The 225512-nt window shown below is 60.5% G+C and carries 214 protein-coding genes, 4 tRNA genes and 5 pseudogenes (1 of these 223 running past the window's edge); 120 read left to right on the forward strand and 103 right to left on the reverse strand.

All coding sequences use genetic code 11. The features are described 5' to 3' along the window. The first annotated feature begins 85 nt into the window (after window positions 1-85). Together ACX3YD_RS02430 and ACX3YD_RS02435 are read left to right on the forward strand one after the other, a co-directional pair. A complete protein-coding gene (locus tag ACX3YD_RS02430) occupies window positions 86-970 on the forward strand; it encodes a sugar nucleotide-binding protein (RefSeq protein WP_103403396.1) in 885 nt (294 codons plus the stop codon). Next, complete coding sequence (locus tag ACX3YD_RS02435; RefSeq protein WP_458959196.1) at window positions 963-1892, forward strand: NAD-dependent epimerase/dehydratase family protein; 930 nt, start codon at window positions 963-965, stop codon at window positions 1890-1892. The genes ACX3YD_RS02430 and ACX3YD_RS02435 overlap by 8 nt, the downstream gene beginning before the upstream one ends. A 140-nt stretch (window positions 1893-2032) precedes the next feature. Here the strand turns inward: ACX3YD_RS02435 and ACX3YD_RS02440 are convergent, their stop codons facing one another. The 5 genes from ACX3YD_RS02440 to ACX3YD_RS02460 form a co-directional block, all read right to left on the reverse strand. After that, window positions 2033-2734 (reverse strand): OmpW/AlkL family protein, encoded by a 702-nt coding sequence (locus tag ACX3YD_RS02440; RefSeq protein ID WP_458959197.1) that lies wholly within the window; start codon window positions 2732-2734, stop codon window positions 2033-2035. Between the two features lie 220 nt (window positions 2735-2954). Beyond that, complete coding sequence (locus ACX3YD_RS02445) at window positions 2955-3473, reverse strand: DUF3299 domain-containing protein (RefSeq protein ID WP_090466835.1); 519 nt, start codon at window positions 3471-3473, stop codon at window positions 2955-2957. An 11-nt stretch (window positions 3474-3484) separates the two neighbouring features. Continuing rightward, a complete protein-coding gene (locus ACX3YD_RS02450; protein ID WP_458959198.1) occupies window positions 3485-4750 on the reverse strand; it encodes an ABC transporter permease in 1266 nt (421 codons plus the stop codon). 1 nt (window position 4751) lies between these two features. Continuing rightward, entirely contained in the window at window positions 4752-5462 is a 711-nt protein-coding gene (locus ACX3YD_RS02455) for an ABC transporter ATP-binding protein (RefSeq protein WP_047533892.1), read from the reverse strand. Between the two features lie 74 nt (window positions 5463-5536). Continuing rightward, window positions 5537-6121, reverse strand: a complete 585-nt coding sequence (locus tag ACX3YD_RS02460; protein WP_458959199.1) for a DUF2796 domain-containing protein — start codon at window positions 6119-6121, stop codon at window positions 5537-5539. A 136-nt stretch (window positions 6122-6257) separates the two neighbouring features. Between ACX3YD_RS02460 and ACX3YD_RS02465 the strand changes: the two genes are divergently transcribed. Then, the gene (locus ACX3YD_RS02465) at window positions 6258-6596 is read left to right on the forward strand and encodes a hypothetical protein (protein ID WP_458959200.1); all 339 of its coding nucleotides are present in this window, start codon (window positions 6258-6260) and stop codon (window positions 6594-6596) included. Window positions 6597-6627: 31 nt separating this feature from the next. On the opposite strand, the gene trxA is transcribed toward ACX3YD_RS02465, so the two are convergent. From trxA to ACX3YD_RS02480, 3 genes are read right to left on the reverse strand one after another with little or no spacing between them, the layout of a single operon-like run. Further along, window positions 6628-7500: a thioredoxin gene (trxA, locus tag ACX3YD_RS02470; RefSeq protein ID WP_458959201.1), complete on the reverse strand. Its 873-nt coding sequence runs from the start codon at window positions 7498-7500 to the stop codon at window positions 6628-6630. Between the two features lie 54 nt (window positions 7501-7554). Continuing rightward, window positions 7555-8211 (reverse strand): class I SAM-dependent methyltransferase, encoded by a 657-nt coding sequence (locus ACX3YD_RS02475; RefSeq protein WP_458959202.1) that lies wholly within the window; start codon window positions 8209-8211, stop codon window positions 7555-7557. Next, window positions 8208-8672 (reverse strand): hypothetical protein, encoded by a 465-nt coding sequence (locus tag ACX3YD_RS02480; RefSeq protein ID WP_103403404.1) that lies wholly within the window; start codon window positions 8670-8672, stop codon window positions 8208-8210. The genes ACX3YD_RS02475 and ACX3YD_RS02480 overlap by 4 nt, the downstream gene beginning before the upstream one ends. 127 nt (window positions 8673-8799) lie before the next feature. Between ACX3YD_RS02480 and nrdR the strand changes: the two genes are divergently transcribed. The 12 genes from nrdR (at window position 8800) to ACX3YD_RS02540 (ending at window position 17534) form a co-directional block, all read left to right on the forward strand. After that, entirely contained in the window at window positions 8800-9264 is a 465-nt protein-coding gene (gene nrdR, locus ACX3YD_RS02485) for a transcriptional regulator NrdR (protein WP_003228656.1), read from the forward strand. Beyond that, the gene (gene ribD, locus ACX3YD_RS02490; protein ID WP_458959203.1) at window positions 9261-10394 is read left to right on the forward strand and encodes a bifunctional diaminohydroxyphosphoribosylaminopyrimidine deaminase/5-amino-6-(5-phosphoribosylamino)uracil reductase RibD; all 1134 of its coding nucleotides are present in this window, start codon (window positions 9261-9263) and stop codon (window positions 10392-10394) included. Before nrdR ends, ribD begins: the two co-directional genes overlap by 4 nt. A gap of 47 nt (window positions 10395-10441) precedes the next feature. Further along, entirely contained in the window at window positions 10442-11107 is a 666-nt protein-coding gene (locus tag ACX3YD_RS02495; protein ID WP_008059524.1) for a riboflavin synthase, read from the forward strand. Between the two features lie 16 nt (window positions 11108-11123). Next, window positions 11124-12215, forward strand: coding sequence for a bifunctional 3,4-dihydroxy-2-butanone-4-phosphate synthase/GTP cyclohydrolase II (gene ribBA, locus ACX3YD_RS02500; RefSeq protein WP_047533876.1), 1092 nt, complete (start codon window positions 11124-11126; stop codon window positions 12213-12215). A gap of 91 nt (window positions 12216-12306) precedes the next feature. After that, a complete protein-coding gene (gene ribH, locus ACX3YD_RS02505; protein ID WP_003228649.1) occupies window positions 12307-12783 on the forward strand; it encodes a 6,7-dimethyl-8-ribityllumazine synthase in 477 nt (158 codons plus the stop codon). Next, complete coding sequence (gene nusB, locus ACX3YD_RS02510) at window positions 12780-13280, forward strand: transcription antitermination factor NusB (protein ID WP_103403407.1); 501 nt, start codon at window positions 12780-12782, stop codon at window positions 13278-13280. The genes ribH and nusB overlap by 4 nt, the downstream gene beginning before the upstream one ends. A gap of 23 nt (window positions 13281-13303) precedes the next feature. Next, window positions 13304-14269: a thiamine-phosphate kinase gene (thiL, locus tag ACX3YD_RS02515; protein WP_458959204.1), complete on the forward strand. Its 966-nt coding sequence runs from the start codon at window positions 13304-13306 to the stop codon at window positions 14267-14269. After that, complete coding sequence (locus ACX3YD_RS02520; protein WP_458959205.1) at window positions 14266-14769, forward strand: phosphatidylglycerophosphatase A family protein; 504 nt, start codon at window positions 14266-14268, stop codon at window positions 14767-14769. Before thiL ends, ACX3YD_RS02520 begins: the two co-directional genes overlap by 4 nt. 43 nt (window positions 14770-14812) lie before the next feature. Further along, window positions 14813-15550 (forward strand): substrate-binding periplasmic protein, encoded by a 738-nt coding sequence (locus ACX3YD_RS02525; protein WP_458959206.1) that lies wholly within the window; start codon window positions 14813-14815, stop codon window positions 15548-15550. A gap of 150 nt (window positions 15551-15700) precedes the next feature. After that, window positions 15701-16318, forward strand: a complete 618-nt coding sequence (gene ribA / locus ACX3YD_RS02530) for a GTP cyclohydrolase II (protein ID WP_047533858.1) — start codon at window positions 15701-15703, stop codon at window positions 16316-16318. Beyond that, window positions 16315-16734, forward strand: coding sequence for an MFS transporter (locus tag ACX3YD_RS02535; RefSeq protein ID WP_103403410.1), 420 nt, complete (start codon window positions 16315-16317; stop codon window positions 16732-16734). The genes ribA and ACX3YD_RS02535 overlap by 4 nt, the downstream gene beginning before the upstream one ends. Continuing rightward, on the forward strand, window positions 16734-17534 hold the full coding sequence (locus ACX3YD_RS02540; protein WP_458959207.1) for a cobalamin-binding protein: 801 nt from the start codon (window positions 16734-16736) through the stop codon (window positions 17532-17534). The genes ACX3YD_RS02535 and ACX3YD_RS02540 overlap by 1 nt, the downstream gene beginning before the upstream one ends. A gap of 28 nt (window positions 17535-17562) precedes the next feature. Here the strand turns inward: ACX3YD_RS02540 and ACX3YD_RS02545 are convergent, their stop codons facing one another. From ACX3YD_RS02545 to ACX3YD_RS02560, 4 genes are all read right to left on the reverse strand, one after another. Next, the gene (locus tag ACX3YD_RS02545; protein ID WP_458959208.1) at window positions 17563-19446 is read right to left on the reverse strand and encodes a TonB-dependent receptor domain-containing protein; all 1884 of its coding nucleotides are present in this window, start codon (window positions 19444-19446) and stop codon (window positions 17563-17565) included. 156 nt (window positions 19447-19602) lie between these two features. Next, window positions 19603-21501, reverse strand: coding sequence for a 1-deoxy-D-xylulose-5-phosphate synthase (gene dxs / locus ACX3YD_RS02550; RefSeq protein WP_103403413.1), 1899 nt, complete (start codon window positions 21499-21501; stop codon window positions 19603-19605). A gap of 91 nt (window positions 21502-21592) precedes the next feature. Then, window positions 21593-22480: a (2E,6E)-farnesyl diphosphate synthase gene (ispA, locus tag ACX3YD_RS02555; RefSeq protein WP_103403414.1), complete on the reverse strand. Its 888-nt coding sequence runs from the start codon at window positions 22478-22480 to the stop codon at window positions 21593-21595. Then, window positions 22477-22719 (reverse strand): exodeoxyribonuclease VII small subunit, encoded by a 243-nt coding sequence (locus ACX3YD_RS02560; protein ID WP_007894317.1) that lies wholly within the window; start codon window positions 22717-22719, stop codon window positions 22477-22479. The genes ispA and ACX3YD_RS02560 overlap by 4 nt, the downstream gene beginning before the upstream one ends. Before the next feature lie 386 nt (window positions 22720-23105). On the opposite strand from ACX3YD_RS02560, the gene ACX3YD_RS02565 reads away from it, so the two are divergent. The 6 genes from ACX3YD_RS02565 to ACX3YD_RS02590 are packed head-to-tail and all read left to right on the forward strand — an operon-like array spanning window position 23106 to window position 33273. Further along, entirely contained in the window at window positions 23106-23897 is a 792-nt protein-coding gene (locus ACX3YD_RS02565) for a YfaP family protein (RefSeq protein ID WP_458959209.1), read from the forward strand. A gap of 35 nt (window positions 23898-23932) precedes the next feature. Next, the gene (locus ACX3YD_RS02570; RefSeq protein ID WP_458959210.1) at window positions 23933-25645 is read left to right on the forward strand and encodes a DUF2138 domain-containing protein; all 1713 of its coding nucleotides are present in this window, start codon (window positions 23933-23935) and stop codon (window positions 25643-25645) included. After that, window positions 25630-26280 (forward strand): DUF1175 domain-containing protein, encoded by a 651-nt coding sequence (locus ACX3YD_RS02575; RefSeq protein WP_130209795.1) that lies wholly within the window; start codon window positions 25630-25632, stop codon window positions 26278-26280. The genes ACX3YD_RS02570 and ACX3YD_RS02575 overlap by 16 nt, the downstream gene beginning before the upstream one ends. Then, a complete protein-coding gene (locus ACX3YD_RS02580) occupies window positions 26277-30836 on the forward strand; it encodes an alpha-2-macroglobulin family protein (RefSeq protein ID WP_458959211.1) in 4560 nt (1519 codons plus the stop codon). The genes ACX3YD_RS02575 and ACX3YD_RS02580 overlap by 4 nt, the downstream gene beginning before the upstream one ends. 1 nt (window position 30837) lies before the next feature. Further along, a complete protein-coding gene (locus ACX3YD_RS02585) occupies window positions 30838-32457 on the forward strand; it encodes a DUF2300 domain-containing protein (RefSeq protein ID WP_458959212.1) in 1620 nt (539 codons plus the stop codon). Between the two features lie 3 nt (window positions 32458-32460). After that, window positions 32461-33273, forward strand: a complete 813-nt coding sequence (locus ACX3YD_RS02590; RefSeq protein WP_047533798.1) for a YfaP family protein — start codon at window positions 32461-32463, stop codon at window positions 33271-33273. Here the strand turns inward: ACX3YD_RS02590 and ACX3YD_RS02595 are convergent. The 12 genes and pseudogenes from ACX3YD_RS02595 to exaC all read right to left on the reverse strand — a co-directional run bounded on the left by ACX3YD_RS02595 (window position 33260) and on the right by exaC (window position 45197). After that, window positions 33260-34435 carry a GGDEF domain-containing protein gene (locus tag ACX3YD_RS02595; protein ID WP_458959213.1) on the reverse strand — a complete coding sequence of 392 codons (1176 nt, stop codon included), beginning with the start codon at window positions 34433-34435 and terminating at the stop codon, window positions 33260-33262. The genes ACX3YD_RS02590 and ACX3YD_RS02595 overlap by 14 nt on opposite strands. Before the next feature lie 159 nt (window positions 34436-34594). Further along, window positions 34595-35071, reverse strand: coding sequence for a GNAT family N-acetyltransferase (locus ACX3YD_RS02600; protein WP_458959214.1), 477 nt, complete (start codon window positions 35069-35071; stop codon window positions 34595-34597). A 41-nt stretch (window positions 35072-35112) separates the two neighbouring features. Then, window positions 35113-35289: pseudogene (locus ACX3YD_RS02605) on the reverse strand (Arm DNA-binding domain-containing protein); the annotation flags it as partial. 466 nt (window positions 35290-35755) lie between these two features. Then, window positions 35756-36502: a S24 family peptidase gene (locus tag ACX3YD_RS02610; RefSeq protein ID WP_047533792.1), complete on the reverse strand. Its 747-nt coding sequence runs from the start codon at window positions 36500-36502 to the stop codon at window positions 35756-35758. Between the two features lie 215 nt (window positions 36503-36717). Beyond that, window positions 36718-37245: an inorganic diphosphatase gene (gene ppa / locus ACX3YD_RS02615; RefSeq protein WP_003228599.1), complete on the reverse strand. Its 528-nt coding sequence runs from the start codon at window positions 37243-37245 to the stop codon at window positions 36718-36720. Between the two features lie 111 nt (window positions 37246-37356). Then, entirely contained in the window at window positions 37357-38169 is an 813-nt protein-coding gene (locus tag ACX3YD_RS02620) for a M90 family metallopeptidase (protein WP_458959215.1), read from the reverse strand. Between the two features lie 6 nt (window positions 38170-38175). Then, window positions 38176-38832 (reverse strand): DedA family protein, encoded by a 657-nt coding sequence (locus ACX3YD_RS02625; protein WP_458959216.1) that lies wholly within the window; start codon window positions 38830-38832, stop codon window positions 38176-38178. A gap of 270 nt (window positions 38833-39102) precedes the next feature. Then, window positions 39103-39564 (reverse strand): GNAT family N-acetyltransferase, encoded by a 462-nt coding sequence (locus ACX3YD_RS02630; RefSeq protein ID WP_047533786.1) that lies wholly within the window; start codon window positions 39562-39564, stop codon window positions 39103-39105. 116 nt (window positions 39565-39680) lie between these two features. After that, window positions 39681-40505: an ethanolamine ammonia-lyase subunit EutC gene (gene eutC / locus ACX3YD_RS02635; RefSeq protein WP_103403424.1), complete on the reverse strand. Its 825-nt coding sequence runs from the start codon at window positions 40503-40505 to the stop codon at window positions 39681-39683. 8 nt (window positions 40506-40513) lie between these two features. Then, window positions 40514-41908 (reverse strand): ethanolamine ammonia-lyase subunit EutB, encoded by a 1395-nt coding sequence (locus tag ACX3YD_RS02640; protein ID WP_458959217.1) that lies wholly within the window; start codon window positions 41906-41908, stop codon window positions 40514-40516. A 135-nt stretch (window positions 41909-42043) separates the two neighbouring features. Beyond that, window positions 42044-43414: an ethanolamine permease gene (eat, locus tag ACX3YD_RS02645; protein WP_090466889.1), complete on the reverse strand. Its 1371-nt coding sequence runs from the start codon at window positions 43412-43414 to the stop codon at window positions 42044-42046. A 262-nt stretch (window positions 43415-43676) separates the two neighbouring features. Further along, a complete protein-coding gene (gene exaC, locus ACX3YD_RS02650; protein WP_047533778.1) occupies window positions 43677-45197 on the reverse strand; it encodes an acetaldehyde dehydrogenase ExaC in 1521 nt (506 codons plus the stop codon). Between the two features lie 299 nt (window positions 45198-45496). Between exaC and ACX3YD_RS02655 the strand changes: the two genes are divergently transcribed. From ACX3YD_RS02655 to ACX3YD_RS02670, 4 genes are all read left to right on the forward strand, one after another. Continuing rightward, the gene (locus tag ACX3YD_RS02655; RefSeq protein ID WP_458959218.1) at window positions 45497-47410 is read left to right on the forward strand and encodes a sigma-54-dependent Fis family transcriptional regulator; all 1914 of its coding nucleotides are present in this window, start codon (window positions 45497-45499) and stop codon (window positions 47408-47410) included. A gap of 128 nt (window positions 47411-47538) precedes the next feature. Continuing rightward, entirely contained in the window at window positions 47539-48888 is a 1350-nt protein-coding gene (gene mpl, locus ACX3YD_RS02660) for a UDP-N-acetylmuramate:L-alanyl-gamma-D-glutamyl-meso-diaminopimelate ligase (RefSeq protein WP_130211351.1), read from the forward strand. Beyond that, complete coding sequence (gene ubiX / locus ACX3YD_RS02665; protein WP_047533771.1) at window positions 48885-49517, forward strand: flavin prenyltransferase UbiX; 633 nt, start codon at window positions 48885-48887, stop codon at window positions 49515-49517. The genes mpl and ubiX overlap by 4 nt, the downstream gene beginning before the upstream one ends. Beyond that, entirely contained in the window at window positions 49510-49794 is a 285-nt protein-coding gene (locus ACX3YD_RS02670; RefSeq protein ID WP_047533769.1) for a YceK/YidQ family lipoprotein, read from the forward strand. Before ubiX ends, ACX3YD_RS02670 begins: the two co-directional genes overlap by 8 nt. A 69-nt stretch (window positions 49795-49863) precedes the next feature. On the opposite strand, the gene ACX3YD_RS02675 is transcribed toward ACX3YD_RS02670, so the two are convergent. From ACX3YD_RS02675 to ACX3YD_RS02685, 3 genes are all read right to left on the reverse strand, one after another. Continuing rightward, complete coding sequence (locus ACX3YD_RS02675; protein ID WP_047533767.1) at window positions 49864-50505, reverse strand: oxidoreductase; 642 nt, start codon at window positions 50503-50505, stop codon at window positions 49864-49866. A gap of 27 nt (window positions 50506-50532) precedes the next feature. Beyond that, window positions 50533-52251 carry a C13 family peptidase gene (locus ACX3YD_RS02680; protein WP_103403428.1) on the reverse strand — a complete coding sequence of 573 codons (1719 nt, stop codon included), beginning with the start codon at window positions 52249-52251 and terminating at the stop codon, window positions 50533-50535. 113 nt (window positions 52252-52364) lie between these two features. Beyond that, window positions 52365-52820 (reverse strand): MaoC family dehydratase, encoded by a 456-nt coding sequence (locus ACX3YD_RS02685; protein ID WP_103403429.1) that lies wholly within the window; start codon window positions 52818-52820, stop codon window positions 52365-52367. 194 nt (window positions 52821-53014) lie between these two features. On the opposite strand from ACX3YD_RS02685, the gene ACX3YD_RS02690 reads away from it, so the two are divergent. The 4 genes from ACX3YD_RS02690 to ACX3YD_RS02705 all read left to right on the forward strand — a co-directional run bounded on the left by ACX3YD_RS02690 (window position 53015) and on the right by ACX3YD_RS02705 (window position 54974). Further along, a complete protein-coding gene (locus ACX3YD_RS02690; RefSeq protein ID WP_047533756.1) occupies window positions 53015-53380 on the forward strand; it encodes a CidA/LrgA family protein in 366 nt (121 codons plus the stop codon). Beyond that, a complete protein-coding gene (locus tag ACX3YD_RS02695) occupies window positions 53377-54093 on the forward strand; it encodes an LrgB family protein (protein WP_047533755.1) in 717 nt (238 codons plus the stop codon). Before ACX3YD_RS02690 ends, ACX3YD_RS02695 begins: the two co-directional genes overlap by 4 nt. An 11-nt stretch (window positions 54094-54104) precedes the next feature. Continuing rightward, complete coding sequence (locus ACX3YD_RS02700) at window positions 54105-54695, forward strand: LON peptidase substrate-binding domain-containing protein (protein ID WP_103403430.1); 591 nt, start codon at window positions 54105-54107, stop codon at window positions 54693-54695. Window positions 54696-54812: 117 nt separating this feature from the next. After that, window positions 54813-54974 carry a hypothetical protein gene (locus ACX3YD_RS02705; RefSeq protein ID WP_158249377.1) on the forward strand — a complete coding sequence of 54 codons (162 nt, stop codon included), beginning with the start codon at window positions 54813-54815 and terminating at the stop codon, window positions 54972-54974. 61 nt (window positions 54975-55035) lie between these two features. On the opposite strand, the gene ACX3YD_RS02710 is transcribed toward ACX3YD_RS02705, so the two are convergent. Continuing rightward, window positions 55036-56352 (reverse strand): bifunctional DedA family/phosphatase PAP2 family protein, encoded by a 1317-nt coding sequence (locus ACX3YD_RS02710; protein ID WP_458959219.1) that lies wholly within the window; start codon window positions 56350-56352, stop codon window positions 55036-55038. A gap of 121 nt (window positions 56353-56473) precedes the next feature. After that, a complete protein-coding gene (locus tag ACX3YD_RS02715; RefSeq protein ID WP_458959220.1) occupies window positions 56474-57172 on the reverse strand; it encodes a DNA-3-methyladenine glycosylase in 699 nt (232 codons plus the stop codon). Window positions 57173-57361: 189 nt separating this feature from the next. Here ACX3YD_RS02715 and ACX3YD_RS02720 point away from each other — a divergent pair, with 189 nt between their 5' ends. From ACX3YD_RS02720 to ACX3YD_RS02780, 13 genes are all read left to right on the forward strand, one after another. Beyond that, window positions 57362-58633 (forward strand): glutamate-5-semialdehyde dehydrogenase, encoded by a 1272-nt coding sequence (locus ACX3YD_RS02720; RefSeq protein WP_103403433.1) that lies wholly within the window; start codon window positions 57362-57364, stop codon window positions 58631-58633. 1 nt (window position 58634) lies between these two features. Continuing rightward, window positions 58635-59324, forward strand: coding sequence for a nicotinate-nucleotide adenylyltransferase (gene nadD / locus ACX3YD_RS02725; protein WP_161793943.1), 690 nt, complete (start codon window positions 58635-58637; stop codon window positions 59322-59324). Window positions 59325-59397: 73 nt separating this feature from the next. Next, window positions 59398-59892 (forward strand): ribosome silencing factor, encoded by a 495-nt coding sequence (gene rsfS, locus ACX3YD_RS02730; RefSeq protein ID WP_047533738.1) that lies wholly within the window; start codon window positions 59398-59400, stop codon window positions 59890-59892. A gap of 9 nt (window positions 59893-59901) precedes the next feature. Then, window positions 59902-60369, forward strand: a complete 468-nt coding sequence (rlmH, locus tag ACX3YD_RS02735) for a 23S rRNA (pseudouridine(1915)-N(3))-methyltransferase RlmH (protein ID WP_007937439.1) — start codon at window positions 59902-59904, stop codon at window positions 60367-60369. Between the two features lie 10 nt (window positions 60370-60379). Beyond that, on the forward strand, window positions 60380-62275 hold the full coding sequence (gene mrdA / locus ACX3YD_RS02740) for a penicillin-binding protein 2 (protein WP_047533735.1): 1896 nt from the start codon (window positions 60380-60382) through the stop codon (window positions 62273-62275). A gap of 31 nt (window positions 62276-62306) precedes the next feature. Next, the gene (rodA, locus tag ACX3YD_RS02745) at window positions 62307-63410 is read left to right on the forward strand and encodes a rod shape-determining protein RodA (protein ID WP_090327560.1); all 1104 of its coding nucleotides are present in this window, start codon (window positions 62307-62309) and stop codon (window positions 63408-63410) included. A 17-nt stretch (window positions 63411-63427) separates the two neighbouring features. Further along, window positions 63428-64438 (forward strand): lytic murein transglycosylase B, encoded by a 1011-nt coding sequence (mltB, locus tag ACX3YD_RS02750; RefSeq protein ID WP_090466901.1) that lies wholly within the window; start codon window positions 63428-63430, stop codon window positions 64436-64438. Next, window positions 64438-65445 (forward strand): septal ring lytic transglycosylase RlpA family protein, encoded by a 1008-nt coding sequence (locus ACX3YD_RS02755; RefSeq protein ID WP_458959221.1) that lies wholly within the window; start codon window positions 64438-64440, stop codon window positions 65443-65445. Before mltB ends, ACX3YD_RS02755 begins: the two co-directional genes overlap by 1 nt. A gap of 259 nt (window positions 65446-65704) precedes the next feature. Continuing rightward, window positions 65705-66862 (forward strand): D-alanyl-D-alanine carboxypeptidase family protein, encoded by a 1158-nt coding sequence (locus ACX3YD_RS02760; protein WP_047533722.1) that lies wholly within the window; start codon window positions 65705-65707, stop codon window positions 66860-66862. Window positions 66863-66949: 87 nt separating this feature from the next. Next, entirely contained in the window at window positions 66950-67225 is a 276-nt protein-coding gene (locus ACX3YD_RS02765; protein ID WP_047533719.1) for a DUF493 domain-containing protein, read from the forward strand. After that, window positions 67225-67872 carry a lipoyl(octanoyl) transferase LipB gene (gene lipB, locus ACX3YD_RS02770; protein ID WP_047533716.1) on the forward strand — a complete coding sequence of 216 codons (648 nt, stop codon included), beginning with the start codon at window positions 67225-67227 and terminating at the stop codon, window positions 67870-67872. The genes ACX3YD_RS02765 and lipB overlap by 1 nt, the downstream gene beginning before the upstream one ends. Before the next feature lies 1 nt (window position 67873). Next, window positions 67874-68896, forward strand: a complete 1023-nt coding sequence (gene lipA / locus ACX3YD_RS02775) for a lipoyl synthase (protein WP_047533713.1) — start codon at window positions 67874-67876, stop codon at window positions 68894-68896. 169 nt (window positions 68897-69065) lie between these two features. Continuing rightward, complete coding sequence (locus ACX3YD_RS02780) at window positions 69066-70016, forward strand: S66 peptidase family protein (protein ID WP_103403439.1); 951 nt, start codon at window positions 69066-69068, stop codon at window positions 70014-70016. 111 nt (window positions 70017-70127) lie between these two features. On the opposite strand, the gene ACX3YD_RS02785 is transcribed toward ACX3YD_RS02780, so the two are convergent. The 5 genes from ACX3YD_RS02785 to leuS all read right to left on the reverse strand — a co-directional run bounded on the left by ACX3YD_RS02785 (window position 70128) and on the right by leuS (window position 76266). After that, a complete protein-coding gene (locus ACX3YD_RS02785; protein WP_458959222.1) occupies window positions 70128-71450 on the reverse strand; it encodes a lytic murein transglycosylase in 1323 nt (440 codons plus the stop codon). Window positions 71451-71512: 62 nt separating this feature from the next. Then, entirely contained in the window at window positions 71513-71677 is a 165-nt protein-coding gene (gene arfA / locus ACX3YD_RS02790; RefSeq protein WP_130907713.1) for an alternative ribosome rescue factor ArfA, read from the reverse strand. A 211-nt stretch (window positions 71678-71888) separates the two neighbouring features. Then, window positions 71889-72926: a DNA polymerase III subunit delta gene (gene holA, locus ACX3YD_RS02795; protein WP_047533705.1), complete on the reverse strand. Its 1038-nt coding sequence runs from the start codon at window positions 72924-72926 to the stop codon at window positions 71889-71891. A 39-nt stretch (window positions 72927-72965) separates the two neighbouring features. Further along, window positions 72966-73571 carry an LPS-assembly lipoprotein LptE gene (locus tag ACX3YD_RS02800; RefSeq protein ID WP_103403442.1) on the reverse strand — a complete coding sequence of 202 codons (606 nt, stop codon included), beginning with the start codon at window positions 73569-73571 and terminating at the stop codon, window positions 72966-72968. 88 nt (window positions 73572-73659) lie between these two features. Then, on the reverse strand, window positions 73660-76266 hold the full coding sequence (gene leuS, locus ACX3YD_RS02805) for a leucine--tRNA ligase (protein WP_458959223.1): 2607 nt from the start codon (window positions 76264-76266) through the stop codon (window positions 73660-73662). Window positions 76267-76546: 280 nt separating this feature from the next. Between leuS and ACX3YD_RS02810 the strand changes: the two genes are divergently transcribed. Together ACX3YD_RS02810 and ACX3YD_RS02815 are read left to right on the forward strand one after the other, a co-directional pair. Beyond that, window positions 76547-76867 (forward strand): hypothetical protein, encoded by a 321-nt coding sequence (locus ACX3YD_RS02810; protein WP_103403444.1) that lies wholly within the window; start codon window positions 76547-76549, stop codon window positions 76865-76867. A gap of 105 nt (window positions 76868-76972) precedes the next feature. Then, a complete protein-coding gene (locus ACX3YD_RS02815; RefSeq protein ID WP_103403445.1) occupies window positions 76973-77734 on the forward strand; it encodes a YdcF family protein in 762 nt (253 codons plus the stop codon). Between the two features lie 76 nt (window positions 77735-77810). On the opposite strand, the gene lnt is transcribed toward ACX3YD_RS02815, so the two are convergent. From lnt to miaB, 5 genes are all read right to left on the reverse strand, one after another. Next, window positions 77811-79334 carry an apolipoprotein N-acyltransferase gene (gene lnt / locus ACX3YD_RS02820; RefSeq protein WP_458959224.1) on the reverse strand — a complete coding sequence of 508 codons (1524 nt, stop codon included), beginning with the start codon at window positions 79332-79334 and terminating at the stop codon, window positions 77811-77813. 15 nt (window positions 79335-79349) lie between these two features. Next, window positions 79350-80189, reverse strand: coding sequence for an HlyC/CorC family transporter (locus ACX3YD_RS02825; RefSeq protein ID WP_046028710.1), 840 nt, complete (start codon window positions 80187-80189; stop codon window positions 79350-79352). Between the two features lie 5 nt (window positions 80190-80194). Then, window positions 80195-80689, reverse strand: a complete 495-nt coding sequence (ybeY, locus tag ACX3YD_RS02830) for an rRNA maturation RNase YbeY (RefSeq protein ID WP_047533696.1) — start codon at window positions 80687-80689, stop codon at window positions 80195-80197. Next, window positions 80682-81686, reverse strand: a complete 1005-nt coding sequence (locus ACX3YD_RS02835; protein ID WP_047533695.1) for a PhoH family protein — start codon at window positions 81684-81686, stop codon at window positions 80682-80684. The genes ybeY and ACX3YD_RS02835 overlap by 8 nt, the downstream gene beginning before the upstream one ends. Window positions 81687-81899: 213 nt before the next feature. Further along, complete coding sequence (gene miaB / locus ACX3YD_RS02840; RefSeq protein ID WP_178083105.1) at window positions 81900-83228, reverse strand: tRNA (N6-isopentenyl adenosine(37)-C2)-methylthiotransferase MiaB; 1329 nt, start codon at window positions 83226-83228, stop codon at window positions 81900-81902. A 135-nt stretch (window positions 83229-83363) separates the two neighbouring features. Here miaB and ACX3YD_RS02845 point away from each other — a divergent pair, with 135 nt between their 5' ends. Further along, window positions 83364-83693, forward strand: coding sequence for a DUF1820 family protein (locus ACX3YD_RS02845; protein ID WP_003185742.1), 330 nt, complete (start codon window positions 83364-83366; stop codon window positions 83691-83693). Window positions 83694-83761: 68 nt separating this feature from the next. Here the strand turns inward: ACX3YD_RS02845 and ACX3YD_RS02850 are convergent, their stop codons facing one another. The 4 genes from ACX3YD_RS02850 to ACX3YD_RS02865 all read right to left on the reverse strand — a co-directional run bounded on the left by ACX3YD_RS02850 (window position 83762) and on the right by ACX3YD_RS02865 (window position 87280). Then, window positions 83762-84316 carry a tetratricopeptide repeat protein gene (locus ACX3YD_RS02850; protein ID WP_103403450.1) on the reverse strand — a complete coding sequence of 185 codons (555 nt, stop codon included), beginning with the start codon at window positions 84314-84316 and terminating at the stop codon, window positions 83762-83764. 225 nt (window positions 84317-84541) lie between these two features. Next, the gene (gene hemL, locus ACX3YD_RS02855) at window positions 84542-85825 is read right to left on the reverse strand and encodes a glutamate-1-semialdehyde 2,1-aminomutase (protein WP_047533682.1); all 1284 of its coding nucleotides are present in this window, start codon (window positions 85823-85825) and stop codon (window positions 84542-84544) included. Window positions 85826-85840: 15 nt separating this feature from the next. Beyond that, window positions 85841-86464: a thiamine phosphate synthase gene (gene thiE, locus ACX3YD_RS02860; protein WP_103403451.1), complete on the reverse strand. Its 624-nt coding sequence runs from the start codon at window positions 86462-86464 to the stop codon at window positions 85841-85843. 18 nt (window positions 86465-86482) lie between these two features. Next, window positions 86483-87280, reverse strand: coding sequence for a hydroxymethylpyrimidine/phosphomethylpyrimidine kinase (locus ACX3YD_RS02865; protein WP_034148145.1), 798 nt, complete (start codon window positions 87278-87280; stop codon window positions 86483-86485). Between the two features lie 407 nt (window positions 87281-87687). On the opposite strand from ACX3YD_RS02865, the gene ACX3YD_RS02870 reads away from it, so the two are divergent. The 4 genes from ACX3YD_RS02870 to ACX3YD_RS02885 all read left to right on the forward strand — a co-directional run bounded on the left by ACX3YD_RS02870 (window position 87688) and on the right by ACX3YD_RS02885 (window position 94214). Further along, window positions 87688-90048: a 7TM diverse intracellular signaling domain-containing protein gene (locus ACX3YD_RS02870; protein ID WP_458959225.1), complete on the forward strand. Its 2361-nt coding sequence runs from the start codon at window positions 87688-87690 to the stop codon at window positions 90046-90048. 98 nt (window positions 90049-90146) lie between these two features. After that, window positions 90147-91796 carry an acyl-CoA dehydrogenase family protein gene (locus ACX3YD_RS02875; protein ID WP_458959226.1) on the forward strand — a complete coding sequence of 550 codons (1650 nt, stop codon included), beginning with the start codon at window positions 90147-90149 and terminating at the stop codon, window positions 91794-91796. A 176-nt stretch (window positions 91797-91972) separates the two neighbouring features. Continuing rightward, window positions 91973-93472, forward strand: coding sequence for an AMP nucleosidase (gene amn / locus ACX3YD_RS02880; protein ID WP_178083106.1), 1500 nt, complete (start codon window positions 91973-91975; stop codon window positions 93470-93472). Between the two features lie 106 nt (window positions 93473-93578). Then, on the forward strand, window positions 93579-94214 hold the full coding sequence (locus tag ACX3YD_RS02885) for a pseudouridine synthase (protein ID WP_103403454.1): 636 nt from the start codon (window positions 93579-93581) through the stop codon (window positions 94212-94214). On the opposite strand, the gene ACX3YD_RS02890 is transcribed toward ACX3YD_RS02885, so the two are convergent. After that, window positions 94209-94418, reverse strand: a complete 210-nt coding sequence (locus ACX3YD_RS02890; protein ID WP_007937369.1) for a DUF2788 domain-containing protein — start codon at window positions 94416-94418, stop codon at window positions 94209-94211. The genes ACX3YD_RS02885 and ACX3YD_RS02890 overlap by 6 nt on opposite strands. A 198-nt stretch (window positions 94419-94616) precedes the next feature. Further along, the gene (locus ACX3YD_RS02895; protein ID WP_007937367.1) at window positions 94617-95096 is read right to left on the reverse strand and encodes an Lrp/AsnC family transcriptional regulator; all 480 of its coding nucleotides are present in this window, start codon (window positions 95094-95096) and stop codon (window positions 94617-94619) included. Between the two features lie 467 nt (window positions 95097-95563). Between ACX3YD_RS02895 and ACX3YD_RS02900 the strand changes: the two genes are divergently transcribed. Next, window positions 95564-96589 carry a DUF6515 family protein gene (locus tag ACX3YD_RS02900; RefSeq protein ID WP_458959227.1) on the forward strand — a complete coding sequence of 342 codons (1026 nt, stop codon included), beginning with the start codon at window positions 95564-95566 and terminating at the stop codon, window positions 96587-96589. Window positions 96590-96669: 80 nt separating this feature from the next. On the opposite strand, the gene ACX3YD_RS02905 is transcribed toward ACX3YD_RS02900, so the two are convergent. Further along, entirely contained in the window at window positions 96670-97563 is an 894-nt protein-coding gene (locus ACX3YD_RS02905; RefSeq protein ID WP_458959228.1) for a cation diffusion facilitator family transporter, read from the reverse strand. 29 nt (window positions 97564-97592) lie between these two features. Beyond that, window positions 97593-98012 carry a hypothetical protein gene (locus tag ACX3YD_RS02910; RefSeq protein ID WP_047533652.1) on the reverse strand — a complete coding sequence of 140 codons (420 nt, stop codon included), beginning with the start codon at window positions 98010-98012 and terminating at the stop codon, window positions 97593-97595. A gap of 109 nt (window positions 98013-98121) precedes the next feature. On the opposite strand from ACX3YD_RS02910, the gene hrpB reads away from it, so the two are divergent. Continuing rightward, a complete protein-coding gene (hrpB, locus tag ACX3YD_RS02915) occupies window positions 98122-100638 on the forward strand; it encodes an ATP-dependent helicase HrpB (protein WP_458959229.1) in 2517 nt (838 codons plus the stop codon). 184 nt (window positions 100639-100822) lie between these two features. Here hrpB and ACX3YD_RS02920 read toward each other — a convergent pair whose 3' ends face one another. Then, window positions 100823-101752, reverse strand: coding sequence for a LysR substrate-binding domain-containing protein (locus ACX3YD_RS02920; protein WP_047533647.1), 930 nt, complete (start codon window positions 101750-101752; stop codon window positions 100823-100825). Window positions 101753-101977: 225 nt separating this feature from the next. Between ACX3YD_RS02920 and ACX3YD_RS02925 the strand changes: the two genes are divergently transcribed. The 5 genes from ACX3YD_RS02925 to ACX3YD_RS02945 all read left to right on the forward strand — a co-directional run bounded on the left by ACX3YD_RS02925 (window position 101978) and on the right by ACX3YD_RS02945 (window position 107877). Further along, window positions 101978-103468 carry an aldehyde dehydrogenase gene (locus ACX3YD_RS02925; RefSeq protein WP_458959230.1) on the forward strand — a complete coding sequence of 497 codons (1491 nt, stop codon included), beginning with the start codon at window positions 101978-101980 and terminating at the stop codon, window positions 103466-103468. Between the two features lie 21 nt (window positions 103469-103489). Further along, on the forward strand, window positions 103490-104860 hold the full coding sequence (locus tag ACX3YD_RS02930) for an aspartate aminotransferase family protein (RefSeq protein WP_448647442.1): 1371 nt from the start codon (window positions 103490-103492) through the stop codon (window positions 104858-104860). 393 nt (window positions 104861-105253) lie between these two features. Beyond that, window positions 105254-106240: an ABC transporter substrate-binding protein gene (locus ACX3YD_RS02935; RefSeq protein ID WP_103403460.1), complete on the forward strand. Its 987-nt coding sequence runs from the start codon at window positions 105254-105256 to the stop codon at window positions 106238-106240. Window positions 106241-106249: 9 nt separating this feature from the next. Continuing rightward, a complete protein-coding gene (locus ACX3YD_RS02940; RefSeq protein WP_047533639.1) occupies window positions 106250-107053 on the forward strand; it encodes an ABC transporter permease in 804 nt (267 codons plus the stop codon). Beyond that, window positions 107041-107877 carry an ABC transporter ATP-binding protein gene (locus ACX3YD_RS02945; protein ID WP_047533636.1) on the forward strand — a complete coding sequence of 279 codons (837 nt, stop codon included), beginning with the start codon at window positions 107041-107043 and terminating at the stop codon, window positions 107875-107877. The genes ACX3YD_RS02940 and ACX3YD_RS02945 overlap by 13 nt, the downstream gene beginning before the upstream one ends. 62 nt (window positions 107878-107939) lie before the next feature. Here the strand turns inward: ACX3YD_RS02945 and ACX3YD_RS02950 are convergent, their stop codons facing one another. Together ACX3YD_RS02950 and ACX3YD_RS02955 are read right to left on the reverse strand one after the other, a co-directional pair. After that, window positions 107940-109019, reverse strand: a complete 1080-nt coding sequence (locus tag ACX3YD_RS02950) for an endonuclease/exonuclease/phosphatase family protein (RefSeq protein WP_458959231.1) — start codon at window positions 109017-109019, stop codon at window positions 107940-107942. 77 nt (window positions 109020-109096) lie between these two features. After that, a complete protein-coding gene (locus tag ACX3YD_RS02955) occupies window positions 109097-109771 on the reverse strand; it encodes a YciC family protein (RefSeq protein WP_103403462.1) in 675 nt (224 codons plus the stop codon). A 178-nt stretch (window positions 109772-109949) separates the two neighbouring features. On the opposite strand from ACX3YD_RS02955, the gene ACX3YD_RS02960 reads away from it, so the two are divergent. From ACX3YD_RS02960 to ACX3YD_RS02970, 3 genes are all read left to right on the forward strand, one after another. Next, window positions 109950-110735 (forward strand): DUF2076 domain-containing protein, encoded by a 786-nt coding sequence (locus ACX3YD_RS02960; protein ID WP_090466925.1) that lies wholly within the window; start codon window positions 109950-109952, stop codon window positions 110733-110735. Between the two features lie 214 nt (window positions 110736-110949). After that, entirely contained in the window at window positions 110950-111429 is a 480-nt protein-coding gene (locus ACX3YD_RS02965) for an NYN domain-containing protein (RefSeq protein ID WP_047533625.1), read from the forward strand. A gap of 22 nt (window positions 111430-111451) precedes the next feature. Then, window positions 111452-112063 (forward strand): 3'-5' exonuclease, encoded by a 612-nt coding sequence (locus ACX3YD_RS02970; RefSeq protein ID WP_458959232.1) that lies wholly within the window; start codon window positions 111452-111454, stop codon window positions 112061-112063. Between the two features lie 47 nt (window positions 112064-112110). Here ACX3YD_RS02970 and ACX3YD_RS02975 read toward each other — a convergent pair whose 3' ends face one another. Further along, window positions 112111-112563: an Lrp/AsnC family transcriptional regulator gene (locus ACX3YD_RS02975; protein WP_007990688.1), complete on the reverse strand. Its 453-nt coding sequence runs from the start codon at window positions 112561-112563 to the stop codon at window positions 112111-112113. Window positions 112564-112727: 164 nt separating this feature from the next. Here ACX3YD_RS02975 and yedA point away from each other — a divergent pair, with 164 nt between their 5' ends. Together yedA and ACX3YD_RS02985 are read left to right on the forward strand one after the other, a co-directional pair. Further along, window positions 112728-113657 carry a drug/metabolite exporter YedA gene (gene yedA / locus ACX3YD_RS02980; protein WP_103403464.1) on the forward strand — a complete coding sequence of 310 codons (930 nt, stop codon included), beginning with the start codon at window positions 112728-112730 and terminating at the stop codon, window positions 113655-113657. Between the two features lie 79 nt (window positions 113658-113736). Then, window positions 113737-115074: a DEAD/DEAH box helicase gene (locus tag ACX3YD_RS02985; protein WP_103403465.1), complete on the forward strand. Its 1338-nt coding sequence runs from the start codon at window positions 113737-113739 to the stop codon at window positions 115072-115074. A 98-nt stretch (window positions 115075-115172) separates the two neighbouring features. Here the strand turns inward: ACX3YD_RS02985 and ACX3YD_RS02990 are convergent, their stop codons facing one another. Together ACX3YD_RS02990 and ACX3YD_RS02995 are read right to left on the reverse strand one after the other, a co-directional pair. Continuing rightward, the gene (locus ACX3YD_RS02990) at window positions 115173-116414 is read right to left on the reverse strand and encodes a TIGR03862 family flavoprotein (protein WP_458959233.1); all 1242 of its coding nucleotides are present in this window, start codon (window positions 116412-116414) and stop codon (window positions 115173-115175) included. Between the two features lie 282 nt (window positions 116415-116696). Next, on the reverse strand, window positions 116697-117617 hold the full coding sequence (locus ACX3YD_RS02995; RefSeq protein ID WP_103403467.1) for a histone deacetylase family protein: 921 nt from the start codon (window positions 117615-117617) through the stop codon (window positions 116697-116699). 75 nt (window positions 117618-117692) lie between these two features. Here ACX3YD_RS02995 and ACX3YD_RS03000 point away from each other — a divergent pair, with 75 nt between their 5' ends. From ACX3YD_RS03000 to ACX3YD_RS03010, 3 genes are all read left to right on the forward strand, one after another. Then, window positions 117693-118262 carry a GNAT family N-acetyltransferase gene (locus ACX3YD_RS03000; protein ID WP_047533604.1) on the forward strand — a complete coding sequence of 190 codons (570 nt, stop codon included), beginning with the start codon at window positions 117693-117695 and terminating at the stop codon, window positions 118260-118262. A 104-nt stretch (window positions 118263-118366) separates the two neighbouring features. Further along, window positions 118367-119236, forward strand: a complete 870-nt coding sequence (gene tesB, locus ACX3YD_RS03005) for an acyl-CoA thioesterase II (protein ID WP_047533601.1) — start codon at window positions 118367-118369, stop codon at window positions 119234-119236. After that, complete coding sequence (locus ACX3YD_RS03010; protein WP_052193627.1) at window positions 119233-119874, forward strand: HAD family hydrolase; 642 nt, start codon at window positions 119233-119235, stop codon at window positions 119872-119874. The genes tesB and ACX3YD_RS03010 overlap by 4 nt, the downstream gene beginning before the upstream one ends. Here ACX3YD_RS03010 and ACX3YD_RS03015 read toward each other — a convergent pair. From ACX3YD_RS03015 to ACX3YD_RS03030, 4 genes are all read right to left on the reverse strand, one after another. Then, window positions 119834-120793, reverse strand: a complete 960-nt coding sequence (locus tag ACX3YD_RS03015; protein WP_458959234.1) for an alpha/beta hydrolase — start codon at window positions 120791-120793, stop codon at window positions 119834-119836. The genes ACX3YD_RS03010 and ACX3YD_RS03015 overlap by 41 nt on opposite strands. Further along, a complete protein-coding gene (ypfJ, locus tag ACX3YD_RS03020) occupies window positions 120794-121681 on the reverse strand; it encodes a KPN_02809 family neutral zinc metallopeptidase (RefSeq protein WP_458959235.1) in 888 nt (295 codons plus the stop codon). A gap of 245 nt (window positions 121682-121926) precedes the next feature. Beyond that, entirely contained in the window at window positions 121927-122760 is an 834-nt protein-coding gene (locus ACX3YD_RS03025) for an aldo/keto reductase (RefSeq protein ID WP_458959236.1), read from the reverse strand. Continuing rightward, window positions 122744-124492: an FAD-dependent oxidoreductase gene (locus ACX3YD_RS03030; RefSeq protein WP_458959237.1), complete on the reverse strand. Its 1749-nt coding sequence runs from the start codon at window positions 124490-124492 to the stop codon at window positions 122744-122746. The genes ACX3YD_RS03025 and ACX3YD_RS03030 overlap by 17 nt, the downstream gene beginning before the upstream one ends. A 175-nt stretch (window positions 124493-124667) precedes the next feature. Between ACX3YD_RS03030 and ACX3YD_RS03035 the strand changes: the two genes are divergently transcribed. From ACX3YD_RS03035 to ACX3YD_RS03050, 4 genes are all read left to right on the forward strand, one after another. Further along, on the forward strand, window positions 124668-125444 hold the full coding sequence (locus ACX3YD_RS03035; RefSeq protein WP_458959238.1) for an IclR family transcriptional regulator: 777 nt from the start codon (window positions 124668-124670) through the stop codon (window positions 125442-125444). Between the two features lie 240 nt (window positions 125445-125684). Further along, the gene (locus ACX3YD_RS03040; RefSeq protein WP_458959239.1) at window positions 125685-126740 is read left to right on the forward strand and encodes a Gfo/Idh/MocA family protein; all 1056 of its coding nucleotides are present in this window, start codon (window positions 125685-125687) and stop codon (window positions 126738-126740) included. A 2-nt stretch (window positions 126741-126742) separates the two neighbouring features. Beyond that, a complete protein-coding gene (locus ACX3YD_RS03045; RefSeq protein WP_458959240.1) occupies window positions 126743-127558 on the forward strand; it encodes a sugar phosphate isomerase/epimerase family protein in 816 nt (271 codons plus the stop codon). A 116-nt stretch (window positions 127559-127674) separates the two neighbouring features. Beyond that, entirely contained in the window at window positions 127675-128553 is an 879-nt protein-coding gene (locus ACX3YD_RS03050; protein ID WP_047533578.1) for a DMT family transporter, read from the forward strand. 6 nt (window positions 128554-128559) lie between these two features. Here the strand turns inward: ACX3YD_RS03050 and ACX3YD_RS03055 are convergent, their stop codons facing one another. The 3 genes and pseudogenes from ACX3YD_RS03055 to ACX3YD_RS03065 all read right to left on the reverse strand — a co-directional run bounded on the left by ACX3YD_RS03055 (window position 128560) and on the right by ACX3YD_RS03065 (window position 131618). Next, window positions 128560-129423 carry a methyl-accepting chemotaxis protein gene (locus ACX3YD_RS03055; protein WP_371919888.1) on the reverse strand — a complete coding sequence of 288 codons (864 nt, stop codon included), beginning with the start codon at window positions 129421-129423 and terminating at the stop codon, window positions 128560-128562. After that, window positions 129415-130281, reverse strand: a pseudogene (locus ACX3YD_RS03060) (MCP four helix bundle domain-containing protein); the annotation flags it as partial. The pseudogene ACX3YD_RS03060 and the gene ACX3YD_RS03055, both read right to left, overlap by 9 nt. Continuing rightward, window positions 130281-131618, reverse strand: a complete 1338-nt coding sequence (locus tag ACX3YD_RS03065; RefSeq protein ID WP_103403477.1) for an MFS transporter — start codon at window positions 131616-131618, stop codon at window positions 130281-130283. The pseudogene ACX3YD_RS03060 and the gene ACX3YD_RS03065, both read right to left, overlap by 1 nt. A gap of 518 nt (window positions 131619-132136) precedes the next feature. On the opposite strand from ACX3YD_RS03065, the gene quiC reads away from it, so the two are divergent. Beyond that, window positions 132137-134038 carry a 3-dehydroshikimate dehydratase QuiC gene (gene quiC / locus ACX3YD_RS03070; protein ID WP_047533568.1) on the forward strand — a complete coding sequence of 634 codons (1902 nt, stop codon included), beginning with the start codon at window positions 132137-132139 and terminating at the stop codon, window positions 134036-134038. Between the two features lie 102 nt (window positions 134039-134140). Beyond that, a complete protein-coding gene (locus tag ACX3YD_RS03075) occupies window positions 134141-134818 on the forward strand; it encodes a TetR family transcriptional regulator (RefSeq protein ID WP_458959241.1) in 678 nt (225 codons plus the stop codon). Window positions 134819-134855: 37 nt separating this feature from the next. On the opposite strand, the gene ACX3YD_RS03080 is transcribed toward ACX3YD_RS03075, so the two are convergent. From ACX3YD_RS03080 to ACX3YD_RS03090, 3 genes are all read right to left on the reverse strand, one after another. Further along, window positions 134856-135710 (reverse strand): shikimate dehydrogenase, encoded by an 855-nt coding sequence (locus tag ACX3YD_RS03080; RefSeq protein WP_130204727.1) that lies wholly within the window; start codon window positions 135708-135710, stop codon window positions 134856-134858. A 5-nt stretch (window positions 135711-135715) separates the two neighbouring features. Then, window positions 135716-136156 carry a type II 3-dehydroquinate dehydratase gene (gene aroQ / locus ACX3YD_RS03085; protein WP_103403479.1) on the reverse strand — a complete coding sequence of 147 codons (441 nt, stop codon included), beginning with the start codon at window positions 136154-136156 and terminating at the stop codon, window positions 135716-135718. Window positions 136157-136294: 138 nt separating this feature from the next. Then, window positions 136295-137206, reverse strand: coding sequence for a LysR family transcriptional regulator (locus tag ACX3YD_RS03090; protein WP_458959242.1), 912 nt, complete (start codon window positions 137204-137206; stop codon window positions 136295-136297). 119 nt (window positions 137207-137325) lie between these two features. On the opposite strand from ACX3YD_RS03090, the gene ACX3YD_RS03095 reads away from it, so the two are divergent. Beyond that, window positions 137326-137532 (forward strand): tautomerase family protein, encoded by a 207-nt coding sequence (locus ACX3YD_RS03095; RefSeq protein WP_047533558.1) that lies wholly within the window; start codon window positions 137326-137328, stop codon window positions 137530-137532. Window positions 137533-137589: 57 nt separating this feature from the next. Here the strand turns inward: ACX3YD_RS03095 and trmA are convergent, their stop codons facing one another. Beyond that, the gene (trmA, locus tag ACX3YD_RS03100; RefSeq protein WP_458959243.1) at window positions 137590-138669 is read right to left on the reverse strand and encodes a tRNA (uridine(54)-C5)-methyltransferase TrmA; all 1080 of its coding nucleotides are present in this window, start codon (window positions 138667-138669) and stop codon (window positions 137590-137592) included. After that, complete coding sequence (locus ACX3YD_RS03105; protein WP_130204733.1) at window positions 138666-139961, reverse strand: NCS2 family permease; 1296 nt, start codon at window positions 139959-139961, stop codon at window positions 138666-138668. The genes trmA and ACX3YD_RS03105 overlap by 4 nt, the downstream gene beginning before the upstream one ends. Before the next feature lie 249 nt (window positions 139962-140210). Between ACX3YD_RS03105 and ACX3YD_RS03110 the strand changes: the two genes are divergently transcribed. Next, complete coding sequence (locus ACX3YD_RS03110; protein ID WP_103403520.1) at window positions 140211-140627, forward strand: DUF4879 domain-containing protein; 417 nt, start codon at window positions 140211-140213, stop codon at window positions 140625-140627. A gap of 66 nt (window positions 140628-140693) precedes the next feature. Beyond that, window positions 140694-141245 carry a DJ-1 family glyoxalase III gene (locus ACX3YD_RS03115; protein WP_458959244.1) on the forward strand — a complete coding sequence of 184 codons (552 nt, stop codon included), beginning with the start codon at window positions 140694-140696 and terminating at the stop codon, window positions 141243-141245. A gap of 2 nt (window positions 141246-141247) precedes the next feature. Here the strand turns inward: ACX3YD_RS03115 and ACX3YD_RS03120 are convergent, their stop codons facing one another. Continuing rightward, a complete protein-coding gene (locus tag ACX3YD_RS03120; protein ID WP_458959245.1) occupies window positions 141248-142486 on the reverse strand; it encodes an MFS transporter in 1239 nt (412 codons plus the stop codon). 360 nt (window positions 142487-142846) lie between these two features. On the opposite strand from ACX3YD_RS03120, the gene ACX3YD_RS03125 reads away from it, so the two are divergent. The 3 genes from ACX3YD_RS03125 (at window position 142847) to ACX3YD_RS03135 (ending at window position 145548) form a co-directional block, all read left to right on the forward strand. After that, window positions 142847-144283: a cytochrome ubiquinol oxidase subunit I gene (locus ACX3YD_RS03125; RefSeq protein WP_458959246.1), complete on the forward strand. Its 1437-nt coding sequence runs from the start codon at window positions 142847-142849 to the stop codon at window positions 144281-144283. 3 nt (window positions 144284-144286) lie between these two features. Then, on the forward strand, window positions 144287-145294 hold the full coding sequence (gene cydB, locus ACX3YD_RS03130; protein ID WP_458959247.1) for a cytochrome d ubiquinol oxidase subunit II: 1008 nt from the start codon (window positions 144287-144289) through the stop codon (window positions 145292-145294). A gap of 86 nt (window positions 145295-145380) precedes the next feature. Then, window positions 145381-145548: a DUF2474 domain-containing protein gene (locus ACX3YD_RS03135; RefSeq protein ID WP_081997949.1), complete on the forward strand. Its 168-nt coding sequence runs from the start codon at window positions 145381-145383 to the stop codon at window positions 145546-145548. A gap of 75 nt (window positions 145549-145623) precedes the next feature. On the opposite strand, the gene ACX3YD_RS03140 is transcribed toward ACX3YD_RS03135, so the two are convergent. Both ACX3YD_RS03140 and ACX3YD_RS03145 read right to left on the reverse strand, forming a co-directional pair. Further along, window positions 145624-146748 carry a methyltransferase gene (locus ACX3YD_RS03140; RefSeq protein ID WP_458959248.1) on the reverse strand — a complete coding sequence of 375 codons (1125 nt, stop codon included), beginning with the start codon at window positions 146746-146748 and terminating at the stop codon, window positions 145624-145626. 163 nt (window positions 146749-146911) lie between these two features. Then, a complete protein-coding gene (locus ACX3YD_RS03145; RefSeq protein WP_458959249.1) occupies window positions 146912-147643 on the reverse strand; it encodes a helix-turn-helix transcriptional regulator in 732 nt (243 codons plus the stop codon). A gap of 336 nt (window positions 147644-147979) precedes the next feature. Between ACX3YD_RS03145 and ACX3YD_RS03150 the strand changes: the two genes are divergently transcribed. Next, the gene (locus ACX3YD_RS03150) at window positions 147980-148756 is read left to right on the forward strand and encodes a ferredoxin--NADP reductase (RefSeq protein ID WP_458959250.1); all 777 of its coding nucleotides are present in this window, start codon (window positions 147980-147982) and stop codon (window positions 148754-148756) included. Window positions 148757-148800: 44 nt separating this feature from the next. Here ACX3YD_RS03150 and mscL read toward each other — a convergent pair whose 3' ends face one another. Beyond that, on the reverse strand, window positions 148801-149214 hold the full coding sequence (mscL, locus tag ACX3YD_RS03155) for a large-conductance mechanosensitive channel protein MscL (RefSeq protein WP_103403490.1): 414 nt from the start codon (window positions 149212-149214) through the stop codon (window positions 148801-148803). Window positions 149215-149808: 594 nt separating this feature from the next. On the opposite strand from mscL, the gene radA reads away from it, so the two are divergent. After that, window positions 149809-151176, forward strand: a complete 1368-nt coding sequence (gene radA / locus ACX3YD_RS03160) for a DNA repair protein RadA (RefSeq protein ID WP_007937264.1) — start codon at window positions 149809-149811, stop codon at window positions 151174-151176. A 43-nt stretch (window positions 151177-151219) separates the two neighbouring features. Here radA and ACX3YD_RS03165 read toward each other — a convergent pair whose 3' ends face one another. Beyond that, window positions 151220-151588 (reverse strand): PilZ domain-containing protein, encoded by a 369-nt coding sequence (locus ACX3YD_RS03165; protein ID WP_103403491.1) that lies wholly within the window; start codon window positions 151586-151588, stop codon window positions 151220-151222. Window positions 151589-151744: 156 nt separating this feature from the next. On the opposite strand from ACX3YD_RS03165, the gene ACX3YD_RS03170 reads away from it, so the two are divergent. From ACX3YD_RS03170 to yjiA, 3 genes are all read left to right on the forward strand, one after another. Continuing rightward, complete coding sequence (locus ACX3YD_RS03170) at window positions 151745-153811, forward strand: carbon starvation CstA family protein (protein ID WP_047533519.1); 2067 nt, start codon at window positions 151745-151747, stop codon at window positions 153809-153811. Window positions 153812-153825: 14 nt separating this feature from the next. Continuing rightward, window positions 153826-154023, forward strand: coding sequence for a YbdD/YjiX family protein (locus tag ACX3YD_RS03175; protein ID WP_007937254.1), 198 nt, complete (start codon window positions 153826-153828; stop codon window positions 154021-154023). Between the two features lie 162 nt (window positions 154024-154185). Then, window positions 154186-155157, forward strand: a complete 972-nt coding sequence (yjiA, locus tag ACX3YD_RS03180; protein WP_458959251.1) for a GTPase — start codon at window positions 154186-154188, stop codon at window positions 155155-155157. A gap of 91 nt (window positions 155158-155248) precedes the next feature. Here yjiA and ACX3YD_RS03185 read toward each other — a convergent pair whose 3' ends face one another. From ACX3YD_RS03185 to ACX3YD_RS03210, 6 genes and pseudogenes are all read right to left on the reverse strand, one after another. Next, window positions 155249-155956: a GntR family transcriptional regulator gene (locus ACX3YD_RS03185; protein ID WP_458959252.1), complete on the reverse strand. Its 708-nt coding sequence runs from the start codon at window positions 155954-155956 to the stop codon at window positions 155249-155251. A gap of 25 nt (window positions 155957-155981) precedes the next feature. Beyond that, complete coding sequence (locus ACX3YD_RS03190; RefSeq protein WP_047533511.1) at window positions 155982-156686, reverse strand: FadR/GntR family transcriptional regulator; 705 nt, start codon at window positions 156684-156686, stop codon at window positions 155982-155984. Continuing rightward, window positions 156683-158066: pseudogene (locus ACX3YD_RS03195) on the reverse strand (C4-dicarboxylate transporter DctA). The gene ACX3YD_RS03190 and the pseudogene ACX3YD_RS03195 overlap by 4 nt, the downstream one beginning before the upstream one ends. Window positions 158067-158402: 336 nt before the next feature. Further along, window positions 158403-158954 carry a hypothetical protein gene (locus ACX3YD_RS03200; protein WP_458959253.1) on the reverse strand — a complete coding sequence of 184 codons (552 nt, stop codon included), beginning with the start codon at window positions 158952-158954 and terminating at the stop codon, window positions 158403-158405. A 234-nt stretch (window positions 158955-159188) separates the two neighbouring features. Next, on the reverse strand, window positions 159189-160442 hold the full coding sequence (gene glyA / locus ACX3YD_RS03205; protein WP_047533504.1) for a serine hydroxymethyltransferase: 1254 nt from the start codon (window positions 160440-160442) through the stop codon (window positions 159189-159191). Between the two features lie 191 nt (window positions 160443-160633). Continuing rightward, a complete protein-coding gene (locus ACX3YD_RS03210; protein WP_458959254.1) occupies window positions 160634-164482 on the reverse strand; it encodes a sensor domain-containing protein in 3849 nt (1282 codons plus the stop codon). Between the two features lie 281 nt (window positions 164483-164763). Here ACX3YD_RS03210 and ettA point away from each other — a divergent pair, with 281 nt between their 5' ends. Together ettA and gdhA are read left to right on the forward strand one after the other, a co-directional pair. Continuing rightward, window positions 164764-166428, forward strand: a complete 1665-nt coding sequence (ettA, locus tag ACX3YD_RS03215) for an energy-dependent translational throttle protein EttA (protein ID WP_047533499.1) — start codon at window positions 164764-164766, stop codon at window positions 166426-166428. A 373-nt stretch (window positions 166429-166801) separates the two neighbouring features. Continuing rightward, on the forward strand, window positions 166802-168139 hold the full coding sequence (gene gdhA / locus ACX3YD_RS03220) for an NADP-specific glutamate dehydrogenase (protein WP_047533496.1): 1338 nt from the start codon (window positions 166802-166804) through the stop codon (window positions 168137-168139). On the opposite strand, the gene ACX3YD_RS03225 is transcribed toward gdhA, so the two are convergent. The 3 genes from ACX3YD_RS03225 to ACX3YD_RS03235 all read right to left on the reverse strand — a co-directional run bounded on the left by ACX3YD_RS03225 (window position 168136) and on the right by ACX3YD_RS03235 (window position 171203). Continuing rightward, the gene (locus ACX3YD_RS03225) at window positions 168136-168630 is read right to left on the reverse strand and encodes a GreA/GreB family elongation factor (RefSeq protein WP_103403497.1); all 495 of its coding nucleotides are present in this window, start codon (window positions 168628-168630) and stop codon (window positions 168136-168138) included. The genes gdhA and ACX3YD_RS03225 overlap by 4 nt on opposite strands. A gap of 134 nt (window positions 168631-168764) precedes the next feature. Then, a complete protein-coding gene (locus ACX3YD_RS03230) occupies window positions 168765-170618 on the reverse strand; it encodes an Lnb N-terminal periplasmic domain-containing protein (RefSeq protein WP_458959255.1) in 1854 nt (617 codons plus the stop codon). Between the two features lie 96 nt (window positions 170619-170714). Continuing rightward, window positions 170715-171203 (reverse strand): DUF3015 domain-containing protein, encoded by a 489-nt coding sequence (locus ACX3YD_RS03235; protein WP_090325302.1) that lies wholly within the window; start codon window positions 171201-171203, stop codon window positions 170715-170717. Between the two features lie 276 nt (window positions 171204-171479). Here ACX3YD_RS03235 and ACX3YD_RS03240 point away from each other — a divergent pair, with 276 nt between their 5' ends. Together ACX3YD_RS03240 and ACX3YD_RS03245 are read left to right on the forward strand one after the other, a co-directional pair. Next, the gene (locus ACX3YD_RS03240) at window positions 171480-173918 is read left to right on the forward strand and encodes a Lon protease family protein (protein ID WP_458959256.1); all 2439 of its coding nucleotides are present in this window, start codon (window positions 171480-171482) and stop codon (window positions 173916-173918) included. A 319-nt stretch (window positions 173919-174237) separates the two neighbouring features. Further along, window positions 174238-174579, forward strand: coding sequence for a PA4575 family protein (locus ACX3YD_RS03245; protein ID WP_047533476.1), 342 nt, complete (start codon window positions 174238-174240; stop codon window positions 174577-174579). Between the two features lie 3 nt (window positions 174580-174582). Here the strand turns inward: ACX3YD_RS03245 and ACX3YD_RS03250 are convergent, their stop codons facing one another. Continuing rightward, entirely contained in the window at window positions 174583-176412 is a 1830-nt protein-coding gene (locus tag ACX3YD_RS03250; RefSeq protein WP_103403499.1) for a hypothetical protein, read from the reverse strand. A gap of 169 nt (window positions 176413-176581) precedes the next feature. Between ACX3YD_RS03250 and ACX3YD_RS03255 the strand changes: the two genes are divergently transcribed. The 3 genes from ACX3YD_RS03255 to ACX3YD_RS03265 all read left to right on the forward strand — a co-directional run bounded on the left by ACX3YD_RS03255 (window position 176582) and on the right by ACX3YD_RS03265 (window position 178267). Next, complete coding sequence (locus ACX3YD_RS03255) at window positions 176582-177070, forward strand: TIGR00645 family protein (protein WP_047533470.1); 489 nt, start codon at window positions 176582-176584, stop codon at window positions 177068-177070. Window positions 177071-177219: 149 nt separating this feature from the next. Further along, window positions 177220-177528, forward strand: a complete 309-nt coding sequence (locus tag ACX3YD_RS03260) for a DUF6482 family protein (protein ID WP_103403500.1) — start codon at window positions 177220-177222, stop codon at window positions 177526-177528. 121 nt (window positions 177529-177649) lie between these two features. Beyond that, window positions 177650-178267, forward strand: coding sequence for an FKBP-type peptidyl-prolyl cis-trans isomerase (locus tag ACX3YD_RS03265; protein ID WP_047533466.1), 618 nt, complete (start codon window positions 177650-177652; stop codon window positions 178265-178267). A gap of 54 nt (window positions 178268-178321) precedes the next feature. Here the strand turns inward: ACX3YD_RS03265 and ACX3YD_RS03270 are convergent, their stop codons facing one another. The 3 genes from ACX3YD_RS03270 to ACX3YD_RS03280 form a co-directional block, all read right to left on the reverse strand. After that, window positions 178322-178579: a PA4570 family protein gene (locus tag ACX3YD_RS03270; protein WP_103403501.1), complete on the reverse strand. Its 258-nt coding sequence runs from the start codon at window positions 178577-178579 to the stop codon at window positions 178322-178324. 200 nt (window positions 178580-178779) lie between these two features. Further along, window positions 178780-179121 carry a zinc ribbon domain-containing protein YjdM gene (locus tag ACX3YD_RS03275; protein WP_047533463.1) on the reverse strand — a complete coding sequence of 114 codons (342 nt, stop codon included), beginning with the start codon at window positions 179119-179121 and terminating at the stop codon, window positions 178780-178782. Between the two features lie 114 nt (window positions 179122-179235). Beyond that, entirely contained in the window at window positions 179236-180204 is a 969-nt protein-coding gene (locus ACX3YD_RS03280; protein ID WP_047533460.1) for a polyprenyl synthetase family protein, read from the reverse strand. A gap of 240 nt (window positions 180205-180444) precedes the next feature. On the opposite strand from ACX3YD_RS03280, the gene rplU reads away from it, so the two are divergent. The 5 genes from rplU to ACX3YD_RS03305 all read left to right on the forward strand — a co-directional run bounded on the left by rplU (window position 180445) and on the right by ACX3YD_RS03305 (window position 184203). Continuing rightward, window positions 180445-180759 (forward strand): 50S ribosomal protein L21, encoded by a 315-nt coding sequence (gene rplU, locus ACX3YD_RS03285; RefSeq protein ID WP_007950961.1) that lies wholly within the window; start codon window positions 180445-180447, stop codon window positions 180757-180759. Window positions 180760-180794: 35 nt separating this feature from the next. Then, window positions 180795-181052, forward strand: coding sequence for a 50S ribosomal protein L27 (rpmA, locus tag ACX3YD_RS03290; protein ID WP_003281574.1), 258 nt, complete (start codon window positions 180795-180797; stop codon window positions 181050-181052). A gap of 197 nt (window positions 181053-181249) precedes the next feature. Further along, the gene (gene cgtA / locus ACX3YD_RS03295; protein WP_047533450.1) at window positions 181250-182473 is read left to right on the forward strand and encodes an Obg family GTPase CgtA; all 1224 of its coding nucleotides are present in this window, start codon (window positions 181250-181252) and stop codon (window positions 182471-182473) included. Window positions 182474-182607: 134 nt separating this feature from the next. Then, window positions 182608-183726 carry a glutamate 5-kinase gene (proB, locus tag ACX3YD_RS03300; protein WP_103403502.1) on the forward strand — a complete coding sequence of 373 codons (1119 nt, stop codon included), beginning with the start codon at window positions 182608-182610 and terminating at the stop codon, window positions 183724-183726. Between the two features lie 12 nt (window positions 183727-183738). Beyond that, complete coding sequence (locus tag ACX3YD_RS03305; RefSeq protein WP_103403503.1) at window positions 183739-184203, forward strand: CreA family protein; 465 nt, start codon at window positions 183739-183741, stop codon at window positions 184201-184203. Window positions 184204-184322: 119 nt separating this feature from the next. On the opposite strand, the gene rpsT is transcribed toward ACX3YD_RS03305, so the two are convergent. Beyond that, entirely contained in the window at window positions 184323-184601 is a 279-nt protein-coding gene (gene rpsT / locus ACX3YD_RS03310) for a 30S ribosomal protein S20 (protein ID WP_020798646.1), read from the reverse strand. Window positions 184602-184988: 387 nt separating this feature from the next. On the opposite strand from rpsT, the gene murJ reads away from it, so the two are divergent. From murJ to ispH, 6 genes are all read left to right on the forward strand, one after another. Further along, entirely contained in the window at window positions 184989-186527 is a 1539-nt protein-coding gene (murJ, locus tag ACX3YD_RS03315) for a murein biosynthesis integral membrane protein MurJ (protein ID WP_458959257.1), read from the forward strand. Window positions 186528-186656: 129 nt separating this feature from the next. Beyond that, window positions 186657-187607, forward strand: coding sequence for a bifunctional riboflavin kinase/FAD synthetase (gene ribF / locus ACX3YD_RS03320; RefSeq protein WP_178083107.1), 951 nt, complete (start codon window positions 186657-186659; stop codon window positions 187605-187607). After that, on the forward strand, window positions 187608-190439 hold the full coding sequence (gene ileS / locus ACX3YD_RS03325; RefSeq protein WP_458959258.1) for an isoleucine--tRNA ligase: 2832 nt from the start codon (window positions 187608-187610) through the stop codon (window positions 190437-190439). Then, on the forward strand, window positions 190432-190944 hold the full coding sequence (gene lspA / locus ACX3YD_RS03330; protein WP_458959259.1) for a signal peptidase II: 513 nt from the start codon (window positions 190432-190434) through the stop codon (window positions 190942-190944). Before ileS ends, lspA begins: the two co-directional genes overlap by 8 nt. Beyond that, complete coding sequence (gene fkpB / locus ACX3YD_RS03335) at window positions 190937-191389, forward strand: FKBP-type peptidyl-prolyl cis-trans isomerase (protein WP_047533425.1); 453 nt, start codon at window positions 190937-190939, stop codon at window positions 191387-191389. The genes lspA and fkpB overlap by 8 nt, the downstream gene beginning before the upstream one ends. Window positions 191390-191528: 139 nt before the next feature. Further along, on the forward strand, window positions 191529-192476 hold the full coding sequence (gene ispH / locus ACX3YD_RS03340) for a 4-hydroxy-3-methylbut-2-enyl diphosphate reductase (protein WP_458959260.1): 948 nt from the start codon (window positions 191529-191531) through the stop codon (window positions 192474-192476). On the opposite strand, the gene ACX3YD_RS03345 is transcribed toward ispH, so the two are convergent. After that, window positions 192445-192996, reverse strand: coding sequence for a GspH/FimT family pseudopilin (locus ACX3YD_RS03345; protein WP_458959261.1), 552 nt, complete (start codon window positions 192994-192996; stop codon window positions 192445-192447). The genes ispH and ACX3YD_RS03345 overlap by 32 nt on opposite strands. Window positions 192997-193126: 130 nt before the next feature. Here ACX3YD_RS03345 and ACX3YD_RS03350 point away from each other — a divergent pair, with 130 nt between their 5' ends. Genes ACX3YD_RS03350 through thiO form a run of 7 tightly spaced genes read left to right on the forward strand, consistent with a single transcriptional unit; the run spans window position 193127 to window position 197221 of the window. Continuing rightward, window positions 193127-193600 (forward strand): GspH/FimT family pseudopilin, encoded by a 474-nt coding sequence (locus ACX3YD_RS03350; protein WP_458959262.1) that lies wholly within the window; start codon window positions 193127-193129, stop codon window positions 193598-193600. Next, window positions 193597-194046: a type IV pilus modification protein PilV gene (gene pilV / locus ACX3YD_RS03355; RefSeq protein ID WP_047533413.1), complete on the forward strand. Its 450-nt coding sequence runs from the start codon at window positions 193597-193599 to the stop codon at window positions 194044-194046. The genes ACX3YD_RS03350 and pilV overlap by 4 nt, the downstream gene beginning before the upstream one ends. After that, window positions 194043-194756 (forward strand): prepilin-type N-terminal cleavage/methylation domain-containing protein, encoded by a 714-nt coding sequence (locus ACX3YD_RS03360; protein ID WP_103403508.1) that lies wholly within the window; start codon window positions 194043-194045, stop codon window positions 194754-194756. The genes pilV and ACX3YD_RS03360 overlap by 4 nt, the downstream gene beginning before the upstream one ends. Before the next feature lie 11 nt (window positions 194757-194767). Beyond that, window positions 194768-195247 carry a pilus assembly PilX family protein gene (locus tag ACX3YD_RS03365; RefSeq protein ID WP_458959263.1) on the forward strand — a complete coding sequence of 160 codons (480 nt, stop codon included), beginning with the start codon at window positions 194768-194770 and terminating at the stop codon, window positions 195245-195247. Continuing rightward, a complete protein-coding gene (locus tag ACX3YD_RS03370) occupies window positions 195234-195647 on the forward strand; it encodes a hypothetical protein (RefSeq protein ID WP_103403510.1) in 414 nt (137 codons plus the stop codon). The genes ACX3YD_RS03365 and ACX3YD_RS03370 overlap by 14 nt, the downstream gene beginning before the upstream one ends. A 14-nt stretch (window positions 195648-195661) precedes the next feature. Beyond that, window positions 195662-196063: a type IV pilin protein gene (locus ACX3YD_RS03375; RefSeq protein WP_047533404.1), complete on the forward strand. Its 402-nt coding sequence runs from the start codon at window positions 195662-195664 to the stop codon at window positions 196061-196063. Window positions 196064-196120: 57 nt separating this feature from the next. Then, window positions 196121-197221 carry a glycine oxidase ThiO gene (gene thiO, locus ACX3YD_RS03380; RefSeq protein ID WP_458959264.1) on the forward strand — a complete coding sequence of 367 codons (1101 nt, stop codon included), beginning with the start codon at window positions 196121-196123 and terminating at the stop codon, window positions 197219-197221. 18 nt (window positions 197222-197239) lie between these two features. On the opposite strand, the gene ACX3YD_RS03385 is transcribed toward thiO, so the two are convergent. The 4 genes from ACX3YD_RS03385 to ACX3YD_RS03400 form a co-directional block, all read right to left on the reverse strand. Beyond that, the gene (locus ACX3YD_RS03385) at window positions 197240-198577 is read right to left on the reverse strand and encodes a sigma-54-dependent transcriptional regulator (protein ID WP_458959265.1); all 1338 of its coding nucleotides are present in this window, start codon (window positions 198575-198577) and stop codon (window positions 197240-197242) included. Continuing rightward, window positions 198574-200163: a sensor histidine kinase gene (locus ACX3YD_RS03390; RefSeq protein WP_458959266.1), complete on the reverse strand. Its 1590-nt coding sequence runs from the start codon at window positions 200161-200163 to the stop codon at window positions 198574-198576. Before ACX3YD_RS03390 ends, ACX3YD_RS03385 begins: the two co-directional genes overlap by 4 nt. Next, window positions 200153-200386, reverse strand: coding sequence for a PP0621 family protein (locus ACX3YD_RS03395; RefSeq protein WP_090466988.1), 234 nt, complete (start codon window positions 200384-200386; stop codon window positions 200153-200155). The genes ACX3YD_RS03390 and ACX3YD_RS03395 overlap by 11 nt, the downstream gene beginning before the upstream one ends. 136 nt (window positions 200387-200522) lie before the next feature. Continuing rightward, on the reverse strand, window positions 200523-201545 hold the full coding sequence (locus ACX3YD_RS03400; protein WP_103403515.1) for an outer membrane protein assembly factor BamD: 1023 nt from the start codon (window positions 201543-201545) through the stop codon (window positions 200523-200525). Between the two features lie 151 nt (window positions 201546-201696). Here ACX3YD_RS03400 and rluD point away from each other — a divergent pair, with 151 nt between their 5' ends. The 9 genes and pseudogenes from rluD to ACX3YD_RS03445 all read left to right on the forward strand — a co-directional run bounded on the left by rluD (window position 201697) and on the right by ACX3YD_RS03445 (window position 208706). Further along, complete coding sequence (rluD, locus tag ACX3YD_RS03405; protein ID WP_047533394.1) at window positions 201697-202659, forward strand: 23S rRNA pseudouridine(1911/1915/1917) synthase RluD; 963 nt, start codon at window positions 201697-201699, stop codon at window positions 202657-202659. Further along, window positions 202656-203375, forward strand: coding sequence for a peptidoglycan editing factor PgeF (gene pgeF / locus ACX3YD_RS03410; RefSeq protein WP_103403516.1), 720 nt, complete (start codon window positions 202656-202658; stop codon window positions 203373-203375). The genes rluD and pgeF overlap by 4 nt, the downstream gene beginning before the upstream one ends. A 180-nt stretch (window positions 203376-203555) precedes the next feature. Beyond that, window positions 203556-206120 (forward strand): ATP-dependent chaperone ClpB, encoded by a 2565-nt coding sequence (gene clpB / locus ACX3YD_RS03415; RefSeq protein WP_103403517.1) that lies wholly within the window; start codon window positions 203556-203558, stop codon window positions 206118-206120. 401 nt (window positions 206121-206521) lie between these two features. Then, window positions 206522-206597: transfer RNA gene (locus tag ACX3YD_RS03420), tRNA-Asn, on the forward strand. Between the two features lie 9 nt (window positions 206598-206606). Next, window positions 206607-206683: transfer RNA gene (locus ACX3YD_RS03425), tRNA-Pro, on the forward strand. Window positions 206684-206688: 5 nt separating this feature from the next. Beyond that, window positions 206689-206764, forward strand: a tRNA-Lys gene (locus tag ACX3YD_RS03430). Between the two features lie 95 nt (window positions 206765-206859). Continuing rightward, window positions 206860-206936 (forward strand) — tRNA-Pro (locus tag ACX3YD_RS03435). Window positions 206937-207080: 144 nt separating this feature from the next. Further along, window positions 207081-207851, forward strand: a pseudogene (locus ACX3YD_RS03440) (MCP four helix bundle domain-containing protein); the annotation flags it as partial. Further along, entirely contained in the window at window positions 207843-208706 is an 864-nt protein-coding gene (locus ACX3YD_RS03445; protein ID WP_422626030.1) for a methyl-accepting chemotaxis protein, read from the forward strand. The pseudogene ACX3YD_RS03440 and the gene ACX3YD_RS03445, both read left to right, overlap by 9 nt. 58 nt (window positions 208707-208764) lie before the next feature. Here ACX3YD_RS03445 and ACX3YD_RS03450 read toward each other — a convergent pair whose 3' ends face one another. From ACX3YD_RS03450 to ACX3YD_RS03465, 4 genes are all read right to left on the reverse strand, one after another. Then, window positions 208765-210063, reverse strand: coding sequence for an NAD(P)/FAD-dependent oxidoreductase (locus ACX3YD_RS03450; RefSeq protein ID WP_047533385.1), 1299 nt, complete (start codon window positions 210061-210063; stop codon window positions 208765-208767). Between the two features lie 116 nt (window positions 210064-210179). Further along, window positions 210180-210353: a DUF3094 family protein gene (locus ACX3YD_RS03455; RefSeq protein WP_047533382.1), complete on the reverse strand. Its 174-nt coding sequence runs from the start codon at window positions 210351-210353 to the stop codon at window positions 210180-210182. A gap of 54 nt (window positions 210354-210407) precedes the next feature. After that, window positions 210408-210935 (reverse strand): MOSC domain-containing protein, encoded by a 528-nt coding sequence (locus ACX3YD_RS03460; RefSeq protein ID WP_103406790.1) that lies wholly within the window; start codon window positions 210933-210935, stop codon window positions 210408-210410. Then, window positions 210932-211558 (reverse strand): DUF1780 domain-containing protein, encoded by a 627-nt coding sequence (locus tag ACX3YD_RS03465; RefSeq protein WP_047533376.1) that lies wholly within the window; start codon window positions 211556-211558, stop codon window positions 210932-210934. The genes ACX3YD_RS03460 and ACX3YD_RS03465 overlap by 4 nt, the downstream gene beginning before the upstream one ends. A 127-nt stretch (window positions 211559-211685) precedes the next feature. Here ACX3YD_RS03465 and ACX3YD_RS03470 point away from each other — a divergent pair, with 127 nt between their 5' ends. The 3 genes from ACX3YD_RS03470 (at window position 211686) to ACX3YD_RS03480 (ending at window position 213118) form a co-directional block, all read left to right on the forward strand. Further along, window positions 211686-212153: an FAD/FMN-containing dehydrogenase gene (locus ACX3YD_RS03470; RefSeq protein ID WP_458959267.1), complete on the forward strand. Its 468-nt coding sequence runs from the start codon at window positions 211686-211688 to the stop codon at window positions 212151-212153. Next, window positions 212150-212839, forward strand: coding sequence for an energy-coupling factor ABC transporter permease (locus tag ACX3YD_RS03475; protein ID WP_103406791.1), 690 nt, complete (start codon window positions 212150-212152; stop codon window positions 212837-212839). The genes ACX3YD_RS03470 and ACX3YD_RS03475 overlap by 4 nt, the downstream gene beginning before the upstream one ends. A 63-nt stretch (window positions 212840-212902) precedes the next feature. Continuing rightward, entirely contained in the window at window positions 212903-213118 is a 216-nt protein-coding gene (locus tag ACX3YD_RS03480) for a hypothetical protein (RefSeq protein WP_047533370.1), read from the forward strand. Window positions 213119-213127: 9 nt separating this feature from the next. Here the strand turns inward: ACX3YD_RS03480 and yacG are convergent, their stop codons facing one another. The 5 genes and pseudogenes from yacG to ACX3YD_RS03505 all read right to left on the reverse strand — a co-directional run. Further along, entirely contained in the window at window positions 213128-213328 is a 201-nt protein-coding gene (gene yacG / locus ACX3YD_RS03485; protein WP_008058361.1) for a DNA gyrase inhibitor YacG, read from the reverse strand. Continuing rightward, window positions 213325-213948 (reverse strand): dephospho-CoA kinase, encoded by a 624-nt coding sequence (coaE, locus tag ACX3YD_RS03490; protein ID WP_458959268.1) that lies wholly within the window; start codon window positions 213946-213948, stop codon window positions 213325-213327. Before coaE ends, yacG begins: the two co-directional genes overlap by 4 nt. Beyond that, entirely contained in the window at window positions 213945-214817 is an 873-nt protein-coding gene (locus ACX3YD_RS03495) for a prepilin peptidase (protein WP_458959269.1), read from the reverse strand. Before ACX3YD_RS03495 ends, coaE begins: the two co-directional genes overlap by 4 nt. Before the next feature lies 1 nt (window position 214818). Further along, window positions 214819-216036, reverse strand: coding sequence for a type II secretion system F family protein (locus ACX3YD_RS03500; protein ID WP_458959270.1), 1218 nt, complete (start codon window positions 216034-216036; stop codon window positions 214819-214821). A 1-nt stretch (window position 216037) separates the two neighbouring features. Continuing rightward, window positions 216038-216246 (reverse strand): annotated as a pseudogene (locus ACX3YD_RS03505) (type IV-A pilus assembly ATPase PilB); the annotation flags it as partial. A gap of 259 nt (window positions 216247-216505) precedes the next feature. Between ACX3YD_RS03505 and ACX3YD_RS03510 the strand changes: the two are divergent. Together ACX3YD_RS03510 and ACX3YD_RS03515 are read left to right on the forward strand one after the other, a co-directional pair. Next, the gene (locus tag ACX3YD_RS03510) at window positions 216506-216925 is read left to right on the forward strand and encodes a pilin (protein WP_103406796.1); all 420 of its coding nucleotides are present in this window, start codon (window positions 216506-216508) and stop codon (window positions 216923-216925) included. A gap of 307 nt (window positions 216926-217232) precedes the next feature. After that, window positions 217233-217586, forward strand: a complete 354-nt coding sequence (locus ACX3YD_RS03515; protein WP_458959271.1) for a BON domain-containing protein — start codon at window positions 217233-217235, stop codon at window positions 217584-217586. A gap of 189 nt (window positions 217587-217775) precedes the next feature. Here the strand turns inward: ACX3YD_RS03515 and ACX3YD_RS03520 are convergent, their stop codons facing one another. The 5 genes from ACX3YD_RS03520 to pgi form a co-directional block, all read right to left on the reverse strand. After that, window positions 217776-220730, reverse strand: coding sequence for a DUF748 domain-containing protein (locus ACX3YD_RS03520; RefSeq protein ID WP_103406798.1), 2955 nt, complete (start codon window positions 220728-220730; stop codon window positions 217776-217778). Window positions 220731-220823: 93 nt separating this feature from the next. Next, entirely contained in the window at window positions 220824-221840 is a 1017-nt protein-coding gene (locus tag ACX3YD_RS03525; protein ID WP_458959272.1) for a class I SAM-dependent rRNA methyltransferase, read from the reverse strand. A gap of 117 nt (window positions 221841-221957) precedes the next feature. Next, window positions 221958-222830 carry an oxygenase MpaB family protein gene (locus tag ACX3YD_RS03530; RefSeq protein ID WP_458959273.1) on the reverse strand — a complete coding sequence of 291 codons (873 nt, stop codon included), beginning with the start codon at window positions 222828-222830 and terminating at the stop codon, window positions 221958-221960. Window positions 222831-222880: 50 nt separating this feature from the next. Then, complete coding sequence (acs, locus tag ACX3YD_RS03535; RefSeq protein WP_103406801.1) at window positions 222881-224818, reverse strand: acetate--CoA ligase; 1938 nt, start codon at window positions 224816-224818, stop codon at window positions 222881-222883. 110 nt (window positions 224819-224928) lie between these two features. Beyond that, a protein-coding gene (gene pgi / locus ACX3YD_RS03540) for a glucose-6-phosphate isomerase (RefSeq protein ID WP_458959274.1) crosses the window boundary here: on the reverse strand, window positions 224929-225512 show its final stretch. It continues 1081 nt past the right edge of the window; only the last 584 of its 1665 coding nucleotides appear in the window; its start codon lies beyond the right edge, outside the window; the stop codon is at window positions 224929-224931.

Genomic DNA, 225512 nt, shown 5'->3' on the forward strand with positions numbered 1-225512 from the left:
CAAGGATTCTGGCTACTTTCAACGACAGCGCTCGCGAGCGCTGTCGACAAACCCTCGTTCCAATCAGACTGGGCCTGCTGACTCTATGCGAATGCGCCTTATGTTACTGGGCGGCGGAAATGCCCTTGGGCAGGCGCTGATTCGCCTCGGTGCGGAAGAAGACATCGGTTTTCTCGCCCCCCGCCCACCGCAAGACGGCTGGGATGCCGCGAGCCTGACGCAACTGCTCGACGACACCCGCCCGGACGCGTTGATCAACCTCGCCTACTACTTCGACTGGTTCCAGGCGGAGACGGTCAGCGAACAGCGGCTGGCCGGGCAGGAGCGGGCGATCGAGCGCCTGGCCGAACTGTGCCAGCATCACAACATCGTCCTGGTGCAACCTTCGAGCTATCGCGTGTTCGATGGCTCCCGGGCGACTGCCTACAGCGAAAAAGACGAACCGGTGCCGTTGGGCCTGCGCGGCCAGGCGTTGTGGCGCATCGAGCAAAGTGTGCGCGCCACATGCCCACAACATGTGCTGTTGCGTTTCGGCTGGCTGCTCGACGACAGTCCAGAGGGCACGCTGGGGCGTTTTCTCAGTCGCGCCGAACTGCCGGAAGAGTTGCTGATGGCCGACGATCGCCGGGGCAATCCGACCCCGGTGGATGACGCTGCCCGAGTGATTATCTCCGTACTCAAGCAGCTGGACTGCGCAGCGCCGCTGTGGGGCACATACCACTACGCCGGGCATGAAGCGACCACGCCGCTGGCCCTGGGCCAGGCGATCCTCACTGAGGCGCGCGCCCTGCATCCGCTGGCCATCGAAGCGCCGACCGCCCAGGCCCACGCCGCGCGCCCGGATGCCGCCGAAGAACCGCAACACGCGGTATTGGCCTGCAAAAAAATTCTGCACACGTTCGGGATCAAACCACGCGCTTGGCGTGCGGCCCTTCCGGGCTTACTCGACAGGTTCTATCGCCATGGCTGACGGCCCCGTTTTAATCACCGGCGGTGCCGGTTTCATTGGATCGCATCTCGCCGATGCCTTGCTCGCCAAGGGCCATTCGGTGCGGGTGCTCGATGACCTGTCGACCGGCAAGCGCAGCAACCTGCCGCTGGACAATCACAAGGTCGAGTTGATCGTCGGTGACGTCGCCGATGCCGCACTGGTCGCGCGGGCGATGGTCGGTTGCAGCGCCGTGGCACACCTGGCGGCGGTGGCGTCGGTGCAAGCCTCGGTGGACGATCCGGTGAAAACGCACCAGAGCAATTTCATCGGCTCGCTCAATGTCTGCGAAGCCATGCGCCAGACGGGCGTCAAACGCGTGTTGTTCGCCTCCAGCGCGGCGGTGTATGGCAACAATGGCGAAGGTGAGCCGATCGATGAAGACACGCCCAAGGCGCCATTGACCCCTTACGCATCGGACAAATTGTCCAGCGAACATTACTTCGATTTCTATGGGCGCCAGCATGGGCTGGAACCGGTGATTTTCCGCTTCTTCAACATCTTCGGCCCACGTCAGGACCCGTCCTCGCCGTATTCCGGGGTGATCAGCATTTTCAGCGAGCGTGCGCAGAACGGCCTGCCGATCACGGTGTTTGGCGACGGCGAGCAGACACGCGATTTTGTCTACGTCGAGGATCTGGTCAGCCTGCTGGTGCAAGCCATCGAGAAACCGCAGGTGGGCGTCGGCGCGGTCAACGTTGGCTGGAACGAGGCGACGAGCCTCAAGCAGATGCTGACGGCGCTCAAGGAAGTGATCGGTGAGTTGCCGCCGGTGAGCTACGGCCCGGCACGCTCCGGCGACATCCGTCATTCACGGGCGAACAACCGGCGTCTGCTGGAGCGCTTTACCCGCCCGCAACAGACGCCGTTGAGTGTCGGACTGGCGCGATTGTTGGGACGCTGAGATTCAGCGAGCACAAAAAAGGCGCCCCAGGAGGCGCCTTTTTTGTGGCCGGATTTCGCTTCTAAGGCGAGGTAATTCCTGTGGTGAGGGGGCAAGCCCCTTCACCACAAAAGCCAGGTTCACCACCACGTGAACATCCGTTAGAACTTGTAACCCAAACCGACCATGTAGATGAACGGGTCCACATCGACGTTGACACGGGCACGGGTGCCCGGTTCCACGGCGTCGTTTTCCACGGTCGCGCGGGTATTGATGTCGATGTAGCGCATCTGGGCGTTGAGCATGATGTTGTCGGTGATCATGTAGTCGGCACCGACCTGGAACGCCATGCCCCAGGAGTTACTCGCCTTGAAGTTGCTGAAGCCTTTGGCCTGGGCATCGCTGCTGACGTGTTCGTCGTAGATCCAGGTGTAGTTGATACCGGCGCCGACATATGGCTGGAATTGAGACTTCGCGTCCAGCGGGTAGTACACAACGCTGAGGGTCGGTGGCAGGTGTTTCAGCGAGCCGAGTTTGCCGTTCGCCGCACTCCCCAGGGACGTGCCCTTGAGTTTGACGTCATGCTCGAACGGCGTGGCCGCGAGCAGCTCGATCCCCCAGTTGTTGGTGATCATGTAGGCAAAGTTGAGACCCAACTGCGTGTCGCTGTTCAGGGTTGCCTTGCCCCCCAGATTGGTACCCGCCAACGGACCCTGATCGACTTTGACGCTCGAGCTGTCGTCTTTCGGGTTGACGGTGATTGCACCGGCACGAAGGATGATCTCACCGGCTTCGTGAGCGTGTGCGAGCGGGGCGGCGAGCGCGAGGGAGACCAGCGCGACGCTGAGCAAGGACTTGTTCATGGGGGCTCCAGAGGACGTTAGAAATATTTGATGTCCAATGGTAAACAGCCGTTTGATTCGGTCTTTTGACTCAGCTCAATGAAAGTTGGGTGTGGGGAATTTTGTTGGCGATTTTGCGGGGCTGTTCGCGAGCAAGCTCTCTGCCACAGGGTTGCGCGTTTCCCTGTGGGAGCGAGTTTGCTCACGATGGCGGATGATCTGACAACGCAAAAAAACGGGTTCACTCTGGCAATTCATAGATGTAAATCTTGTCCGCCTCCATCTGATACCCGGCATCGGCCAGTTCGCTGGTGGAAGGTTTGACTTGCATCGCACCTTCGATCCAATACGGCTGATACAGCTCGTCGAGCTTTACGCCGACTTCGCTTTTGACATGCACGATCTGGTTCGAGGGCGGCGGCGGAACGTGGATGCAGGCGCCGAAATATGGCACCAGCAGAAACTCCGTCGTACGTCCTTCTTCACTCACTTCCAGCGGCACGATGTAACCCGGCAGGCGAACGTTTTGCCCGTCAAGGGCCTTGACCACCGGCGCGTTGGGCATGTCCTGCCTGGCGGCGGGCGCGGATTCGGCGGACAGCGCGCTGCTCATCTGCGACATGTCGTGCAGTGGCGTCATGTTCGGCACTTCCGCCGGGGCGTCCGGCGGGATCATTTCCGACCAGGTCAGCTCTTTCGGCTCGGCCGCCCATAGGGGCAGGGCGACCAGCATCAACAGCGCAAGCAGAGCGCGGGGCATTTTCAACGTCCTCATAAACGGATCGACAGGCCATCGGCTAGGGATTGGCGATAGGCGCGCCAGGCCGGCACGCTGCCCATCAGCAGCGCGGCGATCAGAATGCCACCGAGCAGCGTCCATTCATAATCGCTTGGCCAGGTCAGCGGCAGAAACAGACCGTAATTGGCTTGCACGTAACCCTGGGCGGCGGCGATGCACACATACAGCAGCGCCACGCCGGCGACCACGCCGGACAATGCCAGGGCAAACGCCTCCAGCACCAGCAGCGTTGCGATGTGCCATGGCCGCGCGCCCACCGAACGCAGGATCGCCATCTCGCGGCGCCGCTCGTTGAGGCTGGTGAGAATGGCCGTGAGCATGCCGATCAGTCCGGTCAGCACGACGAACAGCGACACCACGAACAAGGCTTTTTCCGCCGTGCCCATCAAGCTCCACAATTCTTGCAGGGCCACTCCCGGCAGGATCGCCAGCATTGGTTCGCCGCGGAATTCATTGATTTCACGCTGCAGGGCAAAGGTCGAAATCTTGTTGTTGAGGCCAAGCATGAACGCAGTGATCGCTTGCGGCGTCAGGTCCATGTTGCGCGCCTGATCGGCGCTGACCCGACCTTCGCCCCTGGCCGGCACGCCGTTGTGCCAGTCGATGTGAATGGCTTCCATGCCGCCAAGACTGATGTGCAGCGTGCGGTCCACCGGGGTACCCGTGCGCTTGAGAATGCCGACCACGGTGAAGGGCTTGTCGTCGTGCTTGACCAGGCTGATCGCCGCGACACCGTGGGCCAGGACCAGTTTGTCGCCCAGTTTGTAGTGCAGCGCATCGGCCACTTCGGCTCCAAGCACCACTTCGAACGGATCGGTGGCGAAGGCGCGACCGTCGGCCAGTTCCAGGTGTTGCTGGCGGCCGTACTGATAATGCTCGAAGTACGCTTCGGTGGTGCCCATCACCCGATAACCGCGGTGCGAGTCACCGAGGGACATCGGGATCGCCCACTTCACTTTCGGGTTGCTGGCGAAGTGTTCGAAGCTGTCCCAACGAATGTTGTTGGTGGCGTTGCCGATGCGGAACACCGAGTACAACAGCAAATTGACCGAGCCGGAGCGTGCGCCGACGATCAGGTCGGTGCCGCTGATGGTGCTGGCGAAACTGGCCTTGGCCTCGGTGCGCACCCGCTCTACCGCCAACAACAGGCAGACCGACAGGGCAATGGCGAACGCAGTGAGGATCGCGGTGAAGCGGCGGTTAGCCAGGCTGGCCATGGCTAGACGAAACAAATACATCTCAGACCTCGGACGGGGTGGCGGCGCGATTGAGATCGGCCAGCGACAGGTGGCGATCGAACAGCGGCGCGAGGCTTTGATCATGGCTGACGAATAGCAGGCTCGATCCGGCTTCGCGGCATTCGGCGAACAGCAGGCGAATGAAGTTTTCGCGGGCGTCGTAATCCAGGGCCGAGGTCGGTTCGTCGGCGATCACCAGTTCCGGTTGGCCGATCAACGCCCGTGCGGCCGCCACTCTTTGCTGTTGGCCGATGGACAGCGAGTCGGCGCGGCGACTGAGGATGCTTTCATCTTTCAACCCCAAATGTGCAAGCAACGTGGCCGCGGCCTGATCGATGCTGCCATGGCGCTGGATCGCCCGTCGGGCGCGCAACTTGGAGAAGCGGCAAGGCAGCTCGACGTTTTCGCGCACCGAGAGAAACGGCAGCAGGTTGAACTGCTGGAAGATGTAGCCGGTGTGATCGACGCGAAAGTGATCGCGGGCACCGGCCGAGAGTTCGGTCAGTTCCTGGCCGAGCAGGCGGATACTGCCACGATTCGGTTTCTGCACACCGCCGAGCAGGCCGAGCAGGGTGGTCTTGCCGCTGCCGCTCGGGCCTTTGAGGAACAGGGTTTCCCCCGGTTCCAGGCGAAACGCCGGGATATCCAGCAACGGTGGGTGACCGGGCCAACTGAAGCCCAGGTCGGACAGTTCGATGAGTGCTTGGGTCATGTGAAACCGGTCTGGTTGGTGGTAAACCCTGTAGGAGCGAGCAGGCTCGCTCCTACAGGTGATCTTCAGCTAATTCAGAATTTCAGGGCAGCGGCCTTCGCCGTCACCTCAACCCCTTGTTGCCCGCTCGGGCCGATCAGTTGTACCTGAATTTTCTGGGTGGCCGGGAACGTGTTGAAGATATTCGCCAGATCCAGAGTCTTCAGCGCACCGGGAGTGGCGCAGGTGAAACTGTAATGGGCGTGAATTTCGCTGTGGTCGTGGTGATGTTCGTCCTTGGCGTCTTCGTCGTGATCGTCATCAGCCTCTGGTTTGTCGCCGAACAGCGGGCTTTCCAGTTTCTGACTCGCCACTTCGCAACCGGCGGCTTTCGCCAGGGAGAACAGCGCCAGGGGCTTCTCCAGTTGGGCGCGCACGGCAGCCACCTTGGCCTTGTCGGCATCGGTGGTGGCGGTGTGTTCGAAGCCCACCAGGTTCATCGCCGGGCTTTCCAGTTCCAGCTCCAGGGTCTGACCCTCCAGCACCGCGTTCAAGCGCCCGACACCGTGTTCGTGGGCGCCGAGGCTACCGTGCTCATGGTCGTGGTCATGTTCGTCAGCCGCGTGGGCGACAGCCAGCGGCAGCAGGGCAAACGGCAAAGCGAGCAGCAGACGACGCATGGGTGACACTCCGGAAAGTAAAATGAAAAATATGTTATGTAATCTTATAACGTAAGTGCGGAGAGTTTGACTGGCTGCTTGGCGTTGCACAAGTCCCATGGGAGCATGCCGCTTAGAAATAGGCGGGAGCAGACTCATGTTGCGAATTCGCGGGAGCATCGGCGATTGGCCGGTGGATTTGACGCTGGAGATGGATGACGCCGACTGGGCGCGGCTGGGGGCGCAGTTGACCGTGGAAAAAACCGGGGTCACTGCCGCGCCAGCCAAACCGCAGAATCAGGATGATGCGCTGTGGCAGATCGCCAGGGACTTATTGCGCAAGGCAGGGCAGTTGAGTGGGCCGGATCTGCTGGAGCAACTGGAAGGGCTGACCGGCAATGCGTCGGCGGGCAAACGCCTGTTGGTGCGATTGCGCCATTGCCCGGACGTGAAGGTGGAAAGTGGCGGGGATACGCCGCTCTATCGCTGGTTGTAGGAGCGAGCAAGCTCGCTCCTACAGGTCGTGCTTAATAAAGGGCTGCAAACAACTTGCGACGGTAGGTGGTCACCAGCGGGTGATCGTTGCCGAGCAGTTCGAACACCTGCAGCAAAGTCTTGTGTGGCAAGCCTTCGCTGTAGCTGCGGTTGCGAATGAACAACTTGAGCAGGCCATCCAGCGCCGCGTCGTATTGCTGGCGAGCCAGTTGTTGCACCGCCAGTTGATAGACCGCCTCATCGTCCTGCGGATTTTTTGCCAGGCGGGCCTTCAGCTCGGCGGCATCCGGCAAGTCCTTGGCCTGGCCGAGAAACTTGATCTGTGCCTTGGCGCCGGCCAATGCAGCCTTGTGTTCATCACTCTTGACCGCGTCGAGCACGGCTTGCGCCTCGCCCAGCTCACCGCGTTCGGTGAGGCAGCGGGCATAGAGGATCAGCGCCTTGGCGTTGGTGTTGTCTTCGCCCAGCAGCACTTTGAGGATGGCTTCGGCGTCGGCGAAGCGGCTGTCGTCGAACAGCGTCTGGGCCTGGTCGAACGGATCTGCGGCGGCCGGTGGCGGCATTTGCACGTGAGGCTCGAGCAGCGCGCGCACGGCTGATTCCGGTTGCGCCCCGGCAAACCCGTCGACGGGTTGACCATCCTTGAACAGCACCACGGTTGGCAGGCTGCGAATGCCGAAGCGAGCGACGATATCCTGTTCGATGTCGCAGTTGACCTTGGCCAGCAGCAACTCACCCTGGTAGCTCTCGGCAATGGTCTGCAGCATCGGCATCAGCACTTTGCACGGCGCACACCATTCGGCCCAGAAATCCACCAGCACCGGTTTGTGGAAAGAATTCTCGATCACCGACTGGTCGAAGTCGGCAGTCGTGGCGTCGAAGATGTACGGCGTTTCCTGGCTCATGGGGGATCTCGTAGAAGCGTGAATGGGGCAACTATACGGCCTGTCGCGACGCTTTCAAGCGCGCCGCGCATGGTAAAGGCTCACATGCCGAAACTCTTCCGGCTCGGCCAGATCCGGCAGGGTCATCGCTTCAAGCATTTCGATCCGGCGATACAACGGATGGCGAAAATCCCGGACTCGCGAATCGGCCACCAGCGCCTCCTGGCCACGACTCAGGAACTCATCGAGTAGCGGCAGGTTCGCCCGGTCGTACAGCACATCGGCGACCAGGATCAGATCAAAGCGATCGGCTTCGTCGAAAAAATCCGTCGAGTAGTGGAGCTGCACATCATTGAGTTCGGCATTCGCCCGGCAGGCGGCAATCGCCAGCGGGTCGAGGTCGCAAGCCACCACTTCCAGCGCTCCGGCCTTCACCGCCGCAATCGCGGCCACGCCGGAGCCTGCGCCGAAATCCAGGATTCGTTTGCCTTTGACCCACTCAGGGAATTGCGCGAGATAGCGGGCTACCGCCAAGCCACTGGCCCAACAGAAACACCAGTAAGGCGGTTCATGCAGAATCCGTCGGGTTTCTTCCGGGGTGAAGGCGCGGTCCATGTTGTCGCCATCGATCAGCCACAGCTTCAGCTCGGTGCCCGGCAGCTGGCAGTCGACCAATTGCGCGTCGCCAAGCAATTCCCCCAAGGCCCGTTGCAGGTCGAGCGGTGCACTCATGGGGCTTTGACGAATTGCAGTTGGCCCAGCACCTGGGTATTCGGTTGCGTGATCGGCTGCGCCGGCAGATGCAGGATCAGTTGGCCGGACTGGCTGGCGCGACCGCGCAGTTCAACCCGGGCACCGGCCGGGAAGGACTCCGGATTGAAGCGCAAGTGAAACGGCAGCAGCTGGTTGTTGCCGATCAGGTTCGAACTGGCGAGTAATTGTTGTGGACGACCTTTTTCGTCGATCACCAGCAGCGCCAGTTCGACTTCGGCGCCTTCGGGCACGCCTTGCAGGGTCCCGCTCAGTTCGCGTTGATAGGCGGGCAACGGGCCGAGGTTGGCCGACTCCCTGGCTTTCTTCTGCGCCTGTGCCGGCGCGGGGCCTGGCGTCGGTGACTGGGGTTTGGGTGCATCGCTGCCGCAAGCCACCAGCAGGCTGAAAACACTGAGCAAAACGAGCGGTCGTAACGACATTGGCAGCTCCGTAAAGGTAAATTCCATGGATCGATAGATCATGGCGTCTGTATACCGCAAACCCTATGGCTTGTCTTGCCACGGGGATGCGCTACCATGGCCCTCCCTTTTTTTGTTGCCTGCCACCATGCACTGTCCCTTCTGCGGTGCCAACGACACCAAGGTCATCGACTCGCGTCTGGTCGCCGAGGGCGAACAGGTGCGCCGCCGGCGTGAATGCCTGGCCTGCGGCGAGCGATTCACGACGTTCGAGACCGCCGAACTGGTGTTGCCGCGCCTGATCAAAACCGACGGCAGTCGTCAGCCGTTCGACGAAGAAAAACTCCGTGCCGGCATGCAGCGCGCGCTGGAAAAGCGTCCTGTGAGTGTAGAACGCCTGGAATCGTCGCTGGTGCACATCAAACACAAACTGCGTGCCACCGGCGAGCGCGAGGTCAAATCCCTCGTCGTCGGCGAACTGGTGATGGCCGAGCTGCAGAAGCTCGACGAGGTCGCCTACATCCGTTTCGCCTCGGTGTATCGACGCTTCCAGGATCTCAACGAGTTCCGCGAAGAGATCGATCGCCTGGCCCGTGAGCCGGTGAAAGAATGAGCATGCCTGCCGAACAAGCCATCCTCGACGCCCATTTCATGGCCCGTGCCCTGGAACTGGCGCGCAAAGGTCATTACACGACGCACCCCAATCCCCGGGTCGGTTGTGTGATCGTGCGTGACGGGCAGATCGTCGGCGAAGGCTGGCACGAACGCGCCGGCGAACCCCACGCCGAGGTCCACGCCTTGCGCGCCGCCGGTGAACTCGCCCGTGGCGCCACCGCTTACGTAACCCTCGAACCCTGCAGCCATCATGGCCGGACACCGCCCTGTGCCGACGCACTGGTCAATGCCGGTGTGGCGCGGGTGGTCGCGGCGATGCAGGACCCGAACCCGGAAGTCGCCGGTCGCGGCCTGCAACGCCTGGAACAGGCCGGCATCGTTACCCAAAGCGGTGTGCTGGAAGGCGAGGCGCGCCAGCTCAATCAAGGCTTCTTGAAACGCATGGAACACGGCTTGCCGTTCGTGCGGGTCAAGTTGGCCATGAGCCTCGATGGCCGCACGGCGATGGAAAGCGGTGAAAGCCAATGGATCACTGGCCCGGCGGCGCGTTCGGCGGTGCAACGCCTGCGGGCCCAGGCCAGTGTGGTGTTGACCGGTGCCGACACGGTGCTGGCGGATAACGCCCGCCTGACCGTGCGCGCCGATGAGCTGGGGCTGGACGCCGAGCAGACCGCACTGGCCATGAGTCGCCCGCCGCTGCGCGTGCTGGTGGACGGTCGTCTGCGTGTGCCGCTGGATGCGCCATTCTTCAGGGCCGGCCCGGCGCTCGTCGCCACGTGCATGGCGGTGGAAGAGCAATACGCCAACGGACCTGAATGCCTGATCGTGCCGGGCTTCGATGGCCAGGTCGATCTGCGCCAGTTACTGATCGAACTGGCCGCTCGCGGAGTCAACGAGGTGTTGGTCGAGGCGGGGCCGCGTCTTGCCGGGGCTTTTGCTCAGCAAGGTCTGGTCGATGAGTTTCAGATCTTCATGGCCGGCAAGTTCCTGGGCTCCTCGGCGCGCCCACTGCTGGACTGGCCGCTCGCGCAAATGAAAGACGCGCCAGTGCTCAAAATTATCGAAATTCGTGCGGTTGGCGATGACTGGCGAGTCACTGCCATTCCTTTGCCAGCAGCGAGCGTATAATTTCCGGCCATCGCTATTGCGCTGGCTCTGTTCTCGAGGAGAACCCCATGTTCACCGGCATTATCGAATCCATCGGCAGTATTCGCGCATTGACCCCAAAAGGCGGAGATGTGCGGGTCCATGTAGAAACCGGCAAGCTCGACCTGAGCGACGTCAAACTGGGCGACAGCATTGCGGTCAACGGCGTGTGCCTGACGGCGGTTGAATTGCCGGGCAACGGCTTTGCGGCCGACGTCAGCCGCGAAACCCTCGACTGCACCGCCATGAACGACCTGAAAAGCGGCAGTCCGGTCAATCTGGAAAAAGCCCTGACTCCGACGACTCGCCTTGGCGGGCATCTGGTCAGCGGGCACGTCGATGGCGTGGGTGAAGTGGTTGCCCGCACCGAGAATGCCCGTGCCGTGGAGTTCCGTATCCGCGCACCGAAAGAACTGGCCAAGTACATCGCCCATAAAGGCTCGATCACCGTCGACGGCACCAGCCTGACCGTGAACGCGGTCGATGGCGCCGAGTTCCTGCTGACGATCATTCCGCACACCCTGAGCGAAACCATCATGGCGTCGTACCAGCCGGGTCGCCGGGTGAATCTGGAAGTGGACTTGCTGGCGCGTTACCTGGAGCGCCTGTTGCTCGGCGACAAAGCCGCAGAGCCTACGGCTGGCAGCACCATTACTGAAAGCTTTCTGGCCGCCAACGGCTACCTCAAATCCTGACTCAAGGGGGTGCCTTGTGGCGCTCAATAGCATCGAAGAACTGGTTGAAGATATCCGCCAAGGCAAGATGGTCATCCTCATGGATGACGAAGATCGCGAGAACGAAGGCGACCTGATCATGGCCGCCGAGTGCTGCAAACCCGAGCACATCAACTTCATGGCCAAGCACGCCCGCGGCCTGATCTGCATGCCGATGAGCCGCGAGCGCTGCGAGCTGTTGAAGCTGCCGCTGATGGCGCCGCGCAACGGTTCCGGTTTCGGCACCAAGTTCACCGTTTCGATCGAAGCGGCCACCGGCGTGACCACCGGCATCTCCGCCGCCGACCGTGCCCGCACCGTGCAGGCGGCAGCCGCGAAAGACGCCAAGGCTGAAGACATCGTCAGCCCTGGCCACATCTTCCCGCTGATGGCCCAGGCCGGCGGTACGCTGGCTCGCGCCGGCCACACCGAAGCCGCCTGCGACCTGGCGCGCATGGCCGGTTTCGAGCCGAGCGGCGTGATCTGCGAAGTGATGAACGACGACGGCACCATGTCCCGTCGCGCCGAACTCGAAGCTTTCGCTGCCGAACACAACATCAAGATCGGCACCATCGCCGACCTGATTCACTACCGGATGATCCACGAACGTACCGTTCAGCGGATTGCCGAGCAGCCGCTGGACAGCGAACTGGGCCAATTCAACCTGGTGACCTATCGTGACTCCGTGGAAGGCGACGTGCACATGGCGCTGACCCTGGGCAATGTCTGCGCTGATGAACCGACCCTGGTCCGCGTGCACAACATGGACCCGCTGCGCGACCTGCTGATGGTCAAGCAACCGGGCCGCTGGAGCCTGCGCGCCGCCATGGCCGCGGTTGCCGAGGCCGGCAGCGGCGTGGTGCTGTTGCTCGGCCACCCGCTCGATGGCGACGTGTTGCTGGCGCATATCCGCGAAACCGCAGACCACGCGGCCGTGAAAAAACCGACCACCTACAGCATTGTCGGTGCCGGTTCGCAGATCCTGCGTGACCTCGGTGTGCGCAAAATGCGCCTGATGTCCGCACCGATGAAATTTAATGCGATATCCGGTTTCGATCTGGAAGTTGTAGAATACGTGCCCTCCGAATAATGACCGGTTGTTTCCGGCCTTGAATTCGCGGTTCAAATATCACTGAGGGGCGCGTAGAAGACGCGTCCCGGCTCTTTAAGAGATCTAACGAATGACCCTGAAGACCATCGAAGGTACCTTCATCGCCCCTAAAGGCCGCTACGCTCTGGTAGTGGGCCGTTTCAACAGCTTCGTCGTTGAAAGCCTGGTCAGCGGTGCAGTTGATGCCCTGGTTCGCCATGGCGTGAGCGAAAGCGACATCACCATCATCCGTGCGCCTGGCGCCTTCGAAATCCCGCTGGTTGCGCAGAAAGTCGCTCAGAAGGGTGAGTTCGCGGCAATCATCGCCCTGGGCGCGGTCATTCGTGGCGGTACTCCGCATTTCGAATACGTGGCAGGCGAATGCACCAAGGGCCTGGCCCAGGTGTCCATGGAGTTCGGCGTTCCGGTCGCTTTCGGCGTCCTGACCGTTGATTCCATCGAGCAAGCCATCGAACGTTCCGGCACCAAGGCCGGTAACAAAGGTGCTGAAGCTGCCCTGTCCGCTCTGGAAATGGTCAGCCTGCTGGCGCAGTTGGAGGCCAAGTGATTAGCGACGAAAGCGATCGTTTCAACCCGCGCGATCCAAAGCCTGCGGATGCCGGCAAGCCATCGAAAAGCGTCAAGCGTCGTGAAGCCCGTCAGCTCGCGACCCAGGCGCTGTACCAATGGCACATGGCCAAACAGTCGCTGAACGAGATCGAAGCGCAGTTCCGGGTCGATAACGATTTCAGCGATGTCGACGGCGCGTACTTCCGCGAGATCCTGCATGGGGTTCCGCAGTTCAAGACCGAAATCGACACCGCACTCAAGCCTTGCCTGGACCTGACCATCGAAGAGCTCGACCCGGTTGAACTGGCGGTTCTGCGTCTGTCCACCTGGGAACTGCTCAAGCGCGTCGACGTGCCGTACCGCGTTGTGATCAACGAAGGTATCGAACTGGCCAAGGTCTTCGGTTCCACCGACGGTCACAAGTTCGTCAACGGTGTGCTCGACAAACTGGCCCCGCGTCTGCGTGAAGCTGAAGTGAAGGCGTTCAAGCGCTAACCTGCGCTTGAACAGGATACCCAATGGGTGAGTTTGAGCTGATCCGCAATTTCTTCGCCGCCGCGCCTTGTGCGCAGGGCGGCGAAGGCGTTGACCTCGGGATCGGTGACGATTGCGCCTTGCTGGCTGTTCCCCCCGGGGAGCAGTTGGCGATTTCTACCGATACGCTGGTGGCCGGTGTGCATTTCGCCGACCCTTGCGATCCCTTTCTGCTCGGTCAGCGCTCGCTGGCCGTGGCCGTCAGTGACCTGGCCGCCATGGGCGCCACCCCCATTGCCTTTACCCTTGCCCTGACCTTGCCAACGGTGACTGCCGATTGGTTGCAGGCCTATGCCCGCGGTTTGAACCGGATGGCGCAAAGCTGCGGCGTTGCATTGGTGGGCGGTGACACCACCCGCGGGCCGTTGAGCATGACCATGACTGTGTTCGGGCGCGTACCCAACGGGCTGGCCCTGAGCCGTAGCGGCGCGCAACCGGGCGACTTGTTGTGCGTCGGCGGTGAACTGGGCAATGCCGCTGGCGCCTTGCCGCTGGTGCTCGGCGAGCGTACTGCCGAACCTGCCATCGCCGATCCGCTGCTGGCGCACTATTGGTCGCCGCAACCGCAGTTGGCGCTGGGCCAGGCATTACGTGGCAAGGCAACGGCGGCGCTGGACATCTCCGACGGCTTGCTCGCTGACTGTGGGCATATTGCGCTGGCCTCGAAGGTCGCCGTTCAAGTCGAGCGCGATCGCTTGCCGTTATCCGGGGCGCTGGTTGCTTTCCTCGGGCAGGCGGGCGCGCAGAACGCGGCCCTCAGCGGTGGTGATGATTACGTACTGGCTTTCACGCTGCCGTCCGTCGAGTTATCGCCATTACTGGCCGAGGGTTGGCCGATTCATGTGATCGGGCGGATTGTGGCGGGGCAGGGCGTGACACTGCTCGACAGCGATGGGCAAGACATCACCCCGCAAACCCGGGGTTATCAACATTTTCGGGAGTCACCGTGACAGATCATCCCAAACAGCTCCCGGCGGAAGTCGTACCGCCGTCGGTCTGGCGCAACCCGTGGCATTTCCTGGCGTTCGGCTTCGGCTCGGGCACCTTGCCAAAGGCCCCCGGCACCTGGGGTTCATTGGTTGCGCTACCCTTTATCCCGTTGTGGCAAATGCTGCCGGACTGGGGTTACTGGCTGATGCTAGGCATCACCATGCTGTTCGGCTTCTGGCTGTGCGGCAAAGTCGCGGACGACTTGCGGGTGCACGACCATGAAGGCATCGTCTGGGACGAGATGGTCGGGATGTGGATCACCCTGTGGCTGGTGCCGGAAGGCTGGCAGTGGTTACTGGCGGGTTTCCTGATGTTCCGTTTCTTCGATATTCTCAAGCCGTGGCCGATTCGCTGGATCGACCGGCATGTGCACGGTGGCGTCGGGATCATGCTCGATGATGTTTTGGCGGGTGTGTTCGCGTGGCTGGCCATGCAGGGGTTGGTATGGATTTTCGCCTGACCTGACCGTAAAGGTCTTGAGGCGCCAAGTGGGAGAACTAAGGATGGCTCTACACAGGTTGGTGGTAATGGTGCTTGCCGTGTTTTGCTCCCTCGCGCAAGCGCAGGAGGTCGTGGCGCCGCCGTCGGTCATTCACCTGGCCAGCGAGGACTGGGAGGACTATACCGCCGCCGACGGCCATGGGCTGGGCTGGGACGTGCTGCGACAAGTCTTCGAACCGGCAGGCGTCAAGCTCGATATCCGCACTGAACCCTACCTGCGCTCCGTAGGCCTGGCCGAGCGTGGCGAGGTCGACGCCTGTGTCGGTTCCTATCGCGACGAATCCAGCGAACTGCTCTATCCCCGCTGGAACTTCGATACCGATCACATCTACGCCCTGGGGCTGGTCAGCAGCCCGGTGCCGACCCCGGAAACCCTGGGCAATTATCGGCTGGCGTGGGTTCGTGGCTACGACTACCAGGATTACTTGCCCAATGTGCGTCATTACGCCGAAGTCATCCGGCGTACCGGTATCGTTTCGATGCTGACCCACGACCGTGCCGACTTCTATATAGACGCGTTGACCGAGGTCGATTACGTGGTCAGCCGCGCCAAGGATCCATCGCAGTTGCGCCGCACCCACATCGCAGAACTGCCGCTGTATCTGTGCTTTGCCAAGACCCCGCAGGCCCGTTCGCTGATGGTGTTGTTTGACCAGCGTATGGAACAACTGGTGAAAAGCGGCGAGCTAAAACCCATCTTTGAACGCTGGAAACAGCCTTATCCGTTTGATGAAAACTGAAGGGCTGACACCTCACAGGAGCGGTGTCGTCAGGGGGCATATCAAACTTTTTGATCGTTATCCCCGATAATTCAGCCTAAGCGTCATCCGGAACCTGCTGTTACAATGCCCGCCTGCGAATCTTCAGACTTTTAGATCAGGAGCACACAGGTGCCTGTCGTTTTTGTCGCCGCTTGCAAGCTGCCAACGCCTTTTGCGCAATTCACCATGCATGGCTTTCTCGATGAAGCCACCGGTCGTGAGCACGTTGTGCTGAGCCTGGGCGAGATTGCCGACGGTGCCCCGGTGCTCGGCCGGTTGCACTCCGAATGCCTGACGGGCGATGCCTTGTTCAGCCAGCGTTGCGACTGCGGCTCGCAACTCGAAGCCGCGTTGCAGGCGATTGCCCGCGAAGGCCGTGGCGTATTGCTGTACTTGCGTCAGGAAGGCCGTGGCATTGGCCTGCTGAACAAGATCCGCGCCTATGAGCTGCAGGATGGCGGTGCCGACACCGTTGAAGCCAACGAGCGCCTGGGTTTTGCCGCCGACCAGCGCGACTACGCCATGTGCCTGCCGATGCTGGAGCACCTGGGCGTGAAATCCTTGCGCTTGATGACCAACAACCCGCGCAAGGTCAAAGCCTTGACCGAGATGGGCATCGTGGTCGCCGAGCGCGTGCCGTTGCACACCGGTCACAACCCGCACAACAAACTCTACCTGGCGACCAAGGCCAGCAAGCTTGACCATATGATGGGCAATGAACATCAGGGCGAGGTAGACCGGGCGTGACCCGCGGTCAGGTGCGGCGGCGACTGTCCGTCAACTGGTGGCAATACCTGGCGCTGGCCTTGTTGCCGCTGTTCGTGATCAACGGCGTGTTCGGCCAGAGCGAAGCGATCTTGCCGGTGCTGGCGATGCCGTTGTTCATCGCCGGTGTGGCTTCGATGTTTGTCAGCCTGAAGTTTTTCGGTGCTTACAAGCACGCCTTGATCGCCACCCAGAAAGCCCTTGATACCCCTGAAGAGCCTGCCGCGTGGATCAGTCTGGCGGCCAAACGGCGTACGGCATTTCTTGTCGCCGGCCTGCCGGCATGGATCGGTGCCCTGGCCGTGTTCGTCGGTCTCGAAGCCGTGCCGCTGGTGCTGCTGGCGCTCTCGACCACGGTGCTGTTCTACCTCTACCGCATTCCGCGTCAACTCGGCTGATGCAGGCGGCCTGGCTGGCGGTTCTGCTGCTGGCCGTCAGCGGCTCGGTGGCGGCGGTCGAACGGGTCGTCAGTCTCGCGCCATCGCTCTCTGAAATCGTTGTCGAACTGGGTTCAGCCGACCTGCTGGTGGGGGTGCTGGATGCCGGTGAGCGTCCGGCTGAAATCCAGAACCTGCCTTCCGTTGGCCGCTACGGTCAGTTGGATATGGAGCGGCTGCTCAGCCTCAAGCCCGACTTGCTGTTGCTCTGGCCCGGCAGCGTCGGTCCGGCCCAGCGTGAACAACTCAAAAACCTGAACATCCCGACCTACGTCGCCGAACCCCATGACCTGGACCAACTCGCCGCGCAAATCGAGGCGATTGCCACGCAACTGGGGCGGCCGGAGCGCGGTGTCTCACTGGCGACGGGGTTAAGGCAGCGTCTGACGGAATTGCGTCAACGTTATCGCCGCGATCAACCGTTGCGGGTGTTTTATCAGGTATGGGATCGGCCGCTGTACACCATTGGTGGCGGGCAGATCATCAGTAATGCGCTCGAAGTTTGCGGGGCACGAAATGTATTCGGCGACCAGACGCTGGCCGCGCCACAGGTCAGTGTGGAGGCGGTGTTACAGCGCAATCCGCAGGTGATTCTGGCCGGCGATCAGGCGCAGCTCGATGCGTGGAAAACCTGGTCCCAGGTGGAAGCGGTGGCGAAGGGGCAGTTGCTGTTGGTGGCGGATAAAGGCCTGGAGCGGCCCAGCGGGCAAATGATCGAAGCGACCGCCAAGCTTTGCCGGTTGATCGCACCTGACCGTTGAGGCCTGTCCGAACACCGCTCTTTTCAGGTCAGATCTGCGGCGTCCACGTCACCCCAAACATCCACGTTCGACCTTCCTCACGATACCCATACTGACTGCCTTCATGGCTGTACAGCACCCGGCTGTAGTCCTTGTCCAGCAGGTTATCGACCTTCAACTCCAGCTTGATCTCGCGATTGAGCTCCCAGCTGCTACGCAACCCCAACAAGGCATAGCCGCCCAAGGGTTGTTGATTGTTCAGGTCGTCATAGCTGCCGCTCACCGCTTGCCAGCTGGCGCCGAGGCCCAGGCGGTCGAACTGCCGGTCCAGGTCCAGGCTCAAGGTGCGCCGGGCACGCCGCGCCAGGGTATGGCCCGTGTCGCGATCGCGAGGGTCGATGATCGCCACGCCGAGGTTGCTCTGCCAGCCGAACAGCTCTTGTTTCAACGCCGCTTCAAAGCCGTTGATCCGTGCCGAAGCCACGTTCTGCGGGCGCGAGTTGCTGCCGAAGATGATCGCGTCTTCCAAATCCGTGCGGTACAGCGAGGCTTCCAGACGACTGTCCTGCGTCAACTGACTGCGCCATTGCAGCTCATAGCTCTTTGACGTTTCGGGTTTCAGGTCCGGGTTGCTGAAGTCCGGGTAATACAGGTCGTTGAAGGTCGGTGCGCGGAAGCCTTCGCTGTAGCTCAGCAGGATGTCGTTGTCCGGGTTCAGCGGCAGCGTGAAGGTGCCGCTCCAGCTGTTCTGGCCGCCGAACTGCTGATTGTCATCGTGACGCAAGCCCAGCTCGGTGGAGAAGCGGTCTGTCTGATAGCGATGCTGGATGAACGCCGCGCGGTTCCAGCGACTGTCTTCGTTGAAGTCCGTGCTGCTGTTGATCCGGTCTTCGTACCAGTCGCCGCCGAGGATCAGGCTGTTGTGCTCGTTGAGCGTCAGGTCATTCTGCCAGGTCAGCGAGTCGCGATAGGTGTTGAACACGCTGCGCTCGTCACTGAGTTTGTCGAGGGTCTTCTCGCGGTTTTCGCTGTGGCCGAATTCGAGGCGGGTTTTCCAGAGGTCATTCACTCGCGCGTCGAGGTAGCTGCTGACACTGCTCACGTCGAATTCGCTGTAGGGCTGCTGCTGCAGCGACTCGAAGGTAGCCGGGTCAAAGCGGCCGAACGGGTTGTCGAACGCGCTTTTGCCGCGGTTATCCAACAGGTTGGCGCCGACTTCGATGTCGTCGGTGAGGGCGTGGCTCAGGCTCAGGCTCAGCGACTTGTTGCGGTATTCATCGTAATCGCCATCGCTGGGATACGACTGGCGGGTGCGGTTGATCCCGGCGGTTTCATCAAGGCTGGTGCCAAGGTTGAAGCGGGTGCGTTCATCGCCACCGGACAGGCCGAGGCTGCGCTCCCAGGTCTGGTGGCTGCCAAAGCCCATGTGCAGGCGTGGTTGCAAGCCTTGCTCGCCGCCGCGACGGGTGAAGATCTGGATGACGCCGCCAATCGCATCGCTGCCGTAAATCGCCGAGCGGGAGCCGCGCAGCACTTCCACGCGCTCGACCTGCTCGATGTTGATGTGTTGCAGGTTGCTGTCACCGGAGGTCGAGTTGCCGATCCGTTGGCCGTCCACCAGCACCAGGCTCTGGGCCGATTGAGTGCCGCGAATGTACACCCCCGGCAAGCTGCCGCGACCACCGGTTTGCGCCACTTGTACGCCCGGCACTCGACGCAGCAAATCGGCGATGCTGTTCGGTTGCAGGCGGTCGATGTCTTCGCGGGTGAACACGGTGTTGGCGGCGCTGCTGTCGTTGCGCGCTTCGACCTGGCGGTTGGCGCTGATCAGCACGTCGGGCAGTTTCAGGGCTTGATCGCGTTCGAAAGTGTCAGCGAGGGTATTGGCGGTGGGTAGCAGAAACAGGGGCAGGGCGACGCGGGCAAACTTCATTGATAGTCCGATGGTGCGTTGAGGCAAATACAGTTTTGAGAGCCCACAAAACACTGTGGGAGCGGGCTTGCCCGCGAAGGCGTCGGTACAGCCAACATTGATGTTGGATAAGCCGGCCTCTTCGCGGGCAAGCCCGCTCCCACAGGGACAGTGTGTTTAGCGGTTAAGCAGCTGCAGCCGTTCGCGGATCGCGGCTTCGATTCCGGCCTCGTCCAATCCACACTCGGCCAGCATTTGCGCAGGCTTGGCATGCTCGACGTAGCTGTCCGGCAAGCCCAGGTGCAGCATCGACTTGAGGATGTTTTCCCGGGCAAGGAACTCGCTGACCGCGCCGCCGGCGCCGCCCATGATCGCGTTTTCCTCGACGGTCACCAGCAGCTCATGGCTGGCGGCGATTTCGCGAACCAGTGCTTCGTCCATTGGTTTGACGAAACGCATGTCGACCACGGTGGCGTCAAGCGTCTCGGCAACTTTCAGCGCCTCGGCCAGTTGCACGCCAAACACCAGCAGGGCGACGTTGCGGCCTTGACGGCGAACCACGCCCTTGCCGATTTCGATCGGTTCGAGGTTCTTCTCGATGGTCGCATTCGGGCCGGTGCCACGCGGGTAGCGCACCGCCGCCGGGCCTTCGTACAGATGGCCGGTGGTGAGCATTTTGCGCAGCTCGTTTTCGTCGCTCGGGGTCATCACCAGCATGCCGGGAATGCAGCGCAGGAACGACAGGTCGAAACTGCCGGCGTGCGTCGGGCCGTCTTCGCCCACCAGACCTGCACGGTCAATGGCGAACAATACGTCGAGGTTTTGTACCGCCACATCATGAATGAGCTGGTCGTAGCCGCGCTGCAGGAAGGTCGAGTAAATCGCCACCACCGGTTTCGCGCCTTCGCAGGCCATGCCGGCGGCAAGGGTCACGGCGTGTTGCTCGGCAATCGCCACGTCGAAGTAACGCAACGGGAAGCGCTCGCTGAAGGCCACCAGGTCGGAGCCTTCCTTCATTGCCGGGGTAATGCCCACCAGGCGTGGGTCGGCCGCGGCCATATCGCACAGCCACTCACCGAACACACCGGAATACTTCGGCCCGCTGGCTTTTTTCGGCGCAGCGGCAGGGGCGTCCAGTGGCTCGAGCTTGGTGATCGCGTGGTAGCCGATCGGATCGACTTCAGCAGGCGCGAAGCCCTTGCCCTTCTTGGTGACGATGTGCAGGAACTGCGGGCCTTTCAGATCGCGCATGTTGCGCAGGGTGGCGATCAGGGTCGGCAGGTCGTGGCCATCGATCGGGCCGATGTAGTTCCAGCCCAGCTCTTCGAACAGGGTGCCGGGCACCAGCATGCCTTTTGCGTATTCTTCGGTGCGACGGGCGATTTCCCAGGCCCCGGGCAGGCGCGACAGCACTTTCTTGCTGCCTTCGCGCATGCTGGCGTAGGTGCGGCTGGAAAGGATCTTCGCCAGATAGTTGGACAAGCCACCGACGTTGCGCGAGATCGACATGTCGTTGTCGTTGAGGATCACCAGCATGTCGGCGTTCACTTCCGGCGCGTGGTTCAGCGCTTCGAACGCCATGCCGGCGGTCAAGGCGCCGTCGCCGATCACCGCGATGGCCTTGCGATCATTGTTTTGCAGGCGGGAGGCAATGGCCATGCCCAGCGCTGCGCTGATCGAGGTGCTGGAGTGGCCGACGCCAAAGGTGTCGTATTCGCTCTCGGAGCGGCGCGGGAAGGCGGCGATGCCGTCCTTCTGGCGCAGGGTGCCCATGCGCTCGCGACGACCGGTGAGGATCTTGTGCGGATAAGCCTGATGACCCACGTCCCACACCAGCCGGTCGTCCGGGGTGTCGAAGACGTAATGCAACGCGATGGTCAGCTCGATCACGCCCAGGCCGGCGCCGAAATGCCCACCGGTCTGACCGACCGTGTAGAGCAATTCCAGGCGCAACTCATCGGCCAGGGTTTCCAGCTCGGCTTCGCCTAACCGGCGCAGGCCGTCCGGCGTATTCGCGCGGTCGAGCAGGGGCGTGGTTGGGCGCTTGCGGGGAATCTCATGAAACGTCGTGGGCATCAGGCGAATCGTTATAGGTATAAAAGATGCGGCAGTTTACCTGATGGATCGCACCCTGCCCACGCATAGGTCCTTTTTGGCGGATACGCCTTTAGTTGCGGCGATCGACGATGTAACGGGCCAGATCGCGCAGAGGCTCTGCCGCCGCGTCAAACGGTCGCATCGCGTGCAGGGCCTGATCGCGCAATTCCAGAGCGTAGGCCTTGGCGGCGTCGAGGCCGAGCAGGGCCGGGTAGGTCGGCTTGTCGCGGGCAATGTCGGCGCCCTGGCGTTTGCCGAGGGTTTCGGTATCGCTTTCGACGTCGAGAATGTCGTCCTGGACCTGAAATGCCAGACCAACGGCCTGTGCATAAGTCTGCAGGGATTTCAGTTCGTCCTTCTGCGCGTGCCCACTGGCCAGGGCGCCGAGCTTGACGCTGACTTCGATCAGCGCACCGGTCTTGTGCCGGTGCATGTATTCGAGGGCCTTCTGATCGAGCTTGAGGCCGACCGAACCCAGGTCGATGGCCTGCCCGCCGACCATGCCCGCCGGGCCTGCCGCCAATGCCAGGGCGCTGACCATCTGCAGGCGGATTTCCGCGTCTGCGCTGTTCAGGCGCGGGTCGAGCAGGGCGCTGAAAGCCAGGCTCTGCAAGCCGTCGCCGGCAAGGATCGCGCAGGCTTCATCGAATTTCTTGTGAGTGGTGGGCTGGCCGCGGCGCAGGTCGTCGTCGTCCATGGCCGGCAAATCGTCGTGCACCAGCGAGTAGGCGTGGATCAGCTCCACCGCGCAGGCCGCGCCGTTGGCTTGCTCGGCCTTGCCACCCAGTGCTTCACACGCGGCGTAGGCCAGCAGCGGGCGCACACGTTTGCCGCCGTTCATCACGCTGTAGCGCATGGCTTCGTAGAGACGCGCCAGCTCAGGACCGGGCGCGATGAACAGGGTTTCCAGGGCCGCATTGACCCGGGCCTGGCTGGTCGCCGAATACGCTGCAATCATTCTGGTTGATCCGCGTCGAAGGGTTCCTCGGCCAACTCGCCATCACGCTCGAGCAGCACCTGCACCTTTTGCTCGGCCTGGGCCAGCGCCGCCTGGCAATCGCGGGTCAGGCCGATGCCCTGCTCGAAAGCGGTCAGCGAGTCTTCCAGCGACAATTCACCATTCTCCAGACGCTCGACCAGCGTTTGCAGGTCAGCGAGGGATTGTTCGAAATCCAGTGCAGCTTTTTTGCGGGCCATGGCGGCGATTTCCGGTTGACGTTAAACCGGCGCGACACTAGCAGACATGGGGTTTATGGGCAAATGAGCGGGGCATTTGGCGACTGCTTCGCGGCCAAGCGAGAGCGAGCTCCCCGGCCACAAGTGGATGGTGGCGCAGACTTGGGGATTATTCGGCTCACAAAATGAGCCGAATAGAGGCATTATTCGGCTCACCGTCCACTCACCCGCGTGATTTGCGCCGCATTTTCACGGCGATCTCATTGTTAGAAGCGGCCACGGCGGTTAACCTTCGCGCCCTATACGACCCGACAGTCACGGGTCTTTCAGACGAAACGCAGTATCAACCTCTGTAACGCGCCGAGGATCGGGCGCAAGGTTTCGTCATGCATGGCAGGAGGCATCACATGCGTTCGATTCTTTTGCTGCTTGTTGGATGGCTCTGTGCGCCGGTACTCCTGGCCGCGCCGAGTGCCGAGGTGTCGGAACCCGTGGGCGGCTGGCGCTACAACGGCCTGCTGGACCGGACGGAAAACCCGCAAGTGGCCTATCCCACGCCGCCCATCGACCGGGGTGTGCAGCGCAATCGCACGATGATCGAGGGCCAGCTCAAGGCCATCGGCACGCAACGTGGTCCTCACACCTTGGCGGTCAACGGCAATCCGTTGAACCTGTACACCGACGATCAGGGGCGTTTCGCCCGGCCCTATGCGTTCGGCGCGGGCTCCAACAGTGTCGAAGTGCGCAGTGCCGAAGGCCAGTCGCTCAAGCGCGTTCAATTCTATGAAGCCAACAACCTGCGCACTCCGGCGCGGATTCGGGTGGTGCTCGGTTGGGACGACCCGAAGGCCGAGCTCGACCTGCACATCATTACTCCCGATGGCCAGCACGCGTTCTGGGCTCATTCGGCGCTGACCAACGGCGGCGGCCTTGACCCGGACGGCGTCGACGGTCCTGGCCCGGAAATGTTCACCATGACGGCGCCGCTGCATGGCACCTATCTGGTTTACGTGAACTATTGGGGCAACTTCGGCAGTGGCGGCTATAACTTCGATGAGGCCAGCAACCAGAACGAGGTGATCACCTCGCAGATCAATCTGGTGCTCAACGAAAACACCGTCGACGAAAAACGCGAGACCTTCATCGTGCCCTTGCGTGCGATCGGCGACCTGCTGTTGGTCAAGACTTTCAACTATTAAGCATCCCGCACCACGGATGAATTGGGTTTTGTGAAATGAGTGAAAACATCGTGTCCCCTGCCGCCGATTCAGCGGCCGCCAAACCTTCCCGGCGCTGGCCGGCGCTATTGCTTGGGTTAGGCCTGGTAGCCGTTGTGGCGGGCGGGGTGGGGTGGTTCCTGCACAAACCCAAGGCCCCTGCGCCCGTATTGGCCAGCGATAAACTGGGCATGAGCCGGCCGGATGGCCTGCTGGAAACCCGTTCCTTGAGCCAACTGCCCAAGGATCTGTTGGCGGTGCCGTTCCTCAAGGAAACACTCACCGAAGATTTCGTCTTCTATTACGAAACTCACGCGGATCGTCTCGGACTGATCGGCAGTCTGCGGCGGATCATTTACGAGCATGACCTGAAGTTGCAGGACAGCCTGATCGAGCAGCTCTTCGATCAACCCGCCGACGTGGCGCTGTGGCGTGGGGCGGATGGTCGGCTCAAGGATTTCCTGCTGGTGATGGATCGCGGCGGACTGGCCAAGGTGCTCGAGCCGCTGGCGAAGGTCGCGCTGGATGATTCACAGCTGAGCAAAATCGCCGATGTGAAAGTCGGCAACGACGATGTGGCGCTCTATCAGCTCACCTACAACGCCAGCAAGGCGCTGCTGTTTGCCTCCCATGGCGACAAACTGGTGGTGCTGTCCAATCCGTCGAAACTCTACGACCCGCAAAGTGGCCAGACCGAGGAGCCCGGCAGTGTCTCGACAGCCGCCATCGCCGCGTTGCTCAACGGTGACAAACTGTTCCCCGAAGCATTCGGCCTTCCGCCGCGCGCGCCTGAAGTGAAGCAACGCCTGTCGGTCAACGCCAGTGTGTTGGCAATGGGTTACCAGCGCTTCATCCCCAACTTCGCCGGGCTGCGCTTCGACATGGACGACAAGGGCTGGCACAGCTTCCTCGCCATGGATGAACTGGACGACCAGCCGGGCTTCGATTTCAAGCCGATCTGGCAAGCCATGCCCATGGGCGCCAGCGCCTGTGTGGCCTTGCCACTCGCCGCCGCACAACAGAAACCGCTGTTGGTTAAGCTCGGTGCCGAGGAGAAGGTGGCACAGGCCTTGACCGAACACATGGCCGGTGCCGCGGGCCTGTGCTGGTACGCCGATTCGCGCCTGTACACGCCGCTGCTGGTGGCCGGCCTGAGCGATAAGGACAGCGCCCGACTCGACGGTGATCTGGGCAAACTGTTCGGCTCGATGGTCGGTGCCTACGAAGGCAAGGTTGATGATCACGCGTTCCCTGTGGTCGAAAAGCAGGAGGGCCAGAGCCATCAGTGGCAGCGTCAGGTCAGCTCCAACTTCGGTCCGTACGCGGCGAAGGACGCCGAGGACCCGGAGGCGATCACCGGCAAGGCGTTCATGCGCGTCAGCCTGGCGCGTCACGGTTCGACGCTGCTGTTCTCCCTCGACGACAAACTGGTGGACAAGGCGCTCGGCACCCTCGACAAACGCTTCCCGCCGATGGCCGACGTAGTGCCGAAAGACCTGCTGATGCCGGTCTATTTCGGTCCGGATGCGATGGCCCAACTGATGCAGCAGGAAACCCTCGACAGCCTGCCCCAGGACATGGAGCCGGTGTTCTACAACGCTGCGCAAACCTACCTGATCCCGAAACTGCGCAAGCTCGGCGGTTACGGCAAGTACGCGCTGACCTTGCCTGAAGGCAGCGAACCCGACGGCCACTGGCAATGGCTGCCACTGGAATGGAAAGCGCTGTGACCGGACTGATCCGAAGCCTTGGCCTGCTTGCGCTGTTGCTGAGCGCGGGTGCCCGGGCCGTCGAAACCCCGGCGCTCGACCCGCAGCAATCCCAGGTGTTCCGCGCCTGGTTCGTGCGCATCGCCCAGGAGCAACTGAGCCAGGGCCCGAGCCCGCGCTGGTATCAGCAGGATTGCGCCGGGCTGGTGCGCTTCGCCGCCAACGAAGCGCTAAAGGTGCATGACGACAAATGGCTGCGCAGCAACGGCCTGTCCAACCGCTACCTGCCGCCGGAACTGCAACTGAGCGACGCCCAGCGCGGCCTCGCCCAGCAGTGGCAGCAGGGCGGCGGCAAGGTCGGGCCGTACGTCAACGCGATCAAGCTGATTCAGTTCAACAGCCATCTGGTCGGCCGTGATGTGGCCCAGGCGCGTCCCGGCGACCTGATGTTTTTCGATCAGGGTGACGACCAGCACCTGATGATCTGGATGGGCCGCTACATCGCTTACCACACCGGCACCACCACACCCACTGACAACGGCATGCGCTCCGCAAGCCTGCAACAACTCATGACATGGAAGGACACCCGATGGATACCCGATGCAGCCAACCCCAACTTCATCGGCGTTTATCGACTGAATTTTCTCTCCCAATGATCGGTGCCCGCATGTTGCGTTTTCTGCCCCTGCTGTTGGTCTTGATGCTGCCTCTTTCGCCGGTGAATGCCGAAGACACCGTCGAGCCGAGTGGCTATACGCCGGTGGCCGGTGAGAGTTTCTTTCTGCTGGCGGACAGCAGTTTCGCCAGCGACGAACAGGCGATGGTGCGTCTCGAAGCACCGGGCCGCGACTATCGCCGGTTCCGTATGGAGCCCTACGGCGGCGCCGACATCCGCGTGTATCGCATCGACAAGCCGCTGGATTTCCTCAAGCGCCAGAAGAACCTGCACCGGGTGGTCAGCGACGGCCAGTTCAAGGGCGAAGGACTGTCCAACACCTTGGCGTACCTGTGGGATAGCTGGTACCGCAAGTCCCGCCGGGTAATGCAGCGAGCGTTTTCCTACGAGTCGCGTAAACACGTCACCGAAGAAGTGCCGGAACTGAAGATGGGCAACGCCATGGCCGCGCCCACGCCCTACGACGCTCAGCCGCAATTCGCGTTGATTCCGGGGCTGCCAGTGGTCAGCCAGTTTCGCTACCCGCTGTGGCAGGCCAAGCCGATCCAGCCACCGGAAGGGGTGAATCTCGCTGGCTCCTCCAGTGAATTCGTCAGCGTCGCGCCGGGCAACGTCTATATCCCCTTGGGCAACCTGAAACCGGGGCTGTATCTGGTGGAAGCGCTGATCGGCAAGTACCGCGCGACGACCATGGTCTTCGTCTCCAACACCGTGGCCGTGAGCAAGATCGCTGGCGATGAGTTGCTGGTGTGGGCTGCGCGCAAGCACGAAGGCAGTTCGGTGCCCAAGGTCAATGTGTTGTGGACCGACGGCCTCGGCGTGATGAGCAGCGGTACCACCGATGCCGACGGTCTGCTGCGCTTGAAGCACGTCAGCCCCGAGCGTTCGTTCGTGATAGGCGAAGACGAAGAGGGCGGCGTTTTCGTCTCGGAAAACTTCTACTACGATAGCGAAATCTACGACACCAAACTCTACGCGTTCACCGACCGGCCGCTGTACCGGCCAGGGGATTGGGTGTCACTGAAAATCGTCGGGCGCGAGTTCAAGAACGCCCGGGATTCGGTGCAACCGAGTGCCGCTGACGTCAATGTGACGGTGCTGGATGCGACGGGAACGGCGTTGCAAACCCTGGACTTGAAACTCGATTCCAAGGCCGGCACCCAAGGCCGTTTCCAGTTGCCCGACAATGCCGTGGCCGGTGGTTATGAGCTGCGTTTCAATTACAAGGATCAGGCCTACAGCAGCGCCTTCCGGGTCGCCGAGTACATCAAGCCGCACTTCGAGATTTCACTGAACCTGGCCAAACAGGACTACCGCACCGGCGAAGCGGTCAAGGGCAGCCTGGTGCTGCTGTATCCCGACGGCAAACCGGTGGCCAATGCCAAATTGAGCCTGAGCCTGCGCGCTCAGCAGCTGTCGATGGTCGACAACGAGCTGCAATACCTCGGGCAATTCCCGGTGGAGCTGACCAGCACCGAACTGACCACCGACGCCAAGGGCAACGCCACCCTCGAGCTGCCGGCCGCGGAGAAACCGAGCCGCTACATGCTCACCGTGTTCGCCAGTGATGGCGCGGCGTACCGGGTCAAGACCACCAAGGAAATTCTCATTGATCGCGGTGCGGCAAATTTCCGCTTGAGCGCGCCGCAACGGTTCAGTGCGGTGGGCGACAAGGTGGCCTTCAGCTACGCCAATGAAAGCGAGCAGCGCCAGTCGGTCACGCCGAGCAGTTATGGCTGGGTGCGCCTGGAGGACCAGAGCACCGGCGAAGGCAAACTGGCGGCCACCGACAAGGGGTTCAGCCTGGCGTTCGAGCGCCCTGGCACCTACAACCTGACACTCCGGGATGACCACGGCCGAACCCTCGGCGCTACGGGTCATTCGGTCACCGGCGAGGGTGTCAAAGCGGTGCCGGGCACCGTTGAAATCGTCCTCGACAAACCGCAGTACAAGGCCGGCGACGAAGCGCTGGCACTGATCACCTTCCCCGAGCCGATCAGCGATGCACTGCTGTCGCTGGAGCGCGACAAGGTCGAGGCGACGGCGTTGCTGTCCAGGGGCGGTGACTGGCTGAAGATGGAAAAACTCAGCGACACTCAATACCGCGCGCGCATTGCGGTGAAGGACAACTTCGCGCCGAACCTGACCTTCTCGGTGCTGTACACCAAGGGCGGCCAGTACAGTTTCCAGAACGCCGGCATCAAGGTGATTGCGCCGCAGATAGACGTGGCCATCGCCACCGATAAAGACACCTATCAACCCGGCGATACCGTGTCGGTGGACCTGACCACCCAGTTCGCCGGCAAGCCGATCCCGGCGCACCTGACGGTCAGCGTGGTCGACGAAATGGTCTATGCGCTGCAGCCGGAGGTGGCGCCTAGCATCGACCAGTTCTTCTACCACCCGCGGCGTAACAACGTGCGCACCAGCGCCAGCCTGTCGTTCATCAGCTACGACGTGGCGCTGCCCGGCAGCCCAGGCGCGCCGGGCAAGGCCAACCGCAGCGAGCGCGGTGTGAAGGTGCTGGAGCGGCCGCGTCGCGAAGACGTCGACACCGCCGCGTGGCAACCGGAGCTGGTGACCGACGCCAGTGGCAAGGCCCGCTTCACCTTCAAGATGCCGGACTCGCTGACCCGCTGGCGCATCACTGCCCGGGCCATCGCCGATGACGGTCAGGTCGGGCAGAAGAAGCAGTTCGTGCGCTCGGAGAAACCGCTGTACCTGAAGTGGAGCGGGCCAAACAAATTCCGCACGGGCGATAAGCCGGATCTCGGCGTGTTCGCGTTCAGCCAGGCAGAAAAACCGGTCAAGGCCGAACTGGTGATTCATTACGCGGGCAACGAGCAGCGTGTGCCAGTGACCCTGAATAACGGCATCAACTACATCGCGTTGCCCGGGTTCTCGTTGGCCAGTGGCGAGTGGACCGCCGAGCTGGTGCAGGATGGCAAAACCGCTGATGCCTTGGCCGTGCGCCTGGCCGCCACCGGCGAAGGTTGGCAGGTCACGCAGAGCCAAAGCCTGGACGTGACTGTCGGCGATACGCCGCTGACACTGCCGGCGGACGCCACGGATATACGCCTGCGCCTGGACGACAGTCCGCAAGCGCTGTTCCGCTCAGCGCTGGACGATCTGCTGAGCTACCCCTATGGCGGCGTCGAACAAACCGCCAGTCGCTTGCTGCCTCTGAGCATTGCCTATCCGAGCCTGTCGTCGAACCCGCAGGTCCGCGACCGCTTGCGCCTGATCATGCAGAACAGCCGCTTGCGTCTGGTGCAAATGGCCGGGCCGTCGGCGAGTTTCACCTGGTGGGGCATGGACGGCGAGCCGGACGCGTTCCTGACCGCCTACGCTTATTACGCCGACTGGCACGCCAGCAAAATGCTGGAACTGAGCCTGCCGCCAGAGCACTGGCAACGGGTATTGGAGGTCTATTCGAAACAGGCGAAGAACACGCCGCTGTTGCAGCGAGCGCTGATTCTGTCGTTCGCCAAACAGATGCAATTGCCGGTGAACACCTTGCTCAGTGGATTGATGGAGGATCTGGCAAAAGCGGGCGAGGGCAATGCCGCGAACCTGATGGACGATGGCGAAGACAGCATCGTCATAAGTGATCCGGATTCGGCGCTGGGTCTGGCCGCGGCCCGGGCGTTGACAGCGTCTTTGGCCAAGCAATCGAAGGTCACCGTGCCCGACGCTTTCAACCGACAACTGGCGGATGCACAGCAGCGCCTGGCCGTCAGTTCCCAGCCGTTTGCCGAAGCCCTGACCCTGTCACTGCAAGCCTTCGATCAGGCCCGCGCGCAAGTGTTGCTGCAGCGTTTGCTGCCACAGCAGTCGACGCTGGAACGTGCCTTGGCGCTGACCTGGCTGCAGCGCAGTATCGAACAGGCGTCACCCACCATCGCCTTGGCGCCGGGTGAAGGCTGGAAGAAAAAATACGGTGATACCGGTGAGGTGTATTGGACGTGGCAGGGGGCTACGCCCGTGCCCACGGTGTTGTCGTTAAGTGGCACCCAGGAGCGCCCATTGCGGGCCGCATTGAGCTTCCAGAGCCAGCAACCGACCGTCGATCCGATGGCCGTGACCATCACCCGTCGTCTGTCGCGATTGGTGCCGGGGGATGAAGCGTTCACCTTCAAACTGGAAGCGGTCGGCAACGCGCCGTTGTCCAGTGACAACCTGTACCTGGACGAAGTGATCCTCACCAGCAAAGCTGCCAAACCGCTGCGCTACGGCATGCTCGAAGTGCCGTTGCCACCGGGCGCCGATGTTGAGCGCACCACCTGGGGCATCAAGTTGATGGGCAAGGCCGGCACCGAGCCGACGGCACTGGAAAAGGCCCGTTTCGAACCGGGACAACTGGCCTATGCCGTGCCGGTCGATGCGCTGAGCGGCGAACTGCGCCTGCGTCATCTGGTGCGTTTCTCGCAGAAAGGCCAATTCAACCTGCCGCCGGCGCGCTTCACTCAGGTGTATGCGCCACAGCATCAGGCTCAAGAGCAGAAACCGGCGCTCGGTCAGGTCACGGTCCACTGACATGCCACGGCTTCTGGTCTGCTGGCTGTTGTGTTTGCTTCCTGCGCTGGCCACGGCGCAGGACGAACCGCTGCATCTGGCGTTCAAGGGCGATTTGCTGTCCTTGAGCCGGACTCAGTTGCTGTCGCGCGAGCCGTTGCCCGAGACCTTGCAGACCCCGCTGGGCAGTGTGTGGAAGTTGTTTGTCTACGCCTGGCTGGTGGACACCGGCGCCCGCGAGGCGGCTTATGAATGTCGCGGGCAGTCGAAGGAGGAAGTCTATTGCTGCACGGCGGGCGGCAAGATCGAGCGTGATCAGGCGCTGGTCAAATCCTGCGGATTGTATTTCGAACCGGCGCGTCTGGGCATTTCCAGCACCGATTGGCGAGCCTATTGGCAGACGCGACAGGCGCCGGAATGGTTGCTGAGCTTACCGTCGTTGCAGCCCGCCACTCGGGTCCCGGTGGCTCAGTTGTTACGCACGTTGGCGCTGCTGCCGGCCCAGGATCAGGCGCGCCGGGTGTTGCTCGATGTGGTGCTCAATGCCGCAGACGGCAATGTCGTCGGCGAGCTCGGCGGCCGGTTGCGGGTGAAAACCTGGAGCTGGCTGGGGGATCGGGATCCGGCGTCGCGCCAGGGCGGTTTTGCTGGTTGGACGGTGGACGGTACGCCGATCTGGGCCGGTGGGCGCGGGACCAGTCAGCGAGTCTTGCGTGAATATGGTCCGGCGTTGGCGACGGTGCTCCCGCCATCAGGCGCGGCCGAGAGCGGAACGTGCGTGGAGGTCAGTCTGTTCTCTCGTTATCCACTGAAACGCGTACTGTCGGGAGGTCGCGTGGCAGCGTCCGGACCTTTACAGGGCGACTATCGTGTCGAATTCGCCAGCGGCAATCAGCTTGATATCCACAGTGATGGTGAACTGTTTTTACTGAACGACACACTGGTGGCGCGCCTGGACCGCGAAGAATACGTCGCGCGCGTGCTGCAGCGCGAAGCCAGCGCTGAACCCGCCGAAGCGGCCAAAGCCCTGGCCGTGGCCATTCGCACCTACCTGCTGCAAAACGCCACGCGCCACGGCGACTGCCTGAGCATCGACGACAGCAGCCAGCGCCAACGGGTCGCACCGCGTCCGGCCAGCGCCGAAGCGCGCGACATCGCCGCCTGGACCCGTGATCTGGTACTGGCCGGCAGCACCGTGACCTACCATTCCGATCAACCCGGCCCGGACAAACTGTCCTGGCTGCACGCCGTCGAACAAGCCAATGCCGGCCAACGCTACGACGCCATCCTGCTGCACGCTTACCCACGCGCCAGCCTCAGCCGTTGGGACAATCCCGTCGCCTCCTGCGAAGCGCTGCCCGCCGCGCAGGACTGGCTGCAAAAGCAGCGTCGCGGCTGGCGCCCACGGCTGGAAAGCGAAACCGGCTACAACGAAGTCAGCACGTTCGCCGTCTGTCGCCTGACTTTTGGCCGCCCCTATGTCGACCGCGAACGCCAGCGTATCTACGTGCGCGGCGTGCTCTCGCTGCAAGACCGTCTCGACCTGACTCATGAATACCTGCACCTGGCCTTTGAGGCACACCCCAACGGCCAGGATGAAACCTACATCGAAGGGCTCGCCCGTCATCTTTTGCTGGAATAGACCATGACACTCCGTTATCCACAGGTCTTGCTGTTGCTCTTCGCGTCGGCCGTGTTATCGCCGACCCAGGCTGCCGATAGCGTCAAGCTCGACACCCCCGCAGGCGGTTGGCGCACCGGTGCGGCGGAAGGCGAGGGGGAGAACTTCCGTCAGACCGTCAACTACCCGGCCTCCTCGGTGAACACACCGGCAGGCCAGGCCAACACCGCGCGCATCGCCGGACAGATCAAAGCCACGCCCAAGTCGGCGGAGCCCGGCCGGTTGATTGTGAACGGTGTCAGCATGCCGCTGAAAATCGATCCGGCGGGCCGCTTTGATCGCCCGTTCTCGTTTCCCAACGGCAGCAACAGTGTCGAGGTCCGTAGCCCTGACGGCCAGCAACGCCGTCGTGTTCAGTTCTTGAATGCCAGCGGTGGAGCAACACCGGCCAAATTGCGCGTTCTGCTGTCATGGGACAGCGACAACACCGACCTCGACCTGCACCTGATCACCCCCGACGGTGCGCACATCTGGTACGGCGATCGCGTCGCCCCCAATGGCGCAGCACTCGATGTCGACGTCACCACCGGCTACGGTCCGGAAATCTTCGCCATGCCTGCGCCGATCAAGGGGCAGTATCTGGTGTATGTGAATTACTTCGGCGGTGGCTATCGCAGTGACGAAGAGGGGCAGGAAGAGGCGGTTCAAGCGCTGACCACCGCACAGGTCACAGTGATTACCGAGGAGGGGACGCCGAGCGAAAAGATCGAGACGTTTCTGGTGCCGATGCGGGCGGTGGGGGAGTTGACGCTGGTGAAGGGGTTCAGTTATCCGTGAGGCTCAAGTACATCTTGCGCAGGGTCTGAACGCGGTTACGTCCCCGATCCGTTGCCCCGTATAGCGCTTCATCCGCTTGTGAAAGCAGGCCGAAAAGATCGTAGCCCGACTCACGCGTGGTGACGACACCAATGCTGACGCTGAGCATCCCCGGTTCCAGCATCGACAGCTGTGAAAAGGACTGGCGAATGCGCTCGGCCACCTGAACCGCTTCCTGCTCACCTGCCTCCTTGAGCAGGCAGGCAAACTCTTCGCCACCGATACGACCGAACACATCCTGCTTGCGCAGGTTCTCCGCCAGAATCCGACTGAATGCGATCAAGGCCTGGTCCCCCATCGGGTGACCAAAGCTGTCGTTCAGGCGCTTGAAGTGATCCAGGTCGCATAGCAGCAGAGCGGCGGGTTCCTTGTGGCGATTGCTGTCCGCCAGCAAGCGTTCCCCGTTAGCCATGAACGCGCGACGGTTGCCGATTCCGGTCAACGGATCACAGAAAGCGGCGGCCTTGAACTTGAGTTCGGCGCGCTCCTTGACCATGGCCAGCGCCACATAGGCAATGCCAATGACGTAGAGCATGGACTCGAACAGCATGAAGGAGAAAAAGCGCACGCCATCACCGACGCCCGACAAGGCCTGATCCAGCGGCAGGCTTTTGTCGATCACACTGCGGACCACATAGAACGTGGTGTGCAGCAGCGTCAACAGCAGCGCGGGCATGTACGCGACTTCAAGGCTGCGACGGCTGCGCCAGAACTCCAGTGCCGTCAGCACGCCATAACCGGCGACCAGCAGGGAATACACCACGACTCGAGCGGGCATGGCGTCATAGAAAACCGGGCTCAGACACAGCGTCAGCCAGAGGCCGGCCCCGGCCAGAATCCCCTGCATTGAGGGTGTGCGTCCGACGAACACGCGCATGGCCGTCCAGTTCATCGCCGCGCTCAACAACAGGGCGATGTTACCGAAGATGATCGGCACAAAATCGACCCCCCGACCCCGCCAACTGACCAGCACCACACCCAGCGCAGCCAGCAGCATCATGGCGCCCAGATATGCCAGGGTCCGCTCACGGGGTTCGCGCCACCAGGCGTGACAGGTCAACAGCCCCATCAACGCGAAGACGAAGACTGACGCGACCAGCAAGGTCGGGATGTGAAGCGCCATGTCTTTGGTTCCCGCGAAGCTCAAACCGGAGTGGTCCCGCAGAAGGGGTGTCGGGTCAACGAGGTTGTGGTCGAAAGGGTGGATTTAGCACTTGGGGTGCCAGTATTGGCAAGGGGGCATTTATCCGAGTAGTCGGCACCGAGCGCCAAAGGACAGCGATTAAGTAGCCTGGAGAGGCCGTTCCATCTTGATGATCTCGATGGAGACCGGGCTGTTGCCTCGGGAAAACGTGCCTTCGCCGATCTTGCGAAAGCCGAACTGCTGGTAGAACTTTTCTGCGGTCAAGGTCGCCTCCAGGTAGGCCCTGGAGTGGCCAGCATCGCGGATCTGTTGCAAGGCCTTTTCCAGCAGCAGCCTGCCGATACCCTGCCGCGCCCCGCTGCCGCGTATGAACAGTTTGCTGACTTCATGCCCGTCAACCTCGACAAACCCCTGGATCCCGTCGTTTTGCGCCAGCCACACGTTGCCGCCCACGATCGCCTCCCGGTACGTCTGTGGCGAACGCCCATCCAGCCACATGGCGATCTGTTCGGCGCTGTAGTCAGCCGTGCACAGGCGCTCAACCGAATCTTTGTGGGTCTGAAAAATGTTCTCGGCGTCCTCCAGGCTCGCCGGGCGGATCTGCACATGACTCATCAGGTGAACTCCAGTTTCTTTTAGGGCCAGCCACTTGCCGCGAATGAGCCCAGGCCCATTTCTCTACGACGGCCCGCCAATTGAAAGCGAAGAAGCCAGGATTTACGCCTGGCAGGTTTGACGAGCAAGCGTAGCCCATGGCTCTCGTCATCGGTGCCGGGTTCGGTCAGGTTTTCGAAGGATTCAGCTGACCCATTGATGTTTCCCTGTCGTCCCATTACGTCGTCGGACGAGATCAAATGGCGTTGAACACCATCAGACAGGGCCGCGTCTGAAGCGCCCGTGATAGCCAGGCTATCGGCAGGAATCTCGGATGGGACGGGATTATTTTGGGCAATTAAAAAGCCGGCTTGTGGCCGGCTTCTCGGGGACTGGCTTGGTTCATTTTTGGTAAACCGCGCCAGCCTTCAAAACGTACACCCGGATCTTGCGTCCGGCTGTGGGACTCGGCGAGAAAATCATCTGCCTTGTCGGTGCGATTCTCCGCCGCGGAGCGGGGGGATGCGCAAATGTGGGGCGCAGCATACTGATTTTTTGAGGAAATTCCCAGCTTGGTGTGCGAGATAGAGCTCTGGGTTGGTTCTCAGGGTGATTCTCTCGACGTATTTGCGGGCAAGTCCGTTCCCGCAGGTCTCGCCTGTCCCTGCGGGCGCATGGCTTGCGCGTGATGAATTCGCCTCGGTATCACAGAAATGGCACTTCCGGCCGGCGCTTGTTCAGTGTCGACCACCAGAACACCCAACCTAATACCCGAATGTTTTGCTCTTCGATCTGCGCGGCCCGGAAGATTTCGTCCGGGTATTCGATCCTGTTGTGGCTGCGCATGCGAATGGCGTTGCCGGGCACTCGGTGCAGGTATTTGATCCGCAGCATGCCGTCATGTTCGATCGCGTAGATCTCGCCATCGATGATGTCCTTGAGCCCACGGTCAATGCCCACGAAGGAGCCGTCTTCAATTCTTTCGCCCATGCTGTTGCCGATCATGCGGGCACAGATGGCATCGGTATGTTTGATTTCCAGGGAATCGAGGTGGCTGCGGGGCAATCGGATGGATTGGCCGGGGTCTTCGACGACGTGGGTTTTGTTGGAGCCGGGTGCGGTGGCGGTTTCTTTGTAGAAGGGCAGTTCGACGTCAAGGGGCTCGACGACGGTGTAAATGCCGCGGATGGCCTGGGCATCGAATGTATGGCCGGTTTCGTCGAGCAGGCGCAGGTGTCTGGCGTCTTTCGGGCCTTCGCCCGTTTTCAGCCATTCACTGTTCACGGAGAGTTTTCTGGCCACTTCTTCCATGCAGTGCGCGGGCACGCCACGGGTGTACCAGTTGTGGACTTTCTGCGGGACTGCGTCCAGAAACTCGGCAAATCCCGTTGTCGTGATGTTCGCTTCTTCAAGGAGCGCTTTAAAGCGCGGGCCGCTAGTGTTCTTTTTCATAAACGCGAGTCTACTGGCGGCGCATAAGGCTTTGAATAAACGAACCGTTCAAATTTCGAGGGAGATTTAAGACTGGATGTAAGACGTTCTTGAGTGAAATTAAACAAGAAAAAACCAATTCGGAGCCTGTTAAACGACCCGTTTAAGTGGTGCTTTTCGAGCGCCCAAAAAAAACCCCGGATCACCGGGGATTTTCTTGAAGCTCGCAGCGGCGCTTAGCCTTTATAGGCAGCAACCGACTTGGTGATCGCGGCACGGGCGGCGTCTGCGCCGTCCCAGCCTTCGATTTTCACCCATTTGCCTTTTTCGAGATCTTTGTAGTTCGCGAAGAAGTGCTCGATCTGCTGAATCAGCAGCGGTGGCAGGTCGGTGTATTCCTTCACGTCCACGTACAGCTGGGACAGCTTGTCGTGTGGAACCGCGATGACTTTGGCATCGCCGCCGCCGTCGTCGGTCATGTTCAGGATGCCGACCGGACGAGCGCGGATCACGGAGCCTGGAGCAACCGGGTAAGGGGTCACGACCAGCACGTCGAGGGGATCACCGTCGTCAGCCAGGGTGTTCGGGATGTAACCGTAGTTGGCCGGGTAGAACATTGGGGTGGCCATGAAACGGTCAACGAAGAGGCAATCGCTGTCTTTGTCGATTTCGTACTTGATCGGCGCGTGGTTGGCCGGGATCTCGATCGCGACGTAGATGTCGTTCGGCAGGTCTTTGCCAGCCGGAATCTTGCTGTAGCTCATTGGGCGTTGCCCCCGTTAGTTGACCAAAAACACTTGGCCGGATTGACCAAAAAGTGGCGGCGATTATAGGCATATTCCTGTGTCGACGCCATGTACCAGAGGTCGTAGACCTTAGTCATGTGCCTGATAGACCGGGTCCTCGGCGAGAAGTTGCTTGAGCCTCCTCAGCGGGTCCTGGCGATAGAACAGTTTCAGCTGCTCATAGACCTGTGGATAAGCCTCGTGCAGCAAATCCGGAGCACTGAAGAAGTACTCGCTGGTCACGGCGAAAAATTCGGCCGGGTTCTCGGCGGCGTAGGGATCTATCGCGGTCTCGGCGTCAGGATGGCGATCAAGTTGTCGGTCGAGATCGTCATAGGCTTCTTGCATGACTTTCGCCCAGTCGCTGACCCGCATGTCGGCATGCAACGGTGGCAGGCCATTGGCATCGCCGTTGAGCATGTCGAGTTTGTGCGCCAGCTCGTGGATCACCAGGTTGTAGCCTTCCCAGCCACCGCTGGCCATGACGCCGGGCCAGGCGAGGATGATCGGGCCCTGCTGCCAGGCTTCGCCGCTGTGCTCGCCATCCCATTCGTGCTCGACACCGCTGGCGTCGCGATGCCGTTGCGGACTGAGGAAATCGTCGGGGTAGAGGATGATTTCGTGAAAACCCTGGTACCAGTTCAGGTCGCCCAGGTTCAGCAATGGCAGTTGCGCCTGGGCCGCGAGCAGCAGACGTTGCTCCTGATGGAGTTCAACGCCCGGCAGGGCGGTCAGGTGTTTGTCTTGCAGGAACAGCACGCTGGCTTCACGCAGCCACTGGTCTTCGGCGGCGCTGATGCCATCCAGAAAACTCAGTTGATGGCGCACCCGTTGCCACATGTCGTCGGCAATCGGGTGTTTGGCCAAGGTGCGCTGGCGTCGCCAGGCGCTTAGGGACCACATCGTGAATCAGCGTGTTTCGGCTTTGGAGTTCGAGTTGCCGAAGCGGCTGCGAATCACGCCGATGATCATCGGTAGCAGTGACAGCAGGATGATCCCGACCACCAGCAGCGACAGGTTTTTCTTGATGAACGGTACGTTACCGAAGAAGTAACCGAGGGTGACCAGGCCGCCAACCCAAAAAACCGTGCCCAGTACGCTGAATCCGAAAAAGCGCGGGTAAGGCATCCTGCCGACGCCGGCGACGAACGGTGCAAAGGTGCGGATGATGGGCAGGAAGCGCGCCAGGGTCACGGTTTTGCCACCGTGCTTGTCATAGAAGTCATGGGTTTGTTGCAGATAGTCGCGGCGGAAGATTTTCGAGTTCGGGTTGCTGAACAAACGTTCGCCGGCCGTTCGGCCGATGATGTAGTTGGTACTGTCGCCCAGTATCGCCGCCAGCATCAGCAGCCCGCCCAGCAACACCGGATCCATACCGCCACCGGCGGCAACGGCGCCGGCGATAAACAGCAGCGAGTCGCCTGGCAGGAAAGGCATCACCACCAGGCCGGTTTCACAAAAGATCACCAGAAACAGAATGGCGTAAATCCAGGCCCCGTAATTGGTTACGAGCATGTCGAGGTAGACGTCGAGATGCAGAACGATATCGATCGGGTTGAAATCCATGGAGGGCACCTGTGATAACGGCCCGACTCGGCAGGCCTGTGCGTATGACTTCGCGTAAGACTACGGATGGGTGTAGTTTTTCTTACAAGCCGGAAAGATCGGGATTATACGGACTGAGAAGTGAAAAGAGCGTCGAGATTGTAGCGGGGGATTTCACTCGGGCCGACGCTGGGTGCGCTCTGTTTTGTGGGCGCACACCTGCTCGCGATGGAGGTGCCAAATGACACACCGCAATCGAGAGCAAGCTTGCGCCTGCAGGTTTGACGCGGGTCAAAGCTCTTCGCTGATCGGCAACACGTAGTTCTTGAACTCGGTGTCTTCCTTGAACCCGATGGATTCATAGGTTTTCTGTGCGGCCTGGTTGTTGCTGCTGGTGGAAACACGCATGCGCACGGCATTGGTTTCCTTGGCCATTTTCTTCGCGGTACGGATCAGGTTGTCAGCCACCAGTTGGCGGCGGGCGTCCTCGGCGACATAGATGTCGTTGAGGATCCACACGCGTTTGAGCGAGAGCGAGGAAAAGCTTGGATATAACTGACAGAAACCCATCAGCTTGTTGTTGTCGTCATCGGCCAGTGCCAGGTAAATCACTGACTCCTTGCGACGCAGGCGTTTCTCGAGGAACGCCCGGGACGAGTCCGGATACGGCAGGGAGCCATAAAATTCGCGATATTTGACGAACAACGGGGTCAGCAGGTCCAGGTGTTCGAGGGTCGCTTGAATAATCCGCATGGTAGGTCTCGTCTTCAAGTGGCTGTCTTCACGTGCTCTGACGGCAAAAGGTACTCACTGGCAGCCGTGCGTCGATCCTGCCTGAAATCATCCCGAAAGTGCAATGCGGAAGCGGTTCAGGCATCCGGCGGACTCAGTAGGAAATTACCTTTGATGTCCGCGTCAACGTCCGACTCCAGCGTCTGAACCTGCGCTTCATCCTTTAAATTGACGCCCGAAAGCTGCCGTCGGCAGGCCTCGCGCATCAGATACAGCAAACGGTGTGCCGCCATGCCATAACTCAGGCCTTCAAGGCGAACATTAGAGATGCAGTTGCGGTAGGCGTCCGTCAGACCGACCTTGGGATTGTAGGTGAAATACAATCCCAGGCTGTCTGGTGAGCTGAGGCCGGGGCGCTCGCCGATCAGGATCACTGTCATTTTGGCGCCGAGCAGTTCACCAACCTCATCGGCCACCGCAACGCGACCTTGCTCCACCAGAATCACCGGGGCCATTGACCAGTTTTCGGCGCCCATCTGTTCTTCCAGGCGCGCCAGAAACGGCAACGTGTGGCGATGAACGGCCAGGGCCGACAAACCATCGGCGACCACGATCGCCAGATCGACCCCGCCGGGATGGGCTGATGCGTAATCGCGCAGGATCTGTGCGGACTCGTCGCTCAACTTTCGCCCCAAATCCGGGCGCTGCAGGTAGCTGTTGCGATCGATCGCCGCGCTGTGCAGCAAGATGCTTTCACGCCCGCGTTCAGCCAATTGCGAGCTCAGGGCCTTGTGGTCGAACGGCAAGTGCACCGCGTCCCGCGCCTGGGCATGGGCGTATTGGAAATCCAGTTGAGCACGGGTGGGCATGCTGGTGCCGGTGCGGCCCAGGGCAATTCGCGCCGGTGTCAGGCGTCGCAGTTCCAGCCATGGGTTGTGCGGATCGAAGGGTGGTTTATCCATGGAAACACTCATCCCAATTGCGCCAAGGCCTGGCGGAACGCCGGAGGCAGGCTGTTGCCGAAGAGAATCTTGCCGTCCGCTTGAGTGAAGATGCCCATTTTCGCCAGCCATTGTTCGAACTCCGGCGCGGGCTTCAGGCCCAGGGTCTGACGAGCATAGAGCGCGTCGTGGAACGAAGTGGTCTGGTAGTTGAGCATGATGTCGTCGGAGCCGGGGATGCCCATGATGAAGTTGATCCCGGCCACGCCCAGCAGGGTTAACAGGGTGTCCATGTCGTCCTGGTCGGCTTCGGCGTGGTTGGTGTAGCAGATGTCACAGCCCATCGGTACGCCCAGCAGCTTGCCGCAGAAGTGATCTTCAAGGCCGGCGCGAATGATCTGTTTGCCGTTGTAGAGGTACTCCGGGCCGATAAATCCTACGACGGTGTTCACCAGAAACGGATTGAAATGTCGTGCCACGGCATACGCCCGGGTTTCGCACGTCTGTTGATCGACGCCATGGTGGGCGTTGGCCGACAGGGCGCTGCCCTGGCCTGTTTCGAAATACATCAGGTTTTGCCCGAGGGTGCCGCGATTGAGGCTCAATCCGGCGTCGTAACCTTCCTTCAATACATTCAGATTGATGCCGAAACTGGCGTTGGCCGCCTCGGTGCCGGCGATCGACTGGAACACCAGGTCCAGCGGCACCCCGCGATTGACGGCTTCGATCGACGTCGTGACATGCGTCAGAACGCAGGCCTGTGTCGGGATTTCGTAGCGTTGAATGATGGCGTCGAGCATTTCCAGCATCGCGCAAATCGAGGCGATGCTGTCGGTGGCCGGGTTGATCCCGATCATGGCGTCGCCGTTGCCATGCAGCAAACCGTCAAGGATGCTCGCGGCGATACCGGCCGGTTCATCCGTGGGGTGATTCGGTTGCAGTCGCGTGGAGAGCCGGCCGCGCAGGCCCAGGGTGCCGCGGAACTGCGTGACCACACGGATTTTCTGTGCCACCAGCACCAGATCCTGCACGCGCATGATCTTCGACACGGCGGCGACCATTTCCGGCGTCAGGCCGGGTGCAAGGGCGCGCAGGACATGTTCGTCGGCGGCATCGCTGAGCAGCCAGTCTCGAAAACCGCCCACGGTGAGGTGACTGACCACGCTGAAGGCATGCATGTCGTGGGTGTCGATGATCAGCCGGGTGACTTCATCATCTTCATAAGGAATCAGTACTTCCTGTAGGAAATGGCTGAGCGGAATGTCGGCCAAAGCCATTTGTGCGGCCACACGTTCGCCGTCATTGAGCGCGGCGACGCCAGCCAGAAAATCCCCGGAACGCGCCGGACTGGCCTTGGCCATCACTTCCTTGAGGTTTTCGAAGCGATAGGTCTGAGCGCCGACGGAATGGGCAAATGCGGCCATGGGGCGGTGTCCTCTGGTCTGTACAAGTCTTGATAACACAAACAGTCCCTGTGGGAGAGCGTGCGCTCCCACAAGGGAATGTGCATGCACTTCAATCATGCAGGCGCCAGGCCAGGAGCCCGGCGCCGGTGCAACTCAGACGCCTTCGAGCATGGCGTCCGCCGGTGCTTCGGAGCGTTGCTTGGCGGTCAACTGGAAATACAGGTAACCGGCGGCCATGAATCCGACGAAAACCAGGCCGATCAGGGTGTTGAACCAGGCCATTGCCACCAGGCACACCACGGCGAGAAACAGCGCGATACCCGGCACGATCGGATAGCCTGGCGCACGGAAGGTGCGTTCCAGGTTTGGCTCGGTTTTACGCAGTTTGAACAGGCTCAGCATACTGATGATGTACATCACGATGGCGCCGAAAACCGACATGGTGATCATCGCTGCCGTCAGGGTCATGCCTTGCAGGTTGACCAGGCCGTCGCTGTAAATTGCCGCGATGCCGATGACGCCGCCGGCAAGGATCGCCCGGTGCGGCGTCTGGAAGCGCGACAGTTTGGCCAGGCCGCGAGGCAGGTAGCCGGCGCGGGCCAGCGCAAAGAACTGCCGCGAATAGCCCAGGATGATGCCGTGGAAACTTGCCACCAGACCGAACAGGCCGATCCACACCAGCATGTGCATCCAGCTTGAATTGTTGCCCACCACGGCCTTCATGGCCTGGGGCAGCGGATCGTTAATGTTCGACAGTTGACGCCAGTCGCCGACGCCGCCGGCCATGACCATCACGCCGATGGCCAGGAACACCAGGGTCAGAATGCCGCTGACGTAGGCCTTGGGGATCGTGCGTTTCGGGTCCTTGGCTTCTTCGGCCGCCATGGCCGCGCCTTCGATGGCGAGAAAAAACCAGATCGCGAAAGGAATGGCGGCGAAAATGCCGGGAATCGAGGCCATCGTGAACTCATTGGAGCCGGACCAGCCATTGAGCACAAAGTTACTGAAGCTGAACCCTGGTGCAACGACGCCCATGAACACCAGTAGTTCGGCGACCGCCAGTACGGTGACCACCAGTTCGAAGGTGGCCGCGATGCTGACGCCGAGGATATTCAGGGTCATGAACACGAAATAGGCGCCGACCGCCGCGATTTTCGGGTCCAGTTCCGGGTATTGCACATTGAGGTAGGCGCCGATGGCCATGGCGATCGCCGGGGGCGCAAAGACGAATTCGATCAGGGTGGCGATGCCGGCGATCAAGCCACCTTTCTCGCCAAAGGCTCGCCGGCTGTAGGCAAACGGCCCGCCCGCGTGGGGAATGGCGGTGGTCAATTCGGTGAAACTGAAGATGAAGCAGGTGTACATCGTCGCCACCATCAGGGCGGTGACGAGGAAACCCAGGGTGCCTGCGGTGCCCCAGCCGTAACTCCAGCCGAAGTATTCGCCGGAAATCACCAGGCCGACGGCGATGCCCCATAAATGCAGGGTGCCGAGTGTGGGTTTGAGCTGTGTGGTAGAAGTCATAAGTCCTCGCTGTCTTTTTTATTGTTTGATCTTTTGGACTTTCGGAAGCGGCTTTTGCGTGTAATGCGGGCACGCAAGGCCCGTGCCAGAGCGGCCAGCCTTTTGTGTTGTGCCATTGAAGGCGCCATCGCGAGCAAGCTCGCTCCCACAGGGTTCTGTGTCAGGTCTCTATATGTGAGCTCACCACAAAACCTGTGGGAGCGGGCTTGCCCGCGATGACGATTGGGAGGGCGACACAGAAACCCTGTGTCGCCCCCGGTTTTTAGAAGAAGCCCAGCGGATTGATGTCGTAGCTCACCAGCAGGTTTTTGGTCTGCTGATAGTGATCGAGCATCATTTTGTGGGTTTCACGGCCGACGCCGGACTTTTTGTAACCACCGAACGCGGCGTGCGCCGGGTACAGGTGGTAGCAGTTGGTCCACACACGACCGGCCTTGATGGCACGGCCCATGCGGTAGGCGCGGTTGATGTCGCGAGTCCAGAGGCCGGCGCCCAGGCCGAACTCGGTGTCGTTGGCGATGGCCAGGGCTTCTGCTTCGTCCTTGAAGGTGGTGATGCTCACGACCGGGCCGAAGATTTCTTCCTGGAACACCCGCATTTTGTTGGTGCCCTTGAGCAGCGTCGGCTGGATGTAATACCCGGTCGCGAGGGTGCCCTCGAGTTTTTCCACTTTGCCGCCGGTCAGCAGTTCAGCACCTTCGCCCTTGGCAATTTCCAGGTACGAAAGGATTTTATCGAATTGCTGCTCGGACGCCTGGGCGCCGACCATGGTGTCGGTGTCCAGTGGGTCGCCACGTTTGATCTGCAGGACCTTCTTCATCACCACTTGCATGAATTCGTCGTAGATCGACTCTTGCACCAGCGCGCGGGACGGGCAGGTGCAGACTTCACCCTGGTTGAAGAACGCCAGCACCAGGCCTTCGGCGGCTTTTTCGATGAAGCTTGGCTCCGCCTTCATGATGTCTTCGAAGAAGATGTTCGGCGACTTGCCGCCCAGTTCCACGGTGGACGGAATGATGTTTTCGGCGGCGCATTTCATGATGTGCGAGCCGACTGGCGTCGAGCCGGTAAAGGCGATTTTGGCGATGCGTTTGCTGGTCGCCAGGGCTTCGCCGGCTTCTTTACCGAAACCTTGCACAATGTTCAGTACACCCGGTGGCAGCAGGTCGCCAATCAGCTCGACTAGCACGGTAATGCCCAGCGGGGTTTGTTCGGCAGGCTTGAGCACCACGCAGTTGCCGGCGGCGAGGGCCGGGGCGAGTTTCCAGGCGGCCATCAGGATCGGGAAGTTCCAAGGGATGATCTGCCCGACCACGCCCAGCGGCTCATGGATGTGATAGGCCACGGTGTTGCCGTCGATTTCGGCAGCGCTGCCTTCCTGGGCGCGGATGCAACCGGCGAAGTAGCGGAAGTGGTCGGCGGCCAGCGGAATGTCGGCGTTGAGGGTTTCGCGCACGGCTTTGCCGTTGTCCCAGGATTCGGTGATTGCCAGCAGTTCGAGGTTCTGTTCGATGCGGTCGGCAATTTTCAGCAGCACCAGCGAGCGTGCCTGGGCGGACGTGGCGCCCCAGGCATCGGCGGCCGCGTGGGCGGCGTCCAGGGCCTTGTCGATGTCTTCGGCGGTGGAACGCGGGAATTCGGCAATCGGTTGGCCATTGACTGGCGAGGTATTGGTGAAGTACTGACCTTTGACAGGCGCGACGAACTCGCCGCCGATGTAGTTACCGTATTTGCTCTTGAACGAAACGATAGCGCCTTCAGTACCGGGGTGAGCGTAACGCATGATAGTTCTCCTTGGCTTTTGTACTTATAAGAGAGACGCGCATGTGCGCTTGCTATAAGCGTAGAGCAAGGGTCGGGCCAGTGCCTTGCAGGTCAGGCAAATCAAGGCCTTGGGCGATTTCTGTCGGACGGGCGGGCGGTGTCTGTGACGCTTTCGGTACAGTGCCTGTGACACTTTGTACCGTTTGTGGCGCAGCCTGTGACGGGCCGGTCTTGCCGACATTGCAATGCGGGCTAGGCTGGAGGATGCTCGGCATCACCTCAACACGGGTCGCCGAGCCCCGGGGAGAATAATAAGAAATGCACGACAACCATTTGAGTCGCCATGCCCAGCAAGTACTGACTGTGACCCAGGGCAAAGCCCACCTGCACGGTCCTGGCAGCGATCCGTCCATCGCCCGCTCCTGGCTGCGCTGCCTTGAGGACTATCACCTCGATCCGGCCCTGAGCATGGCGCCGACAGTGCTGGAACATGGACGCGTCCTCGAAAGTCGTGAACGCCTGCAGCAAGTGCTGCACATCGCCGGCAGTGAAATGACCAGCCTGCATCAACAGCTTTCCGGCGCCGGCCATGCGGTGCTGCTGACCGATGCGCGTGGTGTGATCCTCAACTGTGTGACGGCGCCCGCCGAACGGAAGATTTTCGAACGCGCCGGGCTCTGGCTCGGCGCGGACTGGAGCGAGGCCTGCGAGGGCACCAATGGCATCGGTACCTGCCTGGTGGAGCGCCAGTCGCTGACCATCCACCAGGACGAGCACTTCCGCGGCCGTCATACCGGCCTGACCTGCTCGGCAAGCCCGGTGTTCGACCCCCACGGCGAGCTGCTGGCGGTGCTCGACGTCTCGTCGGCGCGGCATGAGGTGTCGCGTCAGAGTCAGTTCCATACCATGGCCCTGGTCAATCTTTCGGCGAAGATGATCGAGAGCTGCTATTTCCTGCGTTACTTCGATAACCAATGGCTGCTGCGTTTTCATTTGCAGGCCGAGTCCGTCGGGCTGTTCAGCGAAGGGTTGCTGGCGTTCGATGGGGAGGGGCGAATCTGCGCGGTCAATCAGAGCGCACTGAACCTGCTGGGCCATGTGCGCGGTGGATTGCTGGGCAAGCCGGTTGAGGCATTTTTCGATTGTTCGCTGGATGAGTTGCTTGGCCGTGCAAGCGCCCATGCCAGCGCCAGTTGGCCGCTGCGCACCCGTGACGGGCGCAAGCTGTTCGCCGTATTGCGTGGGCAGCCGCGCCGCGTGCCAGTGCCACTGGCGCCCGGTCCGGTGGTTGAGGCGCGTGCGCCGTCATTGGGTATTTGCCTGGGCGATGCCGGTTTGCAGGCGGATTTCCGCAAGGCCCTGCGGGTGTACGAACGGGACGTGCCATTGCTGATCAACGGTGAAACCGGTTCGGGTAAAGAGGCGTTTGCCAAAGCCGTCCATCGCGCCAGTCAACGGGCGGACAAGGCGTTTGTCGCCCTCAACTGCGCCGCCATCCCGGAAAGCCTGATCGAGAGCGAGCTGTTCGGCTATCGCGGCGGCAGCTTCACCGGGGCGCGCAAGGAAGGCATGCGCGGCAAGTTACAACAGGCCGATGGCGGCACCTTGTTCCTCGACGAGATCGGCGACATGCCGCTGGCGATGCAGACGCGCCTGTTGAGGGTGCTGGAGGATCGTCAGGTGGTGCCGATCGGTGGCGAGCCGGAGGCGGTCAACGTGCGGATCATCAGCGCCACGCACCGCAATCTGCTGGAACGGGTGCAGGAAGGCAGTTTCCGCGAGGACCTGTTCTATCGACTCAACGGGCTGGAGGTCGCGCTGCCGGCATTGCGCGATCGCAGTGACAAATCGCAACTGCTGGACTTTTTGCTGGCCGAAGAGGCGGGCGCAGAACTGGTCGTGATCGACGGGCCGGCCCGTCAGGCCCTGCTGGATTTCGCCTGGCCGGGCAATGTGCGGCAGTTGCGCAACGTGCTGCGGACATTGGCCGCGTTGTGCGAGGGCGGGCGGATTGTGCTGGACGATTTGCCGGCGATGATTCGCCAGACCCGACCGGCGGTTCAACCGGTCATTGAAGAGCCTGCCGAACATCCGCTGGAAGATGCCGAACGCCTGGCGCTGTTGAATGCGCTGGAGCAAACGCGTTGGCACATGACCCACACGGCTGAGCAACTGGGAGTCAGCCGTAACACGCTTTACAGAAAACTGCGCAAACACGGTATCGCCCGCTAGGGCCAGCCAATCGGTGGGAGCACGGAAAGTCGTGCTCCCACCGGTCCAGCCATCAGCGTGGTCTGAAACACAAGGTGCGATTTTCCCCTCCCTAAGCTAACCTGCGGCCATGTTTTACGAGGTCGACTATGCACATTCATATTCTTGGTATCTGCGGCACTTTCATGGGTTCGATGGCGGTTCTGGCCAAAGAGCTGGGCCATCACGTGACGGGCTCCGATGCCAACGTCTATCCGCCGATGAGCACTCAGCTCGAGGCCCAGGGCATCGAGTTGACCCAAGGTTATGATCCGGCGCAACTGGACCCGGCCCCCGACCTGGTGGTGATCGGCAACGCCATGTCCCGTGGCAACCCCGCCGTGGAATATGTGCTGAACAAAGGCCTGCCGTATGTGTCCGGCCCGCAATGGCTGGCGGACCACGTGCTGCAAGGTCGCTGGGTGCTGGCCGTTGCCGGTACTCATGGCAAAACCACCACCAGTAGCATGCTCGCCTGGGTGCTGGAGCATGCGGGCATGAGCCCGGGCTTCCTGATCGGCGGTGTGCCGCAGAATTTTTCGGTCTCGGCGCGCCTGGGTGATACGCCGTTCTTCGTCATCGAAGCCGATGAGTACGACAGTGCGTTCTTCGACAAGCGTTCCAAATTCGTGCACTACCGTCCGCGCACGGCGATCCTGAACAATCTGGAGTTCGATCACGCGGACATCTTCCCTGATCTGCCAGCCATCGAGCGGCAATTTCATCACTTGGTGCGGACCATCCCGAGTGAAGGCCTGATCATTCATCCGACCACCGAGCCAGCTTTGCAACGCGTCATCGAGATGGGCTGCTGGACCCCGGTGCAAACCACGGGTGCCGGCGGCCAGTGGCAGGTCAAGCTGCTCAGCGAAGACGGCTCGAAGTTCGAAGTGATGTTCGAAGGTGCCTCCCAAGGCGTGGTCGAGTGGGACATGACCGGCCAGCACAACGTTGCCAACGCACTGGCCACACTGGCGGCTGCACGTCACGTGGGTGTGGTGCCGTCCATGGGCATCGCTGCCTTGAGCGCTTTCAAAAGCGTGAAGCGTCGCATGGAAAAAGTCGCGGAGGTGCGCGGCATCACTATTTATGACGACTTCGCTCACCATCCGACCGCCATCGCCACCACGCTCGACGGCTTGCGTAAACGCATTGGCGATGCACCGTTGATCGCTATCATCGAGCCGCGCTCCAATTCCATGAAGCTCGGTGCGCACCGTGATGGTTTGCCGGAAAGCGTGGTCGATGCCGACCAGGTGATCTGGTACGCACCGGCCAACCTCGGTTGGGATCTGGCGGGCACCGCCGCGCTGTGTACGGTGCCGTCGATCGTCAGTGATTCGCTCGAAGGCATCATTGAGCGCGTCAAGAGCCAGGCCCAGCCCGGCACTCACGTGGTGATCATGAGCAACGGCGGCTTTGGCGGCCTGCACGGCAAACTCGCCGAGGCGCTCAAATGAACAACGGCCCGGACCGCATCACGCTGGCGATGACAGGCGCTTCCGGTGCCCAGTACGGCTTGCGCCTGCTCGACTGCCTGGTGCGCGAAGAGCGGGAAGTGCACTTTCTGATTTCCAAGGCCGCGCAACTGGTGATGGCCACCGAAACCGACGTCACGCTGCCGGCCAAACCGCAGATGATGCAGGCCTTCCTCACCGAATACACCGGCGCTGCGGCGGGGCAGATTCGGGTGTATGGGAAGGAAGACTGGATGTCGCCGGTGGCCTCGGGCTCCGGCGCACCAGCGGCGATGGTGGTGGTGCCGTGCTCTACCGGGACGTTGTCAGCCATCGCGACCGGCGCCTGCAACAACCTGATCGAACGTGCCGCCGATGTGACGCTGAAGGAGCGTCGCCAGCTGATCCTGGTGCCCCGTGAAGCGCCGTATTCGAGCATTCACCTGGAAAACATGCTCAAGTTGTCGAACATGGGCGTGACAATTCTGCCAGCATCGCCGGGCTTCTATCATCAGCCGCAAACCATCGACGACCTGATCGATTTCGTCGTGGCGCGCATTCTCAACCTGTTGAATATTCCGCAAGACATGCTGCCACGCTGGGGCGAACACCATCTGACCAGCGATGAATAAGTTTCTGACGATTGTTCTCGCCTTGCAGTTGGCCGGGTGCGCCACCGCGCGCACGCTGGATGCCGCGAAGCCGGGTGCGCCCGTGGTGTATTCGGGGACCCGGCTGGATCTGTATGCGATGAACGGTGGTTGTTGCGCGATGGACCGCTTCGGTGCCGAAGCGCCGAGCTATCCCGGCGTCGACCTGCCGGCCAGCGCACTGCTCGACACCCTGCTGCTGCCATTGTCGTTGCTGACTGTGATCGGGGTCAGTTTTCAGGCGACAGGCGGATTGTAGGAGAGCCGGCTTCTGTGGCGAGGGGCGGTCCGGCGTTCCGACAAGCCCCCTCGCCACAAGTTGGTCAGTCTATTTGCCGAGCTTGCGCAGTTCATCCGACTCGACAATCCGCACTCCATCCTGTTCTTCCAGCGCCAGTCGCCACATGGCGCGGGCCATTTGGCAGGCCTCGATGCCGTGGTACTTGCCCGGTATCAGGCGAGACAGTGGGCCGGCGAGTTTCTCGGCCAGGCGCGGTTCGGTGCGCTCACCCAGCAGCAGTGATGGACGGCAGATGGTCAGTTGCGGCCAGTCCTGCGCGCGCAATGCCTGCTCCATCTCGCCTTTGACCCGGTTGTAGAAAATCGGAGACTTCGGATCGGCGCCCAAGGCGCTGATCACGATCAGATGACGGGCGCCCATTTCCCGCGCCCGTTTGGAGAAGGCCACCACCATGTCCAGGTCCACCGCGCGAAACGCCTGTTCCGAGCCCGCCTGCTTGATGGTGGTGCCCAGGCAGCAATAGGCGATGTCGACGCGACCGTTCAATTGCGGGAGGAACACGGCCGGGTCGCCGACCGGGTTTTCAAGGTGGGGATGTTTGGCCAGCGCCCGGCGTGAGGGCGCCAGAACCCGCGTAATGGTCGGCTCATTGAGCAAACGATCGAGTAGATGTTCACCGGTCAAGCCGGTGGCTCCGGCAAGCAGTACGTGCTGAGGCGTCAAGTACATAGTGTTTCTCCCTTGATACCCATCAGCTTAGTTGTTCTTTGTATCCTTGCTTTCAATGGCGGCACTTTGCAGGGCTTTGCGTGCCTGTTGTTTACGTAACAGCTGCCAGTGGGAGAGCACGGTTTTCGGTGCCCAGATCTGCGGTTCGGAGGCTTCGAAGCCATCGGCCAGCTCGCGCTCGGCGACAGTCGCCCTGGCCAGCTTGAAGGCCTGTTCCAGATCATCGGTCTGGTTCAGGGCCTGGGCGAACAGGGCATCGCCGAAGTAAGTGAAGTTGGCTTCTTCCGAACAGCCAAAGGACACGCGGTCAGCCCGCGAGGCGGTCATGATCAGGGTGCGTTCATCCTTGAGGGCAGGGATGAAGCCGCCGGAGTAGCAGGCCGAAATCACGATGACCTTATCGCGGTTTTTCAGTGGTGCCAGGACGGCGGCCAGTTCGTCGGCCGGCAGATCGGCCAGTTCCATGCGCGGCTGGTCGAGCACCAGTTCGTGTTCACTGGTGCCGTGGCTGGTCAGGTAGATGAAAATCAGGTCTTCCGGCCCGCTGCGTTCAGCCAGGGTCACGGCGGCGCGGCGCATGTTTTCCCGGGTGGCCATCGGGCGATCGACGAGGTGGTCGCGATGGTTCACCAAGCGGATCTGGCCAAAGGCGCCGAAGCGGCTGGTGAGCATGTTGGCGACGTAGTCGGATTCGCGCAGGAACACGCTCTGCTTGCCATCGCCGCCGAGGGTCAAGGTGTACAGCTCGACGGCCGGAGTCGAGGCCGGCACATTACTGAGTGCGTCCTCCAGCAGGCGGCCCTGGGCCAGCAGGCCGAGTTCGAGGCTGTCGGGGAGTAATTTGCCATTGGCATCGCGCACGCGCTGGCCGTTGATCCAGGTACCGCTTTGTACCGTGCCGTCCGTCAGCACCAGGGTGCCGCGACCGGAATAGCTGTCGTTGTCGAACTGGCCGATATAGAAACTGCCATCAGGCAGGTTCAGGCGACCTTGGCCGGCAAAGCGCCAGTCGCTGAATTGACCAATGTAATGGCTGCCATCGGCGCCGATCAACTCGCCCTTGCCGTTCAGCGAGCCTTCCTCGAATTGGCCCAGCCAGACGTCGCCGTCGGCGTTTTCGTAGCGGCCCTTGCCGTGCAGTTGATTGTTCTTGAAACCGCCGACATAAATGTCGCCGTCGGCACTGTTGAACGTCCCGTTGCCTTGCAGCTGTCCATCGACGAAGTGCCCGGTGAACTGATTGCCGTTGCCGTCCCCGCGCTGGCCTTCGCCGTTGGGCTTGCCGTGGGCGAACTGGCCCTGGTAGGTGCTGCCATCATCGAGTTCGAGACGGCCAAGCCCTGAATACTGATCGGCTTTGAATTCGCCGCGGTAGGTCATGCCGTTTTCTTTGAGGGTGCCTTCGCCGTCGCGGCGGCCGAGTTTGAAGCTACCGGTGAAGCTGCTGCCATTGGTGGTCAGGCTGCCCTGGCCATCGAACAGCCCTTGCTTGAATTGTCCGCGATAAACCTCGCCGTTGCTGCCGTGCCATTCGCCCTGGCCATGCCATTGGCCTTGGTCGAACTCACCGGCATACCAACTGCCGTTCGGGTAATCGATGCGACCCTGGCCTTGCAGCAGCCCATTGACCAGATCTCCACGATAGCGTCCGCCATCCGGCAGGCGGGCGTCAGGGGGCAGCGGCGATTCGCCGTCGCCGCAAGCGGTGAGCATCAGGGTCAAGGCAAGGAGTGCGAGTGAGCGCATAGCGGGATCCGGGCAATTAGGCGACGGAGTATGCCGCAGCTATGTGACCTTATACAGTCGGTATAAAAGGAGGTGATGCGAAACAGTGCGGCCTGCTTCGCATCCGGGATGGTTTACACGAAGCAGAGCGACAAGGGCTCAGCGATGTACGCCGGCTTGTCCGAGCCTTCGATTTCCAGGGTCGCGGTGGCTTTGAGCAGCCATTGGCCGGGTTTCTTCTCGGTGACTTCGGTCAGGTCGACTTTGAGGCGCACCTTCGAATTGACTTTGACCGGCTGAATGAAGCGCACGCTGTCGAGGCCGTAGTTGACCACCATCTTCAAGCCCTCGGGCATGACGAGGATGTCTTCCATCAGTTTTGGAATCAGCGACAGTGACAGGAAACCGTGGGCGATGGTGCTGCCAAAGGGCGTTTGCGCGGCTTTGACCGGATCGACATGGATGAACTGATAGTCCCCTGTGGCTTCGGCGAACAGGTTGATGCGTTCCTGATCGATGGTGAGCCATTCGGAACGTCCAAGTTCCTTGCCGACATAATCATTGAGCTCTGCAACTGGAACATAGGGCATTGAGACTCTCCTTGGGTTCATCGGTTTTATAGTTTTGAATGGGGGGATTTTTGGCCTCCCGGCTTACCACTTTAGATCAACATGGCAAATTGCTCCGGTCAACCGACCATGCTTTTGGCGAATGCCGGTCTATAGCGCAGGCGTGCTTATAATGCCCGGGCCAATGCGGGTGACGGATTTGCGGGAGATGAAGAATGTTGTTACGTGGCCTGACCTGGCTGGTGCTGTTCCAATTGCTCGGCACCGCGATCAACCATTTGTTTTTGCCAGTGCTGCCGGGGCCGATTGTCGGTCTGCTGCTGTTGTTGGTGTTTCTGATCAGTCGTGGTCAGGTGGGTGAACCGCTGAACCTGGCGGCCAGCAGCCTGTTGCGATATTTGCCCTTGCTGCTGGTGCCGCCGGCGGTGGGCGTGATGGTTTACGCCAAAGACATTGCCGCTGATTTCTGGGCCATCACGGGAGCCTTGGTGTTGTCGCTGCTGCTGTCCATGGCCTTCGCGGGCGTGCTGATGCAGCGCTTGATCAAGCGTCATGCCCACCATCCCGAGGACAACCAATGATCCTTGACTGGTACGGCGCCTGGACGTCGGTGATTCACCATCCATTGTTCGGTATCGGCATTACCCTCGGCGCCTATCAGCTGGTACTGGCCGCATTCGAGAAAACCCGCTGGATCTTTTTGCAGCCGGTGCTGGTCTCCATGTTGCTGGTGATCGGTGTGCTGGTGGGCTGCGGGCTGACCTACGCCGAGTACCGCAAGAGCACCGAAATTCTCAGCATTCTGCTTGGCCCGGCGACGGTCGCGCTGGCCGTCCCGCTTTATCTCAACCTGCGACGGATTCGGCAGTTGTTCTGGCCGATTTTTACTACGCTGGTGATAGGCGGCGTGGTGGCTACAGGCATGGGCGTGCTGTTGGGCTGGTGGTTCGGTGCCGAACACATGATCCTGATGACCATGGCGCCGAAGTCGGTGACTTCGCCGATTGCCATGTTGGTGGCCGAGCAAATCGGCGGTGTCGCGGCGCTGGCGGCGGTGTTCGTGTTGATCACGGGTGTGATCGGGGCGATATTCGGCCCAAGCCTGCTGACCCGGCTCGGTGTCCACAGCCCGGAGGCACGCGGCATGGCACTGGGCATGACCGCCCACGCGGTTGGCACGTCGGTGGCCTTGCAGGAAAGTGAAGAGTGCGGCGCGTTCGCGGCGCTGGCGATGAGTTTGATGGGCGTGGCCACGGCGGTGTTCCTGCCGTTGGCGGTGTCGATAGTGGTTTGAAGGAAATGTCTATGAGTCTGCCGCTTTTTCCGCTGAACACGGTGCTGTTTCCTGGCTGCATCCTCGACTTGCAGATTTTCGAGGCGCGCTACCTGGACATGATCGGTCGCTGCATGAAGCAGGGCGGCGGCTTCGGTGTGGTGTGCATTCTAGACGGCGAAGAAGTCGGCATCGCTCCGGCGGGTTACGCGCTGGTCGGATGCGAGGCGCTGATCACCGACTTCAAGCAGCAGGACAACGGCTTGCTCGGGATTCGAGTCCAGGGCGGTCGGCGATTCCATGTGTTGCGCACTGAGGTTCAGCGCGATCAGTTGACCGTCGCCGAGGTCGAGTGGCTGGAAGATGAGCCTGAACAGCCACTACAGGATGAGGACGCCGATCTGGTGGCCTTGCTCAACGCGCTGGCCGAACACCCGATGGTCGAAGCGCTGAACATGGGCACGGAAGCAACCGGCCAACAGTCGTTGGCCAATCAGTTGGCTTACCTCTTGCCGTTCGCGGAAGTGGACAAGATTGACCTGCTGCAACTCGATGATCCGCAGCAACGACTGGACGCGATTCAGGCGTTGCTGGACGAGTTGCAAGGGGAATTGTTTGCCTGAGCAGCAATTGGCAACGATTCGGTCAGGTTGCCAGCATTGAAGGGCGCCAAGGATTTATTTAGTTTGCGGTTGGTCCACACGAAGTGGCCAATTTCATTACTAAAAGGAATTAAAATCATGACTATCTACACAACCGAACGTGCTGCTTGGGAAGCTGCTGCTGTGGGCTACATGCTTAAACATGCCAGCCTCGGGCAATCTTTTGAGGACACCGCAGCCACGGCAGGTCGGCTTGCTGATGCTCTGATTCTTGAGATGCGCAAGCGTCAAAGTGCTTGATCACTGATGAACTGAATACGGTTCAAAAAAGAACCCCGGCCTGTCAGGCCGGGGTTCTTTTTTAATAGGCATACCGCAGCATTGTGTGCGGCAAATGCCGGATCACGAAGAATGCAAACAGCGCCACCAGCGCCGGCAATACCAGCCACCACACCCTGGGCGGCAGGGCGTTGAGCGAAGTCCGACGCTGACTCAACCACAGGCTCGTCGCGCAGACGCATGCCGCCAGCATCGCCCCGGCCAAAATATCCGTCGGCCAATGCGCGCCGAGGTAGACGCGGGAAAGGGAAATCGCCAGCGCCGGCAGGCATCCCACCAGCAGCCAGGTCAGGCGCATCCGTGGTGGCTGCCCGCGGCCGGCCAGTACGGCGAGGGTCAGGAACAGCGCGAAAGAGCCTGACGCGTGGCCGCTGGGCATGCTGTAGCTGGTCAGTGGGTCGCTGAGCACTTCCGGGCGCACACGGGCGAAAAAATGCTTGGTCAAGGTGTTGGCCAGTGCGGTGCACATCAGCGTGCTGCCGGCGAAAATCGCCGGACGCCATTGCCGGGTGATCAGCAGCAGCCCGACCAGCAAGGCACTGAACAGCAGCATGTTGCGGAATTCGCCAATCAGCGTGAAGACAACGGCCGCTTCATCGAGCATCGGGCTGCGGTGTTCCTGTACCAGGGCCATAACCCCCTGGTCGAGGGCCGTCAGGTACGGATAGCCGATAAACAACCCTGCCAGAATCAGAACACTCATGCCTGCAATGAACATCGTGGCCTTGCGGTGGCGACGCAGGCTGCTGGTCGCGCTCAGTCCCACCATGACTGCAATACTGCCGACGACGATGCCCGCCTGCAGCCAAAAGCCTTCGGGCAACGGCAAGCGAATCGCCGCGCCGGTGGCCCAACCCGGCAGTAGATACGCTACCGACCATCCCGCCGCCGCCAGCAGGCTGACAGCGAAGAAGCGTGGGAATGGCATGTCGAACATCCCGGCGACCATCGGCAGCATGGGCCGCAAGGGGCCAATGAAACGCCCGACCAGCAGGCTGGCAATGCCGTAGCGCTGGAAATATGACTCGGCCCCGGCGATCCACTCCGGGTGATGGCGCAACCCGGGCAGCCGACGGATGTTCTGATGGAAATGCCGTCCCAGGAAATAGGACACGACGTCGCCCAGTACGCCGGCGAGGAAGCCCAGCAATAACGTTTCGCTCAACGACAGCGCACCGCTGCCGGCCAGCACTGCCACGGCGAATAACAAAACCGTGCCGGGGACGATCAGTCCGGCAATCGCCAGGCACTCCACGAAGGCCACGATGAATACTGCTGCTGCCAGCCATTGCGGGTTGACCGTCAACCAGGCCGTCACGCTATCGAGCCATGGGCCCATAAAAAAACTCCATCAAATTCAATTGCGCCCTTTGAGGGCGAACACAATCTACATCGCTACCCGGATGCTCGCGATTGCAGGCTGATAGTCAGCGCGGATGTCGACGGTTATGTCGCCATCGTCAAGTCAGCACAAAATAATCGCGACCTTCGACCTGCCCCCGTCGCAGCGGGTTCCGCGTGCAATGGGCGGCATAGGCCCCATCCACGAAGCGGTACATCAAGTGTTCGTCACGCCCTTGAGGAATGCCCAGGCGCGTGGCCTGGATAATATGGGGAGGGGGCAGACCGACGTCTTCCACCAGAAGCACTTCATGATCAAAGCGCTTTGCATCCCAGACGGGCACCTTCAGTCCCAAGGACTTGCAAAGCAACGTTTGCCCCGCGCACAGCTTCTGCGAGGGGCGAGGTCGGCCTTGGGCGTCGGGGTTGTTCAAGAGCATCTGCGCCAGGCTCGCCGGTCCGCTGACCTCATCGACCCAAGGGTAGGCGGATTTGATCAGCACTGCGTTGCCAGGGCCTTGAGCGCTGAAGTTGAGGGAATCGCCACCACGGGCGTAATACATATAAATGTGGCCGCCATCCAGAAACAAAGCCTTACGCTTTTCTGTGTAACCGAGGGAGGCGTGACTGCCTTTTTCTTCGCAGTAATAGGCTTCTGTTTCGATAATCCGGGCGCTGAGCCACAGGTCGCCGACCCGATGGCGGATGACTTTGCCCAGTAGATCCCGGGCCAGCATTTGGGCGTCACGGTCGAAAAAAGCGTCCGGGAGGCCCTTGGGCAGGCTCGCGGTGGACTCACGAACAGTCAGATTAGTCATGATGAACGGCGTTTATCAGGGCTGATTGAGTCGTGATGATAACAATTTGCAGCTTAATCCCGGCTGAACGTCGGCAAATTGCCCTCCATTTCGACCATCCGCCCGTCACCGCTGTTAGTCGGTGGACGCGACAGCTATAATCTGCCGCTTTACTCTTTACCACGACCTTGGAAAAGACCACGCCAGACCATGACTGAGTCCGTTCTTGACTACATGACCCGCTTGGGGATCGCTGCCCGCGAGGCTTCCCGCGTTATCGGCCGTGCCAGCACCGCGCAGAAAAACCGCGCCTTGCAGGCGGCTGCCAATGCGCTGGATGCTGCCCGCGCCGAGCTGACGGCCGCCAATGAGCTGGACTTGGCAGCCGGCCGCGCCACTGGTCTGGAGCCGGCGCTGCTTGAACGCCTGGCGCTGACCCCTGCGCGTATCGACGGCATGATCGTCGGTCTGCGCCAGGTCGCGGCGTTGCCGGACCCGGTCGGTGCGATCCGCGACATGAGCTATCGGCCTTCGGGTATCCAGGTCGGCAAAATGCGCGTGCCTTTGGGTGTCATCGGGATTATTTACGAATCGCGACCGAACGTGACCATCGACGCCGCCAGCCTGTGCCTGAAGTCTGGCAACGCGACCATCCTGCGTGGCGGCTCCGAGGCCATTCATTCCAATCGTGCCATCGCCGCCTGTATCCAGCGCGGTCTGGCCGAAGCCGATTTGCCGGCGGCGGTGGTGCAAGTGGTCGAAACCACCGATCGTGCCGCCGTAGGCGCGTTAATCACCATGCCGGAATACGTTGATGTCATCGTGCCCCGTGGCGGCCGTGGCCTGATCGAACGGGTCAGCCGCGATGCCCGCGTGCCGGTGATCAAGCATCTGGACGGCATCTGCCACGTTTATGTCAGTGCCCACGCCGACCTGCCGAAAGCCCAGCGTATCGCCTTCAACGCCAAGACTTACCGCTACGGCATTTGCGGTGCGATGGAGACGCTGCTGGTCGACCAAACCGTTGCCCAGGATTTCCTGCCGCCGATGGCTGCCCGGTTCCGCGAAAAAGGCGTCGAGCTGCGCGGTTGCGATCGTACGCGGGCAATCATCGAAGCGCTGCCGGCCACTGAAGAAGACTGGAGCACCGAGTACCTGGCGCCGATCCTGTCGATCCGCGTGGTCGACGGGCTGGAGCAGGCCATCGAGCACATCAACCATTACGGCTCTCACCACACCGATTCGATTGTCAGCGAACACCTGGGCGACACCCGGCGTTTCGTGGCTGAAGTCGACTCGTCGTCGGTGATGATCAACACCCCGACATGCTTCGCCGATGGCTTCGAATACGGATTGGGTGCCGAGATCGGCATTTCTACTGATAAGCTGCACGCCCGCGGCCCGGTCGGCCTCGAAGGTTTGACCTGCGAGAAGTACGTCGTGGTCGGTGATGGACAGCTGCGCGGACAGGAGTCGGTCTGACTTGGGCGACCTCGACCCGTCAGCTCCGGTCACTGGCAGCGAGCCCGCACCTCGCCGTATCGGCATACTGGGCGGAACTTTCGACCCGGTGCACATCGGCCACTTGCGCGGTGCACTGGAAGTCGCCGAATCATTGGCGCTCGATGAGCTGCGTCTGACACCCAGTGCCAGGCCTCCCCATCGGGATACGCCGCAGGTATCGGCGAAAGACCGTCTGGCGATGGTCGAGTGCGCGGTGGCCGGTGTGGCGCCGTTGGTGGTGGACGCCCGCGAATTGCAGCGGGACAAACCGTCCTACACCATTGATACCCTGGAACTGATGCGTGCCGAACTGGCCGCGGATGACCAGGTTTTTCTGCTTTTGGGCTGGGACGCTTTTTGCGGCCTGCCCACTTGGCACCGCTGGGAAGAGTTGCTCCAGCATTGCCATATCCTGGTGTTGCAACGCCCGGATGCCGACAGCGAACCGCCGGATGCCTTGCGCAACCTGCTGGCAGCGCGTTCGGTGAGCGACCCGCTGGCCCTCAAAGGGCCGAGCGGACAGATTGCATTCGTCTGGCAGACACCGCTCGCGGTATCCGCCACCCAGATCCGTCAACTGCTGGCCAGCGGTAAGTCGGTACGTTTCCTGGTGCCCGACGCGGTCCTGGCCTACATCGATGCGCACGGACTTTACCGTGCGTCGAACTGAATAGGAGTGCCTCAAGGCACGTAGCAACAACGTGTATTGAAGCGCCCGAACATACGAGCAAAACGAGTTTTATATGACTGACAAAGACCAAACCAAAGTAAAGCGCAAAGGCACGTTCAAGAGCGCTCCGCTGCCAGTACCGGCAGCAACCGGCGTGGTTCTCGCCGGCGAAGAGCTGGTCAAGGTTGCCGTGGCGGCCCTGGAAGATGTGAAGGCCCAGGACATTCAGGTGATCGACGTTCGTGAAAAGCAGAGCATCACTGACTTCATGATCATCGCTACCGGTACGTCCAATCGCCAGATCGGCGCGATGCTCGACAAGGTCCGCGAAGCGGTCAAGGCCCAGGGCGTCAAGCCACTGGGTGAGGAAGGCAAGGGCGACAGCGACTGGGTCCTGCTGGATATGGACGATGTCATTGTGCACATGATGACGGCCTCCGCTCGCCAGTTCTACGACCTGGAACGCTTGTGGGCCGGTGCCGAACAGAGCCGTTCGGCCAGCGCGGCTCACCACAGCCCTGAAAATACCCACGAGCACTTCACCAAGCTCAACAAAGACCAGGAATAAGGGCCCGCTGTGCGACTGCGACTGATCGCCGTCGGTTCACGCATGCCCAAATGGGTGGAAGAGGGCTGGCATGAATATGCCAAGCGTCTTCCGTCCGAGCTGGCGCTTGAACTGGTGGAAATTCCGCTCAACACCCGTGGCAAGAACGCCGACGTGGCCCGCTTCATCCGTCAGGAAGGCGAAGCCATGCTGGCCAAGGTCGGGCCGAACGAACGTGTTGTCACCCTCGAAGTCCACGGCAAGCCCTGGAGTACCGAGCAGCTGGCGGTCGAGCTCGATCGCTGGCGGCTGGACTCGCGCACGGTGAACTTCATGGTCGGTGGCCCCGAGGGGCTGGCGCCTGAAGTCTGTGCCCGTGCCGATCAGCGCTGGTCGCTATCGCCGTTGACGTTGCCGCACCCGCTGGTGCGAATTCTGATCGGCGAACAGCTGTATCGTGCCTGGACCGTGTTGTCCGGCCACCCTTACCACAAGTAGTTCTGCCCTCATGTCTCAGCCGATCCGCATCAAGGACCACGAAAAAGACGCCCGTCTGGTGCGTGGCCGTGTCGTGTTCGGGGCCATTGCGGTCGTGACGCTGATCGGCGTGCTGATCGCGCGGCTGTATTTCCTTCAGGTGATCCAGTACGAGTACCACTCGACCCTGTCGGAAAACAACCGCGTCCACGTGCAGCCGATTCCGCCACCCCGTGGGTTGATTTACGACCGCAACGGTGTGGTCATTGCCGACAACCGGCCCAGCTTCAGTCTGAGCATGACCCGCGAGCGCTCTGGCGATTGGCAGCAAGTGCTCGATGTGATCGTTCAGGTGCTGGAACTGACGCCCGAGGACCGGGTGATTTTTGAAAAGCGCATGCGCCAGGGGCGTCGGCCGTTCGAGCCGGTGCCGATCATGTTCGAATTGACCGAGGAGCAAATCGCTCGGATCGCCGTCAACCAGTTCCGCCTGCCCGGTGTGGAAGTGGTCGCGCAACTGGTTCGTCACTATCCCCAGGGCGCGCACTTTGCGCACTCGGTGGGCTATATGGGGCGGATCAACGAGAAAGAGCTCAAATCTCTGGATCCGGTGAGTTACAGCGGTACCCATCAAATCGGCAAAACCGGCATCGAGCGCTTCTACGAGCCTGAACTGCACGGTCAGGTCGGGTATGAGGAAGTCGAGACCAACGCTCGGGGCCGCGTATTGCGGGTACTCAAGCGCACCGATCCGATTCCCGGCAAGGACATCGTCCTGAGCCTGGACATCAAATTGCAGGAAGCCGCCGAAGCCGCGCTCGGCGGTCGTCGTGGCGCGGTGGTGGCACTGGACCCGAAAACCGGTGAAGTGCTGGCGATGGTCAGCCAGCCGAGCTTCGACCCGAACCTGTTCGTCACCGGCATCAGCTTCAAGGCTTATTCCGAGTTGCGCGACTCCATCGACCGGCCGCTGTTCAACCGCGTGCTGCGCGGTCTGTATCCACCGGGTTCGACCATCAAGCCGGCGGTGGCGATTGCCGGCCTGGATTCGGGGGTGGTCACGGCCTCGACGCGGGTTTTCGACCCCGGTTACTACATGTTGCCCAACTACGACCACAAATACCGCAACTGGAACCGCACCGGGGACGGCTTTGTCGACCTCGATACGGCGATCATGCGCTCCAACGACACCTACTTCTATGACCTGGCCCACAAGCTGGGGATCGATCGATTGTCCTCGTATTTGAGCAAGTTCGGCATCGGTCAGAAGGTCTCGCTGGACATGTTCGAAGAGTCTCCGGGATTGATGCCTACGCGCGAGTGGAAGCGTGCAACGCGCCGCCAGGCATGGTTCCCGGGCGAAACACTGATTCTCGGGATCGGCCAGGGCTATATGCAGTCGACCCCGTTGCAACTGGCCCAGGCCACCGCGCTGGTGGCCAACAAAGGCGTCTGGAACCGTCCGCACCTGGCCAAGACCATTGAAGGCCAGAAACCGTTGGATCCCAACCCGATGCCGGACATCGTCCTGCGTGACCCGTCCGACTGGAACAAGGTCAACCACGGCATGCAGCAAGTGATGCACGGCGCCCGTGGCACGGCGCGCAAAGCCTCGATCGGTGCGCAGTACCGGATCGCCGGCAAGAGTGGTACGGCCCAGGTGGTCGCGATCAAACAGGGTGAAAAGTATGACCGCTCCAAGGTTCAGGAACGCCATCGCGACCACGCCTTGTTCGTTGGCTTCGCGCCGGCCGATGATCCGAAAATCGTGGTGTCGGTGATGGTCGAGAACGGCGAATCCGGTTCCGGTGTCGCCGCGCCGGTGGTGCGTCAGGTCATGGACGCCTGGCTGCTGGATAAGGATGGTCGTCTCAAAGCCGAATACGCCAGCCCTAACAGCGCGGAGGCTACCGCCCGTGATGAATAATTTTGATCGCATGCTCTCCAGCGAGGATGTGATGCGTCGTCGTGCGACGCTGCTGCAGCGCCTGCACATTGATGGCCCGCTGCTGATTTTGCTCCTGACCCTCGCCGCCGGCAGCCTGTTCGTGCTGTATTCGGCCAGTGGCAAGAGTTGGGATCTGCTGGCCAAACAGGCGACCTCGTTTGGCATCGGTCTGGTGTCGATGATCGTCATTGCCCAGTTCGAGCCGCGCTTCATGGCCCGCTGGGTGCCGGTCGGTTATGTGCTCGGCGTGCTTTTGCTGGTGGTGGTGGACGTCATGGGCCACAACGCCATGGGCGCCACGCGCTGGATCAACATCCCGGGGGTGATTCGCTTCCAGCCTTCGGAGTTCATGAAAATCCTGATGCCGGCGACCATCGCCTGGTACCTGTCCAAGCGCACGTTGCCGCCGCAGCTCAAGCATGTGGGCGTCAGTCTGTTTCTGATCGGCTTGCCCTTCATCCTGATCGTCCGGCAGCCGGACCTGGGCACTTCGCTGTTGATTCTGGCCGGTGGCGCCTTCGTGCTGTTCATGGGCGGGCTGCGCTGGCGCTGGATTCTCAGCGTGCTGGCCGCCGCCGTGCCGGTGGCCGTGGCAATGTGGTTCTTCATCATGCACGACTACCAGAAGCAGCGGATCCTGACCTTCCTCGACCCGGAAAGCGATCCGCTGGGCACCGGCTGGAACATCATTCAGTCCAAGGCCGCCATTGGTTCCGGCGGTGTGTTCGGCAAGGGCTGGTTGCTGGGCACCCAGTCGCACCTGGACTTCCTGCCGGAGAGCCACACCGACTTCATCATCGCGGTCATGGGTGAGGAGTTCGGCCTGGTGGGCATCTGCGCGCTGCTGCTGATCTACCTGCTGTTGATCGGTCGAGGGCTGGTGATTACCGCCCAGGCCCAGACATTGTTCGGCAAATTGCTGGCCGGCAGCCTGACCATGACGTTTTTTGTATATGTTTTCGTCAACATCGGTATGGTCAGTGGCCTGTTGCCGGTGGTGGGGGTGCCGTTGCCGTTCATTAGCTACGGAGGAACTTCGCTGGTGACGTTGCTGTCAGCGTTTGGGGTTTTGATGTCGATCCATACCCATCGCAAGTGGATCGCGCAGGTTTGAATAAGGTGAAGATTTCAATGCAAGTAATGCATGGCTGGGCGACTCGATACGCGTCGTGGGTTGGCCTGGTAAGCATCCTTGGCACTGCGCAGGAAGCGTTGGCCGGCGATTACGAAGGTTCACCCCAGGTGGCCGAATTCGTCGGTGAGATGACCCGCGATTACGGCTTCGCCGGCGAGCAGCTGATGGGCGTGTTCCGTGAAGCCGAGCGCAAGCAGTCAATTCTGGACGCGATTTCGAAACCCGCCGAGCGGGTCAAGCAGTGGAGCGAATATCGCCCGATGTTCATCACCGATGCGCGCATTGCCCGCGGTGTCGACTTCTGGCGTCAGCACGAGGCGGTGCTGGCCCGTGCCGAGCAGGAATATGGCGTGCCGGCTCAGGTGATTGTGTCGATCATCGGCGTTGAGACCTTTTTCGGACGCAATACCGGTAATTTCCGGGTAATCGATGCCTTGTCGACCCTGGGTTTCGACTATCCTCCCCGTGCCGAATTTTTCCGCAAGGAATTGCGTGAATTCCTGCTGCTGGCCCGGGAAGAGCAGGTCGATCCATTGACCCTCAAAGGTTCCTACGCCGGTGCCATGGGCTTGCCGCAGTTCATGCCGAGCAGCTTTCGCGCCTATGCGGTGGACTTCGACGGTGACGGGCACATCAATATCTGGACCAACCCGGACGACGCCATCGGTAGCGTCGCCAGTTACTTCAAGCGTCATGGCTGGGTAGCCGGGGAGCCTGTGGTCAGTCGCGCCGATGTCCGGGGTGATCAGGTGGACGATGGTTTGACCACTGGCATCGAACCGACGAAAACCGTCGGAGAGTTGCGGGCCCTGGGCTGGTCAAGTCATGATGCGCTGCGCGATGATATGCCGGTTACCGCGTTCCGCCTGGAAGGCGACAATGGCCCTGAATACTGGATGGGCCTGAAGAATTTTTACGCAATCACGCGTTATAACCGCAGCGTGATGTACGCCATGGCCGTACATCAACTGTCAGAACAGCTGGTCCAAGCACGGGGCGTCAAGTAATGCGGGCATTGCCTATGAATAAACCCCTGAAGCTGATGGCATTCGTCGCGTTGGCGGTGCTGGTCGCCAGTTGTTCGACCAGTCGCTCGCCCGGCCAGAAGTCCTCCACCGCCGTGCGTTCGGCACCGGGGCTGGACATCAACCGCGCCCACAAGGATGGCGCGCCGTGGTGGGATGTCGATGTGTCGCGCATCCCCGATGCCACGCCGACCCTGCACACAGGTCCCTACAAGGCCAACCCGTACACGGTGCTCGGAAAAACCTATTTCCCGCTGCAGGATTCCAAGACGTACGTTGCTTCGGGCACGGCGTCCTGGTACGGCACCAAGTTCCATGGTCAGAACACCGCCAACGGCGAAGTCTATGACCTGTATGGCATGAGTGCCGCGCACAAGACTTTGCCACTGCCAAGTTACGTTCGGGTGACCAACCTGGACAATAACAAGAGCGTGATCCTGCGGGTCAATGACCGCGGGCCGTTCTACTCTGACCGGATCATCGACTTGTCCTACGCCGCAGCCAAAAAGCTGGGCTATGCCGAAATCGGCACCGCGCGAGTCAAGGTGGAAGGGATCGACCCGCAACAATGGTGGGCCGCCAAGGGCCGACCGGCGCCCTTGATGCTCAACGAGCCGCAAGTTGCACAGAGTAGTGCCCCGGTCATTACGGCGTCGGCCGGTACCGTCGAGCAATGGACACCGCCACCACAGCAGCACGCTGCCGCCGTTGTGCCTGTTCAGATCGATACTAAAAAAAACGCTTCTGCACCAGCCTCTGGCCAGTATCTGCAGGTGGGCGCGTTCGCCAACCCGGACGCTGCGGAGCTCCTGAGGTCGAAACTCAGCGGGATGGTGAGCACCCCGGTGTTCATCAGCTCGATCGTACGCAATCAACAGACGCTGCATCGGGTTCGACTGGGGCCAATCGGTACGCCGGGTGAAATCCAGCAAGTGCAGAACAGCGTGCGTCTGGCCAATCTTGGTTCGCCGAGTGTGGTCACGGAGTAATACGTAGGACTTGATTGACGGTTCACTTGCAGTCGGGAGTGAACCAGGTTGTTGGCTCGTCGAGAACAAAAGCCCGGCAAAGGGTGACTGGAGTGAGCAACTGAATACGCGATGACTCGTAGGGTTTGTTCGAAAACTCGCCGAGCGGTGGTCACGCAAGCAGCGTGATCGTCGCACAGGCCGTTCGAGGGCAAAGCCTGAAGGTTATTTGATTAGTTTTGCCCTTGGGCAAGTTTCCATTAGCGATTTCGAGAGACGGATGAACATCACCACCTTTGCCAAACGCCTGTGCCTTCTAGTCCCGCTGCTCCTCTCGCCTGCCGCGTTCGCGGCCGAGATGATGCCGTCGCCACCGCAACTGGCCGCCAAGGCCTACGTGCTCATGGACGCCAGCAGCGGCAACGTGCTGGTCGAGAACAATGGTGACCAGCGCCTGCCGCCAGCCAGCCTGACCAAGCTGATGACCGCCTACATCGCGACCCTGGAAATCCGTCGTGGCCAGATCGGCGAAAACGATCCGGTGACCGTCAGTGAAAACGCCTGGCGCACCGGCGGTTCCCGGATGTTCATCAAGGTCGGCTCGCAAGTCACTGTCAGCGACCTGCTGCACGGCATCATCATTCAGTCGGGCAACGACGCCAGCGTTGCGCTCTCCGAGCACATCGCCGGCAGCGAAGACGCGTTCGCCGACCTGATGAACAAAACCGTAGCCGATCTGGGCATGAGCAACACCCACTTCATGAACCCGACCGGCCTTCCTAACCCTGAGCACTACTCGTCGGCTCACGACATGGCGGTGCTGGCTCGCGCGATCATCCACGAAGACCCGGCCCACTACGCGATCTACTCGCAGAAAGAGTTCTTCTGGAACGGCATCAAGCAACCGAACCGCAACCTGCTGCTGTGGCGCGACAAGACCGTTGACGGTCTGAAAACCGGCCACACCGATGAAGCAGGCTACTGCATGGTGTCTTCGGCCGTGCGTGATGGCATGCGTCTGATCGCCGTGGTGTTCGGCACCAACAGTGAAGTGGCTCGCGCCGCCGAGACTCAGAAACTGCTGACTTACGGTTTCCGTTTCTTCGAAACCCAGACCTTCTATCAGAAAGGCGCCGAGCTGGCTCAGGCTCCTGTCTGGAAAGGCTCGACCAACCAGGTCAAGGCCGGTCTGGCTGAAGACCTGACCATGACCTTGCCGAAAGGCCAGCTGAAAAAGCTCGCTGCCAGCATGACCATGAACCCGCAACTGGTTGCGCCAATCGCCAAGGGCGACGTGATCGGTAAAGTCGAAGTGAAACTGGACGACAAGGTCGTGCACAGCGCTGATCTGATCGCTCTGGACGCCGTCGAGGAAGGTGGTATCTTCCGCCGCATGTGGGATAGCATCCGTCTATTCTTCTACAGCCTGTTCAACTGAATTTAGTGTGCACCTGCAAGGCTCCGCGCTGATCCAGCCCGGAGCCTTGCCCGTCGCCACGGCTTACGCTTACGAGGCCGTTACGCCATGACCGATACTGAAGTAAAGGCGCCAAAGATCGAATTCCCCAACGTTGATTACCCGGTTAAGGTGATCAGCGATACTGGCGTGGGCAACAAAGACAGGATCATCGAGATCGTCAGGAAACACGCGACGATCAACGATGAGCGTGTGGATGAGCGTCAAAGCACCAACGGTAAATACACCACGATTCAGTTGCACATCGTCGCCACCGATCAGGATCAGCTGTACAACATCAACAGCGAACTGCGGGCTACCGGCTTCGTGCACATGGTGCTGTGATGCCTGGCACGCTGGGCTTTCGCGAACTCGGCCAGATGGCTTACGAACCGGTCTGGCATGCCATGCAACGCTTCACCAACGAACGCGGCAGCGATGCCGCCGACGAAATCTGGCTGGTAGAGCACCCGCCGGTGTTCACCCAGGGCCAGGCCGGCAAGGCCGAACACCTGTTGCTGCCGGGAGATATTCCGGTGGTGCAGGTTGACCGTGGTGGCCAGGTGACGTATCACGGCCCCGGGCAATTGGTGGCCTACCTGCTGCTGGACGTGCGCAAGCTGGGTTTCGGTGTCCGTGACCTGGTGACCCGCATGGAGACGTGCCTGATCGAGCTGCTCGCCAGTTATGGCGTGACGGCTGCGGCCAAGCCGGATGCGCCGGGTGTCTACGTCGACGGAGCGAAAATCGCATCCCTGGGTCTGCGGATCCGCCACGGTTGTTCCTTTCATGGCCTGGCCTTGAACGTGGACATGAACCTGGAACCGTTTCGACGGATTAATCCCTGCGGCTACGCCGGGCTGGCGATGACCCAGCTGAGCGATCACGCAGGATCGATTGAATTTGCCGAGGTAAGTGCCCGGCTGCGCGCGCAGCTCGTCAAACACCTCGACTATGCTGAGCAGACGACCCTAACGGGCGGAATCGACTGATATGACTACTGATGCAGTGCAAACCATGATCCCGACGCAGGATGTCACTGATCGTCCGGCCCCGCGTGCCAAGGTTGAAGCCGGCGTAAAGCTGCGCGGCGCCGAGAAGGTTGCACGCATTCCGGTAAAGATCATTCCGACCACCGAGCTGCCGAAAAAGCCTGACTGGATTCGCGTGCGTATCCCGGTATCCCCGGAGGTCGACCGCATCAAGGCCCTGTTGCGCAAACACAAGCTGCACAGCGTGTGTGAAGAGGCCTCCTGCCCGAACCTGGGCGAGTGCTTCTCCGGTGGTACCGCGACCTTCATGATCATGGGTGACATCTGCACCCGTCGCTGCCCGTTCTGCGATGTGGGTCATGGTCGTCCGAAGCCACTGGACGTCAATGAGCCGGAAAGCCTGGCCATCGCCATCGCTGACTTGCGTCTCAAATACGTGGTGATCACCTCGGTAGACCGTGACGACCTGCGTGACGGCGGTGCCCAGCACTTTGCCGACTGCATCCGTGAAATCCGCAAACTGTCGCCAAACGTTCAGCTCGAAACCCTGGTGCCGGACTACCGTGGCCGCATGGACATCGCGCTGGAAATCACCGCGGCCGAGCCGCCGGATGTGTTCAACCACAACCTGGAAACCGTGCCGCGCCTCTACAAGGCTGCGCGTCCGGGGTCGGACTACCAGTGGTCGTTGACCCTGCTGCAGCGCTTCAAGCAGATGATGCCGCACATTCCGACCAAGTCAGGCCTGATGCTGGGCCTGGGCGAAACCGATGAAGAAGTCATCGAAGTCATGAAGCGCATGCGCGAACACGACATCGACATGTTGACCCTGGGCCAGTATCTGCAACCGTCCCGCAGCCACTTGCCGGTGCAGCGTTTCGTGCACCCGGACACCTTCGCCTGGTTCGCCGAGGAAGGTTACAAGATGGGCTTCAAGAACGTCGCTTCCGGTCCGCTGGTTCGCTCCTCGTACCACGCCGACGAGCAGGCGAAGCTGGTCAAGGCCGAGTTGATGTCGTCCTGATGCGCTGAAGACAGGAAAACGCCCGCCAGGCATTGAGCCAGGCGGGCATTTTTTTGTCCTGCCCACGCCCATCACCGATTTCTCCTGCAACCTGCGGGCAAAGAAGCCTCTTCTGTTTGTGCCCATTCCTGACTACTGTGTGTTGAGGATTTCACGCAGGGAGATATGGATGACAGTTCCACCGACCCACACTCTTTGTCCAAATGCTCCCGTTCCGGCATTGCCGATGGAAGGGCTGATTGGCGTCATTGCGCCTGCCGGTCCCGCTGCGCTGGACACCCACAAGGCCGTACAGTGGATGCGCGCCCGAGGCTATTCGCTCAAAGTGTTTCCCGGCGTCTACGAAAAGGAAGGCTACCTGGCCGGTAGCGATGAGGTGCGGCTGAACGATTTGCATGCGGCATTTGCCGATCCTGAAGTCGACGCCATCATCTGCCTGCGAGGTGGTTACGGCACGCCACGCTTGCTTGACCGTATCGATTTCGAGCTGCTGCGCAATAACGCCAAGCCATTCATCGGTTATAGCGACATTACTGCGTTGCATCTGGCGATCAGTCGCCATGCAGGGTTTGTGACGTTCCATGGTCCACTGCTCAACGCCGACCTGCTCGGCAAACGACAACAACCCACCGAGTCTTCGTTCCTCAACATGTTGCGCGGCCATTTGAAGGCGGGCAGCGTGCTCGCGCATCCCGAGGCCTACCCATTGACCACGATCGCGCCTGGCATCGCTCACGGGCGTTTGCTGGGTGGGAACCTGTCGATGATCGCCGCGACCATGGGCACGCCTTACGAGATCGACGCCGAGGGTGTCATCCTGTTTATCGAAGACATCAATGAACCGCTGTATCGCATCGATCGATTGCTGACTCATCTGCGACTCGCCGGGACGCTGCGCAAGCTGCGTGGCGTTCTGGTCGGGGACGTGGCGGGGGTCGATGTGTCCTCCCTGGATCGATTGCTCAAGCAAGCGTTCGAGCCATTTCGGATTCCGGTGCTATCCGGGTGGCGCAGCGGGCATTGTGACCCGAATTTGACGTTGCCCATGGGCGCGCTGGTCAGGCTGAATGCGGGCAGGCAAGAGCTGCTGCTGGAACAGGATGTGGTGATCAGGCGCTAGAACGTCACGGCCTGACAAGTCGCCATCGCGGGCAAGTCCCCCACGGGCATCAAGGTGAATGCAGTATTTGCACGCAACTTGATGTCAGTGGGGGGCTTGCCCGCGACGCTTTCAGCGGCTGCGAAGACCTTCCAGCAACTTGTGCGTCGGGTAACCATCGGCGGGCCAGCCGAATGACTGCTGGGCGCTGCGGATCGCCTTGCGCGTGTTGGCGCCGATGATGCCGTCGGCAGTGCCCGCATCGTAGTTTTGCGCGCTCAGCAGGTTTTGCAGTTCAATGCGCTCGGTACGGCTCAATGGCAAATCATCTTTCGGCCAGGAGCCGTTGATCAGGCCCGCACCGTTGAAACGCTCGGACAACAGGCTCACCGCCAGGGCGTAGGACGAAGAGTTGTTGTACTTGAGGATCGCCCGGAAGTTATCGAGCACGAGGAATGCCGGACCGCGATAGCCGGCTGGCAGCAGCAAGGCCGCAGACAGTTGCTCGGTGCCTGCCGGGACCTGCCCGCCATTGGGCAGTGTGATGCCCAGTTGGCGCCATTCGGTGACACTTTTACGAATTGTGCCGTCAGCCAGCATGTAATTGAAGTTGCCCGGCAGTTGCACCTCGAAGCCCCATGGCTGGCCTTTCTGCCATCCGGAGCTTTGCAGGTAATGCGCGGTCGACGCGAGGGCGTCGCTGGCACTGCCCCAGATATCTCGGCGACCGTCGCCATCGAAGTCCACGGCGTGGGTGTTGTAGGTGGTCGGGATGAACTGGGTCTGGCCCATGGCGCCGGCCCAGGAGCCGAGCATTTTCTCCGGTTCGATGTCACCTTGTTGCAGAATCTGCAGGGCTGCGATCAATTGCGCGTGAGCGAAGCCCGGGCGCCGGCCTTCATAGGCCAGGGTCGCCAGTGAGTTGATCACCGACTTGTTGCCCTGGAATTGGCCGAAGTTACTTTCCATGCCCCATACCGCCACCAGTGCCTGGCGATCGACGCCGTAACGCTGCTCGATGCTTTGCAGGATGCCGTCGTATTGGCTGACCAGTGCCTGGCCTTTGCGCACCCGCAGTGGCGACAGGGCGCCGTCCAGGTATTCCCATACTGGCCGGGTGAATTCCGGTTGGCTGCGGTCGGCACGAATCACGCTGGGGTCGAAGCTGACGTTGGCGAAGGCGCGATCGAAGAGGTCGGCGCGAATACCGGCGGCCAGGGCGTCCTTGCGGAAACCGGCCTGCCATTCGGCGAAGGTCTGGGTCGGCTGGATGTCGAGATTGTCGTCGCTTGGTACCACGGGTGCTACCACTGCAGGGGCGGTGGTGACAGGAAGGGTCTGAAGCGGCTGGGCGTCGGCGGCGGTGGGTTTTTCCGCGCAGGCGACTAGCAAAATGAGGCTGGAGGCAGCTATCAATTGGCGCAGGTGCCAACGACGGGAAAGACAAAGGGGCATGCACGGGTCCAGGGAAAACGGATCAGGTGCAGACCTTAACATGTTGAGCGGATGCATGCCTTTCAGGCTGCCAGAAAGTAAGAAGCCTCCCAGCTTTTAGACTGGAAGGCTTCGCGGCGGTAGCTGCCTTTGCCCTTGCCGGCTCGTTCCTGACGGCTGCGGAACAATGGCTGGGCGATGATGGATTTGGCCTTGTTGGGGCCGCGTTTGGACGGCTTTTTGCTCATGATGGATGCTCGCAAGTGAGTGGTTTTTGCGGAGCAAATCATCGGCTGAAGTTGGGGTTCTGTCTATAGGGCAGGTTGTCAGTAAACACGCCGTACCCTGTAGGAGCGAGCCTGCTCGCGATGGAGTCAGGAACACTGCGGAGAACCAGACTCCCCGCGTTATCGTTAACGACCATCGCGAGCAGGCACGCTCCTACAGGGGGAGGCGGAATTACTCGGCAGGCAGCGTGAGGCGCTGGCCCGCCATCAATAACGTCAACCGACTCAGGCTCATCCAGGGCGAGCCGGCGGCCTGGCCCTTGATCTGTGCATCGATGCGCTGCGCTTCGAGTAGCAACTGCGCCCAGCGTTGCGCCGAATAACGTTGCAGGGCTTTGCTCATCAGCGGCTTGCGCTTGTCCCAGACAGGTGGTTTGGCCTGGCTGAAGGCTTTGTCCAGTGGAGTTCCCTGGCTGTATTGCAACGAGATATTGGCCAGCAGGCGCAGTTCCCGGGCCAGCGCCCAGAGAATGACCGGCGGTTCGACGCCTTCCCCGCGCAGCCCTTCGAGCATGCGCAGGGCATGGGCGGCTTCGCCGTTGAGAATTGCATCGGTCAGCCCGAAGACATCGAAGCGCGCACTGTCGGCCACCGCGGCCTGCACGGTTTCGATCGTGATCTGACCACCTTCGGCCATCAGCTTGAGTTTTTCGATTTCCTGGGCGGCGGCCAGCAAGTTGCCTTCGACCCGCGCTGCGATCAGCTCGACCGCGTCCTGACTGGCGGAAAGCCCGGCCTGGGACAGTCGCTGTCGGATCCAGCTCGGCAACTGGCTGACATCCACCGGCCAGATCTGCACGAACTGGGTTTGCTGGCCTTCGACCAACGCCTTGCCCCACTTGGTTTTCTGCGCGCTGCCATCGAGCTTTGGAAGGCTGATCAACAGCACCGTGTCTTCGGCCGGTCGCGAGCAGTACTCGATGAGAGCCGCGGCGCCCTTGTCACCGGGCTTGCCGGAGGGCAGACGCAGTTCCAGCAGGCGTTTTTCGGCGAACAGCGACATGCTGGCACCGGCTTGCAGCAGCGTACCCCAGTCGAAACTGGCATCGGCGGCAAAGACCTGGCGTTCATCAAAACCTTGTTGGCGAGCGGCAGCGCGGATGGCGTCGGCGGCTTCCTGACACAGCAAGGGGTCGTCGCCACTGATGACGTAGACCGGCGCGAGGGCACCTTGCAGGTGCTTTGCGAGTTGGGCGGGGGCGAGTTTCATAGGCGAGGGCGAACGGGGCGCCTGAGCGCCCCGCAAGTCTTACTGCTTCGGCAGTTCGAGAGGCGACTGACGCGGCGTTTCCGCTTCAGCCTTCTGCGCCGCTTCCAGCGCCGCGGCTTCAGCCTTGGCCCTGGCATCGGCAGTTTGCTGCAACTGATCGAGCTGGGCCGGGGTCAGTTGTTGCAGGCGCAGCATCATGCGCTGAATCAGCTCGCGGCGGGTTTCGCCCCGGGCTGTTGCAGCTTCCTGGTCGGAACCTACCAGGTTGTTGCCGTCGTGCATGAAGATCTTCTGAACTTCAAGTTTGTCGCTCAGCAGATCCAGGTTGTTCTGACCACGGATGTCGTAGTTGAGGACAGTGGTGACCTGGTATTCGCCAGTACGACCGGCGCCGGCGTAACTGAGGATGCGCTGGTTTTCCTGCTCATCGGTCAGCACCAGTTTGTAAGGTGCACCGGTGTAGACCTTGACGCCGCTGCTTTCCAGCACCTGGCGCATTTGCGTCACGGTTTCGCCGTAGGCGTTGCGCGCGCTCAGGTCGAGCTCCTTGATCGCCAGTTCTGTAGTGCCGGTGCCACGCAGCTGGAAACCGCAGGCGCTCAGCAGGACCGCAAGGCCCATCACCAGCAAATTGCGTTTGATCATTGTGTTGCTCCCCTTGAAACCATGTGGGCCGATCATGCGGCCCGAAAGGTTTTACGCGGCGCCAGGCATGACCTGGCGCCTGATCCAATTAGCTGGCGACGATGTTGACCAGTTTCCCGGGCACCACGATCACTTTCCGAATGGTCAGACCGTCGACGAAACGCAGCACGTTCTCGTTGGCGCGTGCGGCGGCTTCGACTTCTTCACGGCTGGCGCTGGCCGGCATGTCGATATGGCCGCGCAATTTGCCGTTGACCTGGATCACCAGTTGCAGGCTGTCCTGTACCAGCGCGCTCTCGTCCAGCACTGGCCAGGCGGCGTCGATCACCGGTTCGGCGTGACCGAGTTGATTCCACAGCTCGTGACTGATGTGCGGGGTGATCGGGGCCAGCAGCAGGGTCACGGTTTCCAGGCCTTCCTGAACCAGTGCGCGATCCTGCCCGGTGCCTTGCGGGGCTTTTTCCAGCACGTTCATCAGCGTCATCACCTGGGCGATGGCGGTGTTGAATTTGTGGTTCTGGCCGACGTCGTGGCTGGCCTGCTTGATGGCCTGGTGGATCGAGCGGCGAATGGCTTTCTGCTCGTCGTTCAGGCTGGCCACGTCGAGCTTGCCCGGCAGTCCCTGAGTGACGTGCGCTTGAGCCAGGCGCCAGACGCGCTTGAGGAAGCGGTGCGAACCTTCCACCCCGGAGTCGGACCATTCCGCGCTCATGTCCGGTGGCGAGGCGAACATCATGAACAGGCGGCAAGTGTCTGCGCCGAACTGATCGATCATCGACTGTGGGTCAACGCCGTTGTTCTTGGACTTGGCCATCTTCTCGGTGCCGCCGATTTCCACCGGCAGGCCGTCGGATTTCAGTTTGGCGCTGATGACCTTGGCCTTGCTGTCGCGTTCGAGTTCCACGTCCGCCGGGTTGAACCAGGTGTAGGCACCGTTGGCTTCGCGACGATAGTAAGTCTCGGCGATCACCATGCCCTGGGTCAGCAGGTTCTTGAACGGTTCGTTGGAGCTCACCAGGCCTTCGTCGCGCATCAGCTTGTGGAAGAAGCGCGCATAGAGCAGGTGAAGAATCGCGTGTTCGATACCGCCAATGTACTGATCCACCGGCAGCCAGTGGTCAGCCGCGGATTTTTCCACCAGGCCACCTTCAAAGTGCGGCGAGGCGTAGCGGGCGTAGTACCACGAGGACTCGACGAAGGTGTCCATGGTGTCGGTTTCACGCTTGGCAGGCTGGCCGCATTTCGGGCAGCTGCACTCGTAGAACTCGGGCATGCGCGCCAGTGGCGAGCCGGCGCCGTCGGGTACGACGTCTTCCGGCAGCACGACCGGCAGTTGATCTTCCGGTACCGGCACGTCACCGCAGGTATCGCAGTGAATGATCGGGATCGGGCAGCCCCAGTAGCGTTGACGGCTGATGCCCCAGTCGCGCAGACGGAACTGGGTGCGCGAGGCGCCGAGGTTTTTCTTGATCAGTGCCACTTCAATGGCGTCGAAGGCGCCGGCGAAGTCGAGGCCGTCGAATTCGCCGGAGTTGATCAGCGTGCCGTGTTCGCCATAGGCGTCCTGCCACGGTGCCGGGTTGACGTCACCGGAGCTGGTGCGTACCACGGATTTGACCGGCAGGTTGTACTTGTGGGCGAATTCGAAATCGCGTTCGTCGTGGGCTGGAACGGCCATCACCGCGCCATCGCCGTAATGCATCAGCACGTAGTTAGCGACCCAGACCGGCAGCTTTTCACCGGTCAGCGGGTGTTCGACGAACAGGCCGGTCGGAACTCCTTTCTTCTCCTGGGTGGCGACATCGGCTTCGGCGACGCTGCCGCCCTTGCATTCAGCGATGAACGCCTGCAACTCAGGATTGTTTTGCGCGGCCAGGGTGGCCAGGTGGTGCTCGGCGGCCACGGCGACGTAGGTCGCGCCCATCAGGGTGTCCGGACGGGTGGTGAAGACTTTCAGTGCGCCGGCTTCGCCGATGGAATCGACGTTGTACGGGAACTGCACTTCCATGCCGCGGGATTTGCCAATCCAGTTGCGCTGCATGGTCTTGACCTGTTCAGGCCAGCCAGTCAGCTCGTCGAGACTCTCCAGCAGTTCATCCGCGTAGGCGGTGATCTTGAAGTAGTACATCGGGATTTCGCGCTTCTCGATCAGCGCGCCGGAACGCCAGCCGCGACCGTCGATGACCTGCTCGTTGGCCAGGACGGTCTGATCGACCGGGTCCCAGTTCACGGTGCCGTTCTTGCGGTAGATCACGCCTTTTTCGAACAGGCGGGTGAACAGCCATTGTTCCCAGCGGTAGTAGTCAGGCTTGCAGGTGGTCACTTCGCGCGACCAGTCCACCGCCAGGCCCAGGCTGCGCAGCTGGTTTTTCATGTAGGCGATGTTTTCGTAGGTCCACTTGGCGGGCGCTACGTTGTTCTTCATCGCGGCGTTTTCCGCCGGCATGCCGAAGGCGTCCCAACCCATGGGTTGCAGGACGTTCTTGCCTTGCATGCGCTGATAGCGGGAGATCACGTCGCCGATGGTGTAGTTGCGCACGTGCCCCATGTGTAGCTTGCCGCTGGGGTAAGGGAACATCGACAGGCAGTAATAAGTCTCCTTGCCTGGCTGTTCACTGACTTCAAAGGACTTTTGCTCGTCCCAGAACGATTGGGCGGCGGCTTCGATTTCACGGGGCTGATATTGTTCGTGCATGGCTACTTTTGAACTGAATAGGGGTGGCCTAATCCTCTTCAATGCGACGCTGGACGGTGAATGCGCCAATTCGGCGTTTCGGTGCCCAGGCGAGCTGGAAGTGGAGTTACAGGAAGCGCCGTAGCATACATGACCGCACTCTATCGAGGGAAACCCTGATTACTGTCGCGCGTCTCGCAAAAAACGCTACGAGGGCCGTTGGTCGCGGCGTTCAGTTGGTTTGTTCATGGAAGCTAAGCTCTAACTGGGGAGTAGGTTTTATCTTCCAATGAGGTGAGGGATGGTTGATTCACAGCAAAAAGCTACAAAACCGGAGTTATATGGAAGACTGATAGATCGTCTTGGAATGGCCCTGGAAGCGGCAAAAACCGCAGGCCGGTTGCGTGATGAGCGTCCGCTTGAGCTGGAATTGCGTGGCCTGAGCCCCGCAGAGTTTGCTCTGGTCAAGGCGTATCTGGATCGTTGTGAGCGTGAAACGCACGGATGCTTGTCCGAGGCAGTGAAGCAACTTGATGCGCCGCATTCAGCCAAGATCATCTGGCTCAAGGACAAAACACCCGGCAGAGACGCGGTAAAGGTCCGGTCTCTGCATTGCAAGTAAGGCATATCGTCATGCTCCCGGGTTTTTCGAAGCATAGCCTTTCCATATTGATTGTCGCATTACGTCAACCCACTTAGGCTTCGAGCATCTTCATGGAGATGCTCGATGCCTTTTCGTTATTTCTTAAAACAACTTCTGTTGCCGCCGGGCATTCTGTTGCTATTGCTGGCGCTTGCCTGGTGGTGGCGCCGTTCAAGGCCGAGGCTCGCTGCTGTGTGCTTTACCCTGGGCTTGGGCGGCTTCTGGCTGATGAGCTTGCCCATCGTGGTGCAATGGGGCGCCGAGCTGTTGGAGCGCGAGCCGCCGTTGGCGCGCGAGGAGTGGGCCACTTTGGCTCGGCATGCCGATGCGATCGTGGTATTGGGTTCGGGGCGCGAGCGGGGCGATCCGGCATGGGGTGCGGATCAGCCGACGGGCGTGGGCCTGGAGCGCGAACGCTATGCGGCGCGCCTGGCCAAGGCCTCGGGCTTGCCAGTGCTGACCAGTGGCGGCCTGCATTACGGCACGCCGCCGACCGAGGCCCGATTGATGGCCGACTCGTTGCACGATGATTTCGGCGTCACTGTTCGATGGCAGGAAGGGCGCAGCCGTACGACCTGGGAAAACGCGCAATTCAGCGCCGAAGTATTGTTGCCTGAAGGCATCAAGCGCGTGGTGGTGGTGACTCAGGCCTGGCACATGCCGCGAGCTGTCTGGAGCTTCCAGAAGGCAGGGTTTGAAGTGGTGCCTGCGCCCGTGGGGTTTTTAGGCGTGGACAATGCCCGGCCGCTGGGTGGCTGGATGCCGGAATTCAAGTCGATCTGGCAGAGCGGGCAGTTGCTGAATGAAGCGGTGGGGCAGGTGGGGTATTCGTTGTTCTACCGATAGCGAGGGCTGGCCAACACCCTGCGGTGAGGGAGTGTGCTCCCTCACCACAAAAAGCCCTCTGTCCAGGGGCCGCAAGTCAGACCGTTTTGGCCATCCGGCTGGCAATCAGTGCCCAGCCAAACAACAGCACGCAAACAATGATCAACGGCCACGAACGCCATTGAAGATAAGGCGTCAGGTTGTGCATCGGCACCACTTCGCCATACAGGATGCCGCGCTCGAACTGCGGGATCTGCGCGGTGATCTGGCCGAACGGGTTGATCAGGCCAGTCACGCCGTTGTTGGTGGCGCGGATCATCCAGCGTCCGGCCTCCAGCGCGCGCATTTGCGCCATCTGCAAGTGTTGCAGCGGACCGATCGAGGTGCCGAACCAGGTATCGTTGCTGATGGTCAGCAGCAAATCGCTTTGTGCCGCGAGGCCGGCAGCGAACTCCGGATACACCACTTCGTAGCAGATGAACGGCGCAATCTGGTAACCCTTGGCCTGCAACATGGCCTGGTCGGCCGGGCCTCGGGCAAAGTCCGACATCGGCAGGTCGAAGAAGGCGATCAAGCCGCGCAGCACATCCTGCAGTGGAACGTATTCGCCAAACGGCACCAATTTCTGCTTGAGGTATGTGCCGTCGCCTTCACCGACCACGGTGATGCCGTTGTAGAAACGTTTTTCGTGGTGGACCATCTGGCGAATCGGCACGCCGGTAATCAACGCCGAGTGACGTTCTGCGGCAAAATTCCCCATCATGTTCAGGTAGCCCTCGGCGGACTCCTTGAGTACCGGGACCGCGGTTTCCGGCCAGATCAGCAGGTCGACGCGTTTGGAGCTGAAGCTCATGTCGCGATAAAGCGCCAGTTGTGCATTGAGCTGCGCCGGGTCCCACTTCATGCTCTGCTCTATATTGCCCTGGATCGCCGCGACACTCAGTGGTGCGCCCGAAGGGCTGGTCCAGGCGTGGTGTTTGAGTGCCATGCCGGCGACCCAGGGGCCGACCAGCAGCACGGCGCCAGCCACGATGAAGCCTTTACGACCCGTGCGCACCAGGCGCATACCGTTGTAGATCAGCGCAGCGGTCAGGGCCAGGGTGAAGGAAATCAGCCACATACCGCCAACGGGGGCGAGCCCCGTCAGTGGGCCATCGAGCTGGCTGTAGCCGGAATACAGCCACGGGAAGCCGGTCAGGAACCAGCCGCGGAACGCCTCCTGGCCTACCCACAGCGCGGCGAATGCAAGGGCGTCGGCCAGTGGCGCTTCGTTGCGTCGTAGCCAGCGCGCCCAGAGCCAGGCGGGCAGCGCAAAGAACCAGGCAATCGCCGCCGTGAACAGCAGCATCAGGAACCCGGCCAGCAACACCGAAGCGCCACCGAAGTTGTGAATGCTGTAGTAGATCCAGCTGGTACCGGCGCCGAACAGGCCAAAACCGAAACACCAGCCACGGCCGAGTGACTGGCGAGGGCTCAGTTCGCGCAGACCGGCATAAAAAAGGCCGACCGCCAGCAGTGCCAAGGGCCAGATATCGAACGGCGCCAGGGCCAGGGTGGTGATTGCACCGGCCGCCACGGCCAGCAGGTTACCGGGCCAGCCGGGGCGGGTAGTCCAGCGCATTTCTATCCTTAATATTTACCGGGCGATGGGCGTCAAGCGCAGCAGATGAATCCGACGACTGTCGGCATTCAGGATGCGGAAGCGATAGGGGCCGATTTCGGTGATTTCGTTGCGTTTTGGCAGGTGCCCGAATGCACTCATCACCAGGCCGCCGACGGTGTCGAATTCGTCATCGGAGAATTCACTGTCGAAGAACTCGTTGAAGTTCTCGATCGGCGTCAGGGCCTTGATCAGGAAATCACCGCTTGGCAGCGGCTTGATGTAGCTGTCTTCTTCGACATCGTGTTCGTCTTCGATGTCGCCCACAATCTGTTCGAGCACGTCTTCGATGGTCACCAGGCCCGCCACGCCGCCGTATTCGTCAATGACGATGGCCATGTGGTTATGGTTGGCGCGGAACTCGCGCAGCAGCACGTTCAAGCGCTTGGACTCCGGCACGAATGTGGCCGGGCGCAGCAGATCCTTGATATTGAAGCTGTCGCCGTTCTCCCGAAGGATCAACGGCAGCAAGTCCTTGGCCAGCAACACGCCCATCACGTCATCGTGGCTCTCGCCGATCACCGGGTAGCGGGAGTGGGCCGAGTCGACCACGGCGGGCAGGAACTCGCGGGGTGTCTGGGTCGCCTTGATGCTGACCATCTGCGAGCGCGGGACCATGATGTCCCGTACTTGCAGGTCAGCGACCTGGATGGCGCCTTCGACGATGGCCAGCGCTTCGCTGTCCAGCAGTTTGTTTTGGTGTGCGTCGCGCAGCAGCTCCAGCAGCTCCTGGCGGTTTTTCGGCTCATGGGCAAAAGCCTGGGTGAGCTTACCCAGCCAGGACTTTTGCCCGTTGCTCGATCGATCTTCGCTCATAGCGATTACTCTGAATCCTTTGTTGTAACGGTTGGGGATGTTTCGGTTTCGTCGTCCGCGTACGGATCGGGATAGCCCAATTCTGCAAGCAACGTTCGTTCCAGTGCTTCCATTTCCTCGGCTTCGTCGTCATCTATATGGTCGTATCCCAGTAGATGCAAGCAGCCGTGAATCACCAGATGAGCCCAGTGGGCCTTGAGTTCCTTGCCCTGTTCGGCGGCTTCGCGCTCGACCACGGCCACGCAGATCACCAGATCGCCCAGCAACGGGATGTCGAGAAACTCGTCGGGTACGTCGGCAGGGAATGACAGGACGTTAGTGGCGTAATCCTTCTGCCGCCAGGTGTGATTCAGTTCGCGGCCTTCGGCTTCGTCGACCAGACGAATGGTCATCTCGGAGTCGGCGCTGCGCTGGCGCAGGGCCAATTCGCACCATTGGCGGAACTCGGCCTCGCCGGGGGCGGGCGCCTGGGTAGCCAGTTGCAGATCAAGCTCAAGCATCGCGGCGGCTGTCCTTTGGTGCTTCATCGGTCACGCGGTTCTCGAAGCGCTCATAGGCTTCGACAATGCGCTGCACCAACGGATGACGCACGACGTCCTTGGGCATGAAATGGGTAAAGCTGATGCCTGGCACGTCTTTGAGCACTTCGATCACATGGTGCAGCCCGGATTTGGTGCCTTTGGGCAGGTCGACCTGGGTGATGTCACCGGTGATGACGGCGGTAGAGCCGAAGCCGATCCGGGTCAGGAACATTTTCATTTGCTCGACCGTGGTGTTCTGGCTTTCGTCGAGGATGATGAAGCTGTTGTTCAGCGTGCGCCCGCGCATATAAGCCAAGGGGGCGACTTCGATCACCTGGCGTTCGATCAGTTTGGCGACGTATTCGAAGCCGAGCATCTCGTAGAGCGCGTCGTACAGCGGGCGCAAATACGGGTCGATCTTCTGGGACAGATCCCCAGGCAGGAAGCCGAGTTTCTCACCGGCTTCGACCGCTGGACGCACCAACAGAATGCGGCGGATCTGCTCGCGTTCCAGTGCATCGACCGCGCAGGCAACCGCCAGATAGGTCTTGCCGGTACCGGCCGGACCAATGCCGAAGTTGATGTCGTTGCCGAGGATTTCCTTCACGTAGCGCAACTGATTCAAGCCGCGAGGGCGAATCATGCCTTTCTTGGTGCGCAGGGCGACGGAGGCTTCGGCAGGGGCGTGATTGTCCAGCTCTTCAACGGCCGATTCCTGCAGGAACAGGTGAACCATGTCCGGCGACAGCTCCGTACCCTTGGTTTCCCGGTACAGGCGGCGCAGCAGGTTTTCCGCAGAGGTGGTGTGCTTGGGTTCGCCGATCAGCTCGAACTGATTGCCGCGGTTGCGGATCTCGATGGTCAGGCGCTGTTCGATCAAGCGCAGATGCTCGTCGAATTGCCCGCACAAATTGGCGAAGCGGCGAGCTTCAAAAGGCTCGAGGATAAAACGATGTGGTTCGATGGGTGCGTTCAAGGTCGTATTTAGCCGCCCTGGGGCAATAGTGATGAGTTCAAGGATAGCGCCAGTGGCGTGGGTGCGAAAGCTCTTAAATGGATCAACCCATTCTCAAGAACAATGCATTTCACTGTGGGAGCTGGCTTGCCAGCGATGGCGATGTAACTGGCGACATCGTTGTCGGGCTTGCTGGCCCTATCGTTGGCAAGCCTGCTCCCACAGGGATCGGTGTTATTGAATCAGCGAGCCTCGCAGCGAGTGCGGCTGTGCGGCATCGATGTGCACGTCGGCAAACTGACCGATCAGGGTCGGATTGTCACACTTGAAGTTGACGATTCGATTATTTTCGGTCCGGCCTTGCAGCTCTCCGGGGTCTTTTTTCGAATAATCGGTGACCAGAATCCGCTGGATCGACCCGACCATTTGTCGGCTGATTTCGAAGCCTTGTTGGTTCAGGCGATGTTGCAAGGCGTTCAAGCGCTCTTTTTTCAGCTCTTCGGGGGTGTCGTCTGCCAGATCGGCGGCTGGAGTACCTGGACGCTGGCTATAGACGAACGAATAGGAAAAGTCGAAGCCGACGTCCTGGATCAGTTTCATGGTCTGTTCGAAGTCTTTTTCCGTCTCGCCGGGGAAACCGACGATGAAGTCCGAACTGATGCAGATGCCCGGTACGGCCGCGCGCAGCTTGCGCAGTTTGGATTTGTATTCCAGCGCGGTGTGGTTGCGCTTCATCGCCGCGAGGATGCGGTCCGAGCCTGACTGCACTGGCAAATGCAGGTGTTTCACCAGTTCCGGCACCTCGGCGTGGGCCTGGATCAGGCTGTCGGAGAATTCCAGCGGGTGCGAGGTGGTGTAGCGGATGCGGTCGATGCCATCGATGGCGGCGACCACGCGGATCAGCTCGGCCAGATCGGCCAGGCGACCGTCGTGCGTGGTGCCGCGATAACCGTTGACGTTCTGCCCCAGCAAGGTGACTTCGCGCACGCCGTTTTCAGCCAGGTGAATGATCTCGGCGATCACGTCGTCGAATGGCCGGCTCACTTCTTCACCGCGGGTGTACGGCACCACGCAGAAGGTGCAGTACTTGCTGCAGCCTTCCATCACCGACACGTAAGCGCTGGGGCCATCGATGCGCGGCTCGGGCAAGTGGTCGAATTTTTCGATTTCCGGGAAAGAAACGTCGACCTGCGGCAGCTTGCTGATGCGTGCGGCGTCGATCATTTCCGGCAGGCGGTGCAAGGTCTGCGGGCCGAAGACGACGTCCACGTAGGGCGCGCGATCTCGAATGGCGGCGCCTTCCTGGCTGGCCACGCAACCGCCGACGGCGATGACCATGTCCGGGTTGGCGAGTTTCAGTTCGCGCCAGCGGCCGAGCTGAGAGTAGACACGATCCTGAGCCCGTTCGCGGATCGAGCAGGTGTTGAGCAGGATCACGTCGGCGTCTTCAGCACGCGCGGTGACTTCCAGGGCCTGGTGTTCGCCCAGCAGATCGACCATGCGCGAGCTGTCGTACTCGTTCATCTGGCAACCGTGGGTTTCGATGTAAAGCTTCTTGGCCATGGAAAGAGTCATCACGTGATTCAAAGAACCGCGCATTATAGGGAACATGCACCCAGGTTCCTACCGCTGCGCGTCCGACGGCTATGCTATAGTTCGCGCCCTCTTTTTTATCCCTCGATGTGTTACCCGCCCACCATGACCAAACGTGAAGCTCCAATCTACAAGGTGATTTTCCTCAACCAGGGCCAGGTGTTCGAAATGTACGCCAAGCAGATCTATCAAAGTGATCTGTGGGGCTTTCTGGAAGTGGAAGAGTTCGTCTTTGGCGAGCGCACGCAAGTGGTCGTCGATCCGAGCGAAGAGAAGCTCAAGGCTCAGTTCGAAGGCGTGGTGCGCAGTTTTGTGCCCATGCATTCGATCGTGCGCATCGACGAAGTCGAGCGCCTGGGCACGCCGAAAATCAGCGAAGCCCGTGGCGCGGTCGGCAATGTCATGCCGTTTCCGATGCCGATGCCTGAGAAGTAAGGTTTCGTGACCGAGTCGTCCCCATCGCGAGCTTGCTCGCGATGGGGCCAGAAAAATCGGTACAGAACTTAAGGCAACGGCGCGAACGGCGTACGCCCATCGGCGCTCTGCAATTCCATCAAATACTTACGGAAAATTTGCCCCAGCACCTGAGTGGCGACTTCCAGTTCTTCGCGAGGCATCTTTTCGGTGACTTCGTCGGCAGTGTCCAGCGCATCTTCGTCGCCATTGACCGCAGCCATTTTCAGAAGGATATACGCCTGAACGTTATTGGCCGGCACGCCTTCACCGTGGAAAAACATGGTGCCGAGTTTGAATTGCGCCTGGGCGTGGCCTTGCAGCGAGGCCTTTTCGAAATAGCTCAGGGCTTGATTGAGGTCGCGCGGGGCGTTTTTGCCTTCGTAGTAAAACTCACCCAACTCGTATTGCGCTTGGGCATCCCCTTCATCCGACGCTTTCTGGCAGGCGGCGAGTGCCTGTGCCAGGTCTTGCGGCTGGGTATTGAGGGTGCAGCGACCCATCGCTGGGATTAACAACGAGTTACCGCCTGCTTGTGCGAGCGCGAGCAGGGGCTGAAGGAGCAACAGGCAGCCCAGTGAAAGGGCGCGGCCGGTGCGGTTCATGGGAATCGACTTACCTCTGAAGGGCGCGCGGACCCATCGAGGGGATCCAATAAGCGCGCATTATGAAATAAGCAGGGCCAACCTTACAAAGTCTTTACTCGTTTTTCTGCTGCGCGGGAAATATATCGCCCACTTTGCTGGGGATTGTTGGCAGATGAGTCGGAAAAAAAGCGGGAATGCAGGTGAAAGCCGACGCTGGCGACGGCCAGCGTCGGCTCGATCACGTTACTTCAGTGCAGCGAACGCGCGCTCAGCGGCATCCAGGGTCAGTTTCAGCTCGGTTTCGCCGTGGGCGATCGAGGTGAAGCCGGCTTCGAACGCGCTTGGCGCCAGGTACACACCACCTTCGAGCATCAGGTGGAAGAAGCGACCGAACAGCGCCGCATCGCTGGCCATCACGTCATCGAAGGTCACGATGTCGTCGGCGCCGCTGAAGTACAGGCCGAACATGCCGCCGGCCTGAGTGGTCACGAACGGGATGCCTGCCGCATCGGCACGTTGTTGCAAGCCATCGAGCAGGCGCGTGGTGTAGTCGGTCAGCTCCGCGTGGAAACCCGGACGGCTGATCAGGCGCAGGGTGGTCAGGCCGGCAGCCATCGCCAGCGGGTTACCCGACAACGTACCAGCCTGGTAGACCGGGCCCAGCGGGGCGATGCGCGACATGATTTCGCGCTTGCCACCGAAGCAGCCGACCGGCATGCCGCCGCCGATGATCTTGCCGAACGTGGTCAGGTCCGGCGTTACGCCGTAGTGAGCCTGGGCGCCGCCCAGGGCGACACGGAAGCCGGTCATCACTTCGTCGAAAATCAGGACCACGCCGTGCTTGTCGCACAGGGTCCGCAGGCCTTCGAGGAAACCTGGCGCCGGTGGTACGCAGTTCATGTTGCCAGCCACCGGTTCAACGATGATGCAGGCCACGTCCTGCCCGACTTCGGCGAGCATCGCTTCAACCGCGTCGATGTCGTTGAATGGCAGGGTCAGGGTGTGTTTGGCGAACGCCGCCGGCACGCCGGCCGAACTCGGTACGCCCTGGGTCAGGGCCCCGGAACCGGCCTTGACCAGCAGGCTGTCGGAGTGACCGTGGTAGCAGCCTTCAAACTTGATGATGCTGTCGCGGCCAGTGAAACCGCGGGCCAGACGAATGGCACTCATGGTCGCTTCGGTGCCGGAGCTGACCATGCGCACCATGTCCATCGATGGCACCAGCGAGCAGACCAGGTCGGCCATCTGGGTTTCCATCTCGGTCGGCGCGCCGTAGGACAGGCCGTGCTCCAGTTGTTTGCGCACCGCGTCCAGCACGTCCGGGTGGCTGTGGCCGAGAATCATCGGGCCCCAGGAACCGACGTAATCCACATAACGCTTGTTGTCTTCGTCGGTGACGTAGGCGCCTTCAGCGTGTTTGAAGAACAACGGCGTGCCGCCAACGCTCTTGAACGCGCGCACTGGCGAGTTCACGCCACCGGGAATGTGTTTCTGGGCATTGGCAAACAGGGTTTCGGAACGAGACATGTGCGGACTCTCAAATCAGATTTTTAGTAATTCATTGAATGCGCGGGCGCGGCGGGTCACTTCGGTCGTGCTCTCGGCGCCAAACAAACCATGCACCACGGCCAGCAGATCGACGCCATGGGCCACCAGCGGGGCGGCGTTGTCCAGGGTGATGCCGCCGATCGCACAGATCGGCAGGTGCAATTGCTGGCGCGCCTGGTCCAGCAGATCGAGGCTGCAGGTCGGGGCGCCGGGCTTGGTGTTGGAATTGAAGAAGCGTCCGAACGCGACATAACTGGCGCCTTCCTTGACAGCTTGCTCGGCCAGGTCGAGCCGTGCATGGCAGGTCGAACCGATGATGGCTTTGGAGCCGAGCAGGGCGCGGGTCGGCGACAACGGGCCGTCGGTTTGGCCCAGGTGTACGCCTACGTTCAGGCGTGCGGCCAGTTCGGCGTCGTCATTGATGATCAACTGCGTCTTGTAGCGCTCGCACAAATTGCGCAGGGCTTGCGCCTCGCGCAGTCGACGGGCCTCATCGCTGCTCTTGTCGCGGTACTGCAGCAGGGTGACGCCGCCTTCCAGCGCCGCCTCCACGTACGAGAGAAATTTACCGGCCAGCAATTGGCTGTCGGTAATGGCGTACAGGCCACGTAGTTTCATCGGACAGGCCTCATGGCGTTACGAACAGAAGTCCAGTGGCAGGCGGCGTGGCACGAATTGCCCTTTGCCCAGTTGCTCCGCGTCACGCAGGGTGCGCCACGTGTAGTTAAGTGCAGTCTGTACGGCGCTGGCGAGGTTTTCACCCTGGGCCAGACGGCCGGCGAGTGCGCTGGCCAGGGTGCAGCCGGAACCGTGATAACTGCCCGGCAGGCGCTGACAGGTAAAAGTGTCGCGATGGCCGTCGCGGCTGTAGAGGCGATTGTGGATTTCGGTTTCGTCGCCATGGCCGCCGGTGATCAGCAGGTGTTTGACGAACGGCAGGAGTTTTTCAGCGCACTCGTCCGCGGTGCCTTCGGGCAGTTCGGCGAGGATGCGGGCTTCGGGAAGGTTAGGGGTGGCGATGATCGAGAGCGGCAGCAAGCGTTCGCGCATGGCGTAGCCGACTTCATCCTTGCCCAGGCGTCCGCCGCCGCCAGCGCGCAGCACCGGGTCGCAGACCACTGGCAGGTGCGGGTGCGCCGAGAGCAGTTCGACCACGGTGTCGACCATTTCCAGCGAACCGAGCATGCCCAGTTTGACGGCCGCGACCTCGGAATCGTTGAGCACGGCATTGGCCTGGGCCAACACCCACTCACGGTCGAGGACACGGAAGTCAGTGACATTGACCGTGTCTTGCACGGTCAGGGCAGTGACGGCCGGAGCCGCATGGCAACCCTGAGCGAGCAGGGCTTCGATATCTGCCTGCAAGCCGGCGCCACCACTTGGGTCGTGGCCGGAGAGACAGAGGACAACGGGGCGAGAGCTGTAGATATTCATGGTGCGCGAGCTTACCACCAAACATCTTTTTTCGGATGCAGCGACATGCTTGTGGCGAGGGGGAGCTTGCTCCCGCTCGAGTGCGAAGCAGTCGTCAAGTCCAATGGCTCGGCGCAACTGACAAAACGTTGGGGCCGCTTCGCAGCCTGGCGGGAGCAAGCACCCTCGCCACAGGTGTTCGCTCAGGTATTTTTACAAGCTGATCAATCAAACAGCTCTAGCTCAATAATCTCCGCTGAAAAGCCCGATCTAGAGCCTTTGCAGGAAAAATTTCAGTAGTGCTCAATGGCCATCAACGGCTATGCTAGAGTGGATCCAAATCAATAACAGGTAATACCGGTTTTACGTCTGCTCAAAAGGAATGGGGGGCTTCCTGACAGAACCGGATAGGCCACGCTGGGGCACCAATGCGCTATTTGCTAATGTTGATGTTGTGTTTGCCCATTTTGGCGAACGCCGTCGAATTCGATGAGTTCACTCAAAGCCTCCCCCTGGGCCGATCCCTGCAGGTGTTTGAAGACGCAAGTGGTCAGGCGACCGTTGCGGACGTGCGCGCACAAGCGGCGGCCGGTAACTTCAAACCCCATGACAAAGCCACCCTCAATGCCGGCTACTCGCGTTCGGTGTTCTGGCTGAAAATCGACTTGCAGTACCGCCCGACCGACCCGACGGCGCAACGGACCTGGCTGCTGGAGCTGGCGTATCCACCCCTCGATCACCTTGACCTCTACTTGCCTGATGCAGCCGGCAACTATCAATTGGTTCGCCAGACGGGCGATGCCTTGCCGTTCGCCAGCCGCGAGATCCGTCAGAACAACTACCTGTTCAGTCTGAACTTCACCCCCGGCCAGACCCAAACCCTGTACCTGCGCTTGCAAAGTGAGGGCTCGATCCAGGCGCCGGTGACATTGTGGTCAAGCACCGCCTACCTCGAAGAGCAGCCGGTCCGACTCTATGTGTTGGGCCTGATCTATGGCGTGTTGCTGGGCATGCTGGTCTACAACTTGTTCATCTACCTCAGTGTGCGCGACACCAGTTACCTCTATTACATCGTCTACATTGCCTCGTTCGGCCTGTACCAGCTCTCTGTGAATGGTGCGGCCGTGCAGTATTTCTGGCCGGACAACCCCTGGTGGGCCAACGCTGCGACGCCATTTTTCATTGGTTGCGCCGGACTGTTTGGCAGCCAGTTCGCTCGCAGCTTCTTGCAGACGGCCACCCACAGTCGCTGGCTCGATCGCCTGTTGCTGGCATTGGTGGCGTTCAGCGCGCTGGTGGTTGGATTGTCCTTGATGACCAGTTACGCCCTGGCCCTGCGCCTGGCCACGGCGCTGGCGCTGACCTTTACCGTGGTGATCTTTTCTGCGGGGATTTTCGCCTGGCTACGTGGTCTGCGAGTGGCGCGGTATTTCATCATTGCCTGGTCGGCTTTTTTGCTGGGCGGCATCATCAACACGCTGATGGTGCTGGGTTATCTGCCGAACGTGTTCCTGACCATGTACTCCAGCCAGATCGGTTCGGCCATCGAAGTGGCACTGCTGTCCCTGGCCCTGGCCGACCGCATCAATGCGATGCGCGAACAGCAGGCGCAAACGTTGTTCGACGCCGGGCAAAAACTTGAAGTGCTCAACCAGCAACTGGCCCACAGTAACAAGCTCAAGGACGAATTCCTGGCCACCCTGACCCATGAACTGCGCACGCCCATGAACGGGGTGATCGGCTCACTGGAGCTGATGCAGACCGTCGAGATGGACCCCGAGCTGGAGCAATACCAGCAAACAGCCGCGGGATCGGCGCGGGAGATGATGCGTATGGTCAACGGCATCCTGACCCTGACCGAGTTGCAGGCCGGCAAGCTCAAGGCTTACCCGACGACATTCAGTTTGCGCGGTGTGGTCGAGGCGTTGCGTGTGCAATTCGACGGCAGTGCGTCGAGCAAATCGCTGGACTTCAAGGTCGACGTGGCACCCGGCGTGCCGGACCGATTGCATGGCGATAGCACCAAGTTGGCGCAATGCCTGGAATGCCTGCTGGATAACGCGATCAAATTCACCAAGGTGGGAGGGTTGGCGTTGCGGGTGACGGGTAAAACCGTCGAGCCTGACCGACTCGCGCTGTCCTTCGCGGTGATCGACACCGGCATCGGCTTTACCGATCTGGGGGAGGCGACCATGTATCAACGCTTCTTCCAGCTCGATGGTTCGATGACCCGTGAATACGGTGGCTTGGGCGTGGGTCTGGCCATCTGCCGGCAGTTGGTGGAGTTGCTTGGCGGACGCCTGACCCATCGCTCCGAGCCTGGGCGTGGGAGTCGCTTCCAGCTCGATGTCGAGTTCGAAGTGCCAGCGTCGGAACGTTCGACGGTGCCCTCTATGGCCCGGGATTTCCCGCGCCTGCGCCTGCCGCAGGATTGCTCGGTGTTGTTGGCGGACGAAAACAGCATCAATCAGTTGGTGATGCGCGGCATGTTGCTCAAGCTCGGGTTCCGGGTCCGCACGGCTGACAGCGGCCAAACCGCACTCGAATTGTTGCAGTGTGAAACCTTCGACGCCGTGCTGCTCGATTGTCAGTTGCCGGCCGTGGAGGGTGTGTCGTTGTGCTGCCAGATTCGCGCCTTGCCGGGCTGCGCCGAGGTGCCGATATTCATCATCGCACTGGGCGTTGAACGGGAGCGCTGCCCGACCGGCGCGTTGATCGACTACCTGAACAAACCGGTGAAATTCGAAGATTTGCAGGCTGCGCTCTATCGACGGGTGCTTTGCGCGTAACAGGGCGAAAGCGCCGGCAGTTAGGCAAATATGACACTTTGATCAGCCCAAGGGCGGTGCTTAACTGAGGTCCCTTGGCTGACCAAAGGAGCCCCGTCATGAACCTGCATCAGTTTGCCGAAACCCACGAAGTCACCAACCAGCCACCGTCTCTGGACGGCATCAACCTGTATCGCATCGACCTGCCGTTGCAGGAGTGGTCGCGGCGCTTCGGGGCCGGTTGGGCCGAATCGCGGATCGATGCGTACGGTGCGCTGGCGGGCGGGCCGCTGATGGAAGCGGGATTCCTGGCCAATCAGAACAAACCGGTGTTCAACAGTCACGACCGCTTTGGCCATCGTATCGACCTGGTGGAGTTTCACCCGGCCTATCACCAACTGATGCGCACGGCGATCGAGCATGGCCTGACCTCCTTGCCCTGGGCACACCCCCAGGACGGTGCCCATGTTGCCCGCGCGTCCATGACCTATTTGCACAGCCAGGCCGAAGCCGGCAGTGGCTGCCCGCTGACCATGACGTTCGCCAGCGTGCCGGCACTGCGTCTGCAGCCGGATCTGGCCAGACAATGGCTGCCGAAAATTCTTGCCACCGAATACGACCCGCGCAACGTCGGCATGGTCCATAAGGCCGGGGTCACCATTGGCATGGCCATGACCGAGAAACAGGGTGGCACCGACGTTCGTGCCAACACCACCAAGGCTTATCCGGTCGGTGCCAGCGGTCCTGGCCAGGCTTACGAACTGGTGGGGCACAAGTGGTTCTGTTCGGCGCCGATGTGCGATGCCTTTCTGACGCTTGCGCAGACGGACAAGGGCTTGACCTGTTTCCTGCTGCCGCGCCATCGCCCGGATGACACGCGCAATCAGTTCTACATCCAGCGCCTGAAAAACAAGCTCGGCAACGGCTCCAACGCCTCCAGCGAAGTGGAGTTTCGTGGTGCGCTGGCGTGGATGGTCGGCGAAGAGGGGCGCGGTGTTCCCACCATCATCGAAATGGTGGCCATGACCCGCTTCGATTGCATGGTCGGTTCCAGTTCGCTGATGCGCCAGGCCCTGACCCAGGCCAGCCATCACTGTGCGCACCGCTCGGTCGGCGGCAAATTGCTCAGCGAACAGCCATTGATGCAAAACGTGCTGGCGGACCTGGCACTGGAAAGCGAAGCGGCGCTGGCCTTGAGCTTGCGCATGGGCCGGGCGCTGGATCATCTGGAGAGTGAGCAGGAAGCGAAATTCGCCCGACTGGTGACAGCAGTGGGCAAGTACTGGATCTGCAAGCGCGCGCCAGCCATGATCAATGAAGCCGCTGAATGCATGGGGGGGGCCGGATATGTCGAAGACAGCATCCTGCCGCGGCTGTACCGCGAGGCGCCGGTCAACTCGACATGGGAAGGCTCCGGCAACGTGCAATGCCTCGATGTGCTGCGGGCGCTGTCCAAAGAGCCTGGCGTGCTGGACGTATTGTTCAACGAGCTGGGCGACGGCCATGGCGACAAGCGCCTGGCCGCGCACATCAATCGGTTGCAGACAGCCTTCAAGGACACCAGTGACATTCAGTACCGTGCCCGGCAATTGACCGAAGACATTGCCCTGGGTCTGCAAGCCAAACTGCTGCTGGAGGCAGGCAATGCGGCGGTCAGCGATGCCTTCATCGCCAGTCGTCTCGGTTCCGCCGGACGTGTATATGGCGCGTTGCCACGGGGGCTGGAGGTGGAAGCCATTGTCGCGCGGTCGACCCCGCAGGGCTTTTGATCACCATCAACCTACTGTGGGAGCGAGCCTGCTCGCGATAGCGAACTTCCATTCAACCAAAATGTTGGATGTGATGACCTGATCGCGAGCAGGCTCGCTCCCACAGGATTTTCGGTGTGTGCAATATTTTTTGTATCAGCATGCCACTGTTCCCGTGAAGCGACGATGCAGGCAAGATGAAGGCCTGCAAGTCAGAACACAGGATGCTGATCGTGACCGAAGCTTTTATTGTCGTTCAAACCGCCGAGCAAGCCGTTGACCGGCTTGCGCTCTTGCACAATCGTGCAACCACCGCTCTGAGTCAGGCGCTCAAGCGCTACCTCAAGGATCGTGTCGAACCGGACGCCGAGCAGCGGGCAATGTTTCGATATCCCGAACTGCGTCTGACCTACCTTTGCCAGGGCGAAGTCCCGCAGACCACCCGCGCCTACGCCAAGGTCCAGTTGCCAGGCACCTACAGCGTCACCGTCACCCACCCTTCGGCGTTCCGTAAGTACCTGCTGGAACAGCTTGTGCCCTTGATGCACGACTTCACCGTGACCGTAGAGGTCGGTGTCAGTCAGCAAAACATCCCGTATCCGTATGTCGTCGAACAGGGCGATGAGCTGGCCGGCTCTGGCGTCACCGCTGCCGTGCTGGCTCGGGTGTTCCCCAGCACCGACCTGTCGGCGGCGACCGACGGCATTGCCGATGGCTTGTACGACTGGGAAAACACCGATCCGCTGCCACTGGCGCTGTTCGATGCCGCGCGGGTGGATTTCTCCCTGCGCCGACTGGTGCACTACACCGGCAGCGACTGGCGTCATGTACAGCCGTGGATTCTGCTGACCAACTACCACCGTTACGTCGACCAGTTCATCGTCCATGGCCTTGAACAATTGCGCAAAGACCCGCGTTTCGTGCGCATGGTGCTGCCGGGCAACGTGATCATCGAAAAGAGCATGGACCACGGCGAAGCCTCGGCTATTGCCGCCGGCGTGGTCTGGCACCGCTACCAGATGCCGGCCTATCACCTGATCGCCAGCGACGGTCACGGGGTGACCCTGGTGAACATCGGCGTCGGCCCGTCCAACGCCAAGAACATCACCGATCACCTGGCGGTGCTGCGTCCGCACTGCTGGCTGATGATCGGCCACTGCGGCGGCTTGCGTCAGTCGCAGACCATTGGCGACTACGTGCTGGCGCACGCCTACATGCGCCGTGACGGGATTCTCGACCGGGTGGTGCCGCCGAACATTCCGATCCCGGCCCTGGCCGAAGTGCAGATGGCCTTGCAGCAAGCGGCGGCCAACATCACCGGCGAGCAAGGCGACCAATTGAAGAAACGCCTGCGCACCGGCACCGTATTGACCTACGACGACCGTAACTGGGAGCTGCGCTGGGCCCAGGAGCGTCCGCTGATCAACCTGTCTCGCGCCGTCGCGGTGGACATGGAAAGCGGCACCATCGCCGCCCAGGGCTATCGCCTGCGTGTGCCTTACGGCACGTTGCTCTGCGTGTCGGACAAGCCGCTGCACAGTGAAATCAAGCTGCCGGGCTCGGCCAACGCCTTCTATGAACGCGCGGTCAGCCAGCATTTGAAGATCGGCATCGAGGCGGTGGACTTGCTGCGCACCGAACTCAACTCGCTGCACTCGCGCAAACTGCGCAGCTTCGACGAACCGCCGTTCCGCTAACGGTTTGTCATGGTCATTTAGCGGTCGGGGCAAGGGCGTGGCAGTGGTAATTATTGATGGCGCGCCCTAGCATTGTCAGCCCTGACCGTTAGATGTCTCTTTTGCCATGTCCCGTCCTCAACGTCCCGTTTCTCGCCGTCCTGGCGCGAAGCCATCCCCTTCGGCCCCGCGCCGTGTCGCCAAGGCGCCACCGGCCGAGCCCAAACTGATCCTGTTCAACAAACCCTTCGATGTGCTGACGCAATTCAGCGATGGCGAAGGTCGGGCGACGCTCAAGGACTTTATCGATATTCCGGGGATTTACCCCGCCGGACGGCTGGACCGTGACAGCGAAGGCTTGCTGCTGCTGACCAACGACGGCCAGCTACAGGCGCGGATCGCCGACCCGAAACACAAACTGGCCAAGACCTATTGGGTGCAAGTGGAAGGTGAGCCGAGCGCCGAGCAGTTGCAGCGTTTGCGCGATGGCGTGGAGTTGAACGACGGCATGACCTTGCCTGCCGAGGCGCGGCAACTCGACGAACCCGAGTTGTGGCCGCGCAATCCGCCGGTGCGCTTTCGCAAGAGTGTGCCGACCCGTTGGCTGGAGCTGGTGATTCGCGAGGGGCGAAACCGTCAGGTGCGCCGCATGACGGCGGCGGTCGGGCTGCCAACCTTGCGCCTGGTGCGGGTCAGAATCGGCGACTGGAGCCTCGAAGGGCTCGATCAGGGCCAGTGGAAGGAAGTGCCGGCGCGCTTATAAGGTGCCGGACTCGATCAATCCGATCACCACGCTCTTGATGACGAACGCCGCCACGCCAAGGCCCAGCACGAAGAACAGAATGAACGAGCCGAAACGCCCGGCCTTGGACTTCTTCGCCAGATCCCAGACGATGAAACCCATGAAAATGATCAGGATGGAGACCAGGCCGGTCATCATCCACTCTTCGAAAACTGCAGGATCCATTGAACATCTCCAGCGCGGGCGAGGCTAAAAGGGCGCGGGGAGTATACGCCTCGCTGGGGGAGGGCAGTATTGACCTGCGGCGGTGTGTCGCAGTCATTCGTCGGCTGTTGCGGCCCCATCGCGAGCAAGCTCGCTCCTACAGTTGATCCTGGTGCGCTGAAGATCCCCTGTAGGAACTGGCTGCCAGCGAAGGCGCCCTTAGCTACGAAGATGAGTCAGCGGCAACTCTGTGCTGTTCAAAACCTGATTCAACACAAAACTGGAGCGCACGCTGGTCACGCCTTCAATTCGCGTCAGGTGCCCCAGCAGCAGTTTTTGATAGTGGTCCATGTCCGGCACCACGACCTTGAGCTGATAATCGGCATCCATCCCGGTCACCAGGCTGCATTCCAGGACTTGCGGCAAGGTACGGATAGCCGCTTCGAAGTTCTCGAAGCGCTCTGGCGTATGGCGGTCCATGCCGATCAGCACATACGCCGTCAGGCTCAGGCCGAGCATCTTGCGGTCGAGCAAGGCGACCTGGCGGGAAATGTAGCCGTCGTCCTCCAGTTGCTTGACCCGCCGTGAGCAGGGCGACGGTGACAGGCCGATGCGTTCGGCCAGCTCCTGATTGGAGATGCGTGCATCACGCTGCAATTCAGCCAAAATGCTCAGGTCGTATCGGTCGAGTTTGCTCATCAATCAGGCCTTTGTCATAACTATTGCGACAGATTATCTATCCAGGGTTAAAAATTGCGCAAGTAGTGTTTATTTGAGCAATCTTCGCAATCCTCTGCTGGCTCTCCGAGCCTATTCTTATCACCAGAATCACTGCTCGGACAAACAGTCCAGTGCGGCTCGCCCAATCAGGCCAGCTGCGGTCGCCACCCCCACAGGGGATGTGCCGGCCCCCGAGCTACACACTGTCCAGAAGACGGCGTGAGGTGAGCCGACGTCAAAAGCGTCGAGCACGGACGAAGTTCTCAAGGGGAGGCCGACAGGTCTCCCCTTTTTCTATGCCTGGAATATAGTGCTGCCCCTCAATAAATAAGTTTCGCGACTGATAACCTGTGGCAGAACCAGCCTGTGCATTTCCAGTCTTACGTACAAGCGCTGTTCGCTCCTACGCAATCCGTACCCCAGCAGTCCCCACAGTGAGGAAAAGCATGAAGTCGCGCATCTGGCGTTTGGCCGGAGTTGGTTTACTGTGTGTCAGTGTCACTGCGCAATCGTTGGCCGATGAGCCGCAGAACCGTGGGCCCGAGGGTGGTCGACAGGGGGAGGGCGGTCATCAGGGAAATAATCAGGGCCATGGCAACAATCAACCGCGCCCGCAAAACAATGACGTCATTCGTGGCGACAACAGTCGCCAGTTCGAGCACAACGGCCAGAACCGGAACGATGGCCAATGGCAAAACCGTCAACAGCCCGATTTCAACAATCCGGTTCGTTCCCCTCCGCCGCCACCGCAATTGCCGGCCAATGACTTGCCGATCCAGCCAAGGCCCGACGCGGTGCGTCAGACCCAGCCGCCGCAGCGCGGGTATTACCAGGACGTGCCGCGGCGCAACGACAACAACCAGCACTGGGGCGGCTATACCGGTGCGCCGTCGAGTAATAATCAGTGGCAGGGCCGTCCGAACGGGCACGGCAATGGTTGGGGCCCTGGGCCGCAGTATCGTCCGGGTCATGTGATCGATCGCTTCCCGGACCGCGAGTACCGCGTGCCTTACCGTGGCATGGATTATTTCTACTCCGGCGGTTACTGGTATCGCCCGCTGGGCCCGCGTTATGTGGTGGTTGAACCACCGCGCGGGATTCGCGTCAGTTACTTGCCGGATTACGCCGAACAGGTGTTGATCGGCGGCGCGGTGCTATTTCTGGCGGCGGGCGCGTACTACGCCTATCAGGAGAGTACCCAGGATTACGTCGTGGTCGAACCACCCGTTGGCAGCCTTCAACCGCAGCCGCCGCAACCCGCCAATAACAGTTATGACGTGGTGGCCTATCCGGCCAACGGCCAGTCCCAGGAGCAAGTCAATCGGGATGGCTACGAGTGTTATCAATACGCGGTACAGCAGAGTGGCTTCGATCCGCGAACCGCGACCTACCAGCCAGACCCTTCGGTGGTGCAAGCCTATCGCCAGGCTCAGGGCAATTGCCTGAGCAGTCGGGGGTATCAGGTTCAGTAGCAGCTTGAAGCTCCAAGCTTCAAGCTTCAAGCTTCAAGCTTCAAGCCGCAAGCTGTGAGCATTAGCCTCAAACTTGCAGCTTAAAGCTTGGAGCTTGCCGCTATTTTCATCGGGTCGGCGTGCACCAGCACCTCGGCTCGCGGGTAGGCGGCGTGAATTGCATCGGCGGCTTGATCGCTGATGCCGTGGGCAACGGATAGCGTCAGATCCCCCGGTAATTCCAGGTGGAGTTGCACGAACCACTGGTTGCCGGAGACCCGCGTGCGCAGGTCATGGGCGCCCAGCACGCCCGGAACGCTGCACGCCAGTTCGAGCATGTGCTGGCTGACATCCGGCGGCAGCTCTTCATCCATCAGCACCGTGAAACTTTCCCGGGCGATCTGCACCGCGCTCCAGAGGATGTACGCAGCGATACCCAGACCGAACCAGGCGTCGACCTGATGCCAGCCAAACCCGGCCAGTACCAGCGCCACCAGGATGCTGCCGTTGAGCAGCATGTCCGAGCGGTAATGCAAGGAGTCGGCGCGCACCGCGTTGGACCCCGTGGCCTTGACCACACGATGCTGCAACATCAGCAGCGCCAGGGTCAGGACCAGCGAGAACACAATCACCCCGATGCTGATCCATGGCGCGCCCACCGGCTCCGGATGCTTGATCCGCTCGAACGCCTGCATCGCAATCAGCACCGCACTGCCGCCGATGAACAGCGCCTGCGCCATGCCGGCCAGCGACTCGGCCTTGCCATGCCCGTAGCGATGATCGTCGTCGGCGGGGCGCAGGGCGTAGTGCACAGCCAGCAAGTTGAGCATCGAAGTGATGCCGTCGAGTGCCGAGTCGGTCAACCCGGCGAGCATGCTCACCGATCCACTCAGCCACCAGGCGATGGCCTTGGCGACGACCAGCGTGCAAGCCACCGCCACCGAGGCACGAGTCGCCAGCCGCAGCAGGCGGGCGTGTTCGGAGCTGGAGATCATAAGTGCGGCCTTTCCTTGAAATGCACCGATTACGCGGCGGGTTGCAGGCCGAACATGGCCAGTTGCTGGGTGCTGCCCTTGTGCTGGATCAGGCGTGGATCATCCAGCGGGAAGCTGCGGCCCAGTTCACGCTGCAGAATAGTCTGCAACTTGAGGTTATCGACCTTGCCGTCGGCGCCGATGGCGTCCTTGAGCTTTTCCGGATCAACCTGGGCTGTCTTGCCCGGTTCGAAGTAAATCGCGCCGGTGGCGAAGTCCACGGCAAACGCGATCAGGCCGGGAATGATATAGAACAGAAGGCCCACGGCGTCGAGTACGGCAATGGCCGGATCGATCTTGCCGTCGATCTGGCCGCGGCGATCCGGGTAGAAGATCGAACCGCAGGCCGTTACTTGGGTCAGCAGGGTGGCGACCAGAACACCGCCAATCAGGCGAAAGGGAATACGCATATGAAATCTCCTGGGTCATTTCAAAACGAAGCGTCATCGGTATGAATTAGGACCGCAACGAACACTGGGCAGTTCGCCGTTATACTCGCCGCTCTGTTTGGGAGCCAGCATGATTTCTTTGCCGATTGATGAAGTTTTACCCGCCCTGCGTGAAGCCTTGGCGACACGCCACGAAGCCGTGCTCGAAGCACCGCCCGGCGCCGGTAAAACCACCCGCGTGCCCTTGGCCTTGCTCAACGAGTCGTGGCTGGCCGGGCAAACCATCCTGATGCTCGAGCCGCGCCGGTTGGCGGCGCGTGCGGCAGCGGAGCGCCTGGCCAGTGAACTGGGCGAGAAAGTCGGCGAAACCGTGGGTTATCGCATCCGGCTCGACAGCAAGGTCGGTCCCGACACCCGCATCGAAGTGGTCACCGAAGGCATCCTCACTCGGCGCTTGCAGGACGACCCGGCACTGGAAGGCGTGGGCCTGCTGATCTTCGACGAATTTCACGAACGCAGCCTCGACGCCGACCTCGCGTTGGCCCTGAGCCTCAATGGCCGGGAGCTGTTTCGCGACGATCAACCGCTGAAAATCCTGCTGATGTCCGCGACCCTGGAGGGCGAACGCCTGGCCGGGCTGCTGGACGATGCGCCGATCCTGCGCAGCGAAGGGCGCATGTACCCGGTGGCGATGCGTTGGGGGCGGCCATTCCAGGCGGGTGAATTCATCGAGCCACGGCTGGTGCAGACCATTCTCGAAGCCTTGAACGATGAGACCGGCAGCGTGCTGGTGTTCCTGCCCGGACAAGCGGAAATTCGACGCGTGCATCAACAACTGGCCGATGCGCTGGGCGACACCCCTCAGGTGTTGCTCTGTCCGTTGCATGGCGAACTGGACCTGGCCGCGCAACGTGCGGCGATCGACCCGGCGCCGGTGGGCCAACGCAAAGTGGTGCTGGCCACCAACATCGCCGAGACCAGCCTGACCATCGACGGCGTGCGCGTGGTGATTGATGCCGGGTTGGCGCGGGTGCCGCGTTTCGACCCGGGCAGCGGCATGACCCGCCTCGACACCCAACGTATCTCCAAGGCCAGCGCTACCCAGCGTGCGGGCCGCGCCGGGCGACTGGAGCCCGGCGTGTGTTATCGCCTGTGGTCACAGGATCAGCACGAACAACTGGCGGCCTACGGCAGTGCGGAGATCCTTTCGGCGGACCTCGCCGGTCTGGCCTTGCAACTCGGCCGCTGGGGCGTGACGCCCGGGCAATTGGTCTGGCTCGATGTACCCCCCGCCGCCGCGTACGCCCAGGCGCAGGACCTGCTCGAACGCTTGGGCGCACTGGATGGCCAAACGCTGACCCGTCACGGTCAGGCCATGGCCGAGTTGCCGGCGCATCCGCGCATCGCCCATTTGCTGTTGCGCGGCCAGGCCCTGGGTTTGGCAGACATGGCCTGCGATGTCGCGGCGCTGCTTGGCGAGCGCGACATCTTGCGCGGTGCCGGTGCGGATCTGCACAGCCGACTGGTGCTGTTGTCCGGCGAGGCGCGCGCCGCTCGCGGTGCCCAGGGCGGGGTGCAGCGGGCGCGGCAACTGGCGCGGCAATATCGAGGCTATCTGCGCGGCAAGGCAACGCAGCCGGTCAGCGATCCCGATCACCCGCGCTGGCTTGGCGCGCTGCTGGCACTGGCCTATCCCGATCGCGTCGCCCAACAACGACGCGCGGGCGGCGCCGAGTATCGCCTGGCCAATGGCCGCGCAGCCCTGTTCGCCGAAGCGGACAGCCTGATGAAGCAACCCTGGCTGGTGATCGCCGACCTCGGCAGTCGTCAGGGCCAGCGTGAAGAACGGATTTATCTGGCGACGGATTTCGACCCGGCACTGTTCGACTCGGTGCTGGCCGAACAGGTGCGCGTGGTCGATCAACTGGATTGGGACGAACGCGAAGGCGTGTTGCGGGCCGAGCGTCAGCGCAAGGTCGGGGAACTGATTCTCAGCCGCGAACCGCTGACCGGCCTCGATGAAACCGCCCGCAGCCAGGCGCTGGTCAATCTGGTCCGGCGCAAGGGTCTGGAATTGTTGCCGTGGACGCCGGAGTTGCGTCAGTGGCAGGCGCGGGTCGCCTTGTTGCGCCAGTTGGATCTGGCGGGCAAGGGCGAGAGCGAGTGGCCGGATGTCAGCGACGCCGCGTTGCTCAAAAGCCTGGAGCACTGGCTGATGCCGTATCTGGGCAAGGTCTCGCGGCTCAGTCACTTCGCTAACCTGGACCTGTCGAGCATCGTCCATAACCTGTTGCCCTGGCCGTTGCCGCAACGGCTCGACGAGTTGGCACCGCATCATTTGAGCGTGCCTTCAGGCTCGTCGATCCGTCTGGATTACAGCGAACAACCGCCGATTCTGGCGGTGCGCCTGCAGGAGCTGTTTGGCCTGGCCGAGACCCCGCGCATCGCCGGTGGCCGGCAGGTGGTCAAGCTGCATCTGTTGTCCCCGGCGCGGCGGCCGGTGCAGGTGACGCAAGACCTGGCGAACTTCTGGCGCAGCACCTACGCCGAAGTGAAGAAGGACTTGAAGGGGCGCTACCCGAAACACTACTGGCCAGATGATCCGCTGGTGGCCGAAGCGACCGCACGGATCAAGCCGCGTAAGTAGGCGCTGGCTTGCCAGCGAAGGCGGCATCAAGGTCGGTGCAAGTCTCCACGGCCCTTTCGCCGGCAAGCCGGCTGCTACAGATGGCGTTCGCCGAACCACCACAGAACTTGTGGGAGCTGGCTTGCCAGCGAAGGCGTCCTGCAAAACACCACAGATTCCAAACCCTTCGCCAGCAAGCTGGTGCCTACAGGGTCGGGTGTGTTTTTTCGGATTTTTCGGTGAGCTGCTCGCGGCAGTAATCGGCGAACAGCTGCGCCGGTTTGGTCAATTGGCCGCGTTTCAACCACGCCGCCACCAGTCCTGACCCCGTGACGTCTTCGACAATGTCCACGCACACCACTTTTTGCCCGTCATAGGTGCACTCCGAATGCGGCCGCGTGACCAGGATCGAGAAGCCAAACCCTTGCCCGACCATTCCTCGCACCATCTCGATCGACGGTGAGCTGAAGGCAATGTGCGGCGTCAGGCCCAGTTCCTCGAACAGGCTGACGAAGTAGGTCCGGCTCGGCTGTACATCCAGCAGAATCATCGGCTCCAGGCACAGGTCGCGCAGCGACACTTGCTTCAACTGGGCAAAGCGATGATCCGCCGGCAGCAAGGCATAAGGGCGTTGCGCCGGCATCAGGGGTTCGGTCTGGATGGTGGCGTCCAGGTCGTGCTCATAGAGAATCGCCAGATCGAAGGTGCCCGAGGTCAGGCCTTGCACCAACTCCTGCTGCTCACCGTCGCGGATCCGGATTTTTACCCCCGGGTACAGTGCCGAAAACCCCGCAATCAGCTTTGGCAAATACAGCGGTGCGACGGTTTCGAAGCAGCCGATATCGATTTGCCCGGCCACCACGTCGTTATCGGCCAGAGCGTTCTGTTCGAACTCCTTGGCCATGCGCAGCAGTTCCTGGGCCTTGCGGTAGAAGCGCGCGCCGCTGGGCGTCAGGGAGACGCCCTGGGCGTGATGGCGGATCAGCAGTTGCACGCCGAAGCTGTCCTCCAGGCCTTTGATCGCCGTGGAGATCGCCGGTTGGGCGATATACAACTTGCGCGAAGCCTCGGCGACGCTGCCGCAATCGACGGTGGTAATGAAGTACTTCAATTGACGCAGGTTGTAGGCGGCCACGACAAACCTCGGGACGGACGGGTAAGGCATCCAAGCAATTTACGCACCGCCCGTATCCCTTCAGGCGAAGTTTTTGTCGCGTTTGAACAATAACCACAAGCGGCGCGACCAGGGAGATTGGCTACCCAGTTTTTTCATCGTCTGCGAAGACATTTTTACTATTTTTCCTCGACACGGGCCTGGGCCACCATCCATGCACAAGAAAAGCCCCTGGAGCATCTGAACGTGTTCGAGCTTGCATATTGGCAAAACAAGGCCGCTGCGCTGCGGCTACCCGACCAGGCCGTGATCGACGGTCAATCCCGTGCGGCGCAGTCGGGACAGACATTCGCGGCCATTAACCCCGCCACTGGCCAGTGCCTGGCCAACGTGGCGGCTTGCGGTGACGAGGACGTCGACGCAGCGGTGCGCAACGCGCGGCAGGTGTTCGAAGCCGGCACTTGGGCGGCGCGTTCGCCGAGCGAGCGCAAGCAGGTGCTGTTGCGCCTGGCGGATCTGATTCTGGCCCATCGCGAAGAACTGGCGCTGCTCGATTCGTTGAACATGGGCAAACCCGTCATGGACGCCTACAACATTGACGTGCCGGGCGCCGCCGGGGTGTTGCGCTGGTACGCCGAGAGCCTCGACAAACTCTACGATCAGGTCGCCCCCAGCGCACAGAACGTGCTGGCGACCATCACCCGCGAAGCGTTGGGCGTGGTCGCGGCCGTGGTGCCCTGGAACTTCCCGCTGGACATGGCCGCGTGGAAACTCGCGCCAGCCCTGGCGGCGGGCAATTCGGTGATCCTCAAGCCGGCCGAGCAGTCGCCGTTCTCCGCGCTGCGTCTGGCCGAGCTGGCGCTCGAAGCCGGCCTGCCGGCCGGTGTGCTCAACGTGTTGCCGGGGCTTGGCGAACAGACCGGTAAAGCCCTCGGCCTGCACCCGGACGTCGATTGCCTGGTGTTCACCGGCTCCACCGAGGTCGGCAAATACTTCATGCAGTACTCGGCGCAATCGAACCTGAAACAGGTGTGGCTGGAGTGCGGCGGCAAGAGTGCGAACCTGGTGTTCGCCGACTGTCAGGACCTGGATCTGGCGGCGCAGAAGGCGGCGTTCGGCATCTTCTTCAATCAGGGTGAAGTCTGTTCCGCCAACTCGCGGTTGCTGGTGCAGCGCTCGATTCACGATGAATTCGTCGAGCGACTCAAGGCCCAGGCCGAGTGCTGGCAGCCGGGCAATCCCCTGGACCCGTCGAGCGCTGCCGGTGCCATCGTCGACAGCCGCCAGACGGCACGCATCATGACGTTCATCCAGCAGGCCGAGCGGCAGGGCGCGACCCGCGTTTGTGGCGGCCGGCAGTCGATCTTCAATGGTTCCGACAACTTCATCCAGCCGACCATTTTTACCGGGGTGAGCCCGGACATGCCGCTGTTTCGCGATGAGGTGTTCGGCCCGGTGCTGGCGGTCACGGCGTTCGATGACGAGGCCCACGCCTTGCAACTGGCCAACGACAGCGTCTACGGTCTGGCGGCGTCGCTGTGGACCGACGACCTCAATCGCGCCCACCGCGTGGCGCGACAATTGCGAGCCGGTACCGTGTCGGTCAACAGCGTCGATGCGCTGGACGTGACCGTGCCTTTCGGCGGTGGCAAACAGTCCGGTTTTGGCCGTGACCTGTCGCTGCACTCATTCGATAAATACACCCAGTTGAAGACCACCTGGTTTCAATTGCGCTGATAACAAAACGGAGAACTGGCGATGACCACCCCACGTGACACCCGCGACTACCAGGCCGCCGACGCCGCGCACCACATCCACGCATTCGTCGATCAAAAGGCACTCAACGATGAAGGACCTCGGGTGATGGTCCGTGGCGAGCGCCTGCACCTGTGGGACAACGACGGTCGGCGTTATCTCGACGGCATGTCCGGGCTGTGGTGCACCAACCTCGGCTACGGGCGCAAGGACCTGGCGTTGGCGGCGAGCCAGCAGCTGGAACAGCTGCCGTACTACAACATGTTTTTCCACACCACTCACCCGCAGGTGATCGAGCTTTCCGAGCTGTTGTTCAGCCTGTTGCCGGGTCACTACAGCCACGCGATCTACACCAACTCAGGCTCCGAAGCCAACGAAGTGTTGATCCGCACGGTGCGGCGTTATTGGCAGGTGCTCGGCAAGCCCGAGAAGAAAATCATGATCGGCCGCTGGAACGGCTACCACGGTTCGACCCTGGCCGCGACGGCGCTCGGTGGCATGAAGTTCATGCACGAAATGGGCGGCATGATCCCCGACATCGAGCACATCGACGAGCCGTATTTCTTCGCTCACGAAGGTAACCTGACGCCGGCCGAATTCGGTCTGCGCGCGGCGCAGCAACTGGAAGCGAAGATTCTCGAGCTGGGCGCGGACAAGGTTGCCGGCTTCATCGCCGAACCGTTCCAGGGCGCGGGCGGCATGATCTTCCCGCCGGAAAGCTACTGGCCGGAAATCCAGCGCATCTGCCGCAAATACGACGTGCTGTTGTGTGCCGACGAAGTGATTGGCGGCTTCGGGCGTACCGGCGAATGGTTCGCCCACGAGTACTTCGGTTTCGAGCCGGACACCCTGTCCATCGCCAAGGGCCTGACCTCGGGCTACATCCCGATGGGAGGCCTGGTGCTGTCGAAAAAAATGGCCCAGGTACTGGTGGAGCAGGGCGGGGTGTTCGCCCACGGCCTGACCTATTCCGGGCACCCGGTGGCGGCGGCGGTGGCGATTGCCAACCTCAAGGCATTGCGCGATGAAGGGGTGGTGACGCGGGTCAAGGATGACATCGGTCCGTACCTGCAACAGTGCCTGCGCGAGGTGTTCGGCAATCACCCGCTGGTGGGCGATATCCAGGGCACGGGCATGGTGGCGGCACTGCAATTGGCCGAAGACAAGACCAGCCGCAAACGCTTTGCCAACGAGAACGACATCGCCTGGCGTTGCCGCACGATTGGCTTTGAAGAAGGGGTGATCATTCGTTCGACGCTGGGGCGGATGATCATGGCGCCAGCGTTGATTGCCAGTCGTGAAGAGATTGACGAGCTGGTGGGCAAGACCCTGAAAGCGGTGGATCGTACGGCGCAGGAATACGGCCGGCTCTAACACCGCCTGAAGGTCCTGCGGACCTTATCGCGGGCAAGCCACGCTCCCACAGGTTATGTGTCGTGCTTAAACGTGCGACCGACACATGACCTGTGGGAGCGGGCTTGCCCGCGATTGCTTTTGCCCATTCAACTCCCCTTTCATTTTTGCACCCGCCCCGTGCACCCCCTCCAACGCTGCCCTTTTTCCGCGCACGCTACCCAGTTTTTTCATCGTTCCCATCGACATATTTCCTCATTTTCCTGAGCCCTGCCTTGGGCCAACATCGACTTCGCCAGTCAGCCCCATGCTGCCCAACCAAAGGTCCGTCAGAGATCGCCGGTGGCAGCTGATGTTCAGGGCCGCTGGCCGTACTGCCCATCAAAACTAAATCAACAGCTTTGGGAGTGCCCTATGATCAAGTCCTTGCTTACCCGCGTTACTTATCCACTGGCGGTCACCGCCATCGCCGCGACGGTCGCCACCAGCGCCCAGGCCGGCACCCTGTCCATCGGTCACACCACCTGGGTCGGTTACGGCACCCTCTACCTGGCCCAGGACCTGGGCTACTTCAAGGAAAACGGTTTGACCGTGGAACTGCCCGTCGTCGAAGAGGCTTCGATGTACATGGCTGCGCAAGCGTCGGGCGAGTTGTCGGGCTCGGCTTCGACCATCGACGAAGTGCTGAAATACCGTCCGCAATTCTGCTTCAAGGCGGTGGCCGCGCTGGATGACAGCCATGGTGGCGACGGCGTGCTGGTGGGCAAGGACGTCAAGAGCCTGCAAGAGCTCAAGGGCAAGGCCGTGGCGGTCAACGAAGGCTCGACCTCGCAGTTCTGGTTGTCTTACCTGCTGAAAAAACATGGCATGACCATGAGCGACATCACTGTGCAGAACATGACGGCTGACGACGCCGCCACCGCCTTCATCGCCGGTCGCGTGCCCGCCGCCGTGACCTGGGAGCCGCACCTGTCGATGGTCCGCGACAAGCAACAGGGCAAGGTGCTGATCGACAGCAGCAGCACGCCGGGCGTGATCGTCGACGTGGTGGCACTCAACTGCACCGTCATCGAAAAACAACCGGAAGACGTCAAGGCCCTGGTGGCCGGTCTGTACAAAGCGGTGCAGTACACCAAGGACCACCCGGAGCAGGCCTACACCATCATGGCCAAGGGCGTCGGCGGCTACCTTGCCGATCCGAAGGAGCTGGCGGCGGCCGCAAAAGGCGTGCGCTTCTACGATCAGGCCATGAGCGAAAAACTGCTCGGCTCGCCGGGCAAGCCGGGTGACAGCGAACCGCTGATCAAACTGGCCAACGAGACCGCCAGCGAGTTGCAGGGCAAGCCTTACAACGTCAGCAATGACGACCTGATCGACAACCGTTTCGTCAGTCCGCTCTAGGAGGTTTGCATGTTCAAGCGCAATTCATGGCTGAGCCGCTGCATCACGCCCAAGACCGGCCTGCCGGTGTCGGTGATCTGGAGTGCGAGCGGCCTGGCCTGGGTCTTGTTGGTCGGCCTCTGGGCCGGCTTGTCCTACGGCGGCGTGGTGCCGGGCATGTTCCTGCCGACACCGGGCGCCGTGGTCGAGGCCGCCGTGCGCCTGGGTCGTGACGGCACGCTCGGCCAGCATGTCTGGGCCAGCGTCGAAGTGGTGATGGTCGGTTTTATTGTCTCGTCCCTGGTCGCCGTGCCGCTGGGGTTGCTGATGGGCAGCTTCCGCATCGTCCAGGCGTTCCTTGAGCCGATGGTCAACTTCATCCGTTATCTGCCGGTTACGTCCTTCGTGCCGCTGTTCATTCTGTGGATCGGCATCGGTCTGGAGCAGCGGGTGTCGGTGATTATCTTCGGCGTGTTCTTCCAGCAACTGGTGATGATCGCGGATGTGTCCAAGGGCATCTCCAAGGACTTGATCAACGCCTCCTACACCCTTGGCTCGAACCGTCGTGACGCCGTGCTGCACGTAATTGCCCCGGCGTCCTTGCCGGGCGTGCTCGACACCCTGCGCGTGACCATGGGCTGGGCCTGGACTTACCTGGTCGTCGCTGAACTGGTCGCGGCCTCCAGTGGCCTGGGTTACCTGAGCCTCAAAGCCATGCGCGGCTTTCAGGTGGATGTGATTTTCCTGGCCATCGCGATCATCGGCCTGCTGGGCCTCGCGACCGATCAACTGTTCCGCTTCCTACGTCTGAGGATCACCGCATGGGCTCAGTAACCGCTGCCAATCATCGATTCGCCACCCCTCAGGCCACTGCGGTGCAGGCCGCGCCACGACTGCAAGTGGACAAGGTCAGCCTGCGTTACAAGAAACCCGATGGCGGCACGTTTACCGCGCTGGAAGAGGTGTCTTTCGACGTGCCGGATCAGCAATTTGCTGTGCTGGTCGGCCCTTCGGGGTGCGGCAAGTCGAGCCTGCTGTACCTCACCGCCGGCCTCAACGAGCCCACTTCGGGCGAGATTTATGTGGGGGGCCAGCAAGTGCAGGGGCCCGGTGCGGATCGCGGCATGGTGTTCCAGAGCTACACGCTGTTCCCGTGGCTGACCGTGCGCCAGAACGTCGAGTTCGGACTCAAGCGGCGTGGCATGCCGGCGGCGCAACGCAAGGACATTGTCGACTACTACGTCAACGAAGTCGGCCTGAGCAACTTCGCCGACAACTACGCCAAGCAGTTGTCCGGCGGCATGATGCAGCGTGTGGCGATCGCTCGCGCGCTGGCCAACGACCCGCAGATTTTGCTGATGGACGAACCCTTCGGTGCCCTCGACAGCCAGACGCGCCTGCAAATGCAGCAGCTGCTGTTGCGGGTCTGGGGCCACAGCAAGAAAACCGTGTTGTTCGTGACCCATGACATCGACGAAGCGATTCTGCTGGGTGACCGGGTCTATGTGATGGGCGCACGGCCCGGGCGGATCAAGCAGATTCTCGACGTGCCGATCGAGCGCCCACGCACGCTGGACATGGTCATGGAACACTCGTTCATTGACATGAAACGCAAGATTTTCGGCTTGCTGCATGACGACCTGGAAGAGGTGCATTGATGCACGTTCTTTGTGGGAGCGAGCTGGCTCCCACAGGGGCGGTGTTGGCCTGGAGTCTGGCGCTATGGCGCTGCCGGCAGCAGGAACCGGGCGATCACCGGCAAGTGATCGGAGATGCGTAATGTATCGTCCTGTCGCACCCTCGCTTCGACCCGTTTGATGCGCGGGCTGTAAAACAGGAAGTCGACAGTCCGGTCCGGGCCGCTCACGTTCGTATCGTTCGGGTAGTGCGTCAGCCAGCGCGCGCGGTCGATGCCACTGGCTTCGTTGTTGGTGGGGATCATCGGGTATTTGTCCCACAGCACATGCAAGGCGCTGTCGGAGGAATAGGGCGTGCGTTGCTCGCTGGGCAGGCGCTGGTATTGACCCAGGGGCAGGAGGTTGAAGTCGCCGCCGATCAGCCACGGCGTGCCACGGCTTTCGAATTTGTCGAGGACCTTGGCCACGGCCGAGACTTGCGCTTGCAGGGTTTCGTCGGGTTGGGTCGCACGGTCCAGATGGGTGTTGAGGACCGCCATCTGGCCGCCGTCGCTCAACGGCAGGTAGGTCAGCAACAAGGCGTTTTTCGGCTTGAACTGACGGCTGATCAGGTTGACCTCCGACACGGGCAATTGCAGGCGCTCGGCGTGTTCGATCTCGTAGCGGCTCAAGGTCGCCAGTTGCCGGCCAACGCTGCCGAAAATGTGCGGATCAGGGATGAAGTCGGCTTTCCAGTCGAACGCGTGGGCACTGCATGGATAGAGGTCGGCGACCCGCTCCTGCAAGAGCTTGAGCTGATTCTGGTAGCCGCTGGCCTTGGCGCCGTCATCGAGTTCCTGCAACAGCACGATGTCTGGTTGCTCGTCACGAATCACCCGCGCCACCTCATCGAGGCTGAAGGCCATGTCGTCGGCGGTGGGGGCTTCATCGGCGCCGGCCGCCAGGTCGTTCCAGAACACGTAGCGCTTGCCCGCCAGGTACTGGACGTTCCAGGTCATCACCTTCAGCGCCTGGCCAGGTGCGACGGTGGGGGGCTGAGTACTGCAACTGACCGGCAGCACCTCCCTGGCGTCAGGACGCCAGGTCAGGCTGTAGACCATCGCGCCTGCCAGGGCGATCACAATCAACAATCCCAGCAGGGTGTAGCGCAATGGTCGGGTCATGGCTCGGCTTATTATCTTATTATTGTGTTACGAGGATAGACCCCGAGCATACCCGACTGACAAGCCATCGCCCACGGTCAGCGTGGTCCATCGATTTTTTCCGGCGTATCGCCGATCAGCATGAACAGGCGGAACAGCACCACGCTGGTGAACAGCTGCAGGAAGCTGTGGGCACTGTCGATCAACAGCGAGATCACCGGGTTCTGCGGGTCGGGATACACCGCCAGCGTCGCGCCCTTGAGCACCCACAACGGCCCCATCACGCACAGAATGCACACCAGGATGCGCATGAAGTGCCCGCGGGTCAGGCGCAGGCTTTCCTTCATCGCCGCCAGCGGGGCCAGGCCACGCAGCACCAGCAGGTATTCGCCGAAAGCCAGGGTCACCATCAGCCAGATGCCCGGCAGGAAATACAGCGACAGGCCGAGCAGTATCAGCACGGTATTGAGGGCTGTCAGCAAGGCAAAGCGCGGCCACAGGTAGGCGGACCTTGTCAGCAAATCGCGGTTACGGGGCGATTCCCCACGGCTGCGGGCATCGAGAAACAGAATCAGCGCGGCGGTGTACAGCGGATAGATCAGCAAACCGACGATCACGCTGATGCCTGGAAAACTGTCGGGCTCGGTCGAATGGTCGACCACTTGTTGCAGCAGGGCCTCGATGATCACCAGCGGCAGGCACAGTTGCACAATCTGGCCCAGATTGCGTTTGAAGAAGTACAGGGAGTCACGCAGTACGTCGAACGGATTCATCAGTCGGTATCGCAGGTTGAAAGCAGTGGTCCACTTTAACCGATGATGTGCACAAGGGCACAAACGTAAACGTTCGGTAAAGGTCATTGAAACAACTTGTTTCAGCCTCCATTAAGGTCAGGCACCTTATCCTCGGTGGATACAGGCAACGATTTTCCCGGCAATCTAAGAGGTCGCCATGAACAGCGAAGAACAAACCCTGATCGATGGACTGTTTTCCCGGCTGCAACAGGCCGAAACGAACTCAGCCCCGCGCGACGCCCAGGCCGAGGCGCGGATCAAGGAACACCTGACTCGCCAGCCCGCAGCGGGTTATTTCATGACCCAGGCGATTCTGGTGCAAGAGGCGGCGATCAAGAGCCTCGACGAGCAGAACAAGCAACTGACGGCACAAATCCAGCAATTGCAGGCCGAACTGCAGCAGGCCAAGGCGCAGACAGCGGCGCCGGCCCCAAGCAGTGGCGGCTTTCTGTCGAGCATCTTTGGTGGCAGCGCCCGCGACCCGCAGCCGGCGCCCAGCCAAAGCGCACCGGTATCGAGTGGTGGCGGCTGGCGCGAGCCAGGGCGGTCGTCGTTCGGTGGCCAACCGCCGCAGCAAAACTACGGTGCTCCGCAGCAGGGCTTTGCGCAGCAGGGTTATGCGCCGCAGCAGCAGGCTCCGGCAGCGGCCGGCAGCAGTTTCCTCGGTGGCGCGCTGAAAACCGCCGCGGGCGTCGCGGGTGGCGTAATGCTGGCGCAAGGCATCAGCAGCCTGTTCCATAACAATCAGCAACCGCAGGAAATCGTCGAAGTCATCAAGGAAGAGCCGGCCCAGGTCAGCGACCAGAGCAACAATGGCTGGGGCGATGACCAGCGTATGGCGGGTAACGATTCCTACAGTAACGACCAGGGCGGCTTTACTGACGCCGACTACAACGATGACAGCTCATCGTTCTTCGGCGGCGACGACGACTCTTTCGTCTGACCCTTCTGTTGCACCTGACCTGTGGCGAGCTCGCTCGCCACAGGTGTTATTCCAAAGGTGTCACTCCTCAACGTTGCCCATTCCACAGGTGCCATTCGTCCGAGGCGTCCGGATGCCTCGGGCCGATTATTCGCGGAATACGCCTTCAGACTGGCATACTGGGCGACTTTTCGGGCCTGGTGCCTGATCCTGCCTGCGCCCAAGGGGATGTGCGGTGAAAAAAATCGCAGTGTTCGCCGATGTCCAGAACCTCTACTACACCGTGCGTCAGGCTTACGGTTGCCACTTCAATTACGCCGCGCTCTGGGCTGAAATCAGCAAGCAGGGGCAGATTGTCGAGGCCTACGCCTACGCCATCGATCGCGGCGACAGCAAACAGCAGCAGTTCCAGCAGATCCTGCGCAATCTCGGGTTCACCGTGAAGCTCAAGCCTTTCATCCAGCGCAGCGACGGTTCGGCCAAGGGCGACTGGGACGTGGGCATCACCCTCGACATCATGGACGCCGCCGACCATGTCGACGAAGTGGTGCTGGCCTCCGGCGACGGTGATTTCGACATGCTGCTTGAGCGCATCATCAGCAAGCACGGCGTGCAAGCGGTGGCCTACGGCGTGCCGGGCCTGACCGCCAACTCGCTGATCCGCGCGGCCAGTCGCTACGTGCCGATCGAAGGTGCGCTGCTGCTCAAGAATTGATTTTTACGGAGTTGAAACAGGTTTGGAACGCATAGCAGTCATCGACTTTGAAACCACCGGGATCTCCCCGAGCAGCAACTGCCGGGCCACGGAAATTGCCGTGGTGATCCTTGAACAGGGGCGCATCGTCGAGCGTTACCAGAGCCTGATGAATGCCGGCGTGCGAGTCCCGGCCTTCATCGAACAACTCACCGGCATCAGCAACGCCATGCTGCGCACCGCGCCATCGTCCGAGCAGGTCATGAACGAGGTCAACGAATTCGTTGGCGCCATACCATTGCTGGCGCACAACGCCGCGTTCGACCAAAAATTCTGGGATTTCGAGCTCGGGCAGATCAAACGCATGCGTTTGCAGAGCTTCGCCTGTTCGCTGCTGTTGGCTCGGCGCCTGATGCCGGCCGCGCCCAACCACAAACTTGGCACCCTCACCACTTTTGCCAATCTGCCCCACACCGGCAAGGCCCACCGGGCCATGGCGGACGCGGAAATGGCCGCCAACCTTACGGTGCACCTGGCCGAAGAACTGCGCCAGAAACACGGCGTGCGCGAGTTGTCCCACGACCTGCTGTGCAAGTTGCAGAAAGTGCCGGCGGCAAAAGTGGGCGAACATCTGAAGCGCTATCGCGGCTTCTGACTACACCGCAGATCCCCTGTAGGAGCCGGCTCGCTCCTACAGGTTGTTCACTTTCCATTGCCCTCGATGTGCCCCAGCGGCACGCGCTTCTCTATCGCGCTCGACAACACAATCGACGTCTTGCTGAAGCCGAACGTGGCGATCCGGTTGATCAACTCTTCCAGCTCCGGCATCGAACCCACCGCCGCCTGCATGATCACGCAGGGATCGCCCGTCACCCGGTGGCATTCAGTCAACTGTGGGATTTTGATCAGGTCGTCGTAGGCTTTCTGGTTACCGTGTTGGTTCAGGCGCAGTTCGATCACGCACTGGATGGGCAAGCCCAGCTTGGCCATGTCGACTTTCGCCTGATAACCGGTGATCACGCCACTGGCTTCGAGCTTGGCCACGCGTTCGGCCACGGCGGGGGCGGACAGGTTGACCTTGCGCGCCAGGTCGGCGTAGGACGCGCGACCGTTTTCCAGCAGGGCGCTGAGCAGCATGCGGTCGTATTTATCCACGGGGCGACTCCTGAAAAGGGCTGACTTTCGAAACAACGGTATATAGCGCTGAACTCCGTGTTTTGAAAAGTGTACCGGCGCTTTAAAAAGGTTTTGTAGCTTATTTTCTGCTGTCAGCCTTTCTAGAATAGCGGCTCACTTGTCTTGCCTGTGAGCTGCCCCCCATGCCTGGCCTACGTCGTTTTCCCTTACCGCTGATCGCCGCCTTCTTCGCCTTGTACGTGATTTGGGGCTCGACCTACCTGGTGATCCGCATCGGCGTGGCGTATTGGCCGCCGCTGCTGCTGGCCGGGATTCGCTTCGTCATTGCCGGGAGCTTGATGTATGCCTTCCTGCGTTGGCGCGGGGCACCGGCACCGACCTGGGCGCAATGGAAAGCCGCCGGCATTATCGGGGTGTTACTGCTGGCTTGCGGCAACGGCGGGGTCAGCCTCGCCGAGCACACGGGCGTGGCCTCAGGTGTCGCCGCCCTGGCGGTGGCGACGGTGCCGTTGTTCACCTTGCTCTGTGGCTACTTGTGGGGCGCGCGCAATACCCGTCTCGAATGGGCCGGGATTGTCCTCGGGCTGATCGGTATCGCCATGCTCAACCTGGGTTCCAACCTGCAATCGAGCCCCTTGGGCGCCGCGTTGTTGATCTTTGCAGCGGCGACCTGGGCCTTCGGTTCGGTGTGGAGCAAACACTTGCCATTGCCTCAGGGCGCCATGGCCAGTGCCGTGGAAATGCTGGTGGGCGGGGTGGTGTTGCTGATCGGCAGTGCCGTGAGCGGCGAGCACCTGGAACAGATGCCGCCGATCGAAGGCTGGGCCGCGCTGGCGTACCTGACCGTGTTCGGTTCGATCATCGCCTTCAACGCCTACATGTATCTGTTGAAACACGTGCGCCCGGCGGCGGCCACCAGTTATGCCTACGTCAACCCGGCGGTGGCGGTGTTGCTGGGGATCGTGTTTGTCGGCGAGACCATCGGTATCGAAGAAGGGCTGGCGATGCTGGTGATCATCAGTGCCGTGGTGTTGATCGGTCTGCCGCAGTGGCGCCGTTCGCCACCGCAGCCGGTGGTGAAGGCAGTGCCGACAGAATCCCGTGTGAATTAGGGTAAACTGCGCGCCATTGCACATTTGTTTTGCACACTTGTTTTGCACAACCCGCGCTGAATTTTCCTACGGTACTCCCATGACTTTCGCCTCCCTTGGCCTGATCGAACCCTTGCTGCGCTCCCTTGAGAAGCTTGGCTACCAGACTCCGACGCCGGTTCAGGCGCAAGCCATACCGGCGGTGCTGGCCGGTCGCGACCTGATGGCCGCCGCCCAGACCGGCACCGGCAAGACCGCCGGTTTCGCGCTGCCGCTCCTGCAATTGCTGGCCATGGAAGGGCCGAAAGTCACCGCCAACTCGGTGCGCGCGCTGATCCTGGTGCCCACCCGCGAACTGGCCGAGCAAGTTCACGAAGCCGTGCGCCAGTACGCCGAGAACCTGCCACTGCGCACCTACGCGGTGTACGGCGGCGTCAGCATCAACCCGCAAATGATGAAGCTGCGCAGCGGTGTCGATCTGCTGGTGGCGACCCCGGGCCGTTTGCTCGACCTGTTCCGCCAGAACGCGCTGAAGTTCAACCAGCTGCAAACCCTGGTGCTGGACGAAGCCGACCGGATGCTCGACCTGGGCTTTTCCGAAGAACTGGCGAACATTTACCGCGCATTGCCGAAGAAACGTCAGACGCTGCTGTTCTCCGCGACTTTCTCCGACGACATCCGCCTGCTGGCCGGGCAAATGCTCAACGACCCGCAGACCATCGAAGTCAGCCCGCGCAACGTGGCCGCCAACACCGTCAAGCAATGGGTGGTGACGGTGGACAAGAAGCGCAAGCCAGAGCTGTTCGTGCACTTGATGCGCAAGGGCAAGTGGAAGCAAGTGCTGGTGTTCGCCAAGACCCGCAATGGCGTGGATGCGTTGGTCGAGAAGCTGCAGGGCCTGGGCATCAACGCCGACGGCATCCACGGCGACAAACCCCAGGCGACCCGCCAGCGTGCGCTGGACCGTTTCAAGGCGAGCGAAGTGCAGATCCTGGTCGCCACCGACGTTGCGGCCCGTGGTCTGGATATCGAAGACTTGCCGCTGGTGGTCAATTTCGACTTGCCGATCGTCGCCGAGGACTACATCCACCGCATCGGCCGTACCGGCCGCGCGGGCTCGACCGGCGAGGCGATTTCCCTGGTGTGTGCCGATGAAGTGAACCTGCTCTCGGCCATCGAGATGCTCACCCGCCAGACCTTGAAGCGTCAGAACGAACCGGACTTCGAGCCTGAGCACCGGGTGCCTGACACCGATGCCAGTGGCCAGGTGATCAAGAAACCGAAAAAGCCTAAGAAGCCGAAAGCTTCGGGTGGTGGCGGCAAGCGCAACCTTGGCAAGTGGGTGGATAGCGGGGAAGTCGCACCAGCAGAACCTTCGGTCAAGCCTGTGCGCAAGGTGCCGGTGTTCAATACCGGGCCGCGCAAGCGTAAGCCTTGATTAACGGCGGCGTCTGCTAAGCCGTCATCGCCAGCAGGCTGGCTCCCACAGGTGTTTCCTGTGGGCGCCGGCCTGCTGGCGATGGGGCTACTCGGTCTTCAGCCCTTGCGCTGCAACCACTCAATCATCCCCAACCCCGCCGCCCGCCCACTGGCGAAACACGCGGTCAGCAGATAGCCGCCCGTCGGCGCCTCCCAATCCAGCATTTCCCCTGCGCAGAAAACCCCAGGCAACTGCTTGAGCATCAAGCGTTCATCCATCGCTTCGAACAACACACCGCCCGCACTGCTGATGGCTTCGTCCAATGGCCGGGTTTTCACCAGTGTCAGTGGCAATGCCTTGATGGCCTGGGCCAGCAAAGCCATGTCCGTGAAGGTTTCGGCAGAGGTCAGTTCGCGCAGCAGCGCGGCTTTCACCCCATCGATGCCCAACTGACTGTGCAGGTGTTTGGCCATCGAGCGTGAGCCGCGCGGCTTGCTCAATGCCGACTGCACTTTATCCACAGGCCGGCCGGGCAGAAGGTCGATATGAATAGTCGCCGAGCCGTGCCGGTTGATCGCTTCGCGGATCGGTGCCGACAGGGCATAGATCAGGCTGCCTTCGATGCCGGTGGCGGTCATTACGCATTCGCCGAGGCGCGGCACGTCGTCGTTGAGGCCGATGGCGATGTTTTTCAGCGGGCTGCCGGCGAATTTGCTGACCATCAATTCGCTCCAGGCCTGCACCTCGAAGCCACAATTACTCGGTTGCAGCGGTGCCAGTCCTACACCGCGTTGCTCCAGTGGTCGCATCCAGGCGCCGTCCGAACCCAGGCGCGCCCAACTGCCGCCACCGAGCGCCAGCAGGGTGGCGTCGGCCTGAACGGTTTTTTCGCCTTCGGGGCTGTCGATGCGCAAACCGCCGTTTTCATTCCAGCCCAGCCAGCGATGGCGTGTGTGGATAACGACGCCGCCGTCACGTAGACGCTTGAGCCAGGCACGGAGCAGCGGCGCGGCTTTCATGTCGGTCGGAAAGACCCGGCCCGAGCTGCCGACGAAGGTGTCGATGCCCAGGTCCTGAATCCACTGGCACAGGGCTTCGGCGCCGAAACCGCGCAGCAGCGGGGCGATCTGCGGTGCCCGTTCGGCATAGCGCGAAAGGAACGCCGGGTAGGCTTCGGAGTGGGTGATGTTCATGCCACCGACACCGGCCAGCAGGAATTTTCTACCCACCGAAGGCATGCCGTCGTACAGATCGACCTTGATCCCGGCCTGACTCAACACTTCAGCCGCCATCAGGCCGGCGGGACCGCCACCGATGATGGCGACGTGAGAGGTGGAGGGTGTCGAGGGTCGGGTCATGGGCTGCGCTGCGGTCTGGCGGAATGAAGGCAGGCATTCTAGCAGCCAAAATCCCTGTGGGAGCGGGCTTGCCCGCGATGGCGGAGTGTCAGTCACCGAAGAGGGTGAAGGTGCCGGCCTCATCGCGGGCAAGCCCGCTCCCACGGGGACTGTATGGGGTTTGAAAGGGTGGTTAAAAAATGATCATTAGTCTGTAGCCCACACCCCGCATGGGCTGCGGTCGCTTTCACTCAGGTTATCCACAGGCAGCTCCACAGGCATTGTGGGTAAAGCGTCCACAACTCAGTGACAACCTGATGACTGCCAGACCCGCTGCGCGCTGTGGTGGAGAATGCCGTGGCGGCGGGCCAGGGCTTTGCGGTCCTTGCTGTAACCGCCGCCAATCACCCCGACCACCGGGATGTCGCGGCCCAGGCAATGACGCATCACGGCTTCATCGCGGGCGGCGAGGCCTTCGTCCGTCAGTTTCAGATAGCCGAGGGCATCGTCCTTGTGCACATCGACGCCGGCGTCATACAGCACCAGATCCGGTTGATAGAGCGGCAACAGGTAGTTGAGCGCGTCATCCACCACTTTCAGGTAATCGGCATCGCCCATGCCATTGGGCAATGGAATGTCCCAGTCGCTGTCGGCCTTGCGTGCAGGAAAATTCTTCTCGCAATGCAGGGAAACGGTAATGGCCTCCGGAGTGTCGTGCAGGATGCGTGCAGTGCCGTCACCCTGGTGCACATCGCAATCGAAGATCAGTACCCGGTTGACCCGGCCACTTTCCAGCATGAAATGGCTGATCACCGCCAGGTCATTGAAAATGCAGAAGCCGGCCGGGTGGTCATAGTGAGCGTGGTGAGTGCCGCCGGCCAGGTGACAGGCCAGGCCATGCTCGAGCGCCTGCTCGGCCGCCAGCAACGAGCCGCCGACCGCCCGCACCGTGCGCCGGGCCAGGGCTTCGCTCCAGGGCAGGCCGAGGCGACGTTGATCCTCGCGGGACAACTCGCCGCCCATGTAGCGTTCGATGTACGAAGGGTCATGGGCGAGGGCGAGAATCTCCGGCGGGCAGAGTTGCGGACGCAGCAGGTCGGCGTCGCGAGTCAGGCCGCTGTCCACCAGGTGATCGCGCAGCAAGCGGAACTTGTCCATGGGGAAGCGGTGATCCGCCGGGAATTCGGGACTGTAGTCTTCGTGATAAATCAGCGGCAGCGGCATGATGCTTTCGTACAGGAATGAGTGAAGGATCCTACCAGCGTTGTAGACTCGCGGCATGAAAATGGGGGGAGCACGATGGAGCCGATACTGGAACTCGAGAGCGCGCGGCTGCTGTTGCGGCAGTGGCAGGATGAGGATTTGCCGGAGTTTGCGGCGATGTGTGCCGATCCACAGGTCATGCGTTATTTCCCGGCACCCTTGAGCCGACTGGAAAGTGCTTCATTGATCGGGCGAATCCGTGGTCATTTCGCTGAGCATGGTTTCGGTCCGTGGGCGCTGGAGCGCAAGGACACTGGGCAGTTCATCGGATTTACCGGGCTCGGGGTGGTGGGTTTCGACGCGCCGTTCACCCCCGCCATCGAAATCGCCTGGCGCCTGGCGCGCGAGCATTGGGGACTGGGTTATGCCAGTGAGGCGGCGTGGACCGCTCTGCGCTGCGGGTTTGACCGTTTGGCGCTGAACGAAATCGTCTCCTTCACGGCCGACAGCAACCTGCCATCACAGAAAGTCATGCAGGCCATCGGCATGCACCATGATTGCGCTGATGACTTTGAACACCCCAACCTTGCCGTCGATCATCCCTTGCGCCATCACGTGCTGTATCGCATCAGCCGTGAACAATGGCTGCAAACCTTGCATGGATAAGCCGCCGCGGATGTTTACAATGGCCCCCATCGGCCCTGGCCAGAAACTGAATCGACCGCCGCAGCCAAGACTGCGCGGCATTGCTTTGTGTGAGGAGAGTCTGAATGAGCCAAGTGTTGGATGATCTGGTCGACCTGCTGACCCTGGAGCCGATTGAGGAAAACCTGTTCCGTGGCCGTAGCCAGGACCTGGGTTTTCGGCAGTTGTTCGGTGGCCAGGTACTCGGCCAGTCCCTGTCGGCGGCCAGTCAGACCGTCGATGAGGCGCGCCATGTGCATTCGATGCATGGCTACTTCCTGCGTCCGGGCGACGCCGGGTTGCCGGTGGTGTATCAGGTTGATCGGGTGCGCGACGGTGGCAGTTTCAGCACGCGCCGGGTGACCGCGATCCAGAAGGGCCATCCGATCTTCACCTGCAGCGCCTCGTTCCAGTACGACGAAGAAGGTTTCCAGCACCAAAGCGAAATGCCGCAAGTGGTCGGTCCGGAAAACCTGCCGTCGGAGCTGGAGCTGACCCAGCAGCGTGCGCACCTGATCCCCGAGAAAATGCGCGAAAAACTGCTGTGCCCCAAGCCGATCGAGTTCCGGCCGATCACCGAAAAGGATCCCTACAACCCGCTGCCGTCCGACCCGATCAAGTACGTCTGGTTTCGTGCCGACGGTGCCTTGGCCGACTCCCCGGCGTTGCACAAGTACTTGCTGGCCTATGCCTCGGATTTCGGTCTGCTGACCACCTCGATGCAGCCCCATGGCAAATCGGTCTGGCACAAGGACATGCAGGTCGCCAGCCTCGATCATGCGCTGTGGTTCCACGCTGATCTGCGTGCCGATGACTGGTTGTTGTACGCGATGGACAGTCCCTGGGCCGGCAACTCCCGTGGTTTCTCCCGTGGCAGCGTGTTCAACCGCGCCGGGAAACTGGTGGCCTCGGTCACGCAGGAAGGCCTGATCCGTCATCGCAAGGATTGGTCATGAGCCTGGCCGATGTGCGTCACTGGGTGTTCGACATGGACGGTACCCTGACGGTGGCCGTGCATGATTTCGCGGCGATTCGCGTGGCGCTGGCGATCCCGGCCGAAGATGACATCCTAACCCACCTCGCCGCGCTACCGGCCGACGAAGCCGCTGCCAAGCATGCATGGCTGCTCGAGCACGAGCGTGACCTGGCGCTCGGGTCGAAACCGGCACCGGGTGCCGTAGAGCTGGTGCGTGACCTGGCCGGGCGCGGGTATCGCCTGGGTATTCTCACGCGCAATGCCCGTGAATTGGCGCATGTCACGCTGGAGGCCATTGGCCTGGCTGACTGCTTCGCGGTGGAGGACGTGCTCGGTCGAGATGAAGCGCCGCCAAAACCGCACCCCGGTGGTTTGCTGAAATTGGCGCAAGCCTGGAACGTACCGGCGAGCGAAATGGTGATGGTCGGTGATTACCGCTTTGATCTGGATTGCGGGCGGGCGGCGGGGGCACGGACGGTGCTGGTGAACCTGCCGGATAATCCGTGGCCGGAATTGACCGATTGGCATGCGGCCGATTGCATCGAGTTGCGGCAGATGCTCTCGGCCAGCGCAAAACCTACAGCCCGAACAACGCCTTTTGCCCCTCCGGCGAAGTAAACATCCCATCCCCGTCATGCCCGACGCCGGGCACTTCGATCAGTTGCTGATTGAGCCCTTTCGGTTGCAGCCGCTTCAGATACTCAAAGTAATTGCGCCCGCGGGCCAATCGATAGGGGCCTTGCGCCTGGGCTTCACAGCCCTTGTCCAGCGCCGGGTGGTTGGGGTCGATGTCCTGTTGCCCCAGCAGATAAACGATGTTGCGCTTGACGTAGGTTGCCTGCAGTTGCGCAGGCGTTTTCCCTTCGGCGTAGGCGGGTAGATCCGTCAGCCCGTACTTCCAGCGATTGAAGTCCGGGCAGCGGGCATGGCTGAAAGCCACTGGCCGGCGTTCGTCGAAGTACGCATAGGAAGATGGATTGGCGATGACATAGCGCACCTGCACCCCGGCGGCGTCGAGGGTTGGCTGATCGTGTCCGAGCATGGCGTATCGCTGAACCACTTGAGCGCCACCGGAGTGGCCGGCGATGACGATTTGCTTCACATCGGGAAACTGCTCGCGATCACCCAGGCGGGCGATGATTTCGTCCAGCGCCGCAAAGGCGCTGAGACGGAACGGCGCAGTGGATTCGCCACCCGCCATCCACTCATTGCCCTGCCAGCGCAGAACTGTCTCGGCGACGGGATGCATCGCGACGTCGGTTTCATTGAGGAATTGTGGGGCGATGATCAGTGTTGTCGCACTTTGCCCGGCCAGTTCCGCCGCGTGTTCGCCGCTGTGCAGGTAGGTCTGTGCGTTGCGCAAGCGACCATGGACGATGATCAACACTCGTTCGATTTTGGCCGGGCCAGGGCTGATGCCCACCGCGATCTCGCCTGATTTCAACAACAGGCGTCCGGGGCTGACCTCCTTGACGGCATGCTCGGCAGCCCAAGTACTTGTGCAGGTGATCAACAACGCCAACAGCCACGTCTTCATTTACAGATTTTTCGCCGCAAAGGTATCGCACTGGCCAACCTGGCCCTGGGCGAATCCGGTTTTGAACCAGCGCACCCGTTGCGCCGACGTACCATGGGTAAACGAGTCGGGCACCACACGGCCTTGACCCTGTTGCTGCAAACGATCATCGCCGATGGCATTGGCAGCGTTGAGCGCTTCTTCGACATCGCCCGGTTCCAGCCAGTTCAGCCGTCGTTGTGCATGGTTGGCCCAGACGCCGGCCAGGCAATCGGCTTGCAGTTCTTGACGCACCAGCAAGCCACCATCGCCTTCCATTTGCCGGCCTTGCTGGCGCGCGGCCTGAATTTTCGCGGAAACACCAAGCAAGGTCTGCACGTGGTGTCCGACTTCGTGAGCGATCACGTAGGCCTGGGCGAAGTCCCCCGCCGCGGAAAAACGTTGGGCCATTTCCTGGAAAAACGCCATGTCCAGATAGACCTTCTGGTCCGCCGGGCAATAGAACGGACCGGTCGCCGACGTCGCCAGGCCGCAGGCCGAGTTCACGCGATTGCTGAACAACACCAGGGTCGGGTCTTTGTATTGCTTGCCGGCCTGCTGGAATATCTGCTGCCAAGTGTCCTCGGTATCACCCAGAATCGAACGGACGAATTCGGCGCCTTCATCACTGGCTGGTGGCGCCTTGCGCGTCTGAGTGGTCGCCGGTGCCGTTTGCTGGCCCATCTGCCCGGTCAGTTGGCCGAGGATCTGCAGCGGGTCCTGGCCGGTGATCCAGCCGATGCCGACGATCAGAAGGATCGCCGTCAGGCTCAGGCCTTTGCCACCGCCAAAGCGCATCCCGCCACCGCCGATATCATCGCCACGGGCATCGACCACGTTGTCACTGCGTCGGCCTTTTTTCCATAGCATGTGGGAATCCTCTTCTGTTCCGGGTAATGACCCCGTGCGGTGAGTGTTGCTGCCAAGTGGGAGCGGCGCCAGTCCAGTCGTCCGGGTTTTTGTCGCACGCGCCCCTAGGCCCGGCAACCCCTGACGGATTGCCGAGCACATTTCAGGCTTGTATTGAACACGGACACCCCGACGAATTCCGCAGGGCGACGGTTTTTTTATCGGGGGAGCATCGAGCGCTGCGTAAAGCGCCCGGATCGGCGGGGTTATTCGTCGAACGCGTCCCATACCGGGGCAAAGGGCGGGCTGACCTGGCGCTCGCGTTTGGAAAGGCTGGCGATCAAGGCGCGGTCCGTGTCATCCAGTTGCACCTCCAGCGCCGCCAGGTTGGCCCGTTGATTGGCCTCGCTACTGGCCTTGGGAATGGCGGCCACGTTCGCTTGATCCAGCAGCCATTTGAGTGCGACCTGGGTTGGCAGCACGCCGTGTTTGGCGGCGATCTGCCGGATCTGCGGGATGTCCGAGACCTTGTTGCGAGCCAGGGGCGTGTAGGCCGTGAGGGCCAGATCGTGTTGACGGGCGTAGTTCAGCAGGGCGTTTTGGCCGAGCAGTACGTGATACTCGACCTGAATGGTGGACAGCGGAGCACCCAGTTCCTCGACGACTGTGCGCAACAGCGGCAGCGGAAAATTCGCCACGCCGATATTGCGCGCCAGGCCTTGTTCCTTGAACGACACCAGGGTCTCGATCGTGCTCGGCAAGTCCCAGTCGGTGTTCGGCCAATGGATCATGAACAGGTCGACGTAATCACTGCGCAGGGCCTTGAGGCTACGGTCCATGGAGTGGCGCATGGCGTCGGGCTGCAGTTGGTCCCACCAGACCTTGGTGGTGACATGGATCTGCTCGCGGGGTGTCGGACTGTTCGCCAGTGCTTGACCGACAGCGTCTTCGTTGTTGTAGCCCGCCGCCGTATCGATGTGCCGATAACCCAGTGCCAGGGCCTGTTCCACGGCGCGGGTGCATTCTTCGCCCAGCATCGGCCAGGTGCCGAGGCCCAGTTTTGGCATGTTCAAGCCTTGGGCGTTAACGATGTGCTGCATGGTCGATCTCCTTTTCATAAGCGGTGATACCCGCGATATGCCGCGCGGCGATGTAGCCGAAGCTCAGCGCCGGGCCCAGATTGATGCCGCCGGCGGGGTAGTGCCCGCCCATGATGCTGGCCATGTCGCCGCCCGCCGCATACAGACCGGCGATGGCCTGACCTGTGTCGTCGAGGACCTGGGCGTGTGCATTGACCTTGAGCCCGGCGAAGGTGCCGAAGCAACCGGGCTGGACCTTCACCGCGTAGAACGGGCCTTGTTCGATCGGCGCGACGCAGGGGTTGGGTTGCTGCCGCGCATCGCCCTGCTTGCGGTTATAGGGGGTCGAACCGCGACCGAACTGCGGGTCTTCACCGTTGTGCGCATGGCGGTTGTAGTCTTCCACGGTGCGGCGCAGACCGGCCGGATCGATGCCGCAGGCCGACGCCAATGCTTCAAGAGTGTTACCGGTTTTCAGATAGCCGCTGCGGATAAAGGATGACAACGGCACCGGAAACGGCCGAGAGATGCCCAGCCCGTAGCGCCGCTGGAAACCATGGCTGCAAATCAGCCACGAAGCGACCTCTTCGCCTGGCGGGGCAGCGGCGACCATGGCCTTGACGTAGTCGTAGTAGCCGTTGGCTTCGTTGACGAAGCGCTGGCCATTGCTCAGCACGCCGATGATCCCCGGCTTGCCGCGTTCAATAATGTGCGGGAAATGGCCAACGCTGCCATCGCTGTGCGGCACCTGCGAGACCGGTGCCCAGGCTACCGGTGACGCCACATCGGTATTCACTCGAGCGCCGACGCTTTCGCCCAGTCGCAGCCCGTCGCCGGACACCGCCAGCGGTGGCAGGGCCAGGTGTTCACGCCCGGTTGGCGTGCGTGGAAACAATGCCTTGCGCCGTTCGATGTCATTGGCAAAGCCGCCCGCCGCGAGTACCACGGCCTTGCGCGCGTGGATGCGCACCGAACCTTTGGTAGTGCTGACCACCGCGCCATGGACCTGATTGTTCTCGCGCAGCAACTCGGTGACGGGCGCCGACTCCCACAGCAATACGCCGAGGTCCTCGGCGGATTTTGCCAGGCGTGCGACCAGCGCCACACCGTTGACCAGTTGCATCGCGCGGCCATGCACGGCGAGGTCGAGCAGGTGGCGGGTGAAGCGTCGGGTGACGTGCCAGGCGGCGGGCAGCGAGCGGGTCAGGTTGAGGAATGCCGTAAGGTCCGCGCCCGCCATGATCGGCATGCCCATGAACGACGTTTCACGCATGGTTTTACGCAGACGCTTGAGCAGCTTGCCGACTTTTCGTGCGTCATAAGGGGCGGCGATCACCGAGCGCCCGCCGGTGCCTGCGCCTGGCGTGTCGCCGTGAATGTCGGCAATGGCATTGCCGTCGGCGAATTGCAGCGAGGTGTGCTGTTCGAAAAACGCAACCATCTGTGGGCCGGCCTCCAGGAAGGCATCAATCATTGCCGGCTCGAAGTGCTCGCCCAACTCGTGTTTTAAATAGGTGCGTGGCAGTGCCACGTCTTCGACGATGCCGGCGCGACGGGCCAGGGGATTGCAGGGCACCCAGGCCCAGCCGCCGGACCATGCCGTGGCGCCACCGAAAACCGCATCCTTTTCCACCACAATGACTTTCAGGCCATGCCATGCCGCCGTGACAGCGGCCGACAAACCGGCCGCACCGGAGCCGACGATCAGCACATCACAGTCGATGTCGGGAAGAATGGGCGGTTCGGCAGGCATTGTGAGCACTCCAGTGGTTTATTATTTTGGAATTTGATTCCAGAAAATATAAGAGGTCGACGGAGTCGGGCAAGCCTGTGGCGCACAAAGCGGGCGGTAATCGGACGGCGAGTTCCAGATTTCGCATTCGGCCGGTTGTCTTCTAGAATCGAGCAAATTTTGCGTGGAAGCTCCCATGGCCGGCAGTCAGATCGAACGTGTTTTCAGTGTGCTTGAAAGCCTCACCAGCGACCCCCGAGGCCTGCCGATGCAGACCCTGGCAGAGCAGCTGGACATCCCCAAGAGCGCCACCCATCGCATGCTGGCGGAGCTGATTCGCCTCGGTTATGTGCGACAGAACCCGGAGAACCTGCGCTACCACCTGTCGACCAAGCTGGTGGCGATGGGGTTCCGTTATCTGTCGAGCAGTGGCGCCGATATCGTGCAGCCGGTGCTCGATCGCCTGGCTCAGGAAACCGGTGAAATGGTGCGCCTGGGCGTCATAGACGGCGAGCGGCAGACCTGGATCGCCAAGTCCCAGGGGGCCCGCTCCGGCTTGCGTTACGACCCGGACATGGGCCGCGATGCACCGCTGTTTTATACGGCCTCCGGGCATGCGTGGCTGGCGTGCATGAGCGATGCCGAAGCCCTGTCGCTGGTAGAACGCCAGGCCATGGACCGACCACTGGAACTGGGGCCGAATGCGCCGCGCTCGAACATTGAATTGCTAGAGCGCCTGCGCCTGGCGCGGGAGCAAGGCTACGCCTGTGTCGAGGAAAGTTCGGCGATAGGCACGTCGGCGATTGCCGCGGTGGTGCGTCATCCCGGCTCTGGCCGGGTGATTGGCGTACTCAGCATTGCCGGGCCGAGCGCGCGGATGCCGGGCGCGCGACTGCATGAACTGGCGCCGTTGTTGTTGAGGTTTACCGAGGAATTGTCGGCGGCGAGTCTGGCGTCGGAGTTATTTAACTAGGGGCGCAAGTTTCTCCTGTGGGAGCGGGCTTGCCCGCGATGAGGGACGTATGTCCGACATCATTGTTGGCTGGAGGTCCGCTATCGCGGGCAAGCTCGCTCCCACAAAGGATTTTCGTTTGCCAAATGAAAGCTGTGCGCTGTTCGAACACTTTCAGTCCTTGTGTGTGTAAGAATCTGGAACCGGGTTCTAAATTATTGGAAATCTTCCTTCCAACAATAAACACAAGAGGACCGCGTCTTGAATTCGCCCCTTCGAATCGCCCTGATCGGCGCTGGCATCATGGGCCAGCAGCATTACCGGCATCTGAAAACCCTGACTGAAGCGACGCTGTGCGCCGTGGCCGATCCCGGTCCGCAAGCAGCAACCCTCGCCGCCGAATGGGGAGTGGCGTATTTCGCCGATCACGCTCAGATGCTGGAGCAGATGAAGCCGGACGCGGTCATCGTCGCCAATCCGAATAACCTGCACGTCAGCACTGCCCTCGATTGCCTCGCCGTCGGTGTAGCGGTGTTGCTGGAGAAACCGGTCGGCGTGCATCTGGATGAGGTTCGCCGGTTGGTGGAGGCTTCGAAGGCTACGGGAGTACCGGTGCTGGTGGGCCATCATCGGCGGCACAACCCGTTGATCGTCCGTGCCCATGAACTGGTCAAGAGCGGCGCCCTGGGCCGGTTGACCACGGTCACGGCGCTCTGGCAGTTGCGCAAACCCGACAGTTACTTCGAGACGCCCTGGCGCCGCGAGGCGGGTGCGGGGATGTTGTTGACCAACCTGATCCACGACCTCGATTTGCTGCGGCACTTGTGCGGTGAAGTGCGTCAGGTGCAGGCCATCACCAGCAACGCCATCCGCGGTTTTGCCAACGAAGATTGCGCGGCGGTGTTGCTGCAGTTCGACAACGGTGCCCTGGGCAGCCTGACCGGGTCCGACGCGGTGGCGGCGCCCTGGAGTTGGGAGCTGGATTCCGGGGAGAACCCGGTGTATCCGCGTCAGGCCGACCAGCCGTGTTACTTGCTCGCCGGAACCGGCGGGGCGCTGAGCATTCCGCAACTCAAGCGCTGGCATTACACCGAAGCCGATGGCGGGTGGCATCAGTCCCTGGTGCAGACGCAGGAAAGCTTCAGCGCCGATGAGGCGTTGCGCTTGCAGTTGCAGCATTTCGTGCGCGTCGTGCGCCGGGAAGTCGAGCCGCTGGTGAGCGCCGCCGATGCCGCCCGCACCCTGGCGCTGATCGAAGCCATCCGCGAAGCCGCCGAAACCGGTCGCGCTTGCACACCTTCCCTGATTGAGGCTTGACCATGAGTGAACGAATCTTTTCCCTGGCCAGTCTGACCGTGCTGGAGTTGTCACCGCCCGAGATGGTCGACGTCGCGGCGTGGGCCGGGTACAGCCACGTCGGCTTGCGTCTGGTGCCGGCGACGCCGGAGGAGCACCATTTTGCCCTGGTGGCGGATGCGGGTTTGCGCCGTCAGACCCTGGCGCGTCTGCGCGATACCGGCCTACGTGTACTGGATGTTGAAATCCTGCGCTTGAAGCCGGATACCGTCGTCGCCGAATTCGAGAAGGTGCTGGCGGTCGGTGCCGAATTCGGTGCGACTGAATTACTGGTGGCCGGTAATGATGTGGATGAGCAACGCCTGACCGATAACTTTGCGCTGCTTTGTGATCTGGCGGTCCCATATGGACTGCATCCGCACCTGGAGTTCATGCCCTGGACCGATGCGCGCAACCTTGAGCAAGCCGTGCGCATCGTCGAGGCAGCCGGGCGCGAAAACGGTGCAGTGCTGGTGGATGCGTTCCATTTCGATCGCTCCGGGTCGCGGCTGGAAGATCTGGCCAGGGTTGCCCCTTCGCGGCTACGGTATGCGCAGTTATGTGATGTGGCGGGGCCGCGTCCGGCCGACATGGCCGAGATTTTGCGTCAGGCCCGTAACGAGCGGCGGTTTCCCGGCGATGGCGATTGCGATCTGCCGGGGCTGTTGCGCTGTTTGCCGGCTAACATTCCATTGAGTCTGGAAATTCCCACCCTGCAACTGCTGGAGCAGGGCGTGAGCGGCCTGGACCGGGCGCAGATGGCGTTGGATAAAACCCGGGAATTGTTGGCGCGGCTGTAAGCGGTGCTGCGCACCTGTCGCGGGCAAGCCACGCTCCCACACGTTTTATGCGGACCTGTGGGCGCGTGGCTTGCCCGCGAAGCTTTTGATTTTTGATGTAAACAAAAGGAAACCCAATGACAGTCAGCACCCCGCTTTCCGGCGTCAATCAGCCCTTCAAGGGCATCTTGCTGATCGTCGTTGCCACCTTCCTGTTTTCCAGTCATGACGCGATATCCAAATACCTCTCGGGGTTCTACCCGATTGTCATGGTGGTGTGGGCGCGTTATGTGGTGCACACCTTGTTGATGGCCGGGATTTTCCTGCCGCAATCCGGGTTGCGGGTGTTGCGTACCAAGCGCCCGTTGCTGCAATTGGTCCGGGCGTTATGCCTGCTGGGCACCAGTCTGTTTTTCACCACGGGGTTGATGTACATCCCGCTGGCGGAAGCGACCTCGGTCAACTTCCTGGCGCCCGTGCTGGTCACGGCGTTGTCGGTGCCGTTGCTCAAGGAGCGCGTGACGCGCGGGCAGTGGCTGGCGGTGATTTTCGGTTTCAGTGGCGTGCTGATCATTGTTCACCCCGGCGGCGAGTTGTTCACCCCGGCGGTGTTGCTGCCGTTCTGTTCGGCGCTGTTTTTCTGCTTCTATCAACTGCTGACCCGCAAGCTCAGCGAGATCGACAGCCCGACCACCAGCAACTTCTTCGCCGGGCTGTGCAACACCCTGGTGATGAGTGCGTTGGTGCCGTTCTTCTGGCAGGTGCCGAGCCTGCCGCATGGCGTGCTGATGCTGGCGCTGGGCGCCTGCGGCATGACGGCGCATCTGTTTCTGACCCAGGCTTTCCGCCATGCCGCGCCCGCCTTGCTGGCGCCCTTCAGTTACTGCCAGATCGTGTTTGCCGGTCTGCTGGGCTGGTTGCTCTTTTCCCACACGCCAACCCTGACCACGGTGCTCGGGATCGCGGTGATTTGCTGCAGTGGCCTGGCGGCGGCCTGGCAGCAAAGTCGCCGTTGAGGCCGCTCAGAACCTGAAGCGCACCACCAGGTTTTGCAGGCCCGCCGCCAATTGCGACAGCTCCTGGCTGGTAGCACTGGTGCGGGTCGAGGCGTCGGCGCTTTGCAGTGACAGGTCGCGAATGTTCAGCAGATTCCTGTCCACCTCGCGCGCCACCGCCGCTTGCTCTTCCGACGCGCTGGCAATCACCAGGTTGCGCTCATGGATCTGTTCCATAGCCCGGGTAATTTCCGCCAGCGCGATGCCAGCCTGTTCAGCGAGCGACAGGGTTTGCGCAACGCGCTGGCTGCTGTCGTGCATCGACAGCACCACCCCTTCGGTATCGCCCTGAACCCGGCCGATCATCTGTTCGATTTCCCGGGTCGATTGTTGGGTGCGATGGGCCAGTGCGCGAACTTCATCGGCCACGACCGCAAACCCGCGCCCCGCTTCCCCGGCCCTGGCGGCCTCGATGGCCGCGTTGAGCGCCAGCAGGTTGGTCTGTTCGGCGATGGCGCGAATCACGTCCAGCACCTTGCCGATTTCCCGGGATTGCTCGGCCAGGGTCTGCACCTGTTGCAGGGCTGTGCCGGCATCGGCGCTCATGGCCTGGATCGAGTCGAGTGTTTCAATCACCCGCGCCTGACCCTGACTCGCCTGTTGTGTCGACTGGCGCGTACTGTCAGACGTCGATACGGCATTGCGTGCGACTTCTTCCACAGCCACGGTCATCTCGTTCACCGCCGTGGCGGCTTGTTCGATTTCGTTGTGCTGCTGTTGCAGGCGGCCAGAGTCCTGGTGGGTGCTCTGTTTCATCTGGTTGGCGGCAGCGGCCAGTTGCGTGGAGGCGTCGCTGATCCGTTGCAGGGTCTCGCGCAGGCTGGTTTGCATGATCGACAACGCGGTCAGCAAGCGGCCGGTTTCATCCGTGCCGTGGCTGCTGATCGGCGTACTGAGATCCCCGGCGGCGACCTGTTCGGCCACGTCTACGGCCTGACGGATGGGCGCCACGATGCTGCGAATCAACATCCAGGCGAGGAGCACGGTCAGCAGCGAGACGGCGATCAAGGCCCCGATCACCGTGACTTTCACCTGGTTGTAGAGCGCGTCGGCCTGTTGCGCCGATTGACTGACTTGCTGGGTGGTCAGGGCCACCAGCTCGGCGAACTGGTCACCGGTCAGGGTCGAGTAATCCTGGATCTTGCCGTTGAGCAGCGCGGTCATTTCTTCCTGGCGGTTTTCCCGCGACAGGGTTTCGTATTGCGCCAGCGCTTGACGGTATTGGGTGACGGTCGCGACGAATTTTTCGTACGGCTCTCTGTTGTAATCGCCCACGAGGGGGGTGAATTTGTTCAGCGCCTGCTCCAGCCAGCCCTGCACCTGATGCAGGCGGCTCACCGTGGCCTCGAGCACCTTGGGGTCGCGGTTGAGTGCCATGCGCAGGCTGAGTACGCGAATGCTCAATGCATAGTCACGGATTTCCCCCAGGTAGCGGGTGCTGGGCAGGGAGATGTTCTCGGTGTATTGGCCGGTGGCACGCACTTGGGCGACTTGCTTGAGGGCGAACAAGCCCTGCAACAGCACCAGCAGGGCGATGAGACCGAAGCTGATGACCGCGCGTTGGGCGATGCTCAGGCGACCTGGCGACATGGTTAGACCTCCTTGGCGATGAACGAAAAATCGTGGATTCATGAAATGCAGGCACAAAAAAAGCGCAGGCCCGGAATCGGGCCTGCGCCGAGGCAGCATCAGTCTTCTACTTTCGGAATCTTGCGCGGGGCCATGAAGTACATCCAGATCAGCGCGATGAAGTACATCGCCGGAATCAGGGTGAACAGCACGGTGTAGTTGTTGTTGGTGACGGTCAGGATGTGGCCGACCAACTGGGTCATGAACATCCCGCCAATGGCGGCGCACATGCCACCGAAACCGAACACCGTACTCATCATGTGCTTGGGCGTGTAGTCCATCACCAGGCTCCAGATGTTCGCGGTCCAGGCCTGGTGCGCGCCGATGGCCAGGGAAATGGCAAACACCGCGACCCACAGGCTGCTGGAACCCGCGGCCATGATCACGCCGATGATGCAGCAGGCGAACAGGAACATGGACATCAGTCGCGCCTTGATCGGGTTGATACCGCGGCCGATCAGGAACGAGGACAGTATCCCGCCGCCCACGCTACCGAAGTCGGCCGTCAGGTAGATGATGATCAGCGGGATGCCCATCTGGGTGACGTTGATCCCCAGGTTGTATTGCTGATTGAGGAACGGTGGCAGCCAGTACAGGTAGAACCAGAACACCGGCGCGGTGATCGAGTAGGCGAGGGCGAAGGCCCAGGTGCCACGCATGCGCAGGATTTTCGAGAACGGTACGCGAGTTTGTTCCGGTTCGACTTCTTTCTGGATGTAGTCCAGTTCCGACTGTTTAACGCGAGGGTGATCTTCCGGGTTGAAGTATTTCAGGCCCCAGCACACCAGCCAGATGCCGCCCAGTGCCGACATGCACAGGAACGCGGCTTGCCAGCCCCAGGCATGCAGGATCAATGGCAGCAGCATCGGCGTGAACATCGCACCGACGTTGGTCCCGGCGTTGAAAATACCGGTGGCCACGGCACGCTCACCGGCCGGGAACCACAGGCGCGTGGTCTTCACGCAGGCCGGGTAGTTGGCGGCTTCGGTCAGGCCGAGGATGAAGCGGCAAACCATGAAGCCAGCCGCCGATGTGGCCAGGCCATGAGCGCCGGTTGCGAGGCTCCAGAGCAGTACGGCGCAGAAGAACACGCGCTTCACACCGACCCGATCGATCAAGCGCCCTTGCAGCACGAAGCCGATGGCGTAACCGACCTGGAACCAGAAGTTGATGTTGGCGTAGTCCATCGCCGTCCAGCTCATTTCCTTGGCCAGGATGGGCTGCATGACGCCGAGGGCGGCGCGGTCGATGTAGTTCAGGGTGGTGGCGAAAAACACCAGCGCCAGCATGCCCCAACGGGTTTTGCCGACGGCCATGGCGCCGCGAATTTTATCGCCGATGCCACCAGTGGTAGCGCTCATGGCCGGGGCCATGCGTGAGCTTTGTGTAGGATTCATGTGTGCCATCCGTTCAATGACTGACAAGCCAGGCTCGTCGGGACTTCAAGGGCGCGTGATCAATCGCTGGCGGCGTGCGCGTGAGGACTGATCGGCTGTTTCGTCGGCTGACGGGTTATTCAGCGAGCGGCACGTGTGTGCCAGCGGTGCGCAGGGGGCGGATGGACGCCGGGCCAGGCGTAATGGCGTTGGTTCGAGCGAGCAGAGCGGTGAAGGAGCGCATGAGCGTATACCCGTTTTTTTGAAATTTTTATGTGGTGTTCTGGGTCGTTGTTAACTGGGACCGATGTGTGGTGACCGGGCCCAATGTGGTGTTGATGTTGCGCAGTGGACGAAAAATCGTCAATTCGCCAATTGTCATTTTGTTCGATAATCGCACGCAAAACTAACTGGGTAGTACACTTTAAATTGCTGTGCGGGATCACGCAGCCAATAATTCACTCAAAGCTAAACGCAGTCCCCGCATCAGCTGGCGAATGCCCCTAACAAAATGGTCTCCAGTACCGGGAGTCGAAGATATGCAGCGTTCCATTGCCACCGTTTCCTTGAGCGGTACCCTGCCGGAAAAACTCGAAGCCATCGCCGCCGCCGGTTTTGACGGCGTCGAGATTTTCGAGAATGACCTTCTCTACTACGACGGCAGCCCCCGGGAAATCAAACAGATGTGCGCCGATCTCGGGATCGCCATCACCTTGTTTCAACCGTTCCGGGATTTCGAAGGCTGCCGCCGTGACCGCCTGTCGCGCAATCTGGAGCGGGCCGAGCGCAAGTTCGACCTGATGCAGGAACTGGGCACCGACCTGGTGCTGGTGTGCAGCAACGCCTCGGCCGATTCCATTGGCGACGAGCAGATTCTGGTCGACGACTTGCGCCTGCTGGCCGAACGCGCCGGCGCGCGGGGCTTGCGTATCGGTTACGAAGCACTGGCCTGGGGCCGGCATGTGAACACCTATCAACAGGTGTGGAACATCGTGCGTCAGGCCGATCATCCAAGCCTCGGCGTGTTGCTCGACAGCTTTCATACGCTGTCGCTCAAAGGCGATCCAAGCGCCATCGCTGATATCCCGGGCGACAAGATCTTCTTCGTGCAAATGGCCGACGCGCCCATCCTGGCCATGGATGTGCTGGAGTGGAGCCGGCATTTCCGCTGCTTCCCGGGCCAGGGCGAGTTCGATCTGCCGGGCTTCCTCGCACCGATCATCAAGAGCGGTTACACCGGGCCGCTGTCGCTGGAGATCTTCAACGACGGCTTTCGCGCCGCGCCGCCACGGGCCAATGCCGCCGACGGTTTGCGTTCGTTGCTGTACCTCGAAGAGAAAACCCGTCAGCGCCTGGAGCAGGAATCCCGACCTGCGGCCAACCTCGACATCCTGTTCGAGACGCCCAAGGCCAGCGAGTACAACGGCATCGAGTTTCTCGAGTTCGCCGTGGATGAAAGCCTCGGTGCCAAGCTCTCGAACTGGCTGGAACGCCTGGGTTTCGTCAAGGCTGGCCAGCATCGATCCAAGAGCGTCAGCCTGTTGCGCCAGGGCGATATCAACCTGATCCTCAACTCCGAGCCTTACTCGTTCGGCCACAGTTTTTTCGAGGCCCACGGTCCATCGCTGTGCGCCACCGCCGTGCGGGTCAAGGACAGCGCCAGTGCACTGGCCCGCGCCGTGGCTTACAAAGGCCAGCCCTATCGCGGGCTGGTCGGCCCCAATGAACTGGAACTCGCCGCCGTGCGCGCGCCGGATGGCAGCCTGATTTACCTGGTGGATCAGGACGCCGACGTCTACGGTACCGACTTCAACCTGCAGCCGAACGCGCTGGCCAGCGGCGGCCTCAAACGCATCGATCACATGGCGATGGCCCTGCCGGCCGACAGCCTCGACAGTTGGGTGTTGTTCTATAAGAGCCTGCTGGATTTCGAGGCCGACGACGAAGTGGTGTTGCCCGACCCTTATGGTCTGGTGAAGAGCCGCGCGTTGCGCAGTCGGGACAGCTCGATTCGTCTGCCGCTGAACATTTCCGAGAACCGCAACACCGCCATCTCACACGCGCTGTCGAGTTATCGCGGCTCCGGCGTGCATCACATCGCGTTTGATTGCGACGATATCTTTGCCGAAGTCAGTCGCGCGAAAGCGGCGGGCGTTCCGTTGCTGGACATCCCGCTCAACTACTACGACGACCTGGCGGCGCGCTTCGACTTCGACGACGAGTTCCTCAGCGAACTGGCCTACTACAACGTGCTGTACGACCGCGATGCCCAGGGTGGCGAGCTGTTCCACGTGTACACCGAGCCGTTCGAAGGGCGGTTTTTCTTCGAGATCATCCAGCGCAAGAACGGCTATGCCGGTTACGGCGCGGCCAACGTCGCGGTACGACTGGCGGCAATGGCCAAATCCCGAAGCGGTGCCGTCCGTCAGGCAAAGTTGTAGGAAATTCGTAATGACGGGAGTAATCCATTGCCGCACGGCTTCCCTCAGTGTGCGGCTCAGCCCATAATCGCCCGCTTGTGCAGTGATGGCCGTGAGCCCGCAATGACAATGACTTCAGAACTCTCCTTGGCGTCCGGCGAACCGATGGCCGAGCCGCGCAAGAGTCGCAAGAACAACCCGGAAAAAACCCGCGAGAACATTCTTCAAGAAGCCATTGTCGAGTTCGTTCAGCAGGGGCTTTCCGGGGCTCGCGTGGATGCGATCGCCGAGCGCATCCACACGTCCAAGCGCATGATCTATTACTACTTCGGCAGTAAGGAACAGCTCTACGTCGAAGTGCTCGAAAAGCTTTACGGCGATATCCGCAGCACCGAAAACCGTCTGCACCTGGCCGAACTGGCCCCGGTGGAGGCGATTCGGCGGCTGGTGGAATTCACCTTCGATCACCATGACCGCAACGTCGATTTCGTGCGCATCGTCAGCATTGAAAACATCCATAACGCCGAGTTCGTGAAGCGTTCCGATGCGATCAAGGCGATGAACAACACCATCCTCGACTCATTGGGCGAGATTCTGCGTCGTGGTGCCGAGGAAGGGCTGTTTCGCAAGGGGCTCGTTCCGCTGGATGTGCATTTGCTGATCAGTTCGTTCTGCTTCTATCGCGTGTCGAACCGTCACACCTTCGGTGAGATTTTTCAGATCGACTTGCCGGACGAGGGCATTAAGGCGCGTCACCGGGAGATGATTTGCGAGTCGGTATTGCGCTACCTGCAGGCCTGAAACCGTGGCGAGCAAGCTCGCTCGCCACAGAAAACCTTCAGCCATTCATGCTTTGAAAGTGCGCCAGCATTCGCTGGGCATCGGGCACCACGCCGCTGAACAATTCGAACGCCTTCACCGCCTGAAACACCGCCATGTTGCCGCCATCCAGGGTCCGGCAGCCCAGGGCGCGGGCGTTGCGCAGCAGTTCGGTTTCCAGCGGGAAGTAAACAATCTCCGCGACCCACAGCTGCGCGCGCAGCAACTCGACCGGCACTGGCATGCCCGGCAGTTTTTTCATGCCCATGGGTGTGGTGTTCACCAGGCCGTCGGCCTCGGCCAGGCTCCCCGCCAGATCGAGACCCGCGACGGCGCGGCCGCTGCCGAAATGTTGATTGAGGTTGTCCGCCAGGCTCTGGGCGCGACTGATTTCCACATCGAAAATGCTCAGTTGCCGTACGCCTTCGCTCAATAGTGCGTGGGCGACGGCGGCACCGGCGCCTCCGGCACCCATCTGTACGACGCGGTCAACGGCAACGCCGGTCAAGCCACGGCGAAAGCCTTCGGCAAATCCCAGGCAATCGGTGTTGTGGCCGATGCGCTTGCCATCCTTGAGCACCACGGTGTTCACCGCGCCGATGCCGCGGGCTTCCGGCGACAATTCGTCGAGCAGCGGGATGATCGCCTGCTTGCACGGGAAGGTGATGTTCAGTCCGGTAAAGTTCATGCGCTCGGCGGCACTGAGCAGGTCGGGCAGGGCATTGCTGTCGAGTTTCAGCTGATCGAGGTCGATCAGGCGATAGAGGTAGCGCAAACCCTGGGCATCGCCTTCATGTTCGTGCAGCGCCGGGGTGCGGGATGCCTGGATGCCGGCGCCGATCAGTCCGGCCAATACCGTATGGTTCTGATTCACGATGCTCACCCCTTCAAGCGCAGACTGAAATGCTCCAGCGCCAGGCGATAGCCGTGGCTGCCGAACCCGGCCATCACCGCAGTGGCAATCGCCGAGACGAAGGAGTGGTGGCGGAAAGGTTCACGGGCGTGGACATTGGACAGGTGCACTTCGATCACTGGCAGCTCACTGGCCACCAGCGCATCGCGGATCGCCACCGAGGTGTGGGTCCAGGCGGCCGGGTTGATCACGATGCCGGCGCAACGGTTGCGGGCGTTGTGAATCCAGTCGAGCAGTTCGCCTTCGTGGTTGGTCTGGCGAAACTCCACCGCCAGGCCGAATTCTTCGGCAGTACGACCGCACAGGGCGGAAATGTCAGCGAGGGTTTCGTGGCCGTAGGTTGCCGGCTCACGGGTGCCGAGCAGGTTCAGATTCGGGCCGTTGAGCACCAGAATAATGGGGGACATCAATGTTTCTCCACTTATTGTTTTTGGCATTGGCCGAGGATTCCGGCCTGTGGAGATAAATTGTACTAACTGGTTAATACGGTCAATTGAAGAGCCGGTCAGCGGGCTTTTTGTGTGCGGTGATCGGACGGTTTCGTATCAGCGCGGCAGATGCTCAAGCAGAAAATCGATAAACGCCCGCAATCTGAGGGGGACGTGGCGACTTTGCGGATAGAGCAGGGTAAACGGCCGAGAGCGTCCGCCGTAGGGCTTGAGCACTTCCAGCAACGAGCCATCAGCCAGCTCCTTTTCGACAATGAAACGATAGGTCTGAAACAACCCCGCGCCGTGTTTCGCCAGGGGCACGCCACCCAGTACATCGTCGGAACAACTGAAGTTGCCTTCCGCCAGAATTTCCCGCTCCACGCTCTTGTCGTTGAACAACCAGGCGATGCGCCGGCCGCTGCTGGGCAGTTCGTACTGGATGCATTCGTGGTGCTGCAGGTCGTCGAGGGTTTGCGGCGTGCCGGCATGCTGGAGGTAGTCGGGGCTGGCAACCATCACCAGTTCGGCGTCTTCGAGGGGCCTGGCGATCAGGCCGGAATCGGGAATGGCCCGCACGCGAATGGCCATGTCATAACCTTCGCCGACAAAATCGATGTTGCGATTGCTGATGTGCGACTCAACCTTCACCGCCGGAAAACGCGCGCGAAAGGCCGGGAGCAACGGCAGGATGCGATGGTGGGCGTAGGTGGTGGGAATACTGATGCGCAAGGTCCCGGACGGCACTTGCTGCTGGCCCATGACTTCGCGCTGGGCTTCAACCAGTTGAGCCAGCGCCTGGCGGCATTCCTCGTAGTAGCGACGACCGCTGTCGGTCAGCTTGACGCTGCGGGTGGTGCGTGCGAACAGCCGTACGCCCAGACGCTCTTCCATACGTGACACCGAGCGACTCACGGCCGCCGGAGTGACGCCTGCCACTAGCGCGGCAGAAGTGAAGCTACCGGCTTCGGCGGCCAGGCAAAACAGCTCGATACTGCCCAGCTGAAGATCGTCGAATTGTCGCTGCATGATTGATTACACCGGGGATCAAATGAAGTGTGTGAATCAGTATTTATCAGATGCCTGCACACCGATACAGTGAGTTCGATACCCCAGGCCTTTCTTGATCAACGAGCAGGAGATACAGCATGCCTTTCGTCAGCGTACGTATTACCCGTGACGGCGTTACCCGGGAGCAAAAAGCCCAGGTCATCGCGGAAATCACCGAAACCTTGCAGCGCGTCCTCGGCAAACCGCCTGAACTGACGCACATCGTGATCGAGGAAATTGATACCGATAACTGGGGGTATAAAGGCATCACCACCACTGAATATCGAAAGAATCTGCCGGGGTGAAAACAGGGTGAAAAAAAGCCGTCGCAGAGACGGCTTTTTCATGTCTGGCACCTGCACTCAGCGCCGGGTCAGCAATACGCCGGATTCCATGTGGTGAGTCCACGGGAACTGGTCGAACATCGCGCATTGGGTGATGCGGTGCGTGTCGTGCAGTTGGGCGATGTTGGCCGCCAGGGTTTCCGGGTTGCAGGAAATGTACAGGATGTTGTCGAAGCGCCGGGTCAGTTCACAGGTGTCCGGGTCCATGCCGGCGCGCGGCGGGTCGACGAATACGCTGCCAAACTCATAGCTCTTGAGGTCGATGCCGTGCAGGCGACGGAACGGCCGCACTTCATTCAAGGCTTCGGTCAGCTCTTCGGCGGACAAGCGCACCAGGGTGACGTTATCCACCGCGTTTTCGCTGAGGTTGCTCAGTGCGGCGTTGACCGAGGTCTTGCTGATTTCGGTGGCCAGCACGTTGCGCACACGAGTGGCCAGCGGCAGGGTGAAGTTGCCGTTGCCGCAATACAGTTCCAGCAAGTCGTCCGGGCGATCGCCCAGTGCGTCGTACGCCCAGTTGAGCATCTTCTGGTTCACGGTGCCGTTGGGCTGGGTGAAGGCGCCTTCGGGCTGGCGATAGCTGAAGGTACGGCCGCCGACTTGCAGCTTCTCCACCACGTAATCGTGACCGATGACTTCGCGCTTGCCCTTGGAGCGGCCAATCACGCTGACATTCAATTCGGCCGCGAGCTTCGAGGCCGCTGCGTGCCAGTGTTCGTCCAGCGGGCGGTGGTAGCACAGGGTGATCATGGCGTCGCCAGCCAGGGTGGTCAGGAACTCCACCTGAAACAGCTTGTGGCTCAGGGCTGAACTGGCTTGCCAGGCGGCCTTGAGCTGCGGCATCAACTGGTTGATGCGCTGGCTGGCGATCGGGAATTCTTCGATCAGGATCGGCGTGCGTTTGTCTTCCTGGGAAAACATCGCGTAGTGGCGCTCGCCGGCTTCGCGCCACAGGCGGAATTCGGCGCGCAGGCGGAAATTCTGCAGCGGCGAGTCGAAGACGGCCGGCTGCGGCGCATCGAACGGCGCCAGGAGGTCACGCAAGCGCGTGACCTTTTCTTCGAGCTGAGTGGCGTAGGCCTGGGAATCAAAAGTCATGCGTTGAACCAACCCAGCTTGATCACGAACAGAATCGACAGAATCACCAGCGCCGGGTTCAGCTCGCGGCCACGCCCGGACAGCAGTTTGATCGCGGTCCACGAGATGAAGCCGAAAGCGATGCCGTTGGCGATGGAATAAGTGAATGGCATCGCCAGGGCGGTGATCACGACCGGTGCGGCAACGGTGATGTCGTCCCAGTCTATTTCGGCCAGGCCGGATGTCATCAGTACGGCGACGAACAGCAGCGCCGGGGCAGTGGCGTAAGCCGGAATGCTGGAGGCCAGTGGCGAGAAGAACAATGCCAGCAGGAACAGCACGGCCACCACGACGGCCGTCAGGCCCGTGCGGCCACCGGCACTCACGCCGGCGGCGGATTCGATGTAGCTGGTGGTGGTCGAGGTGCCCAACAGGGAACCGGCCATGGCGGCGGTGCTGTCGGCGATCAGGGCGCGGCCCATTTTCGGCATGTGGCCATCCTTGCCCATCAGGCCGGCGCGCTTGGCGACGCCGATCAGGGTGCCGGAGTTGTCGAACAGGTCGACGAACAGGAAGGCGAAGATCACGCTGAACAGACCGATGTCCAATGCGCCCTTGATGTCCAGTTGCAGGAAGGTCGGCGCCAGCGAAGGCGGCATCGACATCACGCCGCCGAACGCGCTGAAACCCATCGCGATCGAAACAATGGTCACGACCAGAATGCCGATCAGCACGGCACCACGCACGGCCAGCGCTTCGAGGGCGACGATCAAGGCAAAGCCGAGGGTGGCGAGGATCGGTGCCGGTTGTTTAAGGTCACCGAGGCCGACCATGGTCGCCGGGTTGCTGACTACGATGCCGGCTTTGTTCAGGGCGATCAACGCCAGGAACAGGCCGATACCGGCGGCAATCGCCGAGCGCAATGGCAACGGGATGCTGTTGATGATCCATTCACGGATGCGGAAGATCGACAGCAGGAAGAAACACACCGCCGAAATGAACACCGCACCCAGCGCCACTTGCCAGGTGTGACCCATGTGCAGGACCACGGTGTAGGTGAAGAAGGCGTTCAGGCCCATGCCCGGCGCGAGGGCGATCGGGTAGTTGGCGATCAACCCCATGACTGTGGAGCCAATGGCGGCGGCCAGACAGGTCGCGACAAATACCGCGCCCTTGTCCATGCCGGTCTCGCCGAGGATGCTCGGGTTGACGAACAGGATGTAGGCCATGGCTAAAAAGGTCGTGACGCCCGCCAGTATCTCGGTGCGTACGTTGGTGTTGTGTGCCTTGAGTTGAAACAGCCTTTCCAGCATGTCTGCTCCCCGTGGCGCGCCCGGCGCCGTGAATGTATCGACCTCAACAGCAAAGCACAGACCGCTGTTGGCGCCTGGGAATTTTCTGTGGGTCGGAAAAAGCCGCGCATCATACCAGCAGCGTAGGGTTATGGCTGCTTATGGCGGTGATCGTCGTCGATGTTTTGCGTTTAGCCCAAGTCAGCCATACTGCGCGCTGTTTTTGGGGAGGGGTATCGCGTGAAGAAGCGTCTGTTTATCGGCATTGGAATGTTGCTGGCCTTGTGCCTGGGGGCACAAACCGCCTCGGCGGCCTCGGCGCCACCCTTGACTCAGTTGAAAGTGCTCAAAGTCGAATCGCCGGCCTGCGGCTTTGAAGACATTGCTGAAGGACAGGAGCAGACACGCTGCAACCACTCCGGCCCTCACATCATGATCTACGTGTTGGAAATCGGTTACGGTCGCGAGGCGCATGTCGGGCTGGACGGTTTTGATGTGAACGGCACCCGGGCTCCAGTCTGTGCTTTCAATAATGGCAACCTGACGGACTGCACTGTCGGCATGAAAACCGTTGGTTATCTGTACGTCTTCGATATGGCGGGCAAGCAGGAAGGCACGTTCACCTTCAGCAACACCTCGATCAACGCCCCGGGCAACACCTTGTCGACGCAGCTCTACATCAAGTAAGGCGGGGTTCGAACAAGGGTCGGGAAAGCTGACTACGCTTTAAGGATCATTCCGTGGATTGCCCTTATGACCTTTAGAGCCTTGATTACCCTCGCCGAGGGCATCGATGACCTGCAAGCCGTGACCCTGGTCGACGTGCTGCGCCGTGCCAAAGTGGAAGTGGTGGTGGCCAGCATCGAGGGGCGACGCATGCTCACCTGCGCCCGCGGCACCCGCCTGACCTGCGATGCCATGCTGGTGGACCTGCTGGCCCAGCCATTCGACCTGATCGTCCTGCCCGGCGGTGCGGTGGGGGCGCAGCACCTGTCGAACCATCAACCCCTGCAACAATTGATCAAGGACCAGGCCGCGGCCGGTCGCTTGTTCGCGGGCATTGCCGAGGCCCCCGCGCTGGCGCTGCAGGCCTTTGGCGTGTTGCGCCAGCGGCGCATGACCTGCCTGCCTTCGGCCAGCCATCAACTGTCAGGCTGCACCTTCGTCGATCAACCGGTGGTGGTCGATGGCAACTGCATCACGGCCCAGGGCTCGGGCGCCGCCCTGCCGTTCGCCCTGGCACTGGTGGAACAACTCTGCGGCAAGGCCACGCGAACGGCAGTGGCGTCGGAGTTGGTGGTTTAGCGTCAGGCCTTCGCCTCTTCGTTCGGCACATGCATGCGATCGCGGCTGGCCAGACTCGGGAACAGTTTGATCCACACCCCGGTCACCACCAGTGTGCCGATACCGCCCATGACCACCGCCGGCACGGTTCCGAACCAGTGGGCGGTCAGGCCGGATTCGAATTCTCCCAATTGATTCGAAGCACCGATGAACAATCCGTTCACGGCGCTGACCCGGCCACGCATTTCGTCCGGGGTTTCCAGTTGCACGAAGGACGCGCGGATCACCATGCTGATCATGTCGGCCGCGCCCAGGACCACCAGCACGGCCAGCGAGAACCAGAACGATGTCGACAGGCCGAAGGCGATGGTTGCCACACCAAATATGCCCACGGCGGTGAACATCACTCGCCCGACATTGCGGTCGACAGCAAATCGCGCCAGCCACAGCGACATCATCAGCGCGCCCACTGCGGGTGCCGAGCGCAGCAGGCCCAGGCCCCACGGGCCGGTCAGCAGGATGTCCTTGGCGAAAACCGGCAGCAACGCCGTCGCGCCACCCAGCAGGACGGCGAACAGGTCAAGGGAGATAGCCCCCAGTATGTCGGGGCGACTGCGAATGAAGCGGATGCCGGCCAGCAGTGAATCGAGGGTGGCCTTGCCCTTGTTCAGCGGCGTTTGGCGGGCGGGCAGGTTGAGCATCAGTGAGCAGGCAATGAGGTAAAGAATCACCGTCGGGCCATAGACCCAGACACTGCCGAAGGCGTAGAGCAATCCACCGAGGGCCGGGGCGACGATGGTCGCTGACTGCTGGGCCGACTGTGCGGCGGCGACGGCCCTGGGAAACAGGGCGCTGGGCACGATACTCGGCAGCAGGGCCTGGGTGGTCGGCATTTCGAAGGAGCGAGCGGCACCGAGCACGAATGCGAGGATGAAGATCATTTCCCGGGTGACATGGTCAGTGGCGCTGCCGATCGCCAGCGACAGGGCGATCAGTGCCTGAATGGACTGGCAGATCGCCGCGACCCTGCGCCGGTCGTAGCGGTCCGCCACATGCCCGGTGTGCAGCATGAACAGCACGCGCGGGGCGAACTCCACCAGCCCGACCAGGCCCAGATCGAGCACGTTGCCGGTCAGCTGGTACAGGTTCCAGCCAATGGCCACCGTGAGCATTTGAAAGCCGCTGGCCGTAAAGATCCGGGCCAGCCAGAACGCGATGAAAGGGCGGTGATGACGTAACAGCAAGGGCTCTTGGCTGGGCATCTGGCGGCAGATCTGGGTGTGGGAAAGGGAGAGATTATCATTAAGCTGTAACAGGAAGTTGCCATCTTGGAAGATTTCGTTAGCTAGACATCTATTCACCTGGCCCGCCTCGGTGAGGCAACTTGTCACGCGGCAAAAGACCACGCGGTTCATCCTCGCAAATGGGACTACTCTTTCAACGTTGCTTGATCCAGATCAATACCCTCGACAGGCGTTGATCCAGTGACCCGAGCGCCAGACTCCCTGCGTTGCGATGCTGGTAAAAAAAAGAACGAATTTGAATTCGCCGCACTCCATACCCGTGGGAACCGTGGATGCAGGCTTGCGCCGGCAGCCGTACTACCTGACAGAGGAAGACTTATGTTCGGTTTAGAGGCACTTGATCTCGCCCGAATTCAGTTCGCGTTCACTATCTCGTTCCACATCCTGTTTCCTGCCATCACCATTGGCCTGGCGAGTTACCTGGCGGTTCTCGAAGGCCTGTGGCTGAAAACCCACAACGACACTTACCGCGATCTTTACCACTTCTGGTCGAAGATCTTCGCGGTCAACTTCGGCATGGGTGTGGTGTCGGGGCTGGTCATGGCGTATCAGTTCGGCACCAACTGGAGTCGTTTCTCGGACTTCGCCGGATCGGTGACGGGGCCGTTGCTGACGTACGAAGTCCTGACTGCATTCTTCCTCGAAGCCGGTTTCCTCGGCGTCATGCTGTTTGGCTGGAACAAGGTGGGCCGCGGTCTGCACTTCTTCGCCACGGTGATGGTCGCCATCGGCACCTTGATTTCGACCTTCTGGATTCTCGCGTCCAATAGCTGGATGCAGACCCCGCAAGGCTTCGAGATCATCAACGGCCAGGTCATTCCGACCGACTGGCTGGCGGTGATCTTCAACCCGTCGTTCCCGTATCGCCTGATGCACATGGCCACGGCGGCGTTCGTCGCAACGGCTTTCTTCGTCGGTTCCTCGGCGGCCTGGCATTTGCTGCGCGGCAAAGACAACCCGGCGATTCGCACCATGCTCTCGATGGCCATGTGGATGGCGCTGATCGTGGCGCCGATTCAGGCGGTCATCGGTGACTTCCACGGCCTCAACACACTCGAGCATCAACCGGCAAAAATCGCCGCGATCGAGGGGCACTGGGAAAACAAAGGTAACGAGGCGACGCCGCTGATCCTGTTCGGCTGGCCGGACATGAAAGAAGAGAAAACCAAATTCGCCGTCGAGATTCCGTACCTTGGCAGCTTGATCTTGACCCACTCCCTGGACAAACAGGTGCCCGCCCTCAAGGAATTCCCGCCTGAAGACCGGCCTAATTCGACCATCGTCTTCTGGTCGTTCCGGATCATGGTCGGCCTGGGTTTCCTGATGATCTTCACCGGGTTGTGGAGCCTGTGGCTGCGCAAGCGCGACACGCTCTATACCTCGCGGCCGTTCCTGTATCTGGCGTTGTGGATGGGGCCGTCCGGCCTGATCGCGATTCTCGCCGGCTGGTTCACCACTGAAATCGGTCGTCAACCGTGGGTGGTCTACGGGCTGATGCGTACGGCGGATGCGTCGTCCAACCATAGCTTCATGCAGATGAGCATCACCCTGATCCTGTTCGTCGTGGTGTATTTCGCCCTGTTCGGTGCCGGCCTGGGCTACATGATGCGCCTGGTGCGCAAGGGGCCGAAGATCGACGAGGGCAAGGAAACCAACGAAGGTGGTCCTGGCCAGAAACGCACACCGGCACGTCCGCTGTCCGCAGCCGACGATGAACACGCCGATGCCGACCGCACCACGACCAAGGAGATTTGAATCATGGGTATTGATCTTCCGCTGATCTGGGCCGTGATCATCATCTTCGGCATCATGATGTACGTGGTCATGGACGGCTTCGACCTGGGGATCGGGATTCTCTTCCCGTTCATCCCCGGCAAAAGTGACCGCGATGTGATGATGAACACCGTCGCTCCGGTCTGGGACGGCAACGAAACCTGGCTGGTACTGGGGGGCGCAGCATTGTTCGGTGCGTTCCCGCTGGCTTACTCGGTGGTGCTCTCGGCGTTGTACCTGCCGCTGATGTTCATGCTGATCGGCCTGATTTTTCGCGGCGTGGCCTTCGAGTTCCGCTTCAAGGCCAAAGATGCCAAGCGCCACCTGTGGGACAAGGCGTTTATCGGTGGTTCGGTGGCGGCCACCTTCTTCCAGGGCGTGGCGCTGGGGGCGTTCATCGATGGTTTGCCGGTGGTCAATCGTCAGTTCGCCGGAGGGTCACTGGACTGGCTGACACCGTTCACGATGTTCTGCGGAGCTGCATTGGTAGTGGCTTATGCGCTGCTCGGTTGCACCTGGTTGATCATGAAGACCGAAGGCAAGCTGCAGGAGCAAATGCATGACCTGGCGCGGCCGCTGGCGTTCGTATTGCTGGCGGTGATCGGCATCGTCAGCATCTGGACGCCACTGGCTCATGCCGAAATTGCGGCGCGCTGGTTCACGTTGCCGAACCTGTTCTGGTTCCTGCCGGTGCCGATCCTGGTGCTGGTGACTTTGTACGGCCTGATCCGTGCGGTGGCTCGTAACGCGCACTACACGCCGTTCCTGCTGACGCTGGTGTTGATCTTCCTTGGTTACAGCGGCCTGGGCATCAGCCTGTGGCCGAACATCGTGCCGCCGTCGATCTCGATCTGGGACGCCGCGGCACCGCCGCAGAGCCAGGGCTTCATGCTGGTGGGCACGCTGTTCATCATCCCGTTCATCCTTGGGTACACCTTCTGGAGCTATTACGTGTTCCGCGGCAAGGTCACCTATGAAGATGGTTACCACTAGGCCTTTGTTGCGCGGATTTGTGGGTGCGGGCTTGCTCGCGATGGCGCCATGACGGGCGCCACCCACCTTCATTGGAGGTACAGGCTATGAGCAACAAACATTCCCTGCACGACATCGAACAGGCCGAAAAAAAGCCGCTGTGGCAGCGGCTCGGCTGGTTGGCCATGATCTGGGCGGGAAGCGTCGGTGCATTGTTCATCGTCGCCAGCCTGATGCGGATGTTCATGAACGCCGCCGGCCTGACCACACACTAATGACCTGACATCCCATCCCGCAGCCTTGCGGCGCGGATTTACAACCCTCCTGATGGAGGGTTTTTTTTGCCCTGATTATTTGCGGGCCTTGAGAGTCACGAATTTCGGCGTGGCGGCGACTTGCTCGACCCCGCGGAACAACCGCGCGAGCTTGCTGTGATACCCCAGATGACGGTTGCCGACGATGTATAACGCACCGCCTGTCACCAGGGCTTCCCGGGCTTGCTGGAACATCCGCCAGGCCAGGAAGTCGCCGACCACCTGCTGCTGGTGAAACGGTGGATTGCACAACACCACGTCCAGCGATTGAGGTTCCTGCCCGGCCAACCCATCGCCCGCCCGCACAATCACATCGCGCTCGCCCAGTGCGGCGCTCCAGTTCTCGGCTGCCGATTGCACGGCCATGAACGACTCATCGACCAGTGTGTAATGGGCCTCGGGGTTTTGCAGGGCGCTGGCGATCGCCAGAACGCCGTTACCGCAACCGAGGTCGGCAACCCGTGCGCTGCCGAGGTTCTTCGGCAGGTGTGGGAGAAACGCTCGCGTGCCGATGTCCAGGCCTTCACGGCAGAACACGTTGGCGTGGTTGAGCAATTCGATGGCCGGTGCATCGAGCCGATAGCGAGTCGGGTAGGGCGAAACTACGGGGGCTTTTGCTTCGGTCGTGGCGATCAGCAGCCGTGCTTTCTTCACCGCCAGGGTCGCCTGTACCGGGCCGATGTAGCGCTCCAGCAGATCGCCGGCGGCACGTGGCAGGTGTTTGATCATCGCGCCCGCGACCACTTGGGTGCCCGGAGCCAACTGGCCTTGCAGGCGGATCAGTTGTTCTTCCAGTAAGGCCAGCGTCTTCGGCACCCGGATCAGTACCCGGTCAAAGGGCCCCTTGAGCGCTTCACTGGCGGGTATGTGCGGTACGCCATCAAACGGCAGGCCATTGCGCGCCAGATTCTTTTCCAGGCCCTGAAAGGCCAGGAACGAGTCGCCGCTGCTGGTCGCTTTGACCTTGCCCGCGAGGCTGGCTGCCAATGCACCGAAACTGTCGTTGAGCACCAGAACCCGCGTCTCGGTCGAAGGTTGCTGTTCGGCCAGATGGTTGAGCAGGTACTCGTCTGCCGCGTCAAAGGCTTGCAGCGGTTCGTTCTGCTGTTCGGGTTGGCGGATCAGGTCGAGGCTGGCGAAGGGTGTTTCGAGCAAGGGCATGGGGCGGGGCTCTGGGTAATCAACGGGTATCCCGCGGCCCGGGGGCGTCTTGGCGGCGGGGCCGTCCGAGTGGACTGCGTCGTGGACAAATCACACGTCATCACTCAGGAGGGACCGCGAATGGTACGTTTTTTTGGAGTGGATTACTCGCAGGTTTTTCCAGTCAACCCATTGCGTTTCTGTCGAGGTAGCCAGCCTTGGCGGCGGCGATGACAGCTGAAATCTTATTGCTTACTCCGAATTTGCGGATGGTTTCCTGAACATGGAAATTGATCGTTCGCGGGCTGAGATTGAGAATCCTGGCGCTTTCGTAGGCCGTTTTGCCATCCGCGGCCAGTTTCAACACGTCGATTTCCCGAAGAGACAATTGCGGGGTGGACGGTGTGCCAGACCCCTTGGGCAGCGCTCGCGTAACCAGCTTGTGCAGGTGATGTCCGATGAACACGGAGTAGCCCTGATTTTCGTACAGCTCCCATGCACTGATCGGACAGTGGCTGCGCGCAAGGCTCAGTATGCTGCACAGACCGCTATTCTCGTCGTGAACGGCTTGGGACCAACCGTGTTGCAATCCTTGTTGTTCAAGCTCATTCCAGAGACATTGCGTGCTGTCGAACAGTTCTTCGGTCCACAGAACGGGTATTGCCGATTGAAAGCAATGCGCCACTACTGGATCGATGCGAGCCAGTTTTCTTTTTTCGTAATCGGCGTTCCAGTCTGACGGGTAATTGTTCAAGCGCAGAGCACTCAGCCTCTCGGTATTTGAAGTGTAACTGGTTGAAAATCCGAAGAATCTGAAGCCTATATTTTTCGCGAAGTTCACTGATATCCGGTAGGCCGTTTCAAGATCATTGGTGGATGACAGTTGTTCGAGCTGAGAGATTTTCCATTTTTCCATAGCGAAGCTCCCATTACAGAAGGGGGGGGCTGGTTGGATCCAATAATTTGGATTACAGGATTGTAGGATGAATCCTACGGCGATGGTTAAAATATTTGGCTTTGCCAAGTTGCAGGAAAACTGGATTTTGGTTCTAGCTATAAGAGTAAAGAGGGGGGGCGTATAAGCGTCTCTATGGCATGTGAGATGTCATTTTAACTTTATGGAATGTTTTGTAATACAGGCATGTTGTATAAGTATACAGGAGGCGTTGTTACTCTAATAAGACACTACAAAACATGTGTATATAGAGTTGGCTTTGCGAGACACTGTGATATCTGTTTAATGGAGTACCCCATGACCATCAGTGATGAGAAATTTACTCGCCAAACCCTCATCGACGTCCAGCCGTTGACTCCGAACCTGTTTACCTTGCGGGCAACACGGGATCCGGGTTTTCGCTTCCGAGCGGGGCAATTTGCCCGGTTAGGCGTCACCAGGGCTGATGGCAGCACGGTATGGCGCGCCTATTCGATGGTGTCGTCACCCTTCGACGAGTTTCTTGAGTTCTTTTCCATCGTGGTTCCGGGGGGCGAGTTCACCAGCGAGCTGAGCCGTCTGGGTGTCGGCGATACGCTGCTGGTCGATCGACAGGCCTATGGTTACCTGACGCTTGATCGCTTCGTTGACGGACGTGATCTGTGGTTGTTATCCACAGGTACGGGGTTGGCGCCGTTTCTGTCGATCCTGCAGGACTTCGAGGTCTGGGAAAAATTCGAACGGATCATCCTGGTCTACAGCGTCCGTGAGACCCGGGAGCTGGCTTATCAGGACCTTATCGCGGGGCTGGCGCAGCGTGAGTATCTGTCGGAATTCGCCCACAAGCTGCAACTCATCAACACGGTGACTCGCGAGCAACATCCTGGTGCCTTGAACGGGCGCATTACCACATTGATCGAAAATGGCGAGCTGGAGCGCGCGGCCGGGGTGGCCCTGACGCCCGAGCACTCTCGGGTCATGCTATGCGGCAATCCACAGATGATCGATGACACGCGCAAATTGCTTAAAGAGCGCGATATGCATTTGAGCCTCAGCCGACGACCCGGCCAGGTGGCGGTGGAAAACTTCTGGTAATAAAACGGCGCCGCAAGGGCGCCATCCGTATTTCTTTCAAACATTCAAGGCCGGTTGTTCTGGGCCTTGAGCAGATCGCGGATCTCGCCCAGCAATATTTCTTCCTTGGTCGGAACCGGCGGCACGGTGGGCGCCACTGCCTCTTCGCGTTTCAAGTGGTTAATGGCTTTGACACCCATGAAGATCGCGAAGGCGACGATGAGGAAGTCGATCAGGCTCTGGATGAATTTACCGTAGGCCAGCACCACCGCCGGGACGTTACCGTCAGCGGCCTTGAGCGTAATGGCCAGGTCACTGAAGTCCACCCCACCGATCAACAGCCCGATTGGCGGCATGATCACATCGCCGACAAACGACGTGACAATCTTGCCGAAGGCGGCGCCGATGATGATACCCACGGCCATGTCGACCACATTGCCCTTGACCGCGAAGGCCTTGAACTCACTTATCACGCCCATAGGTTATTTCCTTGTTACAGATGAGGTTGGTGAACGCAGTGTAAATCAGCAAGACGCATCTTGCTCGAAACGCCTGCTTACAAACGCCGCCTGCTGTCGACCGGGGTATCGGGAAAAAGTTTGAAAATGCCACCCTCGCAGGGTGAGCGAGAAAGGGTTTCGAGGCTTTTTCCCGAGCCTGTCGTTGTGCTGCTCAACTGTCGAAAAACCAGGCGTGTGGCGAAGGTCAGCTGGAATGAAATGATAGTGGCAACATAAATAAAGTTTCACTTTGGGTTGTTTGGATTTTGAGAATTCAGCGGGGAGGTGAGAGCGAGGACAAGAGTTAAGGGCGGGCTTGGTCAGTTTTGCTATTTATATTGATGGCGGATTTTGCGCTTACTGTACGTTGATACGGTAGTTGTAGTGGATGTGTACAGGTTATATGTGGGGTGTTTGGTGTTAGTTGTAAAAAATTGTAAATGTTTTTAATTAACCATATCGTCACATGTGCCAATCGATCATGACAAGTTGTCGGCAGTCACTCGGCGGACACCCGCGTCGCACTGATTCGCTCCACCTGGGGTATCATCGCGATTTTTGCCGGGAGTTCCGATGGCCAAGGCCAAGCGCATGTATGGCTGCACCGAGTGCGGCTCGACTTTTCCGAAGTGGGCTGGCCAGTGCGGCGAGTGCGGCGCCTGGAACACGCTGACTGAAACCATGGTGGAAAGCGGCGGGGCGGCAGCGCCCAGCGGTCGCACCGGCTGGACCGGCCAACAGGCGCAGATCAAGACCCTGGCCGAAGTCAGTGTCGAGGAGATTCCGCGTTTTTCCACGGCGTCCAGCGAACTGGACCGGGTGCTGGGCGGTGGTCTGGTGGACGGTTCGGTGGTGCTGATCGGTGGTGATCCCGGCATCGGCAAGTCGACCATTCTGTTGCAAACCTTGTGCAACCTTGCCAAGAGCATGCCGGCGCTGTACGTCACCGGCGAAGAGTCCCAACAGCAAGTGGCCATGCGTGCCCGACGCCTCGGGTTGCCTCAGGATCAGTTGCGGGTCATGACCGAGACCTGTATCGAAACCATCATCGCCACGGCGCGGCAGGAAAAGCCCAAGGTGATGGTGATCGACTCGATCCAGACGATTTTCACCGAGCAACTGCAGTCGGCACCGGGCGGCGTGTCTCAGGTCCGCGAAAGCGCGGCATTGCTGGTGCGTTATGCCAAGCAGAGCGGCACGGCGATTTTCCTGGTCGGCCATGTCACCAAGGAGGGGGCGCTGGCTGGTCCCCGTGTGTTGGAGCACATGGTCGACACGGTCCTGTATTTCGAAGGCGAATCCGATGGTCGTCTGCGCCTGCTGCGGGCAGTGAAAAACCGTTTCGGTGCGGTTAACGAACTGGGCGTGTTCGGCATGACCGACAAGGGCCTGAAAGAAGTCTCCAATCCATCGGCGATTTTTCTGACCCGGGCTCAGGAAGAAGTCCCGGGCAGTGTGGTCATGGCGACGTGGGAGGGTACCCGACCGATGCTGGTGGAAGTCCAGGCGTTGGTGGACGACAGCCATCTGGCCAATCCACGCCGGGTAACCCTGGGTCTGGATCAGAATCGCCTGGCGATGTTACTGGCGGTGTTGCATCGTCATGGCGGTATTCCGACCCACGATCAGGACGTATTCCTCAACGTCGTCGGTGGCGTGAAAGTGTTGGAAACGGCTTCCGATCTGGCATTGATGGCGGCGGTCATGTCCAGCTTGCGCAACCGGCCGTTGCCTCATGATCTGCTGGTGTTTGGTGAGGTGGGGCTGTCCGGTGAAGTGCGTCCGGTACCGAGCGGTCAGGAGCGTTTGAAAGAAGCCGCCAAACACGGTTTCAAGCGCGCCATCGTGCCCAAGGGCAATGCACCGAAAGAGGCCCCGCCGGGTTTGCAGATCATTGCCGTCACCCGTCTGGAGCAGGCGCTGGACGCCTTGTTCGAATAAGTTTCCGGGCCGGACTTGATCCCACTGGGATGGTGTCGGGCCGTCAGATTTCGATCAGGGCACCCAGCTCTCGTTCAAGTTCAGCGGCGTCACCCAGGTTGAGCTCGATCAACCGCCGCAGGCTCGCAATCGATTCCAGGCTGAGATGCCGGCAGACAAAGCCGAGCTGGCCTTTGTCCTCGTGGGTCAGTTCGACATCCATGGCAATGTCGGTGTCATCGGACAGGTGAATGCCGACGGAAAAGTTCTGCTGCGGATTACCCAGCCACGGGGCAGGGCGTTCAATCAGCAAGCCCTTGAGTGACAGGTCGATCAGCTTTACCGGCCAGGTGTGTTCACCCTGACGGAGCTCGGTTCGGGCATCGAACGCAATACGTTTGAAACGGCGGCGGTCGGCAGGGTGGTCGCTCATGGCGCAATCCTCGATAGGTTCGCTGACTATAGACCCGCCTTTCGCAAGACTGCCAGCAAGAGAGGCGCCAGACCAATATCGGGTATGCCCTTTGTCGTCAGGGGCGCTAAACTCGAGGTGGCTTTCTTTCTTGTCCACTCTGGCTGGAATAATAAAATGAAAAATAATAATAGCCCGCTACGCCATCTACCCTGGCTGGTGCTGGCAATCATAGGTGCGTGCGCCCTGGGTGTCGTGGCATTGCGTCGAGGCGAGGCGATCAACGCCTTGTGGATTGTGGTCGCAGCCGTGGCCATTTATCTGGTCGCGTATCGCTACTACAGTCTGTTCATCGCTAACAATGTGATGCAACTAGATGCGCGACGGGCCACTCCCGCCGTGCTCAATAACGACGGTCTTGATTACGTCCCCACCAATAAACATATCCTCTTCGGTCACCATTTCGCGGCCATTGCCGGCGCGGGTCCGCTGGTCGGGCCGGTGCTGGCGGCGCAAATGGGCTACCTGCCCGGCACGCTATGGCTGATCGCCGGTGTGGTGCTGGCCGGTGCGGTGCAGGACTTCATGGTCCTGTTCATGTCCACCCGCCGCAACGGCCGCTCCCTGGGCGACATGGTCCGTGAAGAAATGGGCCGCATTCCCGGCACCATCGCGCTGTTCGGCTGCTTCCTGATCATGATCATTATCCTCGCGGTGCTGGCGCTGATCGTGGTCAAGGCCCTGGCCGAAAGTCCGTGGGGCATTTTCACGGTGATGGCGACCATCCCGATCGCGATGTTCATGGGCATCTACATGCGCTACATCCGCCCGGGCCGCATCGGTGAAATTTCGGTGATCGGCGTGGTATTGCTCCTGGGGTCGATCTGGCTGGGCGGGCAGATTGCCGCCGATCCAGTATGGGCCAAGGCCTTTTCCTTCACCGGTATCCAGATCACCTGGATGTTGATCGGCTATGGTTTCGTGGCGGCAGTTTTGCCGGTGTGGCTGATCCTGGCGCCGCGCGATTACCTGTCGACCTTCCTGAAAATCGGCACCATCGTCGCCCTGGCCATCGGCATCCTGATCACCATGCCCGAGCTGAAAATGCCGGCAGTGACCCAGTTCATCGACGGCACCGGGCCGGTGTGGAAGGGCGGGCTGTTCCCGTTCCTGTTCATCACCATCGCCTGTGGCGCGGTGTCCGGTTTCCACGCGCTGATCTCCTCCGGCACCACGCCGAAGTTGCTGGATAACGAAACCAACGCCCGCTATATCGGTTACGGCGGCATGCTGATGGAGTCTTTCGTGGCCATCATGGCCATGGTCGCGGCCTCGGTGATCGAGCCAGGCGTGTATTTCGCCATGAACAGCCCGGCCGCCGTGGTCGGTGGTGATGTCGTAGCCGTTGCACAAGCCGTCAGCAGCTGGGGCTTTGCCATTACTCCGGACGCCCTGCAAGCAGTGGCCAAGGACATCGGTGAAACCACCATCCTGGCCCGTGCCGGCGGTGCGCCGACCCTGGCGGTCGGTATCGCGCAGATCCTGCACAGCGTGCTGCCGGGTGAAAACACCATGGCATTCTGGTACCACTTCGCGATCCTGTTCGAAGCCCTGTTCATCCTGACGGCGGTCGACGCCGGCACCCGTGCCGGTCGCTTCATGCTGCAGGATCTGCTGGGCTCCTTCGTGCCGGCGCTGCGCCGCACCGAATCCTGGACCGCCAACCTGATCGCGACCGCCGGTTGCGTGGCAATGTGGGGCTGGCTGTTGTACCAGGGCGTGATCGATCCATTGGGTGGCATCAACACCTTGTGGCCGCTGTTCGGCATCTCCAACCAGATGCTGGCCGGTATCGCGCTGATGCTCGGCACCGTCGTGCTGATCAAGATGAAACGCCAGCGCTACATTTGGGTGACCTTGTTGCCTGCGGCCTGGCTGCTGGTCTGCACCACCACCGCTGGCTTCATCAAGCTGTTCGACGCCAACCCGGCGATCGGCTTCCTGTCCCTGGCTAAAAAATACAGCGATGCGCTGGCCAATGGTCAGATCCTCGCTCCGGCCAAGGACATCACGCAGATGCAGCACGTGATCTTCAACGCCTACACCAACGCAACGCTGACCGCGCTGTTCCTGTTCGTGGTGTTCAGTATCCTGTTCTATGCGCTCAAGGTCGGCATTGCCGCCTGGGGTAAAAAAGAACGTACGGATAAAGAATCGCCATTCCAGGCGCTGCCGGATGCTTGATCGAGGATTGCAGCATGTTCAATGACCTGAGTCGCCTCGGTAAATACCTCGGTCAGGCCGCGCGCCTGATGGTCGGCATGCCCGACTACGACAACTACGTCGAGCACATGCAAACCAAACACCCGGACAAACCGGTGATGAGCTACGAGGCGTTCTTCCGCGAACGCCAGGAAGCCCGTTACGGTGGCAAGGGTGGGCCGAAGTGCTGTTGATCCGGATGGCGGGTTAACGGCAAAACCTGTGGGAGCGAGCTTGCTCGCGATGGCGGACTGTCAATCAACAGTGATGTTGAATGTCAAGCCGCTATCGCGAGCAAGCTCGCTCTCACTTTTGTTTTGTGTTGTTTATCAGTTTTGTGAAACAGGAGATCAATTTTGTCCTCTCCCATCCCCGTCACGATCCTCAGCGGCTTCCTCGGCGCCGGCAAGACCACGCTGTTGCGCCACCTGCTCAAAGCCGAGCACGGTCTGAAAATCGCGGTGATCGAAAACGAATTCAGCGATGCGGGCATCGATACCCAGCTGTTGGGCGACGAGCCGGTACAAGTGATGACGCTGTCCAACGGCTGCGTCTGCTGCACGATTCACACTGACCTGACCAAAGCGTTGTATCTGCTGCTCGAACGCCTGGACAGCGGCGATATCACCTTCGACCGTCTGGTGATCGAATGCACGGGGCTGGCGGATCCGGCCCCGGTGGCGCAAACCTTCTTCATCGACGAAGAGCTGCGCGAGCGCTACATCCTTGATGGCATCATCACCCTGGTCGACGCGGCGCATGCCGAGCTGCACCTGACCCAGACCATTGCCCAGGCACAGATCGGTTTCGCCGACCGTTTGCTGGTGAGCAAGCGTGACCTGGTGGACGAGCCGACCTTCACCGCGTTGAGTGAGCGCCTGACCCGGATCAATCGTCGCGCGCCGATTCGTGTGGTTGATCACGGCAGGATCGACCTGGCCGAGCTGCTCGACGTGCGCGGTTTCAATCTCAATGCCGACCTCGGGGGAGGCGTGAGTTTGCGGCCCGTGACCCAGGCGCCGTCCATCGACCGCATTTCCAGCCTGGTGCTGCGTACCGACAAACCGCTGGATATCGACAAGCTCAGCGAGTTCATGAATGAACTGCTGGAAGACCATGGCAAGCAATTGCTGCGCTACAAAGGCGTGTTGAACATCCTTGGCGAACCGCGACGCATGGTGTTTCAGGGCGTGCTGAAGCTTTACGGCTTCGACTGGGACACCGAATGGGCCGAGGGCGAATCGCGCGAGAGCGTGATCGTGTTTATTGCCGATGATTTGCCGGAAGAGAAAATCCGTGAGGGGTTTGCGAAGGTGGCGGCGCAGTAAGGGGTGCCATGTTCCGTGAGGCGGATGTCGCTATCGCGAGCAGGCGCGCTCCCACGGGAGATTTGGGAGCGTGCTTGCTCGCGAACGTGGTCTAACCGGCAACACGATTCTGGCGGGAGATCGGTTGCGGGTTCAGCAATGCCGCCTCCAAATGATCCAGATACTGGCTCAGCAAAAACTCGGCTTCCCGGGAGTCCTCGCGCTCAACGGCGTCCAGGAGGTGTTCATGCACCTGCCACCCGCAATAACCTTCCAACTGCGTATCAAATTGCGCAATCGCCAGTGAGGTGAGCGGTACCAGGCTACCGAGAAAATGCGCCAGTGGCGCATTGCCCGCCATTTCAGCCAACTGCAAATGAAACGTCCCGGACAAGCGAATCGTCGGGCCGCGCGCGGTGCAGTGGCGCTCGCTATCGACCAGCGCGTGCAGGCGTTTCAGCTGTTCTGGCAGAGGTCGCTGACAGGCCAGTCTGACCAGCGTCATCTCGGTCAGGCGCCGTGCGTGCAGCGTTTGCCGGGTCTGTTCGACATCGGGTGCGGCGACACGAGGGCGATGGTTGGCTCGCAGGATAATGACCTGCTGGTGGGACAATCGCGTCAGCACGCGGCGAACTTCACTGCGTCGAGCGCCGAACATCTGGCCCAGGCTGTCCTCGGTAAAGCGGCTGCCGGGCAGGAGGCGCTGTTCGAGAATGGCGTCGAAGATCCGGGAGTAAAGATCCTCCACCGACGGCTGCCCGAGATTTTTTCCAGGGAAGGGCAGGGCAACGAGTGTTTGCGGTGAAGCGAAGCTGTTCATGGCCTGTCTCCAGTTCGAAGCGGTTTCAGCTACCGAAGTTGTCTTCCGGGATGTTCAATTCGATGCCCATCCGTTGGCCCTCACGAAGAATGTGCCGACGCATCTCGGCGCTGGCCTGGGCGCTGTTCTTGCTGCGAATCGCGCGCACCACGGCTTCGTTTTCTTCGAGGCGTTCTGCCAGATGTTCCGGGGAGTTGCGCAGCACTTCGGCGCTTTGCTTGAGCGCATTGCTGGTCTGTTGCACCACGCTCTGAAAGATCGGGTTGGACGTCAGCGTGAAGAGTTCTTCGTGGAACGCGATGTAGGCGTTGACCCCGGCCTCGCTGTCGTTGGCTTCCAGGGCTTCGCGCATGTCCATCAGCGTCAGGCGCAATTGCCCGACTTCCTTGCTGCTGATCGATTGCGCCACGAGGCCTACGATGAACGGTTCAAGGGTGTAGCGCAGTTGCAGCACGTCTTCCAGGCTTGCCGCCGACACCGCGTTGTCATAACTCTGGCTGTCGCCGGGATTGGCCTCCAGCACCACCACGCCTTTGCCTGGCATGGAACGCACCAGGCCGAGGGTTTCCAGGACGATGACTGCCTCACGCAGGCTCGGACGACTGATACCCAGTTGTTCGGCCAGTTCACGTTGCCCCGGCAGCATTTCGCCGGAGCGCCATTGACCCCGGGCCAGCGCGGCCCGAAGTTTTTCCACAACTGAATTTACAACGGTCGACGAGGTAATCACTGTTCGCTCCCTGAGCATCGAAAGTAGTAGGGGCGTGCCGGCCAGCTGGATCGGCACGCCGTTGATTCAGAATTCCTGCTGATGCGCCGAAGCGGCCGGTTTTCGCGGCTGGAAGGTATAACCCACCTGACCGGAAAGTACCTTGTTCGCCCGTTGCACATCGATGTCTTTTTCCCAGCGGGCAATGGCCACGGTCGCCACGCAGTTGCCAATCAGGTTGGTCAGCGCCCGGCCGATGCCCATGAACCAGTCCACCGCCAGCACCAGGACCAGGCCCACCACCGGTATGGCCGGAATAGCCGTCAGGGTGGCCGCCAGAATGACCAGTGCCGAACCTGGGATGCCGTGCGCACCCTTGGACGTGATCAACGACACCAGCAGAATGGTCAGCAGGTCGGTCATGGCCAGCGGTGTGCCGGTGGCGTTGGCGATGAACACGATGGCCAGGGTCAGGTAGATCGAGAAACCGTCGAGATTGAATGAATAACCGGTAGGAATCACCAGCCCGACGGTCGAACTGCCAATGCCCAGGTGCTCAAGCTTGCGCATGATTTGCGGGAGTACGGCGTCTGACGAAGCGGTGCCCATGACGATCAGCAGTTCCTCGCGCAGGTATTTGAGCAGCGGCCACATTCTCAGGCCGGACAAGCGCATCACCAGGCCAAGAATCAACGCCACGAAAGCGGTGCAGGTCAGGTAAAACAAACCGACCAGGCTGCCCAGGTGTTGCAGCGAATCGAGGCCATATTTGCTGGTGGTGAAGGCAATGGCGCCGAACACGCCAATCGGCGCCAGGCGCACGATCATGCCCATGATGCGAAAGATCACGTGGCTGAGTTCATTGATCAGCCGCGAAATGCCCGATGCCGCTTCGCCCACCAGATTCAATGCACTGCCGAACAGCACCGAAAACAGCAGGACTTGCAGAATGTTGTTGTCTGCAAAGGCACCGATCACCGAGGTTGGAATCAGGTCCATCAAAAACTGCGTGGTGGTGTGCATATGTTGGCCGCGCTGGGCGATGTCACCCATGTCGGCAGCGGAAAGCTGATCCAGATGAATATTCGCACCGCTGCCGATCCCGGTGCTGAAGGCGAACACCAGGCCGATCACCAGGGCGATGGTGGTCAGCACTTCAAAGTAGATCACTGATTTGAGGCCGATGCGTCCGACCTTCTTCAGGTCGCCGGCACCGCTGATGCCGCTGACCACCACGCAAAACACGATCAGGCCAATGAGCATTTTGATCAGCTTGATAAACCCGTCACCGAGGGGCTTGAGCTGAGCTGAGTATTCAGGAAGGGCCAGCCCGCAGACGATGCCGAGCACCAGTCCGAGAACCACTTGGAGGAAGATTGAACGCGAGCACCATCTGAGCATGGGAGGAATCCTGGTCGGTGTCCTGGCCGTCGCCCGCATAAGCCGATCGACGTCAGTACTTAATTATTGTGGTCTTACCGGTATGTCCAGTGCGGGGCCAGTCTAGGCACTGAATGCAGGTGATCGCAAGTGAAAATTGAGCGATTGGCTTTACCGGTCTTACCAGTTGCGCGCGATGCCCTGGTTTTGAGCGGTTGGCAGAAAAAATCGGCAATGGATGCCGATTTTTTCAGGGTGCGGCCGAGGTGACATCGTGTATCAGTGTCCAGACGCCTTCAGGGATGTCGCTTCAGAGGGTGTTTCTTCTGATTATTGAAGGGCATTTCAGGACAGGGTCTAAGGTACTTTTCTTTGAAGAATACTCAGAATGAAAGTTATCTTTGAGCGCTCTTCGGTTTTGCCAAGATAAACATAGGGCGAGCCATTTAGTTTGAGTCCGCCCAAATAGTGTTTGTCTTTGATCTTGAGTGAAACTGCAGAGTGAGTGTTGCGTAGATTATCCAGTGTGACAGGTTGGCCTTGTTGGTTGACAAGGGTAAAGGCTGTCGGGTCTTCAGCGTCCGAGTCAATGGCGGCAAAAGTATCCAGCGCTTTTTCACTGATGATCTGATTGTAATATTCACCGGTGTTTTTTATCGAGAGTATGTAGCCATCGGCCGTATGCCGGAAGTGCAGTGTGAGTGGCGCTACCTCACCGATCTGCTCGTTTGGTCGGATGCCAAGTCGCTGGGAGTGGTCGTGGGTCTGCGGCTTTCCGGTGAAGAAACCACCGCTGAAGTGTCTGATGGTGGCCAGCGCGGGTTTGCCATGGAGCTCTTCAAGTAGGTTTACTTTATGGTCAAACATTCTCAACGTTGCGATGAAAGATTTTTCTATATTGCTATTCATGATGTAACCCGTTTATTAAGTTTGTTGGGTAGAACGGGTTTTAGAGTAGGTAGTTTTTATTGGTTTTTGGGATTGCGTATGTTGCAAGGATTTAAATCGGGGGCGGTATTGGAGTGGGTGGCCGGAGTGACTTGTGGGTTGCTTTATTAAATGTGTGCGTTGCTCGTCTTTATTCTGGCAATAAAAAACCGGCCATCTCTGGCCGGTTCTTTTACTGCGGTCTAGCGGGGCTTATCAAGCACCGTATACCGGCAGCTTCTTGCAGATGGCTTTGACTTTCTCACGAACGGCGTCGATCACCGCTTCGTTGTTCAGGTCAGCCAGGATGTCGCAGATCCAGCCGGCCAGTTCCTTGCACTCTGCTTCCTTGAAGCCGCGAGTGGTCACGGCCGGAGTGCCGAAGCGCAGGCCGGAGGTGACGAACGGGGAGCGCGGATCGTTTGGCACTGAGTTCTTGTTCACGGTGATGAACGCCTTGCCCAGCGCGGCATCAGCGTCTTTACCGGAGATTTCCTGCTTGATCAGCGACAACAGGAACAGGTGGTTTTCGGTACCGCCCGATACAACGTCGAAACCACGCTCGATGAACACACCGGCCATGGCCTTGGCGTTTTTCACCACTTGTTGCTGGTAAGCCTTGAACTCAGGCTGCAGCGCTTCCTTGAAGCAGATCGCCTTGGCTGCGATCACGTGCTCCAGTGGGCCACCCTGGGCGCCAGGGAACACGGCGGAGTTCAGCTTTTTCTCGATGTCGGCGTTGGCGCGAGCCAGGATCAGGCCGCCACGTGGACCGCGCAGGGTCTTGTGGGTGGTGGTGGTCACGACGTCAGCGAAAGGAACCGGGTTCGGGTAGACACCAGCGGCGACCAGACCGGCCACGTGGGCCATGTCGACGAACAGGTAGGCGCCCACCTTGTCGGCGATTGCGCGGAAACGCGGGAAGTCCAGGATCTGCGAGTAGGCAGAGAAACCGGCCACGATCATTTTCGGCTTGTGCTCAACCGCCAGGCGCTCGACTTCGTCGTAGTCGATCAGGCCGTTGGCATCGATGCCGTACTGGATGGCGTTGTACAGCTTGCCGGAGGACGAAACGCTGGCACCGTGGGTCAGGTGACCGCCGTGGGCCAGGCTCATGCCCAGGATGGTGTCGCCAGCCGACAGCAGGGCCAGGTAAACGGCGCTGTTGGCCTGGGAGCCAGCGTGTGGCTGGACGTTGGCGTAATCGGCGCCGAACAGCTCTTTTGCACGGTCGATGGCCAGTTGCTCGACCACGTCGACGTACTCGCAGCCACCGTAGTAGCGCTTGCCCGGGTAGCCTTCGGCGTACTTGTTGGTCAGTACCGAGCCTTGAGCTTCCATCACCGCAGGGCTGGTGTAGTTTTCCGAAGCGATCAGCTCAATGTGCTCTTCCTGGCGCTGAGCTTCTTGCTCCATGGCGGCAAAGAGATCGGCGTCGTACTTGGCAATAGTCAAATCACGGCTGAACATGGCGGTCCTCAAGGATCGGGGGCGGAAAAGGGGGGCATTCTAACCCAACCGCTTTTAGAAGGGATATGAAACACAGTCAGGTTGTGGATAAGCGGGCTTCAAGCTGCAAGGAAAAGCCGATTCGCCCTTGCTTGCAGCTTGCAGCTCGCAACCGGTCTTCATGTTTGATTGATTGGAGCTTTGGGCTCCAATCAATCAAACATGAAGAGGGCATCATTGCTGAACTGCGCTGCAAACTTGTTGGCCGGCATCGGGCGGCCGAACAGGTAGCCTTGAACCTCATCGCAACCGTGTTCGCGCAGGAAGTCCAGTTGTTCCTGGGTTTCCACGCCCTCGGCGATCACTGCCAGGTTGAGACTGTGGGCCATGGCGATGATCGCGCGGGCAATCTGTGCATCCTGTTCACCCGAGGGCAGGCCGTCGACGAAGGTTCGGTCGATTTTCAGTACGTCGATCGGGAACTGCTTGAGGTAGTTGAGCGATGAATACCCGGTGCCGAAGTCGTCGACCGCAATGCTCAGGCCGAGGTTCTTCAGGCCGTCGAGGATCTGCATCGCCTCGCAGACTTCGCGCATCAGGATACTCTCGGTCAACTCCAGTTCCAGGCAGGCCGGCGGCAGGCCGGTTTCCTTGAGAATGGTGGCGATCCGCGTACCGAGCTGACCATCCGAGAACTGCCGGGCGGAAATGTTCACCGAGACCTTCGGCACGCGCACCTTGGTCTGGTGCCAGTTTTTCAGCTGGCGACAAGCCTCGCTGATCACCCAGTCGCCGACATCCACCACCAGGCCGAGTTCTTCGAGCACCGGAATGAAGTCCCCCGGCGGCACCAGGCCACGTCGTGGATGGCGCCAGCGCAGCAGGGCTTCGGTGCCGGTCAAGCGTTTGCCGTCGCCACTGAATTGCGGTTGGTAATACAGCACGAATTCATTTTGCTCCAGGGCGTGGCGCAAGTCGCTTTCCAGCTCCAGGCGCTCCAGGGCAGTGGCGTTCATGTCCGCCTGGTAGAACTGGAAGTTGTTCTTGCCTCGTTCCTTGGCGTGGTACATCGCGGTGTCGGCGTTCTTCATCAACTGGCTGAGTTCGTTACCGTCCTGCGGGCTGAGGGCGATGCCGATACTGGCGGTCACGAAGAATTCGCGGCCTTCGAGCACAAAGGGTTTCACCAGGCTGGCGAGTATCTGCTCTGCCACATGAATCGCCCGGTTCAAGGCGATTTGGCGGTTGGCTCGCGGTTGCAGGAGCAAGGTGAACTCGTCGCCACCCATGCGCGCCACGGTGTCGTCATCGTCGACGCAGCCGAGCAGGCGCGTGGCCATGTCCTTGAGCATGCGATCGCCTGCGGCATGCCCCAGGGAGTCGTTGATCGGCTTGAAGCGGTCCAGGTCGAGGAACATCAGCACCACCCAGGACTTTTGCCGTTCCGCCGCTTGCAATGCGGTGTGCAGACGGTCCTGGAACAATGTGCGGTTGGGCAGGTGCGTCAGGGCGTCGTAATAGGCGAGGCGGTGAATCCGCTGTTCGCTGGCCTTGCGCTCGCTGATGTCGGTGAAGAAGCACACGTAACTGGCCAGATCGCCCTCATCATCCAGAACGGCGGTGATGCCGACCCAGGCCGGATAGTGCTCACCATTGCGGCGCTTGAGCCAGACTTCGCCTTCCCAGGTGCTGTGTTGGCTCAGTTGCTTGAGTACATAACGCAGATGGGCTTCCTGCTGCTCGTCGACGGTCAGCATGTTCGGCAACTGGTCGAGGACTTGCTCCACCGCATAACCACTGACGCGGCTGAACGCCTCGTTGGCCTGGACGATATAGCCGGCCGGGTCGGTGATCAGGATCGCCGAGGTCGAGTGTTCAAAAACCGTCGCCGCCATGCGCAGGTCTTTCTCGGCGCGGCGTTGCTGGCTGATATCGCGACCGACCCCCAACACGCCTTCAAACGCACCGTGTTCATCCCAGACCAGCACCAGCCGCAACTCGATGGGAATCTTGCGCCCATCGGCCCGCAGGCAGTCGAACAGGAACAATTGGGTCTGCACCTGGCTGCGCAACAATGCCAGTTGATCGGGTTTATCCAGCGCTTTGCTGACCCGGTCCATGAGGTGGAATATGCCGGTCAACTGCTGCGGGTTGGCAATGGTCGATTGCCAGCCATTGTTGAAAATCCACTCGACTTCGTAGCCCAGCACCGATAGCACCGACGGGCTGACGTAGTTGAGTGCCAATCGGCTATCGGTGGAGAAAATCACGTCGCTGATGCTTTCAGCGAGCATCCGGTAACGCTGTTCGCTGTCGCGCAGGGATTCACTGGCTTCGATCTGGTCGGTGATGTCCTTGGCCACGCCGATAATCCGCGTGACCTGGTCGTGCTTGTCCCTTGCCAGAGCCTGCTCGCGAATCTCGAAGCGCCGCCATCCGCCGTTGTGGTGACGAAAGCGCAACTGACACTGCATCAATTGCCGATAACCGGCTTGCCTCTGGGCCTGGCGCGAACGGTGATAGAAGTCGGCGTCTTCGGGGTGCAGCAGGATTTCCCAGAAATACTCGCCCATCTGTTGCAGTTCGGTGCGGTTGTATCCCAGCGTCTGGCCCAGATGGTGGTTGCTGAAGATCATTCGTTGGCTGATCACGTCCTGCACGTACAAGTGATCGGGCACGGTTCGCACCACGTCGGACCAGAATCCTTCGCGCTCCAGCAGAGACAGCTCGATGAGTTTACGGCTGGTGATGTCGGTGATGCTCAGGATCACCGCTTTATAGTCCTCGGGATCTTCCGGCAGGCGCAGCACCAGCCACAGATGCTGGTCCCGACCACTGGCGTTCTCCAGTTTGATTTCCAGTTCAAGCTGCTTCTGCTGGTTGAGGACCGCTTCGAGCACCTGATTGCCGATGGCACTGTCCCCAAGCGGGTTGCCGTCGATCAGCAACTTCCAGGCTTGAGCGGGGGTCGTGACGTTGAGCAGTTGCAGTGCAACCTGATTGACTTCGGTTATGCGCAATTCCTGCAACAATTGCCGGCGACTCTGCGGGACCGCCAGCCACGCTTGCAGTTGTTCGGTGTTCTGCAATTGAGCCTTGTCGAATGCGTTTTTAAGGCCGGATATGTTGAGCACGCACAGTGCGACGCCAGTGCCTTCGAAGATCTCCTGATAACGTCGACGCCCTTCGTGCAACTGGCGTTGGCGGCGGCGCATGTTCAGCAGGACGATAAACGGCAGCATGGAAAAGGCCAGGCCCAGCAGGCACTTGCCAATGAAGGCCGGCAGCAGTTCTTCAAGTACACGCTGCCGATCGAACAATCCACGTAGTTGCCAGTCGCTGCTGCTCAAGGGCACGGTCAGCACGCTGTTGGCCACATCGTCCTGGGTCAGCGTGCCCGGGTTGACCAGGGGAAGGGCTTCATCGCGACTGATGATCTGGTGGTTGAAGCGGTTTTCCACCAGCCACTGCGGTCGGCCGGTCACTTCAGTCAGATTGGTCAGTGACGAAAGAAACGTCGGCTTCAGGCGCAAGGCCCAGTAGCCGCGGGTACTGCCGCTGGCCTGATGCAACAGCAGATGCACCGCCGAGCCGTCGATGGCATTGCTGAAGTAGTGACGCTGGGCACCGCTGCGACGGACCAGTTCGCTCAGGAAATCGGCGTCTTCGCTATTGTCGGCGCTGTCATTGAGGATGACTCCGGACGGGCTGAGCAATGCCAGGCTGACCAGGTCGGGCAAGGACTTTTGCAGTTTGCGCAGAAGCTCCTGCTGTTCGTCGGGACTTTGCGGTTGTTCGACGATCGGTAGCAGGTTAAGGGCGATCTGCGCGTTGAGCGCCATGTTCAGGCTGACTTGTGCGGCCAGATCAGCGGTGTAGTCGATGGTGTACTGACGCTGATTTTTCTGTGTTTCGCGCAACTGATCCAGCAGCTGCCAGAACAGCAACGCAAGCAGCAAGAGTACAAGCGTCGCCAACGCGCCTATGAGCGTTCCGCGCAGGGGAGAGCCGGGCGCCGTTATCGGTGCGCTGGTGGTCAGGGGCGAAGGGACGTTGGACAAACTTTGATCCTGCGGTTTGGCTTGACTGGCGCGACGTGCACTATAAGCCGGACGCCCGAAGGGCGGCTAGCATGCCTTGAGTTGTGGCAAAGTGCCAGTCCCGCTCGGCTGGACGGCCATCTGTCATTCAGGTAGCTTTGCCGGTTACGCGGGAGCGTTCCAGCTCCCAGGGCTTTTTCAGCGCGCACCACCTTGAACGCTTTCAATCGGGCGACGCGCACGGCCTGGCCAGGCATCGCCTGAGCCCTGATCATTCATCTGTCACTGACCCTAGGTTCTCCATGGCTCAATACGTATTCACCATGCATCGGCTGGGCAAAGTTGTGCCGCCGAAGCGGGAAATCCTGAAAAACATCTCATTGTCCTTCTTCCCAGGCGCCAAGATCGGCGTGCTCGGCCTCAACGGTTCGGGTAAATCCACGCTGCTGAAAATCATGGCGGGCGTCGACACCGAGTTCGACGGCGAAGCCCGTCCGATGCCGGACCTCAACATCGGCTACCTGCCGCAAGAGCCGCAACTGGATCCGACCAAGACCGTGCGCGAAGTGGTCGAGGAAGCCGTCAGCGTGATCAAGGACGCGCAAGCGCGCCTGGACGAGGTCTACGCCGCCTATGCCGATCCGGATGCCGACTTCGACAAACTGGCTGCCGAACAGGCCAAGCTCGAAGCGATCCTGCAGGCCAGCGACGGTCACAACCTGGAACGCCAACTGGAAGTCGCCGCCGATGCACTGCGTCTGCCGGCCTGGGACGCCAAAGTCGAACACCTGTCCGGTGGTGAAAAGCGTCGTGTGGCCCTGTGCCGCCTGCTGCTGTCCGCCCCCGACATGCTGTTGCTCGACGAACCGACCAACCACCTGGACGCCGATTCCGTTGCCTGGCTGGAGCACTTCCTGCACGACTTCCCGGGCACTGTGGTAGCGATCACGCACGACCGTTACTTCCTGGACAACGTGGCTGGCTGGATCCTCGAGCTCGACCGTGGCGCGGGCATTCCTTACGAGGGCAACTATTCGGGCTGGCTGGAAGCCAAGTCCGATCGTCTGGCCCAGGAATCCAAGCAGCAGTCGGCCCATGAAAAGGCCATGAAGGAAGAACTGGAGTGGGTGCGCAAAGGCGCCAAGGCCCGCCAGTCCAAATCCAAGGCTCGTCTGCAACGCTTCGAGGAAATGCAATCGCAGGAATTCCAGAAGCGCAGCGAAACCAACGAGATCTACATCCCGGCCGGTCCGCGCCTGGGCGACAAGGTCATCGAGTTCAAGAACGTCACCAAGGGCTACGGCGATCGCGTGCTGATCGACAACCTGTCGTTCTCCATGCCTAAAGGCGCCATCGTCGGTGTGATCGGCGGTAACGGTGCCGGTAAATCGACCCTGTTCCGCATGCTGATGGGCAAGGAAACGCCGGACTCGGGCACCATCGAAGTCGGTGAAACCGTGCAACTGGCGTGCGTCGATCAGAGCCGCGAAGACCTGGACGGCAGCAAGACCGTGTTCCAGCAGATTTCCGATGGCTCCGACCAGATCCGCATCGGCAACTACGAGATCCCGTCGCGTACCTACGTCGGTCGCTTCAACTTCAAGGGCGGCGATCAGCAGAAGTTCGTCAAGGACCTGTCCGGTGGTGAGCGCGGTCGCTTGCACCTGGCCCTGACCCTGAAAGAGGGCGGCAACGTCCTGCTGCTCGACGAACCGTCCAACGACCTCGACGTTGAAACCCTGCGTTCCCTGGAAGAAGCCCTGCTGGACTTCCCGGGCGCTGCAATTGTGATCTCTCACGATCGGTGGTTCCTTGACCGTGTCGCCACTCACATCCTGGCGTACGAAGACGACTCGCAAGCGGTGTTCTTCGAAGGCAACTACACCGAGTACGAAGCCGATCGCAAAAAACGCCTCGGCGAAGCCGCTGCCCAGCCGCATCGGGTACGGCACAAGAAGCTGGCCTGATTCGGGTTGGTGGCATGAAAAAGCGGAGCCTTCGGGCTCCGTTTTTTTTTGCCCGGTTTTTTTCAGCGGGACCGAGTTGGATTCATCGCTGGCAAGCCAGCTCCCACAGGGTTTGTGTTGTGCCCGGAATGTGTGACCGCCGCTGAAACCGTGGGAGCTGGCTTGCCAGCGATGGCGGTATAACTGTTGGTGCAAAACTTTGATTTGATCTCACCATTCAGGTGCAAAAAAGGCCGGAAATCTCACCTTATTTATATTCTGTGCACCATTTAATTTCACAAATGCGACATTTTGCGCTGTTCCTGTGCACGAGTCGTTTGTTAAAGTCCGGCCCAAACGCTTCCTACGACAAAAAATTTGCCGAGACTTTTCCATGATCGAATCCGTCGAATCCTTCCTTGCCCGCCTGAAAAAACGCGACCCGGATCAGCCTGAATTCCACCAGGCCGTCGAAGAAGTCCTGCGCAGTTTGTGGCCCTTTCTCGAAGCCAATCCGCACTATCTGACTTCCGGCATCCTGGAGCGCATGTGCGAGCCGGAGCGCGCGATCGTCTTTCGGGTTTCCTGGGTCGATGATCAGGGCAAGGTCCAGGTCAATCGCGGTTTCCGTATCCAGATGAACAGCGCCATCGGCCCGTACAAGGGCGGCTTGCGTTTCCACCCTTCGGTGAATCTCGGGGTGTTGAAGTTCCTGGCGTTCGAGCAGACCTTCAAGAACTCGTTGACGTCGTTGCCCATGGGCGGTGGCAAGGGGGGCTCGGACTTCGACCCTAAAGGCAAGAGCGACGCGGAGGTCATGCGCTTCTGCCAGGCCTTCATGAGCGAGCTGTACCGCCACATTGGTGCCGACGTTGATGTGCCGGCCGGTGATATCGGCGTCGGTGCCCGCGAGATCGGTTTCCTGTTCGGCCAGTACAAACGCCTGAGCAACCAGTTCACCAGCGTGTTGACCGGCAAGGGGCCGAGCTACGGCGGCAGCCTGATTCGCCCCGAGGCCACCGGTTTCGGTTGCGTGTACTTCGCCGAAGAAATGCTCAAGCGTCGCGGTCAAACCGTTGAAGGCAAACGCGTGGCGATTTCGGGGTCGGGCAACGTCGCGCAGTACGCTGCGCGCAAGGTCATGGATCTGGGCGGCAAGGTGATTTCGCTGTCCGATTCCGAAGGCACGCTGTATTGCGAAAGCGGTTTGACCGAAGCGCAATGGCAAGCGGTGCTTGAACTGAAAAACGTCCAGCGTGGACGCATCAGCGAATTGGCCGGCCGTTTTGGCCTGGAGTTCCTCGCCGGCCAGCACCCTTGGGGGCTGAGCTGCGACATCGCGCTGCCATGCGCCACGCAAAATGAACTGGATGCCGAGGCGGCCCGTGCGCTGCTGCGCAATGGCTGCACCTGTGTGGCGGAAGGGGCGAACATGCCAACCACCCTGGAGGCTGTGGACCTGTTTATCGAAGCGGGCATCTTGTTTGCGCCGGGCAAGGCGTCGAACGCCGGTGGCGTCGCGGTGAGCGGGCTGGAGATGTCACAGAACGCCATGCGTCTGCTGTGGACCGGCGGTGAAGTGGACAGCAAGCTTCACGCGATCATGCAGTCGATTCACCATGCGTGCGTGCATTACGGGGAAGAGAACGGCCAGGTCAACTACGTCAAAGGCGCGAACATCGCCGGCTTCGTCAAAGTCGCCGACGCCATGCTCGCCCAAGGTGTGGTTTAAGCCGGTTGAATGCGGATGATCTCGATCAGTTGATCGCCGGCCGGGCGTTGCCACAGCACCTCATCGCCCAGTTGTGCCCCGAGCAATGCCCGGCCCAGGGGTGAACTCCAGTTGATAAGGCCGGCTGCCGCGTCGGCCTGGTCCTCACCGACCAATTGCACGGTTTGTTCGTGGCTGTGCTCGTCTGCGAACGTCACGCGGCTGCCGATCTGCACCTTCGTCGTCGAACTGGCGGGGGTGACGACTTGAGCGCTTTGCAGGCGCTGGTTGAAATACCTCAAGTCGCGCTGAAGATCAGCTTCGCGCTGCTTGTCGGCCAGCTCACCCAGGGCGTTCAGTTCTCCCAGCAGGGTTTGCAGCTCCGCAACCTTCGCCTGCAACTGGGTCAGGCCTGAGGGTGTGACGTAATTGGGTTGCACGCTGACCTGCCGTTCGACCGGCTGATCGGCTTGCGCGGCGGCATTATCTTCATTGACGAAGGCACGACTCATGGTTTTCTCCCGATATAGGGTTTGGGCCATGGTTGCAGGCTTTTAGTTTCGAGGAATGTCTGTGAGCGACCTGTGGCGACTGACCGGCCCGGGCCGCACGCTCGTCCACAACGGGGTGGCGCGCTGCCTGTGAGCTAGTAGTGATACCACTTCACCTCAAGCATCACTTCGTTCTCGGGCGTGGCCAGGTGGCTGAATTCGCGCTGGGCGCTCAGGCGCAGGCCCAGGTTGCGCGACAGTTCCCACTGCTGGTTCAGGCTCAGGCCACGACGCACTTCGCCATTGGTGAAGTAATCGCCCTTGGCTTCCAGGCTGAAGTTGCCCAGCGGATTTTTCCACAGCAGGCCCGTGTTGAAACCCGCCGCCGGGGCGATAAAACCGGCGAAGTCATTGTTGTGTTCGACCCGTACCGTTCCCAAGGCAAAACCCAGCAGGTCGTCGCCCAGTTGCCAGGTGCCACCACCGCCGCCGTTGACGTGGCTGACCAGGGTTTCGTCGTCATGTTTGCCCGGGACCCGCTCCAGACCGCCTGTGACCTGCCACGACAGCGGTTGCAGCAACTCATTGCGCGGTGTCAGGGAGCGGATGGTCGCCAGATCCAGTTGCTGTAACTGCCAGTCATTGCCTTCGTACTGGCGCAATTTGAGCTGGAGGATTTCGATCTGCGCGCCGAGGGGGAAACTTTCGGCGTTGTCGTTGAGGTCGTGATAGGCCATGCGCAGGCCGTATTCACCAAACGCCTTGTCGCCCCGGGTGCCGAGACCGGCCTGCCAGGTGCGGGATTCGTGACCGTCCTCCGGCAGGCCGGGTTGCGGGATGTCCAGCTCCGGTGCCGGGTTCTGATTGATCGCCCGCAGCAGTTCGAAGCTGCGCTGGGCCCGTGCGGGATCGCGTTCCTGTCCATTGGCCCGGTAGCGCTCCAGTCGATAAGCGGCGTCGATGATCAACGCCTGGCGGTCGCGGGGCTGTGCCTTGAATGCCGGGGCCTGCAATTGTTTCTGGTCGGCGCTGACCTTCAGCACCCACTGTTGTTCTTCGGCGGTCAGCGGTTCGGCGCGGCTCAGCAGTTCCCGTTCACGCGACGGCCGATATTGAATGGACTCCACCAGCCCGGCCTCTTTCACCGCTTTGACAGTGTCGGTGGGAATGGCCGTCAGGGGGAATTGTTCGGTCAGGCGCAGGCTCGGGCGAGCCACTTGCAGCAGCTCCAGCAGGCGATAGGAACAGTTTTCGTCGAAGAAAAAATAGTCGAACTTGATCTGTTTCAGTTCCCAGACGTGCTCGACCATGCGCGCCGTTTCTGCCTGGGTCAGGTTCAGCCGGTATTCCCACAGGTCACGGTTTTCCAGGCTGCGGTACTCCGAGAGTTTTTCCTGGTACGGCACCAGCGCAAACAGTCCCGGATACCCGCCCATCAGGCCTTTCCAGGCATAGAGGATGCTGTTATCCGAGCCTTCGATGTAGGCGCCGAAGTTGATCGCGTAGCTGAGCAGCGAGGTCTTGTCGGTCTGTACGTCAGCCTGATCGATGCGCAACAGGGTGTGGCCGAACATCGAGGAGGGGCTGTTCAGGTAAGCCGCCGGAAAAATCATCACCGCGCTGTGGGGCGAAACATCCTTGAACCACTGCTTGAATTCAGCGCAGTCCACGGTCGGCAGGTCCGTCAGGTTGAGCTGCGCTTTCAGCCAGCGGGTGCGGGCCGGGTAAACGCATTGGGCATGCTGTTCGCCTGTACTGGCCGGGGCATACAGCGCTTGCACGGTGGCCGCCAGTTCGTGATCAGGGTGTTCATTGCCATCGGCGGCGAGGAAGAATTTTTTGTCACTGACGTAGCTGCGCCAGCCGCCGAGCTTGGCGGTTTCGTAATGACCCAGGGAAATCCAGAAGGGATCGTTGGCCAGTTGCTGCAAACGTTGTGGATCGATGTGAGGCGCGGCGGACAGCGGGGCGCAGATACTGAGCGCCAGCCAGGCAAGGCGTTTGAGCATAAGTGGCAACTTAATTCGAAAAAAAACAAAGACCCAAAGAGGGGCAGGTCCAAAAAACAAAACCCGCTTCCCTGAAGAAGCGGGGTGGCGTCGAGCTTAAGCCTGGGTGGCGTACTTGGCCAGACGAGGGTCGTTTTTCAGAACGGCCAGCGTGTTGGTATGCACATCTTCAGCGGTCACGTCAGCTTTGCTGAAGATTTGTTGGAAGTGCTCGTGAGTGACGGCGGCGAAGTGCGCACGGTCTTCCGGCGCCACGCCCAGTACCACGGCGTAAGTAGTCAGCGCTTCGCCCTGACCTTTAGCCATGTCTTCGGACAGCTCGTTCATCATGCCATTCATGGCGAACCAGGATTTGCCGCCATAGGTCAGCGCCGCGTTGGTCGCGCAACCGTTGGTACCGGAAGTCATGCCGAAGGTTGCGTTGCCGGAAGTGCCGTTGGTGGTGGATGCCAGGAAGTGAGCCGGAGTACCACGCTGACCTTCGAACAGCATGTTGCCCCAACCGCAATCCGGACCGCCTGGCGCTTGAGCCATGGCGTTGAGGGATGCAACGGTGAAGAGAGTACCGAGAAGAATCCGTTTCATAGCTTTGTTCTCTTTTAGATGCGTACCAATGGAAAAGGGGGTTTGGCCCGTTCCGGCGCCAGTTGGGCCGGTTATTAGTCCCCGCGCAGTTTGGAGTTTAGGCACGATCAAGCGGTTCCGTGATTTTTTGCAAAACATTCGTTGAAAACAGTGAATTGGCGCGGCTCTGTACCGGGGTTTCGACTTCTCTATGCTTTGGGTAAGGCGCTCCTTGCCAGTCGGGCATGGGCAGCGCCAGAATGCCGCTATCTGCCCCGCCTGATGTAAGGAAGCCCGATGCCTGATCCTGTTGCTGCCAGCTTGCGTCTAGCGCCTGAAGCGCTGACCCGTCCGTTTTCCGCTGAACAGTTCAGCTTCTCTACCACTAATGATCTGGAGCCCTTCCGCGGTGTGCTTGGCCAGGAACGTGCGGTCGAAGCCTTGCAGTTCGGTGTGGCCATGCCACGCCCCGGTTACAACGTGTTCGTCATGGGTGAGCCCGGCACCGGCCGGTTTTCGTTCGTCAAACGCTACCTGAAGGCCGAAGCCAAACGCCAGCAGACCCCGGCGGACTGGGTCTACGTCAATAATTTCGATGAGCCGCGCGAGCCCCGCGCACTGGAATTGCCGTCGGGCACTGCCGGCGCCTTCATCGGCGACATCAACGGCTTGATCGACAACCTGCTGGCCACCTTTCCAGCGGTGTTCGAGCACCCGTCCTATCAACAAAAGAAAAGTGCCATCGACCGCGCCTTCAACCAGCGCTACGACAAGGCGCTGGATATCATCGAGCGTCTGGCCCTGGAGAAGGATGTCGCGCTCTACCGAGACAGCAGCAACATCGCCTTCACCCCGATGGCCGAGGGCAAGGCGCTGGACGAGGCGGAGTTCGCCCAGTTGCCGGAAGCCGAGCGTGATCGCTTCCATGACGACATTTCCGCTCTGGAAGAGCGTCTGAACGAAGAGCTGGCCAGCCTGCCGCAATGGAAGCGCGAGTCGAGCAATCAGCTGCGCCACCTCAACGAAGAAACCATCACCCTGGCCTTGCAGCCGTTGCTTTCGCCGTTGTCGGAAAAGTACGCAGAGAACGCCGCCGTGTGCGGTTACCTGCAGGCGATGCAGGTGTACCTGCTCAAGACCGTGGTCGAGCAACTGGTGGACGACAGCAAGACTGACGCCGTCGCCCGCAAACTGCTGGAAGAACAGTACGCGCCGAGCCTGGTGGTCGGTCATGCCTCCAGCGGTGGTGCGCCCGTGGTGTTTGAGCCGCACCCGACTTACGAAAACCTGTTTGGCCGGATCGAATACAGCACCGATCAAGGCGCGCTGTACACCACCTATCGCCAGTTGCGGCCGGGTGCGTTGCATCGGGCCAACGGCGGCTTCCTGATCCTGGAAGCGGAAAAAATGCTCAGTGAGCCGTTCGTGTGGGACGCGCTGAAACGCGCCCTGCAATCGCGCAAGCTGAAAATGGAATCACCGCTCGGAGAACTGGGGCGCCTGGCCACTGTGACCCTGAACCCGCAAAACATCCCATTGCAGGTCAAGGTCGTGATCATCGGAGCCCGTTCGCTCTACTACACGCTGCAGGACCTCGATCCGGACTTCCAGGAGATGTTCCGCGTCCTGGTGGATTTCGATGAAGATATCCCGATGGTCGACGAGAGCCTGGAGCAGTTCGCCCAGTTGCTCAAAACCCGTACTTCGGAAGAAGGCATGGCGCCGTTGACCGCCGATGCGGTGGCACGGCTGGCGACTTACAGTGCTCGCCTGGCCGAGCATCAGGGGCGTTTGTCGGCACGCATTGGCGATCTGTTCCAACTGGTCAGCGAGGCGGATTTCATTCGTCATCTGGCGAGTGATGAAATGACCGATGCCGGCCACATCGAGCGGGCGCTCAAGGCCAAGGCCACCCGGACCGGGCGTGTGTCAGCGCGGATTCTCGACGACATGCTCGCCGGGATCATCCTGATCGACACCGATGGCGCGGCCGTCGGCAAGTGCAACGGCTTGACGGTGCTGGAAGTCGGCGATTCGGCCTTCGGTGTGCCGGCGCGGATTTCTGCCACGGTGTATCCGGGCGGCAGCGGTATCGTCGATATCGAACGTGAGGTCAACCTGGGTCAGCCGATTCACTCCAAAGGCGTGATGATCCTCACCGGCTATCTGGGCAGTCGTTATGCCCAGGAATTCCCGTTGGCGATTTCCGCGAGCATTGCGCTGGAACAATCCTACGGTTATGTCGATGGCGACAGTGCGTCGCTGGGCGAGGCGTGCACGCTGATCTCGGCATTGTCGAAAACCCCGCTCAAGCAGTGTTTTGCAATCACCGGTTCGATCAACCAGTTCGGTGAAGTGCAGGCGGTGGGTGGGGTCAACGAGAAGATCGAAGGGTTCTTCCGTCTCTGCGAAGCCCGTGGGCTGACCGGCGAGCAAGGGGCAATCATTCCCCATGCCAACGTCGCGACGCTGATGCTCGACGAAAAAGTGCTGACTGCGGTGCGCGCAGGGCTGTTCCATGTCTACGCGGTGCGCCAGGCGGACGAGGCCTTGAGCTTGCTGGTGGGCGAGCCGGCGGGTGAGCCGGATGAGAATGGCGAGTTTCCTGAAGGCAGTGTCAACGCGCGGGTGGTTGAGCGCTTGCGGGTCATCGCGGAAATGATCAGCGAAGACGATCTGAAGGAAGCCGAGAAAGAGGCGGCGCAGGAGGCACTGGTCGAAGCCAAACCGGCCTGATACAAAACAATCCAGGGATTAAACCGCTCCACTGTGGGAGCGAGCCTGCTCGCGATGACGGATTAACATTCAGCATGTTTGTTGATTGTCAGTCTGTTATCGCGAGCAGGCTCGTTCCCACATTTGTTTGTGTGTATCCCAAAGTGCCATCACTCTGGCGTCAATATTCACACAATGACCATTCGGCGCCTTCTGGTCTTGCCTGACGTGCTAGTCAGACTTTTCTTCTATTCTCTGCTCAAGGATATCGACAGTAATCACTGGATCGAGACAGCCTTCGCGTGGGGGCTGAATACCGGATCTAACGAGGGTCGCCGCCATGTCGCGCAACCTCTGCCTCACCCGTCAATGCCTGGGCCTTGTGACCCGTATCGAATGCGCCATCAAACCGTTGGCGGGCGATACGGGCATGTGGACCTTACTCTTCGCCGCCGGAATGGCGGGCGAACAACCTTCAGCCATCAAGGCTCAAGGTCCGTTTCATGGACCTTTTGTCGCTGAGTCGATACTCGACACCATCGTTGAAAGCCTAACCTTGCACGGTTATGAACTGGCCGATGACCCGCAGATCTGGTGCCTGCATCTGCAAGCCCAGTTGCGGGAAATCAACGGTGGTCGTTGCCGTAGCGTCGGTGGCTTCGAGTTCCGGCCCGAGCATTAAGCGCTATTGGACCAGATGGGACGTGTCGGCCTTGTCGAGCTTGACCTCGAAACCGTATTGCACGGTGGTGAGGTCAGTTCGCTGATAGGTTTCCAACTGCGTGGGTTGCCCGTAGAAGTAATGCACGGCAAATAATCCGGGGCCTTCTGCACTCGCATCATGGTTGACCGCCAGAATTTCCTTCAGGTAGTTGCCGCTGTCATCCTTGGCGAAAAAACGCCAGTCCTGATCGGGAAACACTTTCAGATCCACCACCAGTGCATTGCCCTTTAGCTCAAGCCCCTTGGGCAGCTGATGGGCGTCGAGGGGCTTTTTCTCGACCGTGGCCAGGAACAGCGGCATGGAGCCCACCACGTAAGCCGGTGTTTCCGGAAACAGGTTCAGGTCATAGGTGATGGTGCCGCGCAGTGGATCGACCTGGTAGGCCTCTGCGGGTAGTTCGATGGGCTCGTCGCGTTTGCCGCGACTGTCCTCGGTGAAGAAACTGACGGGGCTGTCGCCGGGGTTGAAGGACGAGCCGAGCAGTTCGTCATTGAAGCTTTTGAGGTGACTGAATTCGACCCTTGCAGCGCTGGGGTCATCGACCGATTGACTGATGTTGACCCCTTTTTTCAGTTGTTCCTCCGTCAATGCGGCGCCTTTGAGCCAGGTCGACGCCTGGTCGTCATACACCACCACAGGAAAGCTCAGTGGCTGGATGGTTTTCTCCGTGGTGTGGCGGTCGAAGCGACGCACCGGCAGGTTCAGGTCCTTGCGCGTTACGGTGGCTCCGGAAAAATCCAGCAGGCTGACTTCGAGGGTTTCGATCGGCCCGTTGAAGTACACCTTCGAGTAATGGTGGGTTTGTTGCTTTTCAAAGGCGCGCTGTTCTTCGTCGAGTTGTTTGCCGAACGCGTCGGTCCATGTTTTCTGCTGCTGCATTTTTGCCAGCTGTTGTTGGTAGAAGGCGATTTGCGAGGCGGTTTCGTTGATTGACCCCGAGCGCGTGAGAAATTGCCCGGTGGCGTCCCTGGCCTGGACGATCAGCGGGTTCAGTGGGGTTTCGCCAATCTCGGGTGCAAGCGGTGCGTTGTTGTTGAACTCAATTTCGGCGTAGTTGTGGGTCAGCTTCAGCAAGGTGACGCTGAGGTTGTCGTTGGTGCGAGTCTGGCCAACGTCCTTTTTCGTCAAGTCGAAGCTGTAGAGCCGGCGCGGTGCAATGACTTCCAGCTTGCCTTGCAGGCTCACCGGTTGTGGCTGGTTCTTGTGGTCGATGTCCAGGCCTTCGATGAACGGGTAGGTCACGGTCAGGTCATCGGGGCTGGTCAGGTTGGAGCTAGACGGGCTCAATTGAATGCCCGGATCGGTTTCCGACCATTCCGGCTGGAAAGCGATGACGCGTTTGTTGTTCAGGGTGACCGACTGCCATTCCAGGCCATGGGGAAACAGGAACGCGGCGGGAATGTTGAAATTGAAGGGGAACACCGGTTGCAGGTCGATCAGGTAGTCGGAACTGGAGTCTTTGCGCAGCACGAACAGGCCGTTGATATAGGTATCGACCAGGGCCTGGGGCGTGGGGTAGTGCTTGAGTACGGCGAGGGCGTCGTCGCCGTACTCGGTTTCCACGGGTTTGCTGTCCAGCTTGAGCTGCGCGCGTTCCAGCAGCAACAGCGAGCCGCCCAGTTCAGCCACGGCATCCTTGAGTTTAGGGTCGGTGATGGCGTCCAGGGATTTTTCGAACTGCGCGGTCTTTTCCTCGAGGCTGACCTGGCGTTTCTCTTCGCCGGGTGAGCAGGCGCCCAGCAACAGGGCCAGGCAAACTCCAGCACTCGTTAACGTTAGTCGCACATCCATTTCCACTCTTCCTGTCCGATATCACGCGGCTGTCAATAGTTTGGACACTAGCAGAAAAAATTTGACACATACGCGCAGGTGGCGGATTTCTCAACGGTTTCTGGCGGCTTTTGGGCATACACAGGCGACTGTTATACTCGCGGCCATTTCAGACCACGTGTGAGATTCAATGGAACGCTTTATCGAAAATGCAATGTATGCATCCCGCTGGCTGCTGGCACCGATCTACTTCGGTCTGTCCCTGGGATTGTTGGCGCTGGCACTGAAATTTTTCCAGGAAGTCTTCCACGTCATTCCCAATGTCTTTTCGATGGCCGAGTCGGACCTGATTCTGGTGCTGCTGTCGCTGATCGACATGGCACTGGTGGGCGGTCTGCTGGTGATGGTGATGATTTCCGGCTACGAGAACTTCGTTTCCCAGCTGGATATCGACGAACACAAGGAAAAGCTCAATTGGCTGGGCACCATGGATTCGTCTTCATTGAAGATGAAGGTGGCGGCGTCCATCGTGGCCATTTCCTCCATCCACTTGCTGCGGATTTTCATGGACGCCAAAAACGTCGATCCCGAGCATTTGAAGTGGTACGTGATCATTCACATGACGTTCGTGGTGTCGGCGTTTGCCATGGGTTATCTGGATAAGCTGACCAAGCACTGACACCAGGCATGCCCCCTGCGGCGAGCAAGCTCGTTCGCCACAGGGGATTTTGCCCAAACAGACGGGCGGCATCGTTTGTGGCTTGTGCTTTGACGCGCCGAGGCATATCCCTGTAGATGTCTTGGCTCGCCAATGCGTGAGGTGCGTTCATGAACCTGCAAGAGTTGAATGCCTATGCTGTCGCCGGGAAGGTCGATGAGCTGAACCTGATCTCCATGGAAGGCGGTATCTACCTGCTGGAAGCGCGGATGCATGGCGCGGCATATCCATTGAGCGATGCTCGCGGGCAGATGTTTCACCTGCGTTCGGTCGAGCATGCGCGTGAAGTGCTGCATTCCTTTCCCAAGTTGAATTTCAACCTCGTGCACACCTTGGTCCATGACGAGATGTGCGGGCTGGGTGACGTCGAAGAACACCTGAAGGTGCCGATCGACCTTGGTTCTTCGCGACAGGGCTGACGTCCCTGATCAACACCGTGGCAACTGTGCTAGTCTGCTGGCCCTTTTGGTTCCGGGCGCTCCGGGACGCGCTGTGCACGCACGGCAAGTTCCAGGGCCGTCCGCACAGCGGAGCAGTGTCATGTCCGAAGTAAATCTGTCCACCGACGAAACCCGCGTCAGCTACGGTATTGGCCGTCAGCTGGGCGACCAACTGCGTGATAATCCGCCACCGGGCGTTAGCCTGGACGCGATCCTGGCTGGTCTGACCGACGCATTCGCCGGTAAGCCAAGCCGTGTGGGTCAGGAAGAAATGTCCGCCAGCTTCAAGGTCATCCGCGAAATCATGCAAGCCGAAGCGGCAGCCAAGGCTGAAGCGGCTGCTGGCGAAGGCCTGGCCTTTCTGGCCGAGAACGCCAAGCGTGAAGGCATCACCACCCTGGCTTCCGGTCTGCAGTTCGAAGTGCTGACTGCTGGCGAAGGCGCCAAGCCATCCCGTGAAGACACCGTGCGTACTCACTACCACGGCACCCTGATCGACGGCACTGTGTTCGACAGCTCCTACGAGCGTGGCCAGCCTGCAGAATTTCCGGTCGGCGGCGTGATCGCTGGCTGGACCGAAGCCCTGCAACTGATGAATGCCGGCAGCAAATGGCGTCTGTACGTGCCAAGCGAGCTGGCTTACGGCGCACAAGGCGTTGGCAGCATTCCGCCGCACAGCGTACTGGTGTTCGACGTCGAGCTGCTCGACGTTCTGTAAGGCCTGCTGATTACCTGTAGGAGCGAGCTCGCTCCTACAGTGTTTTACTGTATTTCATACTTCGATTTTATGGTGCGGTTCAGTGTGCGGGCGCAAGGCCCGGGCATAGCAGAACAGAAACAGATTGCGCACCAGTTCCTTGAGTACCATTGGCTCGCAGGAGCTCAGGCCATTGACGTCCAGATCACCCTGATCCTGCAGTTCGCACAAGGCTTCCTCTTCAAGCACCGCACAGACTTCCCCGGTTTCCCGATGCAGGATTCGCAGGTAAGGGTGTGGGCGGTCCAGCCAGGCATCGATCAAATAAGTCATGCGTCATCTCCATTGAAAAGGGTTTCAATGAGAATAATTCCTATTATCTGAATAGCAAGCATCTATCGACGGATTGTGGCTTTTCCGGGGTAAAGACTGCGCAAGGTCAAAATAGCTGGCGGCTGGCTACGGCGAGAGAGGCGGGGCGGGGGAGGGCGAAGCACCATCCCGCGCTTGGCGCGGGATGGAATACAGCGGAATCAGACTTTTCTGACGAACTCGGATTTGAGTTTCATCGGGCCGATACCGTCGATCTTGCAGTCGATATCGTGATCGCCATCGCACAGGCGAATGTTCTTGACCTTGGTGCCGACCTTGACCACCAGGGATGTGCCCTTGACCTTGAGGTCCTTGATTACGGTGATGGTGTCGCCGTCCTGCAGGACATTGCCGACCGAATCCTTTTTAACGGTGTCATCGGACACGGCTTCGGCTTCACCGTTGGCGGACCACTCGTGGGCGCACTCGGGGCAAATCAGTTGGGCGCCATCTTCGTAGGTGTATTCGGAATTGCATTTCGGGCAGGGTGGCAACGTGCTCACTAAGGCTCCTTTGGATTCAGGATCGCTAAAAAGCGCACATTATATAGGGTTTTAGGCGGGAGCGGGCACAGCGCAGGAAAACCTGTGGGAGCGAGCTCGCTCCCACAGTGTCTGTCAGTGCGTGCGGGCGACGGCGAACTCGCTCAGCTCGACCAGGGCATCGCGGTATTCGCTGGCAGGCAGCGCCTCGAGGCATTTGATCGCGCGGGCAACGTAGTCGCGGGCCAGTTGCGCGGTGTAGTCCAGGGAGCCCGAGGCTTCCACGGCTTCGCGGATGCTTTCCAGGTCTTCGATACCCCCTTTCTGGATCGCCTTGCGCACCAGTGCAGCCTGTTCCGGCGTGCCCTCGCGCATGGTGTAGATCAGCGGCAGGGTCGGCTTGCCTTCAGCCAGATCGTCACCGACGTTCTTGCCCAGGGTTTCTGCGTCGCCCTTGTAGTCCAGCAAGTCGTCGACCAACTGGAAGGCTACGCCCAGATGATCACCGAACGTGCGCATGGCTTCAGCCTGCTCCGGCGTGGCTTCGCACAGGGCTGCGGCACTGTGGGTCGAGGCCTCGAAGAGCATCGCGGTCTTGCCGCGGATGACTTCCATGTAGGTTTCTTCGGTGGTGCTGGCGTCACGGACCTTCGACAGCTGCAGCACTTCGCCTTCGGCGATGATGCGCGTGGCTTGCGAGAGGATCTTCATCACCGGCATGGAGCCGAGCTCGACCATCATTTCGAAGGAGCGCGAATACAGGAAGTCGCCCACCAGCACGCTGGGGGCGTTGCCCCACATCGCGTTGGCGGTCGAGCGACCACGGCGCATGCCGGACATGTCCACCACGTCATCGTGCAGCAGGGTCGCTGTATGCAGGAATTCGATGGTGGCTGCCAGCAGGCGCAGGTCGTCGCCTTCGCGACCCAGTGCCTTGCCGCACAACAAGACTAATAAAGGACGCAGGCGTTTGCCGCCGGCCGAGGTGATGTAATCGCCGATTTTCGATACCAGCGGCACTCGGGAAGTCAGCTGCTTCTTGATGATGCCGTCGACGGCGCTAAAATCGTCCGCCACCGCGCGGTAGAAAGCTTGGGGTTGCATCAGCGACAGTTGCTCCAGAAGGGTTGCGCGGCATGCTAGGACCCGCGTCGGCAGGTGTCAAGGCGCGATGGACGGCCTATTGCAAGGCGCTCGTGCCTTGCGTACAATCGCGCACCCTGAACTTCCTGGGCAGCACCTGCCTTACGCAATTGCAAGCGGGCCTTCCAGCCCCATGCAGCCATGCCAGCCAATACCTCTTCTTATAAAGAGCTGGGTGAGCAGGATTATCGGAGAAATACCATGTCTTATGCAGTAATCGTTACTGGCGGCAAGCAGTACAAAGTCGCCCCAGGTGAATACCTGAAGATCGAAAAACTGGAAGTCGCTACCGGCGAATCCGTTACCTTTGATCGCGTTCTGTTGGTTGCCAATGGTGACGACGTGAATATCGGTGCTCCAGTTGTTGCTGGCGCTACCGTTGTGGCTGAAGTGATCTCCCAAGGTCGTCACGATAAAGTCCGCATCATCAAGTTCCGTCGCCGTAAGCACCACATGAAGCGTATGGGCCACCGCCAGTGGTACACCGAGATCAAAATCACCGGTATTCAGGCTTAATTACAGCCTAATTCCTCACTAGGAGAATTGAACTCATGGCACACAAAAAAGCTGGTGGTAGTACCCGTAACGGTCGCGACTCAGAAGCCAAACGCCTTGGCGTGAAGATGTATGGCGGCCAGGCTATCAAAGCAGGCAACATCATCGTGCGTCAGCGCGGCACCCAATTCCACGCTGGCTACGGCGTTGGCATGGGTAAAGATCACACCCTCTTCGCTAAAGTCGAAGGCGTGATCAAGTTCGAAGTAAAAGGCGCCTTCGGTCGTCGTTATGTGAGCGTAGTCGCAGCTTAATTGCGCGATCGCTGGAAAAGCCCTGTCTCGCGACGGGGCTTTTTCGTTTGTGGGGTGAGTCTCTTGCAAAACTGTTTGTATGGGCTGTCGGCGCGCTGGATTGTGCGGTCGTTGATTGAGGTCGCTGCGCTCATTTTTGCAAGAGTCTTATGTCTTAGTGTTTTTCGGCTCGTCCGTATGGCGAGAGGCGTTGTGTTATGAAGTTTGTTGATGAAGTATCGATTCGAGTAAAGGCTGGCGACGGCGGTAACGGTTGCATGAGTTTCCGGCGCGAGAAATTCATCGAGAACGGTGGTCCGAACGGTGGTGATGGCGGTGATGGCGGCTCGGTCTACATGATCGCCGACGAAAACCTCAATACCTTGGTGGATTACCGTTACACCCGGCACTTCGATGCCGAGCGTGGCTCCAATGGTGGCAGCACCGACTGCACCGGCAAGAAGGGTGAGGATCTGGTTCTGCGCGTTCCGGTTGGCACCACCGTGATCGATTCCGCGACTCAGGAAGTGATCGGTGACCTGACCAAGGCTGGCCAGAAGCTGCTGGTGGCCCATGGCGGCTGGCACGGTCTGGGTAACACGCGTTTCAAGTCCAGTACCAACCGTGCACCGCGCCAGACTACGCCGGGCAAGCCGGGCGAGCAGCGTGATCTCAAGCTGGAAATGAAAGTGTTGGCGGACGTGGGCCTGCTGGGCTTGCCGAACGCTGGCAAAAGTACCTTTATCCGTTCGGTATCGGCGGCCAAGCCGAAAGTTGCCGACTACCCGTTCACCACGCTGGTGCCAAACCTCGGCGTGGTCAGCGTCGATCGCTGGAAAAGCTTCGTGGTCGCGGATATTCCGGGCCTGATCGAAGGTGCTTCCGAAGGCGCGGGTCTGGGCATTCGCTTCCTCAAGCACTTGTCGCGTACCCGTCTGCTGCTGCACCTCGTCGACATGGCGCCGCTGGATGACACCAGTGCTCCGGACGCCGCAGAAGTCATCGTTAACGAATTGACCAAGTTCAGTCCGTCCCTGGCTGAGCGTGATCGTTGGTTGGTCCTGAACAAGTGCGACCAGATTCTTGAAGAAGAGCATGATGCGCGCGTCAAGGAAATCGTTGATCGCCTGGAGTGGACGGGTCCGGTCTATGTGATTTCGGCCATCGCCAAGCAGAACACCGAGCGCTTGTGCCACGACATCATGCGCTATCTGGAAGACCGTGCCGATCGTCTGGCCAATGATCCCGCCTACCGGGAGGAGCTGGCAGAGCTCGATCAGCGCATTGAAGACGAGGCGCGTGCCCAGCTGCAAGCGCTGGACGATCAGCGTGCCCTGCGTCGCAGCGGCGTGAAGTCGGTCCATGACATCGGCGACGATGATTGGGATGAAGAAGACGTGGATGACGAAGACGGTCCGGAAATCATTTACGTGCGTGACTGATTCGTTGCGATAAACTTAAGCGCCGCTCAATTGAGCGGCGTTTTGGTATCTGGAAATCGGTTGGTCACGAATAGCCACGAATAACGTCACGGGCAGTGCCAGGTCGCGCTGCCCTCAAGCTAAGGTTGAAGATGATGCGGAGCAAGGTGACAGGTGCGCAGCGTTGGGTCGTGAAGATCGGCAGCGCTTTGCTGACGGCGGACGGCAAGGGCCTGGATCGCGCGGCAATGGGTGTCTGGGTTGAGCAGATGGTGGCCTTGCATGAGGCGGGCGTCGAGCTGGTGCTGGTGTCCTCCGGGGCGGTAGCGGCCGGCATGAGCCGTCTGGGCTGGACTACGCGACCCAGTGCAATGCACGAGCTTCAGGCCGCCGCTGCAATCGGCCAGATGGGGTTGGTGCAGGCCTGGGAGTCGAGCTTTGCCGAGCATGGCCTGCACACTGCGCAGATTCTCCTGACTCACGACGACCTGTCCGACCGCAAGCGCTACCTGAATGCCCGCAGTACCTTGCGTGCGCTGGTGGAGCTGAAGGTTATTCCGGTGATCAACGAGAATGACACCGTGGTCACCGATGAAATCCGTTTCGGCGATAACGATACCCTGGCGGCGCTGGTGGCCAACCTGGTCGAGGCTGATCTGCTGGTGATCCTGACCGATCGCGATGGCATGTTCGACGCCGACCCGCGCAACAATCCTGATGCCAAGTTGATTTACGAAGCGCGTGCCGATGATCCGGCGCTCGATGCTGTAGCGGGTGGCACTGGTGGTGCGCTGGGGCGTGGCGGCATGCAGACCAAATTGCGCGCGGCGCGTCTGGCGGCGCGTTCGGGTGCTCATACGATCATCGTAGGTGGGCGCCTTGAGCGCGTGCTGGATCGCCTGAAGGCGGGCGAGCGCATCGGCACCTTGCTCTCGCCTGAGCGCGGCATGCTGGCGGCGCGCAAACAATGGCTGGCCGGGCATCTGCAAACCCGCGGCACATTGGTGCTGGATGCAGGGGCGGTGGTGGCGTTGTCCCAGGGTAACAAGAGCTTGCTGCCGGTCGGGGTCAAGCTGGTTCAGGGCAGCTTCCGTCGCGGTGAGATGGTGGTGTGCGTGGCGCCGGACGGTCGTGAAATCGCCCGTGGCCTGGCCAACTACAGTGCGCTGGAAGCTCAAAAAATCATCGGTCAGTCGTCCGAGGCGATTGTCGGTCTGTTGGGTTACATGGCAGAGCCGGAGCTGGTTCACCGCGATAACCTGATTCTGGTCTGAAGGAATATCTGAATGCGCGTGGCAAAAGGATTGTTGGGCTTGCTGTTGGCGGTGCCCTTGCTGGCTTCGGCGGAAGAAATCGGTCAGGTCTCGACGGTGTTCAAGTTCGTCGGGCCAAATGACCGGATCGTGGTCGAGGCCTTTGATGATCCCAAGGTCGATGGCGTGACCTGCTATCTCTCACGCGCCAAGACCGGCGGTGTGAAGGGTGGTCTTGGATTGGCCGAGGATCGCGCCGAGGCGTCCATCGCTTGCCGGCAGGTCGGGCCGATCAGCTTCAAGGGTGAGCTCAAGGATGGCGACGAAGTATTCAAGGAGCGCACTTCGCTGGTCTTCAAGACCATGCAGGTGGTGCGTTTCCTCGACAAGAAGCGCAATACGCTGGTGTATCTGGTGTACAGCGACCGTTTGATCGAGGGTAGCCCGCAGAATGCCGTCACGGCGATTCCGATTCTTCCTTGGGCTAACACCCAATAATCTGACCCAATCAGAACTGTGGGGGTGAGGAGGCTCGCCCCCACAGTTTTTTGTGTGTTCATCAAATTGCAGGCAATAAAAAACCGACCCTGAGGTCGGTTTTTTAATGAGCGTGTCGCTTAGGCAGCAGCGGCAACGTTCAGGGCCTTGACGTGGCCATTCAGGCGGCTCTTATGGCGAGCGGCTTTGTTCTTGTGGATGATGCCTTTATCGGCCATACGGTCGATAACTGGCACGGCCAGAACGTAAGCAGCTTGAGCTTTTTCAGCGTCTTTTGCGTCGATGGCCTTAACTACATTCTTGATGTAGGTACGAACCATGGAACGCAGGCTGGCGTTGTGGCTGCGACGCTTCTCAGCCTGTTTTGCACGTTTTTTGGCGGAAGGTGAGTTGGCCACCGTCGAGCTCCTCGAAAGACTTTTAGGAAATAGCAATCAAAATAGGCCGCGAATCATGCCGATGAGTTGCAGTGTTGTCAAGGGCGGAGGAAACGTTCCGCTAAGTGGTAGGTCCCGACCCCTTGAAAACGACTGCGCTCGGCAATGCAGCGTTGAAAACAGTCTCGAAATGCTCATTGACGTTCGTCAACTCTGCTTTCTCGCCTGTTTTCGCCTTGTCTTGCCTTCGCTCGTCACGTTTTCATGAGGTCGGTGGCACAGAATATTTCTTTCCGGCGTGCGACCTGTAAACTCGCGAGCTTTGGCTCTGTGCTGTTGCGGCGCGGAGTATCGCATAAGTAGGCGCTCAGTTCGCCTGCTGTTTATCGACAGGCACAAACTCTTTCAATGAATCTGCTCAAATCGTTGGCCGCCGTCAGCTCTATCACGATGCTTTCCCGGATCCTGGGCTTCGTTCGTGACACCCTCATTGCACGCATATTTGGTGCAGGAATGGCGACCGACGCGTTCTTCATCGCCTTCAAATTGCCCAATCTGTTGCGGCGTATCTTCGCGGAGGGCGCGTTCTCCCAGGCTTTTGTGCCGATTCTTGCCGAATACAAAAGCCAGAAGGGCGAGGAGGCGACGCGAACGTTCATTGCTTACGTCTCGGGTCTGCTGACGCTGGTGCTGGCCGTGGTGACCGCGCTGGGGATGATTGCCGCACCCTGGGTCATCTGGGTGACGGCGCCGGGCTTTACCGATACGCCGGAAAAATTCGAGCTGACCTCCAGCCTGCTGCGGGTGACCTTTCCTTACATCCTGCTGATTTCCCTGTCCTCGCTGGCGGGCGCGATCCTTAACACCTGGAACCGCTTTTCGGTGCCGGCCTTTGTGCCGACCCTGTTGAACGTCAGCATGATCATTTTTGCGGTGTTCCTGACGCCGTACTTCGACCCGCCGGTGATGGCGCTTGGCTGGGCGGTTCTGGCCGGCGGCCTGGCGCAGCTGTTGTATCAGCTGCCACATCTGAAAAAGATCGGCATGCTGGTGCTGCCGCGCCTGAATCTGAGTGATACGGGGGTCTGGCGGGTCATGAAGCAAATGCTGCCGGCGATTCTCGGGGTGTCCGTGAGTCAGATCTCGCTGATCATCAACACCATTTTCGCTTCGTTCCTGGTCGCCGGTTCCGTGTCCTGGATGTACTACGCCGACCGTTTGATGGAGCTGCCGTCCGGTGTGCTGGGCGTGGCATTGGGCACGATCCTGTTGCCGACCCTGGCCAAGACCTACGCCAACAAGGATCGCCATGAATATTCGCGAATCCTCGACTGGGGCCTGCGCCTGTGCTTTGTACTGGTGTTGCCATGTTCCCTGGCGTTGGGGATTCTGGCTGAGCCGTTGACGGTTTCGCTGTTCCAATACGGTCAATTCAATGCATTTGATGCGGCCATGACCCAGCGTGCGTTGATCGCCTATTCGGTCGGGTTGCTCGGGATCATCGTGATTAAAGTGCTGGCACCGGGCTTTTATGCGCAACAAAACATCCGCACGCCGGTAAAGATCGCAATTTTCACCTTGATCATCACCCAGCTGTTCAACCTCATGCTGATCGGTCCGCTGGCTCATGCTGGTTTGGCGCTCGCCATCAGTGGCGGTGCCTGTATCAACGCCGGGTTGCTCTTCTATCAGCTGCGCAAGCAGCAGATGTACCAGCCACAACCGGGCTGGGGGGTATTCGGCTTGAAGCTGGTGATCGCGGTGACGGTGATGTCAGGCGTGTTGCTGGGTGCGATGCACTTTATGCCAGCCTGGGATCAAGGGCATATGCTTGAGCGGTTCCTGCGCCTGGGGGCATTGGTGGTCGCCGGTGTGGTGGCGTATTTCGGGATGTTAGTGTTGATGGGTTTTCGCTTGCGCGACTTTAATCGCAAGGCGTTGGGCTAAGGCCCGGGCCTCGATAAACACGGGTGGGCCGGCGTTTTTGTCGGCTCGATCACTTTGGGATACGGTGTTGCCTGTCGTCGGCCGCCGGGTGTGGTTATAATCGACCACTTTATGAGCAAGAAGCGCGTTATGCAGCTGGTTCGAGGCCTCCAAAATCTGCGCCCCCAGCATCGGGGCTGTGTCGCCACTATTGGCAACTTTGACGGTGTACACCGTGGCCACCAGGCTATCCTGGCGCGACTGCGTGAGCGTGCGCTTGAATTGGGCGTGCCCAGCTGCGTGGTGATTTTCGAGCCGCAGCCGCGTGAGTTTTTTGCGCCGGACACGGCACCGGCCCGTTTGGCACGCCTGCGCGACAAGTTGCAGCTGCTCGCTGCCGAAGGCGTTGACCGGGTCTTGTGCCTGGCCTTCAATCAGCGTCTGAGCAAGCTCAGCGCCAGCGAGTTTGTAGACACCATTCTGGTGGATGGCCTGGGCGTGCAGCATCTTGAAGTCGGCGACGACTTCCGTTTCGGCTGTGACCGGGTAGGGGATTTCGATTTCCTGCAACAGGCCGGCGTGAAGCAGGGCTTTACCGTCGAGGCGGCTCAGACTGTCGAACTCGACGGTATCCGGGTCAGCAGCACCCAGGTGCGTAATGCGCTGGCCGCTGCAGACTTTGCCCTTGCCGAACGTCTGCTTGGCCGCCCGTACCGGATTGCCGGGCGGGTGTTGCATGGCCAGAAACTGGCGCGCCAGTTGGGTACGCCAACGGCCAACATTCAACTCAAGCGCCGTCGCGTGCCGTTTACCGGGGTTTACCTGGTCAGCGTCGACCTCGACGGCAAGACCTGGCCAGGCGTCGCCAATATCGGCGTTCGACCTACGGTCCAGGGAGATGGCAAAGCCCACCTCGAAGTCCATCTTTTAGATTTTGCCGGCGATCTGTATGACCGGCGTATGACGGTGGTTTTCCACCAAAAGCTGCGTGAAGAGCAGCGTTTCGCCTCTCTGGAGGCGCTTAAGACGGCGATCAATGCGGATGTCGCCGCCGCCCGTGCCCTGTCGCACCTAGCGCCAATCGCTAATGAAGAGCCTTAAATGACCGACTATAAAGCCACGCTAAACCTTCCGGACACCGCCTTCCCAATGAAGGCCGGCCTGCCACAGCGCGAACCGCAGATTCTGCAGCGCTGGGACAGTATTGGCCTGTACGGAAAGTTGCGCGAGATTGGCAAGGATCGTCCGAAGTTCGTACTGCACGACGGTCCTCCGTACGCCAACGGCACGATTCACATCGGTCATGCGCTGAACAAGATTCTCAAGGACATGATCATCCGCTCGAAGACCCTGTCGGGCTTTGACGCGCCTTATGTTCCGGGCTGGGACTGCCACGGTCTGCCGATCGAGCACAAAGTCGAAGTGACCCACGGCAAGAACCTGGGCGCGGACAAGACCCGTGAACTCTGCCGTGCATACGCCACCGAGCAGATCGAAGGCCAGAAGTCCGAATTCATCCGTCTGGGCGTGTTGGGCGATTTCGCCAACCCCTACAAGACCATGGACTTCAAGAATGAGGCCGGTGAAATCCGCGCCCTGGCAGAAATCGTCAAGGGCGGTTTCGTGTTCAAGGGCCTCAAGCCTGTGAACTGGTGCTTCGATTGCGGCTCGGCCCTGGCCGAAGCGGAAGTCGAGTACGAGAACAAGAAGTCCTCGACCATCGACGTGGCCTTCCCGATTGCCGATGAAGCCAAGCTGGCTGCCGCATTCGGTCTGCCATCGCTGGCCAAACCGGCTTCGATCGTGATCTGGACCACGACCCCGTGGACCATCCCGGCCAACCAGGCGCTGAACGTTCACCCGGAATTCAACTACGCCCTGGTCGATGTCGGCGACAAATTGCTGGTGCTGGCTGAAGAACTGGTCGAGTCGTGCCTGGCACGTTACTCGCTGGAAGGCTCGGTGATCGCCACTGCCACCGGTTCCGACCTGGAGCTGATCAACTTCCGTCACCCGTTCTACGACCGTCTGTCGCCGGTTTACCTGGCCGATTACGTCGAACTGGGCGCCGGTACTGGCGTGGTTCACTCTGCACCGGCCTACGGCGTCGACGACTTCGTGACCTGCAAGAAATACGGCATGGTCAACGACGACATCCTCAATCCGGTACAAAGCAACGGCGTTTATGTGCCATCGCTGGAATTCTTCGGCGGTCAGTTCATCTGGAAGGCCAACCCGGCCATCGTCGACAAGCTGACCGAAGTAGGTGCGCTGCTGCACACCACCATCATCGAGCACAGCTACATGCACTGCTGGCGCCACAAGACGCCACTGATCTACCGTGCCACCGCGCAGTGGTTCATCGGCATGGACAAGCAGCCAACCACCGGTGACACCCTGCGCCAGCGCTCGCTCAAGGCCATCGAAGAGACCAAGTTCGTGCCGGCCTGGGGCCAGGCGCGACTGCACTCGATGATCGCCAACCGTCCGGACTGGTGCATCTCCCGTCAGCGCAACTGGGGGGTACCGATCCCGTTCTTCCTGAATAAGGAAAGCGGCGAACTGCACCCACGTACCGTCGAGCTGATGGAAGAAGTCGCCAAGCGCGTCGAAATCGAAGGCATCGAAGCCTGGTTCAAGCTGGATGCCGCCGAACTGCTCGGTGATGAAGCGCCACAGTACGACAAGATCAGCGACACCCTGGACGTCTGGTTCGACTCGGGCACCACGCATTGGCATGTCCTGCGCGGTTCGCACCCGATGGGCCACGAAACCGGACCACGCGCCGACCTGTACCTGGAAGGCTCGGACCAGCACCGTGGCTGGTTCCACTCGTCGCTGCTGACCGGTTGCGCCATCGACAACCACGCGCCGTACCGCGAACTGCTGACCCACGGTTTTACCGTCGACGAGTCCGGCCGCAAGATGTCCAAGTCCTTGGGCAACGTCATTGCACCGCAGAAAGTCAACGACACCCTGGGCGCCGACATCATGCGTCTGTGGGTCGCGTCGACCGATTACTCGGGTGAAATGGCGGTTTCCGAGCAGATCCTGCAACGCAGTGCGGACGCCTACCGGCGTATCCGTAACACCGCACGTTTCCTGCTCTCGAACCTGACCGGCTTCAACCCGGCCACCGACCTGCTGCCGGCCGAAGAAATGCTGGCACTGGACCGTTGGGCCGTGGATCGCACCTTGCTGCTGCAACGCGAGCTGCAAGAGCACTACGGCGAATACCGCTTCTGGAACGTCTACTCCAAGATCCACAACTTCTGCGTGCAGGAGCTGGGCGGTTTCTACCTGGACATCATCAAGGACCGCCAGTACACCACCGGCGCCGACAGCAAGGCCCGTCGTTCGTGCCAGACCGCGTTGTTCCACATCTCCGAAGCGCTGGTGCGCTGGATCGCGCCGATCCTGGCGTTCACCGCCGACGAGCTGTGGCAATACCTGCCGGGCGAGCGCAACGAATCGGTGATGCTCAACACCTGGTACGAAGGCCTGACCGAATTGCCGGAAGGTTTCGAACTCGGTCGCGCCTACTGGGATCGCATCATGGAAGTGAAGGTTGCGGTCAACAAAGAGATGGAAATCCAGCGCGCGGCGAAAGCCGTCGGTGGCAACCTGCAGGCTGAAGTGACGCTGTTCGCCGAAGACGCACTGAGCGCCGACCTGGCCAAACTGAGCAACGAACTGCGTTTCGTGCTGATCACCTCCACCGCCAGCGTCGCACCTTTCGTGCAGGCGCCGGCCGATGCCGTGGTCACCGAAGTCAGCGGCCTGAAGTTGAAGATCGTCAAGTCGGCCTTCGCCAAGTGCGCCCGTTGCTGGCACTGCCGTGAAGACGTCGGCGTGAATCCGGAGCATCCGGAAATCTGCGGTCGTTGCGTCGACAACATCAGCGGCGCTGGTGAGGTTCGTCACTATGCCTAATGCCGTTGGCCGTTTCGGACGGCTGAGCTGGCTCTGGTTGAGTTTGCTGGTCCTGGTCATCGACCAGGTCAGCAAGTTCTACTTCGAAGGCAAGCTTGCGATGTACCAGCAAATCGTGGTGATCCCCGATTACTTCAGCTGGACCCTGGCCTACAACACTGGCGCGGCGTTCAGCTTCCTGGCTGACAGTTCCGGTTGGCAGCGCTGGCTGTTTGCACTGATCGCGGTGGTGGTTAGTGCGGTGCTGGTGGTCTGGCTCAAGCGCCTGGGGCGCAACGAAACCTGGCTGGCCATCGCCCTGGCGCTGGTGCTCGGTGGTGCGTTGGGCAATCTGTATGACCGCATTGCCCTGGGGCATGTGATCGATTTCATCCTGGTGCATTGGCAGAACCGCTGGTATTTCCCGGCGTTCAACTTTGCCGACAGTGCAATTACCGTCGGTGCCGTGATGCTGGCACTGGATATGTTCAAAAGTAAAAAGACCGGAGAAGCCGTTCATGACTGAACAGGTATTGGCTGAGCAACGCATTGGCCAGAACACGGAAGTCACCTTGCATTTCGCATTGCGCCTGGAGAATGGCGACACGGTGGACAGCACCTTCGACAAAGCCCCGGCGACGTTCAAGGTCGGTGACGGCAACCTGTTGCCAGGTTTCGAAGCGGCGTTGTTCGGTTTCAAGGCTGGCGACAAGCGTACTCTGAGCATCGAGCCGGAAAACGCCTTCGGCCAGCCCAACCCGCAAAATGTGCAGATCATTCCGCGCTCTCAGTTCCAGGACATGGAGCTGTCGCCGGGTCTGTTGGTGATCTTCAATGATGCGGCCAATACTGAATTGCCAGGTGTGGTGAAAGAGTTCGATGATGCTCAAGTGACCATCGACTTCAACCACCCGCTGGCAGGCAAGACGCTGACCTTTGACGTGGAAATCATTTCCGTCACAGCGCTGTAACTGACCAAACCGGCCCGTTGTAGGCGCGAGCCCGCTCGCGAAGGACTCAAAGACACCGCTTTCATTCAGAATGATCGCATTGTCGTTGACGCCCATCGCGAGCGGGCTTACTCCTACAGGGCAAGACACGAGGCACAGCATGCAAATCAAACTCGCCAACCCCCGTGGCTTCTGCGCCGGTGTGGACCGCGCGATCGAAATCGTCAACCGCGCCCTGGAAGTGTTCGGTCCTCCGATCTACGTACGCCACGAAGTGGTCCATAACAAATTCGTCGTCGAAGACCTGCGCGCACGCGGGGCGATTTTCGTCGAGGAACTGGATCAGGTGCCGGACGATGTGATCGTGATCTTCAGTGCCCATGGTGTTTCCCAGGCTGTTCGCACTGAAGCTGCCGGGCGGGGCCTGAAAGTGTTCGACGCCACCTGCCCACTAGTGACCAAGGTGCACATTGAAGTGGCGCGCTACAGCCGCGACGGCCGCGAATGCATTCTCATCGGCCACGCCGGTCACCCGGAAGTCGAAGGCACCATGGGCCAATACGACGCGAGCAATGGTGGTGCGATCTATCTGGTCGAGGACGAAAAAGACGTCGCCGAACTGCAAGTGCACAACCCCGAGAAACTGGCGTTCGTTACCCAGACCACCCTGTCCATGGATGACACCAGCCGTGTCATCGACGCCCTGCGTGCGCGTTTCCCGGCCATCGGTGGTCCGCGCAAGGACGACATCTGCTACGCCACGCAAAACCGTCAGGATGCGGTCAAGCAACTGGCCGACGAATGCGATGTCGTGTTGGTCGTTGGCAGTCCAAACAGCTCCAACTCCAATCGCCTGCGTGAGCTCGCCGAGCGCATGGCGACCCCGGCCTACCTGATCGACGGTGCTGAAGACCTGCAAAAAAGCTGGTTCGACGGCGTCGAGCGCATCGGCATCACGGCAGGCGCTTCTGCACCGGAAGTCCTGGTGCGCGGCGTGATCCAGCAGTTGCAAGCCTGGGGCGCTACTGGTGCTGATGAACTGGCCGGCCGCGAGGAGAACATCACATTCTCCATGCCTAAAGAGTTGCGCGTTCGTTCCCTGCTCTGATTCCTTCCCCTCCTGCGCATAATGCCTGTTCAGCTTTTTCGCTGCGCAGGCTGACGCGGCCGGTGGACGCCAGCACCACCTGGTGCCGGCTCACTGGTTCGCGGCTGGCGCAAACGTGTAATGTCCCCGATTGAAGGCCTTTTTTCGCCGGTTCGCCCAAATGACTGAAGCGTACTGACGTCCTGACATGTTGATTGCCGAACACCGGCACTCGGTTTCCGCTGCGGTGCTCCATCAGTAGCGGATTGCTGATGTCCTCATGCCCCTTGCCGCTGACATCCAGGACGATTCGCCAGCCCTGGCTCCAGTCATCGTTTATGCCATGAATGACGACGGACTGGTTTCGTGTGATCGCGGCGACTCTTGCGCTACGCATTCCGCTGGCAAGTGACTTCGCTGTCTCCTCGCGATAGGTCGATTCTGACAGTGCCGCAAACGCCGGACTGACCAAGTGCAGAACAATCCCGACAATTGTCAGTCCCATGAGCAGTTCGATCAGGCTGAAACCGTGTTGATGCATGATATTTCCCTCCCTGAAGTTTTCTCGGCCGAGCAATCCATGCGCGGGCGATGGCAATGCAACCGGGATTTGGCGGTCGCATGTTCTGGCGAGCAACAGCAGGTATAGCCAACGGCAGCAAAGGGCACCGATGCAACATCGTTCAAATGGTTTCACGTTGCTGGAGTTGCTGGTGGCGATTGCGGTCTTTCTGGTCCTGATCACCCTGGCTGTACCGGCGTTTACGCGTTCGGCGCAAATCACCAGGGCCGATACCGAAATCGGTGATCTGCAACATGCTCTTAACTTCGCACGACTGGAGGCGATCAATCGCGGAGTGACGACCCGCGTGCGCCCGACGGCGGGTGGCAGCGCATGGACCGGGGAGTTGTCGGTGTATGACGGAACCAGTACGCCGGCGAATGTATTGCGGGTTGTGCCGGCGATGAGCAGTGGCGCGACGCTGACGCTAACCTCGGATGTGTCGGCCATCGATTTCAACAATCTGGGAGGGTTGTCGTCACCGTCCACGGCGGTGGTGATCAGTTATGTATTGGGTGCGCAAAGCAGGACGTTGAACCTGTGTTTGAACGGACGAATTCTATTGGGTGGAAGTTGCGGATGAGGCAATGGCGCAAAGGTGCACAGGAGGGCATGACACTGATCGAAGTCCTGGTTGCATTATTGATTCTGAGCGTGGGTCTGTTGGGGGCGGCGGCATTGCAGCTGAATGCACTCAAGTACACGGACAGTGCGCGCATGACCAGCCAGGCCAGTTTTATCGCCTACGACATGATGGACCGCATTCGCGCCAACGCGGCCGCCGACTACACCGTTACGCCACCGGCCTCGGGCAATCCGAACGTTGCCCGGGACCAGGATCTCTACGATTTCACCAGTAACATCATTGGTTTTGGCGGCCCCAGTGCGACCGGCAGTATCAGCCTCAATCAGCGCGTGTACACCATCACCATTTCCTGGGACGACTCACGGGCCGCCAACAGCGCCGAATCCCGTCGTAGCTTTGTCCTGAGTAGCCGGGCCACTGTCGACCCGGTGGATACGCCATGAATCGATCCAGTCGAGGGTTTGGCCTGATCGAATTGCTCATCGCCCTGGCGTTGAGCCTGGTAGTGGTGTTGGGCGTGGTGCAGGTGTTCATCGCCGCCAAAAACACTTACGTCAGTCAGAACGCCGCCGCAGCCATGCAGGAAGATGCGCGTTTCGTGCTGAGCAAAATGATTCAGGAAATCCGTATGGTCGGCATGTTCGGCTGTCTGGAAACCATTACCGCTGAGAGTTCGGCGAGTGATTTCAATGCCAGTCGGAAAACGCCGATCAGTTGGGACAATGCCCGCCAAAGCCTGACGCTGGTGACGGCGGATGTCGGCAGTAACGGTGGGACGCCGACATGGACCGTGGTCTCCGATTGTCGGACCGGTGCGACGGCTTACAGTGAGTCGCGTACGCCTGGTCCCGGCCAACTGGCATTTCCGATCCGGCGGATAGCCTATGGCTTGAGAAAGGACCAGCTGACGATTGCTGTCGGCAATGGCGCACCGCTCCGGCAGCCGCTGGTGGATAACGTCAAAGCCTTCAACGTGAGCTTCGGCATTGCCAGCTCTGCCACGGATATCGCCGCGTCCAGCTATAGCAGCAATCCGTCTGACCCGGCACGCATTCGCAGCGTGCGGCTGAGCCTGACGCTCTTCGATCCTCACCATCGGGTGAGCGATCAAACCTTCAACGTGGTTGCCGCTCTGCGCAATCGCCTGCCATGAAGGGAAGGGCGATGAGTTGTTCATCCGTGATTTCTTATCACCAGCGCGGCATGGCGTTGCTCGTCAGCCTGGTATTCCTGTTGTTGCTGACGCTGATAGGTATCTCTTCAATGCAGAACGCCACCCTGCAGGAAAAAATGGCCGGCAGCGTGAGCCTGCGCAATCAGTCGTTTCAAGGCGCCGAGGCTGCATTGCGGGTGGGCGAAAGCGCGGTGCAACGGGGCGGTTTTGCGCTGCCGGATTGCAGCGGGCACCTTCAATGCGCTCCACCGGCCGAGTCGCTGACCATTACGTCTGCGGGTTTCAACGCTACCTCCGGAGTGATGTGGGTGGCGTCGGGCAAGGGCTTTTATGGCGTGCAAAACATCGGCGTCAGCCGCGACGCCGTGAATGTGCCAATCAATACACAGGCAACCTTGTACCGGATAACGGCGGTAGGCATCGCGGGCCATTCTCGCAGTGTGGTGGAGAGCATTTATGCCAAGTACTGAGCGGCCTGCCAGGTTCTGGCCGTTGCTGTGCGGTGTGATCGTCGCGCTGAACCTGTCGGTGCCGGCCCAGGCCATCACGCCGCCGGATTCACCGGCGCTGGACCGGCGAACCTGTCTGGCCAATGGCAACTGGTACGGTTTTTATCGCAACAATCATGGGCTGATACCCATCTGCCTCAAGCTGCCCGAAGCGATCAGCGCTAAGATGCTCGACAGCAACGACGATGGCGTGGTCGACAGCAACGATATGCTTTCGAACGGCGTGACCTTCATTGGAGATAATTCGAGCCAGGACGCCGATGGCAATGGCGAGGGCGCGAATGAATCCGCTGGCAACGGCCCCCCTGGAATGGAAAAATCCGGCGGCGGCCGTCGCATTATGTGGCGACAAATACAGTAAGTGAGAGTTGAGGCATGCATAGATCCAACCGCGGTTTTACCCTGATCGAAATCATGATCGTGATTGCGATCATCGGGATTGTCATGACCATTGCTGCCCCGAGCTTCACCGAATACCTGAACAAGGGCCGCCGTACCGAAGTGGCCAGTCTGCTTTCCGAGCAGGCGCAAATCCTTGAGCGCTTCTATTCGCAAAAGAATGTCTACACCGATGCCACCGGTCTGAGCGCCGGCAACGATTACTACACCATTACCCCGACTCTGACCGATCAGACATTCCTGCTGACCGCCGTACGCAAGCCGGGCACGAGCATGGCTGCGGACAAGTGCGGAGATTTCACTATGACCAATACCGGTGTCCGTGGCATGGTCAACGCCACGGCCGGCCTGACCGCCAAGGATTGCTGGGGTCGCTGAGTTTACTTTTCGGACGCCCCTTTGCGTCCACTGTCTATTTATCGGTTGGATCAGAACATGACCAGGCAACAGCAAGTGGTGATTGTCGGCGGCGGGGTAATCGGGCTGCTGACGGCATTCAATCTCGCGTCCGAAGTGCAGAGCGTTGTGCTGCTGGATCGCTCGAACGTGGGCCGGGAATCCTCCTGGGCAGGCGGCGGGATTGTTTCGCCGCTTTATCCATGGCGTTACAGCCCGGCGGTCACCGCATTGGCCCATTGGTCCCAGGATTTTTATCCACAGCTGGGTGAGCGCCTGTTTGCGGCCACCGGGGTTGATCCCGAGGTGCACATCACCGGTCTGTACTGGCTGGATCTGGATGACGAGGCCGAGGCGCTGGCGTGGGCTGCACGAGAGAACCGTCCATTGCGGGCTGTGGATATCTCGGCGGCACACGATGCGGTGCCGGTGCTGGGCGGCGGTTTTTCCCGGGCGATCTACATGGCTGATGTGGCCAACGTGCGCAATCCACGGCTGGTGAAGTCGCTCAAGGCTGCGTTGTCGGCGCTGCCGAACGTGACGATCCACGAGCAGTGTGAAGTCAGCGGGTTTCTCCGTGAAGGCGATAAAGTCGTTGGCGTGCACACCTCGACAGGGAGTGTCCCTGCAGATCAGGTGGTCCTGACGGCGGGCGCCTGGAGCGGCGACTTGCTCAAGGGGCTGGGTCTGGAGTTGCCGGTCGAGCCGGTAAAAGGCCAGATGATTCTCTACAAGTGCGCCGCTGACTTTCTGCCGAGCATGGTGCTGGCCAAGGGACGTTACGCGATTCCGCGGCGCGACGGACACATTCTGATTGGCAGTACCCTGGAGCATGAAGGCTATGACAAGACGCCGACCGAGCCGGCCCTGGAGAGCCTCAAGGCGTCGGCGGTGGAGTTGATTCCGGCGCTGGCGGATGCAGAAGTGGTGGGGCATTGGGCCGGATTGCGCCCAGGTTCGCCGGAAGGCATTCCTTACATTGGTCGGGTGCCTGGATTTGATGGGTTGTGGCTCAACTGCGGGCACTACCGTAACGGTCTGGTACTGGCGCCGGCGTCGTGTCAGTTGTTCGCTGATGTGATGTTGGGGCGAGAGCCTATTATCGATCCTGCACCCTATGCGCCGACCGGTCGGATCTGAGACAAGATCAAGAGCCGTTCAATCCAGGCCGAATTTCTTCAGTCTGTAGCGCATCGAGCGGAACGACAGATTCAACCGCTGAGCCGCTGCCGTGCGGTTCCAGCGGGTTTCTTCCAGGGCCTGGAGAATGAGCTGGCGCTCGATGCTTTCCAGATACGTTTCCAGGTTGTCGATCTGTGTCAGATCGAGCAAGCCCCCTTCAGCGGCGCAGTTGCCCTCGGCCAGGCGCAGGTCGCTGGCCTCGATCTGTTTGTTTTCGCACAGGGTGTGAGCCCGTTCGAGCATGTTCTCCAGTTCCCGCACATTGCCTGGAAAGCGATAGTTTTTCAGCGCGTCAAGGGCGTGCGGGTGGAGTTTTACCGCCGGCTGCCCGGTGTCGGCGGCCAGGCGCATGAGCACGTGGCTGGCCAGCGGTTCTATGTCGTCGCGGCGCTCGCGCAGCGGCGGAACCCGCAGCTCGATCACATTCAAGCGGTAGTACAAGTCCTGGCGAAAGCGTGCAGCGGCGACTTCGGCATCGAGGTCTTTGTGGGTGGCGCAAAGGATGCGCACATCGACCACCTCTTCCTGTTGCCCGCCGACGCTGCGTACGGCTTTCTCCTGAATCGCGCGTAGCAGTTTGACCTGCATCGGCAGCGGCAGGTCAGCCACTTCGTCAAGGAACAGGGTGCCGCCGTGCGCGGCCTGGAACAGTCCGGGTTTATCTTCGATGGCACCGCTGAAGCTGCCTTTGCGATGGCCGAAAAACTCGCTTTCCATCAACTCCGATGGTATCGCCCCGCAGTTGACCGGTACGAAGGGGTGATTGGCCCGTGGTCCTCGCTCATGGATCAGGCGCGCAACCAGCTCCTTGCCGCTGCCGGACTCGCCGCTGATGTAGACCGGTGCCTGGCTGCGCGCCAGTTTGTCGATCTGTTTGCGCAGGTTGCGCATGGGCAGTGAATCACCCAGCAGACGACGATCGATAGCGCTGCCGGGAACAGCAAGCAGCAGGGCGCTGGCGACCAGTTCCCGCAGGCGGCCAAGGTCCACCGGTTTGCTCAGGAAGTCGAAGGCGCCGGCCTTCAGTGCATTGATCGCCGTTTCGACATTGCCGTAGGCGGTGATCATGGCCACCGGAACTTGCGGGTAACGTTGCTGGATGTGCTGCACCAGCTCAAGGCCGGTGCCGTCCGGCAGGCGCATGTCGGTGAGGCACAGATCGAACGTTTCGCGCTTGAGCAGGCCCAGGGCCTCACCCACATCGCGGGCACTGTAGGTGTCGAGTTTCATCCTTCCCAGGGTAATTTCCAGGAGTTCGCGGATGTCCGGTTCATCGTCGACGATCAGGACTTTTTGCCGTGATTTTTTGTTCAACCTTGTTTCCGTCCGTGAGCAAAGGTAATGCGAAAGCAGCCGCCATCCTGGCGTGGCTTGAAGTCCAGACGAGCCTGATTGCTTTCGCACAGCTCGCGGGACAGGTAGAGGCCCAGGCCAGTGCCGTGCTGACTGGTGGTGAAGAAGGGTTCGAACAGTTGCGCTTGATGGTCCGGGGGGACACCAGGACCGTCGTCGATAATTTCCAGGATCGGCAACTGGCTGTTTGGATCGATAAACAGTTCCAGCCAGACCTGCGCCTGCTCGCGGCGCAAGCCACTGTGGCGCCATGCGTTGCCTACCAGGTTGTCGAGAATCTGCCGCAATTGGTCGGGATCCATCAGGGTCTTGAAGTCTGCACCAGTGGTGTGCAGGTGAATCTGCTGGTGTGCGGTTGCCGCCTCGCGGGTTTCGCCCACGAATTGTTCCAGCCACGGTTTCAAGTTGAGTCGTTGCGGCACGGTTTGCTGGCGGCGGGACAGTTGCAGGACGTTTTCGATTACCCGATTCATTCGCTCAGAGTGGTCTTGAATGATCTGCGTCAGACGTCGATCCGCGCCGTTCAGTTCCTCCGATTCTCGTAATAGCTGCGCGGCATGACTGATGGCGCCCAGCGGATTGCGGATTTCATGGGCGATGCCGGCGGTCAGGCGACCCAGGGCCACCAGTTTCAATTGCTGCGCCTGTTGCGCGATCTGGGCGAGGTCCTCGAGAAAGACCAGGGTCTGGTGGTTCGGGCTGATGCCCAGGGCGATGAAGCTGGGTCGCAGTTCCATGCCGTTGCCGGTGATCTTCAAGCTGTGGGGACGCAGCGTCGGATTCTTGCGCCAAAGGTCCAGGCGCTCGATCAGGGCTGGGCAGTGCTCGTCAATCACGAGGCCTTCGAGATGCGCGCAATCGAGCAGGGCCAGGGCGCTGTGGTTGGCGAGCTGCACTCGTCTGCACTCGTCGAGCACCAGTATGCCGGTGCGCATCCGTTGCAGGATCAGCGCATTGAGGGTTTCCAGGCCGATGACTTCACTGGCCTTTTGCTCGGCCAGGGTTTCGCTGACCTCCAGGCGTCGGGTCAGGCCTTGCACCAATAACGCTGCGGCAAAACACAGGGTGCCAAGGGCTCCTGCCTGCAAGTAATCGTTGGGACTGGAAGGGTGGCTGAAGCTCAGCAGGAAACTCAAGCCGACGATGCCGAGCGCGCCGACAGCGGCAATCAACAGCCCGATGCGCCTTCGCAACAAGGTGTTGCCGATGGCTACCGATACGATCAACAGGTTGCCAACGGCGCTGGCCACGCCACCTGCGGCATAAAACAGGCCGCACAACAGCAGCACGTCAGCCAGCGCCAGGCTGAACAATTGCGCCGGCCGGCGTGTGTCCTCGAAGAACACAACCAGCAGAATGTTCAGTATCAGGTACAACCAGCTGCCACCACGCAGCAACGCGTCATTGCCGGACGTCAGCAACTGAGTGTCCATGTCGCTGGAAATCAAAAGCACCAGGATGATGCCGACGCTCAAACGGTAGAGGTGATAAAGGCGCAGCAGTCGCTGGGCCTGTTTGCCGCCGGGATTTTGAGTCTCAGCGACCACTGGACCCTGGGCCTTGCTCGAGGTGAGCCTGGCTGCAATACCACTGTTGTTGAAGACTCAGCGCCCGGTCGCGGGGCAGGTGCACGCCGCAATGGGCACATCGGACCATCGGTGCCGCTTCCAGCTCGGCGGGGGACTTGGGCACGGAAGCCTGGCCTTTGTATTTGCGCCAGAACCACACCGCAGCGGCAATAACGGCGATCCAGAATATTAAACGAAGCATGGTGAGCTGCTTTTTGGTTGATGAAGCGCCAGTTTAGCCGGGGACATCGCAGCCGCACAGCGCAATGCTCCTTATAAAAAATGGCGCAATAAAAAAGGGAGACTCGAGAGTCTCCCTTTTGGGCCCGTGCGGGGTGTCAGTCGAACACACCGAACGTCATGTAGCTGAACCACGAGCGGTCGCTGTTGTTGCCTTGCGCTTCGTGATTTTCTTCTTCGATCACATCGCCGTTGGTGTCTTTAGGCTTGAGTTCGTTCGGAATCGCATCCTTGGCGTCCTGGAACTGCTTCTGCACGTCCTGGTTGGCGCGGGTTTCTCCCGGTGGCAGCGGAGGACGGGATTCGATCATGCCCAGGGTGGCCTTGCTCAGCCACGAACGGTTATCGGCTTCGGCTACCGACGGTACGAACTGACCGTCGACCAGGCTTGGGTGGTTCGGGTAGTTGAGCTTCAAGGTTTCGAGGCTGGTGGCGGCCAGCTCATCCAGGTGCAGGCGCTGGTAGGCTTCGGTCATCACCGCCAGGCCGTCGCCGACCGATGGGGTTTCCTGGAAGTTTTCCACCACGTAACGGCCACGGTTCGCGGCAGCCACATAGGCCTGACGGGTCAGGTAGTAGTCGGCAACGTGAATTTCGTACGCCGCCAGCAGGTTGCGCAGGTAGATCATGCGCTGCTTGGCATCCGGCGCGTAACGGCTGTTCGGGAAGCGGCTGGTCAGCTGGGCGAACTCGTTGTAGGAGTCGCGGGCGGCGCCGGGGTCACGCTTGGTCATGTCCAGTGGCAGGAAGCGCGCCAGCAGTCCGACGTCCTGGTCGAACGACGTCAGGCCCTTGAGGTAGTAGGCGTAGTCGACGTTCGGATGCTGTGGATGCAGACGAATGAAGCGCTCGGCCGCGGCTTTTGCAGCCTCGGGCTCGGCGTTCTTGTAGTTGGCGTAGATGAGCTCGAGTTGGGCCTGATCGGCATAACGACCGAACGGATAACGCGATTCCAGAGCCTTCAGCTTGGCGGTGGCGCTGTTGTAGCTGTTGTTGTCCAGGTCGGTCTGAGCCTGTTGGTACAACTCGACTTCACTCAGGTTTTCGTCTACGACTTCCTTCGATGAGCAAGCAGCGGTCAATGCGAGGATGGCGATCAGCAGCAGGTGTTTCACTTGCATGGCGGCTTGCGTCCCTATGACGGCCGCTGTCTTGGGCGTGGCCGTCCTGTTATGATGAGCGCCCCGTTGAATAGCCTCGGGGCAAAAGACGCCGTATTTAACCACAAGCGCGCAGCCGAAACCAAAGGCTGTGCCGACGCCTAGTCTGAGCATGTCCGATAAAATTGAACTTCGCGCAGAGGTGCCGTCCGAATTGGGCGGCCAACGCCTCGATCAAGTCGCCGCACAATTATTCGCTGAGCACTCGCGCTCGCGCCTTTCCGCCTGGATCAAAGACGGCCGCCTGACTGTGGATGGGGCGGTTATCCGCCCGCGAGACATCGTTCACGGTGGCGCCATTCTTGAACTCACTGCCGAGCAGGAAGCTCAGGGCGAATGGGTCGCTCAAGACATTGCCCTGGACATCGTCTATGAAGATGACGACATCCTGGTGATCAACAAGCCTGCGGGCCTGGTGGTGCATCCGGCTGCCGGTCACGCTGATGGCACCTTGCTCAACGCCTTGCTGCACCACGTGCCGGACATCGTCAATGTGCCGCGCGCCGGTATCGTGCACCGCCTGGACAAGGACACCACCGGTCTGATGGTGGTGGCCAAGACCATTCAGGCGCAGACGCAGTTGGTGACACAATTGCAGAGCCGCAGTGTCAGCCGGATCTACGAATGCATCGTGATCGGCGTGGTGACGGCTGGCGGCAAGATCAATGCGCCGATCGGTCGTCATGGTCAGCAGCGCCAGCGCATGGCGGTGATGGAGGGGGGCAAGCAAGCCGTCAGCCATTACCGTGTGCTCGAGCGTTTCCGTTCCCACACGCACGTGCGGGTGAAGCTCGAAACCGGTCGTACGCACCAGATTCGCGTGCATATGGCGCACATCAACTTCCCGTTGGTCGGAGATCCTGCCTACGGCGGTCGTTTCCGTATTCCGCCGGCAGCGAACCCAACGATGGTCGAATCGCTGAAAAACTTCCCGCGCCAGGCGCTGCACGCGCGTTTCCTGGAGCTGGATCATCCGACCACCGGTCAACGGATGAGCTGGGAGTCGCCGTTGCCGGAAGATTTCGTCTGGTTGCTGACCCTGCTCAAGCAAGACCGCGAGGCGTTCATCGGATGAGTGACTGGCTGATTCCTGACTGGCCCGCGCCGGCCGGGGTCAAAGCCTGTGTGACCACCCGTGCGGGCGGCGTCAGTCAGGCGCCGTTCGACAGCCTCAATCTGGGCGATCACGTCGACGATAGCCCTGAAGCTGTCGCCGAAAATCGCCGTCGCCTCACCGATCATTTCTCCATTCAACCGGCCTGGCTGCAGCAGGTCCACGGCATCGTCGTGGCTCATGCCGACCCAGGCCGCGTGGTCACTGCCGACGCCAGCTGGACGGCGACGCCGGGCATCGCTTGCGCGGCCATGACCGCCGACTGCTTGCCGGCGTTGTTTTGCGACCGTGCCGGCACTCGCGTCGCGGCGGCCCATGCCGGTTGGCGCGGGTTGGCGGCTGGCGTGCTGGAAGCCACTCTGGACAGCCTGGACGTGCCACCTGCCGATGTGTTGGTATGGCTCGGCCCGGCCATTGGCCCGCAAGCCTTTGAAGTCGGCCCGGAAGTGCGCGAAACCTTCGTGCAGCAGCTGCCGCAAGCGGCTGAAGCTTTCGTGCCAAGCGTAAACGCCGGCAAGTTCATGGCCGACATCTATATGTTGGCGCGTCTGCGCCTGGCGGCTCGAGGTGTCACCGCTGTTTATGGTGGTGGTTTCTGCACCGTGACCGATCCGCGCTTCTTTTCTTACCGCCGCAGTCCGAAAACCGGCCGGTTTGCCTCCCTTATCTGGCTGTAGTGCCCTGTCTCACGAGTACTGTTACTCGTAAGACAGGCCACAAACGCTAGAGTTGTCTGATCTGCATCAACATCACGACGCTTGAATCTCCCAGAATCGACCGCATCTATTGTGCTATCTGGCAGGTTTCTTCATTCAGGATGTTTTATTGGTCCGACCTGCTCAAAAGGAAGGTGACCCATGCGTATAGATCGTTTAACCAGCAAATTGCAATTAGCCTTGTCCGATGCCCAGTCCCTGGCCGTCGGTCTCGACCATCCGGCCATTGAGCCGGCGCATTTGATGCAGGCCCTGCTCGAACAGCAGGGCGGCTCGATCAAGCCTCTGCTGATGCAAACAGGCTTCGACATCAACAGCCTGCGTAAAGAGCTGACCAAAGAGCTCGACCAGCTGCCGAAAATCCAGAATCCGACCGGCGACGTCAACATGTCGCAGGACCTGGCGCGTCTGCTCAACCAGGCTGATCGCCTGGCCCAGCAGAAGGGCGACCAGTTCATCTCCAGCGAGCTGGTGTTGCTCGCCGCCATGGACGAGAACAGCAAACTCGGCAAATTGTTGCTCGGTCAGGGCGTGAGCAAGAAAGCCCTGGAAAATGCGATCAACAACCTGCGCGGTGGCGAGGCGGTCAACGACGCTAACCACGAAGAGTCGCGCCAGGCGCTGGATAAATACACTGTCGATATGACCAAGCGCGCCGAAGAGGGCAAGCTCGACCCGGTGATCGGTCGTGACGACGAAATTCGCCGGACCATTCAGGTGTTGCAACGCCGCACCAAGAACAACCCGGTATTGATCGGTGAGCCTGGTGTCGGTAAGACCGCCATCGTTGAAGGCCTGGCCCAGCGCATCATCAACGGTGAAGTGCCGGATGGCCTCAAGGGCAAGCGCCTGCTGTCCCTCGACATGGGGGCGCTGATTGCCGGTGCCAAGTATCGCGGCGAATTCGAAGAGCGCCTCAAATCCTTGCTCAATGAACTGTCGAAGCAGGAAGGGCAGATCATTCTGTTCATCGACGAACTGCACACCATGGTCGGCGCCGGCAAGGGCGAAGGCTCGATGGATGCGGGCAACATGCTCAAGCCGGCATTGGCTCGCGGCGAGCTGCATTGCGTCGGCGCCACCACGCTCAATGAGTACCGCCAATATATAGAGAAGGACGCCGCCCTTGAGCGCCGCTTCCAGAAAGTGTTGGTGGACGAACCGAGTGAAGAAGACACCATCGCGATCCTGCGGGGCCTGAAAGAGCGTTACGAGGTTCACCATAAGGTAGCGATCACTGACGGTGCGATTATCGCGGCGGCCAAACTCAGCCATCGCTATATCACTGATCGTCAGTTGCCGGACAAGGCCATCGACCTGATCGACGAAGCCGCCAGCCGTATCCGCATGGAGATCGACTCCAAGCCGGAAGTGCTGGACCGTCTGGAACGTCGCTTGATTCAGTTGAAGGTGGAATCCCAGGCGCTGAAGAAAGAAAGCGACGAGGCTGCGAAGAAACGTCTGGAAAAACTCCAGGAAGAAATCGTGCGCCTTGAGCGTGAGTACTCGGATCTCGAAGAAATCTGGAACTCGGAAAAGGCCGAGGTACAGGGTTCAGCGCAGATTCAGCAGAAGATCGAGCAGTCCCGCCAGGAACTGGAAACCGCACGCCGTAAAGGCGATCTGAACCGCATGGCCGAGTTGCAGTATGGGGTGATCCCGGACCTGGAGCGCAGCTTGCAGATGGTCGACCAGCACGGCAAGAGCGAAAACCAGTTGCTGCGCAGCAAGGTGACTGAAGAAGAGATCGCGGAAGTCGTGTCGAAGTGGACCGGTATTCCCGTGTCGAAAATGCTCGAAGGCGAGCGCGACAAGCTGATGAAGATGGAAAGCCTGTTGCACCAGCGTGTGATCGGGCAGGACGAAGCGGTGGTGGCGGTTTCCAATGCCGTGCGGCGTTCCCGTGCCGGTTTGGCTGATCCGAACCGACCAAGCGGTTCGTTCATGTTCCTCGGCCCGACCGGTGTCGGTAAAACCGAGCTGTGCAAGGCGCTGGCGGAGTTCTTGTTCGACACCGAAGAAGCGATGGTGCGCATCGATATGTCCGAGTTCATGGAGAAACATTCCGTGGCTCGCCTGATTGGCGCACCACCGGGCTATGTAGGCTATGAAGAAGGCGGTTACCTGACCGAGGCCGTGCGTCGCAAGCCTTACTCGGTGATCCTGCTGGACGAGGTCGAGAAGGCGCACCCGGATGTGTTCAACATCCTGCTGCAAGTGCTGGAAGATGGCCGGTTGACCGACAGCCATGGCCGCACGGTGGACTTCAAAAACACCGTGATTGTCATGACGTCCAACCTCGGTTCGGTGCAGATCCAGGAGTTGGTCGGTGATCGCGAGGCCCAGCGTGCGGCAGTAATGGACGCGATTTCTTCGCACTTCCGGCCGGAGTTCATCAACCGGGTCGACGAAGTGGTGATCTTCGAGCCATTGGCACGGGATCAGATTGCCGGCATTACCGAGATCCAGTTGGGTCGTCTGCGCAGTCGTCTGACCGAGCGGGAGCTGAAGCTGGAACTCAGCCCTGAGGCCATGGATAAGCTGATAGCGGTAGGGTACGACCCGGTGTATGGCGCTCGGCCGCTGAAACGAGCGATCCAGCGCTGGATCGAAAACCCGCTGGCACAGCTGATTCTGTCGGGTCGTTTCATGCCCGGCGATACTGCCAAGGGCGTTGTGGAGAACGACGAAATCGTCTTCGTTTGATCCACTGTAGGAGCGAGCCTGCTCGCGATGGTCGTTAACGATAACGCGTGTTATCAGGCTAAACGCAGCGCTCAAGAGGTCTTCGCGAGGAAGCGAGCGCCTACAAAAATGTGTAGTTGAACAGGAGGCCTCGCATTGCGAGGCCTTTTTTTCGTTAGGCTGTTGAACTTAAAGGAAAAGGCTTGTAAAGTGCGCCCCGCAGTCAGTCACCCACCAGGGTTTCCGCTCCCCAAGCAGGAATCCAAAATAAGTTGCAAATCATTAACTTGAAAGCAATTTAGGGGGTTGACAGAGGTGCTGAAGATTGTAGAATAGCGCGCCTCAGACACACGAACGCAGTGATGCGAACGGGTCGAAGAGAACGCAGTAAAGCTTCACCGTTGTAAATTGAAATATGTAGTTCCGTGATAGCTCAGTCGGTAGAGCAAATGACTGTTAATCATTGGGTCCCAGGTTCGAGTCCTGGTCACGGAGCCAATTTCAAGCCGGGGTATAGCGCAGTCCGGTAGCGCGCCTGCTTTGGGAGCAGGATGTCAGGAGTTCGAATCCCCTTACCCCGACCATTTTTGGGTCGTTAGCTCAGTTGGTAGAGCAGTTGGCTTTTAACCAATTGGTCGTAGGTTCGAATCCCACACGACCCACCATTTTTGAAACCAGTTAACGCTGGAATCAAATCTTAAGATCAGACGCCAAAAGCGCTGTTCGCAGAAGGCGCCTTTTAAAGGGTGCCTTTTTTTACCGGGGTATAGCGCAGTCCGGTAGCGCGCCTGCTTTGGGAGCAGGATGTCAGGAGTTCGAATCCCCTTACCCCGACCATATTAAAAATCCTCGTATCGAAAGATACGGGGATTTTTTTTGTCTGCAAAAAAACACTTTGCTTCAAGTCATCGTACAACTTGCCGATAACGAGCTGTCGGGGCACAGCCCCCGCTCAAGCCCACAACAAGAAAGGCACTCGTTATGTTTCTTCGACAGTTGAATATTGCCCCCCGTGCTGCGTTGGGTTTCGCCTTGATTGCGGTGCTTGTGGCGCTGCTCGGGATATTTGCACTGGGGCAAATGTCGAGCATCCGCGAGAGTGAAGTGGCGGTGGAGAAACAATGGCTACCGAGTATTCGTGGCGGTGACGAGATTCGCGAGATCATGCTGCGCATTCGCACGATTTCCCTGCGGATGGCCCTGGATCAGGACCCGAAGAACATTGCGCAATACCGCAGCCAAATGGATACCCGCGACAAGGAACTGAGCGAAAAGATTGCCGCCTACGACAAGCTGGTTACCACGGCTGAAGGCAAGGCGCTGTACGAGCAGTTCAAAAGTACCTTCGCGGCCTATCGCACTGGCATTGCCCAATCGTTCACGCTGGCTGAACAGGGGCGTCGCGACGAACTGACCAAATTGTTGCTGGTGGACATGAAGACCGTGGTCGACGGTTCTGGCAAACAGCTCAGTGATCTGGCAGAGCTGTTCGCCAAACAAGTCGCGGCGGAAAGCGACAAGTCCAAAGACCACTACGACACTTCACGCACCATCGTGAGCGTATTCATCGCCCTCGCGGCATTGGCCACGGTTGGCCTGGCGATGTTGCTGACACGCAGCATCGTGCGTCCATTGAGTGAAGCGGTGAGCGCTGCAGAACATGTGGCTCAGGGTGATCTGACCCGTCCGATCGAAACCCATGGCAATGACGAGGTCAGTCGTTTGCTCAAAGCGTTGGCGACCATGCAGCAAAACCTGCGGGAAACCCTGCAGGGCATCAGCGGGTCGGCCACGCAATTGGCCACGGCGGCCGATGAATTGAGCGCCGTGACCCTCGATAGCACTCAGGGCCTGCAGCAACAGAACAACGAGATTGAGCAAGCGGCCACGGCGGTCAATGAAATGACCATTGCCGTGGAAGAGGTCGCGCGCAACGCAGTCTCCACGTCCGATGCCACTCGCCAGTCCAGTGAGTCCGCGCATCAAGGGCAGGAGAGGGTCAGCGAAACCGCCAGTTCGATCAGTGCACTGGCCGACGACGTGCAGAGCACCGGTGAGCTGGTGCAATCGCTGGCCAACCAATCCCAGGATATCGGCAAGGTGCTGGATGTGATTCGCGCCATTGCCGAACAAACCAACTTGCTGGCGCTCAATGCTGCGATTGAAGCCGCGCGTGCGGGGGAGAGTGGTCGCGGGTTTGCGGTGGTGGCCGATGAAGTGCGCGCGCTGGCCTATCGCACGCAGCAATCGACCCAGGAAATCGAACAAATGGTGCAGGGTATGCGCAACGGTTCGAGCCTGGCCCTGGAGGCCATGAACGCCAGCACCTCCCGTGCCGCCAGCACGTTGTTGCTGGCCGAGAAGGCAGGTGAGGCGCTGCAAACCATCACGGCGTCGGTGCATCAGATTCACGAGCGAAACCTGGTGATCGCCAGTGCAGCCGAGGAACAGGCCCAGGTGGCGCGCGAGGTCGATCGCAACCTGGTGAATATCCGTGACCTGTCTGTGCGTTCGGCCGCCGGGGCCGATCAGACCAGTGCATCGAGCCATGAGCTGTCGCAGTTGGCGAATGCCCTGCAGGGGATGGTGCGGCGCTTCCGGGTGTAATGTTCTCGGATAAAACAGTGGGAGCGAGCCTGCTCGCTCCCACAGGGGTCGGGCGGTATCAGTGCAACTTGAGCCGTGGCTCGGTGCCACGCCCGATCTTACTGCCCAGCATCAGCATTGCCGTGCGGAACGGCCCGTACAGCGCCATTTGGTGCATGCGATACAGAGACACGTAAAACATCCGCGCCAGCCAACCTTCGAGCATCACGCTGCCAGTGAGGTTGCCCATCAAGTTGCCCACAGCAGAAAAACGCGACAGCGAGATCAGCGAGCCGTAGTCGGTGTACTTGTATTCAGGCAATGCCTTGCCTTCAATCCGCAGTTTCAGCGACTTGGCCAGCAATGACGCCTGTTGATGCGCGGCTTGCGCGCGCGGCGGCACGTTGCGGTCGGTGCCCGGTTGCGGGCAGGCCGCGCAGTCACCGAAAGCGAAGATATTTTCGTCACGGGTGGTTTGCAGGGTCGGCAGCACTTGCAGCTGATTGATGCGGTTGGTTTCCAGGCCATCGATGTCCTTGAGGAACCCCGGTGCGCGAATCCCTGCGGCCCAGACTTTCAGGCTGGCCTTGATCACGTTGCCATCGGTGGTGATCAGGCTGTCTGCCGTCACTTCGCTGACCGCTGCGTTGGTCATGACATTGACCCCGAGTTTCTCCAGGGTTTTATGCACAGGCCCGCCGATTCGCTCCGGCAGCGCAGGCAGAACCCGTGGCCCCGCTTCGATCAGGGTGATGTGCATGTTTTCCGGCTTGATCCGGTCCAGGCCATAGGCCGCCAGTTCGTGGGCGGCATTGTGCAGTTCGGCGGCCAGTTCGACCCCGGTGGCACCGGCGCCGACGATGGCAACGCTGATCTGTTCGACCTTGTCGGTCTGCCCGGCATGGGCACGCAGGTAGTGGTTGAGCAATTGCTGGTGGAAGCGCTCGGCCTGTTTGCGGGTGTCGAGGAACAGGCAATGCTGGGCTGCGCCCTGGGTGCCGAAATCGTTGGTGGTGCTGCCGACGGAAATCACCAGCGAGTCGTAAGCCACTTCCCGCGCCGGAACCAGCTCAAGGCCGGCCTCGTCATAAGTGGCGGCCAACTGGATTTTCTTTTGTGCGCGATCGAGCCCGCTCATGCGTCCCAGCTGGAACTCGAAGTGGTTCCATTTGGCCTGGGCAACATAGTTGAGTTCATCTTCGGAGGAGTTCAGGGAACCGGCTGCCACCTCGTGCAACAGCGGTTTCCAGATGTGGGTCAGGTTCGCGTCAACCAGCATGACGCTGGCGATGCCGCGTTTACCCAGAGTCTTACCCAGACGGGTAGCCAACTCCAGACCGCCGGCGCCGCCGCCAGCGATGACAATACGATGGGTCATGGGGATATCTCACAAGGCTAAAGGAAATCGGTGCAGTCAACCGAGCGAGCATGAGGTTCTGTTGACGTTTGAAGACGACGCGGTTCGTCATCAAACGTCAACAGACCCTCGGCGGCTCATAGCGTCAGGTAACTGATAAGTCGGCTCAAAAGGCCAAGACCAATGGTCACTGCCAACACCAGCACAAGGAGCATCCACGGCCGGAAGGGCCGGCGCTCGACTCGGTGCTGGGACAGATGCAGGTACTCTTCGACATGCTTCTGGTCGTCGGGGTTCAGGCGGCTGGTCATATCGGGCCTCGTCAGGGGTAGACGTTGCTGATCGCGGAGAGGTTACAAGTCGATTTAACGAACGTTGAACGGAGCATAGCCGCTGTCCGGAATGGGCTCGACGCTCACCGTATCGTTCAGGCGAATGATTCCACTTTGTAACACTCGGGCGGTGATTCCGCCATGTCCGCGAACGGCTTGAAAGGTCCCGGGGCCGAGGTTGTTTTGCAGGCGTGCGCACGGCTGGCACCAGCCAGTGGTTTCGAAAATCGCCTGGCCAATTCTGAAGCGACGCCCCTTGAGGCTGAACAGGTTGATACCGCTGATAACGAGATTGCGCCGTAACTCATCAGGCAGCACCGGTTTATCGTGCGGGCGGCCCATCAGCGAACTGATCACCGCCAGATGCTCCCATTGGATCAACGTCACTTGTCGCGCATTGCGTACGCCTGGCCGGGCTCGGTCACCGGTCAAGCCAGCCTCCAGTCGCGCTTCCACGGCTTCCAGTTCGATCATCGGCACATGAGGTTGCGGGCGCACGCCAATCCAGCGTACGCGACCGATTTGCGGGACATCAGCGATCAGTTCCTGCAATGGGCTCACAGACTGATCCCGACGTCGAAAACGATGCTGCGCCCCAGGTTGCTGCGCAGGAAGTCCGGTGCATCCGGATGCGCGAAGAGCACGCGGGCGAAAGTCGGGCCGACCAATGACAACGAGCGCCAGCCTTGGCGCAGGTATTCGGTAGGCGGCGGGAAATGGCTGTTGAGGTCCAGCACTTCGCGCTTGAGGCTGGCGAAGGCGATGATGTCCAGGTCGCCCAGATCCATGCCGCGTTCTTTGTAGTTATGCGCTTTTTTGCGCAAGGTCGGCGCCAGTCGCAGCAAGAATTCGTTGGCCGGGATGCGCCGCGGCTTGGCCTCGCGCCGTACCAGTTGGCTCAGGGAGAATGCGCTGCGGCGGCGTTGCAGCTCATCGCGCCATTCGTCGTTGAGGCGCCGGCCTTCGTCGAGGACGAAGAACACCTCGAAGCTGGCATCGCGAAACAACACGTCCGGCGGTTCGCCGGCCGGGGCGAATTCGTCGGCACGATAGGGAATGTTCAAGCCTTGCAGCAGGCGCTGGCAGACCCAACGCTCACGCTCCCATTTGCGGGCATTGGACAGGAACGCGTTGGCTTGCTCGGCCGCGATGGTCAGCAAGCGTAAGTAATCTGAGTCATCCATAGGCCCAAGCTTAGCGTTCAATTGCGACAAGCAGAAAGCGTTAAGCGGTAAACAGCGTCACTGGGCACCGGGAAGCGCCGGTGTAAACTGCTGGCCACTACCCATGCGATTGAGCGAGGAATTGAATGTGAAGTATTGGTCAGTGTTACTGCTCGGGCTTTTGCCCCTCTGGGCCCACGCGCTTGAGGTCGGCGAGCGCGTGGCACCTTGGACGCTGCTTGATCAGTTCGATCAGGCCTTTACCCTCGACAATCGCACTCAGACGCTGCTGGTGGCGCGCAGCATGGAAGGCGCCAAGTTGGTCAATGCTGCGTTGCAGGGCCAGCCCAAAGGCTATCTGGAGGCCCGTCATGCAGTATTTCTCGCGGATATCGAGCGCATGCCACGGCTGATCGCCAAAATGTTCGCCGTGCCGGCCATGCGCGATTATTCCTACCGGGTCATGCTCGACCGCGATGGCCGCGTTGCACCGAAGTATCCCGGTGCTGTGGATAGCGTGCTGTGGTTACAGCTCAAGGATGGCCAGTTGGTGGCGCAACACGAGTACGCCACGGCTGCACAGTTGCGTGAGGCGCTGGAGACGTCTCGCCCATGATTGGCGCCGAGCTGCTGTCATCTCAGAGTCTGACAGTCGGCTGGCTGATTTATGTGCCGGTGTTGCTCTGGGCGATCTGGCGTGCGCCATGGGTTGAGCTGTTCACTGACAGCCGTCGCCAGCATCTGCTGTTCGGTACGGTGTTCGCGCTGTTCATGTTGTGGTTGGTGCGGCGGGATTTCGATACCGGCGTGTCCTATCACTTCATTGGCATGACAGCGGTAACGCTGTTGCTGGATTGGCCGCTGGCGATCATCGGCGGACTGGTGGCGCAGTTGGGGCTGGTGTCGCTCGGGCGACAGGATTTGATGGCAGTCGGGGTCAACGGCGCGTTGTTGATTCTGTTGCCGGTGCTGGTAACCGAATGCTGCGCGATCCTGGTGGAGCGCGCGCAGCCACGAAATCCCTTTGTGTATATCTTCGTTTCCGGATTTTTTGCGGCGGCACTGTCGGCGTTGCTGTGTCTGCTGCTGGCGCTGTGGCTGCTGTGGTTCGACGAGCGTTTTGAGATGCCGTACTGGCTGGAGGATTTTGTCGGTTACCTGTGGTTGCTGATTTTTCCCGAGGCCTTTATCAATGGCATGGTGGTCAGTGCTCTGGTGGTGTTCTGCCCGGAATGGCTGGAGACCTTCAACCGCACGCGCTACCTTTCGGCGCCCTGGAAGGACGACGATCCGAAGTCTTGATTCACATCAAACCCTGAAAGCGCTGGCGATCTCATGCTCGGCAAAACCTTCAGGAGTTTCGTCATGAGTGTTTATGAGTGGGCAAGGCAGGAATTGCGCCAGAGTCTGGATTCGGCGCAAGCGGAAGGATTTGATCCTGGGTTGAGCCTGCGCGCCTTGCTCAGTGCCGTGGTGCAGCAGAGCAAGGCCGTGCGCAGTGCGGAAGATCTGGCCGACGAGTTGCATTTCCTGGCGGAAAACCTCGACGACGGTCAGGACTACGGCTTCATGCGGCCCTGACGACGGGCATCAGTGACGCGGATCGAAGTCGCCGCTGAACAACTCGTCCTCGGCATCGGGGGCCACGGGAATCTTGTGTTCTTCCGACGCCCAGGCCCCCAGGTCGATCAGTTTGCAACGGTCCGAACAGAACGGGCGGAATTTGCTTTCGGGACTCCATTCGACAGGGGCTCCGCAAGTCGGGCATTCGACGGTTGGGGTTTGGCTCATGACTGGCCTCCACGCAAAGTAAGGTAAAAGTGATGCAGGCGTTCAACCTCGCTGTGCAGCCAGGCGAGGTCGCGGTCGTTGACCACCACGTCGTCGGCGTGTTTCAGGCGACCCTGGCGGCTGGATTGGGCCTTGAGGATCGCCTGGACCTGCTGCTCGCTCGTCTGGTCACGCCGCAGTGTGCGTTCGATCTGTAGCTGTTCAGGGACATCGATCACCAGCACCCGTTGGGTCATGGCGTACTGCCCGGACTCGATCAGCAGCGGCGAAACCAGAATCGCATAAGGCGATTTTGCCAGCGCCAGATGTCGAGCGATTTCCTCGGCGATCAGCGGATGCAGCAACGCTTCGAGCCAGCGACGTTCTTCCGGCACCTCGAAGATCCGTTTGCGCAGCGCGGCGCGGTCCAGTTGCCCGTCGGCGAGTAACACATCCGGGCCGAAGTGTTCGGCGATCTTCGCCAGCGCCGGCCGCCCCGGTTCGACCACCCAACGGGCGGCATGATCGGCATCGACCACATGCACGCCGAGGTCGATGAAATGTTGGGCCGCCGCGCTTTTTCCGCTGCCGATGCCGCCGGTGAGGCCGAGAATCCAGGGTTTTTCCACAGGGGTATTCATTTCAAACCGACAAACTGCCAATAGAAGTCGGTTATTTGAACACCCCAGAGCAAGGCAATCCAGCCAGCAATGGCCAGATAGGGCCCGAAGGGGATGGGGGTCGAGGTTTTTGCCTTGCGCAGGCGCAGGATAATCAAGCCAATCACGGCACCCGCCAGGGAGGAGAGGAGGATGGTCAGCGGTAATATTTGCCAGCCACCCCAGGCGCCAAACATCGCCAGCAATTTGAAATCGCCATGGCCCATGCCTTCCTTGCCGGTGATCAGTTTGAACAACCAAAACACCGACCACAGCGCCATATAGCCGGTGATCGCGCCCCACAATGCATCCTGCAACGGCGCGAACAGGCCGAGGCTGTTGACGATCAGCCCCAGCCACATCAGCGGCAGCACCAGCACGTCCGGCAACAATTGATGTTCAACGTCGATCAGGCTCATGGCCAGCAGGCCCCACGTCAGTAGCAGGGTCATGCCGGCTGGCCAGCCGAAACCGAAGTGCCAGGCAATGAACGCCGACAACAGGCCGCAGGCGAGTTCGGTCAATGGGTATCGTTTGCTGATCGGTGTCGTGCAAGACGAGCAGCGTCCGCGCAGCAGCAGGAAACTGAGCAGCGGAATATTTTCCCACGCCCGAATCCGGTGACCGCAGTGCGGGCACTGGGAATGGGGCAGCAGCAGGTTGTAGGTCGGCAGCGGTGTTTCGCCGGGCAGCCCGAGAATGTCATGGGCCTGCAGGCGCCACTCGCGCTCGAGCATTTTCGGCAGGCGCCAGATCAGCACGTTAAGAAAGCTGCCGACCAGCAGGCCGATCACCCCGGTGATGACGACAAAGGCTAGCGGGTAGTGGGTGAGAAATTCGTTCAAGGGCATATCAGATCGCTGAGCCGAGTTGGAAGATGGGCAGGTACATCGCGACGACCAGGCCACCGACGATAACGCCCAGCACCACCATGATGAACGGTTCCATCAGGCTGGTCAGATTATCGACCATGTTATCGACTTCGTCTTCGTAGAAACCCGCGACCTTGTCGAGCATACCGTCCAGCGCACCAGACTCCTCGCCAATGGCGGTCATCTGGATGGCCATGTTCGGAAAGATGCCCGAAGTGCGCATGGCGAAACTCAGCTGCATGCCCGTCGAAACGTCCTGCTTGATCCGCTGCACTGCGCGCTTGAACACAATGTTGCCGGTCGCGCCCGCCACTGACTCCAGAGCTTCCACCAGCGGCACACCGGCGGCGAACGTGGTCGCCAGCGTACGGGCGAAACGGGCCACGGCGGATTTGTACATCAAGGTGCCCACCAGCGGCAGTTTCAACAACCCGGCGTCCATTCGGTCGCGAAAAGCCTGGGACGTCCTGAAGGCATGGCGCATGGCGAACGCCCCTGCGATCAGTACCCCGAGCACCATCCACCACGCGTCCTGCATGAACCGCGACAAGCCAATGACCATCACAGTGAAGGCGGGTAACTCGGCTCCGAATCCCTGGAATACCGACTGGAATTGCGGCACCACTTTGACCAGAAGAATCCCGGTGACGATCATCGCGACGAACACCACCATCAGCGGGTAGGTCATGGCTTTCTTGATCTTGGCCTTGAGGCTTTCGCTCTTTTCCTTATAAGTCGCCACCCGTTCCAGCAGCGTATCCAGCGCCCCGGCCTGTTCGCCGGCGTCCACCAGATTGCAGTACAGCTCATCGAAATACCGGGGCTTTTTGCGCAGGGCGGCAGCAAAGCTGTTGCCCGCCGCGACGTCCTGTTTCACCTCGTCCACCAGCGCGCGCATGGCCGGGTTATCGAAGCCTTCGCCGATGATGTCGAACGACTGCAGTAGCGGCACCCCGGCTTTCATCATGGTTGCCATTTGCCGGGTGAACAGGGCAATGTCCCGGGCCTTGATGTGGTTGCCCAGGTTGAGCAGCGAGGGGGTTTTCCTGCGAACCTTGCCGGGGGTGATGCCTTGCTTGCGTAACTGCGCCTTGATCAGTGCCGGGTTATGTCCGCTCAGCTCGCCGGTTATTCGGGTGCCTTTGCGATCAGTGCCTTCCCAGGCATACACACTGATTTTTGCTGCTTTGACCGCCATGTTCTGTCCTTGGTGACCCTTCGATTTGCAGTGAGTTGCCTTCTGGCATGATCCGCCGTGGTCATTCACCACTTCCTGAATCCCCGCTCACCCCTTGTCGCTGTCGTTGCAGTGTTCGCACCCGACTGGCTCATAGATCGTGAATGTGCCGATGCGTTCCTCGGGAATACCTTTCTTGAGCTGGGCCTCGCGGGGAATATCCGCCGACCGGGGCCGATTGCCTGGCCAGATCGTAAAAGGCGATTTCATGCATTGAAGTACCCGCCGCACGACTTACAGCCTAGTCAAAGGGAGGAACCACAACACCCGGGATGAGGTGACAAAAATTGTCAGATAGTGCGGATTCTGGGGGTGGGAAAGGGTGTTGTGGCGGTCGTGCACCCCGCCAACAGGGCGCGCGGGGCCTGGCATGGGCTGTGCTGCGACAGCTTCAGATCATGAGATTTCGACTCATGCACGGAGGCTGTCAATGCACAAACAAAGAGGCTTTACCCTGATCGAGCTACTGATAGTGGTCGCAATCATCGGGATTCTGGCGACGTTCGCCATTCCTGCGTACTCCAAATACCAGGCGCGGGCCAAGGTGACGGCGGGGCTGGCTGAGATTTCGGCCTTGAAGGTGCCGTTCGAAGACGTCATCAATCAAGGCGACGATCCGGATCTGGCTAAGGTAACCGGGACACCAGTCACCTCTAACTGCACAATGACAGCGACCGGTAGTGCTGCGGATGGCACGGGCACTATTGCCTGCACGCTTGTGAATGCACCGGGCCCTGTGCTGAATAAAACCATCACCTTGGCGCGAACGCTGACGGGGTGGACGTGCGCCACCACAGTCGATCAGGACTACGCGCCCAAAGGTTGCACGGGCGTTGCCCCGAAAGTCTGATCCATGAGCTGATTGCCAATACCCCGCCGTTCGCGGGGTATTTTTTGTCCGGCTTCACAGCAAATGAGGCTTGAAGAAAAACTGCGTTAATTCATGGCCTTAGGCCTGCGGCAAAACCCGCAACTTGCATGTAGAGATTTTCAAAGTCATGCATTTTGCATGATTCCGGAAAATGGCAATTTTTCTAAGTTGTTGATTTATCTAAATTTATTATCTGTTTCAAAGTTGGCACAGCGTTCGCACTCTCTCTGGTAACCCTGCTGAAAAGAAATCCAGCAGACTTTCCAGAAAAACAGGAGTTACTCGTATGAAGAAGTTCGCTATCGCTGCCGCCACTGTTACCGCGCTGACCCTGACCATGGCCAATGCTGCATTTGCACAGACTCAAGTCACCCAGGCACCCATGATGCTGGCGGCCGGTGAGATGACCAAAGCCGAGGAAGCTACTTCCGATACCTGGATTACGACCAAAGTCAAAAGTGACCTGCTCACCGAAAAAGGCATCCCTGGCACCGACATCAAAGTTGAAACCAATAAGGGTGTCGTGTCTCTGTCATCCACCGTTGCGGTGACTGACGCTCAGAAAGCCACTGCCGTGGCGATCACCAAAAAAATCAAAGGCGTCAAAGCGGTCTCCGCTGACGGCCTGAAAGCCGAATAAGGCACGACTTCTCGCCTGGACTGGGAGAAGGCGCGGCAGGCGGGCCGAGTTATACGCCTGTCGTCTCTGAGGAGTTCATGCGAACGGCCATACGGATGTGGCCATTACAGGCCCCGGCACTCGTGTCGGGGCCTGTTCTATTGTGGCGTCGCAAACGAACGGGAGATCGGTTCTTGCGTTGTCTTTGCTTCACTCGGCGTCCAGATGCAGTGGTGTAACGACCTTGCCGTCCTTTTCCGCTTCGCCCAGTTGGGCATCGATAAAGTACACGCGGTCATCGGCGAGTTGACCCTTGTCGACCAGATAATCCTTGATGCTGCTGGCGCGATCCTGCCCCAGCTGACGCAATAGCACGTCGCTGGTACTCCAGAATTTGATCACGTCGGCGCGCATCTTAGCCGTGCGTTCCTCCTTGCCCAGGTCCTTCCATTCGGCGGGTGGCTGGGTCTTCAGGCGAGTGCGGTAGATCCCTTCCAGCAGCGGGCCTTTCTCGTTGTCCGGCACCACCAGCATCGAAGCCTGGGCGGGCACTTTGTCGCCGCGGCGCTGGAGCATTTTGTAGTAGTTGTACTGGTATTCCCGTTCCAGGCGTTGTTCGGCGATCAATGGGCCGTCGCTGCTTTGCGCCGCCGTGCCTTCGATCTCCAGACGCAGGGCCGGACGCTCTTTGAGCGCGTTGGACAGTTTGACCAAAGCGGCTTCGGCGTCCTTGCTCAGGTCGCTTGAACCAGGGGCAAAAGACACACTGCCCAGGTCTTCCGAGCCACCGCCGCTGACCAGCCCGCCGATCAGTTTGAAGGGAGCCGCCGCTGCTTTCACGATCAGGTTGCGCAAGGTCTGCCAGACGATTGGCATGACGCTGAATTGCGGGTTATTGAGGTCGCCGGTGACCGGCAGTTCGATGGAAATCTTGCCATCGACGTCCTTGAGCAAGGCTATTGCCAGTTTCAGCGGCAGGCTCACGGCGTCGGGGCTGTCGACTTTTTCGCCCAGTTGCAGTTGTTCGACCACCACTTTGTTCTCGGCTTTTAGCTGGCCTTTGGTGATCAGGTAATGCAGGTCAAGATTGAGTCGGCCCTTGCGGATACGGTAACCGGCGAACTTGCCTGAGTAGGGTGTCAGCGTGGTCAGCTCCACACGTTTGAAGCTGGTGGCGATGTCGAGGCTGGCCATCGGGTCGAACGGATTGACCGCACCCTTGATGGTCACCGGCGCATAGCGGTCGACCTTGCCCTTGACGTCGACACTGGCGGGTTTGGCCTGGCGGCTGTCGATGGTGCCGATCTGCCCGTTGAGTTGTTGGATGGCGGTCGCGAAGTTCGGCGTCAGGCTGAAGTCGGCGAAGTTGGCCGAACCGTCATTGATGGCAATCCCACCGATATGAATACCCAGTGGCTTGTCCTTGCTGGCGGCAGGTTTGGCGGCAGCAGTCCTGGCGCCGGAATCGGCCGGTTGCGGGATCAGCAGATCATCGATGTTGGTGGTGCGGTCATCGTTGATCATGAATCGCACATAGGGCTGCATCAGGTTGATTCTGTCGATCGAGAGGCTATCACCGTGTTGATAGTTCAGGCCTTCGACCATGACCTGCTGCCATTTGAGAAAATCGCGGGTTTTCAGGGTGTCGAGCGTATGCAGCTGATCAACCTGGGCGCGCCCGGTAACGCTGAAGGCCAAGGGTTCGGTGCTTTTCAGGTTGACCGCCAGATCGCTGCCGAGCATGCCGCTGCGCAGTTCCAGGCGTATGAATGGCGTGATGTAGGACTGGGCGACCCGCAGGTCGATGTCCTTGGTCTGGACATTGAGTCTGGCGCTGATCGGGGCCAGATTGACCTCCCCGTCTGCCAAAAGCTTGCCTTGTTTGCCTACGCCCGTGTCGAGCTTGAGCGTAAAAGGCGAGCCATTGAGACTGTCGAACTTCTGAAGGTCGAGATTCAATGGTCCCAATTCCAGCGCGACGGCGGGTTGTGCCTTGCGGTCGGCCAGATGCACCTGATAGTCACGCAGTTGCACGTCGTTGAGCAGGACCTGCCACGGTTTGCTCGGTGGAGCAGGGGCGGGCTTGGGTGAATCGGCTGCCGCCGGCGTGCTGGCCGGTTCAGCCTTGGCCTTGGCGGCGGGTTTGGATGGCTGGCTGGCGAACAGCTTCTGCCAATCGAGTTGGCCATCAGCCTCCAGTGCCGCCCAGGTTTCCAGTTTACGGCTGCGGATCTTGCCGACCACCACCTGCTGTTTGGCCAGGTCCACGGTGGTATCGCTGATGTCCAGTCGCTCAAGCTTCACCAGTGGCCGTCCATCCGGCGCCTTGATGGAGAAGGGCGCAACGCTGACCGCGACATTGCTCAGCAGCAACTCGGTCTGCTTGGACAGGTTGAGTTTGTAGTCGGTGCTGATATTGACCACACCGCTTTCCAGGTCCAGGGGCACTGCGTCGCGCACGTAGGGCCAGAAGGATTTCATCTTGCCGTCAGTGATTTTCAGCTTACCTTCGGAGGCAATCGGGATCAGGCTGAAGTTACCCGTCCAGTCGACCTGTCCGCCGCCCGGGCCGATGGCGACCAATGTCATGTCGGCACTGTCTTCGGGCCGGGTGCTGAGGTGTTTAAGCTCGAAATCGAGCTTGTCGTAGATAAATTCGATGGGTTCGCTGGGGCGCTCATCCTTGAAGTGCACGACACCACCGGCCAGATTGATCCGGTCTATGCGCAGCGGGAACGGTTTTGCATCGGGATCGGCGGGTTTCGGTTCGCTCTGTGGCAGTTTGAACAACCCGAGCAGGTTGAGTTTGCCGTCCTTGCCGAAGAGGATCTCGGTCTTGGATTTTTCCAGTTCGATATCGGACAGATGCAGCGTCTTGGTCCAGAGGCTATCGAGTTGCAGGTTGGCGTACAGGCGTTCGAAGCCGATCTGCTCCTTGCCGGGCTCGCCGATGCTCAAGCCCCAAAGTGTCACTTCAAGGCTGAACGGGTTGAGTTCGATCCGCTGGAGAGTGGCGGGCATCGTGGCGTAATTGGCCAGTTGCTGGTTGGCAATACGCAGGGCGATGCCCGGTAAAATCAGAAACCCCAGCAGACTGTAGAGCGCCAGAGCAGTCAACAAGGCGCCAATGGCGCGAATCAATCCTTTGTACATGTGTGGCTTCATCTGTCTAAATCGGAGTGCCTTGGAGTATGGCACGCGATTCCGGTTCCGAAGCAAACAGCCTGCTCAGGATTTTTCAGATTTGTCTGACACGGATCAAAGCTGCAGGATCAGAGTTTTCAGTGGCGGTTGATGATCCATCGACGGGAAATCGGCCCCGGGCTTCATCACCGTCCACTCACGCACCGGCCGCCCGGCTTTCTCGGCGCAACGTAAAACCTGTTCACGCCAGTCGTCCATGCTGACTTTTGCCAGGTTGTTGCAGCAGATCAGCACGCCATTGTCGGCGGTGGTCAACAGGGCGGGCTTGAGCAGGCTCTGGTAGTCGCGCAGCAGGTCGACGGTGCCGAAAGCACTCTTGGCCCAGGCCGGTGGATCGAGCAGTACCAGATCATATTGGCGCTGTTCCAGGCGCTGATAGCTTGGCAGTTTCTGCCCGCGTCGCTGGCTGATCGGCAGGCCGGCCAATTGGCGGATGGCCGGGAAGTAATCGGACTGAATGAACGTCATGGTCGGCAATTGCGGGTTGAGCAGGCCATTTTCACGACCGACTGCCAGATTGCCTTCGGCGAAGTCCAGGTTGCACACCTCGCTGGCGCCACCGGCCGCGGCACTGAGGCCGACCCCGCAGGTGTAGGCGAACAGGTTCAGCACACTTTTGTTTTTGCTGTGGTCCTTGACCCAGCCGCGCGTGTTGCGCAGGTCGAGGAACAGCAAAGGGTCTTGCCCGGCGTGGCGTCCGCGGACGCGGTAATTGAGCCCCCACTCGTGGCCGACCAGATCTTGCAGGGCCGCTTCGTCGGCGCGGTAGACGGTGTCTTCGCGATCGATACGCGAGTTGCCACGGGAGCGGTCGTTGTAGACCAGCAGCAAGTCGAGGCCCAGATGCCGGTTGACGATTTCATGCAGTTGCAGCAGTGCCTCGCGTTCCAGCGACTGGTGGAAGCTTTGCACCAACAGTTGCGGGCCGTAGCGGTCAATCGTCAGGCCCCCGGCGCCTTCCTGGCTGCCATGGAACAGGCGATAGCAGTCGGTGCCTTGCGGGTGCAGTTCGGCCAACAGGTCCTGGCGATATTCAAGGGCGGCGCGCAGCGCCTGATTCAAGGAAGACATGCTGGGCGCCTTGCAGGAGGGAATTTGGCGCGGGAGTTTAGCAGTTACTGAGATTGAAGCTTCAAGCTTCAAGCTTCAAGCTTCAAGCTTCAAGTTTGCGGCTTGCAGCTCTGAGCATCAGGTCAATAACCCCATACGCCGTTTGGCACGCTGCACCGAGCCATTACGCACAGCCCAGCGCAGCATCGGTGCGCTGCGATTGACGCTGGCGCGGATCAGCTTGCGTTGCAACGGGCTCTGGCTGACGCCGAGCAGGCCACTGGCCCAGTCCGGTAGCAGATCGATCCCGGCCTGCATCATCATCCCCCCGAAAGGCTTGGCCAAACGGCTGGGAGAGGGGGCGTTCAACAGCAGCCGCAACACTTCACGACTGCGTTCGTCGCACAGCAGTTGAGGGCGAATGCGTTCAAGGTAGTCGGCAACTTCGCGTCGGGAACGGGGCACATCGCGGGCCCCAAGACGTTCGGCGACCAGGGCGATTTCTGCGTAGTAGCGATCCTGATCGGTCGGAGAAAGGTGCGGGTTGCGATAGCGCAGGTGCGCAGCGAGGAAGTTGCTGACCTCGGCCACATGCACCCAGGTCAGCAGGTCGGGGTCGCTGGCGGCATAGGGGCGACCATCGGGCGCCGTGCCGGTCACTTGCAGATGAATGGTGCGGACTTTCTCGATCAGCCAGTCGGCGTCCTGTCGCGACCCGAAGGTGGTGCCGGAAATGAACTGCCCCGTGCGGCGCAGGCGACCGAGCATGTCCTCGCGAAAATTCGAATGGTCCCAGACACCGGCCAGCGCCAGCGGATGCAGGGCTTGCAGCATCAGGGCGCTGATACCGCCGATGAGCATGCTGCTGAAGTCGCCGTGAACCTGCCAACTCACCGAGTCAGGCCCGAACAGGCCCGGATCGCCTTTGGGGTTTTCCAGATCAAGTTTGCCCAGGGACAAGCCGGTCAGGCTCATGATTTGGCTTTCGATACGGCTGCGGATGAATTCCATGGGGGCTCAGTAAGTTTCTGCAGGAGCGAGCTTGCTCCTACAAAGGTTCGTTATGGGTTCAGGCGTTTGTCGATCAAGCCCTGCACTACGCTTGGGTCGGCCAGGGTCGAGGTATCCCCCAGGCTGTCCAGTTCGTTGCAGGCGATCTTGCGCAGGATACGCCGCATGATCTTGCCCGAACGGGTTTTCGGCAAGGCTGGCGCCCACTGGATCAGGTCCGGTTTGGCGAAGCTGCCGATTTCCTTGCTGACATGGGCCAGTAATTCCTTTCTCAGTTCTTCGTCAGGCGTAATGCCGTCCATGGGGGTGACGAAGGCATAGATGCCTTGGCCCTTGACGTCATGGGGATAACCGACCACCGCGGCCTCGGCAATGCTGTCGTGCAGCACCAACGCGCTTTCCACCTCGGCGGTGCCGATACGATGCCCGGAAACGTTGATCACGTCGTCAATTCGCCCGGTAATCCAATAGTCGCCATCTTCGTCGCGGCGTGCGCCGTCACCGGTGAAGTAATAGCCGGGGTAGGGCTTGAAGTAGGTGTCGACCATTCGTTGCGGGTCGCGGTAGACGCTGCGGATCTGCGCTGGCCAACTCGATTTTATGGCCAGCACGCCGCTGCCGGCGCCTTTGATTTCCTTGCCGTGCTCGTCGAGCAGCACCGGCTGCACGCCGAACATCGGTTGTGTGGCGCAGCCGGGTTTGATCCGTTGCGCGCTGACCAAGGGGCTGAGCATGATGCCGCCGGTTTCGGTCTGCCACCAGGTGTCGACGATCGGACAGCGCTGTTCGCCGACAACATTGAAGTACCACTCCCACGCTTCCGGGTTGATCGGCTCACCGACGCTGCCCAGCAGTCTGAGGCTTGCCCGCGAAGTGTCCTGCAACGGCCCGGCGCCTTCACGCATCAGTGCGCGCAGGGCCGTGGGGGCGGTGTAGAAGATGTTGACCTTGTGTTTATCGATCACTTGCCAGAAGCGCGAAGTGCTCGGGTAGCTCGGCACGCCTTCGAATATCAGTGTGGTCGCGCCATTGGCCAGCGGGCCATAGACGATGTAGCTGTGCCCGGTCACCCAGCCGACATCGGCGGTGCACCAGAAGACTTCGCCATCGCGGTAGTCCAGCACGTATTTGAAGGTCATCGCTGCCTGCAGCAGATACCCACCGGTGGTGTGCAACACCCCCTTGGGTTTGCCGGTGCTGCCGGAGGTATAGAGGATGAACAGTGGATCTTCGGCGTCCATCGGTTCGGGTGGGCAGTCGTCCGTGACATCGCGCAACGCCTGGTGGTACCAGATATCCCGGCCTTCGACCCAGTTCACCTGATTCTGTGTGCGCTCGACCACGATCACTGTGCTGACGCCAGGGCAACTTTGCAGCGCCTTGTCGACATTCTGTTTGAGTGGCACGAACTTGCCGCCGCGCACGCCTTCATCGGCGGTGATCACGGTGCGGCAGTCGGCGTCGAGAATCCGGTCGCGCAATGAATCGGGGGAGAAACCGCCGAACACGACGGAGTGCACCGCGCCGATGCGCGTGCAGGCGAGCATGGCGAACGCCGCTTCGGGAATCATCGGCATGTAGATGCACACCCGGTCGCCTTTTTTCACGCCACGGCTTTTGAGCACGTTGGCCAGGCGACAGACGTTGTGATGCAGTTTTCTGTAGGTGATCTGTGTGGATTCGGCGGGGTCGTCGCCTTCCCAGATGATCGCGGTTTGATCGCCGCGCTTTTCCAGGTGACGGTCGATGCAGTTGTAACTGACGTTCAACTGGCCGCCAGCAAACCAGCTGGCCTCACCGGTTTTCAGGTCATAGCGCTGGACGGTCTGCCAGGGTGCGCTCCAGTCGAGAAAACGGTTGGCCTGTTCGGCCCAGAAGGTACTGGGGTGTTCAATGGATTCGCGGTAAAGACGATGGTAGTCGTCCTGACTCAACTGTGCAGCCCGGCGGACGGCATCGGCTTTGGGAAACGTGCTGATATCGAACATGACGGTTCCTCATTCTTGTTTTTGCGACAAGAGGGGAGCTGCGCGACCCTCGTAGAAGCTGGCAAGCCAGCTCCTACAAGGTTAGTACCACACGCAGGATTAGCGTCAAATCAGCCGCGGTGACGACCACGGAAGTAGTTGATCAAGCCTTGTGTGGACGCGTCGTCAGCCGGCGCTTCTTCGCTGCCCACCAGACGGTTGTAGACGCCCTTGCCTAACTCCTTGCCCAGCTCCACGCCCCACTGGTCGAAGGCGTTGATGCCCCAGATCACGCTTTGTACAAAGACCTTGTGCTCGTACATCGCCACCAGTGCGCCGAGGCGGCGCGGGCTGATGCGCTCGACCACCAGGGTGTTGCTCGGACGGTTGCCCGGGATCACTTTGTGTGGCGCGAGTCGTTGCACTTCGGCTTCGCTCATGCCCTTGTCACGCAGCTCGGCTTGCGCCTCGGCGAGGGTTTTGCCGAGCATCAGCGCCTGGCTTTGCGACAGACAGTTGGCGTACAGCCACTGGTGGTGGTCGGCCACCGGGTTGAAGCTGACGATCGGCACAATGAAGTCGGCCGGAATCAATTGGGTGCCTTGGTGCAGCAATTGGTGGTAAGCGTGCTGACCGTTGCAACCCACGCCGCCCCAGATCACCGGCCCGGTATCGGTCGAAACGGCGGTGCCGTCCTGACGCACGCTCTTGCCGT

It is taken from the genome of Pseudomonas fluorescens group sp. PF-1 (assembly GCF_054481335.1).

Coding starts and splice junctions, on each gene's coding strand:
- mscL (WP_103403490.1), bottom strand. CDS start 149,214: ATGGGCGTGATAAGTGAGTTCAAGGCCTTCGCGGTCAAGGGCAATGTG.
- ACX3YD_RS03125 (WP_458959246.1), top strand. CDS start 142,847: ATGTTCGGTTTAGAGGCACTTGATCTCGCCCGAATTCAGTTCGCGTTC.
- ACX3YD_RS03110 (WP_103403520.1), top strand. CDS start 140,211: ATGTTGCTGGCCTTGTGCCTGGGGGCACAAACCGCCTCGGCGGCCTCG.
- ACX3YD_RS03235 (WP_090325302.1), bottom strand. CDS start 171,203: ATGAAACGGATTCTTCTCGGTACTCTCTTCACCGTTGCATCCCTCAAC.
- thiE (WP_103403451.1), bottom strand. CDS start 86,464: ATGAAACTACGTGGCCTGTACGCCATTACCGACAGCCAATTGCTGGCC.
- ACX3YD_RS03475 (WP_103406791.1), top strand. CDS start 212,150: ATGATTGGCGCCGAGCTGCTGTCATCTCAGAGTCTGACAGTCGGCTGG.
- ACX3YD_RS03270 (WP_103403501.1), bottom strand. CDS start 178,579: ATGACTTATTTGATCGATGCCTGGCTGGACCGCCCACACCCTTACCTG.
- acs (WP_103406801.1), bottom strand. CDS start 224,818: ATGTTCGATATCAGCACGTTTCCCAAAGCCGATGCCGTCCGCCGGGCT.
- ACX3YD_RS03525 (WP_458959272.1), bottom strand. CDS start 221,840: ATGTCTTCCTTGAATCAGGCGCTGCGCGCCGCCCTTGAATATCGCCAG.
- ACX3YD_RS02450 (WP_458959198.1), bottom strand. CDS start 4,750: ATGTATTTGTTTCGTCTAGCCATGGCCAGCCTGGCTAACCGCCGCTTC.
- eutC (WP_103403424.1), bottom strand. CDS start 40,505: ATGGATAAACCACCCTTCGATCCGCACAACCCATGGCTGGAACTGCGA.
- ispA (WP_103403414.1), bottom strand. CDS start 22,480: ATGATTGCAGCGTATTCGGCGACCAGCCAGGCCCGGGTCAATGCGGCC.
- ACX3YD_RS02845 (WP_003185742.1), top strand. CDS start 83,364: ATGACCAAACGTGAAGCTCCAATCTACAAGGTGATTTTCCTCAACCAG.
- ACX3YD_RS03140 (WP_458959248.1), bottom strand. CDS start 146,748: ATGCCCTTGCTCGAAACACCCTTCGCCAGCCTCGACCTGATCCGCCAA.
- ACX3YD_RS02865 (WP_034148145.1), bottom strand. CDS start 87,280: ATGAATATCTACAGCTCTCGCCCCGTTGTCCTCTGTCTCTCCGGCCAC.
- ACX3YD_RS03530 (WP_458959273.1), bottom strand. CDS start 222,830: ATGGAATTCATCCGCAGCCGTATCGAAAGCCAAATCATGAGCCTGACC.
- ACX3YD_RS02455 (WP_047533892.1), bottom strand. CDS start 5,462: ATGACCCAAGCACTCATCGAACTGTCCGACCTGGGCTTCAGTTGGCCC.
- ACX3YD_RS03175 (WP_007937254.1), top strand. CDS start 153,826: ATGTTCAATGACCTGAGTCGCCTCGGTAAATACCTCGGTCAGGCCGCG.
- ACX3YD_RS02625 (WP_458959216.1), bottom strand. CDS start 38,832: ATGGATTTCAACCCGATCGATATCGTTCTGCATCTCGACGTCTACCTC.
- ACX3YD_RS03375 (WP_047533404.1), top strand. CDS start 195,662: ATGCATAGATCCAACCGCGGTTTTACCCTGATCGAAATCATGATCGTG.
- ACX3YD_RS03455 (WP_047533382.1), bottom strand. CDS start 210,353: ATGACCAGCCGCCTGAACCCCGACGACCAGAAGCATGTCGAAGAGTAC.
- ACX3YD_RS03115 (WP_458959244.1), top strand. CDS start 140,694: ATGACCTTTAGAGCCTTGATTACCCTCGCCGAGGGCATCGATGACCTG.
- hemL (WP_047533682.1), bottom strand. CDS start 85,825: ATGTCTCGTTCCGAAACCCTGTTTGCCAATGCCCAGAAACACATTCCC.
- ACX3YD_RS02570 (WP_458959210.1), top strand. CDS start 23,933: ATGAGTGAAAACATCGTGTCCCCTGCCGCCGATTCAGCGGCCGCCAAA.
- ribH (WP_003228649.1), top strand. CDS start 12,307: ATGACCCTGAAGACCATCGAAGGTACCTTCATCGCCCCTAAAGGCCGC.
- ACX3YD_RS03145 (WP_458959249.1), bottom strand. CDS start 147,643: ATGGAAAAATGGAAAATCTCTCAGCTCGAACAACTGTCATCCACCAAT.
- ACX3YD_RS02630 (WP_047533786.1), bottom strand. CDS start 39,564: ATGCGGATTATTCAAGCGACCCTCGAACACCTGGACCTGCTGACCCCG.
- ACX3YD_RS02940 (WP_047533639.1), top strand. CDS start 106,250: ATGTTCAAGCGCAATTCATGGCTGAGCCGCTGCATCACGCCCAAGACC.
- ACX3YD_RS02685 (WP_103403429.1), bottom strand. CDS start 52,820: ATGCCCTATGTTCCAGTTGCAGAGCTCAATGATTATGTCGGCAAGGAA.
- ybeY (WP_047533696.1), bottom strand. CDS start 80,689: ATGCTTGAGCTTGATCTGCAACTGGCTACCCAGGCGCCCGCCCCCGGC.
- ACX3YD_RS03230 (WP_458959255.1), bottom strand. CDS start 170,618: ATGCTCAAACGCCTTGCCTGGCTGGCGCTCAGTATCTGCGCCCCGCTG.
- ACX3YD_RS03050 (WP_047533578.1), top strand. CDS start 127,675: ATGACAGTCAGCACCCCGCTTTCCGGCGTCAATCAGCCCTTCAAGGGC.
- lnt (WP_458959224.1), bottom strand. CDS start 79,334: ATGCGCTGGACTACCCGCCCCGGCTGGCCCGGTAACCTGCTGGCCGTG.
- ACX3YD_RS02560 (WP_007894317.1), bottom strand. CDS start 22,719: ATGGCCCGCAAAAAAGCTGCACTGGATTTCGAACAATCCCTCGCTGAC.
- yedA (WP_103403464.1), top strand. CDS start 112,728: ATGCCTGGCCTACGTCGTTTTCCCTTACCGCTGATCGCCGCCTTCTTC.
- ACX3YD_RS02580 (WP_458959211.1), top strand. CDS start 26,277: ATGATCGGTGCCCGCATGTTGCGTTTTCTGCCCCTGCTGTTGGTCTTG.
- ACX3YD_RS03280 (WP_047533460.1), bottom strand. CDS start 180,204: ATGCAACCCCAAGCTTTCTACCGCGCGGTGGCGGACGATTTTAGCGCC.
- trxA (WP_458959201.1), bottom strand. CDS start 7,500: ATGAGCCAGGAAACGCCGTACATCTTCGACGCCACGACTGCCGACTTC.
- ACX3YD_RS03465 (WP_047533376.1), bottom strand. CDS start 211,558: ATGGATGACTCAGATTACTTACGCTTGCTGACCATCGCGGCCGAGCAA.
- gdhA (WP_047533496.1), top strand. CDS start 166,802: ATGATCGAATCCGTCGAATCCTTCCTTGCCCGCCTGAAAAAACGCGAC.
- ACX3YD_RS02785 (WP_458959222.1), bottom strand. CDS start 71,450: ATGCCCCTTTGTCTTTCCCGTCGTTGGCACCTGCGCCAATTGATAGCT.
- hrpB (WP_458959229.1), top strand. CDS start 98,122: ATGATTTCTTTGCCGATTGATGAAGTTTTACCCGCCCTGCGTGAAGCC.
- exaC (WP_047533778.1), bottom strand. CDS start 45,197: ATGCGTTACGCTCACCCCGGTACTGAAGGCGCTATCGTTTCGTTCAAG.
- ACX3YD_RS02870 (WP_458959225.1), top strand. CDS start 87,688: ATGCGCTATTTGCTAATGTTGATGTTGTGTTTGCCCATTTTGGCGAAC.
- ACX3YD_RS02715 (WP_458959220.1), bottom strand. CDS start 57,172: ATGACTAATCTGACTGTTCGTGAGTCCACCGCGAGCCTGCCCAAGGGC.
- ACX3YD_RS03495 (WP_458959269.1), bottom strand. CDS start 214,817: ATGCCCTTGAACGAATTTCTCACCCACTACCCGCTAGCCTTTGTCGTC.
- ACX3YD_RS02590 (WP_047533798.1), top strand. CDS start 32,461: ATGACACTCCGTTATCCACAGGTCTTGCTGTTGCTCTTCGCGTCGGCC.
- ACX3YD_RS02825 (WP_046028710.1), bottom strand. CDS start 80,189: ATGAGCGAAGATCGATCGAGCAACGGGCAAAAGTCCTGGCTGGGTAAG.
- pgeF (WP_103403516.1), top strand. CDS start 202,656: ATGAGTGACTGGCTGATTCCTGACTGGCCCGCGCCGGCCGGGGTCAAA.
- ACX3YD_RS02670 (WP_047533769.1), top strand. CDS start 49,510: ATGAATAAGTTTCTGACGATTGTTCTCGCCTTGCAGTTGGCCGGGTGC.
- ileS (WP_458959258.1), top strand. CDS start 187,608: ATGACCGACTATAAAGCCACGCTAAACCTTCCGGACACCGCCTTCCCA.
- leuS (WP_458959223.1), bottom strand. CDS start 76,266: ATGCACGAACAATATCAGCCCCGTGAAATCGAAGCCGCCGCCCAATCG.
- ACX3YD_RS02910 (WP_047533652.1), bottom strand. CDS start 98,012: ATGCGTATTCCCTTTCGCCTGATTGGCGGTGTTCTGGTCGCCACCCTG.
- pilV (WP_047533413.1), top strand. CDS start 193,597: ATGAGGCAATGGCGCAAAGGTGCACAGGAGGGCATGACACTGATCGAA.
- ACX3YD_RS03185 (WP_458959252.1), bottom strand. CDS start 155,956: ATGAACAGCTTCGCTTCACCGCAAACACTCGTTGCCCTGCCCTTCCCT.
- ribD (WP_458959203.1), top strand. CDS start 9,261: ATGAGCATGCCTGCCGAACAAGCCATCCTCGACGCCCATTTCATGGCC.
- ACX3YD_RS03165 (WP_103403491.1), bottom strand. CDS start 151,588: ATGAGCGACCACCCTGCCGACCGCCGCCGTTTCAAACGTATTGCGTTC.
- ACX3YD_RS03030 (WP_458959237.1), bottom strand. CDS start 124,492: ATGCCTGCCGAACCGCCCATTCTTCCCGACATCGACTGTGATGTGCTG.
- ACX3YD_RS03240 (WP_458959256.1), top strand. CDS start 171,480: ATGCCTGATCCTGTTGCTGCCAGCTTGCGTCTAGCGCCTGAAGCGCTG.
- ACX3YD_RS02600 (WP_458959214.1), bottom strand. CDS start 35,071: ATGAGTCATGTGCAGATCCGCCCGGCGAGCCTGGAGGACGCCGAGAAC.
- ACX3YD_RS03045 (WP_458959240.1), top strand. CDS start 126,743: ATGAGTGAACGAATCTTTTCCCTGGCCAGTCTGACCGTGCTGGAGTTG.
- ACX3YD_RS03515 (WP_458959271.1), top strand. CDS start 217,233: ATGAAGAAGTTCGCTATCGCTGCCGCCACTGTTACCGCGCTGACCCTG.
- rsfS (WP_047533738.1), top strand. CDS start 59,398: ATGACTGACAAAGACCAAACCAAAGTAAAGCGCAAAGGCACGTTCAAG.
- ACX3YD_RS02850 (WP_103403450.1), bottom strand. CDS start 84,316: ATGAACCGCACCGGCCGCGCCCTTTCACTGGGCTGCCTGTTGCTCCTT.
- ACX3YD_RS03150 (WP_458959250.1), top strand. CDS start 147,980: ATGACCATCAGTGATGAGAAATTTACTCGCCAAACCCTCATCGACGTC.
- ypfJ (WP_458959235.1), bottom strand. CDS start 121,681: ATGCTATGGAAAAAAGGCCGACGCAGTGACAACGTGGTCGATGCCCGT.
- mrdA (WP_047533735.1), top strand. CDS start 60,380: ATGTCTCAGCCGATCCGCATCAAGGACCACGAAAAAGACGCCCGTCTG.
- trmA (WP_458959243.1), bottom strand. CDS start 138,669: ATGACTTTTGATTCCCAGGCCTACGCCACTCAGCTCGAAGAAAAGGTC.
- ACX3YD_RS02995 (WP_103403467.1), bottom strand. CDS start 117,617: ATGCCGCTGCCGCTGATTTATCACGAAGACTACAGTCCCGAATTCCCG.
- ACX3YD_RS03120 (WP_458959245.1), bottom strand. CDS start 142,486: ATGCCCAGCCAAGAGCCCTTGCTGTTACGTCATCACCGCCCTTTCATC.
- ACX3YD_RS02440 (WP_458959197.1), bottom strand. CDS start 2,734: ATGAACAAGTCCTTGCTCAGCGTCGCGCTGGTCTCCCTCGCGCTCGCC.
- ACX3YD_RS03025 (WP_458959236.1), bottom strand. CDS start 122,760: ATGCAGCACATCGTTAACGCCCAAGGCTTGAACATGCCAAAACTGGGC.
- ACX3YD_RS03400 (WP_103403515.1), bottom strand. CDS start 201,545: ATGCAAGTGAAACACCTGCTGCTGATCGCCATCCTCGCATTGACCGCT.
- ACX3YD_RS02780 (WP_103403439.1), top strand. CDS start 69,066: ATGACAGTTCCACCGACCCACACTCTTTGTCCAAATGCTCCCGTTCCG.
- ACX3YD_RS02900 (WP_458959227.1), top strand. CDS start 95,564: ATGAAGTCGCGCATCTGGCGTTTGGCCGGAGTTGGTTTACTGTGTGTC.
- ACX3YD_RS03255 (WP_047533470.1), top strand. CDS start 176,582: ATGGAACGCTTTATCGAAAATGCAATGTATGCATCCCGCTGGCTGCTG.
- ACX3YD_RS03035 (WP_458959238.1), top strand. CDS start 124,668: ATGGCCGGCAGTCAGATCGAACGTGTTTTCAGTGTGCTTGAAAGCCTC.
- ACX3YD_RS02985 (WP_103403465.1), top strand. CDS start 113,737: ATGACTTTCGCCTCCCTTGGCCTGATCGAACCCTTGCTGCGCTCCCTT.
- ACX3YD_RS03350 (WP_458959262.1), top strand. CDS start 193,127: ATGCAACATCGTTCAAATGGTTTCACGTTGCTGGAGTTGCTGGTGGCG.
- ribF (WP_178083107.1), top strand. CDS start 186,657: ATGCAGCTGGTTCGAGGCCTCCAAAATCTGCGCCCCCAGCATCGGGGC.
- ACX3YD_RS03075 (WP_458959241.1), top strand. CDS start 134,141: ATGACAATGACTTCAGAACTCTCCTTGGCGTCCGGCGAACCGATGGCC.
- cydB (WP_458959247.1), top strand. CDS start 144,287: ATGGGTATTGATCTTCCGCTGATCTGGGCCGTGATCATCATCTTCGGC.
- coaE (WP_458959268.1), bottom strand. CDS start 213,948: ATGAATACCCCTGTGGAAAAACCCTGGATTCTCGGCCTCACCGGCGGC.
- ACX3YD_RS02765 (WP_047533719.1), top strand. CDS start 66,950: ATGACCGATACTGAAGTAAAGGCGCCAAAGATCGAATTCCCCAACGTT.
- ACX3YD_RS03065 (WP_103403477.1), bottom strand. CDS start 131,618: ATGAATCCTACACAAAGCTCACGCATGGCCCCGGCCATGAGCGCTACC.
- miaB (WP_178083105.1), bottom strand. CDS start 83,228: ATGGCCAAGAAGCTTTACATCGAAACCCACGGTTGCCAGATGAACGAG.
- ACX3YD_RS02540 (WP_458959207.1), top strand. CDS start 16,734: ATGCAGGCGGCCTGGCTGGCGGTTCTGCTGCTGGCCGTCAGCGGCTCG.
- ACX3YD_RS03055 (WP_371919888.1), bottom strand. CDS start 129,423: ATGCAAACCAGCCTGCGCGAGACCCTGCAACGGATCAGCGACGCCTCC.
- ubiX (WP_047533771.1), top strand. CDS start 48,885: ATGAACAACGGCCCGGACCGCATCACGCTGGCGATGACAGGCGCTTCC.
- ACX3YD_RS03305 (WP_103403503.1), top strand. CDS start 183,739: ATGCGCGTGGCAAAAGGATTGTTGGGCTTGCTGTTGGCGGTGCCCTTG.
- ACX3YD_RS02480 (WP_103403404.1), bottom strand. CDS start 8,672: ATGTCGTTACGACCGCTCGTTTTGCTCAGTGTTTTCAGCCTGCTGGTG.
- ACX3YD_RS03445 (WP_422626030.1), top strand. CDS start 207,843: ATGCAGCAAAACCTGCGGGAAACCCTGCAGGGCATCAGCGGGTCGGCC.
- radA (WP_007937264.1), top strand. CDS start 149,809: ATGGCCAAGGCCAAGCGCATGTATGGCTGCACCGAGTGCGGCTCGACT.
- ACX3YD_RS02640 (WP_458959217.1), bottom strand. CDS start 41,908: ATGGCCGCATTTGCCCATTCCGTCGGCGCTCAGACCTATCGCTTCGAA.
- ACX3YD_RS03170 (WP_047533519.1), top strand. CDS start 151,745: ATGAAAAATAATAATAGCCCGCTACGCCATCTACCCTGGCTGGTGCTG.
- ACX3YD_RS02475 (WP_458959202.1), bottom strand. CDS start 8,211: ATGAGTGCACCGCTCGACCTGCAACGGGCCTTGGGGGAATTGCTTGGC.
- ACX3YD_RS02680 (WP_103403428.1), bottom strand. CDS start 52,251: ATGCGCTCACTCGCACTCCTTGCCTTGACCCTGATGCTCACCGCTTGC.
- ACX3YD_RS03345 (WP_458959261.1), bottom strand. CDS start 192,996: ATGCATCAACACGGTTTCAGCCTGATCGAACTGCTCATGGGACTGACA.
- ACX3YD_RS02545 (WP_458959208.1), bottom strand. CDS start 19,446: ATGAAGTTTGCCCGCGTCGCCCTGCCCCTGTTTCTGCTACCCACCGCC.
- ACX3YD_RS02720 (WP_103403433.1), top strand. CDS start 57,362: ATGACTGAGTCCGTTCTTGACTACATGACCCGCTTGGGGATCGCTGCC.
- ACX3YD_RS03365 (WP_458959263.1), top strand. CDS start 194,768: ATGAGTTGTTCATCCGTGATTTCTTATCACCAGCGCGGCATGGCGTTG.
- ACX3YD_RS02875 (WP_458959226.1), top strand. CDS start 90,147: ATGAACCTGCATCAGTTTGCCGAAACCCACGAAGTCACCAACCAGCCA.
- ACX3YD_RS03360 (WP_103403508.1), top strand. CDS start 194,043: ATGAATCGATCCAGTCGAGGGTTTGGCCTGATCGAATTGCTCATCGCC.
- ACX3YD_RS03265 (WP_047533466.1), top strand. CDS start 177,650: ATGTCCGAAGTAAATCTGTCCACCGACGAAACCCGCGTCAGCTACGGT.
- ACX3YD_RS02800 (WP_103403442.1), bottom strand. CDS start 73,571: ATGATCAAACGCAATTTGCTGGTGATGGGCCTTGCGGTCCTGCTGAGC.
- ppa (WP_003228599.1), bottom strand. CDS start 37,245: ATGAGCTACAGCAAGATTCCGGCTGGCAAAGACCTGCCGAACGACATC.
- ACX3YD_RS02435 (WP_458959196.1), top strand. CDS start 963: ATGGCTGACGGCCCCGTTTTAATCACCGGCGGTGCCGGTTTCATTGGA.
- ACX3YD_RS02755 (WP_458959221.1), top strand. CDS start 64,438: ATGCGGGCATTGCCTATGAATAAACCCCTGAAGCTGATGGCATTCGTC.
- ACX3YD_RS03105 (WP_130204733.1), bottom strand. CDS start 139,961: ATGCTGGAAAGGCTGTTTCAACTCAAGGCACACAACACCAACGTACGC.
- holA (WP_047533705.1), bottom strand. CDS start 72,926: ATGAAACTCGCCCCCGCCCAACTCGCAAAGCACCTGCAAGGTGCCCTC.
- lspA (WP_458959259.1), top strand. CDS start 190,432: ATGCCTAATGCCGTTGGCCGTTTCGGACGGCTGAGCTGGCTCTGGTTG.
- rpmA (WP_003281574.1), top strand. CDS start 180,795: ATGGCACACAAAAAAGCTGGTGGTAGTACCCGTAACGGTCGCGACTCA.
- ACX3YD_RS02575 (WP_130209795.1), top strand. CDS start 25,630: ATGGAAAGCGCTGTGACCGGACTGATCCGAAGCCTTGGCCTGCTTGCG.
- lipA (WP_047533713.1), top strand. CDS start 67,874: ATGACTACTGATGCAGTGCAAACCATGATCCCGACGCAGGATGTCACT.
- thiL (WP_458959204.1), top strand. CDS start 13,304: ATGGGTGAGTTTGAGCTGATCCGCAATTTCTTCGCCGCCGCGCCTTGT.
- ACX3YD_RS03000 (WP_047533604.1), top strand. CDS start 117,693: ATGGAGCCGATACTGGAACTCGAGAGCGCGCGGCTGCTGTTGCGGCAG.
- ACX3YD_RS02585 (WP_458959212.1), top strand. CDS start 30,838: ATGCCACGGCTTCTGGTCTGCTGGCTGTTGTGTTTGCTTCCTGCGCTG.
- ACX3YD_RS02525 (WP_458959206.1), top strand. CDS start 14,813: ATGGCTCTACACAGGTTGGTGGTAATGGTGCTTGCCGTGTTTTGCTCC.
- ACX3YD_RS02465 (WP_458959200.1), top strand. CDS start 6,258: ATGTTGCGAATTCGCGGGAGCATCGGCGATTGGCCGGTGGATTTGACG.
- cgtA (WP_047533450.1), top strand. CDS start 181,250: ATGAAGTTTGTTGATGAAGTATCGATTCGAGTAAAGGCTGGCGACGGC.
- yacG (WP_008058361.1), bottom strand. CDS start 213,328: ATGAGCCAAACCCCAACCGTCGAATGCCCGACTTGCGGAGCCCCTGTC.
- ACX3YD_RS02945 (WP_047533636.1), top strand. CDS start 107,041: ATGGGCTCAGTAACCGCTGCCAATCATCGATTCGCCACCCCTCAGGCC.
- ACX3YD_RS03200 (WP_458959253.1), bottom strand. CDS start 158,954: ATGAATAGCAATATAGAAAAATCTTTCATCGCAACGTTGAGAATGTTT.
- ACX3YD_RS02935 (WP_103403460.1), top strand. CDS start 105,254: ATGATCAAGTCCTTGCTTACCCGCGTTACTTATCCACTGGCGGTCACC.
- mpl (WP_130211351.1), top strand. CDS start 47,539: ATGCACATTCATATTCTTGGTATCTGCGGCACTTTCATGGGTTCGATG.
- ettA (WP_047533499.1), top strand. CDS start 164,764: ATGGCTCAATACGTATTCACCATGCATCGGCTGGGCAAAGTTGTGCCG.
- ACX3YD_RS03510 (WP_103406796.1), top strand. CDS start 216,506: ATGCACAAACAAAGAGGCTTTACCCTGATCGAGCTACTGATAGTGGTC.
- ACX3YD_RS02690 (WP_047533756.1), top strand. CDS start 53,015: ATGTTGTTACGTGGCCTGACCTGGCTGGTGCTGTTCCAATTGCTCGGC.
- ACX3YD_RS03225 (WP_103403497.1), bottom strand. CDS start 168,630: ATGAGTCGTGCCTTCGTCAATGAAGATAATGCCGCCGCGCAAGCCGAT.
- eat (WP_090466889.1), bottom strand. CDS start 43,414: ATGACTTCTACCACACAGCTCAAACCCACACTCGGCACCCTGCATTTA.
- quiC (WP_047533568.1), top strand. CDS start 132,137: ATGCAGCGTTCCATTGCCACCGTTTCCTTGAGCGGTACCCTGCCGGAA.
- mltB (WP_090466901.1), top strand. CDS start 63,428: ATGCAAGTAATGCATGGCTGGGCGACTCGATACGCGTCGTGGGTTGGC.
- ACX3YD_RS03015 (WP_458959234.1), bottom strand. CDS start 120,793: ATGAAGACGTGGCTGTTGGCGTTGTTGATCACCTGCACAAGTACTTGG.
- ACX3YD_RS02955 (WP_103403462.1), bottom strand. CDS start 109,771: ATGAATCCGTTCGACGTACTGCGTGACTCCCTGTACTTCTTCAAACGC.
- ACX3YD_RS02950 (WP_458959231.1), bottom strand. CDS start 109,019: ATGACCCGACCATTGCGCTACACCCTGCTGGGATTGTTGATTGTGATC.
- ACX3YD_RS02495 (WP_008059524.1), top strand. CDS start 10,442: ATGTTCACCGGCATTATCGAATCCATCGGCAGTATTCGCGCATTGACC.
- murJ (WP_458959257.1), top strand. CDS start 184,989: ATGAATCTGCTCAAATCGTTGGCCGCCGTCAGCTCTATCACGATGCTT.
- ACX3YD_RS02990 (WP_458959233.1), bottom strand. CDS start 116,414: ATGACCCGACCCTCGACACCCTCCACCTCTCACGTCGCCATCATCGGT.
- ACX3YD_RS02430 (WP_103403396.1), top strand. CDS start 86: ATGCGAATGCGCCTTATGTTACTGGGCGGCGGAAATGCCCTTGGGCAG.
- ispH (WP_458959260.1), top strand. CDS start 191,529: ATGCAAATCAAACTCGCCAACCCCCGTGGCTTCTGCGCCGGTGTGGAC.
- glyA (WP_047533504.1), bottom strand. CDS start 160,442: ATGTTCAGCCGTGATTTGACTATTGCCAAGTACGACGCCGATCTCTTT.
- ACX3YD_RS03520 (WP_103406798.1), bottom strand. CDS start 220,730: ATGAAGCCACACATGTACAAAGGATTGATTCGCGCCATTGGCGCCTTG.
- ACX3YD_RS03500 (WP_458959270.1), bottom strand. CDS start 216,036: ATGGCGGTCAAAGCAGCAAAAATCAGTGTGTATGCCTGGGAAGGCACT.
- amn (WP_178083106.1), top strand. CDS start 91,973: ATGAAGGCCTGCAAGTCAGAACACAGGATGCTGATCGTGACCGAAGCT.
- aroQ (WP_103403479.1), bottom strand. CDS start 136,156: ATGTCCCCCATTATTCTGGTGCTCAACGGCCCGAATCTGAACCTGCTC.
- ACX3YD_RS02460 (WP_458959199.1), bottom strand. CDS start 6,121: ATGCGTCGTCTGCTGCTCGCTTTGCCGTTTGCCCTGCTGCCGCTGGCT.
- ACX3YD_RS02930 (WP_448647442.1), top strand. CDS start 103,490: ATGACCACCCCACGTGACACCCGCGACTACCAGGCCGCCGACGCCGCG.
- ACX3YD_RS03370 (WP_103403510.1), top strand. CDS start 195,234: ATGCCAAGTACTGAGCGGCCTGCCAGGTTCTGGCCGTTGCTGTGCGGT.
- lipB (WP_047533716.1), top strand. CDS start 67,225: ATGCCTGGCACGCTGGGCTTTCGCGAACTCGGCCAGATGGCTTACGAA.
- clpB (WP_103403517.1), top strand. CDS start 203,556: ATGCGTATAGATCGTTTAACCAGCAAATTGCAATTAGCCTTGTCCGAT.
- ACX3YD_RS02565 (WP_458959209.1), top strand. CDS start 23,106: ATGCGTTCGATTCTTTTGCTGCTTGTTGGATGGCTCTGTGCGCCGGTA.
- rodA (WP_090327560.1), top strand. CDS start 62,307: ATGCGTCGTCGTGCGACGCTGCTGCAGCGCCTGCACATTGATGGCCCG.
- ACX3YD_RS03260 (WP_103403500.1), top strand. CDS start 177,220: ATGAACCTGCAAGAGTTGAATGCCTATGCTGTCGCCGGGAAGGTCGAT.
- nrdR (WP_003228656.1), top strand. CDS start 8,800: ATGCACTGTCCCTTCTGCGGTGCCAACGACACCAAGGTCATCGACTCG.
- ACX3YD_RS03250 (WP_103403499.1), bottom strand. CDS start 176,412: ATGGATGTGCGACTAACGTTAACGAGTGCTGGAGTTTGCCTGGCCCTG.
- ACX3YD_RS02895 (WP_007937367.1), bottom strand. CDS start 95,096: ATGAGCAAACTCGACCGATACGACCTGAGCATTTTGGCTGAATTGCAG.
- ACX3YD_RS03395 (WP_090466988.1), bottom strand. CDS start 200,386: ATGCTTCGTTTAATATTCTGGATCGCCGTTATTGCCGCTGCGGTGTGG.
- ACX3YD_RS02705 (WP_158249377.1), top strand. CDS start 54,813: ATGACTATCTACACAACCGAACGTGCTGCTTGGGAAGCTGCTGCTGTG.
- ACX3YD_RS02815 (WP_103403445.1), top strand. CDS start 76,973: ATGCCTTTTCGTTATTTCTTAAAACAACTTCTGTTGCCGCCGGGCATT.
- ACX3YD_RS02610 (WP_047533792.1), bottom strand. CDS start 36,502: ATGAAAAAGAACACTAGCGGCCCGCGCTTTAAAGCGCTCCTTGAAGAA.
- ACX3YD_RS03450 (WP_047533385.1), bottom strand. CDS start 210,063: ATGACCCATCGTATTGTCATCGCTGGCGGCGGCGCCGGCGGTCTGGAG.
- dxs (WP_103403413.1), bottom strand. CDS start 21,501: ATGCCCACGACGTTTCATGAGATTCCCCGCAAGCGCCCAACCACGCCC.
- ACX3YD_RS02890 (WP_007937369.1), bottom strand. CDS start 94,418: ATGGATCCTGCAGTTTTCGAAGAGTGGATGATGACCGGCCTGGTCTCC.
- ACX3YD_RS02760 (WP_047533722.1), top strand. CDS start 65,705: ATGAACATCACCACCTTTGCCAAACGCCTGTGCCTTCTAGTCCCGCTG.
- arfA (WP_130907713.1), bottom strand. CDS start 71,677: ATGAGCAAAAAGCCGTCCAAACGCGGCCCCAACAAGGCCAAATCCATC.
- rplU (WP_007950961.1), top strand. CDS start 180,445: ATGTCTTATGCAGTAATCGTTACTGGCGGCAAGCAGTACAAAGTCGCC.
- ACX3YD_RS02960 (WP_090466925.1), top strand. CDS start 109,950: ATGAACAGCGAAGAACAAACCCTGATCGATGGACTGTTTTCCCGGCTG.
- tesB (WP_047533601.1), top strand. CDS start 118,367: ATGAGCCAAGTGTTGGATGATCTGGTCGACCTGCTGACCCTGGAGCCG.
- ACX3YD_RS02885 (WP_103403454.1), top strand. CDS start 93,579: ATGTCCCGTCCTCAACGTCCCGTTTCTCGCCGTCCTGGCGCGAAGCCA.
- ACX3YD_RS02700 (WP_103403430.1), top strand. CDS start 54,105: ATGAGTCTGCCGCTTTTTCCGCTGAACACGGTGCTGTTTCCTGGCTGC.
- ACX3YD_RS03095 (WP_047533558.1), top strand. CDS start 137,326: ATGCCTTTCGTCAGCGTACGTATTACCCGTGACGGCGTTACCCGGGAG.
- ACX3YD_RS02905 (WP_458959228.1), bottom strand. CDS start 97,563: ATGATCTCCAGCTCCGAACACGCCCGCCTGCTGCGGCTGGCGACTCGT.
- rluD (WP_047533394.1), top strand. CDS start 201,697: ATGTCCGATAAAATTGAACTTCGCGCAGAGGTGCCGTCCGAATTGGGC.
- ACX3YD_RS03090 (WP_458959242.1), bottom strand. CDS start 137,206: ATGCAGCGACAATTCGACGATCTTCAGCTGGGCAGTATCGAGCTGTTT.
- ACX3YD_RS02620 (WP_458959215.1), bottom strand. CDS start 38,169: ATGTGGTCCCTAAGCGCCTGGCGACGCCAGCGCACCTTGGCCAAACAC.
- ACX3YD_RS03245 (WP_047533476.1), top strand. CDS start 174,238: ATGTCGCGCAACCTCTGCCTCACCCGTCAATGCCTGGGCCTTGTGACC.
- ACX3YD_RS02655 (WP_458959218.1), top strand. CDS start 45,497: ATGCACGACAACCATTTGAGTCGCCATGCCCAGCAAGTACTGACTGTG.
- ACX3YD_RS02695 (WP_047533755.1), top strand. CDS start 53,377: ATGATCCTTGACTGGTACGGCGCCTGGACGTCGGTGATTCACCATCCA.
- ACX3YD_RS02675 (WP_047533767.1), bottom strand. CDS start 50,505: ATGTACTTGACGCCTCAGCACGTACTGCTTGCCGGAGCCACCGGCTTG.
- ACX3YD_RS03135 (WP_081997949.1), top strand. CDS start 145,381: ATGAGCAACAAACATTCCCTGCACGACATCGAACAGGCCGAAAAAAAG.
- ACX3YD_RS02810 (WP_103403444.1), top strand. CDS start 76,547: ATGGTTGATTCACAGCAAAAAGCTACAAAACCGGAGTTATATGGAAGA.
- fkpB (WP_047533425.1), top strand. CDS start 190,937: ATGACTGAACAGGTATTGGCTGAGCAACGCATTGGCCAGAACACGGAA.
- thiO (WP_458959264.1), top strand. CDS start 196,121: ATGACCAGGCAACAGCAAGTGGTGATTGTCGGCGGCGGGGTAATCGGG.
- ACX3YD_RS03480 (WP_047533370.1), top strand. CDS start 212,903: ATGAGTGTTTATGAGTGGGCAAGGCAGGAATTGCGCCAGAGTCTGGAT.
- proB (WP_103403502.1), top strand. CDS start 182,608: ATGCGGAGCAAGGTGACAGGTGCGCAGCGTTGGGTCGTGAAGATCGGC.
- ACX3YD_RS02445 (WP_090466835.1), bottom strand. CDS start 3,473: ATGCCCCGCGCTCTGCTTGCGCTGTTGATGCTGGTCGCCCTGCCCCTA.
- ACX3YD_RS02595 (WP_458959213.1), bottom strand. CDS start 34,435: ATGGCGCTTCACATCCCGACCTTGCTGGTCGCGTCAGTCTTCGTCTTC.
- ACX3YD_RS02710 (WP_458959219.1), bottom strand. CDS start 56,352: ATGGGCCCATGGCTCGATAGCGTGACGGCCTGGTTGACGGTCAACCCG.
- ACX3YD_RS03010 (WP_052193627.1), top strand. CDS start 119,233: ATGAGCCTGGCCGATGTGCGTCACTGGGTGTTCGACATGGACGGTACC.